Here is a 230,686-nt window from a genome sequence, read left to right as displayed (position 1 = left end):
CCGTGCGCTGCCGACCCCGCCCGCGTGCGTTGACAGCAACGATTCCCGCGTACGGGGCTGACACCTTCGGGAAACCCGGCATTCCCCGGCGCGAAACACTTCCGCCAGAACGGGTATGCCTGCACCCTGGAGTGCACATCATCCGCGGCCCGTACCCCTGGAGGGAAAGTGATCGCGAGACCGGAGGGCGGACCCCGGGTCGTCGTGGGGGTCGACGACTCCGCCGGGGCGCGCTGCGCCCTCTCCTGGGGCATCGGCGAGTCCCGGCTGCGGGGGCTGCCGATGCTCGTCGCCCACGCCGCGCCGCTGCCGCCGCACGTCTCGGCGGCCGGGCAGCTCGGCTGCGGCATCACCGAGGCGCTGCGCGGCGCGGGGGCCGAGCTGATCGCGCGCCTGCTCGCCGAGGTCTGCGACGGGCCGCCGCCCGGCGTCGACCTGACCGCGCTCGCGCTGGTCGGCGAACCCGGCGCGACTTTGGTCAGGCTCGCGGGCGACGACGACATCCTGGTCGTCGGGCACGGCAGCCGCGGCCCGGTGTCGCGCATGATCAGGCCGTCGGTGCGGCTGCACTGCGCCCGCCGGTCCCGCGCGACGCTCGTGTGCGTGCGCCCGCCCTCGCTGGACTCGCTGCTGGAGTCGCTCGCCGCGCGCGGCGACGCCGCGCCCGAGCAGGACAGACCCCGCTTCCGCCGGCTCGGCTGGCGGCTGCGCATGCCAAAGTAGACGATGCGCAAATACGTGATCGTCGGCGCGCAGGGCAGCGGCAAGGGCACCCAGGCGCTGCTGCTCGCCCGCGACCTCGACCTGGTGCACATCAGCGTCGGCGACATCTTCCGCTGGCACGTGCAGAACCACACCAAGCTCGGGGCCCAGGTCCGCAGGACCATGGCGGCCGGCGAGCTGGTGGGCGACGACCTGGTCGAACGGGTCGTCCGCGAGCGGCTGGAGCAGCACGACTGGAACTACGGGTTCGTCGTGGACGGCTTCCCGCGCAACCGGCGGCAGGCCGAGTTCTTCCTGGAGAGCTACGACCTCGACGGCGTGATCCACCTCGACCTGCCCGACGCCGAGGTGCGCCGCCGGGTCCTCGCGCGGCGGCTGTGCTCGCGCTGCGGCCTCGACTACAACCTCATCGCGCACCGTCCGAAGCGCGAGGGCCGCTGCGACGCGTGCGGCGGCGACCTGGTGATCCGCGAGGACGGCACCGAGGAGGCCCTCGCCGAGCGGCTCCGCCTCTACCACGAGAAGACCGACCCGGTGATCGAGCTGTTCGCGCGCAAGGAGTACGTGTTCACCGTGGACGCCCGCGACGAGATCGCCACCGTCCAGCGGAAGATCCGGGGCCACCTGTCCCTTCCCCCGTACGAGGGCTGACGTCCGTAGAGGGCGGGGGCGGGGACGGGGCGCGTGCGCGGCGCGGGTCAGGCCGGGGGCGTTCCCACTCGGCGAGGCGCAGTGCCAGGTAGAGGTCCACGCGGTCGGGGAAGCGGGACAGGTCCCGTCCGGTCAGCTCCTCCACGCGGCGCAGCCGGTACCGCACCGTGTTGACGTGGACGTGCAGGTCGGCCGCGCAGCGCTGCCACGAGCCCGAGCGGGCGAGGAACGCGGACAGCGTCGCGGTGAGGCCGGCCCCGTGCCGCGCGTCGTACGCCTCCAGCTCGCCGATCAGCCCGTCCCTGAACCGCCGCCGGATGCCGCGCGGCATCGACGCGATCAGCAGGTCCACCGAGTCGACGTCGTCGCCGGAGGTGACGGCGGCGGGGCCGGGGGCGAGCGCGGCGAGCCGCCGCGCGTTGCGCGCCTCCTGGAGGGCCTCGCGCGGGCCGAGGCCGCTGGAGGCGGTGCCGCTCACCCCGGCCGCGATCCGGCGGCCCGGCAGCGCGGCGGCGAGGAGCCGCGCCGCCGAACGCAGGCGCGCGGGCAGCGCGGCGCGCCCCTCGGCGTCCAGCCGTACGAGCGCGAGCGTCTCGTCCTGCCACTCGGCCACCGCCGCCGGGCCCCCGGCCGTGTCGGTGACCAGGTACGCGGCGACCGCGTGGCCGTCGCCGCCGCCCGCGACCGACACGGCCACGGCGACCGGGACGTCCCCGCCGCCGAGGTCCAGGTCCGCGAGCAGGTCCGCGATCTCGCGCGGCGAGCGGTCGTCGGTCAGCAGGCCCCGCACGAGCCGTCCGGACGGCGCGGGCGCCTGGTCCCGGCCGCCGCGGCGGGCGGCCTCCAGGCCGACGGCCGCCGCCAGGTCCGCCGCGACGCCGCCGAGGTCGGCGTCCCCGGCGTCCTCCACCGCGAGGAAGCACGCCGCCGGGGAACGGGGCAGGACCACGAGCGGCGCCAGCCCGAACGTCCGCCCCTCCGCGCGGGCGCGCCGGGCCCGGCCGCCGCCCCGGTGGAACAGCCCGGCCAGCTCGCCCGCGGGCACCTCGCCCGCGCCCGCGAGCACGCGGCCCGTCGGCCCGACGATCCAGCACGGCCGGTCCAGCTCCGCCGCCACCAGGTCCAGCGGCGGCTCGCCCGCGGCGACCGCCGCGAGCAGGGCGCCGCGCCGGTCGGCGGGCTCCCCCCACCGGCCGGTCATCACCCGCCGCGTCAGCGTCGCGAACGACACGTCCGCCGGGACCTCCAGCAGCGGCAGCCGGTGCCGCTCGCAGGCGTCCACCACGTCGGACGGCACCTGCCCGAGCGCGGCGGCGCCCGCGGCGAGCCCGACCGCGCCGCGCCGGGCGACGGCCGCCACGAACTCCTCCGAGTCCGCGGCGCCCCGCCGCCACATCAGCCCGGTCAGCACCAGCTCCCCGCCGGCCAGGTAGCGGCCCGGGTCGCGCAGGTCCGTCGTGAACACCCACCGGACGGGACGGTCCAGCAGGTCCGCGCCCGCCAGCACCCGCAGCCCGAGGTCCGGCGCGCCCGCCAGCCGCCGCAGCGTCGGCCCGGCCCCGCTCCCGGCCCCGGTCCCGCGGCCCGGCCCGCCCATGGCACCTCCCGGCTCCCCGGCCCCGGCCGTCACCCGCCCGCGGCCTCGTGCGACCACCACCGTGCGGCGGCCAGCCGGACCGCGTCAAGGATCTTCTCGTAGCCGGTGCAGCGGCACAGGTTCCCGGCGAGCGCCTCCCGGATGTCCTCGTCGGTCGGCGCGTACCCCTTGCGGACCAGGTCGTGCGCGGCGACCACGAACCCCGGCGTGCAGAACCCGCACTGCACCGCGCCCGCGTCCACGAACGCCCGCTGCACGAGGTCCAGGTCGCCGTCGTCGCCGAGCCCCTCGACCGTGACGACGTTGCGGCCGTCCGCCTGCCCCGCCGGGACCAGGCACGCGCAGGCCGGCACGCCGTCGAGGTAGACCGTGCACGACCCGCACTCGCCCTGCTCGCAGGCGTTCTTGCTGCCCGGCAGGCCGAGCCGCTCGCGCAGGACGAACAGCAGGCTCTCCTGCGCCCGCACGTCGTCGGCGGCGCGCTCCTCGCCGTTCACATGGCATGACATCCGCATCCGGTGGTCTCCTTCCGAAGTTCGGCCCACGCCCAGGTGAGCGTGCGGCGGGCGATGACGGCGAGGGCGTGCCGCCGGTACTGCGCGGTCCCCCGGACGTCGTCGATGGGCGCGGCGGCGTCCGCGACGAGCGCGCCGAACTCGCGGGCCAGGGCCGCGGGCAGGGCGGCGCGCGACTCCCAGTGGCCGCCCGCCTCCAGCTCCCCCGCGAGGAACCGCTCGGCCTCGGCCGCGCGGCGCGGGGTCGGCGCGGCGGAGCCGACGCCGGTCCCGGCGGTCCGCGCCTCCACGTCGAGCGCCAGCGCGAACGAGCACACGGCGATCACCATCGCGTTCCGGGTGCCGATCTTGGCGAACCGCTGCGGCCCCCGCGCCACCGGCACGCGCACCGCCGCGATCAGCTCGTCCGGCTCCAGCGCGTTGCGCTTCACGCCGGTGAAGAACGCGTCCGCGGGGATGTCGCGCGTGCCGCGGACCGAGGCCGCCTCGACGGTCGCGCCGGACGCGAGCAGCGGCGGGTGCGCGTCGCCGGCGGGCGAGGCCGAGCCGAGGTTGCCGCCGACCGAGCCGCGGTTGCGGATCTGCGGCGACCCGACCGTGCGGGACGCGGCGGCGAGGCCCGGCAGCGGGCCGCCCAGCCGGTTGACGATCCGGGTGTACGGCTCGGCGGCGCCCAGCCGGATGTGGCCGCCGTCGCGCTCCCACCCGGTCAGCTCGGGCACGCGGGACAGGTCGAGCAGCGCGGGCGGCCGGGCGCGGTCGAAGTTCAGCTCGACCATGACGTCGGTCCCGCCCGCGACGGGCAGGGCGTCGGGACGTTCGGCGCGGAGGGCGAGGGCCTCGGCCCAGCTCTCGGGTCGCAGGTGCTCCACGTCAGGCTCCTTTCGCGAGGAGGCGGGCGGCCCGGTCGCGGGCGCGCGCGCTCAGCTCGATCGGCTCGCCGTCGAACCCGGGGCCCCGCGTGGCGTCCAGGCCCATCCGCGAGGTCGTGCCGTCCGTCCCGGACGACGGGTCGAGCGGGCTGCCGGGCAGCCCGTCCACGACGAACAGGTCGGCGTGCGGCTGGAAGTGGGCGGCGAGCGCCCACAGGACGGCGGCGTCGTCGGTGACGTCCACGTCGTCGTCCACGGCGACCACCGTCTTCAGGTACGGGTCCCAGCCGAGCAGGCCCAGCATCACCTGGCGGGCCTGGCCGGGGCGGCGCTGCCGCAGCGCCACGTACGCGTGGAAGTGCGTGCCGGAGTTCGGGTAGTGCAGCGCGGTCACGTCGGGGAAGCGGGCGGCGAGCTGCTCGGCCATCTCCGACTCCCGGGGGATCCGCGCGAGGTTGAGGTGCTCGGCGGAGTTGCCCGCGACGACGTCCAGCAGGACGGGGTCGCGGCGCCGGCAGATCGTCTCGACGCGCAGCACGTTGTTGGTCGAACGGTGCGAGGAGTACCCGGAGAACTCGCCGAACGGCCCCTCCGGCGCGCGGTCGCCCGGGTCGATCACGCCCTCGATGACGTACTCGGCGGTCGCCGGGACGCGGATGCCGTGCCGCGGCGTCCGGACGACCTGGAGCGGCTCGCCGAACAGCCCGCCCGCGATCGCCCGCTCGTCCACGCCGGGCCCGACCCGCGCGGACGCCGCCAGCATGAACAGCGGGTGCCCGCCGACCACCATCGCGACGGGCAGCGGCCGGCCGAGGTCGCGGGCGCGGTTCAGCAGCCGCCACAGGTCGCCGCGCGAGTGCAGGCTGAGTGCCAGCTCGTGCGGCGCGTGCGGCGTCGCGCGGTGGTAGCTGAGGTTGCCCGCGCCCGCTCCCGCTCCCGTGCCCGTTCCCGCGTCGCCGTCCGGGTCCTCGGCGACGACGATGCCGCTGGTGATGTAGCGGCCGAGGTCGGACGCGAAGTGCCGGATCATCGGGACCGCCGCCAGGTCGGCGTCCGCGCCGGTCAGCACCTCGGCGAGGACCGGGCCGTCCGGGACGGCCTCGGGCTCGCACGCCCGGCGGGACCGTTCCTGGTAGGCGGCGTGCAGCCCGGCCTGGTCGGTGCCGAACAGCGACGCGATCCGCGCCCGGGACGCGAACACGTTCGTCACCAGCTCCACGCCGAGCCCCGCGACCTTCGGGCAGCGGACCATCTCGTCGCGGCCGCGCGCCGCCAGCGCGAACGCCAGCGCCGTCACGTCCTCCTCGGCCGACAGCTCGTCGTCCACGACGAGCACGTCGCCGGGCGAGCGCGCCGTATGCTCCGCCAGCCACACGTGCAGGTCCTGGCGTTCGGACAGGGTCGTCACAGGGTCTCCTCCTCGGGGGTCCGCGCGGCGGGCGCGTCCGGGGCGTCGTCCGGCGGCCCGTCCCACCGCCGGAACAGGTGGTGCTCGATCCCGAACTGGTCGAGCACCTTCCCGACCGTGTGCGCGATCAGGTCGTCGATCGTGCGCGGCCGGGCGTAGAAGCCGGGGACGGGCGGCAGGACCACCGCGCCCGCCTCGGTGACCGCGGTCATGTTCCGCAGGTGGACGAGGCCGAGCGGCGTCTCGCGGGTCACGAGGACCAGCCGCCGCCGCTCCTTCAGCGTCACGTCGGCGGCGCGGGCGAGCAGGTCGCCCGAGAAGCCGTGCGCGACGGCGGCCAGGGTCTTCATCGAGCACGGCACGACCGCCATGCCGAGCGTCAGGAACGAGCCGGACGACACGGCCGCGGCCAGGTCGCGGGAGTCGTGGACCACGTCGGCGAGCGCGCACACCTCGTCGGGGTCCCGCCGCGCCTCCAGCTCGACGGTGCGGCGGGCCCCCGCCGACACGACCAGGTGCGTCTCGACGGTGCCGAGCTTGCGCAGCGCCTCCAGCAGGGCGATGCCGTACTGCGGGGCGCTGGACCCCGAGATCCCGACGACCAGCCGCGGGCGTGTGGACGTCAAATCGTCTCCTCCTCGGGCCGCTCCCAGCGCGGCCATGGCAGGTGGTGGAACAGCAGGTTGAGCAGGACGGCGGCGAGGGTCCCGACGGCGACGCCGCTGTCGAGGAACATCCGCGCCGACTGCGGCAGCTGGTCGTACGCGCCGGGCACGGCCATCGGGACGAGCCCGACCGCGAGCGACACCGCGACGATCACCAGGTTGGCGGTGTCGCGCCGCACGTCCGCGAGGATGCGCAGCCCGACGACCGCGACGGTCGCGAACATGGCGAGGGTCGCGCCGCCGAGCACCGGCTTCGGCACCGACGCCACGACCCGGCCGAACACCGGGAACACGCTCATCAGCACGAGGATCGCCCCGGCCGCAGCGGTCACCCACCGGCTGCGGACCCGGGTGAGGGTCACCACGCCGATGTTCTGGGTGAAGGTGATGTACATGAACGACTGGAAGACCCCGCCGAGCGTGCTGACCACGCCGTCGGCGCGGAGCGCGGCGATCACGTCGCGCCGGGACGCGGGCCGCTCGACCGCCTCCCCGACCGCGAGGACCTGCCCGGACGTCTCCACCATCAGCACGAACTGGATGAGGACGAGCGACAGGCACGCGACGGCGTCGAACGACGGGTACCCGAAGTGGAACGGCTCGGGCGCGCTCGCGACGGCGCCGTGCCCGACCCCGCCGAAGTCGGCCTGGCCGGTGAGCAGCGCCACGGCCGTCACCAGGACCATGCCCGCGAGGATCGCGAGCTGGCCGAGCAGCGGCGGCAGGAACCGGTAGAGCAGCACGACCACCAGCAGGGTGAGGCCGCCGAGCGCGATCCCGGACGGGGCGCCGAACCCGGCGTCGCCGGGCTTCCCGCCGAAGATCATCCGCGCGCCGGCCGGGACCAGCGTGATCCCGATCAGCGTGATCGTGGTGCCGACCACGACCGGCGGGAAGAACCGCAGCAGCCGCCCGAACAGCGGCGCGAACGCGACCATGAAGACGCCGGCGAGCACGATCGAGCCGTACATCACCGGGATTCCGTACTCGGTGCCGATCAGCACCATCGGCACCACGCCGTTGTAGGCGGCGCCGATCACCAGCGGCAGCCGCGCGCCGACCCGCCACACGCCGGCCGACTGGAGCAGCGTGCCGATCCCGCACAGCAGCAGGTCGGCGGCCACGAGGGCGACCACGTCGCGGGCGGGCAGCCCGAGCCCGGCCGCGACGATGAGCGGCACCGCGATGGTGCTGGCGTACATCACCAGCACGTGCTGGACGCCGAGCGGGACCAGCCTGCCGAGCGGCGGGACCGCGTCGACCGGATGCCGCGGGGCGGCCGGGCCGGCGGCGGACGGCGGGGACCGGTGGGACTGGTGGGACTGTCGGGACTGCGGAGACAGGGACTTTTCTCTGCCGGACGTATCGGACACGTCTGGCCACCTCCAGGCATCTGCCCAGCACCTCGCGGAGCGCGCCACCCCTGCGCCCGGCGAGGCCCCCGTGATGAACCCCCTGGCGCCCGGCCGGACTCCCCCGCCCGGCCCGGCGCCGTCGCCCGGCCGGGCGCCCCCCGAGGCGCCCGGCCGGGCCGTGCCGCTAGCCCGCGGTGACCGCGCCGACGCCCGCGTAGGTGTCGGTGAGGCGCGCCTGCGCCTCCTCCGGCGTGCGCGGCGGCGGCGTCGGCTTCAGCCCGAGGAGCTTGGCCATGTTGTTGCCGAGGTAGCCCTCCAGGTCGTCCTCCGACAGGTGCATGCCCTGCGGGGGCGGCCCGCACAGGACCTCCAGCTCGCGCGCCCACATGCCGGGCTCGTTCGGCGGGGAGTCGGTGCCGAACACGAGCTGGTGCTTCTCCATCTGCTGCGCGAACTCCACGATCCGCGACTGGAGCAGCCAGCCGGACTCGCCGTACACGTTGGGGCTGTCGAGGATCATGTAGAGCGCCTCGAAGCAGTACACCCCGCCGGTCTGCACGCCGAAGTGCGCGAGGATGAAGTTGACGTCCTTGAACTCGCGGATGATCGGGTAGAACTGCGTCGGGATCGAGTACGGCCCGTCGCCGGTGTGGATCAGCACCACGAGGCCGAGCTCGTCGCAGACCCGCAGGACGGGCCGCAGCCAGTCCAGGGCCCGGTCCGGGCGGTAGGCGTGCATGTTGGCGTGGAGCTTGACCATCTTGTAGCCGTACTCCTTGACGTGGAACTCCAGCTCCTTCGCGCCGTTCTCCGGCCCGAAGCGCGGGTTGTACATGAAGTTCCCGATGAACCGGTCCGGGTACCGCTGGACCAGCTCGGTGATGTACGCCATGTAGTCGCGGATGCCCTCGCGGCCGGTGCGCATCCCGTCCTGCCACACCGAGTTGCCGGGCGGGGGCATGATGCAGCCGTAGTCGATGCGGCGCGGCTTCCCGTTGATCATGTACGGGCCGTCCATCATCTCGATGGTGCGCTCGCCGGTGAACGGCGACCCGTCGTGGCGCCACGCCTGGTCCACGATGTTGGTCGGGTGCATGTGGGTGTCGATGATCACGCTGATGACCTTTCTGCCACGGACGCTGCCGGGTGTTCGGCAGTGGAGCGTTCTGTGGCCGGCCACGGCCCGGCCGCTCACCGCGCGGGGCCGTACCTACGCCAGGTCAGGGAGTGCTCACCCCTCCAGCCCGGCGAGCTGCCCGGGACGCACGGGGACGCGGGGGAGGTCCAGCCCGGTCGCGGCGCGCAGCGCGTTCGCGATGGCCGGGGTGGACGAGAGGGTGGGCGGCTCGCCGACGCCGTTCAGGCCGTACGGCGAGTCGGGGTGCGGGAGTTCGAGCAGGTCGATCCGCACCGGCGGCATGTCGAGGATCGTCGGGATGAGGTAGTCGGTGAACGAGGGGTTGCGGACGACGCCGCCGCTCACCTGCACCTCCTCCATCAGCGCGAGCCCGAGGCCCTGCGCGCTGCCGCCCTCGATCTGCCCCTCGACGGCGCGCGGGTTGATCGCCTTGCCGACGTCCTCGCACACCGCCAGCTCGACGACCCGGACGAGCCCGAGGTCGGTGTCGACCTCGACGACGGCGCGGTGCGCGGCGAACGCGAACGCGATGTGCGCGTCGCCCTGCCCGGTCTCGGGGTCGATCCGCCGCGTCGGCCGGTGCCGGTACACGAAGGTCTCCGCGACCTCCCCGCCCGCCAGCAGCTCCGGCAGCGTCACCGCGGTCTCGCCCGAGTCCGCGCGGACGACGGCGCCGCCGTCCAGCGCGAGCCGTCCGGCGTCCTCGCCGAGGAGCGCGGCGGCGCGTTCGAGCACGTTCGCCCGTACGGCCCGGCACGCGCCCTGCACCGCGCCCGCGGTCATCCAGGTCTGCCGCGACGCCGACGACGAGCCGGAGTCGCCGATGAGGGTGTCGGCGTTGCGCACCTCGACGTCGGCGACGCCGAGCTCGGTCCGGACGACCTGCGCCTGGACGGTCACCACGCCCTGCCCGCACTCGGACGCCGCGCAGTACGCCTCGGCCCGGGGCCGCCCGTCGCGGACGCCGAGGGTGACGCGGGCGGTGCAGACGTCCTCGACGCCGCCGGAGTAGCCGATCGCCTTGACGCCGACGGCGTACCCGACGCCGCGCCGCAGCCCCTCGCCGCGCGTCACGCCGCCGAGCCCGCCGGGCCAGGCGCGCGGGTCGCGGTGGTGGCCCGGCTCGGGCGGCAGCGGCATCGCCTCCAGCCGCCGCAGCAGCTCGGCGACCGGCGCGGGGCCGTCCACCGCCTGCCCGGTCGGCAGAACCGTGCCGGTCGTCATGGCGTTGCGGACGCGCAGCTCGACCGGGTCGAGGCCGAGGTCGCGGGCGAGGCGGTCCATGTTGGACTCGACGGCGTAGCAGGACTGGACGGCCCCGAACCCGCGCATCGCTCCGCACGGCGGGTTGTTGGTGAACACCGCGCAGCCGTCGATCTCGGCGTTCGGCACCTCGTACGCCCCGGCGGCGAAGTAGCAGGCGTTGGCGATGACGACCTGCGACGTCGAGGTGTACGCGCCGCCGTCCATCAGCAGGCGCGCGGTCATGTAGACGATGCGGCCGTCGCGCGTCGCGCCGTGCTCGATCCGCATCCGCGCCGGGTGCCGGTGGACGTGGCCGAAGAACGACTCCTCGCGGTTGTAGACCATCTTCACGGGGCGCCCGGTGCGCAGCGCGAGCAGGCAGGCGTGGATGTGGACCGACAGGTCCTCGCGCCCTCCGAACGCCCCGCCGACGCCCGACATCGTCAGCCGGACGCGCTCCTCGGGCAGGCCGAGGGACGCCGCGACCTGCCGTCGGTCCTCGTGCAGCCACTGGGACGAGACGTACAGGTCGATCCCGCCGTCGCCGTCCGGGACGGCGAGCCCGGACTCGGGGCCGAGGAACGCCTGGTCCTGCATCCCGACCTCGTACTCCCCGGCGGAGACGACGTCGGCGCGCGGCCGGGCGGCGGCGACGTCGCCGTGCCTGATCCGCACGTGCCGGACGAGGTTGCCGTCCGGGTGCACGAGCGGCGCGCCGGGCTCCAGCGCCGCCTCGGGGTCGGTGAGCGGCTCGCGGACCTCGTAGTCCACCGCGATCCGCTCCAGCGCCCGCCGCGCGGCCTCGGGGTGCTCGGCCGCGACGACCGCGACGGGCTCGCCCTGGTAGCGGACGGCCTCGCCCGCGAGCACGGGCTGGTCGGACACCTTCATCCCGTACGTGCCGCTGCCGGGCACGTCCTCGTGCGTGAGGACGGCGTGGACGCCGGGGACCTCCAGCGCCCGCGCGGCGTCGATCCGCAGGACGCGGGCGCACGGGTGCGGCGAGCGCAGCGTCGCGCCCCACAGCATCCCCTCGCGGCTCAGGTCGGACGAGTACTCGAAGGCGCCGCGCACCTTCGGGACCCCGTCCGGGCGGGCCGCGCTGGCGCCCACCCCGTCGTTCACCCGCGTCGGGCGGGGCGGCCGGGGCGTGATCAGGGTGCTCAAGCCGGACATCCTTCCTCCGCGCCGCAGCGCGTACGTCGTCGGCCCGCGGCGGTCGCGGCCGTGGGGCGCGACGCGGCGGTCGGGGGGCGCGGCGGGCCGGGCCCGCCGCGGCTCAACGTTGGGGGGCGGACTGGGAGAGGCGGACCCTGAGCCTCGTCACGTGGTTGCGCGCGGCCCGCTCGGCCGCCTCGGGGTCGCCGGCGGACATGGCGTCGTAGATCTCGCGGTGCTCCTCCAGGGCGAGCCGCGGCGCGTGCGGGTGCCGCCACAGCGAGTGCAGGCCGAGGTGGGCCTTGCCCTGGATCCGGTCGAGGATGCCGATCAGGTGCGCGTTGCCGGACAGGTTGCGGATGGCCTGGTGGAAGAGCATGTCCTGGCGGATGTGGGCCCCCTCGTCGCCGCCCTCGGCGAGGACGAGGGCGTGGTCGCCGAGGATCCCCTCCAGGTCGGCCAGGGCGGCGACGTCGAGGCGCTCGGTCGCCAGCCGCGCCGCGAGTCCCTCCAGGGACTCGCGGACGACGTAGAGCTGGCGCAGGTCCTCGACGTCGACGCTGCTGACCTCGGCGCCGCGGTGGGGGACGTGGGTGGCGAGGCCGTCGTGGATGAGCCGCTGCACCGCCTCGCGGACCGGGCTGCGGCTGATGCCCATCCGGTCGGCGAGCGCCGGGACGCTCATCGCGGTGCCGGGCGGGAGCCGGTTCTCCAGGATGGCGGCGCGCAGCTCGTCGTAGGCGCGCTCGGCGAGCAGGCTGCCGGGGGCCACGTTGTTGACCGAACGGTAGGCGGTGCTCATCTCGATGACCTCACGCTCGAATGTTACATGCAATGTGCCCCCCTTTCCTAGAGCTCTCGGCAGGATTACATGCAATCTTGGGTCGACGGGCGCCGGCAGGGGGTCAGAGGTCCGGGAGGTGGAGCGCCGGGGCCGCGGCGACGGCGCGGGCGATGAGCCGCTTCTCGTCCATCCGGGTGCTGCGGCCGTCCGCGATCACCACCTCGCCGTCCACGAGCACCGTGTCGACCGTCCGGGAACTGCCCGTGGTGAGCAGGGTGGCGCCGGGGTCGTGGACGGGCACGCAGGCGAGGTCGCGGTCGAAGCGCAGCAGCACCAGGTCGGCCTGGACGCCGGGCACGACGCCGTCCGGGCGGTCCTCCAGGCCGACCACGCCGTTGGCGCCCGTCGTCGCGAGCCGGATCATGTCCGCGAACCCGAGCAGGTCGGACCGTCCCCGCACGGCCCGTTGCAGGTACGCGCCCATGCGCATCGTCTCCAGGGCGTCCTGCGTGTCGTTGCTGGCGGCGCCGTCCACGCCGAGGCCGACGCGGATCCCGGCCTCCAGCATCTCCGGCACGGGCGCGACACCGCTGCCGAGCCGCATGTTGCTGAGCGGGTTGTACGAGACGCCGACGCCGTTCGCGGCCAGGGCGCGCCGCCCGTCGGCGTCGAGCTCGCAGCAGTGCACGGCGAGCAGCCGGTCCCAGAGGAACCCGGCGTCCGCGAGGTAGCCGACGGCGCCGACGCCCGCGTGCTCGCGGCACATGTCCTCGTCGGTGCCGGTCTCCAGCAGGTGGATGCTGGCGGGCATGCCGCGCTCCTCGGCGAACGCGCGGACCCGCCGCAGGCCGTCCGGCGTGAGCGAGCGCGGGTTCGGGACGGCGAGCCCGATCGAGACGCGGGACCCGGCCGTGCGGGCGGCCAGCTCGTCCACGTGGGCGAGGACGTCGTCGAGGGGCTCCATGAGGCGCGGTTCGAAGCCCCACTTGCGGGTGGTGTCGGGCCGGTCGGCCACTCCCCTGCACACGACGGCGCGGACGCCCGTGTCGTCCAGCGCCCGCAGGACCGCGTCGTGCACGGCGCGGGACGGGTGCGGCCACATGTGCTCGACGAGCGCGGTCGTGCCGCTGCGCAGCGCCTCCAGGGACGCCGCCGCGGCGGCCACGTACGCCTGCTCGGGCGTGAGCGCGACCGTCCCCTCCGCGACGTACCGCAGCCAGCGGATGAGCGGCTCGCCCTCGGCGATGCCGCGCATGAGGGCCTGATGCAGGTGGGTGTGGGTGTTGACGAGGCCGGGGACGAGGTGCCCGCCGGTGCCGTCCACCACCTCGGCGGGCGTCGGGGCCGGGTCGTGGGGCCGGACGCTCACCACCCGGCCGTCGTGCACGAGCACGTCCCGGCCGGGCAGCCAGCGGCCCCCGGTCCACACGGTCACGTCGCGGACGAGCAGGGATGCCTTGCTCACGTTTCTACGTCCTCTCGGGCGGCTGGTCAGGCGGTCTCGGGCGCGGGCCGCGGCCCGGCGGCCCGCTCGGGCCCGCGACCCCGGCGGGCTCTCCGCCGGGCTCTCCGGCGGCGGTGGGTCCCGACGCGCGGTCGCGCCGGGTCTCGTTCAGCAGGAGGTTGAGCAGGAACGCGGCGATGCCCCCGGCGGCGATGCCGCTGCCGAGGATCGTCTGCGCGAACTGGGGGAACCTGTCGTACACGTGCGGCGCGCCGACCGGCATGAACCCGAGGCCGAACGACAGCGACACGACGAGCATGTTGCGCGAGTCGGCGAGGTCGGCCTGGGCGAGGATCCGCAGCCCGACCGCGCCGACCATCCCGAACATCACGACGCCGACGCCGCCGAGCACCGGGCCGGGCAGCGCGGCGACGACCGCGCCGAGCTTCGGCGCGAGGCCGAGCACGACGAGGATCAGGCCGGACCCGGCGACGACCCAGCGGCTGAGCACCTTGGTCATGCTGACCAGGCCGACGTTCTCGCCGAACGTCACGATGGTGAAGGAGTTGAACGCGCCCGCGAGGGCCGTCGCGGCGCCGTCGGCGCGCAGCGCCCGCGCGACCTCCGGCGGCCCGACCTCGCGCCCGGCGATCTGCCCCATGGCGAGGGTGTCGCCGGCCGACTCGACCATGTTGACGAGCTGCACGATCACCATCGGCAGGATCGCCGACAGCATGAACGTCGGGGCGCCGAAGTCGAACGGCGCGACGAACCCCACCAGGTCGGCCTCGCCGACGCCGCCGAAGTCGGTGATGCCCATGGCGACCGCGACGAGCGTCCCGCCGATGAGCGCGAGCAGCACGGCGACGCGCGCCAGGAACGGCGGCGCGAACCGTTCGACCAGGAGGATGAACGCGATCGTCCCGGCGGCGAGGCCGATGTCGCGCACCGCCCCGTAGCCGGGGGCCTGCGGGTCGGGCCCCGCGATCAGCGAGGCGGTCGAGGGCACCAGGCTGAACCCGATGATCGCGATGATGGCGCCGGTGACCAGCGGCGGGAAGAACCGCAGCAGCCGGCTGAAGTAGGGCGCGGCGAGGAAGGTCAGCGCGCCCGCGACGAGGGTCGCGCCGAACACCGCGGGCAGCCCGCCGTCCTTGCCGACGATGATGGCCGGGCCGATGCCGGTGAACGTCGAGCCCATCACGATCGGCAGCCGGACGCCGACCTTCCAGATCCCGATCGTCTGGAGCAGCGTGGCGACGCCGCTGACGAACAGGTTGGCGGTGATCAGGGCGGCGATCCGGTCGCCGGACAGGCCGAGCCCCGAGCCGATGAGCAGCGGGACCGTGACCATGCCCGAGTAGGCGATGAGGACGTGCTGGACGCTGAGCGGCACGAGCGTGCGCAGCCGCGGCACGGCGTCCACGGCGTCGGGTGTTCCGGGAGGTCGGTTGCGGATCGAGGACATGCTGTCTCCCTCCTCTCCCGCGGCACGCGCGGGAGATGCCATCCGTCCGCTATGTCCGTGTGGCCCCGGAACACCCACACATTGCATGTAATGTGAACCGAGCCACAACCCCCGAGCGGTCTTGCGGATTGCAACGGAATCGCCTATGGGAGCCGCGGAAGGGCTCCGTTCGGGACGACGTTGGCGCCAGTACAGCAAGGGACGATCCGGCGTCCTAGTGGACGCCCGCACAAACCGGCCGCTCGCGGCGATCACCGTCTTGGAGGTCCCCGTCAACGCGCCCGGCGGCGTCACCACGACTCACCCAACGTGGACGTCAGAACGCCCGTCAATCCCCTTCCGGGCCACCGTCGTCAATCCCCGCCCCCTCGGAACGTCGCGTCCGGCCCGCCACGGCCCGTCCCGGCCCGCCCGCCTGGCGCAGCGAATCCCGTGCCGGTGGGCTCGGCCGGGAACGCGGCGCGAGGCCGGGGGCCGGACGGGCTCCGAGGGGCGGGCGGGAACGGCGAAGCGGCCGCCGAGAACGTGCGCTCGGCGACCGCTTCTCTCGTCCGGCCCGTCCGACCGGTCCGGCCCGTCCGACCGGTCCGGCCCGTCCGACCGGTCCGGCTCGTCCGGCCGGTTCGGCTCGTCCGGCCGGTTCGACCGGTTCAGCCGGTTCGGATCAGGCGGGGTCAGGCGGGGGCAGGTCCACGATCGCGGCGAGGGCGGCGCGGTGCCGGTCGGGCGTGCCGAGCGCGATCGAGGCGCTCTTGGCGCGCTTGAGGTACAGGTGCGCCGGGTGCTCCCACGTGAACCCGATCCCGCCGTGCATCTGGACGCACTCCTCGGCGGCGCGCACCGCGACGGCCGAGCAGTGCGCCTGCGCGACGGCGACCGCGACCGGGAGGTCCGGATCGTTCGCGGCCAGGCAGGACGCGGCGTGGCGGGCGACCGCGCGGGCCTGGGTGATCGACGTCCACAGGTCCGCGAGCCGGTGCTTGAGCCCCTGGTACGAGCCGACCGGACGGCCGAACTGGTAGCGGGTCTTGAGGTACTCGACGGTCGTGGCGAGGCACTGCTCGGCGAGCCCGAGCTGCTCGGAGGCGAGCATCGCGGCGCCCGCCGTGAGGGCCGCCCCGACGGGCCCGTCCCCCTCCGCGATCGGCCACGCGGGCGCGCCGGCGAAGGCGATGTCGCTGAGCCGCCGCGTCATGTCGAGCGAGGTCACGGGGGTACGGGCGGCGTCGGCGGCGTCCACCGCGTACAGCCCGCCGCCCGCCGGGACGAGCAGGACGTCGGCGGCGGCCCCGTCGGCGACGCTCCTGACCTCCCCGGTGAGCCGCCCGTCCTCGGCCCGCACGGTCGGCGCCGCCGCGCCGGGGGCGGTGCCGAACGGCACGGCGAGGACGGCGACGCGGTTGCCGGACGCCAGCTCGGCGAGCAGCTCGCGCTCCCCCGCCGCGAGCAGCGCCGCGGTCGCGAGCACGGAGCTGGTGAGGAACGGGACGGGCGCGACCGCGCGGCCGAGCTCCTCCATGACGACGGCGGTCTCGCGCCACGTCGCGCCCGCCCCGCCGAGCTCCTCGGGGACGGGCAGCCCGGCGCAGCCGAGCCGCGCGGCGACGGCGTCCCAGAGGGCGGCGTCGTACGGCTCGTCCTTCTCGGTCCCGGCGAGCACGTCCGTCCACGGCGCCTTGTCGCCCAGGACCTCGCGGACGCCGGAGCGCAGGTCGTTCTCGATCTCGCTGTACAGCAGGTCGCTCACTTGGGCAGGTCCTTCCACGGCACGTCCTTGTCGACCCGGATCTCGCCGGGCAGGCCCAGCACGCGTTCGGCGACGATGTTGCGCAGGATCTCCGACGTGCCGCCCTCGATCGAGTTGCCCTTGGCTCGCAGGTAGCGGTAGCCGGGCGAGCGGCGGGTGAAGTCGACCTCGGACGGGCGGCGCATCGTCCAGTCGTCGTAGCGCAGGCCGTCGTCGCCGAGCAGTTCCAGCTCCAGGCCGGAGATCTCCTGGTTGAGCTTGGCGAACGCGAGCTTGGCCGCCGACCCCTCGGGGCCCGGCTCGCCCGCGGTGAGCTGCTGGCGGAGCCGTTCGCCGGTGAGGCGGGCCGCCTCGCTCTCGACCCACAGCCGCATCAGCGTGTCGTGGTGGCCCGGGGAGCGCACCTCGGGGCGGTCGCGCCAGAGCCCGGCGACCACGCCGATCATGCCGCTCTCGCGCGGGGCCGCCGCGCCGCCGATCGCGACGCGCTCGTTCATCAGGGTCGTGGTGGCGACCCGCCAGCCGTCCCCGACCCCGCCGAGGCGGTGCTCGTCGGGGATCCGCACGTCGGTGAGGAACACCTCGTTGAACTCGGCCTCGCCGGTGATCTGGCGCAGCGGCCGGACCTCGACGCCGGGCGCGGTCATGTCGCACACGAAGTAGGTCATGCCGCGGTGCTTCGGCACGGCGGGGTCGGTGCGGGTCACCAGGATCGCCCAGCGGGCCTCGTGGGCCATGGACGTCCACACCTTCTGGCCGTTGACGGTCCAGCCGTCGCCGTCGGGGACGGCGCGGGTGCCGAGCGCGGCGAGGTCGGACCCGGCGCCCGGCTCGCTGAACAGCTGGCACCAGATCTCCTCGCCGCACCACAGCGGGCGCAGGAAGCGCTCCTTCTGCTCCGCGGTGCCGAACGCCAGGATCGTCGGCGCGGCCATGCCGAGCCCGATGGCGTTGCGCTCCGGGTGGTTGGAGGGCGCGCCCGCCTCGGCGAACAGCGCGTCCACCTCGCGCTGGAGCGCCCGCGGAGCGCCGAGCCCGCCGAGCCCCTCGGGGTAGTGCACCCAGGCCAGCCCGGCGTCGAACCTCGCGTGCAGGAACTCGGTCCGTCCGGTGGCGGCGGGATCGTGTGCGGCGAGGAACTCGCCGACCCGCCTGCGCAGCTCGTCGGCGTCGGGCGGTGCTGTGGTCACGGGGCGGACCTCCGCGCGGGGTGAGAGGGCGGCGAAGCCGCCGGGAACGGGACATACCAAACCGGTCGGTATGTGCTCCCCACCCTAGAAACGCGCTCGCGAGCGCGTCAACACGGCCCTCCGCCCGGCGGGGCGCCCGCTGCGGCTAGAATCGGAGCGAACACTCCGAATCATTCGGCGGCGTGTCCCGCCGGAACGCGGAACGCGGTACGACCGGCCCACTCTCCACGGAGGACAGATGACGGCAGCCACGCCGGGGAGGCCGCTGCGCGCGGACGCCGCCCGCAACCGCGCGAAGGTGCTGGAGGCGGCGGGGGCCGTCTTCGCCGAGCGGGGGCCGTCCGCGTCCACCGAGGAGGTCGCGCGGCGGGCGGGGGTCGGGGCCGGGACGGTGTTCCGGCACTTCCCGACCAAGGAGGCCCTGCTGGAGGCGGTGCTGGTCGCGCTGCTGGAGGACCACGCGCGCGAGGCCCGCGCCCGGATCGAGCACGACGACCCCGGCGCGGCGTTCTTCGGGTTCTTCACCCGCGTGGTCGAACGGGCCGCGACCAAGAACGCGCTGTCCGGCGCGCTCGCCGACGCGGGCATCGACCCGCGGCAGGCGACCGGCGAGGCCGGCGCGGCGCTGAAGCGCGCCCTCGGCACGCTGCTGGAACGCGCGCAGGCCGCGGGCGCGGTCCGTGCCGACGTGACGCTGGCCGAGGTGCTCGCGCTGCTCGCGGGCATGTCGCACGCGGCGGGCCACGGCGGCGACGGCCGCGCCCTGGAGATCGTCTTCGACGGCCTCAGGCCCCGCTGACCGCCCGCCCGGCACGTACGGCACGTACGGCGCGACCGTCCGGCATCGCCCGCGCGGGGCCCGGTCAGGCCCAGACGCGCAGGTAGTGGGCCCAGTAGCCCTGCCACGGGCCGTACCCGTCGGCGATCTTCTGGAGGTCGGCGTCCGCGAGGTCCCGCCCGTACGCGCGGGACGCGGCGGCGCGCAGCCCCTTCTCCACCGGGATCTCCTCGGTGCGTCCGAGCCCCCGGATCAGCACGAACGTCGCCGACCACGGCCCGACGCCGGGCAGGCCGAGCAGCAGGTCCTTGACCTGCGCGTACGGGCCGTGCCTCAGGAACTCCTCGTCCAGGTCCAGCCAGGCGCGGACGGCGCCGTGCAGGTAGCGGCCCTTGCGCTGGTTGCCGACCAGCTCGGCCATCCGGCCGGGCGGCAGCGAGGCGAGCTGCTCGGCGTCGGGGAACGCGGTGTATTCCTCGCCGCCGAGCGCGAGCCGGTCGCCGAACTCCTCGGCGAGGGCGCGCTTCTCCGTCGCCGCGCGGGTCGTGACCGTCCGCTGCGAGAGGATCGCCCACACCACGTTCTCCAGCGGCGTGGGGAACTTGACCTGGTGGTAGCCGTGCAGCCGGTCGACGACCGGGGCGAACGCGGGGTCCTCCCGGCCGATCTCGTAGAACGGGCGCAGGTCGTCGTCCAGGCTGAGGTAGAACGACAGCCGGTCGGCGGCGGCCTCGACGATGTCCGGTTCGAGGGGCTCGGTGGAGTGCAGCGTGCAGGCGAGGCCCTCGCCGCCGGCGGCGAGCCTGGCGACGACGGTGCGGCCCGCGACGCGCAGCGCCCTGGTGAGGGTCTGCCCGGCGACGGCCTGCTCCCCGGCGGTCGGGGGGAAGCCGTGCACGAACCGCAGCGAGGCGCCGAAGTCGAACGGCGCGGTCGCGGACAGGACGAGAGGCTCGGCGAACGACGCCTCGGCCGCGGTCATGGGTCCTCCTACGCGAGCTCGGCGGGCAGGTCGGTGGTGTGCAGCACGGTCAGCGAGGTTACGGCCCTGGTCAGGACCACGTACAACCGGGCCAGCCCGCGCGCCTCCGCGGCGGCGATGGCGGCGGGCTCCGCGACGATCACATGGTCGTACTCCAGGCCCTTGGCCAGCGTCGCCGGGACGACCAGCAGCCGTCCCGCGCCGTCGGACTCGGGGCCGAGCACCTCGGGCGCGAGCCCCGCGGCCGACAGCGCCTCCGCGCAGGCGGCGGCGTCGGCGTCCGGGACGATCAGCCCGACCGAGCCGGGCCGGGCGAGCGCGTCGCGCGCGGCGGCGGCGACGGCCTCCGCCAGGTCGGGGACGCGCCGCACGGTCAGGGCGTCCGACCCGGCGCGCAGCGAGCGCGGGGCCTCCAGCTCGGGCGCGACGTGCGGGAGGAGCCGCGCGGCGTAGTCGAGCACCGGCCCCGGGACGCGGAAGCCGAGGGTCAGCTCGGTGACCTCGCCGTCCTGCCCGAGGTGGCCGAGCACCTCCGTCCAGGACCGGGCCGACCAGGGCGTGGTGCCCTGGGCCAGGTCGCCGAGGACGGTCGCCGAGCCGGTCGCGCAGCGGCGGCCGAGGGCGCGCAGCTGCATCGCCGACAGGTCCTGCGCCTCGTCCACGACGAGGTGGCCGAGCGAGGGCGTGCGCTCGATGAGGTCGTTCAGCTCGTCGAGCAGGGCCCGGTCGGCGAGCGTCCACCTGGCCGAGCGGAACGAGCGGAAGGGCTTGGCCCACATGATCGCGGCCTGCTCGTCCTCGTCCAGGACGCCCTTGGCCGCGGCCCGCATCAGCTCGGCGTCCGACAGAAGCCTGAACAGCACCTGCTCGGCGGTGACCTTGGGCCAGACCCGGTCGAGCAGCGCCTTGACGGGCCTGGACCGGGCGACCTGGTCCTGCACCCGGTCGTCGGGGGCCTCGCCGCGCTGCTCCATGCGGACCAGGATCTGGTGCGCGAGCCGCTGGGCGAACGAGGCGCGCCCGTTGGCGTAGCGGACCGTGCCGCGCAGCGCCGCCGCGATCTCCCGGACCTCGTGGTCGGCGAGCCGGTACCGCGAGGCGCCCCGGGTGACGACCAGGCCCTCCTCGGGCTTGGCGATCTGCCGCCACAGCGCCCTGCGCAGCACCTCGGCCATCCGCGCGTCGCCCTTCAGCGCGCCGACGGCCGCGGGCTCGGCCGCGTCCGGGGCGCCGAGGAGGTCCTCGATGGTGGCCTGGTCGACGCGGACCTCGCCGAGCGCGGGCAGCACGGCGGAGATGTAGGCGAGGAACGCCCGGTTGGGGCCGACGATCAGGACGCCGGAGCGGGCGAGCCGTTCCCGGTGGGTGAACAGCAGGTAGGCGGCGCGGTGCAGCCCGACGGCGGTCTTGCCGGTGCCGGGCGCGCCCTGCACGCAGACGGTGCAGGGCAGGTCGGCGCGGACGATCACGTCCTGCTCGGGCTGGATGGTGGCGACGATGTCGCGCATCGGGCCGGTGCGTGGCCGTTCGATCTCCTCGGTGAGGATCGCGGACGGGCCGAGCGCGCGGCCGTCGAGCGGCTCGTCCTCGAACGCGGTCAGCTCGCCGCCCTGGAACCCGAACCGCCGCCGGCGCCGCCAGCCCATCGGGTCGGCGGGCCCGGCCTGGTAGAACGCCCGCGAGACGGGGGCGCGCCAGTCCAGCACGAGCGGCCGGCCCTGGTCGCCGTCGTGGACGTGGCGGCGCCCGACGTACATCGTCGGGGGCAGGTCGAGCGTGGCGGGGCCGGTGCCGTCGTGGTCCATCCGGCCGAAGAACAGCGGCGTGCCGGGGTGGTCGGCGAGCGCCGCGACCCGCTGGTCGAGCAGCGATTCGAGGAACTGCTTGGAGACCCAGTCGGCGGCGACGTCGGCCGACAGCCCCGCCGCGTGCTCGCGCATCCGGCGCAGCGCGGCGCGCGACTCGGCGAGGTGGGTCTGCTCGGCGGCGAGCTCGGATCCGGCGGCGGTCTCGGCGGCGGTCTCGGCGGTCTCGGCGGCGGTCTCGGGGTCGGGGTCGGGGTCCGGGTCGGGCTCGGACGGGGTCTCGGTCCCGGTTCCGGTCCGGGGTTCGGCGGTGGGCATGCGAGCAGACCTCCCGGCGAGAGTGCGTGGCTTCGAGGCGAAACCCACGAGCTTACTCGCTCCCGTGGCCGGACGATCACGGTCCGCCGCCGCGGCGGGCCCGGTCTAAAGATTCAACCGGGCTCCCGGCCTGCCCTTTCGCCGCCGTGAACGGCGCGGACGGGAACGTCGCGGACCAGGCGCTAAACGGCCGTGGCCACATCCGGCCGCACTGGAAGTTCAGTTTCTAGACCCCCGTTTCCAGGGTTTTCCGGCCCGGCCCGTTCGCGCTGTTGCCCGCCTCCGCCGCCCGGCGCACGCTACCTCCCGCAGCGGCGCGTTCGGGGGAGCGCCGCCCTCCCCCGAGCGAAGGAGCACGACCGTGAACAGACGAACGCGGGCCGCCCTGGTGGCCCTCGGCACGGCGGCGGCGACGGTGACCGCCCTCTCGGCCGTTCCCCCGTCGGCGGGCGCGGCCATCCCGCGCACGGCCCTCGCGGCGAACGCGACGAGCGAGGCGAGCGAGGCGCGGGCCGTGGACCCGGCGTCCCAGGAGGGATTGGAGCGGACGGTCTCGGTCCGGCTGGAGCGCCGGCTCGGCGCCCGCGCCCGCGCCTCGTACGGCCTGCCCGCCTCGGCGGCGCTGCGGACGCTCGTCGAGCCGCAGCGCTGGTCGCCGGACCGGGCCTGGACGTTCGGCAGCGCGGTCTTCCTGATCCCGGACGGCGTGGACGCCTCGCCCGTGACCGCGCTGTTCGTCGCGCGGCTCGACGGCGGCGCGTGGAAGGCGGGCCTCCAGGGCACGCCGGAGTTCGCCTCCTGTCGCACGACGCGCCGGAGTCGGTGGTGAAGCGGGCCGAGCGGGCCCCGTTCGCCCGGACCGCGGCCGCGCGGCCCCTCGCCGCCGACACCGGCCTGTCGCTGCCGTGGAAGCAGGGGACGGGCTGGGGCCACTGGGGCGTGCACGGCAACAGCGGCCAGTCCCGCCCGTACAACTCGATCGACTTCTTCGGCGGCGACGGGAACGTGCTCGCGTCCCGCGCGGGCACGATGTACCGGCACTGCACGAGCGGCGGGCGCTGGCCGTACATCACCGTCATGCACGACAACGGGTACACCACCGGCTACTACCACCTGCGCGACACCACCGCGAAGGCCGGGGCAGCGCGGTGAAGCTCGGCGAGTACCTCGGGCGCATCGACACCCAGCTCCCCTGCGGCGGGTCGGCGAACGGCGACCACACGCACTGGACGCTGTGGAGCGGCTCGGACGGCGGCACCCCGGTCGCGGTGCAGGGCAAGACCATCGGCGGGTGGACCTGGTACGAGGGCGCGTCGGCGTACCAGGGCTACGCCCAGCGCGGGACCACCCGGATCTACCGCGACGACTGCTGCCGCCTGATCAACTACGGGGGCGGCGGCGACCCGGGCCGCACGTTCCAGAACGACGCGGACGTCACGATCCCGGACCAGGGCACGGTCGAGTCGTCCATCACCGTCACCGGCGTCCCCGGCAACGCCCCATCGGCGCTCTCGGTGTTCCAGGACGTCCACCACACCTGGCGCGGCGACCTGGAGATCGACCTGATCGGGCCGAGCGGGCGCGCCTACCGGCTGCGCGACGGCGATCCCGACGACGACGCGGACGTCATCCACGAGACCGACACCGTGGACGCCTCCTCGGAGACGGCGAACGGCGTGTGGAAGCTGCGCGTGCGCGACCTGGACGTGAACGACAGCGGCTACATCGACGCCTGGAGCCTCACCTTCTGACCGCGCCCGGCGACGGACCGGGCCCGCACGCCCGCCCTGCCCCCGCGCGTGCGGGCCCCGGCGCGCCCGGGGTCTCGACGGACCCCGGGCGCGCGGGTACTTTCGTGATCACCCGTGGCCGCCGACCCCGCGGCGGCGCGGGGCCGAACGATGTCAGGAGGCCCCCGCAGATGACATCGACCATCCGTACCGAGGCCCCGGCCGCCCGTGCCGAGGCGCCGACCGCGAGCTCGTTCGACGAGGCGCTGCGCGGCGCGATCCGCGCGCGCGGCCTCAGCCTGGAGCGGCTGCACGCGCGGCTCGCCGACCGCGGCATCCGCGTCAGCCTGGCCAGCCTCAGCAACTGGCAGCGCGGCCGGTGCCGCCCGGAACGTTCCCAGTCGCTGCACGCCGTCCGCGCGCTGGAGCAGATCCTCAACGTGCCGCAGGACTCGCTCGTGACCCGGCTCGGCCCGCCGAGGCCGCGCGGGCGCTGGGTGCGGCACGTCCCCGGGGCGCTCCCCTACCGGGACCTGTGCGAGGTGTCGGGCAGCGTCGACCGGCTGCTCGGCCAGATCGCGCCGCCGAGCGACGGGCAGCTCGAATGGCTGAGCTGCCACGAGCGGATGTTCGTCGGGCCCGACCGGGAGGAGCGCGGCATCCACACGCGGCTCGTCCTGCGCGCCCGCGCGGACGGCGTGGACCGGCACGTGGCCGTGCACTACAACGAGCGCGGCCGGCTCGCCGACCTGGCCCAGACGGCGTACTGCCGGGTGGGCCGGATGCGCACCGACCCCGGGTCGGGCGTGTCGGCGGCGGAGCTGCTGTTCGAACGGTCCCTGGAGCGCGGCGAGACGTACGTCGTGGAGTACGAGTTCGGGCACGAGGAGCACGGGCCGCTCAGCTCGACGTACCGGCGGTGGTTCCGGTTCCCGGTGCGCGAGTTCGTCCTCCAGGTGCACTTCGACCCGGCGGCGCTGCCGGCGCGCTGCTACCGCGACTGGCAGCCGAACGTGTCGACCCCGGCGAGCGACGTGCAGGAGCTGCGGCTCACCGGCTGGCACACCGTCCACATGGCGGACGTGGACCTGCGCCCCGGCGTGCACGGCATCCGCTGGGAGTGGGACTGACCCGCGCGCCCGCGGCGCGCCGCGTCACGGCAGGTCGGGGAGCGCCGGCCGGTAGAGCCAGGCGTCGAAGAACGCGTCCAGGCCGGGGCCGGAGCGCGCCGCGTGCGCGGTGAACTCCTCGGTGGTGACGGTGCCGTGCCGGTGCTCGGCCGTCCACTCCCGCAGCATCGGGAAGAACCTGGCGTCGCCGAGGACGGTGCGCAGCGCGTGCAGGGCGACGGCGCCGCGCTTGTAGACGCGGTCGTCGAAGACGCCGCGGGCGCCGGGGTCGGCGAGCACGAGGTCCTGGTCCTGGCCGGCGAGGCGCGCGTGCCAGCGGCGCGCGTGCCCGGCGGCAGGCTCGCCGCCGGACGCCTCCGACCACAGCCACTCGGCGTACGACGCGAAGCCCTCGTGCAGCCAGATGTCGCGCCACCGCGCGAGGGTGAGGCTGTTGCCGAACCACTGGTGGGCGAGCTCGTGCGCGACGAGCCGCTCCTCCCCGCGGCGGCCGTCCACGTGGTTGGCGCCGAAGACCGACATGCCCTGCGCCTCGACGGGGATCTCCAGGTCGTCGGCGGTGACGACGACGGTGTAGGCCCCGAACGGGTACGGCCCGAACAGGTCGGCGAACGCGGCGAGCATCCGGTCCTGGCGGCCGAAGTCGTACCGGACGGACTCCTCGGCCCCGGCCGGGTACAGCAGCCGCTGCGGGACGGGCCCGGCGAGGTCGGTGCGGGCGTAGCGGCCGATCTGGACGCTCGCCAGGTACGGCGCCATCGGCTCGTCCTGCGCGTACCGCCAGGTGGTGGTCGCGCCGGTGGCGGCGCGGTCGAGCAGCCGCCCGTTGGCCGCGACGTGGTAGGCCGACGCGGTCGTCACGGCGATCCGGTAGCGGGACTTGTGGTCGGCGCGGTCGTTGCAGGGGAACCAGGACGGCGCGCCGGTCGGCTGCGCGGCGACGAGCGACCCGTCGGTGAGCTGCTCCCAGCCGAGCCCGCCCCACGGGCTGGACACCGGCCGCGGGTTGCCGGAGTAGCGGACCTCCACGGTGAACGGGTCGTCCTGCCGTACGGGCGCGGCGGGGGCCACGGTCAGCTTGCCGTGCCGGTGCCGGAACCGCGCGGGGCGTCCGTCGACCAGGACGCGGGCGACGCGGAACGGCCCGAGGTCGAGCGCGAACCGGTCGAGGCGGCGGTCGGCGACGGCGTCGACGCGGGCGGTGCCGGCCAGCCGGTTGGGGCCGACGCGGTACTCCAGGGCCAGGTCGTAGGTCTCGGCGCGGTAGCCGTCCTCGCCGTGCCCGGGAAAGTAGCCGTCCCGTTCGCTCATGGTGTGTTCACGGCCGGTCGGGTCCTCCGGGTCTCGCGGCGGGCGGGGGGTGCGGGGGCCCACGCCGCGATCGGGTTGCCGAGCCACCGGGTGCCGGCGGGCAGCTGCTCGCCGCGCGTCACCAGGGACGCGGGTCCGACCGTGGCGTCCGCCCCGACCGTGGCCGCGGGCAGGACGACCCCGTTCGAGCCTAGCGTCGCGCCCCGTTCCAGCACGACCGCGTCGATGCTCATGATCCGGTCGTGGAACAGGTGGGTCTGGAGGACGCAGCCGCGGTTGACGGTCGCGCCGTCGCCGAGCCGGACGAGGTCGGCCTCGGGCAGCCAGTAGGTGGCGCACCACACGCCGCGCCCGACGCGGGAGCCGAGCGAGCGCAGCCAGAGGTTGAGCGGCGCGGTGCCGAGCCACGGCTCGGCGAACCAGGGCGCGGCGAGCACCTCGACGAAGTTGTCGGCCAGCTCGTTGCGCCAGACGAACGAGCTCCACAGCGGCCGTTCGCCGGGGGTGATCCGGCCGAGGAGCGCCCACTTGGCCGCCGTCGCGGTGAGGGCGGCGAGCAGCCCGGCGCAGGCCGAGACGGCGCCCGCGAGCAGCACGGCGGCGGCCACGCCGAACGACGCGGCGAGCCGCTCCAGCGCGGCGACGGCGAGGACGCCGACCGCGACGGTGCCCATGGCGGGCACGATCCGGCACGCCTCGACGGCGGCGCGGGCCGCCTTGAGGCGGCGCGGCGGCCGGTAGGTGCGGGACCGGTCGCCGGTCCCGGCCGCGCGGCGGAGCCGGACGGGCGGCATCCCGAGGTAGGACGCGCCGGCCTTCGCCTTCTTCGGCGCGGCCGACAGCACGCCGATCAGCCCGCCCTTCGGGACCTTGCGGCCGGGCCCGGCCATCCCGGAGTTGCCGAGGAACGCGCGCTTGCCGATGCGGGCGCGCGCGACGCGCATCCGGCCGCCGCCGAGCTCGTACGGGGCGACCATGGTGTCGTCGGCGAGGAACGCGCCGTCGGCGACGGCGGTCATGGTGGGCAGCGCGAGGACGGTGGACAGCTCGACGTCGCGCCCGACCCTCATGCCGAGCGCCCGCAGCCACGCGGGCGTGAGGATGCTCGCGTACAGCGGGAACAGCCAGACGCGGGCCATCCCCATGAGGCGGCTCGTCGTCCACGCCTGCCACGCCTGCCGGCCGTGCACCGGGTGGTCGCCCTCCTCCAGGCCGACGCCGAGGAGCCGTACGGCGGCGAGCGTCGCGAGGGCGAACGACGCCATGGCGGCGAGGGTGGCGAGCGGGACGCCGAGCAGCGCGGCGGCCAGCGCCTCGCCGAGCGTGGCCGAGCCGCGGACGAACGCCGCGAGGACGGCGAGGCCGGGCAGCGCGGCGGCGAGCGGGAACAGCCCGAGCGCGAGGGCGGACGCCCCGTACGCGACGGTCCAGCGGCGCTTGCGCGGCGGCCGGGCGGGCTCGGGGTCGCGGCGCGTCCCGTCCTTGCGGAGGGGCCCCTTGCGGACGGGGCCCTTGCGGACGGCGGGCGCGCCGGCCCAGCGCTGCCCGGCGGGGACCCGGCCGGTGACGGCGGCGCCCGGCGCGACCTGCGCGTTCTTGCCGACGCGGGCGCCGGGGAACAGGATCGCGCGGGCGCCGACGGTCGCGCCCGCGCCGATCCGGACCTCGCCGATGTGCAGCACGTCGCCGTCCAGCCAGTGGCCGCTGAGGTCCACCTCGGGCTCGACGGCGGCCTCGCGGCCGAGGCGGAGCATCCCGGTCACGGGCGGCACGGAGTGCAGGTCGACGTCGGGGCCGATCCGCGCGCCGAGCGCCCGCGCGTAGAGGGCGAACCAGGGGGCGCCCGACAGTTCGGCGGCGCCGAGCCGTTCGGCGAGCTGCTCGGCCGTCCAGAGCCGCAGGTGCGCCGAGCCGCCCCGCGGGTACGCGCCGGGCCGCAGCCCGCGCAGCAGCAGCCGCGCGCCGGTCGCGGCGAGGAGCATCCGGCCGGGCGGCGCGACGAACAGCAGCGCGCCCGCGAGCACGAGCCACCACGACACGTGCGGCGCCCACGGGACCCCGGCGAGGTTGGTGAACGCGGCGAGCGCGGTGAGCCTGCGGAACGCGCCGAGGGTCAGCAGCGGGACCATCAGGAGCGTCTGGGCGAGCGCGGCGCGCCTCGGCACGGGCGCGACGGCCCGTCCGGGCTCGGCGCTCCCGGCGGTCGCGGGCGCTTCCGCCTCGCCGAGGTGGGCGGCGAGGGCGCGCAGCGTCGGATGCTCGTAGACGTCGCCGACCGCGACGGACGGATGGCGGGGGCGCAGCGCCGACACCAGCCGCGCGGCGCCGAGGCTGCTCCCGCCGAGGGCGAAGAAGTCGGCGTCCGGGCCGTCCGGGGCCTCGCCGAGGACGTCGGCCCAGCATCCGGCGAGCCACTCCTCGGCGGCCGTCAGCGGCGCGCCGCCGCCGTCCGCGACGGAGCCCGGCGGGCCGGGCAGCGGCCAGGGCAGCGCGTCGCGGTCGACCTTGCCGGACGTACGGGTCGGCAGGGTGCCCACGAGCGCGAGGCGCGGGACGAGGGAGGCGGGCAGGGCCTCCGCGAGCCGTTCGCGGGCCGCGGCCTCGTCGTAGCCGTCGCCCGCGACGAGGTAGCCGACGAGGAGCTGGTGCCCGGACGCGGTCGTCCGGACGGCCGCGGCGGCCCCGCCGACGCCGGGCAGCGCCTGGAGCGCCGCGTCGACCTCGCCGAGCTCGATGCGGCGCCCGCCGAGCTTGACCTGCTCGTCGGCGCGGCCGAGGAAGACCAGGCCCTCGGGGTCGGCGCGGACGAGGTCGCCGCTGCGGTAGGCGCGGTCCCAGCCGAGGGACGGCAGCGGCGCGTACTTCTCGGCGTCCTTGGCGAGGTCGAGGTAGCGGGCGAGGCCGACGCCGCCGATGACCAGCTCGCCGGTCCCGCCGAGCGCGACGGGCTCGCCCGCCGCGTCCACGACGGCGAGGTCCCAGCCGTCGAGCGGCAGGCCGATGCGGACGGGCCCGTCGCCGCCGAGCGGGGCCGCGCACGCGACGACGGTGGCCTCGGTGGGCCCGTAGGTGTTCCAGACCCGGCGGCCGGGGGTGGCGAGGCGGGCGGCCAGCTCGGGCGGGCACGCCTCCCCGCCGAAGATCAGCAGGCGGATCCCGTCGAGGGTCTCGACCGGCCAGAGCGCCGCGAGCGTCGGGACGGTCGACACGACCGTGATGCCGCGGTCGGCGAGCCACGGACCGAGGTCCACGCCGGTGCGGACGAGCGCGCGCGGCGCGGGCACCAGGCAGGCGCCGTGCCGCCAGGCGAGCCACATCTCCTCGCAGGACGCGTCGAACGCGACCGACAGTCCGGCGAGGACGCGGTCGGACGGCCCGGCGGGGAACAGCCGCGCCTCGGCGTCCGCGAACGCGGCGGCGCTGCGGTGCGTGACCGCGACGCCCTTGGGCCGGCCGGTGGACCCGGACGTGAAGATGATCCACGCGTCGTCGTCCGGCTCCGGCCGCCCGGCGCGCCCCGCGGGGGCGCCGCGCGGGTCGATCGCGCGGCCCTCGCCGATGACCGCGCACACGCCCGCCTCGCCGAAGACCAGGTCGGCGCGCTCGTCGGGGTCGTCGGCGTCGACCGGGACGTACGCGGCGCCCGCGGTGAGGACGCCGAGGATCGCGATGTAGAGGTCGGCGGTGCCGGACGGGACCCGGACGCCGACGCGGTCGCCGCGCCCGATGCCGGCCCGCTCCAGGTCCTCGGCGAGCCGTCCGGCTTCGGCGCGCAGGGAGTCGTAGTCGAGCCGGGACGCGCCGTCGTCGAGCGCGGGCGCGTGGGGGTGCCGGAGCGCCGTCGCTTCGAGCACGTCCAGCAGGGTGCGTGCGGCGGGCGCGGCGCGGCCCGCGCGGAACACCGCGCGCCGCGCGGTCCCGGCGATCGCGGCGGTGTGTCCGGCCTCGGTGACGGCCTGTCCGACCGCGTCGGTGACGGCGTGCTCGGCCGCGTCGGCGGCGTGCTCGGCGGCGTCGGCCAGTAGTGGACGCAATGCTCCCCGGTGTCCGGCGAAAGGCGGACTCGTCGCGCCGCATCGCTCGTGCCCGCCCCGTACCACCCGGGGCCCGATGCCGCCTGCCGCCGCGGCTGCGCACCGTGCGCGCCGCCTGGGACCGTCCCGGTCCCGCGGGCCGCGCTCCTGGACGCCTGGTGGGCGTCGGCAAGGGCGCGTTCTCCGCTAAGCCGGACACCTTACCCGACGAAGAAGAACGCGCCCGGTGCGGTGCGCGGGGGTCAGTGCCGGGCCACGTCGTACGCGGCGCAGCCGATGAGTTCGAGGGACACCTGGAGGCGCTTGAGGCTGATGTTGCCGTCCACGGTGTCCTCGGGGGTGTGGTAGACGGGTTCGAGCTGGCTCGGGGCCTCGCCGCCGCGCCAGCTGAAGTTGCCGGCGGCGATGCCGCGCTCGTGGAACGCCTCGTGGTCGCTGGAGCCGCGCGCGACCGGGCCCTTGGTCTGGCCGGTGTAGCCGAGCCGTTCGGCGGCGGCGGCGATCGCGGTGGTCGTGGTGTTGGCGTTGCCGTCCACCGACAGCAGCCAGTACGTGCCCGCCGGCGGGTGGCTGGTGGCGACCATGTCGTTCTGGAAGCAGCCGCTGATGCGGGCCGCCGCCGCGTCGTCGAGCTGCTCGACGTAGTGGCGGGCGCCGACGAGGCCGAGCTCCTCGGCCCCCCACAGGCAGAACCGCAGGTCCTGCCGGGTGGGCAGGCGGCGCATCGCGCGGGCGAGTTCGAGGCAGAGGGCGGTGCCGCTGCCGTCGTCGTTGCCGCCCGGCGAGCCGGGGACGCTGTCGTAGTGGGCGCTGACGATGACGGCCTTGCGGCCGGGGTTCGGCAGCGTGGCCCGCCGTTCGGCGATGACGTTGTGCGAGGTCAGGCCGGTGTGCCGGGTGACCTCCAGCGACAGCCTGCGCACGCCGGCGCGGAGCCGTTCGCCGTGGTACTCGGCGATGCCGAGGACGGGGACCGCGACGGCCTCGGCGAGCACCGGGGCGAAGCTGGCGGCCTTGCGCTCGGGGTAGGTGGTCGAGCGGACGTTGGCGATGAGGACGGCGCGCGCGCCCTTGGCGGCGGCCGACCGCGCCTGGTCCTGCTCCTTGCCGAGGACGCGGGTGAACAGGGCGATCCTGCCGGTGAGGTCGGAGGTGGCCTCGGTGGCGTCGCCGAGGTCGGCGAGGTCGCCCTTGGCGCGGCCGAGGCCGCCGTTCCACGCGGCGGCGCTCTGCCAGTGCGCGCCGTTCGCGCGCAGCTCGGCGAGGTTCTTGTCGGGGACCGGGAACGGCTGGAGCTCGACCTTGTAGCCGAGGTCGCGCAGTTCTTCGGCGATGTGGCGGGCGGCGCGGTGCTCGCGGCGGGTGCCGGCGACGCGCCAGCCGATGTCGTCGCTGAGGACGCGCAGGTGCCGCAGCGCGCGGCGGGCGTCGACCTTGGCGGCGACGGCCTTGTCGCCGGGGCCGAGGGACGGGGCGGAGGCCGCGCCGGGGCGGTGCCGGGACGCCGCGGCGGCGGTCCCGGGGAGGGCGGCGACGGAGGCGAACCCGGCGAGGGCCGCGGCCCCCGCCATCAGCTCGCGGCGCTTGAGCTCGGACATGGCGTCTCCTCGGGAGGGAGGGCAGCCGGCCGCGCCGCGCGCCCGCCCGGATCGCGGGCCGGCGGTCGGCGCCGGCCGCTGCGACGGAGATCAGGGGGCGCCCTGTTCGCCGCGAACTTATGAAACGCCCGTTATGTGGTACAAGTCACCCTTGCCGGTCCGCAACCGAACCGTGATCAGGGCGCCGGGACGGAGCGTTCCAGCACCTCGGGGTTGGCGCAGTGGGCCGGCCGCTCGCCCCTCAGCAGCCGTTCGACGCCCTCGGCGACCATCGCCGCGTGGTTGGCCTCGACGTCGAACGTCGCGCCGCCGATGTGCGGGGTCAGCACCACGTTCGGCAGCGCCGCGAGCCGGGCCGCCGGGTCGAGCCACTCCCCCTCGAAGTGGTCGAGGCCCGCGCCCGCGAGCCGTCCCGCCTCCAGGGCGGCGACGAGCGCGCCGGTGTCGTGCAGCTCGGCCCGCGCGGTGTTGAGGTAGACGGCGCCCTCGCGCATCGCGGCGAACTGCCGTTCGCCGATCATCCCGCGCGTCGCGGGGCCGAGCGCGGCGTGCACCGACACGACGTCGGCGGCGGCGAGCAGCTCGGGCAGCCGGTGTCGCGCCTCGGGGGCGTACGGGTCGGACGCGATGACGCGCATCCCGAGCCCCTCCATCCGCCACCGCACCGCGCGCCCGACCGCGCCGAGCCCGACCAGGCCGCACGTGCGTCCCGCGAGCTGCCAGGCCCGGTGCCGCTGGTACGGCAGGACCCCGCCGGCGTACGCGGTGCCCTCCCTGACCTCGCGGTCGGCGGTCGCGATCCCGCGCGTGACGGCGAGCAGCAGGCCCACGGTCAGCTCCGCGACGGCGTCGGCGTTGCGCGCCGGGGTGTGCAGGACGGGGACGCCGCGCGCGGTCGCCGCGGCCACGTCCACGTTGGTCGGCGCGCCCCGGGTTGCCGCGACCGCCCGCAGGGGACGATCGAACACGGGACCGGCGACCTCGTCGGCCTCGGTGACCAGGATCGTCGCGCCCGTCTCGTCGAGCCTGCGCGCCAGGTCGGCGGCCGACAGCAGCCGGAACGGCCGGTGCTCGGCCCCGGGGTCGTACACCACGTCCGCGAGGCTCCACAGCCGGTCCCGGCCGGGTCCGCGCATCGGCGCGAGCACGAGGGCGCGCGGCCTGGCCGGTCGGCTCAACGGTCCTCCCTGGGCTGCGAAAGATCGATCATGGCCGTACCCGGAGGAGCGGATGGCAACCGAGATCACGGTCGGTCTCGACATCGGGACCACGGCGGTCAAGGCCGTCGCGGTGGACGCCGACGGCCTGGTGCGCGCCCGCGCGCGGGTCCCGCACGAGCTGCGCGTCGGCGCGGGCGGCGGGTTCGAGCACGACCCGGAGCGGGCGTGGGGCGAGGGGCCGCGCGCCGCGCTGCGCGCCCTCGGGAGCGCGGGCCGCGACCCGCGCGGCCTCGGCGTGACGGGGATGCTGCCGTCCGTCGTGGCGGTGGACGGCCGCACGCGCCCGCTGTCGCCCGCGCCGCTGTACGGCGACGCGCGGGCGAGGAGCGGCGCGCGGGCGGTCACGCCGCTCGACTCCCGCGAGGGCGAGACGCTGCTGAGCTGGGCGGCGCGCGGCTGGCCGCGCGCGCACGCCTACCTGCCCGCGCAGGCGTACGCGATGGCGGCGCTCGGCGCCGAGCCGGTGCTGGACGTGTTCGCCGCGATGGCGTTCTACCCGGTGTTCGACGGCGTCCGCTGGGACCCCGACCGGCTCGCCGGCCTCGGCCTCGACGAGAAGCAGGTCCCCGCCGTCGCCCCGCAGCCCGGCCTGGCCGTCGGCCGGATCGGCGACACCGTCGTCACGGGCGCGGGCGCGGACGTGCTCGCCGAGCACCTCGCGGTGGACGTGTCCGAGCCCGGCGAGGCGTTCGTCATCTGCGGCACGACCCTGGTCACCTGGGCCGTGACCGCGTCGCCGCCGCCCGCCGCGCCGGGCCTGTGGGCCGTTCCGCACCCGTCGGGGGACCGCTGCCTGCTGGGCGGGCCGAGCAACGCGGGCGGGCTGTTCCTCGGCTGGGCCCGGCGCCTGCTCGCGGACGCCGGGAGCGCCGGGGGCGCCGGGGACGCAGGGCGCGGCGGGCCGGAGCCGGGCGGGGTGCCGGTCTGGCTGCCGTACGCGGCGGGCGAGCGGAGCCCGCTGCACGACCCGGGCCTGCGCGCGTCGCTGCACGACCTGGACCTGACGCACGGCCCGGCGGCGCTGCGCCGCGCCGCGTACGAGGCGGCCGGGTTCGTCGTGCGGCACCACCTCGACCTCGCCGGGTGCCGGACGCCGCGCCGCGTGGTCGTCAGCGGCGGCGGCGCGCGCGACGGGGAGTGGACGCGGGCGCTCGCCGAGTGCACGGGCGCGGTGGTCGAGTGCGCCGCCGTGCCGGAGGGCGCGGCGTACGGGACGGCGTGGCTGGCGCGGATGGCGGCGGGCCTGGAGACGTCCGTCCCGGACGCCCGCCGGTGGTACCGGCCGGGCCGTGTCGTCCGCCCGAGACCGGCTTGGACGGAGGCGTGCGCGGCCCGTTACGCGCGCTTCCGGGAGCTCTCCGCGCACGCCGCGGCGGCGCGGTCCGGGCCCATTGATCCGTGACGGGCGCGTCAGTATCGTGATGGCCCGCCGGTGATCTTCGCCACACCGATCACCGCGCACCGGGACGGGCCCATGCCTGGAGGTGCGATGCGCCCTCTGCTCAGCCGTGTCCGGCCGCGCGCGGCGCCGCCGCTCTCGCGGACCGCGGCGGGGCCGGGCCGTGCGCTGGCCGGGGCCGCCGGGGTCGTGGCGGCGGCGGGCGCGCTCGCGGCGGCGCTGCCCGCCGGGCAGGTGCGCGTCGTCGCGCTCGGGCTGGTCTTCGGGATCGTGGCCCTCTCGACGGTGCTGCTCACCGGGTGCGGCGGCCAGATCTCCCTCGCCCAGCTCGGCGTCGCCGGGGTCGGCGCGGTCGCGGCGGCGCGGATGGGCGGCGGGTCGCCTGCGGCGCTCGTCGCGGCGTCCGGCGCGGCGGCGGTCGCCGGTGCGCTGGCCGCGCCGGCCGCGCCGCGCCTGAACGGCCTCCGCCTCGCGTTCGCGACGCTGGCGTTCGGGGCCCTCATGGAGGCGGCCGTCTTCCGGACGGGCCTCGCGTTCGGCCGCGACGGGGCGCTGGAGGCGCACGGGCTCTCCGTCGCGGGCCTGCGGCTCGGCTCCGAACGCGGCTACCTGGTGCTGTCGGCGGTGGTGTTCGCGGTGGTCGGGACGGCGCTGGCGGCGCTGCGGCGCGGCCCGTACGGGCGGCTGGTCCTCGCGCTGCGCGACAGCCCCGCCGCGTGCGCCGCGCTCGGCCTGAACGTCCGGCTCGCCCGCGTCGCGCTGTTCGCGGTCGCGGCGGGCATCGCGGGCCTGGCCGGTGCGCTGCTGGGCGGGCTGCGGGGGAACGTGTCCGCGAGCGGCTTCTCCGCCCTCGGCGGCCTGGCGCTGCTCCTGCTCGCCGTCGCCTGCGGCGCGACGTCGGTGACGGGCGCGGCGATCGGCGGCGCCGCGCTCGCGTGGCTGCGCCGGAGGCGGGCCGTGCGCGTGGGCGACCCGTCCGGCGGCGAGGGCCTGGTCGCGGCGGGGGTGACCGTGCGGTTCGGCGGGGTGGCGGCGGTGGACGGCGCGGGTCTGGTGGCGCATCCGGCGACGGTGACGGGGCTGGTCGGCGCGAGCGGCGCGGGCAAGACGACGTTCCTCGACGCGCTCAGCGGCCCGCGCCGTCCGGCCGGAGGGTCCGTGCGGCTCGGCGGCGCCGACCTGTCCGGGCGCGCCCCGCACGAACGGGCCCGGCACGGCATGGCCCGCACGTTCCAGCGGACGGAGGCGTTCGGGTCGCTGACCGTTCGCGAGAACGTGCAGGTCGCCGCCGAGATTCACGCCATGACGCGGGAGGCTGCGGGCCGTTCGGCGCGGGACCGGCGGCGCCGGCGCCGGGCGGCCAGGGGCGCGGCGGGCGCGGCGGCCGACGCGCTCCTCGCCCGCGTCGGGATCGCCGAGTACGCGGCGCGGCCCGCCCGGACCGTCCCGGCCGGGGCGGCGCGGCTCCTCGACCTCGCCCGCGCGCTCGCCACCGAGCCGAGGGCGCTGCTGCTGGACGAGCCGTCGGCGGGCCTGTCGGCGCCCGAGTCGCGGTCGCTGGAGTGCCTGCTGCGCGACCTCGCCTCAGAGGGCGTCGCGGTGCTGCTCGCCGAACCCGACCTGGACGCGGTCCTCGGCGTGTGCGACGTCCTGTACGTGCTGGACGCGGGACGCGTGGTCGCGTCGGGGCCGCCCGCCCAGGTCCGCGCCGACCTCCGCGCCCGCGACGCCTGCCTCGCACGGCCCGCCTGACGGCGGCCGCCTTAAGGCAGGCAGGGCTCAGGGCGGGCAGGGCTCAGGGGGCGGTCAGAGACGGCCGGGTCGCGCGCAGCGAGTACATGAGCGGCAGCCGGGGACGCTCCTTGGGCAGCCGGTAGGTCGCGCCGTCCCTCTCCATCGACTCGTAGCGGGGAAAGAGGGTGAAGTCGTGCTCGTGCAGGAACTCCACGCGCAGCCCCGCGCCGGTGAGCGCGCTGACGACCTCGCCGACGCCGTGCTGGAACTGGACCGAGCGGGTGTGCTCGGTGTCGGCCCACTCGCCCGTGTAGGTGCCCTTCTCGTCCCAGACGTGCGGGCCGCGGTCGAAGTAGTCGTACTCGACCATCCGCCCCTCGGCGTCGTCCAGGATGTCGGCGAACGGGTGGAACTCCGACAGGTACAGGAACCCGCCCGGCTCCAGCAGCGCGGCGACGACCGAGGCCCAGCGCGCGACGTCCGGCAGCCAGACCAGCGAGCCGAGGCCGGTGTAGACGATCTCGTAGGTGGCGCCGAGCGCGGCGACCGCGTCGTACACGTCGGCCTGGACGAACCGCGCGGGCAGGTGGGCGTCGACCGCCAGGCGCCGGGCCGCCTCGACGGCCGGGCCGGAGAAGTCCAGGCCCGTCATCAGCGCGCCCCGGCGCGCCCACGACAGCGTGTCGAGGCCGAAATGGCACTGGAGGTGGACCATCCGCCGCCCCGCGACGTCGCCGACCTCCCGCAGCTCGAAGCCGCGCAGGGAGATCGCGCCCTGCCGGAAGCCCTCCACGTCGTAGAACGCGGAGCCGAAATGGATCGGCACCCGCTCGTCCCACAGGGCCCGGTTCAGTGTTCGATAGTCCTCGTCGGCCATGGGGGCGATGATAATGATGGCGGGAGGCTCCGCCGCCCGCGTACCACCGGAGGAGGCCCATGAGCACCGCTCACCGCTCGCTGCGCGAGGCGATGCTGGACGCGGCCGCGGACCTGCTCGTCCAGCGCGGCTACCGGGGCGTCCGCATGCAGGACGTCGCGGACGCGGCCAAGGTCAGCCGGCAGACCGTCTACAACGAGTTCGGCGACAAGTGGGGCCTCGCGCAGGCCGTGGTCGTCCGGCACAACGAGGCGTACCTCGACGGGATCGACCAGGTGCTGTGCGAGCACGACGACCTGTACTCGGCGGTGACGGCGGCGGTGCGGTTCACGCTGGAGACCTCGGCGGACGACCCGCTGACCAAGGTGGTGCTGACCGGCGCCGACGGCGACGACATGCTGCCGCTGCTGACCACCCGCGCCGAGCCGGTGCTGTTCGCCGCGAGCGCCCGGATCGCCGAGCACGCGCTCGCCCAGTGGCCCGAGCTCGACCGCGAGGCGCTCACCGAGGTCACCGACGCGGCGGTGCGGATGACGATGAGCCACATGGTGCTGCCGTCCGGGCCGATCGAGCAGGTCGCGGGCTTCATCGCGCGGATGGTCACCCGCTACCTGGGCGTCCCCGCCGTCCCGCGCGACCGGGCGGACGCGTAGCGGCGCAGACCGGCCGGGTCCCCCGAAATCGGGTGGATGCGGGCCCGTTCCGGGGCGTACGTTCGGTGTCCTCATGAGCACCGCACGCCAGGACCACCGTCTGGTCCGCCACGACGACCACTGGCTCAGCCTGCCGAACGACCGGGACGTCCCGGTCGGGATCTGCGCCGGGGCCGACGTCCCGCTGGAGCCGTCCGCCGTGGACGAGGCGCTGTCGGTGCTGGAGACCGCGGACACGCTCCGCCGGCTCGCCGAGGCCACGCCCGGCTACGACGGCCCGAGCCCCGGCTCTCCCGCGTCGCGCTCACGCCCGACCTGCACAAGGGCGCCGGGATCCCGATCGGGACGGTGATCGAGACCGAGCACGCGCTGCTCCCCCAGGCCGTCGGCAACGACGTCAACTGCGGGATGCGGCTGGAGGTCACGACGCTGCGCGAGGACGACGTCCGGCCCCGGCTGGACGCGCTCGAACGGCGGCTTCGGCACCTGTTCTTCGAGGGCGGCCGGCGGATCGCGCTCACCCCGGCGCAGCGCGAGGCGCTCCTGCGGGACGGGCTGCCCGGCCTGCTGCTCACCGGCCCCACGCCGTGGCAGGGCGTCGAACCGCGCGACGCCGACGACGGGGTGGACCGCGTCCACGCCTCGGCGTTCCCCGCGGCGACCGCCGACGCCTTCGCCGACTGGATCGGCAGCGCGGGCGGAGCAGGACGCGGGACGGGAGGCGGGACGGGCGGCGGCGGGGGCGGCGAGGCCAGCCACGACAGCGTCATCGGCGGGATCGGCGGCGGCAACCACTTCGCCGAGCTCCAGTGCGTCGACCGGGTGCACGACGCCGCGGCCGCGCACGCGTGGGGCCTGGTCCCCGGCACGGTCGTGCTGATGGTGCACAGCGGGTCGCTCTCGCTCGGCCACCAGGCCAACGCGACCGCGCTGGACCGGCTGCGCGCGCACTGGCCCGCGGGCCTGCCGCGCCCGCGCAACGGGCTGCTGCCGTTCCTGTTCGACGAGCGTTCGGCGGACGACCGGCGCCGCTACCTCGACGCGTTCGGCAACGCCGCCAACTTCGCGGTCGGCAACCGGTTCTTCCTCGCGCTGACGATGCGCGCGGGCCTCGCGGCCGAGTGCGGCGAACTCGCGTCGCGGCTGCTGTACGACGCGCCGCACAACCTGTTCTGGCGGGACGGCGACCGGACCGTGCACCGCAAGGGCGCCACCCCGGCGGGCGGCCACGCCGACGTCGCGGGCGGCCCGTACGCGATGTGGGGCGAGCCGGTCATCGTGCCCGGCTCGATGGGCGCGTCCAGCTTCGTGCTGCGCGGGCACGGCGAGGCGCGCACGCTCGGCAGCGCGTGCCACGGCGCCGGCCGGCGGGTGCCGCGCGGCGCGTCCGCGCGCGGGAGCGACGCCGAGCTCGACGCGTTCCTGCGCGAGTTCCGGGTGGTGACGCCGCTGGACCACCGCGATCCCGTGGTGGCGCGCCGTTCGGACGTGATGGCCGCGTGGCGCCGCGACCTGAAGCAGGAGGCGCCCTGGGCGTACAAGGACATCGGGCCGGTGGTGTCGAGCCTGCGGGGCGGGGGCGTCGCCTCGCCCGTCGCCGAGCTGCGCCCCCTCCTCACCGTCAAGGGCTGAGCCCGCCCCCAGGGCCCCGGGCCGCCCGCGCTCGGCCGGACCTGCGTCAGTGCACACTTACTCCGATCGGCTACGGTGACCTGGGCGCCGTCCGGATGCGGCGGCGCGCCGAGGAGGCGAGGAGGCGCGGATGGACTTCGACCTGCCGGAGAGCGCGGTCGCGGTGCGCGAGGGCGTGCGGGCGATCGCCGCGAAGTACGACCAGGACTACTGGAGCCGGTGCGACGCCGAGAAGCGGTGGCCCGAGGAGGTCTGGAACGAGCTGGTCCAAGGCGGCTGGCACAGCCTGGCCGTCCCGGAGGAGTACGGCGGCGCGGGCCAGGGGCTGCTGGAGCTCGCGGTCGCCCTGGAGGCGCTCGCCGAGGGCGGCGCGGGCGGCGCGGCCTCGTTCATGTACCTGCTGACCCCGGCGTTCGGCGGCCTGACGATCGCCCGGCACGGCACCGAGGAGCAGCGGCGCGCGTTCCTGCCCGGGATCGTGTCCGGCGAGATCGAGACGTGCTTCGCGATCACCGAGCCGGACGCCGGCAGCAACGCGATCGAGATCGCGACGCAGGCCCGGCGCGACGGCGACGCGTTCACGGTGAGCGGCCAGAAGATCTGGATCTCCGGCGTGGAGCGCGCCGACTTCCTCGTGCTGGTGGCCCGGACGGTCCCGGCGGCGGAGGCGAGGCCGCGCACGTCCGGGTTCACCGTGCTGCTGGTGGACGTCGAGCAGGCCGTCGCCGACGGCACGCTGACGTACCGGCCGATCCCGAAGCTCGGCACCAACACCGTCGCCTCCAGCATGGTCTTCCTGGACGGCGTGCGCGTCCCCGCCGACCGGGTCCTCGGCACGGTCGACCAGGGCTTCGCCGTGCTGTGGGACATCCTCAACCCCGAGCGGATCCTGGCCGCCGCGAGCGGCGTCGGGTTCGGCGAGCTGGTGCTGAAGGTCGCCTGCGACTACGCCCGCGAGCGCGCCCCGTTCGGCCGGCCGATCGGCGCCAACCAGGCCGTCGCGTTCCCGCTCGCGCGGATCAAGGCGCAGGTCGAGCTGGCCAGGCTGATGACCTACAAGGCCGCGTGGCTGTGGGACCGGGGCGAGCCCTGCGGGTCGGAGGCCAACATCGCCAAGCTGACGGCGGCGGACGCGGCGTGGCAGGCGGCCGACCGCGCGTTCCAGACGCACGGCGGCATGGCGTACTCGCTGGAGTACCCGGTCGCCCGCATGTTCCGCGACGCGCGCATCGCCAAGAACATCCCGGTCGCCGAGGAGCTCGTCCTCGCCCACATCGCCCAGCACGAGCTGGGCCTCCCGAAGTCGTACTGACGCCCTCGCCGCCGGGCCCGGACGGGGCGCGCCGGGCCCGGCGCGGCGGGACGTCAGGGCAGGTGGACGGAGGTGTCCGGGTCGTGGGCGGCCCGCAGCTCCCGCTTCAGGATCTTGCCGGAGTGGTTGCGCGGGATCGCCTCGACCAGCTCGTACCAGCGGGGCCGCTTGAACCCGCCGAGCCGCTCGCGGCAGTGCGCGTCGAGGTCGGCGGGCCCCGCCTCACCCCGTACGACGACCAGGGCCTTGACCGCCTCGCCCCAGCGCCGGTCCGGCACCCCGACCACCGCGACGTCGGCGACCTCGGGATGCTCGGCGAGGACCCGTTCCACCTCGGCGGAGTAGACGTTCTCGCCGCCGGTCTTGACCATGTCCTTGGCGCGGTCGACGAAGTAGAAGCACCCGTCCCCGTCGCGGCGCAGCAGGTCGCCGGTGTGCAGCCAGCCGCCGCGCAGCGTCTCGGCGGTGGCCTCGGGCAGCCCGGCGTACCCGGCCATCAGGCTCGCCCCGCGCACCAGCAGCTCGCCGACCTCGCCCGGCCCGGCCTCGCCGCCGGGGCCCTCCACGCGCACGTCGAACGGCGGCAGCGGGCGGCCGACGGTGCCCGGCCGCGCCAGCTCGTCCGCGAGCGTGGTGACGGTGACGAAGTTGCCCGCCTCGGTCGAGCCGTAGACGCCGCGGTAGTCCACGCCGTGCCCGCGCAGCGCCTCCAGCGTGCGCCGCCGCTCGGTCGCGCCCATCCCGAACACCAGCCGCAGGGGCCCCGGCGCGGACGGGTGCCGCATCCCGCGGCCCGTCCCGGTCGGGAAGATCGCGACGGTGACGCCGTGCCCGGCGATGACCGGCCACAGCTCGTCCGGCGAGGACCCGGCGGGCAGGACGACCGTGCCGCCGACGGCGAGGTGCCCGAGCGCGGCCCCGTACCCGGCGACGTGGAACAGCGGCAGCGCGCCGAGCAGCCGGTCGTCGCCCGTCAGCCCGAACGCGTGCACGGCGTTGGCCGCGGCGACCACCCAGCCCCGGTTGGTCAGCAGGCACCCCTTCGGCCGCCCGGTCGTCCCGGACGTGTAGAGCTGCATGACCGGCGCGTCCTCGTCCGGGCGCGGCGGGCCGGCGGCCCCGGCCTCCGCGCCGACCTCCGCGCCGGCCTCGGCCTCGGCGCCGGCCTCCGCGCCGCCACCCGCGTCCGCGAGCGCGGCGTCCAGGTCCGGGCCGACCGTCCAGAACGTGCCGTCCAGCAGCCCGCTCTCGCGGGCGAGGCCCTCCAGCGCCGGGTGGACGACGGCGTGCCGCGCCCCGGCGTCCTCGACCTGGAAGCGGATCTCGGCGGGGCCGAGCCGCACGTTCAACGGGACGACCACCGCGCCGAGCCGCGACGCCGCGAACGCGACCTCGATCGCCTCGGGCACGTTGACGGTCAGCAGCGCGATCCGGTCGCCCGCCGCCACTCCCCCGCCCGCCAGCAGCCGCCGCCACGCTCCGGCGCGCTCGTGCAGCTCGCGGTAGGAGCGCCGGCGCCCCTCCCACGCGAACGCGGTCCGGTCCGGCCAGAGGGTGGCCCCGCGGTGGGCCAGGTCGCCGAGCAGCATCCCGCCATCCTCCCGAACGGGATTCGGAAGGGTCAAGATCCGGAGCGTCCCGGACTGTTGCCCGGATCACACCCGCGGGCGGAGCATGGGGGCGTCGAGACGCCCCTCAGCGCCGAGGAGAACGCATGCCCAGGTCGTACGCGAGCGCCGTGCTCAACGCCAGCGCCGAGGAGGTGTGGTCCTACGTCCGCGACTTCGGCAACCTCGCCGAATGGATGCCCGGTGTCGAGACCGGCCTGATCGAGGACGGCGGCCCGTCCGACCGGGTCGGCTGCGTGCGCAGGCTCATCGGCCCCGGCGACTCGGTGTTCCGCGAGCGGCTGAGCGGCATGGACGACGCCGACCGCTCCTACTGGTACGAGATCCTCGAATGCCCCCTGCCGATCCGCGGCGCCCGCGGGCGGCTGCGGGTCGCGCCGGTCACCGACACCGGGCAGGCGTTCGTGGAGTGGTGGGGCGACTTCTCGGCGGACGCCGCCGACGAGCGGGCCATGGGCAAGACCCTGGCGCGCGGCATCTACGCGCCCGGCCTGGACGCGCTGCGCAAACGGTTCGGCTAGCGGACGGCGGGGCCCGGCGGCCCGGCCGGGGCGGGGCGGCCCGGACGGGGCGGGGGGCCTCAGCCGAACTCGGGGCGGCGCTTCTCCCGGACGGCGGCGACGCCCTCGCGGACGTCCGGCCCCGCGAACCCGAAGAACTCCAGGGCGAGGGAGGCGTCGAACGACGGGCCCGCGAGCCGCAGCCAGTTGTTCAGCGCGTGCTTGGTGAACGAGATCGCGTCGGCGGCCCCGGCGGCGAGCCGTCCGGCGATCTCCAGCGCCTTCGCGTGCACCTCGCCGTCGTCCACGCACAGGCTGACCAGCCCGATCCGCTCGGCCTCCTCCCCGCTCAGGCTGTCGCAGAGCAGCAGGTAGTACTTGGCCTTGGCGAGCCCGCACAGCAGCGGCCACACGATCGCGGCGTGGTCGCCGGCCGCGACGCCGAGCCGGGTGTGCCCGTCGATGATCTTCGCCGAACGGCCCGCGACCGAGATGTCGGCGAGCAGCGCGACCGCGAGCCCGGCCCCGACCGCCGGGCCCTGGATCGCGCTGACGACGGGCTTGGAGCAGTCGAGCACGTTCATCACGATCGCGCGGGCCTCGCGCAGCACGCGGGCGCGCACCGCGTGGTCGTCCATCATCTCCTCGATCATCGACAGGTCGCCGCCCGCCGAGAACGCCTCGCCCTCGCCGCGCACGACCACCGCGCGCACCTCGGGGTCGGCGTCCACGTCCCGCCAGATGTCGGCCAGCTCCCGGTGGCCCGTGGTGTCCACGGCGTTCAGCCGGCCGGGCGTGCTGATCGTCACCCGCAGCACGCGCGGCGCCGGCCGGTCGATCCTCAGCCGCTCGTACGCGTCGTACCGCGGGTCGCCGGTCTCGTTCATGCGCCGCCCTCCCGGGGCCGTGTGCCGAATGCCGCGACCAATCGTTGCACGGCGTACTTCATCGCCTCGCCGCCGGCGTCGAAGATCTCCGGCAGCAGGAAGAACGAGTGCACCACGCCCTCGTACCGGCGCAGCTCGACGGGGACCCCGGACGCGGCGAGGCGGCGCGCGTACGCCTCGCCCTCGTCGCGCAGGATGTCGTACTCGGCCGTGATGACGGTCGCCGGGGCGAGCCCGGCCAGGTCGGGCGCGCGCAGCGGGGCGAGCCGCGGGTCGTCCGGGTCGGCGGTCCCCCGGTACAGGTCCGCGAACCTGGCCATGGCGCCGGCGTCCAGGCCGTACCCGGTCCCGTACGCGGCCCAGCTCGCGGTGTCCATCGCCGTGTCGGTGACGGGGTAGACGAGGAGCTGGTGCGCGAGCCGCAGCCCCCGGTCGCGCGCCAGGATCGCGGTCACCGCGGCGAGGTTGCCGCCCGCGCTGTCGCCCGCGACCGCCACGGCCCCGGGGTCGGCGCCGTACAGGGCGGGCTCGCGCACGACGGACCGCACGGCCGCCCACGCGTCGTCCACGGCGGCGGGGAAGGGGTGCTCGGGCGCCAGCCGGTACCCCACGTTCAGCACCGCGCAGCCGGCCTCGGCGGCCAGGTCGCGGCAGGCCGCGTCGACGTTGTCGACGCCGCCGAGCACCCACCCGCCGCCGTGCAGGTACACCAGCGCGGGCAGCGCCGGGCCGCCGAGCGGCTCGGGCCGGTAGAGCCGGACCGGCACGGGTCCCCCGGACCCGCGATCTCCAGGTCCGAGACGTGGGCCAGCTCGCGCTGGACGACGGGGAACACCGCTCCGATCCGTTCCCGCATCTCCTCGATCGGCGGCTGCTGTTCCGGGCCGGGCGCGGGGTCGTCCTCCAGGGCCGTCCAGGAGGCGAGCAGGTCGAGGAAGCGAACGGTCTGCGGGTGCAGGGGCACGGGCGGCCTCCGGGTCAGCGGCCGGACGCCTCGGCGACGAGGGCCTCGAAGAGGCGCTTGTCGTCGCCCTCCTCCGGGTGCCACTGGACGGCGAGGCCGAACCGGTGGCCCTGGAGCTCGACGGCCTCGACGACCTGGTCGTCGGCCCAGGCGACGGGCGAGAGCCCCTTGCCGAGGCGGCTGACGGCCTGGTGGTGGTAGGTGGGCACCTCGGCGGCGTCGCCGAGGATCTTGCCGATCGCGCTGGTCGCGCTGATCTGGACGCGGTGCGAGCCGACCATCCCGATGGCCGGGGCGTGGCCCTCGTGCCCGAGCGCCTCGGGCAGGTGCTGGATCAGGGCGCCGCCGCGCGCGACGTTCAGCACCTGCATGCCCCGGCAGATCGCCAGGAACGGCAGGTCGGCGTCGATCACCGCGCGGACGAGCGCGAGCTCGAACCGGTCGCGCTGCGGCTGCGGCGGGCCGGTCTCGGGGTGCCGCTCCGCGCCGTACAGCTCGGGGTCCAGGTCGCCTCCCCCGGCGAGGACGACGCCGTCCAGCCCGGCGACCAGCGCGCCGAGCCCGCGCAGCCCGGCGGTGGGCGGCAGCATGACCGGAACGCCTCCGGCCCGTTCGACCGAGCGCAGGTACGGGGCCGGCAGCAGCGCGGCCTCGCGCACCCACGCTCCCCAGCGGGCCGGCTCCAGGTACGTCGTGACGCCGATCAGCGGCGGCGCGCCGCGGTCGGCGGCGTGGGGGCCCGGAGCCCCGCGGATCGCCTCTGGCATGCGTGGTTTCCCCTCTGGTGAGCACTGGCCACGGCTCGGTACCGATGTGCGGTGATTCACCACCTATGCGGGGTCATCATTGCGCATGACCCGGCTTTTCGGACCGCCCCACCCCCGGCCTCATCGCGGCCGGCCTGCCGCGGGCCCCGGATCTCCGCAGGCCGGGAGGGCGGACCGGTCCGGCCCGCCGGTTGAAACGATCATGAAATGCGGCGGCCGGTCCGGCCGCGCCCGCCGGACGCGGGCGGTGATCCGGTGGAGAAAGGAGAATCCTCCTCCCAAGGTTGAGCTTTATCCTCCCAGGCTTACCCACGCGTCCGCGGCGCGTCAAGGACGCCCGGACCCATCCGGCCCGCGCATTTCCGCAGGGCAATTCGCCGCATCACCGACATCGCTCCGAGCCGATCGCCGGATACCGATCAGTATGCCCGCCGACCGGCCGAGCGTGCGTGATTACGGAGAATAATAACTTGATTACGCTTCGCACTCGGACGTCGAGGTTGCGGCGAACCGGTTGAGTACCAGGGGCTTTGAATGCGAGAATCTCAGCCAGTCGGGCATCCGAGGGCGCAAGGAGACCGCCGGGGAACATCGGGGCCGGGCGACAAAAGCCAGGGGAGCTTGGCGCATGTCATTGGAACCCCGAATCATCAAAGAGAGTTTCGCGAGCATCGAACCGGTCGCGGATAAGGCCGTCCACTATTTCTACGGACGCCTTTTCGCGGAGAATCCGCGGCTGCGCGCGCTGTTCCCGCCCGCGATGGACGCCCAGCGCGACCGGCTCCTCCACGCCCTCACCGAGATCGTGTGGAGTCTGGACAGTCCCGAGTCGCTCGCCGGGCGGCTCGGCGGGCTGGGCCGCGCCCATCGCAAATACGGCGTGCGGCGCGAGCACTATCCCGCCCTCGGCTCCGCGCTCATCGCGACGCTGCGCGAATTCAGCGACGACTGGAACCCCGAGACGGAGGCCGCCTGGACCGCCGCGTACCGCAGGGCCGCCGACCTCATGACCGCCGCCGCCGAACGGGACGGGGCGCACGCCCCGCCCTGGTGGGTCGCCGAGGTCGCCGCGCACGAGCGCCGCACCCACGACCTCGCCGTCCTCACCCTGCGGCCGGACCGGCCGCTCCCGTTCGCCGCCGGGCAGTACGTCACGGTGCAGACCGCGCGCTGGCCGCGGGTGTGGCGGCCGTTCTCCGCCGCCGGCGCGCCGCGCCCGGACGGCCTGCTGCGGCTGCACGTCCGGGCGGTGCCGGGCGGCTGGGTGAGCGGCGCGCTCGTCCGGCACACCCGGCCGGGCGACACCGTGCTGCTCGGCCCGGCGCTCGGCGCGATGGCCCTCGACCCCGACTCGGACCGCGACCTGCTGCTCGTCGCGGGCGGCACCGGCCTCGCGCCGCTCAAGGCCCTCGCCGAGCAGGCCGCCGCGGACGGCGCGGACCGCCGCGTCCACCTGCTGGTCGGCGCGCGCACCGAGCGGGACCTGTACGACCTGCCCGACCTGCGGCTGCTGGAGTCGGCCCGGCCGGGCCTGCGGGTCGTCCCCGTCGTGTCGGACGACCCGGACTTCCAGGGCGTCCGCGGGGCCGTGCCGGACGTGCTCGACCGCTTCGACGGCTGGGACGGCCACGACGTCTACGTCGCCGGCCCGACCCCGATGGTCCGCCGGACGGTGCAGGCCCTCCAGGAGCTCGGGACGCCGCTCGAACGCGTCCACCACGACCTGCTGGAGGCCGAGCGCAACGGCTCCGCCCCGCGCCGTTCTAGCCCGTCCCGCCCGTCCCTCCCGGCCCGCCGGTCCTAGTCGTGGCCGGGCGGGACGGGGGTCGCGCGCCAGCGGCAGGGGTCCAGGTCGTCCAGGCAGGTGACGCGGCCCTGGGAGGCGAGCATCACCAGGTGCGCGAGCGTCTCCAGCATGGCCGTGCGGCGCATGAACGGCTGGATCTCCGCCCACGGCCGCGACCAGGTCAGGCGCTGGGCGAGGTCCCAGGCCGTCGCGCCGTCCACGCCCGCCTTGATGACCTGGAGCGCGATCTCGTCGAGGCGGGCGGTGTGGTGCTCGGCGAGGGCGGTGACCCGGTCGGCGAGCCCGGAGAAGCGGTACTCGTGCGCGGGCAGCACCTCCTCGGCGTCCAGCCCGCGGACCTTGTCGAGCGAGTCGTAGAAGTCGGCGAGCGGGTTGTGCCGCTGCTGCGGGTGGACGGAGATCGCGGGCGTGATCCGCGGCAGCACGTGGTCGCCGGACAGCAGCAGCCTCCGGTCGGGGTCGAAGAAGCACACGTGCCCCGGCGAGTGGCCGGGCGTCCACACCGTCCGCAGGTTCCAGCCGCCGAGGGGGACCTGCTCGCCGTCCTCCAGCAAAAGCTCGGGGTCGGTGTGCCGGACGAGCGGCAGGATCCGGCGGGACGCGTCGGCGAGCGGGCCCGCCTCCTCCTCCGGCACGCCGTGCGTGGCCATCTGCCGCCGGATCGCCGCGATCAGCCCGTCGAAGTCGCGGTAGCGCTCGCGCAGCAGCCCGGCGTCGGCCGGGTGCAGCGCCACCCACGCGCCCGACTCCTCCCGGACCCGTCCCGCCAGCCCGTAGTGGTCGGGGTGCAGGTGCGTGACCAGCACCGCGCGCACGTCGGCGACCTCGTAGCCGGCGGTGCGCAGCCCCCCGCACAGCGCGTCCCACGCCTCCGGGGTGTCCCATCCGGCGTCCACGATGGCGATCCCGTCCGGCAGCTCCAGCCCGTACACCAGGACGTAGCGCAGCGGGTTGTCGGGCAGCGGCACGGGGATCGACCAGAGCCCCGGGCGCACCAGCTCGACGGGCGGCAGGACCTTGTCCCGCCACGCCTGGTGCTGCACGATGCCGGTGATCTTCATCGGCCCTCCGGGACGGCGTCACGTTCGGTACAGGTGTCTATCACGGAGCCCGGACAGGACGGTCGCGCAGGGGCCGGGCGCTCACCCGCCCGCGCGCTCCCGCAGGTACGCGGCGGTCTCCGCGTCCGCCGGGTAGAACGACTCGATGGCCAGCTCCGCCACCGTGATGTCCACCGGCGTGCCGAACGTCGCGATCGTGCTGAAGAACGACAGCTCCCGCCCGTCCGCCAGCATCCGCAGCGGGACGAACACCTCGTTGCCCTGCGGGGGCGGCGCGGCGTCCGGCACCGGCCCGGGGTAGTCGCGCAGCTCCCGGTAGAGCTGCGTCAGCGCCGCGTCCGCGGTGAGCGCGACGTGCCGCCGCACCCGGTCGATCATGTGGGCGCGCCACTCCCCGAGGTTGAGGATGCTGCGCGCCATCCCCTCGGGGTGCATGCTCAGCCGCAGCACGTTCAGCGGCGGTTCCAGCAGCTCGGGCGGCGCGCCCTCCATGAACAGGGCCGCCGCGCCGTTCGCGTCGATCAGGTTCCAGAACCGGTCCACCACCACCGCCGGGTACGGCTCGTGCCCGGCGAGGACCTGCCGCAGCGCCGCCCGCACCGTGTCCATGCGCGGCTCCTCGATCGGCGTCTCGCCGTACACCGGGGCGAACCCGGCCGACACCAGCAGCAGGTTCCGGTCGCGCAGCGGCACGTCCAGGTGCTCGGCCAGCCGCAGCACCATCTCCCGGCTCGGCGCCGAGCGCCCGGTCTCCACGAAGCTGAGGTGCCGGGTGGACACGCCGGCGTCGGAGGCCAGTTCGAGCTGGCTCAGCCTCCGCCGCTGCCGCCATGCCCGGATCTGGTCGCCGATGGGCCGCACGTCGCTCAACGCCGTCGTCATTGTGCTCACGACGGCGACGCTACCCGGACCAAGGTCATTCCGGCGATGACGTCCCAGGTAACGGGGCGGCGCTCCCCTTTACCCCGCGGGTAATGGACCGGCCGCCGCGTCCCCGCCAGGGTGGGCCGGGACGCCGAGCCCCGTGGAGGACCGATGACCACCGACCAGATCACCGACGCGATGCCGTTCGCCCGCGCGCTCGGCGTGGAGATCGACACCGCCGGGCCGGACGGGGTCGCCGGACGGCTCGCCTGGGCCCCGAGCGCTGCACCGCCGGAGGGCTCATGCACGGCGGCGTGATCATGGCGCTGGCCGACAGCCTCGGCGCCGCCTGCGCGTTCCTCAACCTGCCCGAGGGCGCCGCGACGACCACCCTGGAGTCCAAGACCAACTTCTTCCGCGGCGTGCGCGGCGGGCACGTCCGCGGGATCTCCGCGCCGCTGCACGTGGGGCGCACGTCGATCGTCGTCCAGACCGACCTGTTCGACGACCGGGACCGCCGGATCGCGCAGGTCACGCAGACCCAGGTCGTCCTGCGCCCCTGAGCCGCGCGGGCGTGCGAGCATGGCCGGAGCCACCTCTCGCTGGGGAGTTCGACATGGACGACACCGTGCTCGTCATCGGAACCCGCAAGGGCCTGTTCACCGCACGCCGCCGCGGGGCGGCTGGGAGACCGGCCCCGTCGCGTTCCCGTCCACGCCGGCGACCGCGATCGCGATCGACCCCGCCCGCGGCCGGATCCTCGCCGCGCTCAACAGCCCGTTCTGGGGCGTCTCGATCGTCATGTCGGACGACGCCGGACGCACCTGGAGCGAGCCCGCCAAGGAGGCCGACGCGGCGCCCGTCGCGTTCCCCCCGTCCACCGGGACGTCGCTGCGCGACATCTGGCAGCTCCGCCTCTCCCCCACCGAGCCGGGCGTGGTGTACGCGGGCGTCGAGCCCGCCGCGCTGTTCCGGTCGGAGGACGGCGGGCACTCGTTCCACCTCGTCCAGGGCCTGTGGGACCACCCGCACCGCCCGACCTGGCATCCGGGCGGCGGCGGGCTCTGCCTGCACACCGTCCTGCCGCATCCGACCGACCCGCGCACGCTCACCGTCGCGATCTCCACCGGCGGCGTCTACCGGACCGGCGACGGCGGCGAGACGTGGGAGGCCCGCAACAAGGGCATCCGCGCCGACTTCCTGCCCGAGGACCCGTACCCCGAGTACGGCCAGTGCGTCCACAAGGTCGACCTGCACCCCGAACGGCCCGGCCGCCTGTTCCTCCAGCACCACGGCGGCGTCTACCGCAGCGACGACGACGCCGCGTCCTGGACCCGGATCGACGGCGGCCTGCCCGCCGACTTCGGGTTCCCGATCGCCGTCCACCCGCACCGCCCCGACACCGTGTACGTCCTGCCGCTGCACGCCGACGCCGACCGCAGCCCCGCCGGGCACCGCTACCAGGTGTGCCGCTCCGACGACGCGGGCGGTACCTGGCGGCCCCTGACCGAGGGCCTGCCGGACGGGCCGTGCCACGCCAGCGTCCTGCGCGACGCGTTCTGCACCGACCAGGGCGACCCCGCCGGGATCTACTTCGGCACCCGCGACGGCTGCGTCTACGCGGGCCGCGACGACGGCGAGTCGTGGACCGAGGTCGTCCGGCACCTGCCCGACGTGCTCTGCGTGCGGGCGGCGGTGCTGTGACGGCCGCGCGGATCAGCGTCCCGGTCCGGCTGCCCGGCGCGCTGCGCGACCTCGCGGGCGCCGGGCCGGTCGTCCGGATCGACGTGCCGGCGGGCGCCACCGTCGGCGACCTGCTCGACGCGCTCGGCCGCGACCTGCCCGCCCTCGAACGCCGCGTCCGCGACGAGAGCGGCGCGCTGCGCCCGCACGTCAACGTGTTCGTCGGCACCAGCAACGTGCGGGACCTCGCCCTGCTCGCCACGCCCCTCATCCCGGGCACGGAGGTCTACATCCTCCCCTCGGTCTCCGGCGGAGGTATCGACTGAGCTCCGGCCAGGGACACTCGTCCAGCGGCTCGCGCCGTGACTGGCCGCCCCGGACTGATCACCGAGATGCGGAACGCCGTCATCGTTCGACTCGGGCGGACAACCGGGGCCGCCTGAGGGGGCGACGTCGGGGGCGAGCGCCCGTCGGCCGGGGCCAGGTCGCTACTGGAAGGTCATCTTCTTCTGGTCCTTGTGCGCCGAGGCGCCGTGCCGGTCGCCGATCGAGGCGCTGACGGTGGCCTTCTCGCCCTTCTTGATCGCATTGCCCTTGCTGGTGATCGTGAAGTCGACGGTGCGGGAGGCGCCGTCGCACGGGTAGGCGGGCGCCTTGGGGACGTAGTGGGCGCTGACGCCGTAGACCGAGCCCCAGGAGAAGCGCGCGCCGACGTGGATCTCGGCTTGCTCGCCCTTCCCGCCGGCCTCGGTGCAGGTGTAGGAGAGCTTCACCGTGGCGGACCTGGTGCCGTTGGCCGTGGCGGAGACGAGCCGAACGGTGTTGGCCGCGGCGCGGAAGTCGGAGGCGGCCCCGCCGGCATCGAAGGAGGCGGTGCCCGCCAGGCCCGAGGTGGTCGTCGCGGGCAGCCCCGTGCTGAGGGCCGCGGTGACGGCCGCGGTGGTCGCGGCCAGGCGGGTGAGCGTGGACATGCGTGGGTTTCCCTTCGTCTGCGGCGCTGACCCCCGCCCACTACCCGGACGCAGGTCAACTACACAGAGTGACTCTCGTGCAGGCTCGTGACACCGACGCCCTCAGCGCCGCAGCCGGACGAGGCGCTATCCCATGGACTTCCGAACGTGCGACACGAACCGCCCCGTATGCCCCGTGGCCAGGCACGACCCGTTCCTTGCGGTCGCCCCGGCGGGCCGGGCCCGCGCGGCGGCGACAGACCGGGCGCGGTGACGCGACATCAGCCTGCCTTCACGGACGATTACATTGAGTGACCATTCGCGGTTACCTGAACGCGGGCACCGATCCGCCGTCAGGCCCTTGGCCTGAAGAGTCCGTCTTCGGCGGCCGGGTCCCGGTAGCGAATCGGACGCGAACCATCTGGAGGCAGACATGCGCGCACCCATCCGCCTGTTCACCGGCCTGCTCGCGGTCACGGCCGCCGTGGGCACCGCGACGGCCGTGACCGCTGTCCCGGCGGCGGCGGCGACGGTGACCACCTGCGAGAAGGGGTCCGGAGTGGAGTTCCCGCTCGGCTGGGTGGACCTGTACGGCGAGGGATGCCAGGACCGTCTCGGCGACGGGGGCTCCGCCTACATCCTGGTCAAGAACCTGCTGTGGTACGGGCAGCCGCAGGGCACCCAATGGGTCCACTGCGAGGGCAGGATCAACGCGACCACCTGGAGCCGCTGCGGCATGAGCGGACCGCCTCCCGCTGTCGGCGACTGATCGCGGCCCGGGCTCCCTTTTCTTCGACCGAGCCCCCGGCTTTACGTTGTAGATCCGTTTTGACCGTCATCGTCCGAGGCGTCGGCGGCTCGCGCGGGGCCCGCGGTTCGGGCGCCCGCCGAGCCGTTCGCGCCGCCGGTGGCGCTGCCCACGTGGTCGGCGAAGAAGGCGAAGATCCGGTCCCAGGCGTCGGGGGCGTTGCCCCTTCCCCTGCCGTGCCCGAGAACGATCTTCGCGACCGGGCCGAGGGGCGCCGGGACGGCGGAGTCGGTGAGGAAGCTGTGGCCCGTCTCCGGGTACTCCTTGACGTCGTGCGTCACGTCCGCGACGGTCAGCGCGCGCTCCAGCTTGGCCGCGGCGCCGCGCAGCGTCCGGTCGGCGCCGCCGTAGCTGGCGACGATCGGGCAGGCGCCCTCCAGCACCCGGGCGGGGTCGCGCGGCAGGATGCCGTAGTTGACGGCCGCCGCCTGGAAGTCGTACTTGGCCGCGGCGACCAGCGCGAACCCGCCGCCCATGCAGAACCCGATGACGCCGACGCGGCCGGTGCAGTCGTCGCGGCCGGCGAGCCAGGCGCGGGCCGCCTCGATGTGGGCGTACGACGGGCCGCGCCGGGCGAGCATGTCGCGCATCGCCTTGCGGACGCAGCGCAGCCACGGCGCGCCCCCGTACAGGTCGGGCAGGACGGCGAGGTAGCCGCGTTCGGCGAACCGGTCGGCCTGCGCGCGCATGTCGGCGTTGTCGCCGGTCGCCTCGAACAGGACGACGACCCCGGGCCACGGCCCCGGCCCGGCGGGGACGGCCAGGTACGCGGGGATCTCGCGGCCCGCGGCGGGAAGGACGGTCTCCGACGTGATGATCTCTGACGCGGTGTTGTCCGGCATGGTCCTCCACCCTGGCGCAACTTACGCTGTACGCCAAGCCCCGGGCGCGGCCGGACGCACGCGGGCGCGGGCGGATTACCGGCGGAGGCGGCCGGGTACGGCCCGCGACATAGAGCGTCAGACGCCACATCGCTCCTGTTCCACCCCATAACGTTCCGCCATGACAACACGACGCGCGCGCATCGCGCTCATCACCGCGGCGGCCTCGGGAGCCGTCGCCCTCGTCCCGGTCCTCCCGGCGGCCCCGGCGTCCGCCGCCTCGGCCGTGCAGATCTACCGCGTCTACTTCGACTCGCCGGGCCGGGACAACCGCAGCAACGCCAGCCTGAACGGCGAGTGGGTCCAGATCGTCAACCGCGGCAAGGCCCGCTCGCTGAAGGGGTGGAAGCTGCGCGACAAGACGGGCTACACCTACACGTTCGGCTCGTTCACGCTGGGCAAGGGCAGGTCGGTCAAGGTCAGGACGGGCCGCGGCTCCAACACCGCGTACAACCGCTACTGGGGCCGCCGCGCGTACGTGTGGAACAACACCGGCGACGCCGCGTACCTGCGCACCTCCTCGGGCTCGCTCGCGGACTCGTGCTCGTGGGGCAGGCGGGGCCGTCCAAGTACTGCTGACGGCGCTGTGACCAGGGGCCGCGCCTTCCCGCTCCCGGGGCGCGGCCTACCGTTGGACCATGCGCATCGAACGGCTCGACCACTTGGTGCTCACCGTCGCCGACCCCGACGCGACCGCCGCCTTCTACGCCCGCGTCCTCGGCATGGAGCCGGTGACGTTCGGCGAGGGCCGCCGTGCCCTCCGGTTCGGCCGCAGCAAGATCAACCTGCAGCGCGCGGGGCACGGGTACGAGCCGAAGGCCGCGCGGCCGACCCCGGGCAGCGCCGACCTCTGCCTCGTCACCACCGCCCCGCCGGACCGCGTCGTCGCCGAGCTGCGCGGGCACGGCGTGCCGATCGAGGCCGGGCCCGTGGAGCGCACCGGCGCCGAGGGCCCGATCACCAGCGTCTACCTGCGCGACCCGGACCTCAACCTGATCGAGATCGCCGCCTACCGCACCCCCTGATCACCCCTGCCGCCTTGTCCCCTTCTCGTGGTGCTATCGCCACCTGGACGGTCGATGCGGCCGACCGTTCCGCCGCCTTCTGGAAGCGCACCCGCTTATGGAGAACGCGACGCGACGTCTCCACCGCGTACGGCCACCATCCGTGACAGTCCACCTCAGGGCTCCGACAGTCCGGCCGGGCGCTACGGGCAGACGCGTCCGTTGGCCTCGAAGGCGGCGTGGGTGAGCGGCATGAGCGCCGCCCACTGCTCCTCCATCTGCTCGGCCACCATCTCGATCTCCCGCTGCGGGAACGACGGGAACGCGGAGTCCTCGCGCTTGGTGCGCAGGGACAGGAAGTTCATCAGCGCACGGGCGTTGCAGGTGGCGTACATGGAGGAGTAGAGCCCGACCGGCAGCACGGTGCGGGCCACCTCCCGCGCGACGCCCGCGTCGAGCATCTCCAGGTAGGCCCGGTACGACTGCCGGTAGCTCTCCTGGGCCGCCTCGGTGACGATCTTGTGCTGCTCGGCGGTGCCGTCGACGAAGACGTACTTGCCGGGCTTGCCCTCCTGCACCAGCTTGCGCTGGGCGTCCGGGACGTAGAAGACGGGATCGAGCCTCCTGTAGCGGCCGCTCTCCTCGTTGTACGAGAATGTCCGGTGCCGCATGAACTCCCGGAACACGAAGATCGGGGCCTTCACGTAGAAGGTCATCGACGAGTGCTCGAAGGGGGTGCCGTGCCGGTCACGCATCAGGTAGTTGATGAGCCCCTTGGAGCGCTCGGGGTCGGCCTCGATCTCGGCCAGCGAGTTCTCCCCCTTGGTGGACACGCGTGCCGCCCAGAGCACGTCGGCGTCCGACGCCGCGGACTTGATCAGCTCCACCGTCACGTCGCCGCGGAACTGGATATCGACGTCTCGCTCAGCCGTCATCGGGACTCCCCCACCTCGGTGCCTCTGCCGCCTCGCAACTCTAACGGCGGCCACCGACAGGGCACCGCCCACCGAACCGTAATGTGTGTCTCAGGGTGACACTCGTGGCGTTCTGGCTGAGACTGAGGGGTGTCGGGCGGTTTGGCGGAGGTGGGGTTCTGATGGAGCTGAAGGTTCTCGGGGCCTGTCCGCTGGACTGTCCGGACGGGTGCTCGTGGGTGGTGGGGGTCGAGGACGGCAGGGCCGTCGGGATGCGGGGGAACGCCGACCATCCGTACACGCGGGGCGCGCTGTGCACGAAGGTCAACCGGTGGCTGGAACGGGCCGGGCAGGACGACCGGATCCTGTACCCGCTGCGGCGCGTGGGCGCGAAGGGCGAGGGCCGGTTCGAGCGGATCTCCTGGGACGAGGCGCTCGGCGAGATCGCGGAGCGGCTGCGGGACGTCGCGGAACGGTTCGGCGGGGAGGCGATCTGGCCGTACTGGGGCACGGGGTCGCTCGGGTACTTGCAGGGGCTGGAAGGGCATGTCGGGGGGCGGCTGTTCAACGTGCTCGGCGCGTCGCGGCATCGCGCCGACATCTGCTCGGCGGCGGGGAACGCGGGGCTGACGTCCATTCTGGGCACGCCCGGCGGCATGGACCCGGAGGATCTCGCGCACGCGCGGCTGATCCTGTTGTGGGGGACGAATCCGCTGACGTCCGGGCACCACGTGTGGAAGTTCGTGCAGGACGCGCGGAAGGCGGGCGCGCGTCTCGTCGCGATCGACCCGGTGCGGACCCGTACGGCGAAGCTGGCCGACGAGCATCTGGCGCCGCTGCCCGGGACGGACGCGGCGCTGGCGTTCGGGCTGATGAACGTGGTGGTCGGGCTCGGCGCGCAGGACGACGCGTTCCTGGAACGGCACACGCTGGGGTGGGACGACCTGCGGGAGCGGATCGCGGAGTTCCCGCCGGAACGCGTCGCGGAGATCACGGGGATTCCCGAGGACGCGATCGTCGCGCTCGGGGAGCGGATCGCGCGGACGCGTCCGACCGCGATCCGCGCGACGCAGGGTATGCAGCGGCACGCGGGCGGGGGCGCGGCGCTGCGGGCGCTGGCCTGCGTTCCGGGCGTGACGGGCGACTGGGCGCGGCGCGGCGGAGGGCTGGCGTTCTCGACGTCGGGGCACGTGATGCTGGACAAGGCCGCGCTCCGCCGGGACGACCTGCGGCCGGGGCCGGGGCGGACGCTGTCGATGAGCCGGCTGGGCGAAGGGCTGCTGGATCTCGGAGATCCGCCGGTGAAGGCGCTGTTCGTGATGGCGGCGAACCCCGTGGCCAGCACGCCGGCGCAGGGCCGGGTGCGTCGCGGGCTCGCGCGGGACGACCTGTTCACGGTGGTGATGGAGCACTTCCCGACCGATACGACCGACTACGCCGACATCGTTCTCCCGGCGACGATGCAGCACGAGCACGCCGACCTGCACGAGGGCTACGGGCACCTGTACCTGACGTGGAACGAGCCGGCCGTGGAGCCTCCAGGCGAGTGCCTTCCGGCGACCGAGACGTTCCGGCGGCTCGCGCGGCGGATGGGGCTGACCGAGCCCGCCCTGTACGAGTCGGACGAGCGGATGGCTGAGCGGGCCCTCGCGTCGGGGCACCCGTGGATGGCGGGGATCACGCTGGAACGGCTCCGCAAGGAGGGGTTCGTCCGGATGAACGTGCCCGATCCGTTCCTGCCGTTCGCGGACGGGTTCCCGACGCCGTCGGGGCGGCTGGAGTTCCGTTCGGAGCGGGCGGCGGCGCTCGGGCTGGATCCGGTCGCCGGGTACACGCCGGCGGCGGAGGTGTCGGACGGCGCGCGGGCGGAGCGGTTCCCGCTCGTGCTGATCTCGGCGGCGTCGCACCATTTCCTCAACACCGTGTTCGGCAACAACCCGGAGCTGCGGCGCCGGGCCGGCGGGCCGGTCGTCCGGCTGCACCCGGACGACGCGGCGGCGCGGGGGCTTGAGGCGGGGCGAAGGGTCCGGGTCTTCAACGACCGGGGCTCGTTCGACGCCGCAGTGGAGGTGACCGACGGCGTCCGGACCGGGGTGGCGGCCACGACGAAGGGGAACTGGCCGAAGTTCGCGGGCGGTGCGAACGCGAACGCGGTGGTGGACGAGCGCGCGACCGACATGGGCGGCGGGCCGGTCTTCCACGACACCCGCGTGGAGGTGGAGGCGCTGCCGGAGCCGTGAGCGCGGATGATCGGCTGCCGGTACGGTGGTCGGCGTCATGACGTTCCAGGTCGATACCGGGGCCCTGCTCGACCGGGCCCGCAAGTACGAGCGGCAGGGCCGGGCCGAGGAGGCCGCCGCCGCGTTCGCGGAGGCGGCGGGCGCGCTGGAGGCGCGGGCCGACTGGCCGTCGGCGGTCGCCGCCCGCGCCAGGCACGCCCGCGCGCTCGCGTCGGCGGGCCGCGCGGACGAGGCGCTGCGGGCCCTGGACGCCGCCGAGCGCGCCGCGTCCGGGCTGCCGGAGCCGTCGGCGGGGCCGCGCGCCGTCCTCGACGGGCAGGCCGCGCACGTGCTCGCCGCCGCGGGTCGCACCGGCGACGCGGCGCGCCGGGCGTGGGCGTCGATGGCGGGGTTCCGGGCGGCCGGCGACCACAAGCGCGCGGACGTCGCGGCGGTGCACGCGGCCAAGCTCATCGTGCGGGACGCGGGCGGGCGCGGCGCGGTGGCGCCGCTGCGCGATCTGCTGGCCCGGATCCCGCCGGGAGGCGACGGGCACCGGCAGGTCGCCGCGCTGCTGGACGAGGCCGAACGCCGTCCCGACCGCGACCACGACGTCATCGTGACCGACCCCGACCGCCCGGTGTGGGGACGGCTCGCGGCGGCGCTCGCGGTCGGCGCGCACCTCGCCGTCGGCAACGGCGTCGCCTGGAACCATCCCGGCGCCGCCGACGAGCGCCCGGAGCGCGACCGCGAGCTCCTCGAACGCGACTGGGGCGTCACCGACCCGGGGAGCTGGCGCTCGGCGACCGACACGCTGCTCGCCGCCGAGAACTGCGACCCCGCGATCCAGGTCGTCCTGGACCGGCGGGGCCGCGGCACCGGCCCGGACGCCTGGCGGGACGGCATCGCCGCGTGGTGCCGCGAGCGCGACGCCTCCGACGGGACGACCCGCGCGCTACTCGACCTGTCGGCGGAGATCCTGCGCTACGAGGCGCGGTTCCGCGCCGACGGGCTGCTCGCCCCGGACGGCCGCGTCGACAGCGTCTTCGGCTACGACTTCGGCCGCGCCGTCAACATGGCCCGGTGGGGCCTGAACGCCGGGTACTGCTCGGCCGAGGACGCCGAGACCTGCGTGCTGAAGGCCGGCCTCTTCGCCAACCGGGTGTACGGCTCGTGGCGGGAGTTCTCGGCGGGCTACACGCTCGGCCGGATGCTCCGGTTCGACGGCGGCGAGTTCGGCGAGTGGTACGACCGCTCCCTCACCGCCCACCGCATCCTCACCCAGGACCCCGCCAGCCCCTGGCGCCGCCTGGCGTGGGGCTGAACGGCCGTTCTCACGCGAGGGCGTCGATCTCCTCGATGAGGGTCCGCTTGGCCGGCTCCGCCATCGAGGAGGCGGTGACGGCGTTGCGGGCCAGGGCGGCGAGGTCGGCGCGGCCGAGGCCGAAGACGTCGGCGGCGACGCGGTACTCGCCGGTCAGCGTGGTGTCGAACATGGGCGGGTCGTCGCTGTTGAGGGTGACGAACAGGCCCGCGTCCAGCATCCGCGGCAGCGGGTGGTCGGCGAGGCCGGCGACCTGGCCGGTGCACACGTTGGACGTGGGGCACACCTCCAGCGGCGTCGCGGTGTCGCGCAGGTGGGCCATGAGGCGCTCGTCGCGGACGCAGGCGATGCCGTGGCCGATGCGTTCGGCGCCGAGCTGGTCGACGGCCTCCCACATGGTCTCGGGGCCGGTCATCTCGCCCGCGTGCGGGAGGCTGCGGAGCCCGGCGGCGCGGGCGGCGCGGAACGCGTCGCGGATCTCGTCCCGGATCGGCGCGCGCATCTGCTCGACCCCGCCGATGCCGAACCCGACGAGCGCCTCCGCCGGGTGGTCCAGCGCGGCGGTGAGGGTCCCGGTCACGGCCTCGGCGCCGAAGTCGGCGGGGATGTCGAAGATGTAGGCGATCTCGATGCCGTGGCGCTCGCGGGCCCGGCGCACGGCGAGGTCGAGGGCCTCGGTGACCGCCGGGTACGACATGCCGGCGCGGACGTGCGCGTAGGGGCTGACGGTCAGCTCGAAGTAGCGGACGTTCTGCGCGGCGAGGTCGCGGGCCGTGCCGAGGACGAGCGTCGCGACGTCCTCGGGCGTGCGCACCAGGAGGTTCACCGCGTCGTAGACGCGGGCGAAGTGCGGGAAGTCGCGGAACCGGTAGAAGTCGCGCAGCCGCGCCTCGTCGGTCGGTACGCCGCCGTCCGGGTGGCGGCGGGCGAGCTCCAGCACGGTCGGCACGGACGCCGAGCCGACGAGGTGGACGTGCAGCTCGACCTTCGGCAGCGCGTCGATGAACGTGGTCAGGGCGGTGTCCCGCGGGGCGGAGGCGGGCGTGGTCTCTGTCGTCACGCCGCGAAGCTAACAGCCGTTCCGGCGCGCACGACACCCGAACGCCGCGAAGCTGACACAACAATGTCAGAATGGGGGGATGCGCGCGTCCCGGCTCATCTCCCTGGTCCTTCTGCTCCAGTCGCGGGAGGCGATGACGGCCGCCGAGCTGGCCCGCGAGCTGGAGGTCTCGGAGCGGACGGTCTACCGCGACGTGGAGGCGCTGTCGGCGGCGGGCGTGCCGGTGTACGCCGACCAGGGGCGGCACGGCGGGTACCGGCTCGTCGGCGGCTACCGGACGCGGCTCACCGGGCTCAGCCGAGAGGAGGCGGAGGCGCTGTTCCTGTCCGGGCTGCCGGGTCCGGCGGGCGACATGGGCCTGGCCGACGCGGTCGCCGCGGCCGAGCTGAAGGTGCTGGCCGCGCTGCCGACGTCGCTGCGGGACGCGCCCGCGCGCACGGGCCAGCGGTTCCATCTCGACGCGCCCGGCTGGTTCGGGGACGCCGCGCCGCCGCCGCTCCTGCGCGACCTCGCCCGCGCGGTCTGGGAGGACGAGGTCGTCGAGCTGCGCTACCGCAGGAACCGCGGCCCCGAGGTCGAACGGACCGTCCACCCGTACGCGCTCGTCCTCAAGAACGGCACCTGGTACCTCGTCGCCCGCGTCGCCTCCCCCGGCGGTCCGCGCGGCGTCGGCGACGGCGCCCGCACGTACCGCGCGGACCGGGTGGCGGCGGTGCGGGCCACGGGCGAGCGGTTCGAGCGGGACGAGTCGTTCGACCTGCCCGGCTACTGGCGGTCGCAGGCCGACGCGTTCCTGCGCTCGATGCTCCGGGACGAGGTCAGCGTGCGGCTGAGCCCGGCCGGGATGCGCCGCCTCCGCCACACCGTCGAGCCGTACGCGGCGGAACGGGCGGCGGAGGCCGCCGGGGAGCCCGACGCGGACGGGTGGGTGGCCACCACGCTGCCCGTCGAGTCCCGGAGGTGGCGATGCACGAGCTGCTGCGGCTCGGCCCGGAGGTGGAGGTCCTCGCCCCGCCGGAGCTGCGCGCCCGGATGGCCGACAGCGCCGCCCGCACCGCCGCCCTCTACACCTGACCGCCGGGGCCGAGCCCGCGCAGCGAACGGCGCGGAACGCGCGTCAGCGGTAGCCGGTGACGTCGGCGGGCTTGCCGGCGTCCTCGACCTCGGTGATGTAGCGCCACGCGTCGGGGCGGCTGCCGTCCGCGTCGGTGAAGCCGTACACCTGGGCGAGGCCGCCGCTGGACAGGGACGCGCCGTTCCAGCGGGCCCGGTCCGGGTCGGCGGCGAGCGCCGCGACCGCGCGGCCGACGTACGCGGGCGACTCGGAGATCGCGAAGTGCGGGTCCTTGGCGGCGCCGTCCGTCCAGTTCTCCTCGGTGACGCCGAAGTGCTCCAGCATCGCCTCCGAGCGCAGCCAGCCGGGCGTGAGCGCGACGGCCGTGCCGCCGTGCTCGGCGATCTCGGCCGCCTGCGCGGTGGCGAGCCGGATCACCGCGACCTTGGCGAGGTCGTAGAAGAGGTTGGCCTCCTTGCGGTACCGGGCGTTGTACTCGGCGGTGCCGTCGGTCATCTCGACGACGAGCCCGCCGGGCGTCCGGTTGAGCAGCGGCAGCGCGCAGTGGCTGGTGATGATGTGGGTGTCGATCGCGAGGCGCAGGACCCGCAGCCCCTGTCGAGGTCGAGGTCCCACAGCCGGGTGCCGAACTCGGTGAGGTGGTCGCCGCCCCAGATGTCGTTCACGAGCACGTCGAGGCGCCCGCGCTCGGCGTCCACGCGCCGGACGAGCGCCCGCACCCGGTCCCGGTCGAGGTGGTCGACCTCGACCGGGACCCCCTCGCCTCCCGCGGCGGTGACGCGTTCGGCGGTCTCCTCGATGGTCTCCGGGCGGTCCATCTCCGAACGGGCCGCGCGCGTGGTGCGGCCCGTCACGTACACCGTGGCGCCCATCGCGCCGAGCTCGACGGCCGTCCCGCGGCCCGCGCCGCGGGTGCCGCCGGCGACGATCGCCACCTTTCCTTCCAGTTCACGAGTCATGGGCCCATGCTGGCCGTTCAACCTGACAGGGAACGTCAGGTTTTCCGGGCGGAACGGCGGCCGCCCTCCGCCCGGAACCCGCCTCAGCCCGCGCGGGACAGGCGCAGCACGTTGGCGACGATCCGGTGCCCGGCCCGGCCGGCCGCGGTGAGGATCGACTCCGGGTGGAACTGGACTGCCCAGCGGCGGCGCGCCGGGTCCTCGACGGCCATCACCACGTCCCGGTCACGGCCGTGACCTGGTAGCCCTTCACCCGTTCGGGCGTGGCGTGCAGGGAGTGGTAGCGGGCGGCGGTGAACGCGCCGGGCAGCCCCTCGAACAGCCCGCCGCCGGTGACCCGCACCCGTCCCGGCTTGCCGTGGGACGGCTCGGGCAGCAGCGACAGCTCGCCGCCCGCGTGCTCGACCATCGCCTGGAGGCCGAGGCAGACCCCGAAGACGGGCAGCGCGCGCGCGTCGAGCGCGTCGAGGAGCCCCGCGGTCGCGAAGTCCTGGGGACGGCCGGGACCGGGCGACAGCACCACCAGGTCCGGGGCGTGCTCGTCCAGCATCCGGACCGGGAACCCGTGCCGCAGCGTGACCACGTCGGCGCCCTGCTGCCGGAAGTAGTCGGCGAGGGTGTTGACGAACGAGTCCTCGTGGTCGACCACCAGCACCTTCATCCCCTCCCGGCCCGCTCCGGCTCGTCCTCCGGCGCCTCGGCCGGGGCGCCGGACACGGCGGCCTGGGAGTCGGCGAGCGCGCCGAGCAGCGCGGACGCCTTCAGGTGCGTCTCGCGCTCCTCCTCGTCGGGGTCGGAGTCGTACAGCAGCGTCGCCCCGGCGCGGACGGTCGCGATGCCGTCGCGGATCTGCGCGGTGCGGAGCGTGAGGCCGGTGTTCATCGAGCCGTCGAACCCGACGCGGCCGACCGCACCCCCGTACCAGCGGCGCGGCGAGTCCTCGTGGTCCTCGATGAACTGCATCGCCCACGTCTTCGGCGCGCCGGTCACGGTGACCGCCCACATGTGGGTGAGGAACGCGTCGAGCGCGTCGAAGCCGGGCCGCAGCCGCCCCTCGATGTGGTCGACGGTGTGGATCAGCCGGGAGTACATCTCGATCTGCCGCCGGCCGAGCACCTTCACGCTGCCCGGCACGCACACTCGCGACTTGTCGTTGCGGTCGACGTCGGTGCACATCGTCAGCTCCGACTCGTCCTTGGCGGACGACAGGATCGCGCGGATCTGCTCGGCGTCCTCCAGCGCGTCGCCGCCGCGCCGGATCGTCCCCGCGATCGGGCACGTCTCGACCCGGTCGCCGTTCACCCGGACGAACATCTCCGGCGACGCGCCGACCAGGTACTCGCCCTCGCCGAGGTTGAACAGGAACTCGTACGGCGCGGGGTTGGTCTCGCGGAGCCGCTCGAAGAACGCGGCGGGCGAGTCGCAGCGGCCGTACATGGCGTGCCCCGGCGTGACCTCGAACAGGTCGCCGCGCACGAACTTGTGCTTGGCGTCGCGCACCATCCGCGCGTACACCCCGGGGACGGGCTGCGGCGGTACCTCGGCGGCGACCGGGACGGGCGTCGGCTCGGTCGCGCGCGGCAGCCCGGCGGTGCTCGCGCCGCCCACCTCGAAGTCGTAGGCCATCCGGTGCGAGGTCTCGCGCTTGCGGTCGACGATGGTCATCTCGTCGGCGAGGTGCAGGACGAGGTCGCGCTGGTCGGCGGGCCGCTCCAGCCGCGTGCGCAGCGGCTCGAACTGGAGCGACAGGTCGTAGCCGAACGCCCCGTACAGCCCGAGGTGCGGGTCGTCGCAGCGGAACAGGTCGATGACGGCGCGCAGCGCGGTGAAGACGGTCGGCTGGCGGCTGCGCTCCTCCTCGGGGAAGAACGCGTCCGTCGCCGGGACGTGCACCTCGATGAGGCCGGGCCCGTCGGCGCGGACCTCGCCGACGGCGCGCAGCACGGGCGCGACCGCGGGCAGCAGCACCCGCCCGCGCCCGTTCAGGGCCCGGGCCGCGACCGTCCGGCCGCGCGCGACGATCTCCAGGCAGGGGTCGATGTAGGCCATGTGCCAGCGGCTGTAGCGGCCGGGATACTCCATCCCGGAGCTCAGCACGCCGCCGCGCCGCTCCCCCACGGCGGCGACGAGGGCGTTGAGCACGTCGGACTTGCGCTCCGGATCGACCGGGGTTGCGGTACGGGTCACCCGTACGCCCCCGGCCGTGACGAACTCGCTGGTCAGCGGCTGCTGTGAGACGGTGTCCACCGCGGTGGCCCCTCGTGGTAGGGCCCTCTCACCGGACGGGGACGACGAGGCGACCGCCGGGAGAGGGCGGTCGCCTGATGTCGAACGTGCACGAACCGGCGCCGCCTCAGCGGCGCCACCACCACTGGCGGGTCGTCCCGGTTCGCATGCGAGGAGGGTACCGGTTCGGCGGGGGCCCGGCCAAGCGGCCCGCCGGGGCACGGCCGCGAGACATCACGGCGCATCTGTCGCACCGCGGGGTTCTCAAGCGCCGGCGATCTTGCCATCATGGCGGGAAGGGGCCCGCTCGACCGGCCCGCCCGTCCGCCCTTGGAGCCTCCCCATGACCAGGAAGAACACCGAGTTCGAGCTGCGCGGCGTCAACCACCTGGCGCTCGTCTGCCGCGACATGAAGCGCACGGTGGACTTCTACCAGGGCGTGCTCGGGATGCCGCTGATCAAGACGATCGAGCTGCCGATGGGCTGGGGCCAGCACTTCTTCTTCGACTGCGGCGGCGGGAACGCCCTGGCGTTCTTCTGGTTCCCCGACGCCCCCGACGCGGTGCCGGGCGTGTCCGCGCCGAAGGACCTGCCCGACCGGGGCGAGCTGGTCTCGGCGGCCGGGTCGATGAACCACATCGCCTTCGACGTCCCGCCCGAACGGATCGAGGAGTACCGCGACCGGCTGGTGGCGAAGGGCGTGGACGTCGGCGTGCTGCTCAACCACGACGACAGCGAGTTCGGCGTCAGCAAGGAGATGCACGACGGCGTGTTCGTCCGGTCGATCTACTTCAAGGACCCCGACGGCGTGCTGGTCGAGTTCGCGGCGTGGACGCGGGAGCTGGACCGGCCGTCCGACGTCCGGCACGAGCCGAAGACCGAGGCAGACCGCACCGCCTGACCCGGCGGCGGCTCCTCCTCGACTCCGAGAGTTTCGGGGGGAGCGTCCTGGTCCGCGCACTCTGGACCGATCCAGCCGAGTCGTTCCACAGCCGTGATCACCCCGTGACGGAACGAGGGGTAGGCTTCGCGCCGCCTCACCCCCGGGCATCTGTGACGAGGAGGATCCCTTGGCCGCGAACGACACCTCCCAGGAGTCCCCGCCGGGCGAGCGGCGCAGCGACCGCAGCCCGTGGAACTGGCTGCTGGTGGTCCCCGTCGTCGTTCCCCTGCTGACGCTGCTGTTCAACAAGGACGAGCCGAGGCTCGCGGGGTTCCCCGCGTTCTACTGGATGCAGTTCGCGTTCATCCCGCTCGGCGTGCTGTGCACCGTGCTGGTGTACCGGATGACCAGGAAGCGGGGCTGATCCGGTGTCCACCGAGCACCTGACCGAAATGATCGTCTTCGGGGCGCTGTTCCTGCTGGTCAGCGGGATGGGGTTCGTCGCCGCGCGGTGGCGGCGGCCCGGCACGATGGACTCCCTGGACGAGTGGGGCCTCGGCGGCCGGAGCTTCGGGAGCTGGATCACCTGGTTCCTCATCGGCGGCGACCTCTACACCGCGTACACGTTCGTCGCGGTGCCCGCCCTGGTGTTCGGGGCGGGCGCGGCGGGCTTCTACGCCGTCCCGTACACGATCGTGGTGTACCCGTTGGTGTTCCTCGTGCTGATCCGGCTCTGGTCGGTGTCGCACGTGCACGGGTTCGTGACGCCCGCCGACTTCGTCCGCGCCCGGTTCGGGTCGCCGACGCTGGCGCTGGTCATCGCGGTCACCGGGATCGTCGCGACGATGCCGTACATCGCGCTCCAGCTCGTCGGGATCGAGGCGGTGCTGAAGGCGATGGGGGTGGACGGCCACCTGCCGATCGTCATCGCGTTCGCGATCCTCGCCGCCTACACCTACCAGTCCGGGCTGCGGGCGCCGGCGCTGATCGCGTTCGTCAAGGACATCCTGATCTACCTGGTGATCATCGTCGCGGTGCTCTACATCCCGTCCAAGCTGGGCGGCTGGGGGCACGTGTTCGACACCGCGCAGGCCAAGTTCGACAAGACGCCCGTCCCCTCGGACGGGATCCTGCTGGACGGCACCAACCAGCTCAACTACGCGATGCTGGCGCTCGGGTCGGCGCTGGCGCTGTTCCTGTACCCGCACAGCATCACCGGCGTGCTGGCGAGCAAGAACCGCAACGTGATCAAGCGCAACATGGCCGCGCTGCCCGCCTACAGCTTCGTGCTGGGCCTGATCGCGCTGCTCGGGCTGATGGCGATCGCCGCCGGGATCAAGCCCGTGGTGACCGACGGCAAGGCCGACACCAACACGGTCGTGCCGCTGCTGTTCGACCACATGTTCCCGAGCTGGTTCACCGGTGTGGCGTACGCGGCGATCGGGATCGGCGCGCTCGTCCCGGCCGCGATCATGTCGATCGCCGCCGCGAACCTGTTCACCCGCAACATCTACAAGGAGTACCTCCGCAAGGACGCGACCGAGAAGCAGGAGGCCGCCGTCAGCAAGCTGGTCTCGCTGATCGTCAAGGTCGGCGCGGTCGCGTGCATCCTGCTGCTGGACCCCGAGTTCTCCATCGACCTCCAGCTCATCGGCGGCGTGATCATCCTTCAGACGCTGCCGGCGGTCGCGCTCGGCCTGGTCACCCGCTGGTTCCACCGGGGCGCGCTCGTCGCCGGCTGGGCGGGGGCATGGCGGCCGGCCTGTGGATGCTGTACCGGATCCCCAACCCGGCCAAGGGCAAGGCCCACTTCGGAGGCTCGGCCTACAAGCTGAGCGACCTCGGGCTCGACACGAAGATGACGGTGTACGTGGGGATGCTCGCCCTCGCCGTCAACATCGCCGTCGCCGTGGTCGCGACGGTCGCGCTGAAGCTCGGGAAGGTCGCCGACGGGCCGGACGCGACGCGGGAGGCCGACTACCTCGCCGACGAGACCGACCCGAAGATCAAGGAGCTGGAGCTGACCTCCTCCACCTGACGTACCGCGCGGCCGGGTCCGCGCCGTCCCCGCGGGGCGTGCGTTCCCGCCGCTCAGCCGGCGCGGGACGGGTCGGCCACGGCCAGCTTGTCCCGCACGGCGTCCTCCAGGGCCGCCTTGACCTCCGCGAACCGGTCGTCGAGGCGGCCCTCGCGCAGCGCGGCGGCGAGCGCGGCGTCGCCGTCGAACCCGAGGGCCGCGAGCCGTTCGGCGTGCGCGCGCTCGTGCGCGGGGCCGAGGTCGAGCTCGCGCTCGACCATGCCGAGGACGTTCACGGCGACGAGGCCGTGGAAGCGGGCGCGCCCCTCCAGGCCGCCGAGCACGTCGCGTTCGAGGAACTCGCGGACGGCGGCGACGAGCTCGCGGGCGGACGGGGCGTCGTGCGGACGGGCCATCGCGTGCGGTCCTCCTCGTGAGACAGAATGCGATTCTAGAAGATCGAGGAGAGGCGGCCCAGATGAGTTTCGACGTCCCCGCGTCCGTGCGCCCGGTCCGCGACGCCGTGCACGCGTTCATGACCGAACGGGTCGAGCCCGCCGAGCCCGCGATGCGCGCGGGCGGGGAGGAGTCCGCCGAGGCCGTCCGCGCGCTCCAGCGGGAGGCGAAGGCCGAGGGGCTGTGGGCGCTCGGCCATCCGAAGGAGCTGGGCGGCGGCGGGCTGCCGTTCCTGGACTACGTGTACGTCAACGAGGTGCAGGGGCGCAGCGAGTACGGGCAGCTCGCGCTCGGCACGTTCACCCTCCAGGACTCGCTGATGCTGCACCGGTACGCGAGCGCGGCGCAGCGCGACCGGTTCCTCGAACCGCTCGCGCGGGCGGAGATCTACCCGAGCTTCGCGATGACCGAGCCGGGGATCTCCAGCTCGGACCCGACGCAGCTCAGGACCACCGCGACGCTGGAGGGCGGCGAGTGGGTGATCCGGGGCCGCAAGTGGTTCACGACGCTCGCGAACGTGGCGGCGTACACGACGGTGATGGCGCGGACGGAGCCCGAGGGGACCTCGCCCCACCTGGCGTTCAGCATGATCCTCGTGCCGACCGGCACGCCCGGCTACACGATCGTCCGCGAGACGCCCGTGCTCGGGCTGGACGGCGGGCACTGCGAGGTGCTGTACGACGACGTGCGCGTTCCGGAGGACCACCTGCTCGGGCCGCGCGGGCACGGGTTCGTCATCGCGCAGGAACGGCTCGGGCCCGGCCGGATCTTCCACTGCATGCGCTTCCTCGGGCAGGCGCAGCGGGCGTTCGACCTGATGTGCGCGCGGCTGCACGACCGGACCGCGTTCGGGGAGCCGCTGCACAGAAAGCAGCTCATGCAGCAGCACGTGTTCGACTCCTACACCGAGATCCAGGCGGCGCGGCTGCTCACCCTCCAGGCGGCGGAGAAGATCGACCGGGGCGAGCAGGCGCGGGTGGAGATCGGCGCGATCAAGGTGGTGGCGGCGCGGATGCTGCACAACGTCATCGACCGCGCGATCCAGGTGCACGGCGCCGAGGGCCTCACCCCCGACACCCCGCTCGGCGACATGTACCGGCACGCCCGCGCGGGGCGGATCTTCGACGGCCCGGACGAGGTGCACATCACCACCACGGCCCGCCGCATCCTCCGGGAGTACGGCGAGGGCCGCAACTGGGAGTTCGGCCTCCGCTGACCCGTCCCCGCCCACTGGTACGGACCAGTGCCGGTCGGGGTGCGGACCACCCCGGCCGGACGGCGTGGAATCGTCTCTTCGCAGGTCAGCAGGGCATTGACCGGTTGGTCACGCGGGAGGCGTCAACCCCGGCGGGACGTCCGGCTCCGGCCCGGAGGCGCTGCCTGGGCGTTCGCCGGTGGCCGGATCAGGCGCGGGGTGCGCGGCAAATAGATAGGTTACTTTCCTATTCATGCCGCTGAGATCCACAACGGTCCGGCCCCGCGACGGGCCGTGACGCGCGCCCCGTGAAGGTCCCGCCGCCCTCCGCCTCCGCACCCCGTGCCCGCCCCGCTCGCGCGCTCCCGTTCCGGCCGTCCGGCCGGTGTCTCCTCCCCTACGCCAGGAGAACGGTTCACGCTGCCATGAGACCCTCCACCAGAAGACCCGCGGCCGTCGTCTCGGCCGCCGCCCTCGCCGCCGCCTGCGCGGCGGCCATCGCGCCGGGCTCCGCGTCGGCGGGCTGCCGGCCCGACGCCCGCGACCTGCTGATGACCTACCAGCCCGTCGACCACACCGTCACCGACGGGGCGTACCACCGGGCACGGCTGACGCTCGCCAACCGCGACGGGCGCTGCGCGCTCGGCACGGACTGGGCGATGTACTACACCGCCGTCCGCCAGCCCGCCGCCGTCCTCGCCGGGGCGGACGGCGACGCCGCCCGCAGGCTGCTCGCCGACCAGGGCCTCACCGTCGCGCGCGCCGACAAGGCGCAGAGCGGCGACTTCTACGTGCTGAAGCCGACCGGCTCGTTCAAGCCCGTCGCCCCCGGGGAGCGGCGGGAGATCGCCTACGACTCCGAGCTGTGGGCCACGCACAAGTCCGACGCCCCGGCCGGCTGGAGCGTGTCGTTCGGCGGCGGGACGCCGCGCTGGGTGCCCGCCAAGTCGCTGCTGGACCCGACCGACCCGAAGCAGACCAAGGCGTTCTCCGGCGACAACCGCCCGGTGCAGAACGCCGCGACGCGCTACGCCGACAACACCTCGACCAAGGTGGACCTGTCGCTCCAGCAGCGCATCGTGCCGCAGCCGCTCACGGCGAAGGCGACCGGCGGGACGGTCGCGATCGGCGGCGGCTCGGCCGTCTCCGCGCCGCGCGCGCTGCGCGGCGAGGCGGGCTACCTGCGCTCGGCGCTGCGCGACGTCGCGTCCGGGAAGGGCGCGCCGGTCTCGCTCCGGCTCGACCCGCGGCTGGACGTCGACCGTGACGGCAAGCCGGACGCCGAGGGCTACAGGCTCGCCACCACGGCGAAGGGCGTCGAGATCACCGGCACCGACCGCGCCGGCGCGCTGTACGGCGTGCAGACGCTGCGGCAGCTCATCGCGCCGGACGACTACCGGACGGCCGCCGCCGGGCACGGGCGGACCGTCCGGGTGCCGCGCGCGCAGATCGCGGACGCGCCGCTGTTCGGCTACCGCGGCCTGCACATCGACGTGGGGCGGCACTTCCAGTCCAAGGAGACGATCGAGAAGTTCCTGGACCTGATGTCGTTCACGAAGATGAACAAGCTGCACTTCGGGCTCACCAACGACGAGGGCTGGCGGCTGGAGATCCCCGGCCTGCCCGAGCTGACCGGCTTCGGGTCCAGGCGCGCGTTCGACCTGGAGGAGAAGCGGTCGCTGCACCAGGGCATGAGCTCGGTGAACGACCTCGGCGGCGGCGACGGCATCGACGGCAAGGCGCGCGACCGGACCGAGGCGAACCTCGGCCGCCGGCCCGCCTTCCAGGGCTTCGAGCAGGCCACGGCCAACTTCGTGGGCCAGGGCTCCGGGCACTACTCGGTGAAGGACTTCCAGGAGATCCTGAGGTACGCGGCCGAACGGCACGTCGAGGTCGTCCCCGAGCTGAACTTCCCCGCGCACGCGCGCGCGGCCGTCCAGTCGATGGAGCGCCGCTACGAGCGCACCGGCGACGACTCGTACCGGCTGCTGGACCCGAAGGACGCCTCGCGGCACGTCAGCGTGCAGTACTACACCGACAACCTCGTCAACCCCTGCCTGAAGAGCAGCTACGCGTTCCTCGGCAAGGTCACCTCCGAGGTGAAGAAGATGTACGCCGGGGCGAGGGTGCCGCTCAACCGGATCAACCTGGGCGGCGACGAGCCGCCGGGCGAGGCGAAGAACTGGTGGTCGGGCTCGCCCGCGTGCCAGAGCAATCCGGAGACGGCGGGCAAGTCCGGCGAGGACCTGGCCGACCTGTTCTTCAGCAAGTGGAACGCCATCGCGCAGACGGCCGCCAAGACGACCGCCGGCTGGGAGGACATCACCGCCCCGGACCGTTCGCTGCGCCTGAAGAACTTCGCGCCGCTCCCCTGGCAGAACGTGTGGGGCTGGGGCCGGGAGGACTGGGCGTACCGGTACGCCAACGAGGGCACGCCGGTGATCCTCGCCCACGCCACCAACCTCTACATGGACCTCGCCTACAACAAGGACCCGGACGAGCCCGGCTACTACTGGGCGAACTACGTGGACGAGAAGAACACCTTCACCTACCAGCCGTTCGACGTGTACGCCAACGCCACCGAGGACCGCTGGGGCAACCCCCTCGGCGGCCCGAAGCCGGAGTGGGAGCGGCTCACGGAGAAGGGCAGGAAGAACATCCTCGGCATGGAGGCCCAGCTCTGGGCCGAGAACGGCATGGCGCCCGAGATCCGCGAGTACCAGGCGTTCCCGAAGATGCTCGGCGTGGCCGAGCGCGCCTGGAACCGCAACACCCCCTCGCCCGAGCGGATGCCGGCCGCGTGGAACGTCTTCAACAACACGCTCGGCCAGGTGACGTTCCCGCTGCTGTCGTCGTACAAGCCGGTCGGGCTGCGCGGCGACGACGGCGTGAACTACCGGATCCCGCTGCCCGGCGGGAAGGTCTCCGGCGGCGCGCTGACCGCGAACGTCCGCAACCCGGGCCTCGCGATCGAGTACTCGACCGACGGCGTCCGCTGGCGGCCGTACGCCGGGAGCCCGGTCAAGGTCGGGGCGTACGCGCTGACCCGCACCCGCGCGGTGGACGGCCGCACCAGCCGCGTCTCACCGGTCGGCGTCCCCGCCTGGCAGGGCGGCGCGTCGTACGAGGCGGGAGCGCTGGTGACGCACCGGGGCGAGCTGTACCGGGCGACCCGTCCGGGCAGCGGCCGGTCCCCGGACACCGCACCGAAGTCCTGGACCCTGATCCAGTGACCGGCGCGGGGTGACCGGCGGCGCCTGAACGGCGGCGCCCGGCTCCCCGGACGCCTCAGCCAAGGCGGCCGGACCGTCCCGCACGGGGGACGGACCGGCCGCCTTCCCCTGCCTGGCGCCTCGCGCTGGTGGCCGTCGCGGCGGGCTCGGCCGGAGGCGCGGCGGATCAGCCGGGGAGGGTGAGGGGGGCGTCGAGGCGGGCGGGGAGCATGTCCAGGAGGTCCGCCTCGTTCTCCGCGACGCGGCGGCCGAGCGCGGCGAGTTCGACGGAGCGTTCGCCGCCGGACAGGTGCCGCCGGGCCTGCATCACGCAGATGATCGCCCACCGGGCCACGCCGAACATCTCCCACCAGCGCAGCGCGGCCGGGTCGACCTTCGCGCCGCCCGCCCTCTCGTACGCCTCCACGAGCTGGTCGTACGTGCCGAACCCGCCGACCGGCGGTTCGGCGCCGAACCGCCACGCCTTCACGCACAGCCAGCCGAGGTCCTCCAGCGGGTCGCCGAGGTGCGCGAGCTCCCAGTCGAGGACGGCGCGGACGCCGTCCGGCCCGATGATGAGGTTGCCGTTGCGGAAGTCGCCGTGCACGACCGCCGGGGGCCGCGCGGACGGGCGGTTGCGGTCCAGCCAGCGCAGCGCGAGTTCCAGCGCCGGGTGCGGCTCGCCCGTCGCGTCCAGCACCGCCCGCCACGCCTCCAACTGGTCGGCGCGGTCGAGCGTGGGAACGGCCTCGATGGGGATGCGGTGCACGGCGGCGAGGATCTCGCCGCACCGCGCGGCCAGCCCGGCCCGCGCGCCCGCGAGGGCCGGGTCGCGCAGGACGCGGCGCGGGATCGTCTCGCCCTCGACCCGTTCCATGACCACGAAGTCGGCGCCGAGCGGACCGTCCTCCCCGCCCGCCGCGACGACCTCGGGGCTCGGCACGCCCGCCTCGCCCGCGGCGCGCATCAGCGCGGCCTCGTGCAGCAGGGGGCCGCCCGCCGACGCGCCGGGCGTCGCGAGCCGCAGGATCAGGGGGCGGGTCTCCCCGTCCGCCGTGACCGCGTCGAACGCGCAGGTGACGCGGGACGCGCCGCCGCTGTCGCGGCGCAGGCCGCGCACCCGGACGCCCGGCCCGTACCGCGCGGCGAGCACGTCGGCCAGCGGTCCCGCGAGCCGGTCCAGGTCCATCGGCGCTCCCGTCCGCGATAAGTGACCACTTCTCCCCCATCCTGGCAGCCTGCACGGCCCGTCCCGATGTGACGTAGGTCATACAACCGGACGGGCGCCCGGGGCGGTCTCCGGGATGTGAACGCCTCCCCGGTCGAGCTGTCGGTCGTCGTCCCCGTCTACAACGAGCGGCGGCGGCTCCCGGCCGCGCTCGCCGAGCTCCGCGCCCACCTGGACGGCCGCGCGCCCTCCTGGGAGCTGATCGTCGTGGACGACGGCTCCACCGACGGCGGCGCGGCGGCCGTCCTCGGCGCCGCCGCGCGCGACCCCCGGATCCGGCTGCTGCGCACCCCGGCGAACCGCGGCAAGGGCCACGCCGTCCGGACGGGCGTCGCGGCCTCGCGCGGCACGCTCGTGCTCTTCACCGACGCGGACCTCGCGACGCCGATCGAGGAGCTGGCCCGCCTGCGCGCCGTCCTCGCCGAGGGGTACGCCGCCGCGATCGGCTCGCGCGCCGTACCGCGGGGCCCGGCCGGTGAACGGCGCGTGCGGCGGCATCCGCTGCGCCTCGTCCCGGGGCGGACGGGCGCCGCGCTGATCCGGACGGTCGCGCTGCGGGGGGTGGCCGACACGCAGTGCGGGTTCAAGCTGTTCGACGGCGCGCGGGCCCGCGCGGCGTTCGCGGCGGCGCGGGTGGACGGCTGGGGGTTCGACGTGGAGGTCCTGGCCCTGTTCGCGCGGCGCGGCTGGCCGGTCGCCGAGGTGCCGGTGCGGTGGACGCACCGCCCCGGCTCCAAGGTCCGCCCCCTCGACTACCTGCGGGTACTGCGCGAGATCGCGGGCATCCGCGCCCGCCACGGCCTCTCCCACACGATCACGAACCCCACCTCGACCCGTCCCGCCACGCACGATGCGGACGGCGCGAGCAGCGCGGGCAACGCGGACGGCGGGGGCGGGGCGTGGGGCGGGTGGGTGGCGGCGTGAGGGCTGTGGTGACTGCGGGCTGCGGCGAGGCCGAGGCGGGCCGCAGCGGCGGGGGGCTGGGCGGAACGGGGCGTACGGGGTTGAGCGGGCGGGAGGTCGATCTCGCCGTGTCGGGGGCGTTCGTGCTCGCCGCGTTCGCCGTCCTCGGCAATCTGTGGGCGGACCCGGGCCGCCGCTACCTGGTGGACGGCGGCCAGGACCAGGCCCAGTGGGAGTGGTTCTTCGCGGTGACCGCGCGGGCCGTGACGCGGCTGGACGACCCGTTCTTCACGACCCTCCAGAACGCCCCGGACGGCGTGAACCTCATGGCCAACACGGTCATGCTCGGCGTCTCGGTGCCGCTGGCGCCGGTGACCCTCGCGTTCGGGCCCTCGGTGACCTGGGCGCTCGTGCTGACGCTCGGGCTCGGCGGCACGGCCGCGGCCTGGTACCGGCTGGCGCGCCGGCATCTCGGGGCGGCATGGCCGGCGGCGGCCGTGGCGGGCGGGTTCTGCGGGTTCGCGCCGCCGATGGTCTCGCACGCCAACGCGCACCCGAACTTCGTCGTGCTGGCCGCGCTCCCGCTGATCGTCGGACGGCTCGTCCGGCTCGCGCGCGGCGACGGCGGGACCGTCCGCAACGGCCTGGTCCTCGGCCTCCTCGCCGCCTACCAGGTGTACCTGGGTGAGGAGGCGCTGCTGCTCGCGGCGACGGGCCTCGCCGTCTTCGCCGCCGGGTACGCCCTCGCCCGCCCGGACGGAACCGGGCCCGCGGCGCGGCGGCTCGTCGCCGGGCTCGGGACGGCGGCGGCGACCGCTCTGCCGCTCACCGTGTACGCGCTGGTCCGGCAGTTCTTCGGGCGGCAGAGCTACGACGGCCTGCTGCACGGCCCGGCGGGCAACGACGCGGCGGCGCTCGCCGCGTTCGCCCGGCAGTCGCTCGCCGGGCACCCCTCCGCGCCGGGCCCGCTCGACGTGAGCACGACCGAGCAGAACGCGTTCTTCGGCTGGCCCCTCGCCGTCCTGGTCGCCGCGCTGCTCGTCCTGCTGCGCCGGGACGCGGTCGCGCGCGCCCTCGGGCTCGTGGTCGTCACCGCGGCCGTCCTGTCGCTCGGCCCCGAGATCGTCGTGAACGGGCGGCCGACCGGGATACCCGGGCCCTGGCTCGTCCTGGGGAAGCTCCCCCTCTACGAGTCGGTGCTGGAGTCGCGGCTGACGCTGGTGTGCGTACCGCCGATCGGCCTGCTGCTCGCCCGCGCCCTCGACCGCTGCCTCGCGGGCGCGGAGCTCTCCGGCGACGCCGCGTACGGACGGCGCGCGCGGATCGCGTGCGCCCTCGTGCTGGCCGAGGCCCTGGTACCGATCGCCCCGAAGCCGCTGCCCGCCGAGGACCGGCCCGCGACCCCGGCGTTCTTCACCGGAGGCGCGTGGCGCCGCCACGTCGCGCCGGGCCGCACCCTCGTGCCCGCGCCGCCGCCGGACGTGCCGGACGCGACGCCGCTGCACTGGCAGGTCGAGGCAGGCCTCGGGTTCCGGGTGCCCGAGGGCTACTTCGTCGGCCCGTTCGGACCGGACCGGCGGGGCGGGTACGGCGCGCCCCGCCGCCCGACGTCCGAGCTGCTGCGCCGCGCCCGCGACGACCGCGACCCGCCCGCCGTCGGCCCCGCCGAACGGTCCGCCGCCCGCGCGGACCTCGTGTACTGGCGCGCCGACGCGGTCGTCCTCGGACCGAACGCCCGCGAACGCGAGCTGCACGGCGTCCTCACCGCCCTGCTCGGCCCCGGCCGCTACGAGGGCGGCGTGTGGGTCTGGGACGTCCGCCTCCTCACTCGTGGGCCGGGACGGTGACCGGCCGTGGCCACGGACCCGGCGATCCCGCTGCCGCCCCCACCCGTCTCACGGAGCGGCAGGCGCACGGCGGCCCGTCCCGAACGGGCGGCGGAGCGGGCACCCGAACGGGAGGCGGGGCGGCGGGCGGCGGGACCGGGAAGGAGGGCGGCGGTGCGGGCGGGCGATGAGGCGGAGTACGTGGAGTACGTGACGGGCGCCCTGCCGGGCCTGCGCCGGATCGCGCACCTGCTCTGCCACGACCCGCACCGCGCCGACGACATCGTCCAGACCGCGCTGACCCGGCTGTACGTGCACTGGAGACGCGCGCGGGGGGCGGACGACCTGGACCGCTACGTCCGGTCCATCCTGGTCAGGTCGTTCCTCAACGAGCGGCGCCTCGCCTGGGTCGCCCGCGTCCGGCTGACGGGCGCGCCCGCCGACACGCCGGGCGTCCCGGCCGAGGCCGTCCCGGACGTCGAGACGCGGGCCGTGGTGCGGGCGGCGCTGGACCGGGTGCCGCGCAGGCAGCGCGCCGTCCTCGTGCTGCGGTTCCTGTGCGACCTGCCCGTGGCGGAGGTCGCGGAGATCCTCGGCTGCTCGGAGGGGACCGTCAAGAGCCAGACCGCGCACGGGCTCGCCCGCCTGCGCGCGCTGCTCGGCGACCGCGCCGGGTCGGCCGTACGGGGAGGGGAGTGACCGCCGTGGACGAGCACGACGACGAGGCCGCGCGGCTGCTCGGAACGCTGCGCGGGTTCCGGCCGCCGCCCGGCTCCCCCGACGTCGGCCGCGCCGTCCGGGCCGGCCGCCGCCGGGTCCGCGTCCGGCGCGCGGCGGCGACCGCGGCGGCGGCGCTGGCGGTCGTGGCGGCGCAGCTCACCGTCCCGCTGCTGGGCCAGGAGGCGGCGGCCCCGCCGGGCGAACGGTTCGACGCGGGGCGGCACGCGTTCGACGTCGGGTCGGCGGGCGGTTTCACCCCCGCGTCGTACGAGGCGGGACGCGACGTCCAGCGGATCCTGCTGCGGCCCGAACGGCCGGGCGGCACCCTGCGCGCCGACGGGATCGTGGAGATGTACCCGAAGGGCGGCCTCCCGCCGGGCAGCGGGGGCCGTCCGCCGTCGGGCCGTCCCGCGCCCGCCGTGCACGGCCACCGCGCGTACGTGCTCGCCGCGCCCGTCGTCCGCCCTGGCGCGGTCGAGCTGGCCTGGGAGTGGAAGCCGGGCGCGTGGGGCTACGTCTCGCTCAAGGGCCCGGGGGCGGACGACACGCGCGCCCAGCGCGTGGCGCTCAGCGTGCTCCCCGCCGGGACGTTCACGCGCCCGCGCCCGACGGCCTCCGCACCGCCCGCGACGACGACGCCCCGACCCGCGACGACGACGCCGTCCGCCGGGGAGGGCGCGGCGCCGGCGGCGGAACGGACGGAGCGTCAGGCGCGGCCGTAGGAGTCCTCGATGCGCTCGATGTCGTCCTCGTCGAAGTGGCCGAACGCGATCTCCATGACGCGGACGGCCGGGCCGTCGGAGCCGAGCCGGTGCGTGTCGCCCGCGCGGATCAGCACCCGCTCGCCCACCTCGGGCAGGAAGCGGCGCCCCGCGACCTCGAACACCGCGCCCGGGTCCAGCGCGACCCACAGCTCGTCGCGGTCGCGGTGCCGCTGGAGGCTGAGCCGCTGCCCCGGCTCCACATGGATGATCTTCACGGTGGACGGCTCGTTCAGCGTGTACCGCTCGAAGCTCCCCCAGGGCCGCCGCTCGGTCTCCACGTCCGGCTCGGGGCGGGCCGCGGCGGGCGCCCCGGCGGGACCGCCCGCGTCCGGGCCGTCGTCGCGGCCGCTCGCGGGGTGGGTGGCGGGCTCGGTCCGCAGGTCGGTCTGCACAGTCACCTCGGGGATCGTCATTCTCTGAACAGCTCCAGCACGCGGTCGGGGGGCGCGGCGGCGGGCAGCCCGCCGAGGATGAGGTCGGCGAGCCCGTCGACCACGTCCTCGCGGGGCACCTCGCCCGCGTGGTCCAGCCACCAGTCCCCCGCCGTCTGCACCATGCCGACCACCGCGTGCCCCCACACGTACGCGCGGGTGCGGTCGACCGGCGGGCCCCCTCGGCGATCATCACCTCGGCCAGCTCCCGGCTCACCCCGCGGATCATCGTGCTCATCGCGCTGTGCGTGGCCGCGTCCTCCGCGCTCGCCCGGTGCATCAGGAACCGGTAGAGGTTGAGGTTGGCCGAGATCGTGGCCAGGTAGGTGTCGATCGTCGCCCGCACGCGCGCGCGGATCGGGTCGGACCGGGAGAACTGCGCCCGGATCCCGTCGATCAGCTTGCGCGTGTGCCGTTCGGCGAGCGCCTGGTACAGGCCGCTCTTGTCGCCGAAGTGGCGGTAGAGGATCGGCTTGCTGATCCCCGCCTCGGCGGCGATCGCGGCCATCGACGCCTCCGGGCCCTCCCGCTGGATGACCCGGTCGGCCGCCTCCAGCAGGGCGCTGCGGCGGCCCGGGTCGCGCCGCGACCCCGCCGTTCCGGCGTTCGCGCCGGTCCCGACCGTCATGGCCGGCTCACCGCGCGCGGGCGGCCGACGCCGGCCCGGGGGCGGGCTGCGGCGGTACGGGTCCGGCGGCGGTCGGCATACCCGAACGCTATCCGGGGTGTTACCGGGTGACAACACCGGTGTCCCCTGGAGGGCCCGGAGTTGTCACTTCCCGCGCCTGACGGGGGGCGGGACGTCGCGCGGCGCGCGGCGGCCGGCCCGCGCGCCCGCGGCGCCGCGCCGCCGGGACGCGGTGGCGGATGGGTCATGTCGGCCGCACCTCCCTGCGGTACCGGCTGTGGGGGACGTCACGGACGGGAGCCGTGGCCGCGCGACGCCCGCCGCCGGCCCGCGCGGCGGCACGGCGCGGCACCGCGCCGGGGTCGCGAGGGACCGGGCGCGGTGCGGCGCGGCGACGGGCGGACCGGCGGCCGGGCGGCGCGGCGGCGGGACGCGTCGGACGCGTCGGACACGTCGGACACGTCGGACGGGTCAGCGGACGGGGAGCCCCGTGACCGTGCGGCCGATGACGAGGCGCTGGATCTCGCTGGTGCCCTCGAAGATGGTGAAGATCTTCGAGTCGCGGTGCATGCGCTCGACCGGGTACTCGCGGGTGTAGCCGTTGCCGCCGAGGATCTGGATCGCCTCCTCGGTGACGTACACCGACATCTCGCTGGCCATGAGCTTGGCCATCGAGCCCTCGGCGTTGTCGAAGTCCTTGCCGGTGCGGGCCATCCAGGCGGCGCGCCACACCATCAGCCGCGCCGCGTCCAGCCGGCACTTCATGTCGGCCAGCTTGAACGCGATCGCCTGGAAGTCGCCGATCTTCTTCCCGAACTGCTCGCGCTCCTGGGCGTACTGGAGGGCGTAGTCGTAGGCGGCGCGGCCGACGCCGAGCGCCATCGCGCCGACGCTCGGGCGGGTCGTCTCGAACGTCTTCATCGCGGCCTGGCCCTTGGCCCTCTTGCCCTCGCGCGTGCGGGCGATGCGCTCGTCGAACTTGTCCTTGCCGCCGACGATCAGGTGCGACGGGATCCGCACGTTGTCGAGGATGACCTCGGCGGTGTGCGAGGCTCGGATGCCGTGCTTCTTGAACTTCTGCCCCTGCTTCAGGCCGGGGGTGCCGGGCGGGACGATGAAGCTCGCCTGCCCGCGGCTGCCGAGGTCGGGGTGGACGGACGCGACGACCACGTGGACGTCGGCGATGCCGCCGTTGGTCGCCCAGGTCTTGGTGCCGTTCAGCACCCACTCGTCCTTGGCCTCGTCGTAGACGGCGCGGGCGCGGATGGAGCCGACGTCGCTGCCCGCGTCCGGCTCCGAGGCGCAGAACGCGCCGAGCTTGACGTCGTCGGACGTGCCGAACATCTGCGGCACCCACTCGGTCACCTGGTCGGGCGTGCCGACCGCGGCGATCGAGGCGGCGGCGAGGCCGGTGCCGACAATGGACAGCGCGATGCCCGCGTCGCCCCAGAACAGCTCCTCGAACGCGACCGGGATGCCGAGGCCCGTCGGCTCCAGCCACTGGGTGGCGAAGAAGTCCAGCGAGTAGAGGCCGACCTTGGACGCCTCCTGGATCAGCGGCCAGGGGGTCTCCTCGCGCTCGTCCCACTCCTCGGCGGCGGGACGGATGACGTCCCGGGCGAACTCGTGGACCCACTGCTGGACCTCGCGCACGTCGTCGCTGAGCTCCAGCGAGAAGGGCGTCGCGTCGGCGCTCGTCATATTATTGACCCTTTCTCCAATATCGGCTGTTACCCACGGTAGCACCTTCCGGCGTTACCGCGGGTAACACCGTGGCGGGAGTCACAGCGCCGTCGCGGCGGAAGGCCGGGACGAGCGAGAACACCGCCGAAACGGAGAAATAAAGGCGGGCGGCGGCACCGAAAATGCGCCGGGCGCGCAGAGCCGCGGGGCGGGACGGGGGCGGTCAGCGGAGGAGGGTGCGGTCCGCGGCGTACTCGGGGATCTCGATCATCGGGGGGCGCTCGCCCACGCCGACGTCGCTGACCCGGACGTCGTGGCCGTCGGGGCCGCGGTGGAACTGGGCGAGCGCGGTGGCGGGCGCCTCCATCGGGAGCATCCGGCCGTGCCGTTCGAGGCGGGACCAGGCCGTCAGCAGGATCTGGCCCGACATGATCCCGAGCGCCTCGGTGGACTGGTGCGAGTGGGTGCGCCGGCCGAGGTCGACCTGCGCGATCGCGTCCAGGCCCTCCTCCTGGTAGACGTCCAGCAGCAGCCCGATCTCCACGCCGTAGCCGGTGACGAACGGGAGCCGCTCCAGCACCGAGCGGCGGCCCGCGTACTCGCCGCCGAGGGGCTGCATGACGCCCGCCAGCCGCGGCCAGTGCAGGTTGATCACCGGGCGGGCGACCAGCTCGGTGACGCGCCCGCCGCCGTTCTCCACGCGCCGCTCCCCGGTGACGAGCGGGCGGTCGTAGCAGCCCTTGACGTAGGCCACGTCCGGGTCGTCCAGCAGCGGGCCGAGCAGGCCCGTCACGTACGAGGAGGTGAACCCGCGCAGGTCGGCGTCCACGAAGACGAGCAGGTCGCCGGTGGTGGCGGCGAGGGACTTCCACAGCGCCTCGCCCTTGCCCGACATGCGGCCGTGCCCCGGCAGCACCAGGTCCTGGACGACCACGTCGGCGCCCGCGGCCTCGGCGACCTCGGCCGTGCGGTCGGTGGAGCGCGAGTCGACGACCACGATCTCGTCGACGAGCGGCGCGCGCTCGACCAGGTCGGAACGGATCGCGCCGACGATCGCGCCGACGGTGCGCTCCTCGTCGCGCGCGGGGAGCACGACGCTGACCCGGGCGTCCCCCTTGGCGGCGAGCAGGGCCTCCAGGGGCCAGTCCGCCGCCGCGCTCGTGCGGCGGCGGAGCCATGAGGCGACCTCAGGCAGCACGCGCTCTCCTTCCCGTCCGGCCGTCCCGGACCAGGGCGTCCTCCTACAGCAAACGCCATTCACCTCCAGATCATTCACCGGAGGCACGCAGGCGCGTCGGCCGACCCGAAGAGTTAACAGGGCCACAACACAACGGTCATTCGGCGGCGTGTTTGTCCAGGAACGCGTACACGTCGGCCTCGTCCACGCCGGGGAACGCGCCGGGCGGCAGGACGGACAGCACGTGCGAGTGGGCGCGGGCCGACGGCCAGGCCATGCCCTCCCAGCGCTCGGCGAGCGCCTTCGGCGGGCGCTGGCAGCAGTCGCCGTCGGGGCAGGCCGACCGGACCCGCCGGGTCGTCTCGCGGCCCCGGAACCAGCGCGAGTCCTCGAACCGCACGCCGAGCGTGATCGCGAAGTCGCGCTCGTGGCTCGGGTCGATGTGCGACAGGCACCAGTAGGTGCCCTTCGGGGTGTCGGTGTACTGGTAGTAGACCGAGAAGCGGTCCTCGGCGCCGAACACGTGCCGGCCCGCCCACTGCCGGCACATCCGCTGGCCCTCGATCGCGCCGTCGCCGTCCTGCGGGAACGCGAGGCCGTCGTTGGCGTACGCCTTGTAGATCGTGCCGTTCTCGTCGTTCTTGGTGAAGTGGAGCTGGAGGTCGAGGTGGTGGGTCGCGACGTTGGTGAAGCGGTGCGCGGCCATCTCGTACGACACCGAGAAGACGTCGGCGAGGTCCTCGACCGACAGCTCCCGCGCGGCCTTGGCCTCTTGGAGGTACGGCACGACGGCGCGCTCGGGCATGAGCATCGCGGCGCCGAAGTAGTTGGCCTCGACGCGCTGGCGGAGGAAGTCGGCGAAGTCGCGCGGCACGTCGTGGTCGAGCGCGATGTGGCCGAGGGTCTGGAGCAGGATCGTGCGCGGCGTGTGCATGCCGAGCTGCTCGCGTTCGAGGTAGATGCGCCGGTTGCGGTTGTCGGTGATCGAGCGGACCGAGCGCGGCAGGTCCTGGACGTACCGGAGGCTGAAGCCGAAGTGGCCGACCAGGGTCATCAGCATGCCCTGGGACACCGCGCCGCCCCGGTAGCCGACCGAGTCGAGCGTCTGCGCGGCGACCCGCTCGATCTCGGGGAAGTGGTTGCCGCGCTCGTGCATCTGGCGGCGCAGCTCGGCGTTGGCCTTGCGGGCCTCCTCGGGGCTCGCCGTCGGCTTGGTGCGGCTGCGCTTCAGCTCCTCGTAGAGGGCGAGGATGTGCTCGATCACCTCGTTCGGCATGCGCTTGCCGACCTTGAGGTGGGACAGCCCGAGCGTGCGGTAGAGCGGGTCGCGCTGCGCCTCCTCCAGGGCGATCTCCAGCTCCGCGCGGCGGCTCGGGGGCTGCCTGCGCAGCAGTTCCTCGACCGGTACCTCCAGCGCCGCCGCGAGCGACTGGAGCAGCGAGAGCTTCGGCTCGCGGCGCCCGTTCTCCAGCAGGGAGAGCTGGGACGGCGCCCGGCCGACGCGCGATCCGAGGTCGGACAGCGTCATGCCGCGCCCGCGCCGCAGATGACGCAGGCGCTGCCCGAAGGTGACGAGGTCTACATCGCTCGTCAAGTTGAGGGGTTCTTCTGGCCGCAAGGTCGTCACGGGTTCATGGTAGCGGAATTTTCGACGTTCTTCTGTTACTCACGAGTTCATCAAGGGCTTGTGCCGGGGCATAGTCGTGGTCAAGCACCCAGGGGACGACGAGAAGGGGCAACAGACATGAGCGACAGTCGCCTCAAGGGCGCAGCCGACGAGCTGCGGCGGCAGTGGGCCACGGACGAGCGCTGGAAGGGCGTCGAGCGGACCTACTCCGCCGAGGACGTCGTCCGGATCCGCGGCTCGGTGCAGGAGGAGCACACCCTCGCGCGGCTCGGCGCCGAGCGCCTGTGGAAGCTGCTGAACGAGGAGGACTACGTCCACTCGCTCGGCGCGCTCACCGGGCTCCAGGCCGTCCAGCAGGTCAAGGCGGGCCTGAAGGCCATCTACCTGTCCGGCTGGCAGGTCGCCGCCGACGCCAACCTGGCCGGCCAGACCTACCCGGACCAGAGCATCTACCCGGCCAACTCGGTGCCGCAGGTCGTGCGCCGCATCAACAACGCCCTGCTGCGCGCCGACCAGGTGCAGTGGTCCGAGGGCGAGGGCGACACGCACTTCCTCGCGCCGATCGTGGCCGACGCCGAGGCCGGCTTCGGCGGCGTGCTGAACGCCTTCGAGCTGATGAAGGGCATGATCGCCGCGGGCGCCGCGGGCGTGCACTGGGAGGACCAGCTCGCGTCCGAGAAGAAGTGCGGGCACCTCGGCGGCAAGGTCCTCATCCCGACCGCGCAGCACATCAAGACCCTCAACACCGCCCGCCTCGCGGCGGACATCTCCAACGTGCCGTCCCTGATCATCGCGCGGACCGACGCCGAGGCCGCGACCCTGATCACGACGGACGTGGACGAGCGCGACCGCGAGTTCATCACCGGCGAGCGCACCGCCGAGGGCTTCTACCGGGTCCGCAACGGCATCGAGCCCTGCATCGCCCGCGCCAAGTCGTACGCGCCGTACTCCGACCTCATCTGGATGGAGACCGGCACCCCGGACCTGGAGCAGGCCCGCAAGTTCGCCGAGGCGGTCAAGGCCGAGTACCCGGACCAGATGCTCGCCTACAACTGCTCGCCGTCGTTCAACTGGAAGAAGCACCTGGACGACTCCACCATCGCCAAGTTCCAGCGCGAGCTCGGCCACATGGGCTTCAAGTTCCAGTTCATCACGCTGGCGGGCTTCCACGCCCTCAACTACGGCATGTTCGACCTGGCCCACGGCTACGCCCGCGAGGGCATGACCGCCTACGTCGAGCTCCAGGAGCGCGAGTTCGCCGCCGTGGACCGCGGGTTCTCCGCGGTCAAGCACCAGCGCGAGGCCGGCACCGGCTACTTCGACCTGGTCAGCACCGCGATCAACCCCGACTCCTCGACCACGGCGCTGAAGGGCTCCACCGAGGAGGCCCAGTTCCACTAAAGACCGGCAGCGCCCGTCAGGGCCCGCCCTAGGAAGGCCCCCTCCGCCCCTACACCCGGAGGGGGCCTTCCGCTCGCCCGCGTCCGTTCTCCGGGTGAACGCCCGGCGCCGCGCGTGCGCCGTCCCGCCGTCCGAAGGGCCCGGAGCGTCTCGCCTGTGGTGACGCGCGAGGGATCGGGGCCGTTGACCGGGACGGCCGGAAGTGGCACAAGTCTCGACATTATTGGATATTGCCGTCAATGTAGGTCCGCTGTTGATCACTCAACGGAGAGGATCCTCCGATGGCGTTCCGCGTCACCCCCCGGGCCACCCCCGGACGCCTGCTACCGCTCGCCCTCGCGGCCGTCACGATGGTCGCGCTGGCTCCGGCCGCCTCGGCCGCGGGGCACGGCCGCTACTCCCCGGCGCGCCCGGCCTCGGCGACGCCTACTTCCCCCTGGAGGGCAACGGCGGGTACGACGTCCGGCACTACTCGCTCGACCTGAAGTACGACCCCGACTACGACCAGCTCGACGGCGTCGTCACCATCACGGCCAAGGCCACGCAGGACCTCTCCAGCTTCGACCTGGACCTGTCCGGGATGGACGTGGAGCGCGTCAAGGTCGACCGGCACAAGGCCGACTACAAGCGCAAGGGCCAGGAGCTCGTCATCACGCCCCGCAAGGGCATCCGCAAGGGCGCCACGTTCAAGGCCGTCGTGACGTACGGGGGCGTGCCGCAGACGATCGTCGGCTCGCCGATCGTGTTCGGGTCGCCGTACGGGTTCCTGCACACGCCGGACGGCGCGTTCGTCGGCGGCGAGCCGAACGGCGCCTCGACCTGGTTCCCGGTGAACGACCACCCGAGCGACAAGGCCACCTACGACTACACCATCACGGTGCCCGCAGGGCTGAAGGCCGTCTCGAACGGGCTGCTCACCAACCACCGGAGCGAGTCGGCCTCGTTCAGCCGCAGGGCGCGCAGCACCAAGGCCAACGTGTTCAAGTGGCGCGAGGACAGCCCGATGGCGTCGTACCTGACGACGATCGACATCGGCAAGTGGGACATCAAGAGCGGCAAGACGCCGGGCGGGCTGAACAACTACACCGCCGTCGACCCGGTGCTGCTCGCGAACCAGCCGAACGCGGTGAACTTCTTCTTCGACACCACCAGCGAGGTCACCGACCTCTGGGCCAAGACGTTCGGCCCGTACCCGTTCAGCACGACGGGCGCGATCGCCGACGACGCGCGGTTCAACGGGCAGCCGCTCGGGTTCTCGCTGGAGACCCAGGGCAAGCCGGTCTACTCGGCGGTCCGCGACACCGGGACGATCGCGCACGAGCTGGCGCACCAGTGGTTCGGCGACAGCGTGTCCCCGGCCCGCTGGAAGGACGTGTGGCTGAACGAGAGCTTCGCGACCTGGGTGCAGTGGTGGTGGGCGGAGAAGCACGGCGGCACGACCGTCCACGACCAGGCCCGCGCGACGTACGCCTCGCGGCCGTTCCCGGACCCGGCCGGGCGCCCGTTCTGGTCGGTCGTGACGGCCGACCCGCAGCGCGACACGATGTTCAACCAGCGGGTCTACAGCGGCGGCGGCATGGCGCTCCAGTTCCTCCGCGAGAAGATCGGCGACGAGAAGTGGTTCGCGCTGCTGCGCACGTGGGTCGCGCAGCACCGGTACGGGAACGCGAAGACCGAGGACTTCACGGCGCTGGCCGAGAAGGTCTCCGGGCAGGACCTGGACGCGTTCTTCAAGGACTGGATCTACAGCCCGACCAAGCCCGCCCTCCCGTAGCGGACGCCCGCGGCGAGGCCGGACCCGACCGGGTCCGGCCTCGCCCGTCTGTGCACGATTGCGTGGACCGGAGCGGCGATCTTGTTTAGGCTCCGGTCGGATGGGCGTCTTTCCGTGGGTCACGTGGTTCGCGTTCCGCCGCCACACCGCGTACCCGCTCGGTTCCGCCGCGGAGGCGCTCACCAACACGGTGTTCGGGTTCATCCGCGCGAGCGTCCTCATCGGGCTGTGGCGGGCCCGCCCGCACCTCGGCGGGTACGACCAGGCCGACGCCGTGACGTTCTGCTTCCTCACCCAGGCGCTGATCGGCCCGGTGCAGATCTTCGGCGGGATGGAGCTGACCCAGCGGATCCGCAGCGGCGACGTGGCGATCGACCTGTACCGCCCGGCCGGGTTGCAGGGCTGGTGGCTGGCCGACGACCTCGGGCGCGCGGCGGGCTCGCTGGCGCTGCGCGGCGGGCCGCCGATGGTGGCGGGCGCGCTGGTGTTCCCGTTCCACTGGCCGGGCCCCGGCGGGCTCGCGGCGTTCGCGGCGGCGCTGGCGCTCGGGGTGCTGGTGAGCTTCGGGCTGCGGTACCTGATGGCGCTCGCGGTGTTCTGGCTGCACGACGACCGGGGGCTGAACGCGGTCGCGCTGGTGATGTCGCTGTTCTTCTCGGGGATGATCGTGCCGCTCGTGGCGTTCCCCGGAACGCTCGGCACGGTGGCGCGGGCGCTGCCGTGGGCGGCGCAGATCCAGGTCCCCGCCGACGTGTTCCTCGGCAAGCACTCGGGCGCGGGGCTGGCCGGGGCGCTCGCGTTCCAGGCGATGTGGGCGGCGGCGCTGATCGGGGCGGGGCACCTGCTGACGCGGGCGGCGCGGCGCAGGCTGGTGATCCACGGTGGCTGACACGGCGCCGGGCGCGCGGGTGCGCGCGCGGGCGCGGGCGGCTGCGCTCGGTCCGCTCGGGCGGCCGGGACGGGCCGTCCGGATGTACGCGCTGCTCGCCTGGACGTGGACCCGGGCGGCGGCGCAGTACCCGGTGTCGATGCTGCTGCTGAGCCTCGCGACGGCCGTGGTCGGCGCGCTCGACGCGGTGGGCATCATGCTGCTGTTCGCGCACACGCCGCGGATCGCGGGGTTCACGGCGGCCGAGGTGCTGTTCCTGTACGGCACGTCCGCGCTCGCGTTCGGGATCTCGGACATCCTGCTCGGCGGCGCCGAACGGCTGGGGCAGCACGTCCGGGAGGGGACGCTGGACGCGCTGCTGGTGCGTCCGGTGAGCCCGCTCGTCCAGATCGCGACCGAGGACTTCTCGCCGCGCCGGTTCGGCAAGCTGCTGCCGGCGGCGCTGGTGCTCGGGCTGGCGCTGCCGCGGCTGGACGCGCCCTGGACGGCGGGCCGGGTCGCGATGGTGCCGCTGATGGTGGCGTGCGGCACGGTGATCTTCGCGGGGCTGTGGGTGCTGGCGGCCTCGCTCCAGTTCGTGCTGGTCGACAGCCACGGCGCGACCAAGTCGCTGACGTACGGCGGCGCGTTCCTCACCCAGTACCCGCTGACGCTGTTCGCGCGGGACTTCGTGCGCGGCGTGACGTTCGCGGTCCCGCTCGCGTTCGTCAACTGGCAGCCCTCGCTGTACGTGCTGGACCGCCCGGACCCGCTCGGGCTGCCGGACGCGGCGCGGTTCGCGGCGCCCGCCGTGGCGGCCGTGGTGTGCGCGGTGGCGGCGGTGGCGTGGCGGACGGGGCTGCGGCACTACCGGTCGACGGGAAGCTGAGGGGGAGCGATGGGACGCAGCGGGACGCCGCCGGCCATGATCGAGGCCGTGGACGTGGCCAAGTCGTTCACCCTGCGCCGCCGCGCCGGGCGGGGACCGCGGCGGGTGCGCACGACGCTGAGCGCGGTGGACGGCGTCTCGTTCACGGTCGGGCGCGGGGAGTTCGTCGGCTACCTCGGCCCGAACGGCGCGGGCAAGAGCACGACGATCAAGATGCTGACCGGCATCCTCACCCCGTCGTCGGGGACGCTGCGGGTCTGCGGCATGGACCCCTCGCGCGAGCGGACGGCCCTCGCCCGCCGCATCGGCGTGGTGTTCGGGCAGCGCACCACGCTGTGGTGGGACCTCCCGCTGCGCGACAGCCTCACCCTGATCCGCCGGCTGTACCGGGTGGAGGCGTCCGCGCACCGGCGCCGGCTGGCCGAGCTGACCGCGCTGCTGGAGCTGGAGCCGTTCCTCGACACCCCGGTGCGGCAGCTCAGCCTGGGCCAGCGGATGCGCGGCGACCTCGCCGCCGCGCTGCTGCACGGCCCCGAGCTGCTGGTGCTGGACGAGCCGACGATCGGGCTGGACGTGGTGAGCAAGGCGACCGTGCGCGGGTTCCTCGAACGGCTCAACGCCGAGCGCGGCACGACGATCCTGCTGACCACGCACGACCTCGGCGACATCGAGCGGCTCTGCCGCCGGGTGCTGATCGTCGACCACGGCCGGCTGGCGTTCGACGGCGACCTGGCGCGGCTGCGGCAGGCCGTCGCGGCCGACCGGATGCTGGTGGTCGAGCTGGCCCGCCCCGGCCCGCCCGTGGAGCTGGACGGGATCGAGGTCGTCCGCACGGAGGGGCCCAGGCAGTGGCTGCGCCTGCCCCGCGCCGCGAACGCCGCCGCGGTCGTCGCGGGCCTCGCCGAACGCTACGAGATCAGCGACATCGCCCTGCGCGAGGCCGACATCGAGGAGGTCCTCGCCGGCCTGTACCGGGGCGACCACGCCTACACCCCGACCCCGCCCTGACCGCCCGGCGGCCCATCGCGGAACGGCGCTCGAAGCGGGCGGAGTGCCCGCTTGACGAGGCGTCCGGTGTGAGCGCCGTCCTGGCGGGTACGAGAGCGAACCGCCACGGCCCACCCCGAGGAGTGAAGACCATGCGGTTGTTCGAGCGGTTGAGGCGTACGAGGACGACGGGTCACAGGCCGAGCCACAGGGAGCGGCGGGCCGCCGAGCGGACCGCGAGGGCCGAGGGCAGGCTGCTGGAGACCGAGCAGAGAATCCACGAACTGGCCGACGAGTTCCGCGGCGACCACCGGCGGCGCGCCTAGAGCGCCGCATCGCGGGAACGACCGACACGGCCGTCGGCGAATGCCGTGGGCGTTCAAGGGCGGGGACTCGGCGTGCCGGGCCCCGGCGGGTGGGCCCGGTCTTTCAGCGGTCCATCGCGGAGTGGTACTCGGGGCGGGCGGGCTCGTCCTCCCTGCGCGATCCCCAGCGGCGCGGCGCCCAGGTGGGCATGAGCAGCGCGAACCCCATCAGCGCGTAGACGCCGGAGCCGAGCATCATCCGCAGCCCGAAGTCGAGGTCGCCGCCCGGCGGGACCCGTCCCGGCAGGTCGAGGACGCGCCCCGGGTCGGCCAGGAAGTAGGCCGAGAGGCCGAGCAGCGCGAGCGCGGGCACGAGCGAGACCAGCGGGGACGCCCACCGCGCGACGATGATGACGCCCATCACGAGGCCCACCGCCGCGAGCAGCGCGAACGACCCGTAGATGCGGGTCCGGTCGGTGATCTCCTGGCCGGTCCCGTCGAACGACCGGCCCGCCTGGACGTAGCCCCACGCCGTACCGTAGAGAAGGGCGGGGGTCAGCAGGACGCCGAGCAGGAAACCGAACGCGTGGCGCACCGGACATCACATCCCATTCGGACGCGCCCGTGCCAGGAGGCCCGGGCTCCCGTACCGCCCCATCACAACACGTGCGCCGCCGGTCGCGCAGTAAATCCGGACTTATGGCATCGAAAAGTGATCTTCAGGGCAACTTGCTGATGCTTCTCCGTCATCTGTGAACTCCGGCGCGGTACACCGCGTCCTTAACGTCAAGATCACTTCGGGGGCAACATGATCGGGCTCAGTGGTCCGCGGACCGGGCGCGCGGCGTCCGGCCGGGCGCCGTGGACGGTGCGCGCGACGCGTGCGCTGGACCGGGCGTGCGACGGCGCGGTGCTGTCGTTCGCGGCCTGGACGGTGATCTACGACGTGGGGCTGCTGCTGCGCCCGCCCACCTGGACGATGCTCGTCGCCTGGCTCGCCGCGACGGCCGCGATCGGCGCCCTCTGGGCGCGGGGCGTGCCGTCCGGACGGCTCAGGGCCTCCGCCCCGCCGCGCCGCCGCGCGCTGCCGGCCCGCGCGTGGACGGCCGCGGTCGGCGTCGCGGTCGCGGCGGGCGTCGTCGCGGGCGTCTGCGCCGGGCTGCACGGCGACGGCGTGCCCTGGTGGTGCGTCTGGCTCGCGGGGCTGGTCAGCGTCACCGCGACCGCGGTCGCGCTGCTGTGCGGACGGGCCGGCGAACCCGGCGGCCACCGTCCCGCCCGCGAGGCCGAGCCGGGCGAACGGGCAGAAGAGCCGGGCGAACGGGGCGAGGGGCGGCCGTTCGACGACGAGGCGCGGGGCGGGCGCTGGGGCATGCCGGTGGCGGCGGCGACCGGGCTCGGCTTCGCGGTCGCGTCGCTGTTCATCGTCAACACCGACGGCGACGACGCCTACTTCGTGTCGCGCTCGGTCGCGACCGCCGCGAACGGGCGGATCCCGTTCGACGACGTCATCTTCTCGCGCGGCACGACCGGCCCGATCGCCGGGGAGCCGCCCGCCGCGTCGTTCGAGGTGTTCGCCGGGGCGGTCGCGCGGGTGCTGGGCGTGCCCGCCCCGTCGTTCCTCTGGTACGCGCTGCTGCCGCTCGCCACGTTCCTCGCCGTGTGGGCGATGTGGCGGCTGGTCCGCGCGTGGGCGCCGCGCCGCCCGGTCGCGTGCTTTGGCGTCGGCGCGGTCTACCTGCTCTGGTCCGGGATGGGCGGGGCCTCGCTCGGGTCGTTCCACCTGCTGCGGATGTGGCAGGGCAAGGCCGTGCTGGTGTCGGCGCTGATCCCGCTGCTGTACGTCTACTTCACCCGCTGGGCCGAGCGCCGCACGTACGGCACGCTCGCGCTGCTCGCCGCCGCGGGGGTCGCGTCGGTCGGGCTGACCTCCAGCGCCGCGTTCCTCATCCCGCTCGTGACCGTCGCCGCCGCCGCGCCGCTCGTCCTGTCGGGCCGCGTCAGGGCCGGGCTCGCGGCGTGCGTCGCGATGGCGTACCCCCTCGCGACCGGGGCGACGGTCGCGCTCATGCACGAGCGCACCGCGGTGGTCGGGCGCGTGCACGACGCGCCGACCGGCTACGCGTGGGTGCTGCTGCACGGCGTGCCGGGCGTGCTCGCCGGGTGCGCGCTGTGGCTCGGTCCGTGGACGGCGCGGCGCGGCGTCCCGGCGCTGGTCGCCGCGGGCGCGGCGGGCGTGCTGACGCTGCTGTTCCTGCCGGGCGTGATGGGCGTGATCCACGACGCGTCCAACACGGGGCAGGTGCTGTGGCGCACGCTGTGGGTCGCGCCCGCGCCCGTCCTGATCGGCCTGCTCGCGACCGTCCGGCTGCCGTCCGGCATCGTCGCGCTCCGTCCGGGGACGGCCCCGGCCGTCGCCGCCGCGATCGCGCCGGCCGCGGTCCTCGGGATCGCGCTCGTCGCGGGCGGCACGCCGGTCTGGGCCCGGTCGAACGGCTCGACGGTCGCGGACCGGCCGTCCTGGAAGCTCCCTCCCGGCAGCGCCGGGACGGCGCGCGCGGTGATCCGCGTCGCCGGGCCGGACGGGACGGTGCTGATGCCGCGCTCGTTCATGCGCGCGGTACCGCTGCTGTCCACGCGCGTCCACGCGGTCAACGCCAACGACCACTACCTCGGGATGCTGCCCGCGCGCGGGCCGTTCGTCTCCGACCGGCAACTGCTGACGCGCGCCGTCCTCGGCCGCCGGAGCCTGCGGCCGGGCGTGGAGGAGGTCCGCGAGGCGCTGCGGCGGGCGCACGTCACCGCCGCGTGCGCCCGGCCGCGCGACCGGGCCGGGCTGCGGCTGCTCCAGGACGCCGGGTACGGCGACCGGCGGCGCGTCGGCGCCCTCTACTGCGTGTTCCCGCCGCGCGGCTGAAGCGGGCCCCGGCCGTACGGACGGGTCCGCCCGGCCGTACGGACAATGACCGATACTCCCTGTTTCGGGTGACCCGTTAGGGAGTGCCGTTTCGGGCCCTCCGGCGGGGGCATCGGCCGGGCATCGCTATCCGACGCACGTTGGAGGACCGAAATGTCGACCGTCATCATGGTCGTCGTCGCCGTCGTGGTCGTCGCGGCAGCCGTCACCGCCGGGTACCTGGCCTTGACCCAGGCGCGCTCCCGGCGGATGCGGCGCCAGTTCGGCCCCGAGTACGACCGCGCCGTCGAACGGCACGGCGGCCGCGCCGCGGCCGAGCGGGAGCTGCGGTCCCGCGAGCGGCGCCACCGGGAACTGGAGTTGCGCGACCTCGACCCGCGGCAGCGCGAGCTGTACCGCGGGCAGTGGAACCACTTGCAGGAGCAGTTCGTCGACACGCCCGAGGCGGCCGTCGAGCAGGCCGACCGCCTGGTCACCGTGGTGATGGGCGAGCGCGGCTACCCGACCGGCGCGTTCGACGACCGGATCGAGCACCTGTCGGTCGAGCACGGCCGCACGCTCGACCACTACCGGCGCGGACGCGACATCGGCGCCCGCGCCGCCAGCAAGGAGGCGTCGACCGAGGAGCTGCGGCAGGCGATGGTGCACTACCGCGCCCTGTTCGAGGACCTGCTGGCCGTTCCGGCCGAGGACCGCGCCGCGGTCCCCGGGACCGGCGGCGCCCACGCCCGGCGCGACGACCCGAGGAGCTGATCGCCGATGCACGGCAAGGACGTGCCCCCGGGCCCGCACTCGCCCTCCGCCACGCCCGGAGACACCCACGTCGCCGGGCCGACGCCCGACAAGGACCTTCCGGACCCGGCCCCGGTGACCGCGCCCGACGCGCGCCCCGGGGCGGGCCCGGCGGCGGGCCCGGGGGCGGGCCCGGCCTCCGGTCCCGTTCCGGGGGCGGTGTCCGACCAGGGTTCCGACTCGGCGCCCGACATCGGGCCCGGCGCCGGTCCCCCGCCCGCGCCGGCGTCCGCGCCCCCGGCCGGTTCCGGGCCGGACCTGGACGCCCTGCCCGAGCGGCCGGAAGGCCCGGCGACCCCGGACGAGACGGCCCCCGGGTCGGCCCGCCCGAACGCGGCGCAGCCCGCCCGGCTGCTGGAGGACGAGGAGGCCGAACGGCTCCGCCGGCGCTGGCACCAGGTCCAGTCGGGCTTCGTCGACGACCCGCGCGACGCCGTCCGCAAGGCCGACGAGCTCGCCGCCGAGGCCGTGAACGTCCTCGGCGAGTCGCTGACGTCCCGCAAGCGGACCCTGGACGACGGCTGGCGCGACGAGCACGGCGAACGTCCCGACACCGAGCGGCTGCGGCTGGCCCTGCGCGGCTACCGCGAGTTCCTCGACCGCCTGCTGACCATCTGACCGCCGGTGCCCGCGGCCGGGCGTCCCCCGCCTCCCGGCCGCGGCACCGGTTTCGAACGCCCCCGCCCGCCGGGGCCGGGCGGGCACAGAGAAGCCCGGCCCGGTCGGCGGACGGCGGTTGGTGCCTGCCGGTCGTTGAGGCGTGTGTCAGTCGTTGAGGAAAGTGTAGACGGCCTGGCGGCCTTGCGTGCCGCGCTCGCGGTTCTGGATCGAGTGCGAGGCGCCCTTCACGATGACGAGCCTGCCGTTCGGTGCGTGGCGCAGCTCCTCCCGGGCCCATTCGAGTGGCGTGGACAGGTCGTGGTCGCCGTTCAGCAGCAGGACGGGCACGTTCGGCAGCCGCGCTTCGGGCTCGGCGGTGTGCCGGGAGGGCGGCCAGCGCAGGCACTCCTGGACGAACCCGTTCCCGACGGCCTCGTTCGCGGTGAACGGCCAGGTCGCGCGGGCGGGCAGATGCCGCCGGGTCCTCTCCAGGATCCGTTGGCGTCCGGCGAGCGGCGCCTCGGAGGTGCCCCACGGGAAGCGGCCGTCGCCGCAGATCGTCGCGGCGTGCAGGCCGGAGCTGTACTGCGCGACGGGGTCGCCGCCGGAGTCGAGCATCGCGAGCTGCCGGTCGAGGCGCGCCGGGTCGCCGCGCCGGGCCTCGTGGATCGCCGACACCACGTCGCCGGAGCCGGCGGGCAGCCCGGCCGGGTTCGGGTCCCGGTACGTCGGGTCCAGGAACTCGTACGAGACGAGCATGTCCCAGATCAGCACGGCGTCCCGGCGGTGCCGGGCGAGCCAGGCGAGGTCGGCGGCCGGGTCGAAGCCGCACGCGGGCGCCGCGGCGCAGGCGCTGCGCAGCACCCGGCCGGTGGCGCGCAGCCCGGTCAGGTACAGCATGTCGTCGCGCTGCGGGTCGGTGTGCGGCAGCACCGAGTCCAGGACGAGCCTGCTGACGTTCGACGGGTGCGCGGCGGCGTAGCGGGCGGCGGTGAACGAGCCGTACGAGACGCCGTCCACCGCCATCTTCCGGACGCCGAGCGCCCGGCGCAGCGCCTCCAGGTCGCCGGTGGTCTGCTCGCTGGTGAAGTAGTGCCGCCGGTCGCCGAGCAGCCCGGCGCACTCCTCGACGGCCCCCGGCGGAGGCGGCTCGATGTCGGAACTGCCGACCGCCGCCTGAAGCCGCGGGCAGTCGATCGCGCCGAACTCACCCGTGCCGCGCTGGTCGATCATGACGAACCGGTAGTTCTCCGCCAGCCCGGGCAGCCGCTGCCGCGCGATCCGGGTGATGGCGGGCACGCCGGGCTGGCCCGGCCCGCCGGTCAGGAACAGCAGCACGCCCTTCGGCGCGTCCGCGTTGTCAGCGGCGGCGACCTGGAGCCTCAGCTCGCCTCCCGTCCGTCCGCGGTGGTCGAGCGGAACGGCGAGGGTGGAGCAGGTGAAGCCGGGCTGCCCGGCGCAGGGATGGGGGTCGGTGAGCCTCTCGGACGGGGCCGCGGCCCCGGCGGGCGGCGCGGCGGGCCTCGCGGGCCCGGCCGCCGCGGACGCCCCGCCCGCCCCGCCGGACGCGGCGAGGGCGAGCGCGAGGGCGAAGACCGCCGCTGATCGTGAACGCATGAGCGGATCATTCACCGCGCCGCCCGTCCGGACGAGGCGTCCTGCCGGAACCGGACAGACCCGTTCCGGCCGCCGCCCCGCCCCGCACCCCGCCGACGCGCAGGACGGACCGGTGCGAAGGGCGGGCGGGTCGGGGCTGGTACGGAGGCGGGCCCGGGTGAATACTGAACGTCGTTCGGTGAACAGGTCGAAGTGGAGGATCAACGGTGTCCGACTACACGATGACCATCGGCGGCCAGGCCGTCGCCGCGCCCGGCACGTTCGGCGTCGTCGACCCCGCCACCGGCGAGGTCGCCGAGCGGGCGCCGGACGCGTCGCGCGCGCAGCTCGACGCGGCGATGGAGGCGGCCCGGGCCGCGTACGCGCAGTGGCGCGGGACGAGTCGGCGCGGCGCAAGGCGCTGCTCGCCGCGGCGGACGTGCTGTTCGCCCGTTCGGAGGAGATCGGCCGGATCCTGACCCTGGAGCAGGGCAAGCCGCTCTCCGAGGCCACGATGGAGGTCGTGGGCGCCGGCGTCTGGCTGAAGTACTTCGCCGAGCTGGAGCTGCCGAGCGAGGTGATCCAGGACGACGAGCGCGCCCGCGTGGAGGTCGTGCGCCGTCCGATGGGCGTGGTCGCCGCGATCACCCCCTGGAACTACCCGCTGCTGCTCGCGACATGGAAGCTCGGCCCCGCGCTGCTCGCCGGGAACACGGTCGTGCTCAAGCCGTCGCCGTTCACCCCGCTGTCGAGCCTGCGGCTCGGCGAGGCGCTGCGCGACGTCCTGCCGCCCGGCGTGCTGAACGTGGTGAGCGGCGGCGACGAGCTCGGCGCCTGGATGACCTCCCACGACGTCCCCCGCAAGATCAGCTTCACCGGCAGCGTCGCGACCGGCAAGCTGGTCGCCGCCGCGGCCGCGCCCGACCTGAAGCGCGTGACGCTGGAACTCGGCGGCAACGACCCCGCGATCCTGCTGGACGACGTGGACCCGGCCGCCGTCGCCGACCGGCTGTTCAACGGCGCGTTCCAGAACAACGGCCAGGTCTGCTCCGCGATCAAGCGGGTGTACGTGCCGGACGCCCTGTACGGCGACGTCGTGGACGCCCTCGCCGAGCGGGCCCGCGCGGCGAAGGTCGGCAACGGCCTGGACGAGGGCGTCCAGTACGGCCCGATCAACAACCGCCCGCAGTACGAGCGGGTCGGCGAGCTGGTCGCCGAGGCGCTGGCGGGCGGCGCCCGCGCGGCGGCGGGCGGCGGGCCGATGGAGGGCCCCGGCTACTTCTTCCGGCCGACGATCCTCGCGGACGTGCCGGACGGCGCCCGCATCGTCGACGAGGAGCAGTTCGGGCCCGCGCTGCCCGTGATCGCGTACCGCGACCTGGACGAGGCCCTCGCCCGCGCCAACGCCACCAACTTCGGGCTGTCCGGTTCGGTGTGGAGCGCCGACGCCGACCGCGCGAGCGAGGTCGCCGCGCGCCTCGACTGCGGCACGGCCTGGGTCAACACCCACCTCGCACTGGCCCCGCACCAGCCGTTCGGCGGCTTCAAGTGGAGCGGCATCGGCGTGGAGAACGGCCCGTGGGGCCTGTACGGCTTCACCGAGATGCAGGTCGTCCACCGCGCCAAGAACTGAACACCCCACCAGGTCACACGCCGCCGCACGTCCCGCCCGCCCTAGGGCGGGCGGGCCGCGGGAGCCGCGCCGTCCAGCGGGCTCGCCGAGCACCCGCCCGGCGAACGGCACGCCCGGCGTCCGGCGGCCGCGCCACGTACCCACCCGGCGAATGGCGCACCCGGCATCCGGCGGCCGCGCCGCGCACCCACCCGGCGGAGGGCGCGCCCGGCGTCTGGCGGCCGCGCCACGTACCCGCCCGGCGGACAGCACGCCCCGGCGTCCGGCGGGCTCGCCGCGCACCCACCCGGCGAACGGCGCACCCCGGCGGCCGCGCCGCGCACCCACCCGGCGGAGGGCGCGCTTAGCCGTCGGGCGGGCGGGTCGGTATGTACTGAAGGTCACGAATCCGAGTCCGGAAAGTGACATGGCGACTACTGGTGGTCGGCCGCCGGAATGGGACACTTTCCCCACGGGGCGTTGGACGTACCGCCGACCGTGGAGGAGCCGGATGGACACGTGGGACGTCATGCGCCAGGACGACATCGGCAACGAGTTCCACGTGGCCTCCCACGACACGCGGATCGGGGCCCTCGCGCAGGTCCTGGTGCTGGAGAGCGGCGCGCCGCACAAGCAGACGTACTGGATCGACGGCCCGCCCGGCCCCGTCGTCCGCACCAACCGCGACCTCTACCTGCACTTCCTGCACATCGGGCAGGAGGCGCGGGCGGCGTCGTGGTCGCTGTCGGCGTTCCTGCGCGCGCTGTGGAAGGTGAGCGGGCCGCTGCGCGACCGCGGCGAGCTCGACCCCGACGACGTCGCGGCGATGTTCTCGGCCGCGGCCACCACCCCGCCCGCCGAGTTCGACGCGGGATGGCGCGCCAAGGACCTGTCGCTGCCCGGCGACGAGCCCGAGGGCTACGCCGACTGGGAACGGGTCATCCTGTCCCAGCTCGCCGACCTGGAGGATTTCGTCGCCGCTCCCCCGGGCCCGCAGGCGCGCTTCGGCGTCGAGGCGCCGCGCCCGCCGGGGACGGGCCGCCGCGCCACCCCCGCGCTCTGGTACAACTTCGACCCCGCGACGTACCTGGAGTGCGCGGTCGCGGGCAGCCTCGGCGGCTGGGACGCCGCCGACGGCGCCCGCGTGCCGCTGCCGCCCGCGCCGGGCGAGCCGCCGTCCCGCTCGTACGTGCGGACGGTCACCACGATGAGCTGGGCCGACCTCGCCCGCATCGCGGTGTGCGGCCAGATGTACGAGTGACGCCGTCACCCGGCCGCCCGCTTCCGTTCCGTCAGACCCCGCTGGTACGACTGGAGAGGTGACAGAGCGGACGATCACGCCGGTCGACCGGGGCGGCTGGTGGCTGGCGGCCGGGCGGCCGCACCCCGCCCTGCGCCCGCACCTGCGCTCCTACGACGGCTACTGGGAGGAGGGCACGGCGCCGAGCCGGGTCCGCACCCTCCCGTTCGGCGCGGCCGTCGTGATCATCAACTTCGGGCCGCGGATGCTGCTGGAGTCCCCCGGCGACGCGGCGGCCACCGGCTACGGGTCGTTCGTCGCCGGGCTGGACGACCGGCACGGCTGGTACTCCCATCCCGGCGGGCCGAGCGGCATCCAGCTCGACCTGACGCCGCTCGGCGCCTACCGGCTGCTCGGCACGCCGATGGGCCGCCTCGCCAACATCGCGGCCGACCTCACCGACGTGCTCGGGCCCGGCACCGACGCGTTCGTCGAACGGCTCGCGATGACCCCCGACTGGGCCACCCGTTTCGACCTGCTCGACGCCCTGCTGCTGCGCCGCCTCGACCGCGCGCCCGAGCCCGACCCCGAGGTGGCGTGGGCGTGGCGGCGCCTCGCCCGCGAGCACGGCGGCGTCGGCGTCGCCGAGCTGGCGCGCGAGGTGGGGTGGAGCCGCAAGCACCTCACCCACCGCTTCCGCGACCAGGCGGGACTGCCGCCGAAGGTGATGGCGCGCGTCCTGCGCTTCCAGCGCGCCGTCGAGCTGATGGGCGGCGGGGCCCCCGACTGGGGCGGCATCGCCGCCGCCTGCGGCTACTACGACCAGGCCCACCTCAACCGCGAGTTCCGCGCCCTGGCGGGCTGCACGCCCACCGCCCTGCTGGCCTCCCTTGCCGCGCCGTCCGCCACCGCCACGTCCGGCTCGTCCGTGTGACGCCGGGCCGCCGTCGGCTTCGTGCGGGGCGCGGTTGAAACGCGCCTGACGGGCGATACACGCAACGACTCTCCCCGGAGGTGCGCATGGTCTGGCCCGGACTGCTCCTGATCGTCGCCGGCGGCGCCGTCATGGCCGTCGCGGACGGCGATCTCGGCGGCGTCGACCTCACCGTCGCGGGCGCCGTCGCGGCCGTGGCGGGCGCGGCGCTCGTCCTGGCCGGGATCGTGCGGCTGCGGCGCGGGCGGAGGCGGTCCGGACGCGCCGAGGCGTACGGCGTCCAGGGGTACTACCGGACGGGACGCGGCAAGATCGCCGCGATGGCGGTCGCGGTTCTCTACATCGTGTCGCCGATCGACCTGATCCCCGACGTGTTCCTGCCCGTCGGGATCGTGGACGACGCGACGGCGTTCGCCTGGCTGGCGTTCGCCCTGGCCCAGGAGCACACCCGCAGATCCCGCACCCGCCGCGGCACCGGCTGACCCGCCTCCGCGGCCCCCGTCCCCTCGACCGGGGCGGGCGCGTCACCCCTGGCTCACGCCGCCGCCCAGGTTCATCACGACGACGCCGAGCACGATGATCACGGCTCCGGCGATCGCCATCGGACGGACCGGCTCCTCGAACAGCAGCACCCCGCCGACGAACGCCCCGACCGTGCCGAGCGCCGACCAGATCGCGTACACCGGCCCCACGTTCAACGAGGTCAGCGCCTTGGACATCAGGAAGAACGAGACCAGGTAGCCGACCACCACGATCGCCGAGGGACCGAGCTTCGACAGGCCCTCGGACGCCCGCAGCGACAGCGTCGCCGTGACCTCGCAGACGATCGCCAGCCCCAACAGGACGTACGGCATCGACGGCCCTCCTCCGCGAGCGCCGGCACCCGCCCCACAGCGGCCCGGCAAGATCTTCACGCTACCGGTCCCCCCACCCCGAAACCCCGCAGCCCCCACACCGCCCAGGCGATCCCACAACCGTCAGCAGGACGAACACACCTGCCGAGACCCCCGACGCAAAGCCCCCGAAGACCCACCGCGACGACATACGCACAGGGACACGACCCGGGCGGCGTACGCGGACGTCAGGACCCCGGGGCGCGTACCGCACAGGGACGCGACCCCGGGGCGCGCACGCGGACGTCAAGGCGCCGGGGCGGCGTACGCGCAGGGACACGACCCCGGGACGGCGTACGTGCAGGAGCGCGACCCGGGGTGGCATACGCCCAGGGACGCGACGGCGGGTGGCGTAGGTGACGGGGGTCAGGATGCCGGGGTGGCGTACGTGGTGGTGATGGTTTCGAAGATGTTCAGGTCGGCTTCCCAGGGCGTGTCGGGGCGGGGCCAGTGGAGGACGATGTCGGTGAAGCCGAGTTCGGCGTAGCGGCCGGCGAGGTCGTCGAAAGCCGCGGGCGACTCCAGCCATGGTTCGCCGGTGAAGCCGGTGAGCAGGTGGCGGCGCAACTCGGCGGGGTCGCGGCCTTCCTCGTCGCACGCCTTGCGCAGTCCGTCGAGCTGCTCGCGGGCGATGTCGGCGGGGTCGCGGCCGGGGACGTTCGCGGTGGTCACCCAGCCGTCGCCGAGGCGGGCGGCGAGGCGCAGGCCCCGCGTTCCGGTCGCCGCGATCACGAGCGGCACCCTCGGGCGCTGCACGCAGCCGGGCTCGCTGACGGCGTCGCGCGCCGAGTAGTACACGCCCTCGTACGTGGTGACGGGGCCGCGCAGCAGCCGGTCGAGCAGCTCCGTCCACTCCGCGAAGCGCGCGGACCGTTCCCCCGGCGTCCACTCCTCACCGCCGAGGACGCCGGAGTCGGACGTGCGGCGGGTCCCGCCCGCGCCGATCCCCGCCTCCATCCGGCCGCCGCTGATGTGGTCGATCGTCTTGATCGCGTGCGCGGTGGGGACGGGATGCCGGAAGTTCGGGGAGGTGACGAGCGTTCCGAGCCGTACCCGCGAGGTGACGGCCGCGGCGGCGGCGAGCGTGGTGTACGCGTCGTACCAGGGCGTTGTGCCGCGCCACGCCAGGTGGTCGTACACCCAGGCGGTCCCGACGCCGAACTCCTCCGCCAGCCGCCACGTCTCCCCGGCCTCCGGCCAGGACTGCACGGGCCACATCAGCGCGCCGATCCGCGGTGCGGTCAACGGTCCCCCCTCGTCATGCGCGGCGTTCCCTGCTGGACGCCGCCCGGCCCATCATGCTGGACGGCCGCCGGTGCCCGCGACGTGGCCCGGGTCGTCCAGCCAGGCCCGCAGCGCCCACCACCGGTGCGCGGCGCGGGCGACGGCGTCGCCGTTCCCGGTTTCGGCGAACGACCCGCCGGTCAGCTCGTGCAGGCGGCGGACCCGGTACTTCACCGTGTTGCCGTGAACGTGCAGCGCGGCGGCCGTCGCCTCGATCCGTCCACCGTGGTCGAGGTGCGCGAGCGCGGTCTCGGCGAGTCTGCGGTGGAACGGGTCGGCGCGGTCGAGGCCGTTCAGCAGGCCGTCCGCGAGGAGGCGCCCGAGGTCGGGTTCGGACGCGGTCGCGGTGAGCAGCGCGAGGTCGGTGAGGTGCCGGAGGCCGGTCAGCTCGGCGGCGGCGCCCGCGCGCAACGCCCGCCGCCCAAGGTCGTAGAGCGGCGCCACCCGAGACGGGGACACGGGCGGCGAGGCGACGAGCAACGGCCCGTCCACCAACGGCATCACCCGGTCCGCAACCCCAGGCACGCCACCAGCCGCGCCACCGGCCGCACCGCCGAACGCACCGCCGGAACCGCCACCGGAACCACCGCTGGCCGCGCTACCGGCCCCGCCACCGGGAGCACGGCTGGCCGCGCTACCGGGCCCGCCACCGGACGCACCGCCAGGGCCGCCGCCGGGACCGCTGCCGGAGGCGCCGCGAGGGCCGCCGCCGGGCGCAGCGCCGGGGCCGCGGCGGAGCGCACCGTCGAGACCACCGCCGGGGCCGCCGTCGAGGCCGCCGCCGGGCGCGCCGCGAGGGCCGCCGGACGCATCGCCGAGTGCACCGCCGGCCCCCCGCCGAGGCCACCGCCAGCACCCCCACCGGAACCGCCGCCGGGACCGCCCGCTGGTCCACCGCCCACTGATACTCCGCCCACTGGTACACCGCGCGGCGGGCCGCTGCGGGAGGGCGTCTCGTGGACGGCGGGGAGGCGGGTGACCAGGGCGGCGAGGCGGCCGTCGACCAGTCCGCACAGTCCGGTGCCCGACGCGGTGAGCGCGGTTTCGAGGCGTGCCGCGACGGCCGGGTCGCTGACGTCCGACACCACGCAGTGGTAGGCGCCGGACGCGTCGAGCGGCGCGAGCACCGGCGCAGGTTCGCCGTGCAGCAGCCGCCGCAGCATCTGGAGCTGCCCCTCGCGCGTCGTCCGCGCCATCTCCAGCTCGGCGACGCGGTGGGCGTGCACCATCCGGTGGACGAGCGCGGTGGTGATCTCGTCGACGCGGGTGACGCCGTCGAGGAGCGCGTCGGCGGGGACGCCGAGGCGGCGGCCCTCGGAGACCAGTGTCCGGACGAGGTGCGCGCGGCCCGCCTGGAAGCCGTCGAGGAACGCGGCGACCGGCACGCCCTGCCGGGCCCGGTCCGAGCCGAGCCGTTCCGCCGCCGCGAGGGCGTCCCCGCCGGGGACACCGCCGTTCTCCAGCGCGGCGATCACGCCGTTCAGCAGGGCCCGGGTGTGCCGCCGCGTCTCCTCCTCCGGCAGCGCCGCGACCAGGTCGGACTTGCCGCGCGCGGCGTGCACCGTCGACTCCAGCAGCGCCGGGTCGCCGCCGCGCTCGATCAGCAGGCGCAGGAACCGGTCCGCCTCGTCCATGCCCATGCCCGCCACCCTACGCTGGGCCGTTGTCCCGCCGGGACAACGAGGCGCGCCGCCCTTGAACCGCCGGGGTCTAGCCGCCGGACGTCCCGATGGGGTCCCATAGGGGCAGACGAGCCAGGCCAAGGAGACGCCCCATGCCCGACGACGAGGAGTTCCTCGACAAGCTGCCGACCGATCTGATCTTCCGGCTGCCGCAGTCGTTCGAGACCCTGGAGGAGGAGCGCAGGCACCGCAAGGAACGCCTCGCGGCGGCGCTGCGCATCTTCGGGAAGTTCGGCTTCGAGGAGGGCGTGGCCGGGCACATCACCGCCCGCGACCCCGAGCGGACGGATCACTTCTGGGTCAACCCGTTCGGGATGTCGTTCAAGCACATCAGGGTCAGCGACCTGATCCTGGTCAACCACGAGGGCAAGGTCGTCGAGGGCCGCTACCCGGTCAACGAGGCGGCGTTCGCGATCCACTCGCAGGTCCACCAGGCGCGTCCGGACGTGGTCGCCGCCGCGCACAGCCACTCCACCTACGGCCGCGCCCTGTCGGCGCTCGGGCAGAAGCTGGAGCCGATCACCCAGGACGTCTGCGCGTTCTACCAGGACCACGGCCTGTTCGACGACTACACCGGCGTCGTCACCGACCTGGAGGAGGGCAAGCGCATCGCCGCCGCCCTCGGCGACGCCAAGGCCGTCATCCTGCGCAACCACGGCCTGCTCACGGTGGGCGACACCGTGGACGCCGCCGCCTGGTGGTTCATCACGATGGAACGCTCGTGCCAGGTGCAGCTCCTCGCCAAGGCCGCGGGCCCGGTCGTCCCGATCGAGCACGAGAACGCCGAGCTCACCCACCAGCAGATCGGCAACGACCTGGTCGGCTGGATCAACTACCAGCCCCTGTACGACCAGATCACCCGCGAGCAGCCCGACCTGTTCGAGTAGCGCGCTCCCATCCCAGGGCCCGGCCCCGGCACCCCCCGCCGGGACCGGGCCCCCGCGCGTCACCCCCTCCACCGGACGGCACGAGCCCCGCCCACACACGGATCAGCGCCCACGCAGGACAACGCCCACGCAGGACAGCGCGCGTGCAGACGGGACAGCGCACAGGCGGTCTGCGCAGGGGCCGTCAGCGCGCCCGCAGATCAGCGCGCACGCGGGCGGGGCAGCGCGCAGATGATCACCGCAGAGGCGGTCAGCACGCAGATCAGTGCACAGACGGGGCAGCGCAGAGGCGGGGCAGCGCACAGGCGGTCAGCGCACAGGCGGGGCAGCGCAGAGGCAGTCAGCGCACAGGCGGTCAGCGCGCACGCACGCAGGACAGCGCGCACGCAGGCGGGGCAGTGCGCGGGTGGTCAGCACGTACGGGGGACGGCTTGGAGGTGGTCAGCGGGCTCGGGGGTCGTGGTGGGCGAGGACGCGGCGCATGAGGCGGGTGAGGGTGGCGCGTTCGGCGTCGTCCAGGGGGGCCAAGAGCTCGTCGTCGAGGCGCGCGGCGCGTTCCGTGACCGCTTCGAGTTCGGCGCGGCCGCGGGCGGTGAGTTCGACGACGTAGCGGCGGCGGTCGGCGGTGTCGCGCTCGCGCTGGACGAGGCCCGCCTCCTCCAGGCGTCCGACGACCTCGACCACGTCGCTCGGGTCGATGCGCAGCCGCGTGCCGAGCTCCCGCTGCGAGGCGGGCGCGGAGTCGTCCAGCGCGGCGAGGACGGCGAAGTGCCACAGCCCGAGGCCGTGCTCGTCCATCATCCGGCCCATCCTGGCGCGGCCGGTGCGCCCCACCTGCGCCGTCACGAACGTGCTGATGTCGAGGAGCCGGGGCGGCAGTCGCTCCGGAATCGCGTTCGCGGTCATCCGTTCATTGTAGGGTTACCCCAATCGTTGGAGTACACCCATCGTTTGGAGGACGTCATGGACGCGCTGTACCCGCGCCTGCTGGTGGACGATTTCCCCGCCAGCGCGCGCTTCTACGAGTCCGCGCTGGCGGCGCTGCTGGACATCCGGCCGGTGAAGAAACTGCCGGAGGCCGAGTACGCCCAATGGGAGCTGAAGGGCGAAGGCGTCCTCGTGCTGATGGGCCGCGCGTGGATGGCCGAGACCGTCCGGACGTCGTCGCTCCCCGCCCCGTCCGGCCAGGACCGCGCGATGCTGGTGTTCCGCGTGGACGACGTGGACGCGGCGTCCCGCCTGATGAAGGACCTCGGCGCCACGCCCGTCACCGAGCCCCGCGACCGCCCGGAGTGGGGCGCCGGCCTGCGCACCGCCCACGTACGCGACCCCGACGGCAACCTCCTGGAACTCCAGTCCTACTGACCGCCCTGCACACCGGGCATACCCGCCGTCCTCCCGGAGGCTTCGCTCGCCGCGCGGTCGGGTGAGGAAGGCGGGGCCGGGGCGGTCCGGTCCGGGGGGCGTCGGATCGGACCGCACCGGCGCGCCGTGCCACCTCCGCGCGAAGCGGCGGGCCGGGCACGCTCGCGGGCCCGGGGAGCGGCCCGGCGGGAGGGAGGTTCCGCCGGGCCGACCGGTGTGAGCCCGTCACCACGAAGCCAACCACAGCGACCGAGCGAACGCTTGTGCGCGGAAGCGAAAATGTCCCGCGCGCATTGTCCGCCGCGTACAGCGCGCGGGTCGCGCACGAGGTCACCAGGCGGGATCCGCTCCCGAAGGCCGGCGGCCGGCTAGGGGGCCGCGGGTTCCGTCAGCGGGAGGACCACCTCGAAGCGGGTGTCGCCGGGTTCGGAGCGTACGCGGATGTCGCCGTTGTGGCGGTCGGCGATGATGCGCCAGGAGATGTCCAGGCCGAGGCCGGTGCCCTGGCCGACGGGCTTCGTCGTGAAGAACGGGTTGAAGATGCGGCCGAGGTCGTCCTGCGCGATGCCGGTGCCGGTGTCGGCGATCTCCACGACGGCCTGGTCGTTCTCGCGGGCGGTGCGGACGGTGAGGGTGCCGGAGCCGCCCATCGCGTACAGGGCGTTGACGATGAGGTTGGTCCACACCTGGTTGAGCTCGGCGGCGTACACGGGGACGGCCGGCAGGTCCGGGTCGTAGTCGGTGCGGACGGTGACGCCCGGACCGATCTTGCGCTTGAGCATCGTCAGCGTGCTGTCGAGCAGTTCGCGCAGGTCGCAGCGCTGGTACGGGGCGCGGTCGAGCTGGGAGTACTGGCGGGCGGAGTCGAGCAGCGCGGTGATCCGGTTCATCGCCTCGGAGATCTCCTTCTGGAGCTGGGCGACCTCCAGGACCTCGCCGAGCCACCGTACGGCCTCGGGCACGTGGTCGCCGGCGGCGACCGCGACCTCCTCGGCCTCCGCGACGCCGATCCCGGCGGCGACGAGGCCGGGCGCGACGTCCCAGGCGTCCTCGACGCCGTGCTCCTCCAGCCAGTCGCCGAGCTCGTCCTCGGCGTCGCTGACCTCCAGCGGCGAGCGCGCGGGGGCGCCGGCGGACGGGTCGCCGACGCGCTCGCGGAGCCGGACGAGCGTGCCGAGGTGGCCGCAGTCGACGCCCGCGGCGGCGAGGGACGCGAGGCGCCGCTGGGCGGCGAGGAGCCGGTCGCCGAGCTCGGCGCTCGCGCGGGCCGCCGCGGCGGCCGGGTTGTTCAGCTCGTGCGTGAGCCCGGCGGTGATCGTGCCGAGCGCGGTGAGGCGCTCGCGCTGCTCGACGACCTGGCGGCTGCGGCTCATCCCGAAGAAGTTGCCTTCGAGCAGGTGCGTCGCCATCGGGAACCATTCGCGGACGGCCTTCGCGAACTTCCGGGCGGGCAGCGCGAACATCCGCGACGGGGCGGTCGCGCGCAGCGTGTGCTGGTACCGCTGCTCGATCCGGTCGTCCAGGTACGCCTGCACGGCGCCGCCGTACACCCCGGGCCGGGACGTGCGGCTGACCTCGACGCTGTGGTCGCGTACGAGCTGCGTCATCAGCACCTCGCCGTCGAGCAGGACGTACAGGAACTCCGCGGCGTCGCCCTGCGCGCACACGATCGCGTCGGCGGGGTACTCCCGGACGGTCCCGTACGACGACAGCCACGCGAGCTTCTCGTCGTCGAGGTCCTCGAAGAGGAAGAGCTCGCGCAGTTCGTCAGGCGAAACGGTGGTCATGCCGCCCCCTCCGGCTCGTTCACGACTGTTCCAGGTAGCGGTGCACGAGGGCGACGGCCATGGCGCCGTCGCCGACCGCCGAGGCGACCCGCTTCATCGACTCCGACCGCACGTCGCCCGCCGCGAACACGCCCGGGACGCTGGTCTCCAGGTGGTACGGCTGGCGGTGCATCGGCCAGCCGGCGGGGCGGCGGCCCGCGGCGACCAGGTCGGGCCCCGTGACGACGTAGCCGCGCGCGTCGCGTTCCACGTAGCCGTCGAGCCATCCGGTGAACGGCTCCGCGCCGATGAACACGAACAGCCAGTGCGCGTCGAGGGTCTTCGTGCCGCCGGGCGTGGCGACGCAGAGCCGTTCGAGGCGCTTGCCGCCCTCGGCGGCCGTCACGCTGGTGCGCGTGTGCAGCTCGATGTTGGGGGTCTCGGCGATCTGCCCGACCAGGTAGTGCGACATGGACTGCTCAAGCCCGTCCGCGCGGACGATCAGGTGGACGCGCTTGGCGTACCTGGCCAGGTGCACCGCGGCCTGGCCCGCCGAGTTGGCGCCGCCGACGATCGCGACCTCCTCGCCCGCGCAGGCGGGGGCCTCGGTGACCGCCGCGCCGTAGTACACGCCGCGGCCGACCAGGTCGTCCACGCCGGGCGCGTCCAGCCGCCGGTACGACACGCCGGTCGCGATGATCACGGCGTGCGCGGCGATCTCGGTGCCGTCGGTCAGCCGCGCCACGCGGGTCGCGCCGCGCGACTCCAGCGCGGCGACCTCGCCGGTGGCGACCAGCTCGGCGCCGAACCGGTCGGCCTGCCGCCGCGCCCGGTCGGCGAGCTGCTGCCCCGACACCCCGTCGGGGAACCCGAGGTAGTTCTCGATCCGGGAGCTCTGCCCGGCCTGGCCGCCGAGGGCGTGCCGTTCGACGACGACGGTCCGCAGCCCCTCGGACGCCCCGTACACCGCGGCGCCGAGGCCGGACGGCCCGCCGCCGATGACGATCAGGTCGTAGAACCCGGTGGAGGGCGTGGTCGGCAGCCCCACGGCGGCGGCCAGCTCGGCGTCCGTCGGCGCGGCGAGCGCGGCGCCGTCGGCGGTGACCACGAGCGGCAGCCGCGGCCCGCCCGCCGCCGCGACCAGCTCGGCGCCCTCGGGGTCGCCGTCCATCAGCCACGTGTACGGCACCTGGTGCCGGGCCAGGAAGTCGCGGATCTCGTACGACCGGGCGGACCAGCGGTGCCCGACGACGCGCAGCTCGCCGGGGCGGCTGCGGTCGGTCCGCGACCACGCGTCGAGCTGCGCGTCGACCACCGGGTAGAGCTTCTCCTCCGGCGGGTTCCACGGCTTGAGCAGGTAGTGGTCGAGGTCCACCACGTTGATCGCGCGGATCGCGGCGTCGGTGTCGGCGTAGGCGGTCAGCAGCACCCGGCGGGCGAACGGGAACAGGTCCATGGCCCGTTCGAGGAACTCCACCCCGTTCATCTCGGGCATCCGGTGGTCGGCGAGCAGCATCGCGGTCTCGTCCCCGCGCAGCCGCAGCTCGCCGAGCGCGTCGAGCGCCTGGCGCCCGGACTCGGCGCGCAGGATCCGGTACGACCCGGCGTACCTGCGGCGCAGGTCCCGCGCCACGGCCCGGGACACCCCCGGGTCGTCGTCGACCGTCATCAGGACAGGCTTGGACAACGTCCATCTCCCTCGGCTCACCCGAATACCCGCAAAAGCCTACGCAGCCTCCCGACCTGCGTCGCCCCCCGACCCCAGCGCCGCAGGCCGGAGGCCCATCGGACATCATCGGAGGATGGATTCGCGCGTCGCTCTGATCGGATACGGCACCGGCGGGTCGGTGTTCCACGCCCCGCTGATCTCCACCACGGCCGGGATGCGGCTCGCCGCCGTGGTGACCGGGAACCCGGAGCGGCAGGACGCGGTGCGGGAGCGCCACCCGGACGCCAAGGTGCTGGACAGCGTCGACCGGCTCTGGGAGGCCGCCGGCTCGTACGACCTCGCAGTGATCACCGCGCCGAACCGCGCCCACGTCCCGCTCGCCCGGACGGCCCTGACCGCCGGCCTGCCCGTCGTCCTGGACAAGCCGGTCGCGGCGACGGCCGCCGAGGCCCGCTCGCTGGCCGCGCTGAGCGCCGTCCGGGGCCTGCCGGTCATCCCGTTCCACAACCGCCGCTGGGACGGCGACTTCCGCACCGTCCGCAGGCTGGTCGCGGACGGCGCGCTCGGCGGCGTCCAGCGGTTCGAGTCCCGGTTCGAGCGCTGGCGGCCCGAGGTGAAGGGGTCGTGGAAGGAGAGCACCGATCCGCGCGACGCGGGCGGGATCCTATACGACCTGGGCTCGCACCTGATCGACCAGGCGGTGGTGCTGTTCGGCCGTCCCGACCGGGTCTACGCGGAGATCGACACCCGCCGCCCCGGCGCGACGGCCCCCGACGACGTGTTCGTGGCCCTGGAGCATCCGGGCGGGGAACGGTCCAGCCTGTGGATGAGCGCCACCGCCGCGAACCTCGGGCCCCGTTTCCGCGTGCTGGGCGGCGCCGCCGCGTACACGGTCGGCGGCCTCGACGGCCAGGAGGACGCCCTGCGCCGCGGCCTCACCCCGAAGGACCCCGGCTGGGGCATCGCCGCCCCCGCCGCGTACGGGACGCTGGGCACCCCGGGCGCCGAACGTCCCGAACCGACCGAGCCGGGCGGCTACCAGGACTTCTACGCCGCCGTCGCCCGTACCCTCCGCGGCGACGCGCCCCCGCCCGTCTCCCTGGCCGACGCCATCGTGGGGCTGGAGGTCATCGAGGCCGCCCTCCAGTCGTCCCGCGACCGCACGCTGACGGCCCCCGCAACCCCGGCCCTCTGACCCGGCCCCTCCCGCCCCGCTGGGCGGGCGGTTCGGGTCAGAGGACCGACACGTGGACGTGGTCGTAGTGGTTCTGGGTGACGCTGCCGCGGTCCTCCATCTGGCGCCAGCCGCCGCTGCCGCGCATGTCGTAGATGCGCTGCCGCCAGATGACGTACTTGATGCCGAGGCGGGACGCGTTGCTGATCACGTACTGCGCGACGGCGTCGCCGTGGGACTTGGCGGAGGCGCTCGGCATCTTGCCGCCGGTCGCCTCCATGAAGTCGCAGGCGCGGCCGGAGCCGTGGTCCTGCGGGTCGCCGGGGCGCGAGCAGCCGATCGTGGGGAACGGGCCGAACCTGCCGTCGATCGCGAGCATCGCGGTGCGCATCCGGGCGGTCATGGTGGGGCCGACGAGGGGCGACTTGGCGCCGCTGACGTCGTCGGGCTTACCGGACCCGCCGGACGGGGTGGTGGGGGTCTCGGGCTTGTACTTGACCAGCAGCTTCTTGACGCGGGCGCGCTGCCCCTCCAGGTCGTCGATCTCCTTGCGGACGGCCTCCAGCTTGGTCCTGGCCTGCTGCTGCGACTGGACGGCCTGGGTGGACAGGGTCCGCAGGTTGGCGATGCGCTGGCTGTTCCTGGTCGCGAGGTGCTGGAGGGTGGCCGCGTCGCGGATCGAGGCGGCCGGGTCCTCGGCGGTGACCATCGGGAGCGTGTCGAGCCGCCCCGTCATGTAGGAGGACGCGGCGAGGCGGCGGACGTCGGCGCGGGCCGTCTCGTACTCGCGGCCGAGGCGTTCGGCGTCCGAGCCCGCGCGCTCGGCGGCGCGCTTGGCCTGGTCGAGGGTGATCAGCTCGCCGCGGTACTCCTTGGACAGGGCGCTCGCGCGCTTCTTGAGCTTGGCGTACTCCTTCTTCAGGTCCTTCTTCGGCGCCGCCTGGACGCTCGCGGCGCTGCCCGTCGCGGGCGGCAGCACCGCCGAGGCCCCGAGTACGAGCGCGATCGCCACGTACCGTTTGGAGCGCGAACGGCCCGGCGCGGAGCGCGGGGTCCGGCCGCTGGCATCGAAGGCCGCCACAGATCTCTCCTCAATAACGCGCTGAAGATTGGCGGCACGCTACCACAATCGCCCATTTGGCCACGCATACTCAGATAAACACACAGAGTCACGCATTCGTTACATCGGGGCCGGGCCGCCGGCGCGGCGGTCCGGCCCCTCCCCCGTCGCGGCGGGCCCGCGCGCCCCGTGCGCGCGGGCCCGCCCGCCCCCGTTCAGAGGCCGACGAGCTCCTCCCAGCGCGGGACCCGCAGGTCGGCGCGGAGCCGCAGGCCCGCCTCGTCGGGCGTCCGGTTCCCTTTGCGGTTGTTGCACTTCCCACACGCCAGGACGGTGTTGTCCCAGGTGTCGCCGCCGCCGCGGGACTGCGGGAAGACGTGGTCGATCGTGTCGCCGCGCTTGCCGCAGTAGCCGCAGCGGCCCCGGTCGCGCAGGTAGACGCCCCGCTTGCTCCAGGGCGGCCGGCGGCCGTGCCGCCAGCGCATCGCGACGTAGCGGACCAGCCTGAGCACCCGCGGCACGGGATAGCGGCCGATGGTCCGGCCCTCCTCCGCCTCCTCGACGACGGCCACCTCGCGCACCAGCATGCGGATGGCGTGCCGCAGGTCCACTTTCTGTAACGGCTCGTAGGACGCGTTCAGGACGAGCACGTTCACCGGGTCACCTCCTCGCCCCTTCGCCCCGCTCCTCCGCCAAGATTCGAACTTGGATATCCGCATTAACAGTGCGGCGTTCTGCCGTTGAACTACGAAGGAATGGTCTGGCAATTCTCTGCTCCCGGGTATTTCCCGGAAGCCCTCATCAGAGTGCCGACCCGGCGCGGCGAGAGCAAGATGTTTTCCCCCCGGAAACGAAGACGCACGGAAACCCGCCCCCGACAAGCGCGCACCCCTCACGGCCGACACGCACCCACGAACCCGCACCAGCGCCGACCCCCCGCGCCCCACCCCGCCCCCCTCCAAGCAGTGAACGACGCCGGACGCACGCCCCACCCCCTTCAACGGCGGCGGACGGTTTCACGCGCTCGACTACGGCGGACGGCCCCGCACGATCGACGGGCGGGGGTGGGCTCGCGCGGGGCGGTGGGGTGGGCTCGCGTGGGGTGGTGGGGGGTCAGGGGGATGGGTCGGCCCAGAGGATTTTGGGGAGGGCGGTGGCTGCGTGGTCGTCCCACCAGGCGGTGCCGGCGTTGTCGGGTGGGACGGCCTCCAGGGCGGCGTCGCATCCGGGGCAGCCTGCGGGCGTGCGGACCAGGTCGACGCTCAGGCCGGGGCGGCCCTCCGGGCGTGCTCCCCAGAAGCGCAGGACGTCGTCGCCGGTCGCCCGACACCGCGCCGGGACGGTGCGCGGGCCGGACGGCGGGCCGGCGGCCAGCCAGACCAGGTGCTCGGCGAGCATCCGGTGGGCGAGCGCCCGCATCAGGTTGGCGGAGGTGAGCATGTGCGCGTAGGGCACCCGGGCCGCGGCGAGCTCGGGCAGCCCGAAGCGGTGCATCCCGCAGGTCTCGGCCCGTACGAGCGACCCGTCACCCTGCCCGTCGAGGGAGAGGAACACCCCGGTCCACTCCTGGCCGAGGACGAACCGCTCGGGCTCGGCGGGCCGCGGCGGCAGGACCTGGTTGGCGTCGAGGTCGACGACGGCCCCGCCGGTGGCGGCGGCGAGGGCGCGGACGGCGAGGCGGGCGGCCTGGGCATGGCGGGGCTGCGCGGCGGGCGCGGCGGTGGCGGTGACGACGACGTGCCGGGTGGCCGCGGCGACCCGTTCGAGGGCGTCGGCGGCACCGCCCAGCGTGCCGAGCCGCTCGCTCCAGCGGGTGGGGGCGTCGAGTCCGGGGGCGACGGTCAGCAGCGGCGTGCCGAGCAGGTCGCGGGCGACGCGCGCCAGCGCGGTGCGCGGGAGGGCGTCGCGGAGGTAGCCGGCGTCGGGGGTGGCGCGGTCGTCGGTCGCGACCAGGTAGCGGGTGGTGACGGACGCGGGGACGTGCAGGGTGAGCCGTGGGCCCATGGGGCGGCCTCCTCGGGACGGCGGCGCGGGCCTCGTGCCCGCGCCGCGTCCAGGCTGGCCTCCCGGCCACGGCGGGTGATACTCGAATCACGTTCTGTGGATAAGCCCGGGGGAAGGGGGTCAGCGGGGGAGGTCGGCGGCGCGGGCCAGGTACTCGCGGGACTCGCGCTGCCAGCGGAAGCCGAGCTCCTCGTTGACGGCGAGCATGTGGACGTTGTCGCCCGCGTTGTCGGTCTCGATCTCGCGGACGTCGGGGCGCTCGGTCGCGAGCCACTCCAGCATCGCGGCCTTCACCCAGATGCCGAGGCGCCGGCCCCGGTGCTCGGGGACGACGGCGGTGTCGTACTGGGCCGCGCGCCCGGCGGCGCCGAGGGGGACGACGACCTCGGTGAACCCCGCGATGGCCGGGCCGCGCAGCGCCGCGACCGTGTAGAGGTCGTCCCCGCGCTTGGCGACCATCTCGGCGGTCTCGCGGACGCGGTGCGCGTCCCAGGGGGTGCCCTCGTACTCGGCGAGGTCGGCCATGGCGTCCTTGGCGCGGGCGAGGGCGTCGGCGTGCTCGTCGGGGACGACGCCGCGCCAGCGGACGAGGCCGTAGCCCGGCGGCCCTGCGGCGACGAGGCCCGCGACGCGGCCCTCGGGCAGGTCGTCGAGGCGCAGCAGGAGGCCGCGCAGGGTCACGACGCACTCGAAGCCGTACGACTCCAGGAACGGGACGGCGGGCGTGCCAGCGAGGACCTGCGCGATGACGCTGGAGCGGCCGTCGGCGCGCAGCCCTCCGGCGGCGACGGCGAGCAGCCGCCCGCCGACGCCGCGGCGGCGGTGGCCGGGCCGGACCTGGATGTCGATCTCGGCGGGCCGGTCGGCGCCGGGGCCGCCGGGCAGGCGCAGCGCGGCCACGGCGGCGAAACCGCCCGCGCCGTCCGGGACGGCCCACAGCCGCGTCTCCGCTCCGGCGCCGAGCAGCCGCTCCGCGGTGTGCTCGGCCTCGGGCGCCGGCTCGCCCGCGGGGTCGGCGGCGTGCACGGCGGCGAGGACGGCGTGCCACTGGCGGATCTGCGCGTCCGTCGGATCATCGAGCGCGATGACGTCCATCAGACTTTTGTACAGGATGGGGGCCCGGCCCGACCCGGTTCCCCGCACAACCAAGGGGGCCGATGCGGGCCGGTGCGCTCAGCGGGTGAACGCGCCCAGGATCCGTTCGGCGGCGACGGCCGGGGGCACCGTGCCGTCGGCGACGCGGGCCTCCAGCTCGGGGGCCAGTTCGCGGACGGCGGGATGCTCGCGGAGGTCGGCGAGCAGCCGCTCGCGGACCATCGCCCACACCCACCGGACCTGCTGGCCGCGCCGCCGCGCCTCCAGCTCGCCCGACTCCCGCAGCCGCTCCTGGTGCTCGACCAGGCGCGTCCAGACCTCGCCGAGGCCCGTGCCCTCCTTCGCGCTGCACGTCAGGACGGGGGTGTCGCGGACGCGCTCGTCGCTGCGCAGCAGCCGCAGCGCCCCGGCCAGCTCCCGCGCGGCCTTCTTCGCCTCCATCGCGTGGGGGCCGTCGGCCTTGTTGACCGCGATGACGTCGGCCAGCTCCAGGACCCCCTTCTTGATGCCCTGGAGCTGGTCGCCGGTGCGGGCGAGGGTCAGGAACAGGAACGAGTCGACCATCTCGGCCACGGTCGTCTCCGACTGCCCGACGCCGACCGTCTCGACCAGCACCACGTCGTACCCGGCGGCCTCCATCACCACCATCGCCTCGCGGGTGGCCTTGGCGACGCCGCCGAGCGTGCCCGCCGTCGGGGACGGCCGGATGAACGCGTTGGGATCGACGGCGAGGCGCTGCATCCGGGTCTTGTCGCCGAGGATGCTGCCGCCCGTACGGGTCGAGGACGGGTCGACGGCGAGCACCGCGACGCGGTGCCCGGCCGCGGTGAGGTCGCTGCCGAGCGCGTCGATGAACGTGGACTTGCCGACGCCGGGCACGCCGGTGACGCCGACCCGCCGGGCGCCGCCGCCGTACGGGGCCAGCTCGGCGAGCAGCCGCTGGGCGAGCTCGCGGTGGTCGGCCCGGGACGACTCGACCAGCGTGATCGACCGCGCGATCCACGCCCGCGCGCCGTCCCGCACGCCCTTGACGTAGTCGTCCAGGTCAGGAGGCGCCATGCCCGAGTTTCCGCGCGAGGTCGTCCAGGAGGCCGGTCGCGGCCTCGGCGAGGACCGTGCCGGGCGGGAAGATCGCGGCGGCGCCGGCGGCGCGCAGCTCCTCGAAGTCGCCGGGCGGGATGACCCCGCCCACGACGATCATGATGTCGTCGCGGCCCAGCTCGGCCAGCTCCGCGCGCAGCGCGGGGACGAGGGTGAGGTGGCCGGCCGCCAGCGAGTTGACGCCGACGACGTGCACGTCGGCCTCGACGGCCTGCCGGGCGACCTCGCCCGGGGTCTGGAACAGCGGGCCCACGTCCACGTCGAAGCCGAGGTCGGCGAACCCGGTCGCGATCACCTTCTGGCCGCGGTCGTGCCCGTCCTGCCCCATCTTGGCGACGAGGATGCGGGGGCGGCGGCCCTCGGCCTCCTCGAAGGCGGCCGTCGCGGCGCGCGCCTTCTCGATCGCGGTCACCTCACCCGCCTCCTCGCGGTACACGCCGGAGATCGTACGGATCTGCGCGGCGTGGCGCCCGTACGTCCTCTCCAGCGCGTCGGAGATCTCGCCGACGGTGGCCTTGGCGCGGGCGGCGTCGATGGCGAGGGCCAGCAGGTTCTGGTCCAGGCCGGGGCCGCGGGTGCCGTTCTCGGCGGCCTCGGCGGCGCGGGTCAGCGCCTCCAGGGCGGACGCGGCGGCGGCCTCGTCGCGTTCCTCGCGCAGCCGCCGCAGCTTCTCGACCTGCTGGGCGCGCACGGACGCGTTGTCGACCTTGAGGACCTCGATCGGCTCGTCGGCGTCCGGCCGGTACTTGTTGACGCCGACGACCGGCTGGCGGCCCGAGTCGATGCGGGCCTGCGTGCGGGCGGCGGCCTCCTCGATGCGCAGCTTGGGCAGGCCCTCGTCGATGGCCCGCGCCATGCCGCCCGCGTCCTCGACCTCGGTGATGTGGCCCCAGGCGCGGCGGGCGAGGTCGTAGGTGAGGCGCTCGACGTACGCGCTGCCGCCCCACGGGTCGATCGTGCGGGTGGTGCCGGACTCCTGCTGGAGCAGGAGCTGGGTGTTGCGGGCGATGCGGGCGGAGAAGTCGGTCGGCAGGGCGAGGGCCTCGTCCAGCGCGTTGGTGTGCAGCGACTGGGTGTGGCCCTGCGTGGCGGCCATCGCCTCGACGCAGGTGCGGGCGACGTTGTTGAAGACGTCCTGCGCGGTGAGCGACCAGCCCGAGGTCTGCGAGTGGGTGCGCAGGGAGAGCGACTTCGGGTTCTTCGGGTCGAACGTCTTGACGAGCTTGGCCCACAGGAGGCGCGCGGCGCGGAGCTTGGCGACCTCCATGAAGAAGTTCATCCCGATCGCCCAGAAGAACGACAGGCGCGGCGCGAACGCGTCGATGTCGAGCCCCGCGTCGCGGCCCGCGCGGATGTACTCCACGCCGTCCGCGAGGGTGTAGGCCAGCTCCAGGTCGGCCGTGGCCCCGGCCTCCTGGATGTGGTAGCCGGAGATCGAGATGGAGTTGTACTTCGGCATCCGCTGCGAGGTGAACGCGAAGATGTCGGAGATGATCCGCATCGACGGCGCCGGGGGTAGATGTAGGTGTTGCGGACCATGAACTCCTTGAGGATGTCGTTCTGGATGGTCCCGGCGAGCCGCTCGGGCTCGACCCCCTGCTCCTGCGCCGCCGCGATGTAGAGCGCGAGGACGGGCAGCACCGCGCCGTTCATGGTCATCGACACGCTCATCCGGTCGAGCGGGATGCCGTCGAAGAGCTGCCGCATGTCGTAGATCGAGTCGATCGCGACGCCCGCCATGCCGACGTCGCCCGCGACGCGCGGGTGGTCGGAGTCGTAGCCGCGGTGGGTGGCGAGGTCGAACGCGACCGACAGGCCCTTCTGCCCGGCGGCGAGGTTGCGCCGGTAGAACGCGTTGGACTCCTCGGCGGTGGAGAACCCGGCGTACTGCCGGATCGTCCAGGGCTGCGTGGCGTACATGGCGGGGTAGGGGCCGCGCAGGTACGGCGCGATGCCCGGGTAGGTGCCGAGGAAGTCGAGCCCGGCGAGGTCGTCGCCGGTGTAGAGGGGCCGGACGCCGATGCCCTCGGGGGTCTCCCACGTAAGGGCGTCGGGGTCCCGCCCGGTGGCCTCGGCCGCGGCGGCGCGCCACCGCTTGGCGGCCTCGTCCGCCCCGGGCGCCGTTCCGAGCTCGACCTCGGAGAAGTCGGGGATCATTCGCTCACTCCCAGATCGTGGAGGGTGGTCTCCAGCGTCGCGACCGCGTCACAGCCCGCGAAGATCTGATCGTCCACTCCATCGTAGGAACCCTTGCCCGCCAGCCATACCCTTACCGCCCCCGCTTCCCTGAGGGTCCGGGCCGCGGCGGACGCGCCCTCCCCGTAGAGCTTGTCGCTGGAGCACAGGCAGGCGACCTTCGCGCCGGACGCCGCGAACTCCTCCGGCGGGCCGCTGACCGTCTCGATCCCGCCCGCCTGGAAGAGGTTGGCGGCGAACGACGCGCGCGCGGTGTGCACGGCGATCGGCCCGAGCGTGGCGAGGTAGACGGCGGGACGCGTCCCGGTCCGTTCGGCGTGCGCGTCGGAACGGTCGCGGAGGGCCTCGAAGTCCTGCGCGTACCGGACGACGGGCAGCCCGCCCGACGGGGCGGACGGCGCGGGGGCGCGTTCGGGCAGTTTCTCGGCCAGGTTCGGGAATTCGCTGACCCCCGTGAGGGGCGCCTTGCGGCGGGCGATGTCCTTGCGGCGGCGGGCCCACGTCGCGGCGAGCCGTTCGGCGATGAGGCCCGATTCGAGGGCCGCGGCGAAGCCTCCGGCGCGTTCGATCTCGGTGAACCAGGCCCAGGCCGCCTGGGCGAGGTCCTCGGTGACGCGCTCGACGTACCAGGAGCCGCCCGCCGGGTCCACGACGCGGGCGAGGCTCGACTCCTCCAGCAGCAGCGTCTGGGTGTTGCGGGCCACGCGCCGCGCGAAGTCGTCGGGGAGGCCGAGCCGGGCGTCGAACGGCTGGACGGTCACCGCGTCCGCGCCGCCGACCCCGGCGGCGAACGTCGCGACGGTCGTGCGCAGCATGTTCACCCACGGGTCGCGGCGGGTCATCATCGCCGAGGAGGTGACCGCGTGGATCCGCGCCTCCGCGCCGTCCCCGCCGCCGGCGTCCCCGGCGGCCTCGCCGGTCACCTCGGCGACGCGGGCCCAGAGGCGGCGCGCGGCGCGCAGCTTCGCGATCGACAGGAACTGGTCGGCGTTCACGGCGAGCCGGAACTCGATCTGCCCGAACGCCTCGGCGGCGCTCAGCCCGGCCGCGGTGAGGGCCCGCAGGTACGCGACCCCGGCGGCGACCGCGCCGCCGAGCTCCTCGGCGTCGGAGCCGCCCGCGTCGTGGTGGACGGTGCCGTCCACGGTCACGGCGCGCATCCTCGGGAACTCGCGGACGCACCGTGCGGCCAGCTCGGCGGCGGGCTCGACCGGCACGCGCGCGCCGGTGCGGGCGGCGAGGCCGAGGGGGTCCGCGCCGAGGCTCCCGGCGACCTCCGCGGCCTGCTCGCGCTCGGCGGCCAGGGCGAGGAACCGGTCGGCGGCCTCGGCGGTCCGCTCCCCGGCGTCCAGCACGACCGGCGCGAGGTTCAGGTGGACGCCGCGCAGCGCCTCGGGCAGGGCCGCGACGGGCAGGCCCGCGTCGCCGAGGACGAGCCACAGCGACGTCGCGCCGTTCTCCAGGTCGGCGAGGATCGCCTCGCGCGCGACCGCCGGGTCGGGGTGGGCGTGCCGCTGGCGGACGTCCCAGCCCGCGAGGCCCTCCCCGTCGGGCCGGACCTCGCGCACGTAGGGCGCGAGGCCGGGACGGCCGGGAGCGGCGTCGTCGGCGGTGTAGAGCGCGGCGATCGGCACGCCGTCGTAGGACGTGCGGGCGAGCAGGCCCTCGACGTCCTCAAGGGGGGTGTCATCGGACGCCGCGCCGGACTTGCGCAGCACCCCCTTCACCATCTCCCGCCACCGGTCGCGCTCGGCCGGAGGGAAGGCGGCGGCCAGTTCGAGTTCTTCGGGCGGCACCGTCATGCCCTGGATCGTAAGCGAGCGCCTACTTCAACTCCGAGACCGGGGTGGGATGTCCAGGGGCCCCTATGACCTACGCCACACCGGCGGCGGGCCGGCCGCGGCGCCCGGTTGGCGGCGGGGCTCCCGGGAAAGGGGGAGGCCATGAGCCTCGATCCGATCCCCGGCGACCTTTACCACATGCAGGAGCTGCTCGACGGGCGCGAGCAGGAGATCGTCGGGCGCGTCCGCGCGTTCCTCGACGCGAAGGTCGCGCCGATCGCCGACGCGCAGTGGGCGCGGGCCGAGTTCCCGTTCGACCTCGTCCCGGAGTACGGGGAGCTGGGCGTCGCCGGCCTCCCCTACGAGGAGTGCCCGGGGGAGCCGCCGAGCAGCCTGCTCACCGGGTTCCTGGCGCTGGAGATGGCGCGCGCCGACCCGTCGATGGCGACGTTCTTCGGCGTGCACACGGGCCTGGCGATGGGCAGCATCGGCCGCTGCGGGTCCGCCGAGCAGCGCGAGCGCTGGCTGCCCGCGATGGGGCGGATGGAGCGGATCGGCGCGTTCGCCCTGACCGAGCCCGGCGGCGGGTCCGACGTGGCGCTCGGCCTGCGGACCACGGCGCGCCGGGACGGCGACTCCTGGGTCCTGAACGGGGCCAAGCGCTGGATCGGCAACGGCACGTTCGCCGACCTGATCGTCGTGTGGGCCAGGGACGAGGCCGACGACCAGGTCAAGGGGTTCGTGGTCGAGAAGGGCACGCCGGGCCTCACCGCCACCCTGATCCAGAACAAGATCGCGCTGCGGACCGTCCAGAACGCCGACCTGGCGTTCGAGGACTGCCGGGTCCCGGAGGCGAACCGGCTGGCCGGCGCGGAGAGCTTCCGCGACACCGCCGCCATCCTGCGCCGCACCCGCAGCGGCGTCGCCTGGCAGGCCGTCGGCGTGATGCTCGCCGCGTACGAGATCGCCCGCGACTACGCGGTGGAGCGCGAGCAGTTCGGCCGCCCGATCGCCAAGTTCCAGCTCGTCCAGGACCTGCTGGTCAGGATGCTCGGCGACGCGACCGCCTCGCTCGGCATGGTCGTACGGCTCGCGCAGCTCCAGGACCAGGGCCTCTACCGCGACGAGCACTCCGCGCTCGCCAAGGCGTACTGCACCACGCGGATGCGCGAGACGGTCGGCTGGGCGCGCGAGCTGATGGCGGGCAACGGGATCGTGCTCGACTACGGCATCGGGCGGTTCGTCGCCGACGCCGAGGCGCTCTACTCGTACGAGGGGACGCGGGAGATCAACACGCTCATCGTCGGGCGCGCGGCGACCGGCATGGGCGCCTTCGTCTGACCCGGCCCCCGCATCCGGCGGACCGCACGCACGCGCGCCCGCGCGCGTGCCGCGTCCCGGCACCCCGGAACGCCCCGCGCCACCCGCGATGCTAGGTTTTTCAGCACCAGCCCCATCGAAGGTAAGAGGGAAGACGCATGTCGAGTGGCAGCCACGCGGGACGGCCGAAGTCCTGGGTCGCCGTTGTGATCATCGCCATCGGGTTCGTGGTCGGCGGCATCGCGCTGTGCGTCGGCCCCAACTGGCCGATGTTCTGGGGCGGGGCGGGCATCATCGTGCTCGGCGGGATCGTCGCCTTCGCCGTCGACATCATGAGCGACGTGATCGTCGACGATCCGCGGCACTGATGTTCAACCGGCCTCCGCTGGAGGAGCGGATCGCGCAGCGGCAGCGCGAGCGCGGTCCGCTCGAACACGGCAAGCACTTCGAGCACGCCCCGGCGAGGATGCTGTTCTTCTTCGGGATCGGCGTCGTGGTCGTCACGCACCTCATCGCGCTCAGCATGTACTTCTTCGACAAGGGCCCCTGAAGGCCCTCCCCCTGGGCCCGCCGCGCTAGCGGTACCAGGAACCGCGCGTTTCGCGCTCCGACCCCGCCGGCGGGCGCTCCTTCCGTCCGCCCAGGTAGATCAGGCCGACCAGGACGAGCACGACGACGGCGAAGAGCACGAGCACCAGGCCGAGGCCCGTCGAGGCGCCGGGCATCCCGACCGCCTCCCTTCCGCTCCGTTCTGCGCTTCGGTTCTGCGCTGGACTCCTCCCCTACCCGCTGGACGGGGCCCGAACGTCCCGGGGTGCGAATGTGAGCGCCACCACGTACCGTCGTAAGAGCGTGGCCGCCTGCGTCAGCCCGAGGTGGTGGGATGGCCCTCAGATTCGGCATCGAGGAAGAGTACTTCGTCGTCGATCCCGGTTCCCGTGAGGTGGTCCCCCACGCCACAGGGGTGGTGCGGCGCGCCGCCGACGCCCTCGGCGAGCGCGTCTCGACCGAGCTGGTCTCGTTCCTCGCCGAGGCCAAGACCCCGCCGTGCGACGACCTCGCCAAGCTCCTGGAGCAGACCCGCGCGATGCGCGCGGCGATGGCCGACGCGGCGGCGGGCGAGGGGGTACGGCTCGCCGCGACGGGCACGCCGGTGCTGGGCGAGCTGATCCCGGCGCCGATCAGCGACGGCGCCCGCTACGCCGAGAGCCTCGCGACCTACCGGGCCCTGGACGACGAGCAGAGCATCTGCTCGTGCCACGTCCACGTGGAGATGCCCGACCGCGAGCGCGCCGTCCAGGTGAGCAACCACCTGCGGCCGTGGCTGCCGACGCTGGTGGCGCTCGCGGCCAACTCGCCGTACTGGGCGGGCCGCGACACCGGCCACGCCTGCTGGCGGGTGCTGGCGTGGGCGCGCTGGCCGGTCGCCGGACCCCCGCCGCACTTCGAGTCGCTCGCGCACTTCGAGGACCTGGTCGGGACGCTGCTCGGCTGCGGCGCGCTGATGGACACCGGCACGATCTTCTGGGACGTGCGGCCGTCGGCGCGGCTGCCCACGATCGAGGTGCGGCTCGCCGACGTCGCGCTGACCGCCGGGGACGCGGCGCTGTTCGCCGCGCTCGTCCGGGCGCTCGTGCAGACCTCGCTCGCGGCGGTCGAGGCGGGCGAGGCCGCGCCGAACCCGGCGCCCGAGCTGCTGCGCGCCGCGTACTGGCTGGCGTCCCGCGACGGGCTGTCCGGCGACGGCGTCGACACGCGCAGCGGGCGGCCCGCGCCGTTCCGCGGGCTCGCCGGGGACCTGCTGGCGCACGTGCTGCCCGCGCTCCGCGACAGCGGCGACCTCGACCCCGTCACCGCGGGCGTGCGGGCGCTGCTGGAGGGCGGGACGGGCGCCGACCGGCAGCGCGCCGCGTACCGCAGGCGAGGGCGGCTGACCGACGTCGTGGACGCGGCGGTGCTGGAACCGCTGCCGCCGCTGCCGTGAACGGCGGAACCGGACGGTGATCGCATAAATCACCCGGTCTGACCCGTTTTCGCGGATGTGTGCGAGGGTAGCCGAGACATGGACGACGACGCCTCGACCCCCCAGGGAGCCGCCCGCATGACCACGCGTCATCCGCGCATGCGGCTCGCGCTCGTCAAGGGGCCGCCCCCGACCCGACCCGAGCCGGGCCCCCGATGACCCTGCGCCCGTTCCCCCGCCCCGGGACCGCGCCGCGCCCGACCCTCCGGACCTGGACGCCGCCGACCCGTTCGCCCCCGGCCCGTTCGCCCACCCGGCGCTGTTCTACCGGGACGACCGCGAGTACCTCGCCGGGACGGTGCCGTTCATCAAAGCGGGCCACGAGGCGGGCGAGCCGGTCGCCGTCGCGGTGCCCGGCGAGCGGCTCGGCACGCTGTGGTCGGCGCTCGGCCCCGCCGCCGACCGCGTGACCTGGCTCGACATGACCGAGGCGGGCCGCAACCCGGGCCGGATCATCCCCGGGGTGCTGCGCGCGTTCGCCGACCGGCACGCGGGCGGCCGGGTGCGGATCATCGGCGAGCCGATCTGGCCGGGCCGGTCGGCGACCGAGTACCCGGCGTGCGCGCAGCACGAGGCGCTGATCAACCTGGCGTTCGCGGGCCGCGACGCCGCCATCCTGTGCCCGTACGACGTGGCGGGGCTGCCCCGGAGGCGGTCGCCGACGCGCACTCCACCCACCCGGTGATCATCGACGGGTCCGGGGAGCGGCGCAGCGCCGCGTACGCGCCGGACGAGGTCGTGCGCGCCTACAACCGCCCGCTGCCCGAGCCGCCCGGCTCGGCGGCGGCGCTGAGGTTCGACCTGGACGCGCTGCCGGACGTGCGCGCGTTCACCCGCCGGGGCGCCCTCGCCCTCGGCCTCGCGCCCCGCCCGCTGGGCGACCTGGAGATCGCGGTGAACGAGCTGGCCGCCAACTCGTGCCTGCACGGCGGCGGCGCCGGGACGCTGCGGGTCTGGGCGGAGGACGGGCACGCGGTCGCCGAGGTGAGCGACGCGGGCACGATCGCCGATCCGCTCGTCGGCCGCAGCCCCGTCGGGCTCGGCTCGAACGGCGGGCGCGGCATCCTCATGGTCAACCAGCTCGCGGACCTCGTCCGCCTGCACACCGGCCCGGACGGCACGGTGATCCGCGTCTACATGCGGCTGTGACGCGAGGCCGGGGCGCCGCTCACCAGTGCGGCTCCGCCGGCGGACGGCCTCGTTGCTCGGGGTTACTCGGGCTCCTGCGCACCGGTGCCGATGGGAACGGCGTTGCGCGCCGCGGGTGACGACGTGCGCGGGACGGCCTCCGGCGGCTCGGTACGGTGCGGGGGGCGGCGCGCGGTGCGGCCGGTGAGCCAGACGGCGGCGATCACGAGCGCGCAGCCCGCCGCCTGCGACGGCGAGGGCCGTTCGCCGAGGAGGACGGCCCCGAACGCGACGGCGAGGATCGGCTGGAGCAGCAGCAGCGTGCCGCCCGTCTCGGCGGGCAGGCGGCGCAGCGCCGCGCCGATCAGCATCCAGCCGCAGACCTGCCCGGTGACCGCCAGCGCCGCGAGCCAGCCGAACGCCGCCCAGCCGGGCGCGACGTCCACGCCGTGCCACGGGATCCCGATCACGACCGACACCGCGCCCGCCGAGAGGGTCGAGAGCAGGACGGGGCGGTAGCGGTGGTCCTGGCCCTCCCCGGCCCGGCGGGTCAGGAACAGGTACCCGGCGTACAGCACGCCCGCGCCCGCCCCGTACGCGACGCCGCGCAGCGGGTCCGAGCCGCGCGCGCCGGTGTCGGCGAGGCCGCCCGCGAGCGCGACGCCGCCGAGCATGACGGGGACCGCGAACGCGAAGCGCCGCGAGGGCCGCTCCCCGTCGCGGCGAGCGCCAGCAGCGGCAGCACGACCACCTGGACGTTGACCAGGACCGTCGCGACGCCCGCGCCGACGGCGGCGATGGACGCGCCCCACAGCACCAGGTCGCCGCCCAGCAGCGCGCCCGCGAGCAGGTCGGCGCCGGTGCGGCGGCGGGGCGCGGTACGGCGCCGTTCCAGCAGGGCGAGCGGCAGCAGCACCGGCAGCGCGAGCGCGCAGCGGAAGAACGCCGCCGTGCCGGCCGCGGCGCCGGAGAGGCTGACGAAGATCGCCGATACGGAGATGAACGCGGCTCCCAGTACCGCGAGGAGCCGGGGTCGATGCGTTCCACACCGTCCACCGTGCCGCCCGCGAATGCTTAGCACAAGCGAATGTTCTTCAGCAGAACCCGGTAGCATCGCTACCGTGACCATGAACCTCGACCGGCTCCGGGCCCTGCACGCGGTCTCCGTCCACGGCTCCGTCGCCGCCGCCGCGGAGGCCCTGCACGTGACCCCGTCCGGGGTGTCGCAGCAGCTCGCCAAGCTCGAACGGGAGACCGGCCACCGGCTGCTCGCGCCGCAGGGCCGCGGCGTGCGCCTCACCCGCGCCGGGCGCCTGCTCGCCGGGCACGCCGGGCGGGTGCTGGAGCAGCTCGCGGCGGCGCGCGCCGACCTGGACGGGCTGCGCGAGGAGGCCGTCGGGCCCGTCCGGCTCGGCGCGTTCGTCACGGCCGCGCGGACCGTGCTGCCGCCCGCGCTGGGCGTGCTGCGCGAGCGCCACCCCGGCCTCGCGCCGACGCTCGCCGAGGGCGAGGCCGACAACCTCCTGCCCGCGCTGCTGCGCGGCGACCTGGACGTCGCGGTGATCGAGAGCTGGGACAGCGTCCCGACGCCGATCCCCGCGGCGGTGTCGCACGCGCTGCTGTGCTCCGACGTGATCGACGTCGCGCTCCCCGCGGGGCATCCGCTCGCCCGCCGCCGCGCGGTCGACCTCGGCGAGCTCGGCGGGCCGGACGGGATCGCCTGGGCGGGCTGGACGGCGGGCACCCGCTGCGAGGACCAGCTCGTCCAGACGCTGCGCGGGCACGGCGTCGAGCCGTCCATCGCGTGCAGCGTCGCCGACTACCCGACGCAGCTCGCGTTCGTGGCGGCGGGCCTCGCGGCGGCGCTGATCCCCCGCCTCGGCCGCGACCCGCTCCCGGACGGGGTGCGGATCGTCGCCACCCGGCCCGTCGTGCGGCGCAAGGTCCACGCGGTGTGGCGCGCGGGCGCGGGACGGCCCGCCGTGGAGGCGTGCGTGGAGGCGCTCAGGTCCGTCTCCGAGCGCCTCGTCCCGCAGCCCCACGCCGCCGCCTGAACGGCCCGCCCTCACGGGCGCGCGCGGCGCCGGGCGACCCGGCCGCGCGGCTTGAAGACCGACAGGGCGGCCGCGGCGACCAGCATCGCGAGCTGGCCCGACACGACGGCGACCTGCTCCCACTGGCGTCCGGACGGCCGCGCCCCGTCCCCGGTCGCGGCGGCCATCTGCTCGGGCTGGAACAGCAGCATCCCCGCCAGCAGCACGCCGAGCAGCAGGAGGAGCTTGGCGAGCACCCACCAGTGCCGGACCAGGCCCCACCGCCCGCCGAGCGCGAGCGCGACCCCGCTGGCGAGCGCGATCAGGGTGAACGGGACGCCGCCCGCGAACACGAGCACCGACATCAGCCGGTACGCGGCGTGGCCGAGGGCGAGGTCGCCGTCCAGCGTCGCGGTCAGGTTGAGCACGACGAGCCCCCACACCTCCCCGAGCAGGGCGACCGAGGAGATCACGTGCACCACCGTGACCGTCTTGCGAGCCCGCGGCCGCAGCGTCCAACGCCTCCGCACCGCCGCCCCGGCCGCCGTGCCCGCCGTTCCTGCCGCCGTGTCCACCGCTCCTGCCGCCGTGTCCACCGCTCCTGCCGCCGCGTGCGTCGCGTTCGTCTCGGCCTGTTCCAGGGGGGTCATGACAGGCTCCTTCCTCGGGTCGCCTTCTGCGTGCCGCGTTCCTCGGTGCCATCTCCTCGATGCCACTCCGGCATCGTGGCCGCGCGGTCGCGGGGGCGTCGTCGTGCGAGCGGCGGCTCCGGCCCTGCGGCGGCGGGCGCAGGCGCGGCCCGGCCGCTGCTCCGCAGGACGTAGGCCAGCGAGCGCCCGCGTGGGCGCGGGAACGGCGCGGGGCGCGGGAACGGGCGCGGGGCGCGGGGGCGGGGCGCGGGGGCGCGGGACGCGGGGGCGCGGCAAAGACGATCAACGCCAAGACTTGGGGCGCGCTTCACCTCGCCCGCCGCTCGCCCGGGGAATGATCAGGGCGCCCGCTCTCTGTCGACCGTTGTGGGGAACGATGCGGTTTCCGATCCGTGCACACCAGTTTCCGGTCCGGATGTTCATCGGCGCGTTCGTGCTGAACTCCGGCCTCTCGAAGATCAAGGCGGACGACGAGACCGCGCAGGGCGTGCACGGGACGGCGACGGCCGCCTACCCGTTCCTGAAGTCGCAGGACCCGGCGGACTTCACCCGCAAGCTCGGCGCGGCGGAGATCGCGATCGGCGCCGCGCTGCTGGTCCCGGCGGTGCCGTCGCTGGTCGCGGGCGCCGCGCTCACCGCGTTCGCGGGCGGGCTGACCGGCCTGTACCTGCGCCTGCCCGGGATGCGGGAGGAGGGCGGCCTTCGCCCGACGCAGCAGGGCATCCCGCTGGCCAAGGACTCGTGGCTGGTCGGCGCGGGCGCGAGCCTCGTCCTGGAGGACCTGGCCCGGATGCGGCACGCCCGCCGGGCGAGGCGCTGCCGCCGCCGCTAGCGGCGCGGCGCCGGGCCGCGGCGGCGGTGGGCGGCGACGCGGGTGCGGGACGCGCAGGTGGACGAGCAGTAGCGGCGGGCCGTTCCGGGGCCGGTGCCGAGGTAGAGGCGGGAGCAGCCGGGCGCGGCGCACTCCCCCCACGCCGGGCGGCCGGTCTCGCTGAGGATCTGCGCGAGCGCGAGCGCGCCGGACGCGGTGAACCACTCGGCCCAGCTCGCGTCGTCGCCCCGGTCGACGTGCAGGTGCCAGGCGTGCCCGTCGTGCCGGGACAGGCGCGGGCGGGCGCCGCACTCGTCCAGCAGCGCGTTCAGCGCGAGCGCGGCCCGGTCGGGGTCGGTCTCGGCGAGGACGTCCGCGAGCCGGGCGGCCGCGTCGCGCAGCCCGGCGGCGTCGGCGTCGGTGAACGAGCCGGGCGCCAGGTCGGCGGGGCTCTCCCCGTGCCGCAGCAGGAGCGCGGCGAGGTCGTCGCGGGGCAGGCCGGGGCGCTCGCGGACGGCGTTGGCGATCTCGACGAGCCGTTCGCCGGGGCGGAAGCCCTGCCTGATCACGGTGCTGCCCATGCCCGGCAGTGTAACGGCATCGTCACCGGAAACCGTTACGTCGGGTCGCGGCGGGGCACGACCAGGCCCGACTCGTACGCGGTGACGACCGCCTGGACGCGGTCGCGGACGCCGAGCTTGCGCAGGACGCGGCTCACGTGGGTCTTGACCGTCTCCTCGCCGACGACGAGGCGTTCGGCGATCTCCGCGTTCGACAGGCCCTCGGCGACGAGCCGCAGCACGCCGGTCTCGCGCGGCGTCAGCACGGCGAGCGAGGGCGACGGCGGGCGCGGGCGCAGCCGGGTGAACTCGCCGATCAGCCGCCGGGTCACGCTCGGCGCGAGCAGCGCCTCGCCGGAGGCGACCACGCGGACGGCGTCGAAGAGCCGTTCGGCGGTCACGTCCTTGAGCAGGAACCCGCTCGCGCCCGCGACGAGCGCGTCGTAGACGTGCTCGTCCAGGTCGAACGTGGTCAGCATGAGGATGCGCGGGGCCGCGCCGCCGCCGTCCGCCGTGATGCGGCGGGTGGCCTCGATGCCGTCCATGACGGGCATGCGGACGTCCATCAGCACCACGTCGGGCCCCGCGCCGGGCGGCGCGTCGCGGCAGGCGCGGACGGCCTCGGCGCCGTCCGCGGCGGTCCCCGCGACCGCGAGGTCCGGCTGCGTCTCCAGCAGCGCGGCGAACCCGGCCCGGACGACCTCCAGGTCGTCCACGACGAGCACGCGCACCGGCCCGTTCAACGGACCTCCTCCGCGGTCGGGAGGACGGCCTCCACGACGAAGCCGTTCACCGGGGCCGGTCCGGCGCGCAGCTCGCCGCCGACGGCCGCGGCGCGCTCGCGCATCCCGAGCAGGCCGTGGCCGCCGTCCGGCCGGGCCGCGGTGGTCCCGGGCCGGGCGGACGGCTCGGGCGGCGGGCCGGGGCCGTTGTCGCGCACCCGCAGCCGCAGCGCGTCCGCGCCGTAGTCGATCTCCACGTCCACCGCCGCGCCGGGCGCGTGCCGCCGCGCGTTGGTCAGCGCCTCCTGGACGATCCGGTACGCGGTGAGCTCCACGCCGGGGTCGAGCGCCGCGACGCGCCCGCGGACGATCAGCCGGGCGCTCGTCCCGGCGGCGTCGCGGGTCTCGTCCAGCAGGTCCAGGAGCTGCTGGAGGCCGGGCTGGGGGCGGCGGCTCCGCTCGGTCCCGGCGTCCTCGCGCAGCACGCCGAGCAGGCGGCGCATCTCGGTCAGCGCGGTACGGGCCGTGTCGCCGATGCCGCGCAGCCGCTCGGCGCCGAGCTCGGGCATCCCCGGGGTCGCCAGCCGCGCGGTCTCGGCCTGCACCGAGATCATCGAGATGTGGTGGGCGACGACGTCGTGCAGCTCGCGGGCGATGCGGGCGCGCTCGCCGCGCGCGGTCAGCTCCAGCAGCGTGCTCTCCATCGCCCGCCGGGACGCGTCGCGCTCGTCGGCGTCGGCGCGGGCGCGGCGCAGCCGCCGCCACGCCAGCAGGCCCCACGCGGCGGCGACGGCGGCGGCGCCGGTCGCGAACGGCGCCCGGTACAGCACGCCCGTCGCGGCCGTCGCCGCGGTGACCGTCGCCGCCACCGCGAGGGCGTGGTCGCGCAGGAGGACGAGCGGCGCCGTCGCGCAGACGCCCGCGAGCATCCCGACCGACAGCAGCACCCCCGACCCGTCGGTGCGCAGCAGGGTCTCGGCGAGCGCGCCGAGGCCGAGCGCGATCCCGGCGGCCGGGGCGGTCTGATGCCTCACGCGCACATTCTGGCGGTTGCGGCGCGTTCGCCGCGTCCCCCGGGCCGCCGTCCGGGCGTCCCCCGCGCGGGGGACGCGCCGCGGGCCGTTCCCCCCTGGCCGGGACGGCGAAGACGCCCCGCCGGCGTGATGACGCCGGGGGCCGCGGCTCCGTAGCGTCGCCGGGCATGGAGGCAACCATCGAAGTCCGCGGACTGCGCAAGCGATACGGCCCGACGCCCGCCGTCGACGACCTGTCGTTCACCGTGGGCCCCGGGCAGGTCACCGGGTTCGTCGGGCCGAACGGCGCGGGCAAGTCCACCACGATGCGGATGATCCTCGGCCTGGACCGTCCGGACGGCGGGACCGCGCTGGTCGGCGGGCGCCCGTACCGGACGCTGCTCGCGCCGCTCCGGCAGGTCGGCGCGATGCTGGACGCCGGGGCGGTGCACCCGGGGCGGCGGGGCCGCGACCACCTGCTGTGGATGGCCCGCGCGAACGGCCTGCCGACCGCGCGGGTGGACGAGGTGGTCGAGCTCGTCGGGCTCGGGGACGCGGCGCGACGCCGGGCGGGCGGGTACTCGCTCGGCATGCGGCAGCGGCTCGGGATCGCGGGCGCGCTGCTCGGCGACCCGCCGGTGCTGCTGTTCGACGAGCCGGTCAACGGCCTGGACCCGGAGGGCATCGCCTGGATCCGGGGGCTGCTGCGGTCGATGGCCGCCGAGGGCCGGGCCGTCCTCGTGTCGAGCCATCTGATGAGCGAGCTGGAGGGCGGCGCGGACCACCTGGTGGTGATCGGGCGCGGGCGGCTCATCGCCGACACCGCCGTCCGCGACCTGCTCGCCGCCGCGTCCGGCGACCGGGTCGAGCTGCGCACCGGGCACCGGCAGGACGCGATCACCGTCCTGTCGCACGCGGGCGCGACCGTGGCGGCGACGGGCCGCGAGACGCTCACCGTGTCCGGCCTCGCCGCCGAACGCGTCGTCGCGCTGCTCACGGGCGCGTCGGTGCCGTTCTCGGGCGTCGCGGAACACCGCGCGTCGCTGGAGGAGGCGTACATGGAACTCACCCGCGACGCCGCCGAGTTCCGCGCGGCCACCGCCCCGCCCGGCACCAACGGTGCCGCCGGGAGCACCGACCCCGCCGGGGCCGTCGGGACTGTCGGGACCACTGGGACCGCCGGGACCGCCGGGACCGCGGGGCACGGCAAGACCGGCAGGACCCCCGGGAACCCCGGGACCGCCGCCGACCTCGCCAAGTCCGCCGGGACCGCCGGGACCGCCGGTGCCACCGACCCCGCCGAACCCACCGGGAGCGCCGGGAGCGCCGGTCCGGGCGGGGTGGGGGCGGGGGACGGAGGGGACGGCCGATGACCGCGGCGACCGCCTCGTACCGGAGCACGGCCCCGGAGGCGCGCGAGGGCTTCGCCGGGCTCCTGCTCGCGGAGTGGACCAAGCTGCGGTCGGTGCCGCGGTGGCTGATGACCCTCGCGCTCTCCGTCCTGCTGACCCTGGCGATCGCGCTGCTGTCGGCGGCGGGCCACGAGTCCGCGAGCGCCGGCGGGGGCGGCGGGGCGGCCGGCGGGGGCGGGCCCGCGGGCGAGGCCGCCGGCCGGGACGAGCCGCCGCCACCGGGCACCAGCGACCAGGGCCGCTTCGTGCACCGGACGCTGCGCGGCGACGGCTCCCTGGTCGCCCGGGTCACCGCGCAGGCCGAGAGCCATCCGGGCGCCAAGGCGGGGCTGATGATCCGGGGGAGCCTGCGCGCCGGCGCCCCGTACGCGGCGGTCGTGGTCACCCCGCGGCACGGCGTGCGGATGGCGACCGGCTACCGGAACGGCGGCCCGAGCAGGCCCGGCGCCGCGCCGCGCTGGCTGAGGCTGACCCGGGCCGGCGGGACCGTCACGGGCTACGAGTCGGCGGACGGCCGGACCTGGAACCGGGTCGGGTCCGTCCGGCCCGGCGGGCTCGGCGCCGCCGCGGAGATCGGGCTGCTGGTGGCCTCGCCCGACGATGTGAAGGTCAAGCGGCTGTTCGGCGGCGAGATGGTCGAGTCGGCGCCGACGGACGGGCGGGCCGCGTTCGACGGCGTCCGCGTCGAGGGCGCGGCCTCGGGACCGGACGCGGCGTGGCGCGACCGCGACCGGTCCGGCGGCGGGCCGGGCGCGGCGGGGCCGGACGGCGTCCGGCCCGCGCCCGATCTCGGGGCCCTCCAGGCGGGCCGCGCGGTCACGCTGGCGGGCTCGGGCGACGTCGGCCCGGACGAGTTCGCCTCGGACGAGACGGAGTCCGCGCTGTCCGGCGTGCTGGCGGGGCTGATCGCGATCGTCGCGCTCGGCGTGCTGTTCGTGACGTCGGAGTACCGGCGCGGGATGATCCGGACGACCCTGGCGGTCAGTCCCGGCGTGGCCGGGTGCTGGCGGCCAAGGCGACCGTCGCCGGAGCGGTGTCGTCCGCCGCCGGGCTCGTCGCCGCGTTCGGCTCGCTGCTGCTGGTCGCCCCGGTCCTCCGGTCGAACGGGCTCGACGCCCCCTCCCTCGCGGACGGCACGGTGCTGCGGGCCGCCTGCGGCACGGCCGCGCTGCTCGGGCTGGTCGCGGTGCTCGCGGTCTGCGCGGGGACGATCCTGCGGCACGGCGCCGCCGCGATCAGCGTCGTGCTGCTGCTGCTTCTCGTCCCGTACATCGCGGCGACCGGGCTGCCGCTGTCGGCCGCGCGGTGGGTGGAACGGCTCTCCCCCGCGGCGGGTTTCGAGATCCAGCGGACCGTGCCGCAGCACGACGCGGCGCTCGGGCCGTGGGCCGGGCTCGGGGTGCTGTGCGCGTTCACCGCCGCCGCCTACGGTCTCGCGCTCTGGCGGATCCGGCGGTCGGACGCGTGAACGGGGCGATGACGCGCGAGGCGCTGCGCGCCGAGTGGACGAAGCTGCGGACGCTGCCGAGCACGGCGTGGCTGCTGGCCGCGCTCGCCCTCGGCACGGCGCTGCTGGGCGCGGCGATGACGGCGGCGGTCGACACCTCGCACTGCCCGGCGCCGTCCGGCTGCCGCGAGGACCTTCCGAGGCTCAGCCTCGGCGGGGTTCGGATCGGCCAGGTCGCCGCCGTCGTCCTCGCGACGCTCGCGATCGGCAACGAGCACGGCACCGGCCTGATCCGCACGACCCTGGCCGCGACCCCGCGCCGGACGGTCGTGCTGCTGGCGAAGGCGGCGGTGCTCGCCGCCGCGGTCGGGGCCGCCGGGACGCTCGGCGTGCTCGGGTCGCTGGCGGCGGGCCGGGCCATCCTGCCCGGCAACGGCTTCGACGCGGCGCACGGCTATCCGCCCCTGTCCCTCGCGGACGGCGCGACGCTGCGGGCCGCCGCCGGGACCGTGCTCTACCTCGTCCTGGTCGCGCTGCTGGCCCTCGGCGTCGGCACCGCGCTGCGCGACACCGCCGGGTCGCTCACCGCCGTGCTCGGGCTGCTGCTCCTGTCCCCGGTCGTCGCCGAGCTCGTCGGCGACCCCGACTGGAGCGAACGGATCAAGGAGCTCACGCCGATGCCCGCCGGGCTCTCCATCCAGGCGACGACCGGCCTCGACCGGCTGCCGATCGGCCCGTGGCCCGGGATCGGCGTGCTCGCCGCGTACGCCGGGGCGGCGCTGCTTTTCGGCGGACGCCTCTTCGCCGTCCGCGACCCCTGACCCGGCGAACGCGCCGACCCGATGACCGGCCCGACCCGGCGACCGGCCCGGCCGGGTGACCCCGCCACCCCCTTCCTGTAACGTCTTATTCCCTTAAGCCGTTACAGGAGGGGGGCGCGCGTGCGTCCGGACGCGGGACCGAGGCTCTACCTGGCCGCATCGTTCGCGGCGCGGCTGGCCGAGGAGGGCATGTCGGTCGGGCTGGTGCTGCTCGCGGTCGAACGGACCGGCTCGGCCGCGCAGGGCGCGTTCGCCCTGACCGCGTGGACGGCGCCGCACGTGCTCGCCGCCCCGCTGACCGGCGGCGTCGCGGCGCGGGCCCGGAGGCCCCGGCCGCTGTACGCGGGCGCGCTCGCCGGTTTCGCGGTCGCCATCGCGGGGGTCGCGCTGCTCATGGGCCGGGCGCCGGCTCCCGCCGCGTTCGCGGTCGCCCTGGCCGGGGGCGCGTTCGGGCCGGTCGTGTCGGGCGGGCTGTCGAGCCTGGTCGCCGTCCTCGTCCCCGAGGGCGGGGCGAGGGACCGGGCGTACGCGCTGGACGCGGCGGGCTACAACGCGGCGTCGGTGGCGGGGCCCGCGATCGTCGGCCTCGTGACCGCCGTCGCCTCGGCCGGCGCGGCGGCGCTCGCCATGGCGGCGGCCGCAGGAGCCGCCGCGCTGCTCGCCGCCGCGCTGCCGCTGCGGCAGGCCCCGCCGTCCCCGTCGGCGCCCACCCTGCGCGCCGACCTGGCCGCCGGGCTCGCCGCCGTCTGGCGCGACCGCGAGCTGCGCGGCATCACCGCCGCGACGTGCCTCGCCCACGTCGGGATCGGCGGGCTCACCGGCACGGCGGTCCTGCTCGCGATCTCGCTCGGGCACGCGGGCGGCGGCGGGGTGCTGATGACCGCGTCCGCGGTCGGCGCGCTCGGCGGCTCGCTGGCCGTCGCCCGATGGCTCCCGTCCGTCCCGGCCCGGACGATGGCCGTCGCGAGCCTCGCCGCGCACGGAACGGCCCTGACCGCCGCCGCGTTCGCCCCGTCCTATCCGGTCTGCGTCGCGCTGTTCGCGGTCGCGGGCGCGGCGGACGGCCCGCTGCTGGCCGCGACCCTGCGCGTCCGCGCCGACCACGCGCCGCCGCGCCTGCGGACGCAGGTCTTCACGCTGGGCGCGGGCCTGAAGATCACCGCGTCGGCCGCCGGGGCCGCGCTCACCGGCGCGGCGGCCTCGCTCCGCCCCTCGCTGCTGCTGCTCGCCATCGCGGCGCTCCAGTTCGCGGCCGTCCCGGTGTACGGCCTCGCCCGGTCGGGACGCCGACGGGCCGGCGGGACCCGAGGTCCCGCCGGCCCGTCCCCCTCCGGGCGCGAGCCCGATCAGCGCGTCACGCCGTCAGGCTCCTGAACGTCTCGGCCGCGTCGACGAGCTTGACGAAGGACATCGTCATGAAGGTGCCGGCGATGCCCACCAGAATGGTCGAGTATTTACGCACGGGGTTATTCGTCTCCAAACGGTTTCATGAATTGCCGGACGCCCGCGGCGGCACCGCGCGGCGTCTTGAACCAGGCAAGAACGTAGCAGGTCCCACGTACCAACGCAGGGCGAACCAAGTACTGCACACCGACACATCAACGGCGATTCTAGAATGTCTTTCGGCTTTGCCTATTCACCATGGCGGCGTCAGGCGCCGGAGGCGTCACTGGGGCCGAGAAGGCGCGCCCGGAGCGCGTCCGCCTCCGGCACTCCGAGGGCGTCGTAGAGTTCGAGCGCGCGGCGGCGGTGGGACCGCGCCCGCGCCTCGTCCCGGGTCTGGGCGGCGACCTCCGCGAGGCCGTCGAGGGCGCGCGCCTCCTGGTAGGCGTCGCCGATCGCGCGGGCCAGCCCAAGCGACGCCTCCAACTGCTCGGCGGCGACGCGGTGCCGCCCGGCGCGCAGGTGGACCTCGCCGATGCTGCGCAGCGCCGCCGCCTCCTCGAACCGTTCCAGAAGGTCCCGGGAAAGGTTGAGCGCCTTCTGGTGGTGGATGAGCGCCTCGCCGTCCCGGCCCAGCTCGGCGAAGCACGCGCCGATGTGGTTGAGGGAATCGCATTCCCCGCGCCGGTCGCCTATCTCCCGGTAAATGGACAGCGCCTTCCGGTATTCCTCGATGGCGCGCCCGGCCCGGCCGAGTTTGCGGTAGACGGTGGCGACGTTGTTGATCCAGATGGCGCGGTCCTGGCGCCGCATCTCGATGGCGTCGTCGGCGCGCCGGTAATGGTCGAGCGCGGTGTCGTAATGGCCGAGTCCCGCCTCCAGGAATCCGATATTGCTGAGCGTCACCTGCCGGCCGCGCCGTTCGCCCGCGTCCTCGTAGAGCGCGAGCGCGGCGCGCAGGCTCCCGGCGGACGCGTCGTAGCGGCCGAGGTGCCACAGCACGATCCCGAGGTTGTTGAGCACCTCGGCCTCGCCGCGGTCGTCGCCGCGCTCGCGGTGGATGGCGAGGGCCTGCTCGAAGTAGCCGGTCGCGACGTCGTACTCCGAACGGTGCCAGTGGATCAGGCCGTGCTGGTTCAGCAGGACCGCGGTGGAGCGCCGGTCCTCGCGGGCGCGCGCGAGGCCGAGCCCCTCCCCCGCCGCGTCCAGCGCCCGCCCGTACTCGCCCGTACGCCACGCGACCTTGCTGAGGTCGGCCAGCGCGCGGACGGCCTCCCCTCGTCGCCGAGGGCGCGCCAGGCGGTGACGGCGCGCTCGTGGAGGGCCGCGGCCTCCGTCCACCGGCCCGCGCCCTCCAGGTAGCGGCCGAGGACGGCGGCGAGGCGGGCCGCGAACGCGGGCCGGCCGCTCTCCGAGGCGTACGCCGCCGCGCGCAGGAGGTTGCCGGTCTCGTCGGCGAGCCAGCGGCGGGCCTCCTCCGGCGTTCCGGGCGGCTCCCCGGCGGCCGGCGGCGGGTCGGCGGGACGGCCGTCGGCGGGATGGACGAGGCGGTCGGCGCGGCCGGCGGTGGCGAGGTAGTGGTCCAGGAGCCGTTCCACCGCGGCGTCGCGCTCCGGCGCGGGGACGTCCTCGGCGAGCCGCGCCGCGTACTCGCGGATCAGGTCGTGGAACCGGTGGCGGCCGCGTTCCCGCTCGGAGAGCAGGTGGTGGTCGAGCAGGACGTCCAGAACGGCCTCCGCCCCGGCGCGGGACGTTCCGAGCAGGACGGCGGCGTCGGCGGCGGTGAGGTCGTCGCCGGGATGCAGGCCGAGCAGGCGGAACGCGTCGCGGTCCCGTTCGCCGAGGTCCTCGAACGACAGCCGGAACGCGGCGGTCAGCTCCCGGTTCTCGGCGCGGATCTCCGCGAGCCGTCCGCCGCCCTCCCGCAGCCGTTGGGCGAGGTCGGCGGCGGTCCACGCGGCGCGGTGCAGCAGCCGGTTCCCCGCGAGCTGGAGCGCGAGGGGCAGGTGGCCGCACAGCCGGGCCGCCTCCCGGACGGCGGGGTCGTCCGCGGAGACCCGTCCACCGGCCACGCGGGCGAGGAGCTCGGCCGCCTCGCCCGGCGCGGGGACCTCCAGGGACACGGGCCGGGCCGCGTCCAGGCCGGTGAGGCGGCGCCTGCTGGTGACGACGGCCAGGCAGCCGGGCGCGCCGGGGAGCAGGTGGCGGACCTGCTCGTTGCCGACCGCGTCGTCGAGGACGAGGAGGACGCGGCGCCCGGCGAGCTCGTCCCGCCACAGCGCCGCGCGGTCCTCCAGGCCGGGCGGGATGCGGTCCCGGTGCACGCGGAGCTTGATCAGCAGCCGTTCGAGCGCGGACGACGGGTCGAGCGGCTCGCGGCCGGGCTGGTGGGCGTGCAGGGCGAGGAAGACCTGCCCGTCCGGGTAGCGGGCGGCGAGCCGGTGCGCCAGATGGACGGCGAGGACGGTCTTGCCGACGCCCGGCATCCCGTCGAGCGCGAGGACCGCGACGGCGCCCTCGCCGTCCTCCGCGAGGGCCGTGAGCCGTTCCAGCTCCGCCGCGCGTCCGGTGAACGTGTGGACGTCGCGCGGCAGGTCGTTCGGCGGGCGGCGTTCGGGGCGCGGGCGGTCGGCGAGCAGCAGCGCGGGGTCGCCCGCGAGGATCCGCCGGTGGAGCGCGGCGGTGTCGCGGCCGGGCGACAGCCCGAGCTCCGCGTCCAGGCGCCGCCGCAGCCGCTCGTACGCCTGGACGGCGTCGCCGGACCGCCCGCAGCGGTGCAGGGCGAGCATCAGCAGCTCGACGGGCTTGTCGTCGTAGGGGAACCGCGCGGCGAGCCCGGCCAGTTCGGCGGCGACCTCGGCGTGGCGGCCGTCCTCCAGTTCGAGGCCGACGCGGTCGAGGGCGCCGCCGAGCAGCTCCTCCGAGATCGTGCGGCGCGCCATCTCCGCCCACGAGCCCGGCACGCCGGTGAGCGGCTCCTCGCCCCGCCACAGCTCGGCGGCCTCGCGCAGCAGCCGCACCGCGTGCGCCGGGTCGCCGCTGGCGGCGATCGACCGGGCCTGCGCGCGCAGCAACCGGAAACGCTGGTAGTCGATCTGCTCCGGGTCGGCGACGAGCACGTACGCCCCGGACCGGTGTTCGAGCCGTACGTCCGGGTCCAGCGCCTGGAGGCGGCGCCGCAGCCGGGTGATCTGCGTGTGCAGCAGGGCCCGGGCCCGGCCGGGCGGGTCGCCCTCCCACAGCCGTCCGATGAGCGCCTCGGCCGTGACCGGCCTGCCCACCGCGAGGAGCAGGCTGGCGAGAACGCACCGTTCCTTCGCCCAGCCCGGTGTGTGGAGCTCCCCCGCGCCCGCAGTTCCACCGGGCCGAGTATGCGGAATTCCATCCGCGCTCCCTAGAGGGAAAGTGCCCTTTGACCGTCGCCGACAGGAGGGATCTTTCCACCTGTCAAGGATCTGTAGCCAGAAGTGAGCGTTGTGTGCCGTGGCCGGTATGGGCCGGGCCCGCGAGCCGTTCCGCAAGGTTTCCGCAAGCGGTTCCGCAAGCGCCGCTTCCGACGATCGGTGCGGGGTCGCGTCATCGACGATCGCACGCCGTACGGAGGGGGCACGAACGCGATGGCACACAGCGGACGGCGACGGGGACCGGAAGGACCCGCCGCGGAGAACGGGGCGAGGGGCGCGCGCAGGACCGTGCTGCTGATCGTCCACACGGTCGCCTCAGGGCAGCGTCTCCTGGACGCCGCCCGGCTCCTGGAGGACGACCCGCGCGTGGAGGTGGTGTTCACCCAGGGCCCGGACGTCTTCGGGGAAGGCGCGCGGGCGTTCCTCTCGGGGCTCGGGGCGGCGGGGACGCCCTGGGCGAACGCCACGCGCACCAGGTACGACCTCGCCGTGGCGGCGGCGCACGGCGGCGTCCACGAGGTGGACGCGCCGCTCGTCGTGCTGCCGCAGGAGGCCGGAGGGCTCGGCGCGGCGGGGGTCGTCGCGCGGCGCGCGGGCCGGGCGGCGGGCGGCGCGTACGGGCTGGACCCGCGGCGGCTCGTCCACGACGGGTGGCTCGTCCCGTCGGCGATCGCGCTGCCGCACCGCGACGACCGGGCGGCGCTCGCCCGCGCCTGCCCGGAGGCGCTCCCGGCGGCGGGCGTCGTCGGGGACCCGGCGTACGACGGGCTCGTCGCGAGCCTGGACCGGCGGCCCGCCTACCGGGCGGCGCTCGGCGCCGGCGACGGCCGCAAGCTCGTCGTGGTCTGCTCGTCGTGGGGCCGCGAGTCGCTGATCGGGCGGCGGCCCGGCCTGTGGCCCCGGCTGCTGGCCGAGCTGCCCGAGGACGAGTACCAGGTCGTGTCGCTCCTGCACCCGCACCTGTGGGCCGGGCGCGGAAGCTGGCAGGCGCGGGCGTGGCTGGCCGAGTGCCGGCGCCGCGGCCTGCACCTGGTCGCGCCGGAGGCCGACTGGCGGGGCGTGCTCGCCGCCGCCGACTGGATCATCGGCGACCACGGCCCGGCGACCGTGTACGGCGCGGCGGCGGGGGTGCCGGTGCTGCTCGGCTGCTTCCACGCCGCCGGGGTCGGCCCCGGGTCCGCCGCCGCCCTGCTCGGCGAGACCGCGCCGCGGCTCACCGGCGTCGCGTCGCTGCGCAGGCAGCTCGCGCGGGCCGCCGAGGAGTTCCGCCCGGAGCCGCTGCGCCGCGTCGCCGAACGGATCACCTCCGAGCCGGGCCGGTTCGGCCGGAACATGCGCCGCCTGATGTACCGGCTGCTGCGGCTCGGGCAGCCGCCGACGGTGCCGGTCCCGCGCCCGGCCGTCCCCCCGTTCCTCGCGAAGTAGCAGAAGGAGCCGTGATGTCCGAGGAGTTCGCCGGAACCGTCTTCACCCGGCTGTTCCGCCCGCAGCACGTCCTGTGCCTGGCGCGCCCGCGCCCCGGCGCGCCCCGGCCGGACGGCGGCGTCCCCGCCGTGCTGGTCATCCCGAGGGGCGGCCGGCTGCGCGCACCCCGCCTGATGACCCTCGACCCGCGCCCGGAAGGCGCCGCGCCGCCCACGCCGAAGCACCCGGGGGCGGGCGCGTCCGCCTTCGCCAACGTGGTCACGGGCACACACGTCGTCGCCCGCCACGACGCCACCGTCCACCGGACAAGCGCCGACGTCCTGGTGACCCGCCCCCCGAAGCCGCCCGCCGGTCTCGCGCCGCCCGTCGTACGGCTGCGACGAGCCCTCGCCCGCCATCCCGAATGCGAGGTGGCGATCGAGCCGGCCGGCACCGAGTGTCTGGCGGCGCTCCGGAACGGCCCGACGCTCCGAACGGCCGTAGCCCGCGGCGCATCGCCACCGTGGCCGGAGATGTGCGGCTCGTTCCTGCACGCATGGACCAGCGCGGGCCTCACCGCGGACGACCTCGCCGACGCGGTCGTCATCGCCGGAAGGCTCCCACCCGCCGAGAACGGCCGCGCAGACCTCCTAGAGGTCGCAGGCCGCATCGAGTTCACCCCGCCGACCACCGCCACAACCCACCAAGCAGCGTCCTAACCCACCCGCTCGTCCGGCCGGTGGGACGTCCGAGCCATCGGCCGCCCGCATGGCAAGGCCGTCCACACCGGTCGCACCACCCGGACCGGCCAGAGCGAACCGGTCGCACCCTTCGCGCCGTACGCAAGGAGCAGGACCATCCGAATCGGTCGGGCCGTTCAGGAGGGGCCCGGGGAAGGACGGCGCGATCGATTCTCAGGCGCTGCGTGGGCGGTGGCGGGGGTCAGATGACGGCGGCCTGGGTGAGCCAGCGCCAGAGTTCGGCCTGGTCGACGACGGTGACGCCGAGTTTCTCGGCTTTGGCGGTCTTGGCGGCGCCGACGTTGTCGCCGGCGAGCAGGTAGTCGGTGCCGGCCGAGACCGACGAGACGGCCGTCGCCGCGGCCCGTTCGACCAGGCGCGTGACGTCCGGGCGGCTGATCTTCGCGCCCGAGCGCGGGTCGGTGAACGCGCCGGTGATCACGACCGTCCTGCCCTTGAGCGGCGAGTCGCCCGCGGCCGCCGCGTCGACGGGCCGGTCCTCGTCGAGCACGTCGAGGTCGACGCCGCGCTCGCGGAGCGCCGCGATCTCCTCCCGGACCTCCGGGCGGGCGAAGAACGCCACGATGCTCTCGGCGGCCTTCGGCCCGATGTCGCGGATCGCCACCAGGTCCTCGGCCGTCGCCGCCGCGACGTCCTCGACGCGCTGGTAGCCGGCCAGGCACAGCCGCTTGGCGGTGCCCTCCGACGCCATCGGGATCGCCAGGCCGATCAGCGCGCGCCGCAGGCCCATGCCCTTGGACGAGGCGATCGAGTCGACCATGTTCCTGGCGCTGACCTCGCCCATCCGCTCGTAGCCGAGCAGCCGTTCGGCCGTCAGGTCGTAGAAGTCGCTGCGGCGCTTGAGCACGCCGTCCTCGGCGAGCTTCTCGATCCAGACGTCGCCGACGCCCTCCATGTCGGCCGCCTGCCGCGAGGCCCAGTGCATCAGCCGCCGCGTCGCCTGCGCCGGGCACTGGAGGTTCAGGCACCAGCGCTCCTCGCCGGTGCCGCGGACCTCCAGCTCCGAACCGCACGACGGGCAGTGCGCCGGCGGGACGATCTCCACCTCGCTGCCGTCCCGTTCCTCCGGCAGCGAGCGGCCCGCGAACGGGATCACGTCGCCGCGCCGCACGACCGCGATCCTGTCGCCGATCCGCAGGTCGCGCTCGCGGATCAGCCGCGGGTTGTGCAGGGTGACGTTCTCCACCGTCACGCCGCCGACGAACACCGGCGCGACCTTGGCCCGCGGCGGGACGCGGCCGATCTTCCCGACCGGCCACTCGACCGACAGCAGCGTCGTCAGCTTCTCCTCCGGCGGGTACTTGAACGCGATCGCCCCGCGCGGCTCGGCGCTGTTGAACCCCGCCGCGTCGAACGCCGCCGGCTCGTGCAGCCGCACCACCGCGCCGTCGATGTCGTAGTCCAGCCCGTCGCGGCGGCCGCCGATCTCACCGATCGCGTCCAGCACCTCCTCGGGCGTCGCGCACACGTACTGGGCGACCGGCTCGAAACCCGCCGGGATCCGCACCGCCGCGCCCTCGCGGTCGGCGCCGAACGCGAAGAACCGCAGCAGCCGCTTGGCGGCCGCGGCGGCCTCGGGGTCCTTGAGCACCAGCGTCCCGGCGGCGCCCGACCGGGGGTTGGTCAGCGTCCGGTCGGGGTGCGCCTCGTTGTAGGCGGCCCACACCGACCGCAGCATCACCGCCTCGCCGCGGACCTCGACGCGCCCGGGCTCCTCGATCTCGGCCGGCAGGCCCGGGATCACGTGCCGGACCTTCTCGGTCACCAGCTCCCCGACCGCGCCCGTCCCGCGGGTGGCGACGTAGTCGAGCCGCCCGTCGACGTAGACGACCGACAGCGACAGCCCGTCGAGCTTCTCCGACACGCGGAACACCTGCCCGCCGAACCGTTCGCAGAACGCCCGGACCTGCTCCTCGCCGGTCGCCTTCGCCAGCGACAGCATCGGCCGCGCGTGCCGCACGGTCGGCCCGGTCAGCTCCGCGGGCGCGTTGACCTTCCCCAGCGGGCTGTCGGCCGGTTCGAGCTCGGGGTGCTCGGCGACCAGCGCGGCCAGCTCGTCCTTCAACGCGTCGTAGTCGGCGTCGGGCAACGGACTGTCCCCGGTGCCGTAGTACAGGTCGTTCAGCCGCTTGACCTCGGCGGTCAGCTCCGCGATGCGCTCTTTGACGTCCACACCCCGATTAAACGCGACACCTCCGACACCGCGCCCGGCCCGCCGAACCGCGCGGCCGCCTACGCCGAGGGGTGTACGCGGAAGACCTCCCGCGACACGACGACGGCGGCCGTGATCGCCTCCGACGATGGTGCGACCTCACCCGCCATCGGGATCTTGAGAAGCACCTGACGAAAGAAGAGGCCGTGGACCAGTCGATGAGCCGTCGCCGCATCGTCACGATGGGAGCGGCCGCAACGGCCGTCGCCGCGCTGCCGCCGGCGCGAGCGAGCGCCGCCGAAGCGGCTCCTGGGACCCCGATGGACGGCCCCGGCCGAGTGTTCGACGTGAGGCGGTTCGGCGCCGAGGGCGACGGCGTGACGATCGACTCCGACGCCGTCAACCGCGCGATCGAGGAGGCCGCCAAGGCCCGGCCGCACTCCGGCGGCGGGCCGGGCGGCACCGTCTACTTCCCGGCCGGCACGTACGCCTGCTACTCGATCCGGCTGAAGAGCGACCTCGCCCTCTACCTCGCGCCGGGCGCCACGCTGCTCGCCGCCACGCCCACCGGCGGAAAGGGGTACGACCCGGCCGAACCGGGAGCGGGCAACCCGTACCAGGACCACGAGCACAGCCATTGGCACAACAGCCTCATCTGGGGCGAGGGCCTCACCGGCGTCACCATCTCCGGTCCCGGCGTGATCGACGGGAAGGGGCTGGCCGGCGGGCCCGGGTCGTCCGATCCGGGTCAGGGCAGCAAGGCGATCGCGCTGAAACTCTGCCGCGACGTCACGATCCGTGACATCACCATCCTCAACGGCGGCAGCCTGGCGATCCTGCCGACCGGAGTGGACAACCTGCGCATCGACAACCTGGTCATCGACACCTACAGCGACGGCATCAACCTCGACTGCTGCCGCAACGTGCGGATCTCGGGCACCACCGTCAACACGCCCAACGCTGACGCGATCGTGCTCAAGAGCTCCTACGCGCTGGGCGAGGCCCGCCCCACCGAGAACGTCACCATCGACAGCTGCATGGTCAGCGGCTACGACCTCGGCACCCTGCACGACGGGACGTTCCGGACCGCGGGGTCGTACGGGCGGACCGGCCGGATCAAGTTCGGCACCGAGTCCAACGGCGGATTCAAGAACATCGCCATCTCGAACGTGATCTTCGAGCACTGCCGCGGGCTGGCGTTGCAGACCGTCGACGGCGGGACGCTGGAGGACGTGACGATCAGCAACCTCACCATGCGCCGGGTGCAGATGCCGATCTTCCTGCGGCTGGGCTCGCGGATGCGCGGGCCGGCCGGCGCCCGGGTGGGCGTCCTGCGCCGGGTCAGCATCAGCGACGTCATCGTCCACAACGCCGACCCCCGTTACCCGTCCACGATCTCCGGAATCCCCGGCCACCCCGTCGAGGACGTCCGGATCAGCAACGTCCGGCACAGCCTGGCCGGCGGCCTCGCGCCGGGAGATGTCGTCCAGAGCCCTCCCGAGGAGGAAGGCACCTACCCCGAGACCACCATGTTCGGGGCTCTGCCCGCGTACGGCTTCTACATCCGGCACGCCAAGGGCGTCACCTTCGACAACGTCGAGGTCAGGTTCGAGGAACGCGACACCCGCCCCGCGTACGCGCTGCGGGACGTGACCGACGCCGACTTCCACCACGTCCGGGCAGAGCAGGTCCCGGGGACGCCGACGTTCGTCCTGGACGACGTGGACGACTTCACCGTCACGACCAGCCGCCCGGTGCCCGACACCCGACTCGGCCACGCCGGCCACAAGGAACTGTGACCACCGCTCGACGAGTGGCCGAGAGGGGCGGAGCGGGCGTCCGGCCGCGTGGGCGCGGTCGCGGAGGCGATGGCCGCGGAGGCGGTGGTCGTGGCTGGTGAAGTGGCTGGTGGGTCTGACATTGGTGTCCGTCGATCCTTAGCGGCCCGACCTTGGGGGTGTCTTGTCATCGCGGGCGGGCTCGTGTGATCCTCGATCCGGGTTTGATCATTCCCCCGCCGCCTCCGCGTCCAGCCGAGTTCCGACCCCAGCGTCCCCGGCCCACCGCGACCCCGCGACCCCGCCCTCAGCGACCCCGCCCCGCCAAAGCCCCCGCCCCGTTCCCGAGCGTCCCGGGCCACCGCCGTCCCCGCGCCCTCAGCATCCCGGCCCACCGCGTCCCCGCGACCCCGCCCTCAGCGTCCCCGCCCGCCGAAGCCCCCGCCCCGTTCCCGAGCGTGCCGGGCCGCCGCCGTCCCGCGCCCCGGCCCGAGCGTTCTCGCCCCCCGCCCTCAGCGGCTCCGGCTCGCTGTGGATCCGCGGCCCGGCCCTCAGCGGTCCGGGCCGCTGTGGATCCGCGGTTTCGGCCAGTGCTGCCTTGACTCATCGTTCGCTCTGCCGCACCAGGGAATGCCCATGTCCGTCGACACCGGCACCGGCCTGCCGAGAACGGCCGAGACCATTCCGCTGCGCCGTGCCCTTCCGGGGTTCCTCCGCGATCCGCTCGGCGGGTTCGAGGAGATCGGGAGGCGCGCCAACGGCGGCGTCGTGCGCGTGAACCTCGGCGCGATCCGCCCCTACCTGGTCACCCGTCCCGAGCACGTCCAGCACGTGATGCAGGACCACGCCGCCAACTACGTCCGCGAGGGCTGGCTGTGGAAGCCGCTGAGCCGGCTCATCGGCGAGCCCTCCGGATCCGATCCGCTCTGGTGGGTCAAGCGCGAGACGTTCCAGACGGTCGTGTCCGGGCCCAGCGTCGCCGCGTTCGCCGACGACATGGCGGAGGCCATCGTCCGCGCGGTCGGGGAGATGGCCGAACGCGCGGAGGGCGGCCGTCCTGTGGACGCGATGGACGAGATGGCGCGGATCATCTACCGGGCCATCACCCGCATCTTCATCGGCGACAAGATCACGATCGCGCAGGCGGACCGGCTCGGCGCCGCGCTGCGGGCCGCCTCGGCCGCGCTGCGCCCGCGGCTGGCGCTCCCGTTCGTCCCGGACTCGGTGCCGCTGCCCGGCGACCGGGCGTTCCGCCGCGCCGTCCAGGCCGTGGACGGCATCGTGTTCCCGATCGTGGAGGAGGCCGTACGGCGCGGCGCGGACGGCGACGACATCGTCTCGATGCTGATCCGCGCGCGCGATCCCGACGGGAACGGGTTCGACCTGCGGCAGCTCCGGGACGGCGTCGTGTCGCTGTTCGTGGCGGGCACCGAGACGACGACGATCGCGCTGACGTTCCTCTGGCAGGTCCTCGCCGAGCGGCCGGAGGTCGCCGAACGGCTCTACGAGGAGGTCGACCGCGTCGTCGGGGACGGTCCGCCGCGAGGCGTCCACCTGCCCCGGCTGCGGTACGCCAAGATGGCCGCGCAGGAGATGCTGCGGGTGTTCCCTCCCGGCTGGATGCTGCCGCGGTTCGTCAGGGAGGACGACGTGATCGGCGGCGTCCGGATCGAGGGCGGCGGGATCGTCGTGGTCAGCCCGTACCTGACGCACCGGCTCCCGGACGTGTGGGAGGACCCCGGCGTCTTCGACCCCGAACGGTTCCTGCCGGGGCGGGAGCGGCACCGGTTCGCGTACGTCACGTTCGGGGGCGGCCCGCACGGCTGCGTCGGCAAGCACTTCTTCACGGTGGAGACGCAGTTCGTGATCGCCGCCGTCCTCAGCCGCTTCCGGGTGCGGCCGGTGGGCTCGCCCGATCCCCGGCCCGCGCTCGGGCTCACCCTGAGGCCGCGCGAACGGCTCCGGATCACCCTGCACCCCCGCGGCCGCTGACGGCCGTCCGCCCGCCGCGCGGCCTCGGCCCCGCCGAACCCGCGTGACGCTCACCGCCCGCTAGACCTTGACGTTCTCTCGGCGCGTTGGATATCACCAATGGGTTACTTATCAGTAGTTCCTTGGATGCCGGGCCAGGGAGGCGACCTTGAGCGAGCACGCGGGTTCCGCGGGCGGGCGCGCGGCCTTCGGCGCCAACGGGGCCGCGGCCGTGTCCGCGGTGCCCTGGGGACGGCTGCCGGCCGAGGTGGTCGACCCGCTGCGGCCCCACATCGACGGCGTCGCGCGCGAGATGATCGAGTGGATCCAGCAGCGCATCCCCGAGTACGCGCGGCCGATCGACAGCAACTACGGGCGCAAGATGTGGAACGCGGTACGCCGCGCCGTCTCGGACTTCCTCGTGGTCGCGACCAGCCCGGACGCCTCGTGGGAGCCGCTGCGCGACATCTACGCCGAGATCGGCGCGTACGAGGCGCGCAAGGGCCGCAGCCTGGAGAGCCTCCAGACGGCGATGCGGCTGAGCGGGCAGGTCGCCGCGCGCCGGTTCACCAAGGACGCGACGCGGCTGGACTGGTCGCAGGAGACGCTCGGGATGCTCACCGAGTCGCTGTTCGCGTTCCTCGACGCGATCTCCGAGGCCGCCGCCGAGGGGTACGCCCGCGTCCACGCGGGGCCGGGCGACCGGCGCGACCACCTGCGCGCCCGGCTGCACGCGCTGCTGACGGGCGACGGGCTCGCCGACCGGGTGGAGATCACGCGGCTGGCGCGGTCCGCGGGGTGGGGCACGCCCTCGACGATCGCGGTGGTCGCCGTCCGCGGGCCGGGGAACGCGCCGCCGCCCGTACTGCCGCCGCCGGTGCTCGCCGACTGGCGCAGCCACGCGCCGTCCCTGGTGATCCCGGACCCCGACGGGCCGGGCCGCGAGCAGCTCCTCGCGGGGCTCGGCGGCCTGCGCGCGGCGCTCGGACCCACCGTCGACCTCTCGCGCGGCGCGGTGTCGCTGCGCTGGGCGCGGCGGGCGCTGGACCTCGCCGACACCGGGAAGATCCGCGCGGACGGCCTCGTGCGCTGCCTGGACCACATCCCGACGCTGGTCGCCGCCGCCGGACTCGACCTGATCGAGTCGGCGATCCCGCAGCGGCTGGCCCCGCTCATGGACCTCACCCCGGCGCAGCGGGACCGGCTCGTCCCGACCCTGCTGGCGTACCTGGAGAACGGCCGGAACGCGGCGGCGGCCTCCCAGCACCTCAACGTCCACAAGCAGACCGTCCGCTACCGGCTGGCGAGCCTGGAGGACATGTTCGCCCAGGACCTCGGCGACCCGTCCCGGCACCTGGAACTGCTGCTCCTGCTGCACAGCTGGCAGCACCTCATCGAACACTCGGACCCGTAAGCCGGCCTCCCCCGGCCCACTGCGCGGACACTATTACTACATTTGTAATAACATGTCCGGATGCGGGAGGCAGGCGCGAACGGCGCCCTGAGCAACAGCGCGGACAGCGCCAAGAACGGCGGCAAGGACAGCGCCGAGGGCGCAGCACGCGGCGCGGGCGGCGGCGCAGGCGGCGGCGCAGAGAACACGGCGAGTGCGGCGGGCGCGGGCCGCGGCGGCAAGGGCGGCACCGAAAGCACGGCAGGCGCGCCGGGCGCGGGTGGCGGAGGCGCGGGCGGTGCAGAGGGCGCGGCGCGCGGCGGCGCGGGCGGCGCAGGGGGCACGGCAGTCGCCCCGGGCGCGGGTCGCGGCGGCGCGGGTGATGCAGAGGGCACGGCGGACGCGGCGCGTGGCGACGCGGCAGGCGCGGGTCGCGGCGGCGCGGGTGATGCAGAGGGCACGGCGGACGCGGCGCGTGGCGACGCGGCAGGCGCGAGTCGCGGCGGCGCGGGCGCGGCGGGCGTGGGTCGCGGCGGCAAGTGCGGCGACGCGGGTGGCGACGCGGTGGGGGTGCCGGACGCGGGTCGCGGCGGCGCGGGCGGTGCAGAGGGCACGGCGGACGCGGCGCGCGGCGGCGCGGGTGGCGACGCGGCAGGCGCGCCAGACGCGGGCCGCGGTGGCGAGGGCGGCGACGCGGCGCGGGTGCCGGACGCGGATCGCGGCGGCGAGGGCGCGGCGCGCGGAGGCGTGGGCGGTGCAGAGGGCACGGCAGGCGCGGCGGGCGCGGGTCGCGGCGGCGCAGAGGGCACGGCGGGCGCGGGTCACGGTGGTGCGGGTGGCGGCGCGGCGGGGTGCCGGACGCGGGTCGCGGTGGCGCTGAGGGCGCGGGTGGTGGGGTTGGAGTGGGGCGGGGTGGGGTGGTGCGGCATGTTGACCTTGGTGAGTGGCGGGCGGTGTTGTGGTGGCCTGACACGGCGTCCGGCGGGCCCGCCGAGATCACGATCCGGCCGCGGCCGGGGGCCGACCCGCACCGGATCCGGCGCGGTATCAGCAGCAGCCTGCTGCGGTCCGTCCCGCTCGCCCGCACCACGGCCGAGGTGCGCCGCCTCCAGCGGTCGGCGCGCGAGTGCCGGGAGGGCTTCACCGAGTCCCGCCGGGCCGTGGACGGCCTCGTCCGCTACCTCCGCGAGGCGCTGGAGGCCGATCCCCGGCCCGGGCGCCGGGGCCGTCCCGACGCGTTCTTCGCGGCGGCCGCCGCCGTCTACGCCTGGTACGTCGAGCTCCAGCACCGCAACCCGGTCGAGCAGCTCGCCGGGGCGTGCTCGTCGAGCTGGACCGCCTCGGCGAACTGGGTCCGGACGGCCCGCGACAAGGGCTTCCTCACCGCGGTCTCCGACGAGCACCCGCACGGCGAGCTGACCGCCGGGGCCCTGGACCTGCTGGCCGCCGTGGAGCCCCTGGACCCCTGACGCCGCGGCCCCCGGGACGGGCGCGTCAGTCTTCGGCCAGGACGATGACGCGGTCGTCGGCGGCGAGGGTGAGGGGCCCGGCCTTGGCCGGGTTGAGGACGACGCCGTAGTCGGGCGGCTCGTGGAAGCGCTCGCGCACCCGGTAGCCGAGGGCGGTCTCGCCGCGGCGGGCGGCGGCCTCGATGACGGTCGCGAAGTTGGCGGTGGCGCCGGGGCGCAGGTAGTCGGCGGCGGGCTTGAGGTAGATCTCCGAGCCCTCCGGGTCGAGCAGGTCGGCGAACACGTCGTACAGGTGCCGGTTCTCGCTGAGCTGGGTGAGCATCAGGCTGATCAGCTTGTCGCTGACCACGAAGTCGTCGGCCTTGGTGACCTGCGCGACCTCCCGGTTGGCGTCGTCGTTGATCTCGCTGACGATGGAGTACGGGTCGCCGAGGCTCTCCTCCAGGTCGCGCAGGTGCAGCAGCGTGACCAGCGTGCGGGCGTCGGCGTGCTGCGGGTCGTAGCCGGAGTCGCCGAGCACGATGATGTGCTGGTACGAGCCGACGTCGAGCCGTTCCAGCCGCGTCCGGTCGGTCGGGTCGCAGCGCTCGAAGCCGACCGTGAGGTTGCGCGGGCGGCCGAGGCCGCCGCGCGGGTCGTCGCACAGCGCGGCGACGGTGAGGGACGAGCCGCGCTCCACGAACGCGTCGAGCAGCTCGATGATCTTCGGGGCGCGCTGGTTCCAGCCGAGCAGCAGGGTGCGCTCGGGTTCGGGCCGGACGGGCTCGGCGGTGGCGATCGCCTCCTCCACGACCGGCGCGGGCTCCTTCGCCAGGCGGATCAGCAGGTCGTCCTCGGCGAGCAGGATGATCTCGTCGTCGGCGCCGATCACGGTGCCGCCGGGCGGGTTGACCGACACCTTGCCGTCGGCGCCGCGCAGCCCGACCGGGATGCCGAGCTCGTACGCGCTGAGCGCCTCGCCGTAGGTGGTGCCGGCGAGGGCGGGCTCGGGCCGCATGTAGAACTCGTGGCCCTCGTAGTTCAGCAGGTCGGTGCAGACGGTGGACAGGCCCGACTGGCGGTGCGACTGGACGATGAGCTGGATCGCGATGTCGTCGGCGTCGATGACGTGCGCGGACTCGCCGCCCGCGAGCCTGGCGGCCCGCAGGTTGGCCGAGTCGTGCACGGCCGCGACGACGTGCGGGCGGCGGCCGGACCAGCGCCGGGCGCCGAGCGACATCAGCACCTTGATGACGTGGTTGTCGGCGTCCTGGACGGGCGGCGACAGCACCATCACCGAGCGGGCGGTGCCGGGGCTGACGAGCTCCAGGTCCGCGACCTTGAGGGGGTTGCCGCGGCGGCAGACGACGCGGGTGCGTCCGAGGTCCGCGACGCGGGCCCGGACGGCCTCCTCCATGTCGACCTTGTCGCGGTCGGCGAGGATCGCCACGCAGGAGCGGCGCCGCCCCTGGTTGGCCTCGGCCAGCTCGGCGATCACCGTGAAGACCTGGTCGGACCAGCCGAGCACGACGGTGTGGTCGCGCTCGACGATCCGCGACCGGCCCTTGCGCAGCTCGGCGATCTTGCCTTCCAGGCCGGTGGTGAGCACGCCGATGAGCGAGCTGACGATGAAGATGCCGCCGACGGTCGCGGCGAGCATCAGGGCGAGGAACGGCCCGGACCCCTCGTCGCCGCCCATCGTCCCGGGGTCCAGGGTGCGCAGCAGGCTGCGCCAGACGACGCCCGCCCAGTGCCCGTTGCGGTCGGCGTCGCCGGGCGCGAGCAGCACCGCGAGGCTCGCGACGACGACGATGAGCACGCCGGAGGCGAGGCCGAGCCAGCCGATGAGGGCGGGCGTGCCCCTGGACATGGTGTTGTCGAACCAGTAGCGCAGCCGATCACGCCTGCCGAACCGCGCCAACCGGACCTCCCCGAACGCCGTGCCGCCCGCCGGGGATTATTACATGAGTAGTACTTTGTCCGGGCGCTATCTCCGGTAATGGCGGAACTCGACCGTCACGCGGTTCGGCGCGACGTCGAGCAGGTGCAGCAGGGAGCCGTCCGGCCGCGGCAGGAACGCCAGGCCCTCCAGCTCCGTCCCGTCCGGAACGCCCGGGTCGAGCACCCGGGCGACCGCGCCGCTCGCCAGGTCGATCTTGTAGACGCCCTTCGCGCCGGCGTCGGACGAGGCGTACAGGCTCCCGCCGTGGACCTTCGCGCCCTGGAGGTGCCGGACGGGCTCGCTGAGCGGGATCCGCTCGATCAGCCTCCCGTCGGCGAGGCCGTACGCGTTGATCGCGGTCGCGTCGTACTCCGACGACAGGAACCGGCCGCGCTCGGCGTCGACCGCGACCCACGGCACGCCGTCGCGCTGGATCTCCTGCGGCAGCGCGAACGCCGTCCCCGTGTAGGCGAGCGACGCGGCGTCGTACACGGCGACGTACGGGTGCCGGTACGCGTCGCCGTCCTCGATGGGGGCGTAGAGCTTGCCGCCGTGGAAGTCGAGGGCGCCGATGTGGTTCCCGCCCTCCAGCGCGATCGGCCACGGGATCGCGAGCGCGTTGGCCTTCTCGGTGGTCGTCCCGTCGAGCGAGACGCGGCTGAGGCCGTACTGCCAGGAGAAGTACCAGTCGTCGCCGTCGGTGGCGACGCCCTGCGAGCGCTGGAGGGCGTCCAGGAGGTGGAACGACTGGCTCGACGTCTGGGTCCAGCTCTCCGCCGCCCCGGCCGCCCCGGCCGCGGCGGACGGGAGGACGAGCGGGAGGAGGAACGCCACGGACGCCGCCGCCGTCGCACGCCGTAGGAACGCCGCCGCCGTCGCACGCCCCAGGAACGCCGCCGCCGTCGCGCGCCGTAGGGACGCCGCCGCCGTCGCGCGCCGCCGCGTCACGGGGCCAGCATCCGGGCACGGAGGGCGGCGACGGTGGAGTCCGGCAGGCCGAGGCCCTTGCGGACGTAGGCGTCGAAGCTCCCGTACGTGCGGTCCACCTCGGCGTACGCGGCGTCCAGCCAGTTGGCGCGGACGCTGTCGGCGCCGTAGTAGGTGTTGCTGGCCAGGTAGTCGTCCGCGATCGTCCGCCGGTCCACGCCGAGCAGCGTGAGCAGGACGACCGCGCCCCAGCCGGTGCGGTCCTTGCCCGCCGTGCAGTGGAAGACGGCGGTGGCCCCGCCGGGCGTCGCGGCGAGCGAGGTGAGCAGGTCGCGGTAGGCGGCGCGGGCGGACGGCGCGTTCACCATCAGCCGGTAGCCGAGCTGCTGCTCGGCGTCCTTGGACGACCTCAGCAGCCAGGGCAGGGCGAGCAGCAGCGCGGCGGTCAGGTCGGGCCCGGACGGCAGGCCCTTGCCGAGGTCGATCAGGTCGGCGACCTTGTACGACGCCCCGGCGGGGATCCTGTCGGGGTCGTCGCGCCGCTCCACGCCGTTGCGCAGGTCCACGATCAGCTTGAGGCGCTGCGCGGCGAGCTGGTCGAGGTCGGCGGCGTCGAGCTCGCTCAGCTTGTTGGAACGGTAGAACACGCCCATCCGGACCCAGTGGCCGTCGGCGGTGCGGTACCCGCCCACGTCGCGGAAGTTGCGGGCGTGCGCCAGGTGCAGCGAACGGTCCGCGACGACGAGCGGGCTCCCGTTCGCGGGCGCGAGGCGGAAGTACCAGCGCGGGGCGGAGGGCAGGCCCGACACGGTGAGCGAGCCCGTCCCGCCGCCTGATCCGACGGCGCGTCCGGGCCCCGGGTCGGCGGGGTCGGTGACGGCGGCGACCGAGATCGTTCCGGCGTCGGGCGCCTGCCAGCCGACGGTGTAGGTGCCGTCGGCGTTCCGGGTGACGGCCGCCGACGCGAACACCGAGCCCGCCGCCACCCGCGCGGCGGGAGAGGCGGGCGACGCGGCGGACGCGGGCGGGGCGACGAGAACGGCGGCGAACAGGGCGCCGGCGACGGGGATCGCGCCGATCCTGGACGTCTTCATGGGGGGCTCCTCGGGCGGTCAGGGGTCATCGGGATCGTGCAGGGCTTCCCGGAGCAGGTGTCGACGATCTCGCCCGTGAGGAGGAACCGCGCGAGCTGGCCCATGGCCTCGGCCGAGCCGCGGGTGTCGCCGTGCGGGTCCTTCCCCTCGGTGGGCGGGACGTTGGCGGTCGGCGGCGGCGGGGTCCCGCTGTCCCAGGCGACGAGCGCGGAGCCCGCGTACGGCGAGCCGGGCACGGCCGGCAGGTCCCAGAACGGCGTGACGTCGGGCTTGCGGCCGGGCGCGAGGGCGGGCTGCCGCACCCGGACGTCCCGAGCGTGCGGGCCATCGTCTCGGTCGCGATGTTGGCCACCTGGTGGTCGCCGAACGCCTCGTGCACGAGCACCCGGTGCGCGGGCGTGCCGGGCAGCGGGTCGCGGGTGACGTGCGCGGCGTAGCCGTTCCCCTCGCCGCGGTCCCACAGCATCTGGATCAGGTTCAGCACGAGCTGCTGTTCGAGCCGGTCGGGGTGGCTGACGGCGAGCAGCTTCTCGTAGGTCGCGAAGTCGACGCTGCGTTGGAGCATCGTCCCGTAGTTGATCCCGGGGACGATCAGCGCGGACCGGCGGAAGTCCTGGGCGAGGGCGGTGAGCGCCACGCCCTGGATGCCGCCCTGGCTCGCGCCCGCGTAGGCGAGCCCGGTGCCGATGACCGGCCGCCCGTCCGGGGCGCGGAACGCGGCGTTCGCGCCGAACCCCTGCGGGTGGGCGAGCGCGCGGCCGAGGAACAGGAAGTCCAGGTAGCTCTGCTGCTGCCGGTCCGGGATGGTGTTGAAGCGCGAGACGTTCAGCAGGACGCTCGCGACGTTGAGGATGTCGCCCTCGGACATGCCGATCCAGTCCGTCGCGCACAGCATCAGGCCGTGCTCCTGCGACGCCTTGCGCAGCTTCTCGCTGTCGATCTCGTCGGCGCTGCCCATCAGCCCGTGCCCGTACAGGACGGGCTGGGCGGGCTTGTCCATCGCGGAGCGCGGCACGTTGCAGCGGAAGTTCGCCTTCTGGACGTTGCCGGGGAGCTGTTCGGGCAGGCCGTTCCGCCCGTAGTGCAGCGACGAGCCGGGCGGGCCTCCCGGGAGGTCGAGGTAGCTCGGCACGTCCACCGTCCCCTCGACGCGGCGCGCGAGGTACGGGTCCTGCTCGGCGGTGAAGTCGGTGACCTTCCCGACCGTGAACGCGGGCGCCCGCCCGCCCAGCTTCGCGAACGCGTCGTCGCGCATGTGCACGGCGCGGCCGGTGAGGTCGCGGGTGGACGCGACGGTGAAGTCCCAGGCGAGGTACAGCCCGTCCGTCGGCACGCCGCGGGCGTTCAGCTCGGCGACCGTCCGGCGCAGCGCCGCGCCGCGCGGGCCCTCGGCGCCGGGCCACGGCGTTCCCGCGAGCATCCGCCGGACGGCGGGCGACGGCCGGAGGACGTCGCCGTTCCCGTCCTTGAGGCCGCGGAGCAGCACGAGGTAGCGGTGGCCCTCGCGCAGGTTCCGCGCGGGCGGACGAGCAGCAGCCGGCGCGGCTCGGGCGCGTTGGCGTCCAACTCCGCGAAGTAGGGGACGCGCTCGCCCGTCGCGGCGTCGACGAGCGCGATCGGCGCGCCGGGCGCGAGCGAGCGGCCGATGTCGGTGATCGGCGCCGCGCCCGTCCGCGCGAGGTCGAGCCCGGGGACGCGGGTGATCAGGGCCGAGCCGGGCGAGAAGCCGTCGCCGCGGTTCCACTCCTTCGGGTCGATCGGGAGGAGCCCGGCGACGCGCGGCGTGGTGAGCGGCGAGAGGTCCACGCGCCGTCCGGTCGCGGTCGTCCGGTCCGCGACGGTGAACCAGTCGTTCGGGAACGGCAGCATGCACGCGGCCGTGTCGGACGGGTCGCAGACGTGGTCGGCGGGCGAGCCCGCGGCGGCGGGCGCGGCGGCCCGCGCGGCGGCGGCTCCGGCGCCGGGCAGCGCGACGATCGCCGGGAGCAGGGCGGCGGCCAGGGCGCAGAGCGCGCGCACGCGGAAGGCACGCGCGCGACGGCCGCGCGCGCGGAAGGCTCGGGGTCGCATCTGGGCTCCTCCTCGGGGCGTTGCCATACTGAAGCCGCCGCGCCCGATGATCCGCAGGGAAATATCCAGAGATGGGTGGATCGACCTGTGACCGCAACCGAACCCGCGAGTAACTCCGTGCTCTCCATCGCCGGCGTTCCCGTCCACGTCAGGCTGGCAACGCTCGCGCCCGAGCTGACCAGACGGCTCCTCGCCGCGTTCGCCGAGCGGCTCCCCGCCTACAGCGCCCTGCCCCGCGAGGAGCTCACCGGCGACATCGCGCGGATGGTGGAGGAGAACATCCGGCTGCTCGTGCGCGCGTTCCGCACCGGGCGGCTCCCGCCGTCCCGCGACCTGGAGGCGCTCGCCCGCTCGGCGGCGCGGCGCGCGGAGGAGGGCGTGCCGCTCGGCGCGGTGCTGTCGGCGTACCACCTCGGCTGGCGGCTCGGCCTGGACGCGCTGACGGCGGACGCGGCGCCGGACGACGCGCGGGCGCTGGTGGAGGTGCAGGGGCTGATGCTGTCGCAGCTCCAGGAGGTCGCCGCGGTCGTCGCGGACGCCTACCTGGAGGAGCGGGAGGTCATGCACGGCCAGCGGCAGGCGGGCCGGCAGGCCGTGCTGTCGGCGCTGCTGGACGGCCGCGACCCGGTCGAGGCGGCCCGCCGCGCCGGGCTGGCCCTGCCCCCGGCGTACGTCGTGCTCACCCTCGCGCTCGGCCGCCACCCCGACGAGCGGGGCCCGGAGGCGACGGCCGCGGTGGCCGCGCGCCGCAAGATCCGGCGCGTCCAGGCCGAGCTGGACCACCACGGGCGCGGGCAGGCGCTCCACACGTTCGGCCCGGACGGGGGTACCGCCCTGCTGCCGGTGGACGACCCGGACGCGGCACTGGCGGGCGGGTGGCGCGAGCTCGCCGGCCTCACCGCCCGCATCACCGACCGCGCCGGGGCGCCCGTCCACGCCGGGCCGCCGCGGCGGCGTGCGCCGCGCTGCCGGGCGCGGCCCGGGAGTCGGCCGAGGTGCTCGGCGTGGTGCTCGCGGCGCGCCGGCCGCCGGGCGCGTACCAGGTCGCCGACGTCCTGCTCGAATACCAGCTCTCGCGGCCGGGCGCGGCGCGCAGGCACCTCGCGGGACTGCTGTCCGCGCTGGACGGGCATCCCGTCCTGCTGGAGACGCTGCGCGCCTACTCCGACCATGGGTTCGGGCGCCGCCGCACCGCCGCCGCGCTGCACATCCACCCGAACACGTTGGACTACCGGCTGCGCCGGATGACGGTCCTCACCGGCCTGGACCCGGCGCGCCCCGCCGACCTGCTGACGCTCCAGGCCGCGCTGCTCGTACGGCGGGACGCGGCGTCCGGGACCGGGCCTGCCGGACGGACGCACGGGTCCCGCCGCCCGGTTACTTGAGGAGTTGGCGGGCGATGACCATGCGCTGGATCTGGTTGGTGCCCTCGTAGATCTGGGTGATCTTGGCGTCGCGCATCATCCGCTCCACCGGGAAATCACGCGTGTACCCGTACCCGCCCAGCAACTGCACCGCATCGGTGGTCACATCCATCGCCACATCCGAGGCCAGCGCCTTGCACGCCGAGGACACCAACGTCAGATCCGGCACCCGCTCCCCCGCCATCGCCCGCTCGGACTTCACCGCCGCGTGATACGTCAACTGCCGCGCCCCCTCCAACCGCATCGCCATATCCGCCAACATGAACTGCACACCCTGGAAATCAGCGACCGCCCTCCCGAACTGCCGCCGCTGCCTCACATACCCCAACGCGAAATCCAACGCCCCCTGCGCGATCCCCAACGCCTGCGCCGCGATCGTGATCCGCGTATGGTCCAACGTCGCCAACGCCGTCTTGAAACCCGACCCCTCCGCACCGATCAACCGATCACCCGGAATCCGCACATCCTCCAAGATCACCTGACGCGTCGGCGACCCCTTGATCCCCAACTTGCGCTCCTTCGGCCCGAACGACACCCCCGCATCGCCCTTCTCCACCACGAACGCCGAAATCCCCCGCGCCCCCACCCCCGGCTCGGTCACCGCCATCACCGTGTAGAACTCCGACACCCCCGCATTGGTGATCCACATCTTCGCGCCGTTCAACACCCACCCATCACCATCACGCACCGCACGCGTCCGCATCGCCGCCGCGTCCGACCCCGCCTCCGCCTCCGACAGCGCATAGGAGAACATCGCCTCCCCCCGCGCCACCGGCCCCAGATACTTGGCCTTCAGCTCCTGCGACCCGGCCAGCAGCACCGGCACCGTGCCCAGCTTGTTCACCGCCGGGATCAACGACGAGGACGCACACGCCCGCGCGACCTCCTCGATCACGATCACCGTCGCCAACGCATCCGCCCCCGCACCCCCGAACACCTCCGGCACATGCACCGCATGCAACCCCGCCCCCACCAACGCCTCCAACGCCTCCCGCGGAAACCGCCCCTCCTCATCCACCACCGCAGCGAACGGCGCGATCCTGGCATCAGCAAGCTCACGCACCGTCGCCCGCAGCAGCTCATGCTCCTCAGACGGGGCGTAGGCGGGGTAGTCGCTCATCAGTGGCCTCCGATGCTTTGACGCCAAATATTTGGATGACAAATTAAGCGGGAGCGGCGCGGGCCGTCAAGGCGGGGCCGCTCAGCAGAACGCCGTGGTCAGGACGCGGCTCAGCGCCGGTTCCAGCCTGCTCCAGTCGGGCGGCCCGGCGAGGCTCCCGACCACCGTCAGCGCGCGCCGCCCGTCCTGGAAGGCGTAGGTCGTGTAGCCGAACGCGATGCCGATGTTGCCCCAGACCGTACGGCCGCAGGGCAGCTCGTTGCGGCGCAGCCCGAGGCCGTACCCGCGCGTCGCGTCCTCCGCCCGGACCGTCCGCCTCATCTCGGCGAGCAGCCGCGGCGGCAGCAGGCGCCCGCCGAGCAGCGCGCGGAGGAACGCGTTGAGGTCGGCCGCGTTGGAGATCATCGCGCCGGTCGTCCATCCGCTGGACGGGTTCGCGGCCGTGATGTCCTCGGGCCGTCCCCGCTCGTCCGGGAAGTAGCCGTGCAGGCGCGGGCGCGGCAGCCGCGTGCCGGTCACGGGGAAGCGGGTGTGCGCGAGGCCGAGCGGGCGGACGATCCGGTCGGTGACGACCCGGTCCGCGGGCGGCCGGTGACCTTCTCGATCAGCATCCCGAGCACGATGTACCCGGTGTTGTCGTACGCCCAGCGCTCCCCTGGCGGGAAGGCGGGCCCGTGCGCGTTGGCGATGCCGACGAGGTCGGCGGGCCGGTACGTCGTCCGGTAGGTGTCGCGCACCTGCTGCGGCGTGCCGAGCAGGTCGGCCACGTAGTTGTACGTCCCGGCGGTGTGCTGGAGGAGCATCCGGACGGTGATGCGGTCGCCGTCCGGCAGCAGGCCGGGCAGGTACCGGCCGACCGGGTCGTCCAGGCCGATCCGGCCCTCGCCGGCGAGCTGGAGCGTCACGGTCGCGGTGAACGTCTTGGTGATGCTCGCGATGCGCCAGTGAGAGCGCGGGTCCGGCGGACGGGGCGAGCGGACGTCCGCGACGCCGCTGGCACCGCGCCAGACGCCGCGTTCGCCCTGGAACTCGGCGACGGCTCCGGGCGCACCCGCGGCCACCACGCCGTCGAGGGCCTTCTGCAAGGGGGACCCGGCCTCAGCGGACGCCGGCGGCGCGGCGACCGAGAGGGCGAGGGCGAGGGCGGCGGCGAGCGTCGCGGTCCGGGACAGGGAACGGTCGCGTCGGAGGATCGGCACGGCCCCCAGTATGAGCACGCGCCCCGCGCCGCGATCAAGCCCCGGCCGCGGGACGGCATAGGCCGGATTCCAGGGCGCCGCACCCGGCCACTAACGAGCCGCCAATCCTTGTTGGCAGTCTGTCAATACCGTGTTACAACCGACTCAGCACGGACGATCCGCGCCGCCGCGCGGCCCGCGGCGGCCTCCCGTGCGCACCCTGGCCAGGGCTTCCGAACGGTCTGGTCCGGACGGCTCGGGGAGGCCGGACCCCAGTGGTCCCAGCACGCTGGGACGGCAAGGAGTCGGGATGAGCGAGCACCGCGAGCGCGACGAGCGAAGGTCGCCCGGCACGCACGACGGACACGGCGCGCACACCGCGCACGGCGCGCCCGGTACGCACACCGCGCACGACGGGCACGACGGGCACGACGCACACGGCGCGCCCAGCACGCACACCGCGCACACCGCGCATGACGGGCGCGGCCAGCACACCGCGCACTCCGCGCACGAGGGGCGGGGTGTGGAGGGGAGGTCGCGGCGCCGGTTCCTGCGGGACGCGGCCGTCGCCGCCGCGGCGGCGACCGGCGCGACGGCCCTCGGCGCCGCGCCGTCCCGCGCGGCGGCGGGCGGCAGGGTGGCGGTGCTCGGCGGCGGCGTCGCGGGCCTGTCCGCGGCGCACGAGCTGGCCGAGCGCGGCTTCCGGGTCACCGTGTACGAGCGCGACACCCTCGGCGGCAAGGCCCGCAGCGTCTTCCCGCCCGGCACCGGGACCGGCGGCCGGCTCGACCTGCCGGGCGAGCACGGCTTCCGGTTCTTCCCGGGCTTCTACTTCGACCTGACCGACACGATGCGGCGCACGCCGTTCCCCGGCAACGCCGACGGCTGCTGGGGCAACCTGACGCGCGCGACCGCGTACATGATGGCGCGCGCGGGCGGGCGCGAGGACCTGACGGCGCCGTTCCCGTTCCCGCTGCCGCCGGACCCGAGGATCTACGACCTGGCGAGCTTCTCGGCGACGATCGTCGCGGGGCTCCAGACGGTCGGGCGGCTGTCGCTCGGCGAGGCGACGTTCGCCGCGCAGAAGCTGCTGGTGTACGTCACGAGCAGCGGCGAGCGGCGGCTCGGCCAGTGGGACGGCCTCACCTGGGCCGACTACATCCGCGCCGACCGCTTCTCCGACGAGTACAACAAGCTGCTCGCCGACGGCGTGATCCGCAACCTCGCCGCGACCAAGTCCAAGGACGCCAGCACGCACTCGATCGGCCTGGTCGGCGAGGCGACCGTGTGGAGCATCCTCGGCCTCGGCAACGAGCCGGGCTCGTCGGTCGACCGGGTGCTGAACGGCTCGACCGGCGAGATGTGGCTCGACCCCTGGGTCGCGCACCTGAGGCGCCTCGGCGTCACGTTCGAGGTCGGCTTCAACGTCGACTCGCTCCAGGTGTCCGGCGGGAGGGTCACCGGCGCGGGCGTCACCGACGCAAAGGGCGCCTCGTCCACGGTCTCCGCCGACTGGTTCGTCGTGGCGATGCCGTGCGAGCGCGCGGTGAGGCTGCTCAGCCCCGCCGTTCTGGCCGCCGACCCGAAGCTGGCGAGCATCAGGAGCCTGCGCACCGACTGGATGGTCGGCCTCCAGTTCTTCCTCAGGAAGGAGGTGCCGCTCGCGCCGGGCCACGTGAACTTCATGGAGTCCAACTGGGCGTTGACGTCGATCAGCCAGGCGCAGTTCTGGAAGCGCGACTTCTCCACCTACGGCGACGGGACGGTGAGGGACTGCCTGTCGGTGATCCTGTCCGACTGGTTCACCGAGGGGAACTTCCTCAAGAAGAAGGCCAAGGACTGCACCCGCGCCGAGATCGCCGCCGAGACGTGGAAGGTGATGAAGGCGCACCTCAACGACACCGGGAGGCAGGTCCTCACCGACGACATGCTGCACTCGTGGTTCATGGACCCGGCGATGGTGCCGGACGGGTCGGGCGGGCTCACCAACGAGACGCCGCTGTTCATCCAGCACCCGGGGTCGTGGAAGCTGCGCCCCGGCTCCCGTACGGGCATCCCCAACCTGTTCCTGGCGGGCGACTGGGTGAGGACGCCCATCAACGTCACCACGATGGAGGGCGCCAACCAGGGCGCCCGGCAGGCCGTCAACGCGCTGCTGGACGCGGCGGGCTCCCGCGAGTCCAGGTGCGACGTCCACGAGCTGTACGAGACGCCGCTGTTCGCGCTGGAGCGGGCGAACGACAAGGTCCGCTACAGGCTCGGCCTGCCGAACCAGTGGGACGTCCTCGACACCCGCCGGCCCTGACCCGGTGGCGTTGCGCCCGTACCCCCTCGAAACCCCCTGGCCGCGCGCCTGTGCAGGTCAGAGCAGGTGGCGTAACTCTGGCGTAACACCCGCCGGGTAGCGTGCGCGGCGTGCCGGAGACCCGTCCGGCACGCCGTGACGAGGGGGTGCCGATGAGGCGAGGGGACGCCCGCTGGGTGTCGTCCCGGCCGCGGGCGGAGCGGGCCAGGCAGGTGGCCGACGTCCTGCGCCAGCAGATCACCGCCGGGGCGTTCGAGGGCGGCGTCCTGCCGGACGAGCGCGTCCTCGGCCGCCGGCTGGACGCCTCCCGCAACGCGGTGCGCGAGGCGCTCGGGCTGCTGCGCGAGGAGGGCCTGATCGTCCGGCGGCGCGGCGTCGGCACCACGGTCGTCACGCCGAAGTACGGGCACGGCCTGGACCGGCTCGCGGGCCTCGCCGAGACGCTGACGGGGTACGGCGAGGTCACCAACGAGGTCCGGGCCGCGCGGGTCGTCCCGCGCCCGCCGGAGGCGATCGCGCAGCGGCTCGGGCTCGCGCCCGGCGACGAGGCGGTGCACCTCGAACGGCTCCGCCGCCTCGGCGGCCATCCGCTGTCGCTCGACACCACCTGGCTCACCGCCGACATCGGCCGTCCGCTGCTGGAGCGCGACCTCGCCCGCCGCGACGTGTTCGGCCTCATCGAGGAGGTCACCGGGGCGATGCTCGGGGCCGCCGAGGTCACCGTGCACGCCGTCAACGCCGACCCCGACACCGCCGCGCTGCTGGAGGTCCCGCCCGGCGCGGCGGTCTTCGCGATCGACCGGCTCACCCGCCTCGCGGACGGACGCCCCGTCGACGCCGAGTCCCTGCGCGTCCGGGCCGACCGCCTCGCCCTGCACGCCCTGCTGCCCCGCTCCCCCGCCCCGGCTCCCGGCACCGCTCCCCGCGCGGCTCCTGGCGCGGGCCCCGCGGAGTCCGGTGGCGGCGCCGGGGGGATGGGCTGATGGGCGATCCGCTGACGCTGGCTCTGCTGGCGCTGTTCGGGCTTGTGGGCGGGATCGGGATCACCGCGGTCGGGCCCGGCGGCGTGCTGCCGACGATCGGGATGTTCCTGCTGACCGGGCTCTCCCCGCCGGGGTCGCCGGCACGGCCATCGCCACCCACGTCGCGACCGGCGCGCTCGGCACCGCCGCGTACACCCGGTCCGGCCAGCTCCGCGAGCCCGAGACGCGGCGCACGGCGGTGATCCTCGCGGTCGCCGCGCTGGTCGGGACGCCCCTCGGCGTGCAGTTCAACACCGCGGTCACCGGCCGGGCGTTCGGGATCCTGCTCGCGTCGGCCGTCGCGGTCACGGGAGTGCTGGTGTGGGCGCGCGAACGGCGCGTGGCCGCCGCCGAGAAGGCCGCCCGCGCGGACGGCGGCGCGGAGACGGAGGCGGGCGCGGGGGCGGCGCGGCTGCCGGGCTGGGCGGCGGCGCTCGTCGGGCTGGGGGTGGCCGCCGCGGCGGGGCTGTTCGGGCTGGGCGGGCCGATGCTGAGCGTGCCCGTCCTGGTCGTCCTGCGCGTGCCGGTGCTGCGGGCGCTCGCCGCCGCCCAGGCGCAGTCGGTGGTGATCGCGAGCGTCGGGACGGCCGGCTACGCGCTGCACGGCGCGATCGACTGGAGGCTGGCCGCGCTGGTCGGCGTTCCGGAACTGGCGGGCGTCATCGCCGGGTGGCGGATCGCGCACGCGGTGCCCGCGCGGCGGCTCACGTTCGCGCTCGCGGCGACGCTGCTGCTGCTCGCGCCGTACCTCGCCCTGCACGCCTAGAATGGTGATATAGAACACATCGAATCACCGGAGTGACACGGCCGTCACGGGAAGTCACGAATAAATCCACAGGTCACGACGTCAAACCAGAGTTCCGCCCGAATCTGGAACGCCGCGACACCGCACCGAATTGCCAACTTCGCATGTGCTAGAACCCGTCTGAGGTTCACCTCGTGGTGAGAGGATTCTCATGAGCACATCGGAAGCCGGACCGGTGGAACAGATCGTCGACACCGGCCGCTATCCCCTGGCTGAACCGGAGGGCGCCGCCCTGCGCGCGGTGCTCGCCCGCGCCCGGCGCGAGCTGCGCGAGACCGGGTGCAGCGTCCTTCCCGACTTCATCAGGCCCGCCCTCCGGGACGAGCTGCGGCGGGAGGGCGCGAAGATCGCGCCGCAGGCGCACTACGACGTGGAGACCGTCAACGTCTACAACATCGCGGCCGACCCGGCGCTGCCCGCCGACCACCCCGGGCGCATCACGTTCGAACGCGGCAACGCCTTTGTCGCCCGCGATCTCATTCCCGAGGACTTCATCGTCCACCGGCTCTATTCGAGTGAACTCTTCCAGCGTTTCACGGCCGCCTGCTTCGACCTTCCCCGCCTGCACGAACTGGCCGATCCGCTGTCCGGGCTGTGCCTCAACGTCGTCAATCCCGGCATGGCCCACCCGTGGCATTTCGACACCAACGAGTTCACCGTCAGCATGCTCACCCAGGAGGCCGCGGGCGGCGGCGAATTCGAGTACTGCCCCGGAATCCGTTCGGCCGGATCGGAGAACTTCGGCGACGTGCGGGACGTGCTGGCCGGCCGCGGCGGGCGCCTCGTGCGCCGCCTCCGGCTGCGCCCCGGCGACCTCCAGCTCTTCCGCGGCCGCTACTCGCTGCACCGCGTCAGCCCCGTCGAGGGCGGCACGGCCCGGCACTCGGCGATCTTCGCCTACAGCGAGCGGCCCGGCGTGGTCGGCAGCGTCGCCCGCACCCGGCAGCTCTTCGGCCGCGTGCTGCCCGAGCACCTCGCCGCCGAGCGGCGCGCCGTACGCGTCGACCGCCTCCTGGACTAGGAGCTCCAGGCGAGTGATCCGAGCCCGCCCTCGATCCATCGCTTGATCCGCGCCCTGAGAGGACAGACGACCATGCGCGTCGACACCACCGGGAAGATCTCGCTCGACCACATCTACACCCAGCCCGACCCGCGCGACTACTTCGGCACCCTCCGCGAACTCGGCTACACCATCCCCCAGCTCGCCAAACCCCACTTCGCCGACCTGGTCCGCGAGTTCCGCGAGGCGCGGGGCGTCCCCGTCCCGACGGTCCTCGACATCGGCTGCTCGTACGGGATCAACGCGGCGCTGGCGAAGTGCGACACGACCATGGACGCGCTGTACGAGCGGTACTGCGACCCGTCCGCCCGCACCCGCGACGACCTGCTGGAGCGCGACCGCGAGCTGGTCGGGTCGAGCGCCGCGGCGGGCGCCGTCCGCTTCGTCGGCCTCGACTCCTCCGGCCCCGCCCTCGACTACGCCCTGGACGCGGGCTTCCTCGACGCCGCCGTGCACGCCGACCTGGAGAACGACGACCCGACCGGGCCGCAGCGCGAGACGCTCGCCTCGGCCGACCTGGTCGTGTCGACCGGCTGCGTCGGCTACGTCACCGAGCGGACCATCGGCCGCGTCGTCGCGGCGCACGGCGACCGCAGGCCCTGGATGGCACACTTCGTGCTGCGGATGTTCCCGTTCGGGCCGGTCGCGGAGGTGCTGGCCGCCGCGGGCTACGAGACCGTCCGGCTCGGCGGCGCGTTCCGGCAGCGCAGGTTCGCCGACGCGCAGGAGCGGTCGCTCGTCCTGGAGAGGCTGGCGTCCGTGGGCGTGGACCCGCGGGGGCTGGAGAGCGAAGGATGGTTCTACGCGCAGCTCTTCGTCTCCCGGCCGCGCGACGGCGCGGAGCCCGGCCGGTGACGCCCCGAGTCGTCCCGCCGCCGACCACACCCACCACGAGGAATGAATTGAACAGCAGTCAAGGAACGCCGTCCACGTCCACCTTCGGCAACGAGGACGGTCTGCCCCGGGTCCCGCTGCCCACGCTCGACGAGAGCCGCGCGCGGCTCCTGGAGTGGTGCGCGCCGCTGCTCACCGCCGAGGAGCTGGCCGAGACGGAGGCCGCCGCCGCCGCGTTCGCCGCCCCGGACGGCCCCGGCCCGGTGCTGCACGCCGCGCTGGAGCGCTACGACGCGAGCGAGGGCGTCCGGAGCTGGCTCGACACGTTCTGGCCGTACCGCTACCTCGGCCGCCGCGACCGCATCGCCCTGAACGCCAACTTCTTCTTCCTGTTCAAGGACACCGGCCAGGGCCAAGTGGAACGGGCGGCGAGCCTGATCGCCGGAGCCGTCGACTACAAGGCCAGGCTGGACGGCGAGCGCGTGCCGCCGATCGTGCAGCGCGGCCGGCCGCTGTCGATGGAGCAGAACAAGTACCTGTTCTCCACCACCCGCATCCCCGGCGCGGTGCAGGACACCGTCCGCGCCCCGTACACCGACGCGTGGCCGGGGCCGTCGCGGGCGCGGCACATCGTGGTGTTCCACCGCGGCCGCGCGCACCGGATGGACGTCCTCGGCGCCGGGGGCCTCCCGCACACCGCCGACGAGCTGGAGGCGGGACTGCGGAAGATCATGCAGGGCGCCGCGGGGCGCGCCGAGCGCGACACCAGCCCCGGCCACCTCACCACCAAGGCGCGCGCCGAGTGGGCCGCCGACCGCGAGGCGCTGCTCGCCCTGCACCCCCGCAACGCCGCCGCGCTGGACGAGATCGAGACCGCGCTGTTCTGCGTGTGCCTGGAGGACCTGGTCCCGGACGGCGACCTCGCGGCGTGCGACGGGCTGCTGCACGGCGACGGCGGCGACCGCTGGTTCGACAAGGCCGTGTCGTTCGTGGTCTACGGCGACGGCACCGCCGGGATCAACGTCGAGCACTGCGGCCTGGACGGCACCACCGTGCTCAGCTTCGTGGACGCGGTGATGGCCGCCGAGCCCGAGGCCACCCCGCAGGGCGTCCCGGAGTCGGCGCCGATCGAGTTCGTGCTGAGCGACGAGCTGCGCGCCTCCATCGGCGCGGCGGCCGACGCGTTCGACGCCTACGCCGCGGCCACCGCCACCGCGACGGTGTCGTTCGACGACTTCGGCGGCGACCGGGCCAAGGCGCTGCGGACCTCGCCCGACGCGTTCGTGCAGATGGCCTACCAGCTCGCGCACAAGCGCGCCAAGGGCGTCACCGGCGCCACGTACGAGTCGATCGCCACCCGGCAGTACCGCAACGGCCGCACCGAGGCCATGCGCGTCGTCACGCCCGAGGTCCTCGCGTTCGTCGCCGCCATGGACGACCCGGGCGCGGGCGCGGCCGAACGGCTCGCGGCGTTCCGCGCGGCGGCGGACGCGCACGTGCGCCGGGCGAAGGACTGCCAGGCGGGCCGGGCGCCCGAGCAGCACCTGTGGGAGCTCCAGCTCATCCAGAAGCGGCGGGGCGCGGAGCTCGGCGTCACCGAAGAGCCCGCGCTCTACCGCAGCCCGGGGTGGGTCACGATGCGCGACGACTACCTGAGCACCAGCTCCGCGCCGTCGGTCAACATCCGCTACTTCGGCTTCGGCGCGACCAGCGACAAGTGCATCGGCGTCGCGTACGTCCTGCTCCCCGACCGGTTCAACGTCTACCTCAGCACCCCGCGGGCGGTGGCCGGGGCGATGCACGCGTTCGCCGGGCACCTGCGCACGGCCGTCCGCGAGCTCCAGGACCTGCTCGCCGCCGAGGCGCGGTAGCCCTCACAGGCCGCGCAGGACGTCCGACCAGGCCGGGCCGACGCGGTCCAGATCGTAGGCCCGGGCCGAGCGGCGCGCCTCCTCGCCGAGGCGGTCGCGCAGGCCCGGGTCCTCGATCAGCTCGCGGAGCGCGGCGGTCAGCGCGCCGACGTCGCCGGGCGGGACGAGCAGCCCGTCGCGGCCGGGCGTGATCAGCTCGGCGGGGCCGGTCGGGCAGTCGAACGCGACGACGGGCAGCCCCTTCGCCATCGCCTCCAGCACGACCATCGGCAGGCCCTCGCGGCGCGAGGACAGCGCGTAGATCGAGGCCCGCTCCATCTCGCCCGCGAGGCTCGGGGTGCGGGCGCGCAGCTCGACCCGCCCGGCGAGGCCGCGGCCGGCGATCTCGGCCTTGAGCCTCGCGTGCTGGTCGCCGCCGCCGAAGATGCGCAGCGTCCAGTCGGGGTGCTCGGCGGCGAGCGGCTCGAACGCCCGCACGAGCAGGTCGAACCCCTTCCCCCGGACGAGCCGCCCCGCGGCCAGCACCACCTTGGCCTCGCGGGGCGAGGGGCCGCCGACCAGCGCCGGGACGGCGTTCGGGATCCGGACGACCCGCGCGGGCGTGCCCGCCAGGGCCCCGGCGTAGTCGGCGCGGGTCCGTTCGGTCAGCGCGGACACCACCGCCAGCCGCGGGTACCGGCGGACGATCTCCGCGCGCAGCCGGTCGCGGTAGCCGCGCAGGTTCGCGTGGTCCTGCCCGACCGTCGCGACGGAGCGCGGGGCCAGCTCGGCGATCAGCAGGTTGAGCGACGGCCGCGTCCCGACCAGCACGTGCGGCGGCGGCCCGACGCGCAGGGCGCGCAGCAGGCACAGGTCGGTCCAGAGGTTCATCCGGCGGAACGACGCCTCGTCCACCGGGGTCAGGACGCTCGGCAGCCGCGCCAGGGCGCGCGGGACCCGCCCGCGCGGCGCGAGGCGGTCGTCGGCGACCGTCACCCTCACCCCGGCGGGCATCGGGAAGAACGGCTCGCGGCGCGCACGGAGCACGCTGAGGATCTCGATGTCGTGCTCGGCGGCGAGGTGGCCGCACAGGTTCAGGACGGTGCGGATCGTGCCGCCCGTGCCGTTCGCGTGCATGAGCAGGACCCGCACGCGCCGCCGTTCACCCGGGGGCGCCGGGGAGCGGCCCGCGCGGACGTAGGGGCGCGCCGCCCAGAGCGCGCCGCGCCGCACGGCCCAGTGCGCCGGTCTGCGGGCGCGGCGGAGCCTCGCGAGTACGGCCGGTTTTCCCGCCCCGTCGGTCATCCGGTCCCCGATCAGCCAGAAGCGCCGCCACCTCTGGCATGTTCCCACGATCGGGCGCCGCGCAACGGGGCGCGGGCGGTCAGCCGGTGGTGACGGTGCGGTCGAGGGCGCTGCCCTTGACCCACTTGCTCCACGGCATCTGGAAGTAGCTCCAGCCGTTGTCCCAGGCGAGCTTGCGCTTGCTGCCGGTGATGACGACGACGTCGCCCCGGTACGACCAGTTGTAGAACCACTGGGCGGCGGAGGGCGGCGAGTTGAGGCAGCCGTGGCTGACGTTCTGCCGGCCCTGGGCCCACGTGGTGGACGCCATCGAGTGGATGTACTCGCCGCTGTTGGAGATCCGCACCGCGAACGGGATGACTTCCTTGTAGCCGCCGTTCTTCTTGTCGTCCGGCTTGACGCCCATCCACTCCGACGTCATGATCGCCGGGTTCTCCTTGCCCATGGTGAGGTGGACGCCGCTCGTGGTGAGGAACGTGTCGACCCCGTTCACGACCCGGCCGCCGCGCCCCGCGCTGATCCCCCAGCTCTTGACCTTCTTGCCGTTGCTCTTGACGGTCAGCCGGTGGGTCTTGGTGCTCGCGGTGATGATGTGCGCGTTGCCGATCCGGAACTTCCGCGTGGTGTCGGCGACGCCGTAGGTGCGCTTGCCCGCCTTCACCCCGGCCAGCCTGGCCTTGAACGTGACGCTCTGGTTGGGCTGCCAGTACTGCCCGTTCTTGGTGCGGAAGATCACCTGGGTGTCGCTGACCCAGTACCAGGCGCCGGTCGCGGGCTTGGTGGACCTGACCTCCAGGGCGCGCTCGACGGCCTTGCGGTCGCCGACGGCGCGGTTGAACGTCACCTGGATCGGCATGCCGACGCCGACCTTCTCGTTCTGGTTGGGGGTGACGTCGGTGATCTCCAGCTTGCTCGCCGGCTTCAGCGTGCTGAACGTGCTGGACACGGTGGTCGTCTTGCCCTTGGGGCTCTTGGCGACCGCGTCCACCCGGTACTGCGAGCTCGGGCGCAGCGTGCGCGACCGCCAGCTCGTCTTGTCGGCGGACAGCGCGCCCTCCACCGGCTTGCCCTTGCGGGTGAGCGTGACCTGCTCCAGGGTGCCGCCGCTGGCCGTGACGACCACGCCCGCCTCGGGCCTGGCCTTGCCGTCGCCGTTGCCCGGGTTCACCGTCACCTGGGGGGCGTTGGCGTCGCCCTTGCCGGCGACGGTCGCGCCGTCGCCGTCCTCGCCGCTGGAACAGGCCGTCGCGAAGAGCAGCACGGCCCCCGCCAGTCCCGTGCCCGCCCGAACACCCGCGGTAACCCTCCGCTGCACCGTTCAACCTCCCCAGACCCCACCGTTACCAGGGAGACATTAGCGACAAAAGTCGTTGATGACGGCACGACCGGCGGATTCACCGGTCTCCGAGATCAAAGCGTTGCAAGCGGGCACCGACCGGCGCGGCCCGCGCGGGCCCGCGACGGGCCCCGCGGGTCGCGCCGGGGGACGGGTGCGGGGTCAGCTCAGCGCGCTGCCCTTCTTCCACTTGGACCACGGCATCTGCCAGTAGCTCCAGCCGTTGTCGGGCTCCACCTCGCGGTCGCTGCCGGTCAGCTTGAGCACGTCGCCGCGCTGCATGATGTCGTAGTACCACTTGGCGTTCGACGGGCTCAGGTTCAGGCAGCCGTGGCTGACGTTCGCGCTGCCCTGCACGCCCACCGTGGACGGCATCGAGTGCGTGTACTCGCCGCTGTTGGAGAACCGGACGCCGTAGTTGACCACGGTCTTGTAGTAGCCGGGGTCGCCGGGCTTGCGGCCGGGCGACACCATCGTCACGGGGTTCTCCTTGCCCATCAGCAGGTGGACGCCGCTGGTGGTGGTGAACTCCCGGGTCTGCCCGTTGCCCGCGCTGAACGGGATCGTGCGCAGCTTGCGGCCGTCCCGGCGGACCGTCATGTGGTGCCCGCTGATGCTGCCGGTCGTGATCTGCTTGGCGCCGATCGTGATCGTCTCGTCGACGTCCTTGGTCCCGTACGCGCCGCCGCCCGCGTTCACCCCGGCGAGCGCCGCCTGGAAGCGGATCTTCTGGTGCGGCTGCCAGTACGTCTTGGTGCGGTAGATGACCTGGTCGGACCCGACCCAGCGCCACGCGCCCTCGACCGGCTTGTCCGGCGTGACCTTCAGGGCCCGCTCCACGGCGGCCTTGTCGGTCACCGCGCGGTTGAAGCGCAGGATGATCGGCATGCCGACGCCGACCTTCTCGCCCTTGAGGTTCGGCGTCACGTCGACCACCGACAGCGTCTTGGACGGCTTCAGCGTGGTGAACCGGCTGGTCGCCGAGATCTGCTTGCCGTCGCTCTTGCCCTGCGCGGTGACGGTGTAGGTCGCGCCCGGGACGAGGGTGCGGTCCGAGCGCCACTGCTTGCGGTCGGCCGACAGCCGCCCGGTGACCGTCGCGCCCTTGCTGCCCTGGACGGTCACGTTCTCCAGCGTGCCGTCGGAGGCCCTGACCTCGATCGGCCCGTCGGGCTTCACGGAGGCCGCGCCGTTGCCCGGCGTGATCGTCACCGTGCTCTCGCGGCCGGAGGCCAGCTCTCCCTTGCCGTCGTCGCTCCCGCTGCAACCGCTCACGAGCACGAGCACCGCGCCGGCCCCGCCGGTCACCGCCAATCCGAAACGACCCTTGACGCTCACAAAATCTCCCGTATCCCCAAGATTCACCCCGTGTGCGATGAATCTATCTGACCTTGGGAGACGTACGGAACGGGAGGAAAGTTCAGGGACCGAAGGTAAAGCCGCCGGTTTCAGGCGAAAGATCCCCGAACGTCACGCGGCGAGCCCCCGGACGCGGCGCGACGGGAGCCCCGGACGCCACGCGGCGGAGGCCCGGGGCGTCAGGCGGCGAGGGCCCCGACGGCGGCGCGCTCGCGGCTGACGTGGCGCATGCAGCGCTTGAAGCCCCAGACCGAGACGCCGACCGCGGCGGCGCCGAGCGCCGCGACCGCGCCCGTGCGGACCCACAGGTACATACCGATCGACTGGTTGAACAGCATCCAGAGGCTGAGCGTGACGTTCGCGAAGAGCACCATCGACCACAGCAGCGAGATCCGCAGGAAGAACTGCCGGACCCGCGTGTGCGCCAGGAACGCCTCGGGCATCGGCACCATGTCGGTCGCGAGCTTCTGTGCGAGCGGGCGGCGCAGCGGCACCGAGGCGAGGAACGCCATGCCGACCAGGAGCGTCCCGAGCGTCGGCTGGAGGAAGTAGATCACCGCGCTGTGGGTGAACGCGGCGAGCCCGGCCCTGGCCGTGACGCCGAGCGCGGCGAGCACCAGCGTCGCCGAGATCCCGTGCCCGCGGAACAGCCGCCAGCCGAGGCCGCCGTACACCCACGCGACCGCCGCCGCCAGCCCGCCGTTCAGGCCCATGAGCGCGAACGCGGCGTAGAACACCGCGACGGGCGCGATCACGCCCTCCACGAACCGCGGCAGCGCGTGCCGCAGCAGTTCCGGGATCCTTGGCAGTTCGAACGCGTGGTGGTGCTGGTCCATCGAGCGCTGCGCCCCCGCTTCGGTGTGATCGGACTGGGAGGTGGTCACGACCCGCCCCACGGTACGTGAGGATCGAGCGTGGCCCATGCGGTTCGTCCCTCTTGGCTGGAAACCGGTGGCCGCCGGGGCCGGGGCCCCGGCCGGATGCGGCCAGCGCCGGGCCGGACGGCCCTGGCCGTGCCGCTTTTGAGCACCCGGTGATGAGAAGCGGCCCTCCGGGCGCCGTCCCGTGCTCGTTCCCGCAGGATCGGCCAGAACACCGGCCCGCGCCCCCTTGACGCTATTGGACGCCCCATTGAACAGTTCTGCTACAGGCGCCGCGGCCTCCCGGCGGGGCGCCGAGACGAGGAGGCGCGGATGGGCGGGACGACGACGCCGGAGGCCGGAGGCCAGGGCGGGCCGCAGGACATGCTGAACGCCGTCGGCACCCCCGAGGAGCTGCGGGAGCTGCTCGCGGCCGACGGGGTGGACGACGAGGTCATCACCCAGTTCGCCGCCGAGATCGGCGTGGACGCCGTGCTCGACCGGATCTTCGGCCTGATGGGCACGCGGTTCGTCCCGGAGAAGGCCGGCAAGGACGGCGGGGCGGTGCAGTGGAACATCGGCACGCCGGACGGCACCCGCACGTACCGGCTGGTGATCGCCGACGGCCGCGCCGAGGGCGGCCGGGGCGCCCCGGAACGGGCCAAGGTCGTCCTCGGCATGACCCTGCCGAACCTCCTGCGGCTCTGCGCCGGCGAGCTCAACGGCGTCACCGGCGTGATGACCGGCAAGATCAAGATCTCGGGCGACATGATGTTCGGCGCCAAGATGCAGGGCTGGTTCGACTACTCCTGAGCCCCGCCGCCCGCGGGCCGCCCGCCCGGGGACCGCCCGTCCGCAGGCCGGCCGTCCGGGGACCGCCCGTCCGGCCGGGGCCTCGGGGGGAACGGCGGCGTTCCGGCGTCGGCGATCGACTGCGCCGGATAGGGCTCTTGCGCGGCGGCGTAGATGGCGCGCAGGGTCACCGCCACCGACGGGCGGCGGACGCTCGCGGTACGCGTGACGGCGTACACCTCGCGCGCCAGCGTGCACCCCGGAATGCTCCGTACGGCCACGCCCTGGTCGCCCGCCGCCAGCGCCAGGGCCGGCACGGCGGTGATCCCTATCCCCCGCGCCACCAGGCTCAGGATCGTGTGCAGGCCCTCGAACTCCCACGGAACGGGCCGCGCGCCCCCGACGGTGTCGAGCAGCCGCTCCACGGCCTGGCGGGAGAACTCCCCCGGCGGCGCCGCCATCCAGGGCTCCTCCCGCAGCTCCTGGAGGTCCACGGGCCGTTCCGGGTCCGACATGGGGTGGGAGGCGGGGACGACCAGCACCAGCGGGTCGCGGCGCAGGTGGAAGAACTCCAGCGCGGCGGGCGACTGCTCGGGGACCTTGCCCGTCCAGTCGTCGATCAGGGCGATGTCGACCTCGCCGCTCTGCACCTGGCGCACCCCGTCCCCGGGCCGGGTCTGCCGCAGGACGAACGTCAGCCCCGGGTGGTCGGCCAGGCTGTGCGCGAGCGCCGGGGCGAACGCGACCGCCGCCGTCGGGAACGAGGTCACCACGACCCGTCCGATCGGGGTGTCGGACTGGGCGAACAGCTCCGCCTCGGCGGCCTCCACCAGGGTGAGGATCTCCTCGGCGCGGGCGGCGAGGCGGCGTCCCGCGTCGGTCAGCTCGGCGCTGCGCGCGGTGCGGTCGAGCAGCGCCACCCGCGTCTCCCGTTCCAGCGCGGCGAGCTGCTGGGACACCGCCGAGGGCGTGTAGCCGAGCGAGGCGGCGGTCGCCGCGATGCTGCCCCGGCGGGCGAACTCGGCCAGCAGGCGCAGCCTCCGAACCTCCAGCATCACTCCAGCTTACGGTCACCATCGCTGAGACTCGCTTGTGATGATGCTGAAAGCGGGCAAGCATCTAAGCGAACCCGGCCGGGTCGCCACGGGGATTCCCGCTGTCACACACCGTCATCACGCCATGCCATGGAGCATTGATGCCTGCCCAGAACCAGCCCGCCCCCGCCCGGCCCCGGCCCGTCCTCCGCCCGGTGCCCCTCTCGCCGACGCTCGCGGTGAACGAGGCGATCGCCCGCAAGCGCCGGGAGGGGATGCGGGTGCTCCCGCTCGGCTTCGGAGAGGCCGGGATACCGATACATCCGGCGCTCGCGCGCGAGCTCGCCGCGGCCACCGAGCGCGGCGGCTACGGTCCCGTCGCCGGCTCGCCGGCCCTGCGCGCCGCCGCCGCCGGCTACTGGAGCCGCCGCGGCCTGCCCACCGACCCCGCGTTCGTGGTGGCCGGGCCGGGCAGCAAACCCCTGCTGTTCGGCCTGCTCATGGCGCTCGGCGGCGACGTGGCCGTCCCGGCTCCGTCCTGGGTCAGCTACGCCGCGCAGAGCGCCCTGGTCGGCACCGAGCCGGTCCGGATCGCCACGCCGCCGGGCGAGGGCGGCGTGCCGAACCCGTCCCTGCTCGCCGACGCGGCCGTCCGCGCCCGCGCCGCGGGCCGCCCGCTGCGCGCCGTGATCGTCACGCTGCCCGACAACCCGACCGGCACGCTGGCGTCCGAGGGCACCGTCCGCCGCGTGTGCGAGGTCGCCCGCGAGCACGACCTGGTGATCGTCTCCGATCAGATCTACGCCGACCTGCTGCACGACCCGCTGGCCCGCGTCCCGTCCCCGGCCCTGTACGCGCCCGAGCGCACCGTCGTGACGACCGCGCTCAGCAAGCATCTGGCGGCGGGCGGATGGCGCCTCGGCGTGGCCCGCCTGCCCGACGGGCCGTTCGGCGCCGAGCTGCGCGCGAGCCTCCTCGGGATCGCCAGCGAGATCTGGTCGAGCCCGCCGGCGCCGATGCAGCACGCCGCCGCCTACGCGTTCGCCGAGCCGCCGGAGCTGCTGGAGCACGTGGACCGCAGCCGCCGCCTCCACGCCGCCATCGCCAACGCGGTGGCGGACCGCTTCGCCGCCGCGGGCGCGCGCGTCACCCGGCCACAAGCGGCCTTCTACGTCTACCCGGACCTCGGCCCGCTCCGCGGCGCGCTGCGGGAGGCCCACGGCGTCCGCACCTGCCCGGAGCTGACGGGCCTGCTGTTGGAACGTTACGGAGTGGGCGTCCTGCCGGGCAGCGCGTTCGGCGAGCCCGAGGACGCCCTGCGGGTGCGCGTGGCGCCGAGCCTGCTGTACGGCGAGAACGACGAGCAGCGACTCACGGCCCTGGCCGCCCCGGACCCGGCCACGGTGCCCTGGATCGCCTCGTCCCTCGACCGCCTGTCCGAAACCCTCGCCGCCCTGACCGTTAACGCCGCGTCCCCGGACCTGGCCCCGGCCGCCGCCCTCTAGGCCGCAACCGGCCACGGCGCGAGCACCGCACCGGCGGACGGCCGGCGCGGGAAAAGCGGAGAAGCCGCCGCGACCCGTTGTGCATTACGGGTCGCGGCGGCTTTCGCGGTGCGGAGGGTAAGGGAGTCGAACCCCTTCGAGTGTCACCTCGACGTCGGTTTTCGAAACCGCTGCCTTACCGTTCGGCCAACCCTCCAAGCCTTTCCCCGCAGTGCGCCGCCGGGGGCTCGAACCCCGATCCACGGATTAAGAGTCCGCTGCATTTCCCGTCATGCTCGCGGCGCGCTGTACTACGTGGACCCGCAGGGAGTCGAACCCTGGTCGGCTGCGTGCAAGGCAGTCGTGTTCCCGTTACACCACGGGCCCGTCGATCGTCCGGCAGGGGCGGTAGGAGTCGAACCTACTTTCCGCTGGTTTTGGAGACCAGCCGCCTAACCGGTGGCTCACCCCTTCGCGCTTTCCTTCCTTTCGACACGCTCAAGGATGCGCGGATCCGCGGACGGGCGCAAAAGGTTTTCCGATCAGAGGTCGGGATCGGTGTCCTTGGCGTTGGCGACCGGGCGCAGCGGGCGGCGCAGCGGGACGATCATCATGGAGAAGTCGGCGGCGGCGATGATGCGGTCCTCGGCGTCGGTGACGCGGCACTCGACGATGACGAGCTGGCGGCCGGTCTTGAGCACCTCGGCGCGGGCGAAGACCTCCTCGCCGTGCGGGCGGCCCAGGTAGCGGACGTGCAGGTCGGCGGTGACGAGGCTCTGGCGGCCGTGCTCGAAGCCGCTGCCGCGGGCGGCGGCCGTGCCGGCCGCGACGTCGATGAGCGTGGCGATCGCGCCGCCGTGCAGGTTGCCGGTGCTGTTGAACGCCTCCTCGCGCACGGGCATCGACAGCACCGCGTGCCGGGCGCCGATCTCCACGATCTCCAGTCCCAGCAGGTCGTGCAGGGGGGTCGCGTGGCGGAGCGTGGAGCGCACGAGCCGCTGCTCGTCCGGGGGCAGCTCGGCGATGCGGATCGTGCCGGACGGGTCCTGCGCTGCCATGCCGTGATCAACTCCTCCGCGAACCGCGTGAACCCGTTCATCCTAGTTACGGGCCCGACCACGGCGGATAAGGGTGGTGTAAGGTCCAACGTCGCACGGGGCGAACGACGCAAAGCGACCGGATGCAGGCCGAGCACGGCCCTGCCATGCTTCCCCGTGGTAAAACCCGAAACAGCGTGATGTCACGTATGTGATGGAAGAAGGCGAGGGGGCCCGCCATGAGGCATGCACGGGACGGGGCTGCCGCGGCGATGACCGCCGCCTCCAGGATCCTCGTCGCCCGGGGCAAGAACGAGCCGCAGGAGATGGAGAACCCGGAGGTCGCCTGGGGCCAGCGCGCCCGCGACGGGGTCTGGGTGCCGACCAAGGACGGCCAGCGGATCCACTTCGGGATCGACGTGGCCGCGGCCGACACCGTCGCGCAGGTGCTGCGGCCGAGCCTGCGGGTCTTCGTGGGCGTCGAGGTCGACACCGACATCGTCGCGCAGACGACGGCGGGCGGCATGCGCCTGCTCACGGTCATCCACGGCCCGGACGCCCCCGCGGAGTTCCGCTTCCCGATCTCGCTGGCCGACGGGCTCGCGCTGGAGGCGATGCCGTCCGGCGGGTACGACGTGGTGCACCTGCGCTACGGCGCCACCGTCGGCCGCCTCTACAACCCGTGGGCGTGCGACTCGATGTTCCGCCAGGTGAAGGCGGACTACACGCTGGACGGCTCGACGGTGACGATGCGCGTCCAGCACTCCGACGCGTTCTACCCGGTCGTCGCCGACCCCAGCTTCACCCGCTGACCCCCGGGCCTCCTCGCCGCGCCCCCGCCGCCGCACGCTCCCGGCGGCGCGCCCCCCGCCTCGCGCGTCCCCGGCGCCACCCCCCGCCGCCTTCCCGGCATCGCGCCCCCGCCGTCGCGTTCCCACCATCACCCCGCCGCCGCCTTCCCGGCATCACGCCCCCGCTGTCCCGGCATCACGCGTTCCAGGGGTCATGAGCGGGCCCGGCGGATCACGACCGGGTCCTCGAAGTCCAGCTCGCGGGTGATCTCGCGGAGCGTCTCCGCGCCGATCCTCCCCTTGCGGTAGAGCGCCGTCAGTTTGGCGCGCTGCGCCCGGACGAGCTCGGCGCGGACGCGGCGGCTGTTGGGCGGGCTCGTCCGCTCGCCGTCGTGCTCGTCCTCCTCCAGGAAGTACTGGACGCGTTCCAGCCGCAGTTCGAGCATCTGGCGGTACGCGTCGGCGGTCTGGTCGTCGAGGTCGTCGTCCTCGGCGAGCTCGTCGAGGCGGGTGAGGGCGGCCTGGAGCCCGGCCTTGCGGGCGGTCATCGCCTCCACGCGCCGCCGGTCGGACTCGATCAGCCCGAAGCGGCGCAGCAGGACGGGCAGCAGCGGCGCCTGGCCGACGAGGGTGACGAGGACGACCAGGGCGGTCAGCAGGATGAGCACGCCGCGTTCGGGGCCGACGGCGGCCGGGAGCGACAGGGCGAGCGCGAGGGAGATCGCCCCGCGCATGCCGCCGAGGCCGATCACCAGCCGCTGCCGCCGGCCGAGGCCCTGCTGGACGCGCCGGCCGCCCGGCAGCAGGTCGCCGAGCGGGCCGTTGCCGAGCTGCCAGGCGACGCGGACGCCGATGGCGACGGCGGAGACGGCGAGGGCGGTGAGCAGGATCTCGGCCCAGGAGTGGCCGCCGGGGTGGCGGAGCACCTGCCGGATCTCCAGGCCGAGCAGGACGAACAGCGCCGATTCGAGGAGGAACGTCAGGATCCGCCAGAACGCGCTGCCGACCATGCGGGACGCGGGCTGGAGCACGCCCTCTCCCCTGGTGCCGATGTAGAACCCGGCGGTGACGGTGGCGAGGACGCCGGAGAAGCCGAGGTTCTCGGCGGGGATGTAGGCGATGTACGGCGTGACGAGCGAGACGATGATCTGGCTGCTGGGGTCCTCGATGCGGCGCCGGATCCGGCGGATGACGAACCCGGCCGCCAGCCCGTACGCGACGCCGCCCGCCACGACCTGGCCGAGCCGCGCGGCGCCGTGCCCGAACGTGAAGCCGGTGGCGAGCGCCTCGGCGGCGAGGCCGAAGATGGTCAGCGCGACGCCGTCGTTGATCAGGCTCTCGCCCTCCAGGATCGTCACCATGCGGGGCGGGGCGCCGAGCCGCTGGAGCACGGAGGTGGCCGCGACCGCGTCGGTGGGGGCGACGGCGGCGCCGAACGCGAGCGCGGCGGCCCAGCCCGCGCCGGGCAGCAGCGCCCAGACGGTGGCCGCGACGGCGACCGTGGTGACGGTGGTGAGGCCGAACGCCAGGGTGAAGATGGGGACGGCGTCGGCGCGGGCCTCGCGGGGCGCGGTGAAGAACGCGGCGTGGTAGACCAGCGGCGGCAGGAACCCGAACAGCACCAGCTCGGGCGACACCTCGACCTTGGGCAGGCCGGGCACGAACCCGGCGGCGATCCCGAGGACGACGAGCAGGATCGCGTCGGGCACGCGGAGCCGCCCGGCCAGCGTCCGCGCGAGCAGCACCACCACGGCGATGACCAGGAACACGACGAGCAGCCGGTCCTCCCCCACGCCCTGATCCTCTCCAGCGCGGCGTCCCCGTACCCGCCTGCGCGACGTGATCCGCCCGACGCCGCCGCGCGCCGCGCGGGTCCCCGCGGCGGCCTGGCCGGGGTTCGCGGACGATCACGGCCGGGCGGCATAGGGTGGGAATCCTGGGTCGCGCTCCGGCCCCGGCCGCGGCGCCGGGCCCCCGGCGGCCCCGGTCCCCCGAGACTGGAGTCCTCGTGATCTTCACTCATGACACCGAGCACGCGCTCGCCACCGTCGTCGATCTGATCAACACCGGCCCCGCGGCGTCCGGCGTGGAGGGGCTGTCGGGCCTGGCGGGCCTGCACGCGTTCGTCGAGCGCAACCGGTTCAGCGACGTGGAGCGGCTCGGCGACGCCGACCTCGCCCGGGTGCTGGACCTGCGGGCCCGGTTCCACGCGGTGTTCCGCGCGACGCGGGTCCCCGAGGCGGTACGGCTGATCAACGAGATCGTCGGCGAGGTCCGCACCACCCCGCACCTGACCGACCACGACGAGCACGGCTGGCACGTGCACTTCTTCGCGCCGGGCGCGCCGATGGGCGAGCACCTGGCCGCCGACTGCGGGATGGCCCTGGCGTACGTGGTGGCGGCGGACGAGCTCGACCGGCTGCGCACGTGCGAGGCGCCCGACTGCTCGCGCGTGCTGGTCGACCTGTCGCGCAACCGCTGCCGCCGCTACTGCGACAGCCGGACGTGCGGCAACCGCATGCACGTGGCCGCCTACCGCGCCCGCCAGCGCGAGGCCGCGCACTAGAGGCCGCGGCTGAACGCCGGGCACCGGAGGCCGCGCGCCGGGCGAGCCGCCGGAGGCCGCGCGCTAGGCGAGCAGCGCCTCCACGGCGGCGAGGGCGCGGCGGGCGCCGGCGACGTCGTGGACGCGGAACACGCGGGCGCCGAGGCGGGCCGAGACGCCGAGCACGGCCATCGTGCCGACGCCGCGCTTGTCGACGGGCCGGCCGAGCGTCTCGCCGATGAAGTCCTTGTTGGACACCGCGACCAAAACCGGCCATCCGGTGGCGGCCAGCTCGTCCAGCCGGCGCGTGATCTCCAGCGAGTGCCGGGTGTTCTTGCCGAAGTCGTGGGCGGGGTCGATGAGGATCGCGTCGCGGGGGACGCCGAGCGCGGCGGCGCGCTCGGCCTCGGCGGTGACGTGCCGGACGACGTCGGCGACCACGTCGGCGTACGCGACGCGGTGCGGGCGGGTGCGGGGGGCCAGGCCGCCCGCGTGCGAGCAGACCAGGCCGATGCCGTGCGCGGCGGCGACCTCGGCGAGCCGCGGGTCGGGGCCGCCCCAGGTGTCGTTGAGCAGGTCGGCGCCCGCGGCGGCGACGGCCTCGCCGACCTCGGCCCGCCAGGTGTCCACGCTGATCGCGATGCCGGGGTGGCGCTCGCGGACGGCCGCGACGACGTCCACGACGCGGCGCAGCTCCTCGGCGACGTCGACCTCGTCGCCGGGCCCGGCCTTCACCCCGCCGATGTCGACGATGTCGGCGCCCTCGGCGACCGCGCGGTCGGCGGCGGCGAGGGCCGCGTCGAACCCGTAGGTGGCGCCCCTGTCGTAGAACGAGTCGGGGGTGCGGTTCACCACCGCCATGATCGCGAAGCGGCCGGGCTCCCGGCCGTTCAGCCGCAGCGGCGCGAGGGGCCGGGGCGAGGCGGGGGACGCGGTGCTCATAGTGACCACACGGTCGCACATCGGGGAGGCCGTACGCCAGGACATGCGGGGGGCCGCGGCCCGGATCGGGCGAAGTCGAAGCAAATTCGGTTCAAACGGAGCCCTCCCGTGTCGGTGACCGCCCCGGGTCGCTAACCTCGTCTTTCACACTCATTGCGGAGCAACCCGTAGTGGGCCCCGTCGTCCCACCCAACCAGCCATGGAGGATCCGCTGTCCAGGCGAGCACTCATCACCGGCATCACCGGGCAGGACGGCTCGTACCTCGCCGAGCATCTGCTGGAGCGTGGGTATGAGGTCTGGGGCCTGGTCCGCGGTCAGGCCAACCCGCACGTGTCGCGGCTGCGCAAGCACATCGGCGACGTCCGGATCACCACGGGCGACCTGCTCGACCAGGGCAGCCTGATCTCGGCGGTCGAACGGGTCCAGCCCGACGAGGTCTACAACCTCGGGGCCATCTCCTACGTGCCGATGTCGTGGCAGCAGGCGGAGCTGACCGCCGAGGTCACCGGGATGGGCGTGCTGCGGACGCTGGAGGCGATCCGGGTGGTGTCGGGCATCAGCCCGTCCCGCACGCCCGGACGCGCGCAGATCCGCTTCTACCAGGCGTCGTCCTCGGAGATGTTCGGGATGGTGCGCGAGACCCCGCAGAACGAGAAGACGCCGTTCCACCCGCGCAGCCCGTACGGGGTGGCGAAGAGCTACGGGCACTACATCACGCAGAACTACCGCGAGTCGTACGGGATGTTCGCGGTCAGCGGCATCCTGTTCAACCACGAGTCGCCGCGGCGCGGGGCCGAGTTCGTGACCCGCAAGGTGTCGCTCGGCGCGGCGCGGATCAAGCTCGGGCTGGCGTCCGAGCTGCGCCTGGGCAACATGGAGGCGCGCCGCGACTGGGGCTACGCGGGCGACTACGCGCGGGCGATGCGGATGATGCTGGCGCAGGACGCCCCCGAGGACTACGTGATCGGGACGGGCCAGACGCAGTCGGTCCGCGACCTGGTCGAGTTCGCGTTCGGCACCGTCGGGCTGGACTGGCGCGACCACGTCGTGCTGGACGCCAAGTACACGCGCCCGGCGGAGGTGGACCTGCTGTGCGCCGACCCGAAGAAGGCGCGCGAGCAGCTCGGCTGGGAGCCGAAGGTCGCCTTCGAGGAGCTGGTGACGATGATGGTCGAGTCCGACCTCAGGCTGCTGTCGAGGTCGGACCGGCCCGAGGACGAGCCGTTCAGCCCCGACCACTGGTGACGCGCCGCCCGGCCGCGCGGGCGTGCCGGGTGGTCTCCCCCGCCCGCCTCGGGCCGGTGGCCGGCGGCGTGCGACGATGCATCCATGGCTACGTGTGAACATGTGAAGTCGCTGCCGGACGCCGCCCCGGAGCCGCGGACCCCGCAGGGCTGCGAGGAGTGCCTGAAGGAGGGCACCCGCTGGGTGCACCTGCGGCTGTGCCTGAGCTGCGGCCACGTCGGCTGCTGCGACTCCTCGCCCATGCGGCACGCGTCCGAGCACTTCCGGGCCGAGGGGCATCCGGTCGTCCGGTCGTTCGAGCCGGGCGAGGACTGGCGCTGGTGCTTCGTCGACGAACTCATCGTCTGATGCCGGACGTCCGTCTCGGGACCGGTCCCGGCCGGTGGATCCTGCTGGCGACCGTGCTCGGGTCCAGCGTGGCGATGCTGGACTCGACGGTGGTGAACGTCGCGCTGCCGAGGCTGGCCCGCGACCTGCACGCCGACATGGCGGACCTCCAGTGGACGGTCAACGCCTACACCCTGACCCTCGCCGGGTTCATCCTGCTCGGCGGGTCGCTCGGCGACCGGTACGGGCGCCGGAAGGTGTTCCTGGTCGGCGTGGTGTGGTTCGCGGTCGCCTCCGTGCTGTGCGGCGCCGCGCTGAACGTCGAGATGCTCGTGGTGTCGCGGGCGCTCCAGGGCATGGGCGGGGCGCTGCTGACGCCGGGCTCGCTGGCGATCATCCAGGCGTCGTTCGCCTCCGACGACCGGCCGCGGGCGGTCGGCGCGTGGTCCGGCCTCGGCGGCGTGGCGGGCGCCATCGGGCCGTTCGCGGGCGGCTGGCTGGTGGAGGCGGCGGGCTGGCGCTGGGTGTTCCTGCTGAACGTGCCGCTCGTGGTGATCGTGGTGCTGGTGACCGTGCGGCACGTCCCCGAGAGCGTGGACCCGCGGGCGCGCGGCCGCTTCGACGTGTCGGGCGCGGCGCTCGCGGCGCTGGCGCTCGCCGGGACGACGTACGCGCTGACCGAGGCGCCCGCGCACGGCGTCAGCCCGCTCCTGGTCGGCGGCGCGGGCGCGGCCGGGGTCGCCGCGGCCGTGGCGTTCGTCCTGCTGGAACGGGCCAGGGGCCGGGGGCGGCGGCTGCGCGGCGGGCGCGCCGGGCGGGACGCGCCGCAGCCGATGCTGCCGCTGGAGGTGTTCGGGTCGCGGCAGTTCACCGCCGTCAACGTCGTCACGTTCGTCATGTACGGCGGGATGGGCGTGATGTTCTTCCTGTTCGTGGTGAACCTCCAGGTCGTGTCGGGGTTCTCGCCGATCGCGGCGGGGACGGCGCTGCTGCCGGTGACGGCGCTGATGCTGCTGCTGTCGTCGCGGGCGGGCGCGCTCGCGCAGAAGATCGGCCCGCGGATCCCGATGACCGCCGGGCTCGTCCTCGCGGCGGCCGGGATGCTGCTGGTCGGCCGGATCGGGAAGGGCGCCTCGTACGGCCTTGAGGTGCTCCCGTCGGTGCTGGTGTTCGGGCTCGGCCTGGCGGCGGTGGTGGCGCCGCTGACCGCGACGGTGCTCGCCACCGCCGACGTCCGGCACGCGGGCGTCGCGAGCGGCGTCAACAACGCGGTGGCGCGCGCGGCGGGGCTGCTCGCGGTCGCGGCGATCCCGCCGGCCGTCGGGCTCACGGGCGACGCGTTCAACGACCCGGCGGCGTTCTCGCACGGGTTCCGGCTGGCGATGGCGTCGTGCGCCGTCCTGCTGCTGGCGGGCGCGGTGCTGAGCTTTTTCACCGTCCACGACGACGCGCTGGCCGGCGCCCCGCCGGGGCAGGGCGAGCCGGAGAGCCGGTCGCACTGCGCGGTCGGCGCGCCGCCCCTCGAACCCGCGCCGAAGGGCCGCGCCGGGCCCGCCTGACCGCGCCGCGGCGGGCCGGGGAGGGCGCGTCCCCAAATCTCCGGTCCTATTCCGGCTATGTCCAGGACCGGATCGGTTCGTTGTCATACGGTCAGGGCATGAATCTGCGGCAGCTGCGTTACGTCGTGGCGACCGCCGACCACGGCACGATGACGTCGGCGGCCCAGGCTCTCTATGTCGCCCAGCCCGCCCTGTCGCGGGCGGTGCGGGAGCTCGAACGGGAGCTCGGCGTGGAGCTGTTCGCTCGTTCGGGACGGGGCGTGGTGCTCACCCCGGTCGGCGAGCGGGTGGTCCGGCAGGCGCGGATCGCGCTGGACGCCGTGGAGGCGATCGAGGGGCTGTCGGTGGCGCGCGCCAACGGCCGCGGCGCCGAGCTGCGCATCGCGACCACGCCGTCCCTGGAGCCGGAGCTGACCGGGCGGCTGATCCCCCGGTTCGCGCGCGACCAGTCGGCGGTGCGGGTCCGGGTCGTGCGCTGCGAAGGCCGCGACGACGTCGCCGTGAAGCTGCGCACGGGCGCGGCCGACCTCGCGCTGACCGACCTGCCGGTGCCCGGCGACCTCGCCGCGCACCCGTTCGAGCAGCGCGAGGTCGTGCTGATCTCGCCGCCCGGCCTGAAGGTGCGCGAGCCGGTGCCGCTGACCGCGCTGGACGGGATGCGGCTGGTGCTGCCCGCGCGCGGCAGCGACCGCCGCGTCGAGATCGACACGATGCTGAAGCGGATCGGCGCGACGCCGGTCGTGGCGGTCGAGTCGGACGAGCGCGGCTCGTGGATCGGATGGGTGCGGGCCGGGATGGGCTCGCTGCTGTGGTACCGCAACCAGCTCGACGACACCGAGGGCGTCGCGGTCCGCTCGTTCATGCCGCCGATCACGCGGCTGATCGGCCTCGTGCACGCGCACCGGCAGCTCCCCCCGGTCGCCCGCGACTTCCTGGCGTTCGCCAAGGAGACCGCGAAGACCCCCCGCAGCCGCGACCCCCACTGACCCCCCCCCTGACCTCGCGGGCCGGGCCGCCCGGCACGCGGCGGCTGGTGCGCTGGCGCCGGGGGTGATCGTGGCATGATCTGGCGGTGGAGACGACGCACGCGCTGTGGCTGCTGGCGGTGCCGGTCAGCGCCCTGATGGTGGCCGCGCTCGCCCGGCGGATCGGGCTGGCGGCGCCCCTGGTCCTGGTGATCGCCGGACTGCTGGTGTCCTTCGTGCCGGGTGTGCCGGAGTTCGAGCTCGACCCCGAGTTCGTCCTGTACGTCTTCCTGCCGCCGCTGCTGTTCTCGGCGGCGTGGCAGAGCTCGTACTACAACCTGCGCGAGAACCTGCGGCCGATCGGGCTGCTGTCGGTCGGCCTGGTGCTGTTCACCACGCTCGGCGTCGGGTACGCGGCGCACCTGCTGGTCCCCGAGCTGCCGCTCGCCGCGGCGTTCGTGCTCGGCGCGATCGTGGCGCCGCCGGACGCGGTCGCGGCGGTGAGCGTCGCGCAGCGGCTCGGGCTGCCGCGGCGGATGGTGACGATCCTCGTCGGCGAGAGCCTGTTCAACGACGCGACGGCGCTGACGGCGTTCCGGGTGGCGGTCGCGGCGGCGGCGGGCGGCGGCTTCACGCTCGCGGGCGGCGTCGGGCGGTTCGCGTTCGCGGCGGTCGCGGGCGCGGCGATCGGGCTGCTGCTCGGGCCGCCGCTGCACTGGCTGCGGACCCGGCTGAACGACCCGCTCGTGGAGAACGGCGTCGCGGTCGTCGCCCCGTTCGCCGCGTACCTGATCGCGGAGGCGGTGCACGCGTCCGGCGTGATCGCGGTCGTGGTGAGCGGGCTGTACCTCGGGCACCGGTTCACCGAGTCGGCGGCGGTGACCCGGCTGATCGGGCAGTCGTTCTGGAAGATCATGGTGTTCGTGCTGGAGTCGGTGGTCTTCCTGCTGATCGGGCTCCAGCTCCCGCCGGTGATCGACGGGCTGTCCGGGCACGGCTGGGAGCAGCTCGCCGGGTGGGCGGTCGCGATCTTCGCGGTGACGGTCGCGGCGCGGTTCGTGTGGGTGTTCCCGTCCTGGTACGTGCCGCTCTGGCTGTCGGCGCGGGTGCGGCGGCGCGAGGCGGGCGTCGACTGGCGCGGCGGGGTGGTGATCTCGTGGGCGGGGATGCGCGGGGTGGTGTCCCTGGCCGCCGCGTTCGCGATCCCGTACGCCACGTCGGCGAAGGAGCCGTTCCCCGGACGCGACCTGATCGTGTTCTTCACGTTCACCACGGTGCTCGGGACGCTGCTGGTGCAGGGACTGACGTTCCCCGCCCTGATCCGGATGCTCGGCGTCGCCGGCGACCGCGAGCGCTACACCGACACCGTCGCCGAGGCCGGGGCGCAGCACGCCGCCGCGCGGGCCGCGATCGAGCGGCTGGACGAGCTGACCGCCGGGGAGGACCTCGACGCGGACGTCGTCCAACGGCTCCGCGACCTCGCCGAGCACCGCCAGCTCCGCGCGTGGGAGCGGCTCGGCGGCGGCACCGGCCCGGAGGGCGAGGAGGTGCCGAGCGCCACGTACCGGCGGCTGCGCCGCGAGATGCTGGCCGCCGAGCGCCGCGTGTTCGTCCGGATGCGGGACGAGCGGCGGCTGGACGACGCGGTCCTCGACCGCATCCTGCACGACCTGGACCTGGAGGAGGCCGCGCTCGCCCGCGACTGACCCCGCCGGGCCCGCACGCCGGCGGCCCGGCGTGCGCGCCCCCGGCGCCCGGCCGCCGCGCTCCCGCCGGGCGGGCGTACGGGGCGGCGGGCGCCGGGGGCCGTCAGGCGCCGTTGAGCGGCTTGTCGGGCAGCTCGACGGCGTACGACTCCTTGACGACGTCCAGGTGGTGCCAGGACTCGCGGACGGTGACGCCGGGCACGGCCCGGACGGCGTCCAGCACCGCCACCATCTCGGCGCGGGACGCCGCCTCGGCCTGCCCGACGATGTCGTACCTGCCGAACCCGGTCGCCAGGTAGCGGATGCCGTCCTGCTCGGCGACCGCCTCGGCGGCGCGCCGCAGCCCGCCGGTGACCACGAGCCCGAACCCGCCGAGCTCGGCGGCGCCGAGCGCGAGGGGGTCGGCGAGGCCGGTGACCTGGATGACGCCCGTGCGCATCAGCCGCACCACCCGGGCCCGCGTGGCGGCCTGGGAGAGCCCGATGATGTGCGCGAGCCGGGTGTAGGGCGCGCGGCCGTCGCGCTGCAGCTCCTGGAGCAGCCGCCAGTCGATGTCGTCCAGGGTGACGTCCCCGAGCTCGCGCACCACCGCGTGGGTGTCGCGCACGGTGGACACCGACCGGAAGACCTCGGCCGAGCGGACGCCGGGGACGGACCTGATCTCGTCCACCTCGGCGGCCAGCGCGGCGTCGTCGCGGGTGCGGACCTGCACGACCAGGTCGTACGGGCCGGCGGTCAGCGCGCTGAAGCTGACGGCGGGGCGTTCGGCGACGGCCGCGGCGACCTTGCGGGCCGAGCCCTCCACGGTGACGGACACGTGGCCGATGGCCTCGGCCCCGACGACCGCGGCGTGGACGATGCCGACGACGCGGACGACCTCCGTCTCGAGGAGGTTCTGCACGCGTGCCCGCACGGCCGTGCGGGAAAGCCCGACGCGGTCGGCGAGCGCCTGGAACGTCGCCCTGCCATCCCGCTGGAGCTCGCGGACGAGCACGGCGTCGACCGCATCCAGCACGGCTGTCCTCCTCGATATGTGATGAATCCTTTTGCCAGCAACTGCAAGATCATTCCATTTCGGGACGGTATGACGTCAAATATTGATCTTGCTCGTGTTCGGAATGCCGGATGACCGTCGAAGCGTCGGCGTTCGGGCCGCGCGGTGACGAATCCGATGCCCGCCGACCCGTCGCGGGAGCGCATCGCGGGTGGTCCACCCGGTGCGCTCCGGGCCGCCCGGCCATGGGCGGGCGGCGCGCGGCGTGGTGATGATCACTGCGACGGTCACGGTGGCGACCACCGCGCCGGCGGGGCCGGTCCCGGCGCGGACGGGCACGGCTCACCGGGGCCAAGTGCGTGACCTGCATGCGCTTCTCCCGGTGTTCTGATGTGACGCCTGCTACGGGGGATCTGCCGTCCGCGTGAGGCACATGTAAGAAAAGTGCATCGGGGGCGCAGTTACGTCAAGAGGTAACTTTACAGAGAGCTAAACCTCACGTTGCACCGGTATCGACTGCGCACGGCCCGTCTCCTGCGTTACGGGCGGTCAGCGGCTATATGGCCGCCTCCGAGACGTCCGTCTAGCGCGACGGGATCTTTACTCCCTCTCCGGGGACACGGCGTCCTCACCCCGGGGACGGGTTCCGTATCGCTCGCCCGCCGCCCCCGCGGCGCACCGGACCGCCGGAGGGCCGTTCGCGGCGATCTCGCGCGTTCGCGCGCCGATCCCGTCGCGGGAACGCGCGGCGAACGGCGTCCGGGGACTTGACTCAGGCGGCGCGGAGGGGGAAATCGGGCCCGCCGCGGGCGCGGTGGGCGCGGACGGATGCGAGCTTGGCTCCATCATGGGCGGGTATGGCTCACAATGTACGGTGGCCCAGCCACTTTCAGCCCTGATTGGTGTGTAGAACAGCCGTGCGCCTGCTGAACGGTGAGCGTCCCGCTCACGACCTCACCTACAACGACGTCTTCATGGTCCCCGGCCGTTCGTCGGTCGGATCCAGGCTCGAGGTCGACCTGTCCACCTCCGACGGGAGCGGCACGACGATCCCGCTGGTCGTGGCCAACATGACCGCCGTGTCCGGCCGCCGGATGGCCGAGACCGTGGCGCGGCGGGGCGGCCTCGCGGTGATCCCGCAGGACATCCCGGTGGACGTGGTCGCCGGCGTGATCGGCTGGGTGAAGCGGCGCGACCTGGTCGTGGACACCCCGATCCGGATGGCGCCGGACGGCACCGCCGCCGAGGCGCTCGCGCTGCTGCCGAAGCGCGCGCACGGCGCGGTGATCGTCGTCGAGGACGACCGCCCGGTCGGCGTGGTGACCGAGGCCGACTGCCAGGGCGTGGACCGGTTCGCGCAGCTCCGCGAGATCATGTCCCGCGAGCTGGTCACGCTGCCGGCGGGCCTCGACCCGCGCGAGGCGTTCAACCGGCTGCACGAGCGCGGGCACCGGCTCGCGCCGGTGGTGGACGCCGGCGGGCGCCTCACCGGCATCCTGACCAAGACCGCCGCGCTGCGCGCCACGCTGTACCGGCCCGCGGTGGACGGTGCGGGACGGCTGCGGATCGCCGCGGCCGTCGGGGTGAACGGCGAGGTGCCGGGCAAGGCCAAGGCGCTGCTGGAGGCCGGGGCCGACCTGCTCGTGGTGGACACCGCGCACGGCCACCAGGAGAAGATGATCGGCGCGCTGGAGGCGGTGCGCGGGCTCGACCCGTCCGTCCCGATCGTGGCCGGGAACGTGGTGACCGCCGAGGGCACCCGCGACCTCATCGAGGCGGGCGCCGACATCGTCAAGGTCGGTGTCGGGCCGGGCGCGATGTGCACGACGCGGATGATGACCGGCGTCGGGCGACCGCAGTTCTCCGCGGTGCTGGAGTGCGCCGCCGAGGCGCGGCGGCTCGGCCGCGCCGTGTGGGCGGACGGCGGCGTCCGCCACCCCCGCGACGTGGCGCTCGCCCTCGCGGCGGGCGCGTCCAACGTGATGGTGGGCTCCTGGTTCGCCGGGACGTACGAGTCGCCGGGCGACCTCCAGCGGGCCGCGGACGGGCGGCTCTACAAGGAGAGCTTCGGGATGGCGTCGGCGCGGGCGGTCGCGTCCCGCACGTCGGACGACTCGGCGTTCGACCGCGCCCGCAAGGCGCTGTTCGAGGAGGGCATCTCGACGTCGCGGATGTTCCTCGACCCGTCCCGGCCCGGCGTGGAGGACCTGATCGACGCGATCGTGGCCGGGGTGCGCAGCTCCTGCACGTACGCGGGGGCGCGGACGCTGGAGGAGTTCCACGAGCGCGCCACGGTCGGCGTCCAGAGCACGTCCGGCTACGCCGAGGGGATGCCGCTCGCCACGAGCTGGTGACCGCGGCCCGGCGCCCGCCCGCACGCGCCGCTCGGCCCGCCGCCGCGCGCCCTCCGGCGCGCCGCCCGCGCGCCGTCCGCGTCCGTCCGCCCGCGCGCCGTCCGGCCCGGGGGCGCGCCGTGATCGTCTCGGTGCTCTCCGCGCCGGCGTCCCGCGGAGCCTTCAGAGCCTCTCCGGGACGTTCCGGCGGCCGGTCAGTACCCGATTGCCCGGAACGCTCGTTCCGTCCCTGATCGCGCTCTCAGGGCGCGCCAGGGCGCTCTGAGATCACCGGGTACCGGCTCGTCCCGCCGCGTACCGGGCGGGAACCGGCAATGCGCTCTTCACGCGCGGGTCACGTTAATATCCTCGGACGAAGCAGCACCTAGCGACACCACAGCGCGTGTTCGGTCGACCACCCCCGCAACCCTTTCCCGGTTTTGCGCGTCCATAATGTAAGTCGGAGGCTGAATTGCCCGTGGGTGGGGGATCGGAGCGTACATGGCGAGTCGTTCAGCGAGCCGGCGTGCCTCGGAGGACGGCGCGGACCCCGCCGCCGAGTCCGAGACCGAGCCGGCCCGCGGCGGGGCGCGGGGGCTGGCGAGGGCCCTCGGACTGACGCTCGCCTCGGCCCTGGTCTGGGGCATCGCCCACCTGTGGTCGGGCCGGCGCTGGGCGGGGGCGCTGCTGCTCACCGGGTTCGCGCTGCTGCTCGCCGCTGCGGCCGTCGCCACCACCTCGTTCCGCTCCGACCTGCTCCACCTCGCCGTACGGCCCGACTGGCTGCGCGGCATCGCGATCGGCCTGCTGGTCCTCGGGCTGGTGTGGATGGCGGTCGTGGTCCGCTCCTACCAGATCGTCCGGCCGGAGGGCATGTCGGTCGTCTCGCACGCCGCGGGGGCGCTCGGGGTCGTGGTGCTGTGCTTCGCGGTCGCGGTGCCGTCGGCGTGGGGCGCGTACAGCACCTACGTCTACCGGGACGCGCTGACCAGCATCTTCCGCACCGGCAACACCAACGGCCGCCACATCGACACCAAGGACCCCTGGGACGGGCAGCCCCGCGTCAACGTGCTGCTGCTCGGCGGCGACGCCGCGGCCAACCGCGAGGGCGTCCGCACCGACAGCATGACCCTCGCCAGCGTGGACACCAAGACCGGCGACACCGTCCTGCTGAGCCTGCCGCGCAACCTGGAGCACTTCCAGATGCCGCCCGGGCCGGCCCGCGACCGGTTCCCCTACGGCTTCACCGGCGACGGCGCGGGCACGCCGGGCCTGCTCAACGAGGTGTTCCAGTACGCCGAGGAGCACCCCGACCTGGTGCCGGGCGCCCCCAAGAACCAGCGCGGCCCCGAGCTGCTGAAGAAGACGATCTCCGGCATCCTCGGGCAGCGCGTCGACTACTACATCCTGGTCGACATGTTCGGGTTCGCCGACATCGTGGACGCGATGGGCGGCGTCAAGATCAAGATCACGGAGCCGATCCCGTACGGCCTGGAGGGCGGCGTGCTCCAGCCCGGCGACCGCGTGCTGAAGGGCAAGGAGGCCCTCTGGTACGGGCGCTCCCGCACCGCCAGCGACGACTACGCGCGGATGGCCCGGCAGAAGTGCCTGATGCGGGCGATCGCGCAGCAGGCCGACCCGCAGACCGTGCTGACCAAGTTCGACAAGCTCGCCGCCGCGACCAAGCGCGCGATCTCCACCGACCTCCCGCAGGAGCTGCTGCCCGCGCTGATGGAGCTGTCCGACAAGGTCAAGGACGGCTCCCGGCTCGACAGCCTCTCCTTCGTCCCGCCGCTGATCAGCACCGGCTCCCCCGACTTCGACCTGATCCGGCGGCTCGCGGCCAAGGCCGTGGCCCCGAAGGCGAGCCCGGCGCCGTCGCCCAAGTCCACGCCGAGCACGCCCGCGAAGCCGTCGCCGGGCGCGTCCAAGTCCGGCTCCCCGGCCGCCGGCCACCACGCGGGCGCGGGCCAGGCGAAGCCGATGGACCTGGGCTCCACCTGCCCCAAGTGACGCCCCTCCCGAACGTACGGGCCTGAACGAGACGCCGGACGGCCCGCGGCCCCACCGCCCCGGGCCGTCCGGCAATCCGGGCAGTCCGGGGCGGTCCGGCGGTCCGGAACGGCAGCGTCCAGGACAGGGACGGTACGGCCGGGGCCGCGGGACACTGGCACGGTGAACCGGGCCCACCGCCTCCGCCAGGCCGTCAACGCGGCCAACCTGTCGACGCCGCTCGGGCTCCTCCTCGTCGCCGCGGGCACCCGGTCCCACCGCAGCCGTCCGGCTCCGGGCGGCCTGAGGGTCGCCGGCGGGTACCGGCTGCCGCTTCCCGCCGCGCCCGCCTTCACCGTCGGCAACGTGGTCCTGATGCGGGGCGACGCGGCCGAACGGCTCACCCGGCGGCCGGCCCTGCTGCGGCACGAGGCACGGCACGCGACGCAGTACGCGTACTGCCTCGGCCCGGTCATGATCCCGCTGTACCTCGCGGCGGCCGCGCTCTCGTACGCGCTGTGCGGCGACTACGCCTCCTACAACCCGTTCGAACGGCTCGCCGGCCTGGCCGACGGCGGCTACGGCAAGCGGCCCCTGCGCTTCTCGCGCCGCTCCCCCGCGGCGTGACTCCCGTCCCGCCGCGCCGCGGATGTCTTGCCTGCTCCCGGAAGGGGGGATCATTGAGGGGAGACGTCCGAGCGGGACGAGACGAGAGGCGGTGCGGGTGCCCCGGATCCACGGCTGCGACGCGTTCCGGGTGGCGATGCCACGCGGGCGGCGGCCCGAGAGCATCCTCGTCCGGATCGAGGGCGAGGACGGCGCGAACGGCTGGGGCGAGGTCGCCGTCCCCAAGGGCGCCGACGGCGGCGGACCGGCATGGGCCGACATCGAGGAGCGGATGGGGCCCGCGCTCATCGGGCTCGACTGGGACCGTCCCGAGGACGTGTCGGCGGCGGCCGACCTCGGCTCGCACGGCGCCGCCGCCGCGATCGACGTGGCGTGCTGGGACCTGTGGTGCCGCGGCCGGGGCCTCCCGCTCGCGCACGCCCTCGGCGGCACCCGCACCTCGATCGTGACCGGCGCCCGGATGCCGCCCGAGCCGATCCTCGACACCGTCGCGGGCCGCGCCAACCGCGCGATCGGCGCGGGCCACACCCGCGTCACCCTGGAGGTGCGGCCCGGCTGGGACATCGAGCCGGTCCGCGCGATCCGGCAGGCGTACCCGGCCCTCGCGATCGTCGCCGACGCCGGGCACGCCTACGCCGAGACGCCCGAGCACCTGGCCGTCCTGGAGGGCATGGACGCCTACGGGCTCGTCGCGATCGAGCGGCCGTTCGCGGGCGGCGACCTCGGCGCGTGCGCGCGGCTCCAGCGCCGCGTCGGCACGGCGGTCGCGCCCGACGTGGGCGACCTGGACACCCTGGACGCGGCGATCTCGCTGGAGGCGGGCCGCGCGCTGCACCTGCGGCTCGACCGGATGGGCGGGCTGACGGCGGCGCGCAGCGCGCACGACCTGGCGTACGCGGCGGGCTGGGACGTGTGGTGCTCGGGCACGGGCGCGTTCGGCATCGGGCAGGCGGCGGCGGTGGCGCTCGCCGCGCTGCCCGGCTGCACGCTGCCGAGCGACGTGTCCGACCCGGCGGGCGGGCCGGTGTTCGTGACGCCGCCGGTGCGGTCGTCGGGCGGCGTGGTGGGCGTCCCGCTCACCCAGCCCGGCCTCGGCCACGAGATCGACGAGGCGCGCATCGACCGGCTGGCGACCCGCCGCATGCGCCTGTCCGTCTGATGCCGCCCGCGCCTCCCCGGCCCGCCCCCGCGGCGGCGGGGACCGTCTGGGTGGTGGCGGGCCCGCCCGGCTCGGGCAAGTCGACCGTGTCGCGGCTGCTGCTGGAACGGCTCCGGCCCGTCCCCGCGCTGCTCGACAAGGACACGCTGTTCGGCTCGTTCGTGGCGGCGACGCTCGACGCGTACGGGCGCGATCCGGGCGAGCGGGAAGGCCCGTGGTACGACGAGCACGTCAAGCGGCACGAGTACGGCGGCCTCACCGCCGCCGCGCGCGAGATCCGCTCGTACGGGTGCCCGGTGCTGCTGAGCGCCCCGTTCACGGGCCAGATCCGCTCGCCGCGCCGCTGGGCGGACTGGGTGGAGGCGCTGGGCGGCCCCCGCGTCCGCCTCGTCTGGATCCGCACGGACGCCGGCACGCTCCGCCATCGCCTGACCGCGCGGGGCCTCCCGAGGGACGAGGGCAAGCTGGAGGCGTTCGCCGCGTTCACCGCCCGGATGCGCCCGGACGAGCCGCCGCCGGTCCCGCACAGCGAGATCGACAACCGGCTCGCCGCGACGGCCCCGCTGGAGGACCAGGTCGCCCGGCTCGTCCACGCCGTTATGTAGAGATTTCGTGACACATGTCGAGACGGGCCCGCGGGCGCGTCTAGGGTCCGCGGCAAAGACCGCCGACCCGGGGTGCCGACATGAACCGGCTTCAGTGTCCTGGCTGCCTTCACCCGACCGCGCGGACCGCCGCCTGCCCGACCTGCGGCCTCCCCCTGACCGGCCCGCTGGCGGCGCGCCTCTGGAACATCCAGGACGAGATCGCCGACGTCGAAGCGTGGCTGGCCGTCCTCCCGAAACGCCTCGCAACCCTCAACGCCGACCGCGCCGCTCTCCTCGCCACCCTCACCCCCACCGCCGAACGGACATCACCCGCACCCGCCCAACCCGCCGAGCCCCCGCCCGCGCCACACGGAACCCCCACCGCACCCACCGAAACACCACCGCAGGCCACTGCGCCCCCGCCGCAACACCCGCGCGCACAAGCGGCCGCCCACGCGAAGACGCAACCGCCCGCCGCCACGCCGCCGCGACCCCCGTACCCAGAGCCCGACGCGCACACCGAAACACCGCCGCAGACGACCGCGCCCCTCCCACAACCCACACGCGAACAGGCCACCGCCCCCGCGAAGACGCGAACGCCCGCCGCCACGCCGCCGCGCCCCCGTACCCAGGACCCGACGCGCACACCGAAACACCGCCGCAGACAACCGCGCCCCTCCCACAACCCACACGCGGACAGGCCACCGCCCACGCGGAGGCGCGAACGCCCGCCGCCAGGCCGTCGCGACCGCCGTACGGACAGGGCGCTGGGCAGCGGGTCGCGCGTGCTGAGGCGGCGGCGCGGATCGGGGTGCGGAGGGGGGACGGGCGGGGGCGGCGGGATCTGTCGCGACATGCGGTGCAGAATCTGCTGCTGCTGCTCGGCGGGCTCCTGCTCGGGATCGCGGCGGTGGTGTTCACCGTGGTCAGTTGGGGCATCTCGGGGTGCGGGCGGCGGTGCTGGTCACGGTCACCGCGCTCGCGCTGGCGGCGCCCTGGCCGCTGGCGCGGCGGCGGCTGAGCTCAACGGCCGAGACGGTCGCGTTCATCGGGCTCGTGCTCGTACCGCTGTCGGGCCTGGCGGTGGCGAACGCGGTGATCGGGCACAGCTCGGATCCGGGCGGGCTGAACGAGTCGGGGTCCGGCGGGGCGGGCCTGTGGCCGGTGGTCGCCGGGACGGCGGCGCTCGCGGCGCTGTGGGCGGGGTACGCGCGAGCGGCGCCGCTGCGGCTGCCCGGCCCGACCGCGCTGGCCATCGCGCACGTTCCGCTGCCCCTCGCCGCGTACGAGGCGGGTCCGACGCCCGCCGGCGCGGCGCTGGCGCTGCTGCTGACGGCGGCGCTCGACCTCGCCGTCCGGTGGTTCGCGCGGGAGCGGGCGGGCTCGTTGGAACGGGCCGTCGCGGAGGTCGCCGGGCTGTTCGCGGGGCTGGTGGGGGCGGCCGTCGCGCTGGCGGCGTCGTTCGCGGCGGACGGTCCGGCGGCGGGGCTGCGCGCGTCCGGGGTGCTGGCGCTGGCGGTCGCGCTGGCGTGGGTGTGCGCCGGGTCGGGCGACGGGCAGGAGGTACGGGCCGCGTTCTCGGCGGGCGCCGGGACGGCGGCCGCCGCGGCGCTCGCGGCTCCGGCGGCGAAGGCCCTGCCGGTCCGCTGGGCTCCGGCCGTGTACGCGGTGGCGGCGTGCGCCGTCCTCGCGTCCGCGGCGCGGCTGCCCGAGCGGACGCGGCCCGGCGTGGCCGGAGCGGGCGCCGTCGCGCTCGGGCTTGCGGCGGTGGCGGTGGCTCCGGACGTCGTCGCGGCGTTGGTCGGACCGCTCGGAGCGTTCGGCGGCATGTGGTCGGGGCACGCGCCGGTCTGGACGGGGCGTCCGGCGGCCCCGGCCGTGATGGCGGTGGCGGCGCTGGCGGCGGGCGGCCTGGCGTTCCGGCGGGAGGTGCGGGCGCTGCCCGGCGCGGCGCGGGACGGGTGCCGGATCGCGGCCGTGCTGTGCGCCGCCTCGGCCGTCGTCGCCGTGCCGGGCGCGGCGGGCTCCCGCGCGCGGCGGACGCCGCGTTGCTGCTCGGCGCTGGCGCGGTGCTGCTCGGAGCCGGGGCGTACGGCCGGACGGTCCCGTTCGCTCCGGTCGCGGCGGGGTCGGGGGCCGCGGTCGCCGTCCTGGCCTCCGCGTGGTCGGTGGCGGGCGCGGCGCCGGTGTGGGCGCCTGCGGCGGCGGGCGCGGCGGTCGTCCTGCTTCTCGGCTGCGCGGCCGCGGCGAGGACGGAGGCCGTCCAGGTCGGCGCTGGCGCCGGAACGGTCCTCGCGGGCGGCGGGCTCGTCGCCGTGCTGTGGGCCGTGAACGGCTGGTCGCAGCCGTCGCTGCCGTTCGCGCTGCTCGCGGTGCCCCTGGTCGCGCTCCTGCCGTGCGCACGGGCCCCGGACGGGCTGGCCCGCGCCGTGTCCCGTTCCCGCCGCGACGTCCGAACGGTCGTGCTCGGCGCGGCGCTCGCCGTCCTGCCGGGGACAGCGCTGCGGGACCGCCGTCCGGCGCAGTCGCTCGCGGTCGGCCTCGCGGCGTCCGGCGTCACGCTCGCCGCCGTCGCGACCGCCGCGTCCGCCGGGGTCGCGCCGGGCGGACGCCCACGGCAGGACGTCCTGGCGCTCACCCTGGCCCTCGGCGCGTTGCTGGCGGCCGCTGGCGCGTGGTCGCGGCGAGGCAGCGCACAGAGCGCCGTCCCCGCGTACGTTCTGGCCGGGCTGGCGCCGCTGCCGGTGCACGACTCGTTCGTCCCCTCGCTGTTCGGCCCGTTCGCGTGGCTGGGCAAGGCGTGGACCGCGGACGGCCCCGGAACGGCCCGCGGCCTCCTGTCCCCCGGCGAGGCGTGGACGGCGCGTCCCGTGCTGATGCCCGTTCTCGCGCTCGCCGCGCTCGCCGCCGTCCTCGCGGCGACGGCGCACCAGGGCCGCTGGGCGGGCGCCGGAGTCGTACGCGTCGCGGGCCCCGTCGCGCTCGCGCCGCTCCCGCTGGCCGCCGACCTGCCCTACTGGGCGGCGCTGGCGTTCCTCGTGGGCCTGACGGCGGGCCTCGCGCTGTGGGCCGCGCTGTCCCGGACGACGGCGGGCGCGACGGCGCTGTGGACGGCCGCGCTCGCCGCGTCCTGGTCGCTCGCCGACCGGACGGCGACGCTGTCGGTGCTCGCGGCCCTCGCCCTCGCCGGGCTGGCCTGCGCGGTACGGGGCGGCGACTCGCGGGTCTCGTCGGTCGCGTCGGCGGTGACGGCCCTCGCGGTCGGCGCGGAGGGCGCGGCGGTGGCGCTGGCCGGGGACCTGCCCGCCCGTTCGGCCGCGTTCGTGGTCCTCGGCGTCGCCGTGCTGATCGTCCGCGCCGCCGCGCTGCCGCTCGACCGGCCCCACGCGGCGCACGCCCTCCGCCTCGCGGGCGCGGCGCTGTGGGCGGTCTCCGTGGCCATGGCGTCCGGTGATCCGCTGCGGGCGGCGCTCGTCCTCGCGGCGGGCGGGCTCACCGCGGTGCTCGCGGCGGGCCGGCTGCGCGGCGCGGCCCGCGACCTCGCGCTCGGCTGCGGGTGGACGGCGGCGGCCGTCGCGCTGGTGCCGCCCCTCGCGCTGCTGGCGGCGGTGATGGCGGACGTCTGCCACTGGCCCGCGCACCCCTGGAGCGGCGGGTACGGCACGGTCCGCGACACGCTGCCCGCCGTCCCGGACGTCCTGCTCGTGCCCGCCACGGCCGCCGCGGGCGCCCTCGGCGCGGCGACCGCGACCGCGTCGGCCCGGCTGCTCCTCGGCCCGGCGGCCGCGCACCGGGCCGCGACGATCACCGTGCCGCCCGCGCTGCTGTGCGTCCTCGCGGTCGCGGACCCGCCGTACGCGGCGGCGCTCGGCGTCGCGTTCGCCCTCGCGGTCGCGCTCGCCGTACAGGCCGCCGCCGCGCCGCGCGGCACGGACACGGTGTCCGGCGCGGCGGCGCTGGCGGTGGCGTCGACGGCCGTCGCCTGGTCGCTGACGGCGAGGCTCCCGACGCTGGCGGTCGTCGCCGGCACCTGCGCGGTCGCCGCCGGATGCGCCCTGGCTGCCCGCAGAACCGCGGTCCGCGCCGCGGCCGCCGCCACCGCGATCCTCGCCGCGGGCGGCCTGACCGCCGCCGCGTGCCTCGCGGCGGGCTGGACGCCGCAGACCGCCGCGTTCCCCGTCCTCGCGTCGTCCGTCCCCGCGGCCGTCCTCGCCGCCCGCCTGGCCCGCCGCGCACAGCCGGACGGGACGACCGTCGCCGTCGAGGCCCTCGCGGTCGAGGCGGCCGGGTACGCGGTCACCGCGTGCGGCGTCGGGCTGGCGTTCGCCGATCTCGCGTACGCGAGCGCCGCGCTCACCGGCGCGGGCGCCCTCGCTCTCGCCGTCGCGGCCCGCGCCGACCGCCGCCGCGCCGCGTGGGCGGGCGCGGCGGCGCTGCACCTCGCGCTGTGGATCCGGCTCGGCCTGTCGGGCGTGGACGCGCCGGAGGCGTACACGCTGCCGGTCACCGTCATCGGCGTGGCGGCGGGCCACCGGCTCCTGCGGCGGCGGGGCGGCGCGTTCTCGTCCTGGCCGCTGTACGGGCCCGCGCTGGCCCTGACGCTCCTGCCGAGCCTCGCCGTCGCCTGGACGGACCCCGGCCTCGTCCGGCCGCTCCTGCTGGCCTCCGCCGCGTTCGCGGTGACGCTCGCCGGGGCGCTGGGCCGGCTCCAGGCTCCGCTGCTCATCGGCGGCGGCGTGCTCGTGCTGAACGCAGCGCACGAGCTGTTCCCCGCGCTCGCCGACCTCGTCGGCGACGGACCGCGCTGGCTGCCGATCGCGGTGACCGGGGCGGCGCTGCTGTTCGCCGGGGCCACCTACGAGCACCGCCTCCGCGACCTGCGCCGCCTCCGCGCCTCGCTCACCGCGATGCGCTGACCGCCCGCGCGCGCAGGCACGGGCGGGCGCGGGCGGACCCTCCGCCCGCCCGCGCCCGGGACGCGCCCTAGTACGACTTCGGCAGCCCCAGCGAGTGCTGCGCGACGAAGTTGAGGATCATCTCGCGGCTGACCGGCGCGATCCGCATGAGGCGGACGACGCCCGCGAGCATCCCGACGCCGTACTCGGTGGTGAGGCCGTTGCCGCCGTGGGTCTGGATGGCCTGGTCCACGGCGTGGATCGCCGCCTCGGCGGTCGCGTACTTCGCCATGTTGGCGGCCTCGCCCGCGCCCATGTCGTCGCCCGCGTCGTACAGCCAGGCGGCCTTCTGGCCCATCAGCCGGGCCAGTTCCAGCTCGACCTTGGCCTGCGCGAGCGGGTGCTGGAGGCCCTGGTGCGCGCCGATCGGCGTCTTGAACACCTGCCGCTCCTTGGCGTAGGAGACGGCCTTGCCGAGCGCGAGCCGCCCGATGCCCGCGCCCATCGCCGCCGCCATGATCCGCTCGGGGTTCAGGCCCGCGAACAGTTGCAGCAGCCCGCCGTCCTCGTCGCCGACGAGCGCGTCGTACGGGAGCCGCACCTCGTCCAGATGGCAGATGAACTGCTTCTCCGGCGACACGATCTCCATGTCGATCGGGGTGTGGGTGAACCCGGGCGCGTCCGTCGGCACGATGAACAGCGACGGCCGCAGGTTGCCCTTCTGGTCCTCGGTGCGGCTGACGAACAGCACCGCGTCCGACTCGTCCACGCCGGAGATGAACGTCTTCTGCCCGCTCAGCAGCCAGCCGTCGCCGTCGCGGCGCGCGGTCGTGGTGATGCGGTGCGAGTTGGACCCGGCGTCCGGCTCGGTGATCGCGAACGCCATCTTCACCGACCCGTCCGCGAACCCCGGCAGCCAGCGCTTGCGCTGCTCCTCGGTCCCGGACCGCGCGATGATCGTCGCGCAGATCGCCGGGGACACCACCATGAGCAGCAGCGGGCACCCGGCCGCGGCGAGCTCCTCGCAGACCGCCGCGAGGTCGCCGATGCCGCCGCCCCCGCCGCCGTACTCCTCGGGCACGTTGACGCCGAGGTAGCCGAGCCGACCGGCCTCGGCCCACAGCTCGTCGGTCTTCGCTCCGGCCTTCGCCTTCTCCACGTAGTACGACGCGCCGTACTTCGCGCCCAGCTCGGCGACGGCCGCGCGCAGCGCCTGCCGCTCCTCGGACTCGATGAAGCTCACTCGGGGGTCCCTTCGTTCTCCGCGCCGTCGTTCCGCGCTCGTTCCTCCGCGGGCACGATGACGGCGAGGACCGCACCGGCCTCGACCTGCCGCCCCGCGCCGACGTTCAGCTCCGCGACCACGCCCGCCGCGGGCGCGGCGATGCGGTGCTCCATCTTCATCGCCTCCAGGACGACGAGCGTGCGCCCCTCCTCCACCGCGTCGCCCGGCCCCGCCTCGACCCGGACGACCGTGCCGGGCATCGGGGCCAGCAGCGAGCCCGGCGCGACCAGGTCGCTCGGGTCGGCGAACCGCGGCACGGCGCGCAGCGCCACCGCCCCGAACCGCGAGTCGACGTACGCCTCGCCGCCCGCCGCGCGGACCGCGAAGCCGCTCCGGACGCCGTCCACCTCCAGCGTCACCAGGCCGGGCGACGCCGCGTGGAGGCGGACGCCGTCGTGGCCCTCCGCGGCGAGCCCGTCGCGGGTGATCCGGTAGCCGACCTCCACCCGGGTGCCGTCCGGCGCCTCGTACTCCTTGCGCTGCGGCTGCGATGGGACGTTGCGCCAGCCGGACGGCAGCCCGCCCAGCACGGCCGCGCCCGAACGGTTCGCGGCGGCGTCCGCGAGCGCGGCGGCGAGCGCCGACAGCCGTACGGCGCGCCCGTCCGCGAGCGGCGCCGCGAGGACGTCCAGGCCGACCTGGTCGAGGTAGCCGGTGTGCGTGCCGCCCGCCAGGAACACCGGCTCGGCCATGATCCGCGCGAGCAGGTCGCGGTTGGTGGTCAGGCCGTGGATCCGCGCGCCGCGCAGCGCCGCGCCGAGGCGGCGCGCCGCCGCCGCGCGGTCCGGGCCCCACGCGATCAGCTTGGCGAGCATCGGGTCGTAGTGGATCCCGACCTCCGTGCCGCTCTCCACGCCGCTGTCGAGCCGCAGCCCGTACCCGGCCGGGACGGCGAACGCGCTGTCCACGCCCGGCACCTCGAACGTCCGCAGCGTCCCGGCCTGCGGGCGCCAGTCCGCCGCCGGGTCCTCCGCGTACAGTCGCACCTCGATGGCGTGTCCCTCGGGTCGCGGCGGCTCCTCCGGCAGCGGCGCGCCCTCGGCGATCTCGATCTGCATCCGCACGAGGTCGAGCCCGTACACGCACTCGGTGACCGGGTGCTCGACCTGGAGCCGCGTGTTGACCTCCAGGAAGAAGAACCGGCCGTCGTCGGCGAGCATGAACTCGACCGTGCCCGCGCCGACGTAGCCGATCGCCTTCGCCGCGTCCACCGCCGCCCGGCACAGCTCCTCGCGCAGCGCGGCGCCCACCGCGGGCGACGGCGCCTCCTCGATGATCTTCTGGTGGCGGCGCTGGACCGAGCACTCCCGCTCCCCGAGCGCCCAGCCGCGTCCGTGCGCGTCCGACAGGACCTGCACCTCGATGTGCCGGGCGTTCTCCAGCAGCGGCTCGCAGAACACCGCCGGGTCGCCGAACGCCGACCGCGCCTCGCGCCGCGCGCCCTCCACCGCCTCGGCCAGGTCCCCCAGGGACCGTACGACGCGCATCCCGCGCCCGCCGCCGCCCGCCGACGCCTTCACCAGCAGCGGCAGGTCCGCCTCGGTCACCGCGTCCGGGTCCAGCTCCGGCAGCACCGGCACTCCGGCGGACGCCATCAGCTTCTTCGCCTCGATCTTCGAGCCCATCGCGGCGATCGCGTCCGGCGGCGGCCCGACCCAGGTCAGCCCCGCGTCGATCACCGCGCGGGCGAACGCGGCGTTCTCCGACAGGAACCCGTACCCCGGATGGACCGCGTCCGCGCCCGCCGCCCGCGCCGCCGCGACCAGCAGGTCGCCGCGCAGGTAGGTGTCGGACGGCGCGACGCCCGGCAGCCGCACCGCCGCGTCCGCCTCGGCGGCGTGCGGGGCGCGCCCGTCCGCGTCGGAGTGGACGGCGACGGTCGCGACGCCGAGGTCCCGGCACGTGCGGAACACGCGGCGCGCGATCTCGCCGCGGTTCGCGACCAGCAGTTTGTCGATCATGTGGGAGTCACCTGTTCACCGTTCGAGCGTGGAGCCGTCGGGGCGCGGCCGTCCGGGCCGCCGCTGCGCCGTCCACCCGGTCACATCCGGAAGACGCCGAAGCCGTCGGCCCCGCGCACCGGCGCGTTGTGGATCACCGACAGGCACAGGCCGAGGACGGTACGGGTGTCGCGCGGGTCGATCACGCCGTCGTCGTAGAGCCGCCCGGACAGGAAGTACGGCAGCGACTCGGCCTCGATCTGCGTCTCGACCATCTCGCGCATCGCCCGGTCCTGCTCGTCGTCGTACGCCTGCCCGCGCGCCTCGGCCGCCTGCCGCGCCACGATCGACAGCACCCCGGCGAGCTGCTGCGGCCCCATCACCGCCGACTTCGCGCTCGGCCAGGCGAACAGGAACCGCGGGTCGTACGCCCGGCCGCACATGCCGTAGTTGCCCGCCCCGTACGAGGCGCCCATCACGATCGAGACGTGCGGCACCCGGCTGTTGGCCACCGCGTTGATCATCAGCGCGCCGTGCTTGATGATCCCGGCCTGCTCGTACTCCTTGCCGACCATGTAGCCGGTGGTGTTGTGCAGGAACAGCAGCGGGGTGTCGCTCTGGTTGGCGAGCTGGATGAACTGCGCCGCCTTCTGCGCCTCCTCGCCGAACAGCACGCCCTGCGCGTTCGCCAGGACCCCGATCGGGTACCCGTGCACCCGCGTCCAGCCGGTCACCAGGCTCGTCCCGTACAGCGGCTTGAACTCGTCGAACCGCGACGCGTCCGCGACCCTGGCGATCACCTCCCGCGGGTCGAACGGCGTCTTCAGGTCCTCGGGGACGATCCCGGCCAGCTCCTCGGCGTCGTACAGCGGCTCCTCGACCGGGCCCGGTGCCGGGCCCGCCTTGCGGTGGTTGAGGTTCTTGACGATCTGCCGGCCGAGCCGCAGCGCGTCCGGCTCGTCCACCGCCATGTAGTCGGCGAGGCCGGACGTGCGGGCGTGCATCTCCGCGCCGCCCAGCTCCTCGTCGTCCGCCTCCTCGCCGGTCGCCATCTTCACCAGCGGCGGCCCGCCGAGGAACACCTTGGCGCGCTCCTTCACCATGACCACGTGGTCGCACATGCCCGGGATGTACGCGCCGCCCGCCGTGGAGTTGCCGAACACCAGCGCGATCGTCGGGATCCCCGCGGCCGACAGCCGGGTCAGGTCCCGGAACATCCGCCCGCCCGGGATGAAGATCTCCTTCTGCGTCGGCAGGTCCGCGCCGCCCGACTCCACCAGGTTGATCACCGGCAGCCGGTTCTCCAGCGCGATGTCCGACGCCCGGAAGCTCTTCTTGACCGTCCACGGGTTGCTGGACCCGCCGCGCACCGTCGGGTCGTTCGCGACGATCATGCACTCGACGCCCTCCACGACGCCGATGCCCGTCACCACGCTCGCGCCGACCGGGAAGTCGCTCCCCCACGCCGCCAGCGGGCTCAGCTCCAGGAACGGCGAGTCCGGGTCCAGCAGCAGCTCGATCCGCTCCCGCGCGAGGAGCTTGCCCCGCCTGCGGTGCCGCGTGACGTACTTCTCCCCGCCGCCCTCCAGGGCCTTGGCGTGCTCGGCGTCCAGCTCCGCGACCTTCGCCAGCATCGCCGCGCGCCGTTCCCGGTACTCGGCCCCGTGCGGGTCCAGAGTGCTCTTCAGGGTCAACGGACCCCCTCCATGATCAGTTCTTCCGGAACGTCCACCAGCCGCGCCCGCAGCCACTCCCCGAGCGCCTTGCCCTGCGGATCGAACCGCGTCGAGGCCGACACCCCTCCTGGAGCAGGCCCGACACCACGAAGTTGACCGCCCGCAGATTCGGCAGCCGATACCGCGCCACGTCATGACGGCGCGTCTCCGGCAGCAACTCCCTGAACCGCTCGACGCTGAGAAACCCGTCCAGCCACCGCCACTGCGCGTCCGTACGGGCCCACACCCCGATATTGGCGTCCCCGCCCTTGTCCCCACTACGAGCCCCCACAACAACCCCCAACGCCACCCGCACGACCGCCGACTCAGCAACCACCCCCTCCGCCCCGGTCACCGAACGTCCCACTCCATCGACTTCCGCAACGCTCACGCCCCCGGTCACCGCACCACCAACCTCCACACCGCGTCCCGCTCCATCGGCCTCCGCAACGGTCACCTCCCCGACCGCCTCGCCAGTCCCCGCACCATCACCCCCATCACCTTCCACACCGCGTCCCGCTCCCGCCTCCAGAGGAACGGTGCTGGGAGCGGGCGGAATCACGCGCCGGGTGCCGTCCGGGAGTACGGCGACGTGCTCCACGACCTCATTCGGAACGTAGGCGGGCGTGTAGACGCCGTACGGGCCGCCCTTCCCCGGCGGCGACGTCATCGTGAAGCCCGGGTAGCCGGCGAGCGCCAGCTCCACGACCGCACCGCTGAACGACCGCCCGACCTTCTCCGCATCCGGATCCAGCACCGCGCACCGCAGCAGCGCGGTCCCGGCGCCCTGCGTCGCGGGGTCGGGCGCGGGCGTGCCGACGAGCGTCCACTCGACCCGCGCGGGGCGCCGGTCGCCGAACGCCGCCTCCATCCGCGCCTTGACGAGCTCGGCCTTCGCCTCCACACCGAGCCCGGTCAGCACGAACGTCATCTCGTTGCGGTGCCCGCCGAGATGATTGAGGCAGACCTTGGTGGTCGGCGGAGGAGGCGTCCCCTTCGTCCCACCGATCCGTACGCGGTCCGGGCCGTCCGCCGCGAGCTCGATCGTGTCGAACCGCGTCGTCACGTCCGGCCCCGCGTACGCCGGCCCGCCGATCTCGTACAGCAGCTGCGCCGTGACCGTCTCGACCGTGACGTTCCCGCCCGTGCCCTCGTGCTTGGTGATCACGCTGGAGCCGTCGGAACGGATCTCGGCGATCGGAAAGCCCAGCGGCTTTACGTTGTAGATCTCTTCAAAGAAGGCATAGTTGCCGCCCGTCGCCTGCGCGCCGCACTCCAGGACGTGCCCCGCGGCCGTCGCGCCCGCGAGCGCGTCCCAGTCGTCCCGCGCCCACCCGAAGTGCGCCGCGGCCGGGCCTACGACCAGCGACGCGTCCGTCACGCGCCCGGTCACCACGATGTCCGCGCCGCCCTTGAGGCACTCGGCGATCCCCCACGCCCGAGATAGGCGTTGGCGGTCAGCGGAGCCCCGTAGCGCGAGTCGTCCAGCCCTAGCTTCTCGGCGCGGCCGAGCAGGTCGTCCCCTCGACGTGCGCGATCCGGACCTCGACCCCGAGCCGTTCCGCCAGCTCCCGCAGCTTCACCGCGAGTCCCCGGGGGTTGAGGCCGCCCGCGTTGGCGACGACCTTCACGCCGCGCTCGACGGCGAGGCCGAGGGACTCCTCCATCTGCCGCAGGAACGTGGAGGCGTATCCGGCCTCGGGGTCCTTCAGGCGGCTCCGGCCGAGGATCAGCATCGTCAGCTCGGCGAGGTAGTCGCCGGTCAGGACGTCCAGCGGCCCTCCCTCCAGCATCTCCCGCACCGCGGAGAAGCGGTCGCCGTAGAAGCCCGAGGCGTTACCGACCCGCAACGGTTGGCTCATGGCCCGCAGCCTGCCAGCCCGCCGAGAAAAAATCAATCGCGCTTGATTGTTTTCCTCGGCCGACGTTTGGTTGACTGGAGGTTCCGAACGAGCCCGAGGACGACATGACCACGCAGGCCCTCCCCGCGAACCGCAGCAGGACCGGAGCCGCGCCACCCGGCGGCGGCTCCTCGAAGCGGCCGTCGACTGCCTCGCCTCCGTCGGCTGGGCGGGCACGACCGTGACGGTCGTCGCCGAACGCGCCGGCGTCTCCCGCGGCGCCGCCCAGCACCACTTCCGCACCCGCGAGGAGCTGGTCACCGCCGCCGTCGAGTACGGCTCGGACGTCCGCATGGCCCGGATGCGCGAGCACCTGGACGAGCTGGCCGGCCGGCGCCCCTCCACCCTCGACGTCGTCCTCCTGCTCGGCGAGATGTACACCAGCCCCCTCTTCCGCGCGGCGCTCCAGCTCTGGGTCGCCGCCGCGTCGGACGAGCAGCTCCGCGCCCAGGTCGCCCCCCTGGAGGCCCGCGTCGGGCGGGAGGCTCACCGCCTGACCGTCGAGGCCCTCGGCGCCGACGAGTCGGTCCCCGGCGTCCGCGAGACCGTCCAGGCCACCCTCGACCTCGTCCGCGGTCTCGGCCTGGCCGACCTGCTCACCGACGACTCGGCCCGCCGTACCCGGCTCCTCCGCCAGTGGGCCGCGACCCTCGACCTGGCCCTCGCCTCCCCGCAGTGACCCGCCCCGCCCGTCCCACGCCAGACTGTCGCGATCACCGACGTCGACCGGCACGGGGACCGGCGCCATTGCTCCATCTGCTCTTCCTGGAGTACACCAACGGCGAGCACGCCGCAGCGCCGCACATCGCGGCCCCCGTGGCGTACCCCGAACGCCACCACAGCGCGGACACTTTCCTGCTCTCAGACCAGACGGTCCCCACCTCGATGGGCGGCGTCATCATCGCGCACGGCGCCGACCGCGCGGAGGCCGAACGCATCACCCCCGAGGACCCGTTCATCCACTCCGGAGTGGCCCGCTACCGCACCACCACCGTCGATCCAGGCCGTACGCACCCGCCCTGGCCCCCTGATCAACGCCGTCCGCCAACCCGAATAACCCTTGAAAATGAGAAAGGCCCCGCCGTTACGGCGGGGCCTTTCACCATGAAGAGTCCGGCGGTGTCCTACTCTCCCACACAGTCTCCCGTGCAGTACCATCGGCGCTGAAGGGCTTAACTTCCGGGTTCGGGATGGGACCGGGTGTTTCCCCTTCGCCAAAACCACCGAACGACCAACCCCCGAACACCACCCCCAACAGGGGGGTGCGGGAAACTCTTGGCCGCCCAAGCAACAATCCGGCTCAGGCAACAACTATTCACACATCAAAAACCACACGGATCAAAGAACCCGCGAACGGGGTCTTCGGGTTCCCGGTTGTTGTTCGGGAACCACACAGGGACGCGAGCACACCAGGCGCCGACCACCCCCGATAACGGGGGCGGCGGGGTCTGTCGATTGGTTTGAACGTTGTGTGTGTTCAAGCCACTCGGCCTATTAGTACCGGTCAACTCCACACGTTACCGTGCTTCCATGTCCGGCCTATCAACCCAATGGTCTGTTGGGGGCCTTACACCCACAAAAGGGGTGGGAGAACTCATCTCGAGGAAGGCTTCCCGCTTAGATGCTTTCAGCGGTTATCCCGACCGAACGTAGCCAACCAGCCGTGCCCCTGGCGGGACAACTGGCACACCAGAGGTTCGTCCGTCCCGGTCCTCTCGTACTAGGGACAGACCCTCTCAATTCTCCTACGCGCGCAGCGGATAGGGACCGAACTGTCTCGCGACGTTCTAAACCCAGCTCGCGTGCCGCTTTAATGGGCGAACAGCCCAACCCTTGGGACCTACTCCAGCCCCAGGATGCGACGAGCCGACATCGAGGTGCCAAACCATCCCGTCGATATGGACTCTTGGGGAAGATCAGCCTGTTATCCCCGGGGTACCTTTTAGCCGTTGAGCGACACCACTTCCACACGTAGGTGCCGGATCACTAGGCCCTGCTTTCGCACCTGCTCGACATGTCTGTCTCACAGTCAAGCCCCCTTGTGCCCTTGCACTCACCACCTGATTGCCAACCAGGCTGAGGGAACCTTTGGGCGCCTCCGTTACTCTTTAGGAGGCAACCGCCCCAGTTAAACTACCCACCAGGCACTGTCCCCCACCCGGATCCACGGGTGCGGGTTAGACGCTCAAAACGACCAGAGTGGTATTTCACCAACGACTCCACCCAGACTGGCGTCTGGGCTTCACAGTCTCCCACCTATCCTACACAAGACGCTCCAAGCGCCAATGCCAAGCTGTAGTGAAGGTCCCGGGGTCTTTCCGTCCTGCTGCGCGAAACGAGCATCTTTACTCGTACTGCAATTTCGCCGGGCCTGTGGTTGAGACAGCGGGGAAGTCGTTACGCCATTCGTGCAGGTCGGAACTTACCCGACAAGGAATTTCGCTACCTTAGGATGGTTATAGTTACCACCGCCGTTTACCGGCGCTTAGATTCTCAGCCTCGAAAACCCCGAAAGAGCCTTCTAACCGGTCCTCTTAACGTTCCGGCACCGGGCAGGCGTCAGTCCGTATACAGCGTCTTACGACTTCGCACGGACCTGTGTTTTTAGTAAACAGTCGCTTCCCCCTGGCCTCTGCGACCACACCCAGCTCCGGAGGCATGCTCCATCACCGGGCCTGGTCCCCTTCTCCCAAAGTTACGGGGCAATTTGCCGAGTTCCTTAACCACAGTTCACCCGATCGCCTTGGTATTCTCTACCTGACCACCTGAGTCGGTTTGGGGTACGGGCCGCCGGTACACTCGCTAGAGGCTTTTCTCGGCAGCATGGGATCACTCACTTCACCTAAAACGGCTCGGCATCACATCTCACCCTTGATGTGCCGCGGATTTACCTACGGCACGGGCTACCTGCTTACCCCAGGACAACCACCGCCTGGGCTGAGCTACCCTCCTGCGTCACCCCATCACTCACCTACTACCCCCTCGGGTCGACCGCTAGGCCCATCCCGGTCCCGAAGGAACCAGGCGGGATTCAGGGTCTTAGCATCAGAGGGTTCAGCGTTGGCGCATACCAGCGGGTACGGGAATATCAACCCGTTGTCCATCGACTACGCCTGTCGGCCTCGCCTTAGGTCCCGACTTACCCTGGGCGGATTAGCCTGCCCCAGGAACCTTGGTCATCCGGCGCACACGTTTCTCACGCGTGATTCGCTACTCATGCCTGCATTCTCACTCCCACACCCTCCACCGCACGATCACTCGACGGCTTCACCGGACGCAGGACGCTCCCCTACCCACCCCAGCATCAGCTGGAGTGCCACGGCTTCGGCGGTGTGCTTGAGCCCGCTACATTGTCGGCGCGGAATCACTTGACCAGTGAGCTATTACGCACTCTTTCAAGGATGGCTGCTTCTAAGCCAACCTCCTGGTTGTCACGGCAACTCCACATCCTTTCCCACTTAGCACACGCTTAGGGCCTTAGCCGATGATCTGGGCTGTTTCCCTCTCGACTACGAAGCTTATCCCCCGCAGTCTCACTGCCGCGCTCTCACTTACCGGCATTCGGAGTTTGGCTGACGTCAGTAACCTTGTAGGGCCCATCAGCCATCCAGTAGCTCTACCTCCGGCAAGAAACACACGACGCTGCACCTAAATGCATTTCGGGGAGAACCAGCTATCACGGAGTTTGATTGGCCTTTCACCCCTAACCACAGGTCATCCCCCAGGTTTTCAACCCTGGTGGGTTCGGGCCTCCACACCGTCTTACCGGCGCTTCACCCTGCCCATGGCTAGATCACCCCGCTTCGGGTCTACAGCATGCGACTCAAACGCCCTATTCAGACTCGCTTTCGCTACGGCTACCCGCCACCGGTTAACCTCGCCACACACCATAACTCGCAGGCTCATTCTTCAAAAGGCACGCCATCACGAACAACACCCCAAAAAGAGTGCTGAGGACGCTCTGACGGCTTGTAGGCACACGGTTTCAGGTACTATTTCACGACCCCTCACCGGGGCACTTTTCACCTTTCCCTCACGGTACTGGTCCGCTATCGGTCATCAGGAAGTATTCAGCCTTACCACGTGGTCGTGGCAGATTCACACGGGATTTCACGGGCCCGTGCTACTCGGGACAACACCCAGGAGACAACATGATTTCGCTTACCGGACTCTCACCGTCTACGGTCGGCCATCCCAAACCGTTCAACTATCACATTGTTTTATAACTCCCCGCCAGACTGGTAGACCTGACCGGATGCTCCCACAACCCCGCACACGCAACCCCTACCAGGTATCACACGCGCACGGTTTAGGCTCCTCCGCTTTCGCTCACCACTACTCACGGAATCACTCTTGTTTTCTCTTCCTGCGGGTACTGAGATGTTTCACTTCCCCGCGTTCCCACCAACCGCCCTATACATTCAGACGGCGGCGACACCCCATGACGGGTGCCAGGTTTCCCCATTCGGAAATCCCCGGATCACAGTCTGGTTGCCGACTCCCCGAGGCATATCGCAGGCTCCCACGTCCTTCATCGGCTCCTGATGCCAAGGCATCCACCGTATGCCCTTAAAAACTTGAACACACAAAACGATCAAACAAATCGCAGACAAGACACCAGCCCCACCCGGTTCCCGCCGGCACCCGCCCCCACCACCCCAAGAAGAAAAACCCCAGGGAAGGAAAAGGGACGACCACCCGCAAGAAACGACCAGAGCCGAGTCTCGCCAGAGATGCTCGCGTCCACTGTGCAGTTCTCAAACAACAAACGAGCCCACCGAACCCCGCGCACCCATCACGGATGCGCCGCGTTCAGTCCCGTAGTCCAGAAGAAACACCCCAACCCCCTCCACCACACGACCGACGAACGACCTGTGTGTTCAAAGGGGGCTGAAGGGCCCGTTTCCTCAGGACCCAACAGCGTGCCCACCCCACCACCAGCCCGACACCGGCGACTCCCACTCCCCACACAGACCCAAAGAGTCCGCGGGGCGGTACTTGCCGGCTCACACGGGCGGTGAGCTGAATAGCCAGTGCTCCACATCTATGAGCAGCCGCCTGACAGACACGCGCTGTCAACGGCGGCCACCGACCCGGCACTCTCGCGAGCTGCCCGGCCGATTGGTGCTCCTTAGAAAGGAGGTGATCCAGCCGCACCTTCCGGTACGGCTACCTTGTTACGACTTCGTCCCAATCGCCGGCCCCACCTTCGACCGCTCCCCCCGCACAAGGCGGTTGGGCCACGGGCTTCGGGTGTTGCCGACTTTCGTGACGTGACGGGCGGTGTGTACAAGGCCCGGGAACGTATTCACCGCAGCGTTGCTGATCTGCGATTACTAGCGACTCCGACTTCACGAAGTCGAGTTGCAGACTTCGATCCGAACTGAGACCGGCTTTAAGGGATTCGCTCCACCTCACGGTATCGCAGCCCTCTGTACCGGCCATTGTAGCATGTTTGCAGCCCAAGACATAAGGGGCATGATGACTTGACGTCATCCCCACCTTCCTCCGAGTTGACCCCGGCGGTCTCCCATGAGTCCCCACCCGAAGTGCTGGCAACATGGAACGAGGGTTGCGCTCGTTGCGGGACTTAACCCAACATCTCACGACACGAGCTGACGACAGCCATGCACCACCTGTCACCGGCCCAAAAGGACCCCGCATCTCTGCGGGTTTTCCGGCGATGTCAAGCCTTGGTAAGGTTCTTCGCGTTGCGTCGAATTAAGCAACATGCTCCGCCGCTTGTGCGGGCCCCCGTCAATTCCTTTGAGTTTTAGCCTTGCGGCCGTACTCCCCAGGCGGGGCGCTTAATGCGTTAGCTACGGCGCGGAATCCGTGGAAGAACCCCACACCTAGCGCCCAACGTTTACGGCGTGGACTACCAGGGTATCTAATCCTGTTCGCTCCCCACGCTTTCGCTCCTCAGCGTCAGTACAGGCCCAGAGAACCGCCTTCGCCACCGGTGTTCCTCCCGATATCTGCGCATTTCACCGCTACACCGGGAATTCCATTCTCCCCTACCTGCCTCTAGTCTGCCCGTATCCACCGCAGACCCACAGTTAAGCTGTGGGCTTTCACGACAGACGCGACAAACCGCCTACGAGCTCTTTACGCCCAATAATTCCGGACAACGCTTGCGCCCTACGTATTACCGCGGCTGCTGGCACGTAGTTAGCCGGCGCTTCTTCTGCACCTACCGTCACTTCCGCTTCGTCGGTGCTGAAAGAGGTTTACAACCCGAAGGCCGTCATCCCCCACGCGGCGTCGCTGCGTCAGGCTTCCGCCCATTGCGCAATATTCCCCACTGCTGCCTCCCGTAGGAGTCTGGGCCGTGTCTCAGTCCCAGTGTGACCGGTCGCCCTCTCAGGCCGGTTACCCGTCGTCGCCTTGGTAGGCCATCACCCCACCAACAAGCTGATAGGCCGCGAGCCCATCCCCAACCGAAAAACTTTCCACCACCCGGCCATGCGACCAATGGTTGTATCCGGTATTAGACCCAGTTTCCCGGGCTTATCCCAGAGTCAGGGGCAGGTTGCTCACGTGTTACTCACCCGTTCGCCGCTCGAGTACCCCGAAGGGGCCTTTCCGCTCGACTTGCATGTGTTAAGCACGCCGCCAGCGTTCGTCCTGAGCCAGGATCAAACTCTCCATCAAGGCACAACGACAAGCCCAGGGGCGAACCCAGACCCGCCAAACCTCAGGAAACAATCCCAGCAAACAACCCCAAACCAACGTTCAGGGCCGTATTGCCTCAAAGAAATCCCCAACCACCAGCCAACAAACGACCGGCGGCCACGGGGCGACCCGACCCAAAAAGATCGAGCCGATAAAGGCACTGGCTTTTAACACGCTGTTGAGTTCTCAAGAAACGGACACCCACCGCGCCAGACCCACTCACGTGAGCCTCGCTCCGGGGCAACCCTTCTAACTTATCAGGATCTTCGCTCCTGTCAAGCGGATCTGGGTAGATCTTTTTGACGGTCACGAAGTTCCTGGTTCCCACGCGTCAGACGGCGACAGACCAGAGCCTGTCGAGTCGATTCGTGAGGAGTGCCCTGCGGGCCGGCCACCTTGCGGCGTCCTGCATCCCGTTTGGGCGTACCTGACCATCATACAACAGTCCGGGCAGAGCCCGAACCGTTTTTCCGAGGCCGGTTCCCCGGGGCCGTCCGCCTCTCGGCGTCCCGCATCCCTCGGGGCAGGAAGAACATTAAGGGTGGTCTCCGGACCGTCAAATCGATCCGCCGAACACCACCGGGGATGACAACGCCGTGCCGGTCCGCGGCCATTCCCTTGTGCCACAGAAACACCCCAGGTCACGCACTACGTGCGTCAGCTCACATTGCGGTACGGTTCGCCGTTAACCGGACGGCGTGCCGTGGTCGCGCGCCATCGGGACCAGGAGGGATGCCCCGTGCCCACCACCATCCGCGGTTCGGCGGAGCGTCTGGTCGTCGCCGGGACGATGGCGCCGACGATCCATGACGTCCACGCCTGGCGGTTCAAGGTCACGCCGGAGCTGATCGAGGTGCACGCCGATCCGGCCCGGTTCCGGCCGATGGACGACCCGTCCGGGCGGGGACTGCATCTGAGCTGCGGAGCCGCGCTGGTCAACCTACGGCTCGCCGCCGCGCAGCTCGGGTACGCGGCGGTGGTACGGCTGCTTCCCGATCCGGAACGGCCCGCCGTGCTCGCCGCCGCCCGGCTCGCCGGACGGCATCGCGTGACACGGTGGGAGCGGCTGCTGTACGCGGCGACGCTGCGGCCGTTCCCGTCGAACGCGTTGGTGTCGTTCGACGGGCGGGGGCGCGACGGGGTGGATTCCCGTCCTTCCCGGCGGGTGATGGACGAGCTCGCCGGCGTCGCGAAGCTCGAAGGCACGGAGCTGCACGTCCTGCCGGGGGAAGAGTCCGGATCGCGACGTGCGGTGCTCACGACCCGCGGTGACTCTCGCGCCGAATGGCTTCGGGCGGGCAGGCGTTGCAGCGTGTCCTGCTCGCGGGTACGGCTCGCTATGTCTCAACGTCGTTCATGTACGAGGTGGTCGACCTGCCTGAGGCGTCGGAGGTCCTCAGTCCGGGCGATTTCCCTCAGGTGATGCTCGAATTCACGCAGCACTCCCCCGCGCGCGTGCGTCTGCCGCAGCTACTGAAGCCGGTGGAAGACGGAGAGCACGAAGGACAACGGCACTGGGAGCGGGTCCGGTAGGGAGTCCAGGCGTTCTTGCAGCGCTTCCGCCGGAACGTGGTGCGCGCTCGGGCCCATGCCGACGAGGGTCGTGACCTCTTCGTGGGTGAGGACTGCTTCTTCTTGCAGCTCGTGACGCGAATGCAGGGTGAAGTAGCCGGCGAGGGCCGCGTCCGTACGAGCGGTCTTGCCCTCGTCCACGGACAGCAGCCCGAGCGGCTGGACCAGGGAGCCGAGATGGGACTGTCCGGGGGTCACCGTGTAGAGCGCTGCGTCGTCGCGCAGTGCGCGGTGGAACTCGGCGGCGTTGCGGGGGGCGAACACGTTCACGATGGCGTCGGCCGCGCTGTCGCGTACGGGCAACGGGCGCCACAGATCCGTCACCACTGCGCCGGCGCGGGGGTGTGAACGGGCCGCGCGTCGGGCCGCGTACTTGGAGATGTCGGCGGCCAGGCCGACTCCTTCTGGAACCTTGTCGAGTACGGCGCGCAGGTAGTGGCCCGTGCCGGCTCCCGCGTCGAGTATCCAAGCCTTGCCCCTCAGGTCGGCGGCGACTCGTTCCGCCAGGAGGGAGGTGAGCGCGTCGAAGTGACCGGCGCCGAGGAAGCGTTCGCGGGCCGTGACCATCTCGGCGGTGTCGGCCGTTCCCGGCCGCGCGTTGCCGGGGAGGAGGTTGGCGTATCCCTGCTTCGCGATGTCGAACGCGTGGCCCCGCTCGCAGCGCAGGCTCCGTTCCTCCAGTACGAGATCCGAACCGCAGACGGGGCACACGAGCTTGTCGACGACATCGGCGAGCATGGACCCATCATCGACCATGCCGGCACCGGACGGGCCACGCAGGGGCGGTCCGGTGCCTCCGCCAGGGGAGGCGTCCGACGAACGGCGCTCCGGGGTCGTTCAGCGGCGGATCGGCGTCGGCGGACGGGCGCCCGGGAGAGCGATCGCGACCTCCAGGACCCCGCTGTCGTAGCGAGTGGTCAGGCTGTCACCGTCGGCGCCGGCGGGGAGGGTCATGACCCGGCGGAACAAGCCGTACGAGATCTCCGCGCGACGGCGGCTCTTCAGAAGGTCTCGGCGGATCGCCTTGATTTCCAGGATTCCCTTGTGAACGGTGACGTCGATGTCGCGGAGCGGGTCGACGCCGGGCAGGTCGGCCCGGATGACGTAGACACCGTCCTCGACGTAGTCCTCAGCGCGGATGGGGCCGCCGGCCTGGCGGAGCCGGGCCACGGGCGCGGAGCGGACGAACGTGCGGAGTACCGAGCGGGGTGAACGCAGTTGCGCGGGCATGGCGGTCACTCCTTCCTGACGCGGTGTCGCGTCCATCGGACTCCCGTCCGGCGGCGCGGTCCAGGGCCGGAGGTCCGGGAACCCGGACGCCGGGGAAGCCGCGAAGTGAACGGGCCCGCTCCCGACGAGGGGCGATCGGTCGCAACCCGTTGCCCGATCACGTCCGCTACCGGTCAGTATCCGCCGGTCGTCCCGTTCTCCTCCGCTGCGCACCTCGCACATGCGTCCCAGGGGGCCGTACCCTCCCTCGCCATCACTCCACACCCATGACCTGCGTTTCGTCCCTTGGGAAGCGCGGGAGGGCGCGGGTCGGCTGGCCCGTCGGCGCTGTGCATGGGGGTCTCGGGCGAGGAGCTGAACTCTGGCGTTATGGCCGGGAAAGGGTGGCCTGGCGGACGGACTGGTGTTGCCCCTAGGCCAGCTCTGGGGGCGGGCTGAGCGCGGTGCGGGCGTGTCTCCGCGTGCCGGTTGCGGCATCGCGTGACGTTCGAGGGACGTCCCTCCCCCGGCATTGCGCGGGCGGCGCGGAGGCCGGGGGAATCGCGGCCCGTTCGGGGGCGTTCTAGCAGGTCACTGCTCCAGGCGGCTGCGGACGTCGTCCATGTCGAGGCCGCGGACCTGTTCGATCACGTTCTCCAGGACCGTGTCGGGCAGGGCGCCGGGCTCGGCGAAGACGATGACGCCGTCGCGGATGGCCATGAGGGTGGGGATGGACGCGATGCCGAAGCGCTCGGACAGTTCGGGCTGGGCCTCAGTGTCGACCTTGGCGAACGTGATGTCGTCGTGCTTCTCGGCGGACTTCTCGTAGATCGGCGCGAAGCGCCGGCACGGCCCGCACCAGGAGGCCCAGAAGTCGACCAGCACGATCCCCTCGCCCTGGGCCACCTCGTCGAAGTTCTCCGCGGTGAGTGTGACCGTCGCCATGTCGTTTTCTCCTCGGTCGGGGTATCAGGACGTGTAGAGCCGCTGTCAGCCTCGCAGTATTCCTGAATCGGGAATCACAGAGCGGTAATTAGACGTTGTCCTCTCAGGGAGATCGCACCGGAGAAGGGTCAGGATGGCTGCAACCCGTACCAAGGGCGACAGGGTCGACGCCCCCGACAAGGACCTTGTCGGGGCGTATCTCGACCGGATCGGCCGCACCCCCCTGCTCGACGCGCAGGAGGAGGTCGATCTGGCGAAGGCGATCGAGGGGGGCCTGTACGCCGAACAGCTTCTCGACGAGGGGACCGTGCCCGCGGGCGCGACCCGGGAGGAGCTGGAGGATCTGGCCGCGGCGGGGCTGCGCGCGAAGCAGCGTTTCGTCGAGGCCAATCTGCGCCTCGTGGTCTCGATCGCCCGCAAGTACCCGACCGACTCGTTGCCCCTCATCGACCTCATCCAAGAGGGCAATCTGGGCTTGATGCGCGCGGTGGAGAAGTTCGACTACCGCCGCGGGTTCAAGTTCTCGACCTACGCGACATGGTGGATCAGGCAGGCGATCGGGCGTGGCCTCAGCCACACCGCCCGGACGATCCGGCTGCCCGTCCACGTGGAGGAGGAGCTGTCGCGGCTGCGCCGCGCGGAGCGCCAGCTCGGCCGCGAGCTCGGCCGCGAGCCGAGCCGCGACGAGCTCGCCGCCTCGCTCGGCGCCGAGCCCGAGCACGTCGACGAGCTGCTGCGCTGGCGGCGCGACCCGGCCAGCCTGGACGCGACCGTGGACGAGGCGGGCGAGACGCCGATGGGCGACCTGCTGGAGGACCCCGAGGCCGTGACGCCCGAGGCGGAGATCCTCGCGCTGGACGACATCGAGGGCCTGGTCAGGCTGCTCGACCGCCTGCCGGAACGGGAGGCGGCGATCGTCCGGGCCCGGTTCGGCATGGACAACGGGCAGCCGCTGTCGTACGCCCAGATCGGCGCCCGCTACGGCCTCAGCCACAACCGGGTCCGCCAGATCACCGACCGGTCGCTGCGGCGGCTCAGGCAGCTCGCCACCGAGACCGACCTCAGCGGCCGCCGGGCGCTCGCGGGCGCGCACATGCCCGTCCCGGACGAGGCTGAGCGCACCCCGGCCGCGGCCGGCAGCCGCGCCGCCTGACGGCGGACGCGAACGAACGAAGGCCGGGCGGCCCCCACCGCCCGGCCTCGCGCTTTCCAGGCCGAATCCGCGTCTCGATTCCGCCGCGCTTCTGTCGCGGTTGCGTCGCGTTTCCGGTCACGCGGGCTCGATCGCGTGCGTCTGGGCTGCTGCGCCGGAGCTGTACCGATAGTGCCGCCGGGGGCGCGGGTGCCATAGCCTTGTCGACCGTGAGTACATCCAGCGTCACGGGAGATTTGGACGCATGGCGCGCCCTCCCCGCCCTCCAGCAACCCGATTGGGACGACCCCGCAGAGGTACGGGCGGTCACGGCGGAACTGGCCGCCCAGCCGCCGCTCGTGTTCGCGGGCGAGTGCGAGCTGCTCAAGGGGCGCCTCGCCGAGGTCACGCGCGGTGAGGCGTTCGTCCTCCAGGGGGGCGACTGCGCCGAGACGTTCGCGGGTTCGACGGCCGACGCCGTCCGCAACAAGCTGAAGACCCTGCTGCAGATGGCGGTGGTGCTCACGTACGCCGCCAGCGTGCCGGTCGTGAAGATCGGGCGGATGGCGGGCCAGTTCGCCAAGCCGCGGTCGAAGCCGGTGGAGACGCGGGGCGGCGTGGAGCTGCCGGCCTACCGGGGCGACGCGGTGAACGGCTTCGACTTCACCGAGGAGTCGCGGAGGAACGACCCGCAGCGGCTGCTGAAGGCGTACCACTGCTCGGCGGTCACGCTGAACCTCTGCCGGGCGTTCACCAAGGGCGGGTACGCCGACCTGCGGCAGGTGCACGCCTGGAACCAGGACTTCGTCGCGCAGAGCCCGGCCGGGCGCCGCTACGAGCAGGTGGCCGGGGAGATCGACCGGGCGCTGACGTTCATGAAGGCGTGCGGGGCCAACCCGGACGAGTTCCACGGGGTGGAGTTCTACTCCAGCCACGAGGCGCTGCTGCTGGAGTACGAGCGGGCGCTGACCCGGATCGACAGCCTCAGCGGCAGGCCGTACGACGTGTCGGCGCACTTCCTGTGGCTCGGGGAGCGGACGCGGCAGCTCGACGGGGCGCACGTGGAGTTCCTGCGGCACATCCGCAACCCGATCGGGGTGAAGCTCGGCCCGACGACGTCCGCCGACGACGCGCTGGCGCTGATCGAGCGGCTCAACCCCGAGGGCGAGCCGGGACGGCTGACGTTCATCACCCGGATGGGCGCGGGCAAGATCAGGGACGCGCTGCCGCCGCTGATCGAGAAGGTGCACCGCAGCGGCGCGCCGATCGCCTGGGTGTGCGACCCGATGCACGGCAACACGTTCGAGGCGCCGAGCGGGCACAAGACGCGCAGGCTCGACGCGGTGCTGGACGAGGTCGCGGGCTTCTTCGAGGTGCACCGGGCGCTCGGGACGCATCCGGGCGGCATTCACATCGAGTTCACCGGCGACGACGTCACCGAGTGCGTGGGCGGCGGCCGTCCGATCGTGGAGGACGACCTGCACCAGCGTTACGAGACGGCCTGCGACCCGCGCCTCAACCGCGGGCAGTCGCTCGACCTGGCGTTCATGGTGGCGGAGCTGTACCGCGAGACGCGCTGACCCGCTCCCCCGGCCCGACGTGCGAGAGCCCCGCTCCCGGTCCCCTCAGGAACCGGTGCGGGGCTCTTCCGCTCCGGCGGCCGGGCGCGTCCGCCGGGCCGTCCGGGTGGGGTCAGATGGTCACTTCGGCCCAGACGACCTTCCCGCCGTTGACCGGGTCGGCGCCCCAGGAGGACGCGAAGCGGTCGACGATGAACAGGCCGCGGTGCGACTCGTCGAGGGGGCCGGGGACGGTGAGGCGCGGCAGCTGCGCCGCGCGGTCGCGGACCTCGACGCGGATGCGGCCCTGGTTGCGTACGAGGCGCAGCTCCAGGGCCGTGCCCGCGTGCCGTACGGCGTTGGCGACGAGCTCGGCCACGATGGCGGTGACGAGCTCCTCGCGTTCCATCAGCGCCCAGGTGCGCATCGTGCGGGCGGCGAGGCGGCGGGCGTACTCGACCGCCTCGGTCTGCGGCGCGGCCCGCAGAGTGGTCTCGGTCATGGGCCCGGTCACCTCGCCTTGTCGCCGTTCCGGTCGGTGCCGCGGTGGCGGGCTGCGGCGTCGCGGGCGTGGGGGCCGTCCGGGAGGGGGAGCCGCATCAGCTCACGCCCTCCCCGGCGGCTCCGCCGATCAGGAATCTGTCGAGTCCCGTGGTGCGCAGGACGTTCTCGACGCGGCCGTAGGCGCCGGTGACGGTCAGTGTGGCGTTCTGGGCCCGCGCGTGCTTGTAGGCGCGGACGAGGACGTTGAGGCCGGAGGAGTCGCAGAAGTCGACCGCCGTCAAGTCGACCACGACCTCGCGCTCTCCCCCGTCGACCAGCTCGGCCAGCCGCGACCGTAGCTCGTCGGAGGAATGCAGGTCGATCGAGCCGCGCGCGGCGATCGTCGCGCGGCCGTCCTGTCGTGTCGTGTGCAAGGCAAGCCCCACGCCACCCCACCTTACCGATTGTCGGGCTCCATCATGAAGCCCGGAGAACTATCAGGGCAACGTCGTCGTTCGAGGGTTCGGGTCCGAAGTCGCGGACGGCCCGCTGGATCCGGGCGGCCACCGCGCCCGCGCTGAGGCCGGTGCAGCCGGCCAGGAGCTTCTCCAGGCCGTGGCCGTCGCCGAGCAGCCTGGCGCCGTCGCGCCGCTCGGTGACGCCGTCGGTCACGCACAGCAGCACCTCGCCGCGCCGCAACTGGACGGTGTCGGTGTGGAAGTCCACGCCGTCGAACACTCCGAGCAGCGGCTGCGGGGACGCCGCCTCCCGCACCCCGCCGTCGGGGTCGAGCACCAGCGGCGGCGGGTGGCCCGCGCTGGTGAGCCTGATCGTCACGCCGTCCCGGCGCGGCCTCGCGGTGATCTCCCCGTGCAGCAGGGTCAGCAGGCGGCCCCGCTCGCCCTCGCCGAGGATCAGCCGGTTGAGGCGGGTCAGCACCTCGGGGACGGACATGTCCTCGGCCGACAGGATCCGCAGGGCGTGCCGGGCGAGGCCGGTGACGGCGGCGGCCTCGGGGCCGGTGCCGCACACGTCGCCGATCGCGAACCGCCAGCGGGACGCGGGCGTCGGCGTCGCCGGGCCGCCCGCGGTGTCGAACACGTCGTAGAAGTCGCCGCCGACCTCGCTGCCCTCGCCCGCCGGCTCGTACACCACCGCGACCTCCAGGCCGGGGATGTCGGGGATGGCGGGCGGCAGGAGGCTGCGCTGGAGGGCGCTGCTCATGGCGGTCTGCGCGGAGAACAGGCGGGCGTTGTCGACGGCGAGGGCGGCGCGGCGGCTCAGCTCCTCGGCCAGCTCGACGGCGCTGCGCGGGAACCGGTCGCCGGCGGGGCGGCCGATGACGATCACGCCGATGCGGCGGCCGCGGGCGATCAGGGGGAACGCGTACGCCTGGTCGGTGGCGGTGGGCCCGGCGGCGGCGCGGATCTCCTCGGGCGCGGTGCCGGGGCCGTTCCAGGGGCCGGGGTCGTCGGTCGGGGGGCCGACGTCGGCGTGGGCGAGCAGCTCGCGCAGCGCGTCGGAACGGGTCTCGTCGGCGTGCCAGACGTAGGCGAGGTCGGCCTTGCCGGAGTCGCCGACGGTGTAGACGGCGCACCAGGTGGCGAGGCGCGGGACGACGAGCTGGGCGACCAGGGCCATGGTGCGCTCCTGGTCGAGGGTGCCGGCGAGCAGGTCGCTGGCCTCGGCGACGAAGCTCAGCCAGCCGCGCCAGGACCGTTCCAGCTCGCCCACCCTGGCCTTCTCCAAGGAGAGCGACATCTCGTCGGCCAGGCGGCCGAGCCGTACGCCGTCGGCCGCGTCGAACCGTCCGGGGGCGGACGAGACGGCGACGAGCAGGCCGGTGAGGCGGCCCTGCGACTCCAGCGGGGCGGCGGCGAGCGAGCGGGCCTTCAGCGCGGCGGCGATCGGGTCGGAGGTGTCGGACGAGACCCAGGGCGAGCCGGCGCGGGCGTCGGGGCCGAGGCTGACGACCGACAGCTCGCCGAGGGAGCGCTCCCCCGCCGTGCCGGACGACGCGCCCATGATCAGCCGTCCGTCGCGCTCGGTCAGCAGGACGGCGGCGCCCTCGGCGTCGAGGACCTCGCGGACCGAGCCGACCGCGTCCTCCAGGGACTCGCGGGCCGCCGGGGACCGCAGCAGCCGGTCGCCGGCGGCGGGGACCTCGGCGGCGCCCTCGGCGGCCGTCCGCGCCTCGCCGCCCATGGTCGGGTCGCCGCCGTCCATGCGTCCCTCGACGGTCATGCGGCCGTCGCCCGCGGTCTCGCCGAACTCACCGGCGCGCAGGTCGGGGCGGCGGGCCGAGGCGGCCTGCGCTGCGGCGGCCTGCGCGGCGGCCGCTCGGGACTGCGCGGCTCGTGCCTGGGCTCCGTGCGGGGCGATGCCGTTGCCCTCCGGCGTACGGACGTCGCGGACGTCGGGGACCTCGCCGGTCTCGGCCGTCTCGGACGCCGCGGCGGCGCCGATGGGGTCGGCCGCCTCGAACGCCTCGATGGTCTCATCGATGTCGACCGGCCCGCCGGTCTCGCCGGTCTCGGCGGGGCCCTCTTCGAGTCTCGGGGAGTCGGGGGAAACGGCCTCCGCGTCGTCCGCGCCGTCGCCGGGCGCCGCGCCATCGGACGGGGCGGGCTGCGGCAGCCGGAACCAGACGCCCTTGCTCCGCTTGTCGTACGAGACGCCCCAGGAGTCGGCGAGGCGGGCGATGGACGGCAGGCCCCGGCCGCTGGAGGCGGTCACGCCGGGCATCTCGATGGCGCGGGTGGGGTGCAGGTCGCGGACCTCGACCTGGATCTCGCCGGCGGTCAGGCGGCAGGAGACCTCGAACGACGTGCCGGCGTAGGCGATGGCGTTGGTGGCGAGCTCGCTGGTGGCGAGGACGGCGTCGTCGATCGCCTCGTCCATGTCCCAGTCGGCCAGCACCCGCCTGACGAAGCGGCGCGCGTCCGCCACCGCGGTGGCGACGGACGGGAAGGTGGCCGACACCGTCTGCCGATCCAACAGTCGTCCCTCATTCGAAGCGTTCGTTTCCGAAATACCCGGGCCTGGCTATCGTGACAGACTGGCCGTCCGGTCGGCCAGGCGAGCAGGGCCCGCGGGCCGCGTGGAGTGCGCGGAGCCGCGGCCGGGTATCTGCCGGTTGACCTGCGGACGAGCCGTGCGCCCGGCCGCCGGGGCGGGCGGGTCCCGCCGGATGGGAGGGGCCGTCCGGAACCGGGGTCGAACGGGCCCGCCGTCACAACACGACAGACCGTAACACGAAGGCTACAAGCCCGGGGACGGGGAGGTCACGGCCCCGTCCGCCCCCGTCGCGGGCGGATTCGCCGCCCCGCGGCGACGTAGAGTACTGATGCGGCCCGAAGAACCAAGGTGTCCGTGGATTCCGGGCGCCCCACCATCGCGGGCCAGGAGGATGGAACAGCATGCCCCGTACCGCGTCTCGTGCCCGCCACAACGGAGGCGGGTCCCGCGACACCACTCCGCGCTACAGCGACGCCGACCTGGAACCGCTGCTCAGGGCACTGGCGGCGGTGCGGGACGGCAAGGCGCGCGGCGAGCTGAACGTGCCCGGCGAGGGGTCGGTCGCGGAGGCCGCCGGGATCCTGGAGGAGATCCGGGACAACGCCGACCAGGTCACGACCGGGCTGAGCCGGATCAGGCGGGAGATCGGCCGGGAGGGCCAGCTCCAGGGGCGGCTGACGCCCGGCGCGCTGCGCGGGACGTGGGCGACGGCGGTGGAGGACTGCAACGCCATCCTCGACAAGCTGACCGATCTCGCGGTCGGGATGTCCAAGGTGGTGGAGGCGGTCGCGGCGGGCGACCTCGGCCAGCGGGTGGAGCTGCGGGTCCGGGGCCGTCCCATGCGGGGCGAGCTGCTGCGGATGGCGAAGTCGGTCAACGGCATGGTGGAGCTGCTGGACCACTTCACGTGGGAGGTCACCCAGTTCGCCCGGGAGGTCGGCACCGAGGGGCGGCTCGGCGGGCAGGCGTCCGGGCGCGGGATGACGGGCCGCTGGCGGGACGTCAACGCGGCGGTGAACGTGATGGCGAGCCGGCTGACCGCGCAGGTCCGCGACATCGCCGACGTGACGACGGCGGTCGCCAAGGGCGACCTGACGCGCAAGGTGACGGTCGAGGCGACCGGCGAGCTCCAGGAGCTGAAGCTGACCGTCAACACGATGGTCGACCAGCTCTCGGGGTTCGCCGACGAGGTGACGCGGGTGGCCCGCGAGGTCGGCACCGAGGGGCAGCTCGGCGGGCAGGCCAACGTCCGCGGCGTGAGCGGGGTCTGGAAGGACCTGACCGACAACGTCAACGCGATGGCCAACAACCTGACCTACCAGGTCCGCAACATCGCGCAGGTGACGACCGCGGTCGCGGACGGCGACCTGGGCAAGAAGATCACGGTGGACGCGCAGGGCGAGATCCTCCAGCTCAAGCTGACCGTGAACCAGATGGTCGACACGCTGTCGGCGTTCGCCGACGAGGTGACCCGCGTCGCGCGGGAGGTCGGCACCGAGGGGCGGCTCGGCGGGCAGGCGCGGGTGCCGGGCGGCAGCGGCGTGTGGAAGGACCTGACCAACAACGTCAACGGGATGGCGTCCAACCTGACCTACCAGGTCCGCAACATCGCGCAGGTGACGACCGCGGTCGCGCAGGGCGACCTGACCAAGAAGATCACGGTCGACGCGCAGGGCGAGATCCTCCAGCTCAAGGACACCGTCAACACGATGGTCGACACGCTGTCGGCGTTCGCCGACGAGGTGACCCGCGTGGCGCGCGAGGTCGGCACGGAGGGACGGCTCGGCGGCCAGGCGAAGGTGCACGGCGTCAGCGGGGTCTGGAAGGACCTCACCGAGAACGTCAACTCGATGGCCAACAACCTGACCCTCCAGGTGCGCGGGATCGCGCAGGTCACCACGGCCGTCGCGCAGGGCGACCTGACCAAGAAGATCGCCGTGGACGCGCAGGGCGAGATCCTCCAGGTGAAGGACACCATCAACACGATGGTCGACACGCTGTCGGCGTTCGCCGACGAGGTCAGCCGGGTGGCCCGCGAGGTCGGCACCGAGGGGCGGCTCGGCGGCCAGGCGATCGTGCCGGGCGCGGGCGGCATGTGGAAGGACCTCACCGACAACGTCAACGGGATGGCGTCCAACCTGACCTACCAGGTCCGCAACATCGCGCAGGTCGCGACGGCGGTCGCGCACGGCGACCTGACCCGCCGCATCGACGTGAACGCGCAGGGCGAGATCCTGGAGCTGAAGACGACGCTGAACACGATGGTCGACACGCTGTCGTCGTTCGCCTCGGAGGTCACCCGGGTGGCCCGCGAGGTCGGCAGCGAGGGGCGGCTCGGCGGGCAGGCCGAGGTCGAGGGCGTGTCGGGCACGTGGAAGCGGCTGACCGAGAGCGTGAACGAGCTGGCCGGCAACCTGACCACGCAGGTCCGCGCGATCGGCGAGGTGGCGAGCGCGGTCGCGACCGGCGACCTGACCCGCACCATCACGGTGGAGGCGCGCGGGGAGGTCGCCGAGCTGTCCGACAACGTCAACCTGATGGTCGCGACGCTGCGGGAGACGACCCGGGCCAACGAGGAGCAGGACTGGCTCAAGACCAACCTGGCCCGGATCGGCGGGCTGATGCAGGGCCACCGCGACCTGATGCAGGTGGCGGAGCTGATCATGCGGGAGCTGACGCCGACGGCGAGCGCGCAGTACGGGGCGTTCTACCTGGCCGAGAACTCCGGCGACGAGACCGAGCTGGTGCTGATCGCCGGGTACGGGAGCCGCCGGCACCGGACCGGGACGGTGCGGTTCGCGCTCGGCGAGGGCCTGGTGGGGCAGGCCGCGCAGGAGCGCCGCACGATCCTGATCGGCGAGGCGCCGTCCGACTACGTCAAGGTCGGGTCGGGGCTCGGCGAGGCGTCCCCGGTCAACATCATCGTGCTGCCGATCGTGTTCGAGGACGCGGTGCTGGGCGCGATCGAGCTGGCGTCGTTCGGCCGGTTCACCGACGTGCACCTGGCGTTCTTCAGCCAGCTGATCGAGACGATCGGGGTCACGCTCAACGCGATCAGCGCCAACACCCGCACCGAGGCGCTGCTCGCGGAGTCGCAGCGGCTCGCGCAGGAGCTCCAGGAGCGGTCGGACGAGTTGCAGCGGCAGCAGGGCGAGCTGCGGCACTCCAACACCGAGCTGGAGGAGAAGGCGGCGCTGCTCGCCCAGCAGAACCGCGCGATCGAGATCCAGAACTTCCAGATCGAGCAGGCCCGGCGGACGCTGGAGGAGCGCGCCGAGCAGCTCGCGATCTCCTCGCGCTACAAGTCGGAGTTCCTGGCCAACATGTCGCACGAGCTGCGCACGCCGCTCAACAGCCTGCTGGTGCTGGCCAAGCTGCTGTCGGAGAACCCGGGCGGCAACCTGACCGACAAGCAGGTGGAGTTCGCGCGGACGATCCACGACTCGGGCACCGACCTGCTGGAGCTGATCAACGACATCCTGGACCTGGCGAAGGTCGAGGCCGGGAAGATGGAGCTGCACCCGCAGCGGCTGCCGGTGCAGTCGCTGGTCGACTACGTCGAGGCGACGTTCCGTCCGCTGGTGGTCGACAAGGGCCTCGCCTTCGCGGTGGAGGTCGCGCCGGACGTGCCGGCGACGCTGCACACCGACGAGCAGCGGCTCCAGCAGGTGCTGCGCAACCTGCTGTCGAACGCGGTGAAGTTCACCGGCGAGGGCGAGGTGCGGCTGCTCATCGAGCGGGCCGGAGAGATCGACTTCACGCTGCCGGTGCTGTGGAACACCGCGGACGTGATCGCGTTCCGGGTGATCGACACCGGCATCGGGGTGAGCGCCGACAAGCTCCAGGTGATCTTCGAGGCGTTCCAGCAGGCGGACGGGACGACCAGCCGCCGCTACGGCGGCACCGGGCTCGGCCTGTCGATCAGCCGCAACATCGCGCGGCTGCTCGGCGGCGAGATCCACGCCGAGAGCGAGCCGGGGAACGGCAGCGTGTTCACGCTGTTCCTGCCCGCCCAGTACAGCGAGCCCGACGGCCGGCGGCGCGCGGCGCTGCCCGGCGGCGAGGCGGCCCCGGGGGCGGAGGCCGGGGGCGCGGCCGGCCCGGTCCGCGGCTCGCGCGGCGGCGCGGGGCCGGAGGCGGTGGGGGCGGTGCTGCCCGCCGACCGGCCGTCGCGGGCGAGCCGTTCCCGCAACGGCGAGCAGAACCTGAACGGGCTGCTGGAGGAGCCGCCCGCCGACTTCCTCGACACGGTCCTGTCGGGCCGCAAGGTCCTCATCGTCGACGACGACGTCCGCAACGTGTTCGCGCTCACCAGCGTGCTGGAGGGGTACGGCATGGACGTGCTGTACGCCGAGGACGGGCAGGCGGGGATCGACGTCCTGCACCGCAACCCGGACGTGGCGCTGGTGCTGATGGACGTGATGATGCCGGGCCTGGACGGCTACGCGACGACCGCGGCGATCCGGGAGATGCCGCAGTTCGCCGAGCTGCCGATCATCGTCATCACGGCGAAGGTGATGAAGGGCGACCGGGAGAAGAGCCTGGAGTCCGGCGCGTCGGACTACGTCCCGAAGCCCGTCGACGTGGACCATCTCCTTGACGTCATGCGGAACTGGCTGCAACCCTCCATCGTCCGCTGAGGTAGGGGAGGCGACGGGGCAGTAGGGTCGCGGTGGGCGCGCGTTCCGGCGGCCGGCGGCGGGGCCCCGATGGGATCGGAGAGAATGCACGCGTGGACGACAAGGCGAAGATCCTGCTCGTGGACGACCGCGAGGAGAACCTCATCGCGCTGGAGGCGATCCTCAGCTCGCTCGACCAGGACCTGGTCCGGGCGCGTTCCGGGGAGGAAGCGCTGAAGGCCCTGCTCACCGACGAGTACGCGGTGATCCTGCTGGACGTCGTCATGCCGGGCATGGACGGGTTCGAGACGGCCCGCGACATCAAGCGGCGCAAGAAGACCCGCGATCTGCCGATCATCTTCCTGACCGCGGTCAACAGCGACCCCGACTACGCGTTCCGCGGCTACGCGGCGGGCGCGGTCGACTTCATCTCCAAGCCGTTCGACCCGTGGGTGCTGCGCGCCAAGGTGTCGGTGTTCGTCGAGCTGCACAACAAGAACAAGCAGCTCCGCGACCAGACCACGCTGGTGCGCGAGCAGGCGGCGCTGCTGCGGGAGCAGGCGGCCCTGCTCCAGGCGCGGCCCGCCGACGACGCCTCCCGCGGTCCCGGCGAGGCGTCCGGGCTGTCGGCGCGGCTGGCGTCCGCGCGCGAGCAGCTGGAGGCGGTCGCCGAGGCCGTCCCGCCCGCCCTGCGGCCCGAGTACGAGGAGCTGGAGCGGCGCTTCGCCGACCTCGCCGACGCGCTGACCGGATCCGGCGAATCGGGCGAGTGACTCCTTTCCCCCGGTGACGCTTGGCGGCGCGCCGCCCTGGGGAGGGTCCCGCGGCGGAGGTGGGGACCATGGACGCCGCCGCGCTCTTCCTGACCGGCGCCGGTACGGGCCTGCTGGCGGGAGGGACGTCGTGCGCCGCCGTCCAGCTCGGCATGCTCACCGGCTCCCTGGCGGGGACGCGCGACGCCCCGGCGGACGCCGGGCGCGGCGCGGGAGCCGGGCGCGGCGCGGACGCCGGGCGCGGCGCGGACGCCGGGCGCGGCGCGGACGCCGGGCGCGGCGCGGGAGCCGGGCGCGGCGCGGGGGTGCGGCGCGCGCTGCGGCGTGACGCGCGCGCGGTCGGCGCGTTCCTCGGGGCGAAACTGGCCGCGCACGGGGTGCTCGGCGCGGTGCTGGGGCTGGCGGGCGGGGCGGTGCAGCCGGGTCCGCGCGTGCGCGGCGCGCTGCTCGCGGTCGCGGCGTCGATGCTGGTGGTCTTCGCGCTCGACCTGCTCGGATTCCGTCCGGCGCGGCGGCTGCTCGGACGCGGGCGCGTTTCCCGGGGCGGGGAACGCTGCGACGGGCGTTCCGGCGCGGCCTGCGACGGGCCGAGAGCGGGGCGGCTGCGGCGTCCCGTGGCGCTGGGCGCGGCGACCGTTCTCGTCCCGTGCGGGCTGACCCTGTCGGCCGAGCTCCTCGCCGTGACGTCGCGTTCGGCGGTCGGCGGCGCGGCGGTGATGGCGGGGTTCGTGCTGGGGACGGCGCCGCTGTTCGGGCTCGTCGGCGTGACGGTGGGCCGGTCGCTGGCGCTGCTGCGCGGGCGGCTGACCGCGCTGCTCGCCGTCGGGCTGATCGCCGTCGCGGGGTGGACGCTGATGTCGGGGCTGCGGCTCGGCGGCTGGCTGCCCGAGGGCGGCGGCGCCGCGGCCGGGGCGGACGACTCGGCGCGGTTCGTGCGCGTGGACCCGTCCGGGACGCAGGTCGTGACCGTGTGGGCGCTGGACCAGGGGTACCGGCCCGCGGTGCTCAGCGCCCGCGCCGGGACGCGGACGGTGCTCGTCCTCAGGACGCGGAACACGCGCGGGCACACGCGGGCGTTCACGATCCCCGGCCGCGACCTCGACGTGGTCCTTCCGGTGAACGGCGAGACCCGCGTCGACCTCGGCACGCCCGGGGCGGGGCGGATGCGCTTCGTGTGCGCGTCCGGCCACTTCCCCGGCGCGATCAGCTTCCGCTGAACGGTCCGGCCGAGGGCTCAGGCGGAGGCGAGCTTGGCGCGGGCGGCGGCGATCCTGGCGAGGGTCCTCTCGCGGCCGAGGATCTCCAGCGACTCGAACAGCGGGAGCCCGACCGTACGGCCCGTGACGGCGACGCGGACGGGTGCCTGGGTCTTGCCGAGCTTGAGGCCGCGGGCGGCGCCGACGGCCTCAAGGCGCGTCTTCAGCTCGTCGGCCTCCCAGGGCGCGTCGCGGTAGGCGTCCTCGGCGGCGGCGAGGATCTCGGCGGCGGGCTCCTTCATGGCCTTGTTCCACGACTGCTCGTCGAACACCGGCTCGTCGAGGAACGCGAAGTCGACCATCTGGACGATCTCCGAGAGCACCGCCACGCGCGTCTGGGCGAGCTCGGCGAGGCGGTCGAACACCGCCGGGTCGTACGCGAACGGCGCGTCGTCCAGGAACGGGCGGCACTCGGCGGCGAACCGCTCGGCCGGGAGCGCGCGGACGTACTCGCCGTTGATGGCGCGCAGCTTCTTGACGTCGAAGAACGCGGGCGAGGTGTTGACGTCCTCGATGCGGAACTCCTCGACCACGACGTCCCACGGGACGATCTCGCGGTCGCCGGCCGGCGCCCAGCCGAGCAGCATCAGGTAGTTGCGCATGGCCTCGGGGAGGTAGCCCTCGGCCCGGTAGTCCTCCAGGGCGACCTTGTCGCGGCGCTTGGACAGCTTCTGCCGCTTCTCGTTGACGATCACGGGGACGTGCGCCCAGACGGGCGGCTCGCCGCCGAGCGCCTCCCACAGCAGCTGCTGCTTGGGCGCGTTGGACAGGTGCTCCTCGCCGCGCACGACGTGGGTGATGCCCTGGCTCATGTCGTCGACCGCGTTGGCGAGCAGGAACGTCACCGAGCCGTCGGCGCGGGCGATGACGAAGTCCTCCAGGACGGCGTTCTCGAAGACGGGCTTGCCGCGCAGCAGGTCGACGACCGTCGTCTGGCCCTCGTCGGGCGTGCGGAACCGCAGCGCGCGGCCGGGCCCCGGGCCGAGGCCGCGGTCGCGGCAGAAGCCGTCGTAGCCCTTGTGCTGGTCGCCCGTCCGGGCGACGACGTCGTCGCGGGTGCAGTCGCAGTAGTACGCCCGGCCCTGGTCGATCAGGGCGCGCACCGCGTCGCGGTGCCGGTCGGCGTTGGCGGACTGGAAGTAGGGGCCCTCGTACTCGCCGCCGTCCATGCCGAGCCAGGCGAGGGCCCGGATGATGCCCTCGGTCCACTCGGGGCTGTTGCGCGAGGCGTCGGTGTCCTCGATCCGCAGCACCAGGGTCCCGCCCGACTGCTCGGCCATCACCCAGTTGAACAGCGCCGAGCGGGCGCCGCCCACGTGGAACATGCCGGTCGGGGACGGCGCGAAGCGCACACGGATCGAAGAGGTCGAAGACATGCTCCAAGGGTAGAGCGCGCGGGCCCCCGCTCGCGCCGGGACCCGCGCGGGGCCGGGGCCTCCGCCGGGACCCGCGCGGAACCCGGCGCGTCGCGCGCACCCCGGGGCCTCCGCCGGGTCAGGGCGTCCAGCGGGGGTCGCGGCCGGAGAGCCCGAGCACCCGGTCCAGCAGGGGCGCCGACTCGGGCACGGGCACCTCGTCGCCGAACGCCTCGTACTCGCGGCCCATCGCGGCGGTCGGGCGCAGCTCCTCCCACGCGCCGGCGACGACGTCGTCGGGCAGGGCGGGGTCCTGCCCGGTCGCGACGGCGAGGTCCCAGCCGTGCATGACGAACTCGCCGAGGATCATGCCGCCGATGACGGGCGCGGGCATCCCCGGCCGGGCGCCGGTGAGGCTGGTGTTCCCCTCCCACGCGGCGGGGTCGGTCCAGGCGGCGGCCGTGGCGCGGGCCTGTGCGGCGAACGCGGCGGCCCAGCCGTCCTCGGCGGTGAAGTCGTGGTCCTCGCCGGGGCCGGACGGGGGCTTCTTGGCGGCGGCGGTCTCGCCCCGCCCGGTCCAGAAGGCCAGGTGGTTGGCGAGGGTCCGCACGTCCCAGCCCGGGCAGGGCGTGGGCGCGGCGAGCCGTTCGGCGGGGACGCCCTGGACGATCCGCGCCGCCGCCTCGGCGGCCGGCAGCATCAGTTCACGCAGTTCCATGGTCGCTTTCCTCGGTTGGTCGAACACACGTTCACGTTAACGGGGCGGGTGGGGCGGGTCTTGAAGAAACCCGTCACGCCTAGCCTGGTGCGGTGAGCTCTGCCGGCGGGATCCTCCACGCGCGGGAGGGGCTGCGCTGGTTCGGGGTGGAACGGGTCCCGGTCCCGCCGGGGCTCGCGGCGTTCGTGGAGCACTTCTGGGTGCTGCGCTGGGATCTGCGCGGGCGCGGGCCCCACCGGCAGCGGGTGCTGACGCGGCCCTCGGTGCACATGACGTTCACCGGCTACCTGACGTCCGGCGCGACGCGGGCGCGGGTCGCGGGCGTGGTCCGCGAGGCGTTCACCGAGGAGATCTCCGGCGAGGGGCGCGTGGTGGGCGCGGCGTTCAGGCCGGGCGGGTTCAGGCCGTTCCTGGACGGCCCGGTGTCCGCGCTCACCGGGCGGTTCCCCTCCGTTGAGGAGGTCTTCGGGGACGACGGGAGGGCGCTCGGCGAGGCGGTCTTCGCCGCCCGGGACGCGGGCGAGGCCGTCGGGGCGCTCGCGGCGTTCCTGGAGGGGCGGCGTCCCCCGCCCGACCCCAGGGCGGAACGGGTCGCGGGCATCGTCGCGCGGATCGCGGACGGGCCCGGGATCGTCCGGGTGGACGAGCTGGCCGCCGAGCTCGGGACGAGCCCGCGCAGCCTCCAGCGGCTCTTCCACGAGTACGTGGGGATCGG

At 74.3% G+C, this 230,686-nt stretch carries 187 protein-coding genes, 5 tRNA genes, 3 rRNA genes and 11 pseudogenes (1 of these 206 only partly in view); 104 read left to right on the top strand and 102 right to left on the bottom strand.

Annotated features, from left to right (window positions below):
- Positions 1-168: 168 nt before the first annotated feature.
- A complete protein-coding gene (locus GEV43_RS39610; RefSeq protein ID WP_160825749.1) occupies positions 169-723 on the top strand; it encodes a universal stress protein in 555 nt (184 codons plus the stop codon).
- 3 nt (positions 724-726) lie between these two features.
- A complete protein-coding gene (locus GEV43_RS39605) occupies positions 727-1,374 on the top strand; it encodes a nucleoside monophosphate kinase (protein ID WP_160825748.1) in 648 nt (215 codons plus the stop codon).
- On the opposite strand, the gene GEV43_RS39600 is transcribed toward GEV43_RS39605, so the two are convergent.
- From GEV43_RS39600 to GEV43_RS39540, 13 genes are all read right to left on the bottom strand, one after another.
- A complete protein-coding gene (locus tag GEV43_RS39600; RefSeq protein ID WP_160825747.1) occupies positions 1,292-2,971 on the bottom strand; it encodes a PucR family transcriptional regulator in 1,680 nt (559 codons plus the stop codon). The genes GEV43_RS39605 and GEV43_RS39600 overlap by 83 nt on opposite strands.
- Positions 2,972-3,000: 29 nt before the next feature.
- On the bottom strand, positions 3,001-3,486 hold the full coding sequence (locus GEV43_RS39595; protein WP_160825746.1) for a (2Fe-2S)-binding protein: 486 nt from the start codon (positions 3,484-3,486) through the stop codon (positions 3,001-3,003).
- Complete coding sequence (locus GEV43_RS39590) at positions 3,465-4,358, bottom strand: xanthine dehydrogenase family protein subunit M (RefSeq protein ID WP_160825745.1); 894 nt, start codon at positions 4,356-4,358, stop codon at positions 3,465-3,467. Before GEV43_RS39590 ends, GEV43_RS39595 begins: the two co-directional genes overlap by 22 nt.
- A 1-nt stretch (position 4,359) precedes the next feature.
- Positions 4,360-5,766 (bottom strand): UbiD family decarboxylase, encoded by a 1,407-nt coding sequence (locus tag GEV43_RS39585; protein WP_160825744.1) that lies wholly within the window; start codon positions 5,764-5,766, stop codon positions 4,360-4,362.
- On the bottom strand, positions 5,763-6,392 hold the full coding sequence (locus GEV43_RS39580; protein WP_241684213.1) for a UbiX family flavin prenyltransferase: 630 nt from the start codon (positions 6,390-6,392) through the stop codon (positions 5,763-5,765). Before GEV43_RS39580 ends, GEV43_RS39585 begins: the two co-directional genes overlap by 4 nt.
- Positions 6,389-7,804, bottom strand: coding sequence for a nucleobase:cation symporter-2 family protein (locus GEV43_RS39575; RefSeq protein ID WP_206681591.1), 1,416 nt, complete (start codon positions 7,802-7,804; stop codon positions 6,389-6,391). Before GEV43_RS39575 ends, GEV43_RS39580 begins: the two co-directional genes overlap by 4 nt.
- 166 nt (positions 7,805-7,970) lie before the next feature.
- Positions 7,971-8,900: an amidohydrolase family protein gene (locus GEV43_RS39570; protein WP_160825742.1), complete on the bottom strand. Its 930-nt coding sequence runs from the start codon at positions 8,898-8,900 to the stop codon at positions 7,971-7,973.
- Between the two features lie 117 nt (positions 8,901-9,017).
- Positions 9,018-11,345 carry a xanthine dehydrogenase subunit D gene (gene pucD / locus GEV43_RS39565; protein ID WP_160825741.1) on the bottom strand — a complete coding sequence of 776 codons (2,328 nt, stop codon included), beginning with the start codon at positions 11,343-11,345 and terminating at the stop codon, positions 9,018-9,020.
- A 103-nt stretch (positions 11,346-11,448) separates the two neighbouring features.
- Positions 11,449-12,129, bottom strand: a complete 681-nt coding sequence (locus GEV43_RS39560) for a GntR family transcriptional regulator (RefSeq protein ID WP_160825740.1) — start codon at positions 12,127-12,129, stop codon at positions 11,449-11,451.
- Positions 12,130-12,232: 103 nt separating this feature from the next.
- Positions 12,233-13,576 (bottom strand): amidohydrolase family protein, encoded by a 1,344-nt coding sequence (locus GEV43_RS39555; protein WP_309240185.1) that lies wholly within the window; start codon positions 13,574-13,576, stop codon positions 12,233-12,235.
- Between the two features lie 4 nt (positions 13,577-13,580).
- On the bottom strand, positions 13,581-15,023 hold the full coding sequence (locus GEV43_RS39550; protein ID WP_160825739.1) for a nucleobase:cation symporter-2 family protein: 1,443 nt from the start codon (positions 15,021-15,023) through the stop codon (positions 13,581-13,583).
- A gap of 664 nt (positions 15,024-15,687) precedes the next feature.
- On the bottom strand, positions 15,688-16,770 hold the full coding sequence (locus GEV43_RS39545) for an acyl-CoA dehydrogenase family protein (RefSeq protein ID WP_160825738.1): 1,083 nt from the start codon (positions 16,768-16,770) through the stop codon (positions 15,688-15,690).
- The gene (locus GEV43_RS39540) at positions 16,767-17,960 is read right to left on the bottom strand and encodes an acyl-CoA dehydrogenase family protein (protein ID WP_160825737.1); all 1,194 of its coding nucleotides are present in this window, start codon (positions 17,958-17,960) and stop codon (positions 16,767-16,769) included. Before GEV43_RS39540 ends, GEV43_RS39545 begins: the two co-directional genes overlap by 4 nt.
- Positions 17,961-18,198: 238 nt before the next feature.
- On the opposite strand from GEV43_RS39540, the gene GEV43_RS39535 reads away from it, so the two are divergent.
- On the top strand, positions 18,199-18,759 hold the full coding sequence (locus GEV43_RS39535) for a TetR/AcrR family transcriptional regulator (protein ID WP_160825736.1): 561 nt from the start codon (positions 18,199-18,201) through the stop codon (positions 18,757-18,759).
- A 64-nt stretch (positions 18,760-18,823) separates the two neighbouring features.
- On the opposite strand, the gene GEV43_RS39530 is transcribed toward GEV43_RS39535, so the two are convergent.
- Complete coding sequence (locus GEV43_RS39530; protein ID WP_160825735.1) at positions 18,824-19,720, bottom strand: DNA-3-methyladenine glycosylase; 897 nt, start codon at positions 19,718-19,720, stop codon at positions 18,824-18,826.
- A gap of 8 nt (positions 19,721-19,728) precedes the next feature.
- Positions 19,729-21,843, bottom strand: a complete 2,115-nt coding sequence (locus GEV43_RS39525; RefSeq protein ID WP_160825734.1) for an AAA family ATPase — start codon at positions 21,841-21,843, stop codon at positions 19,729-19,731.
- A 361-nt stretch (positions 21,844-22,204) separates the two neighbouring features.
- Here GEV43_RS39525 and GEV43_RS39520 point away from each other — a divergent pair, with 361 nt between their 5' ends.
- The 4 genes from GEV43_RS39520 (at position 22,205) to GEV43_RS39510 (ending at position 24,703) form a co-directional block, all read left to right on the top strand.
- On the top strand, positions 22,205-22,672 hold the full coding sequence (locus GEV43_RS39520; protein ID WP_160825733.1) for a hypothetical protein: 468 nt from the start codon (positions 22,205-22,207) through the stop codon (positions 22,670-22,672).
- On the top strand, positions 22,669-22,995 hold the full coding sequence (locus GEV43_RS48610; protein ID WP_206681590.1) for a hypothetical protein: 327 nt from the start codon (positions 22,669-22,671) through the stop codon (positions 22,993-22,995). The genes GEV43_RS39520 and GEV43_RS48610 overlap by 4 nt, the downstream gene beginning before the upstream one ends.
- Complete coding sequence (locus tag GEV43_RS55540; RefSeq protein WP_206681589.1) at positions 22,992-23,594, top strand: proprotein convertase P-domain-containing protein; 603 nt, start codon at positions 22,992-22,994, stop codon at positions 23,592-23,594. Before GEV43_RS48610 ends, GEV43_RS55540 begins: the two co-directional genes overlap by 4 nt.
- A 170-nt stretch (positions 23,595-23,764) precedes the next feature.
- Positions 23,765-24,703, top strand: a complete 939-nt coding sequence (locus GEV43_RS39510; protein WP_175251002.1) for a helix-turn-helix domain-containing protein — start codon at positions 23,765-23,767, stop codon at positions 24,701-24,703.
- Between the two features lie 24 nt (positions 24,704-24,727).
- Here the strand turns inward: GEV43_RS39510 and GEV43_RS39505 are convergent, their stop codons facing one another.
- The 4 genes from GEV43_RS39505 to GEV43_RS39490 form a co-directional block, all read right to left on the bottom strand.
- Positions 24,728-26,014, bottom strand: a complete 1,287-nt coding sequence (locus GEV43_RS39505; RefSeq protein ID WP_160825731.1) for a M1 family metallopeptidase — start codon at positions 26,012-26,014, stop codon at positions 24,728-24,730.
- Entirely contained in the window at positions 26,011-30,048 is a 4,038-nt protein-coding gene (locus GEV43_RS39500; RefSeq protein WP_241684211.1) for a Pls/PosA family non-ribosomal peptide synthetase, read from the bottom strand. Before GEV43_RS39500 ends, GEV43_RS39505 begins: the two co-directional genes overlap by 4 nt.
- Before the next feature lie 242 nt (positions 30,049-30,290).
- A complete protein-coding gene (locus tag GEV43_RS39495; RefSeq protein WP_160825730.1) occupies positions 30,291-31,646 on the bottom strand; it encodes a M28 family peptidase in 1,356 nt (451 codons plus the stop codon).
- A 176-nt stretch (positions 31,647-31,822) separates the two neighbouring features.
- Entirely contained in the window at positions 31,823-32,824 is a 1,002-nt protein-coding gene (locus GEV43_RS39490) for an NAD(P)-dependent oxidoreductase (protein ID WP_302931358.1), read from the bottom strand.
- 52 nt (positions 32,825-32,876) lie between these two features.
- Here GEV43_RS39490 and GEV43_RS39485 point away from each other — a divergent pair, with 52 nt between their 5' ends.
- Together GEV43_RS39485 and GEV43_RS52370 are read left to right on the top strand one after the other, a co-directional pair.
- The gene (locus GEV43_RS39485; protein WP_160825728.1) at positions 32,877-34,268 is read left to right on the top strand and encodes an FGGY-family carbohydrate kinase; all 1,392 of its coding nucleotides are present in this window, start codon (positions 32,877-32,879) and stop codon (positions 34,266-34,268) included.
- Positions 34,269-34,355: 87 nt separating this feature from the next.
- A complete protein-coding gene (locus GEV43_RS52370) occupies positions 34,356-36,017 on the top strand; it encodes an ATP-binding cassette domain-containing protein (RefSeq protein WP_241684210.1) in 1,662 nt (553 codons plus the stop codon).
- Positions 36,018-36,060: 43 nt separating this feature from the next.
- Here the strand turns inward: GEV43_RS52370 and GEV43_RS39470 are convergent, their stop codons facing one another.
- Positions 36,061-36,876: a bifunctional 2-polyprenyl-6-hydroxyphenol methylase/3-demethylubiquinol 3-O-methyltransferase UbiG gene (locus GEV43_RS39470; protein WP_160825727.1), complete on the bottom strand. Its 816-nt coding sequence runs from the start codon at positions 36,874-36,876 to the stop codon at positions 36,061-36,063.
- A gap of 59 nt (positions 36,877-36,935) precedes the next feature.
- Between GEV43_RS39470 and GEV43_RS39465 the strand changes: the two genes are divergently transcribed.
- From GEV43_RS39465 to GEV43_RS39455, 4 genes are all read left to right on the top strand, one after another.
- On the top strand, positions 36,936-37,529 hold the full coding sequence (locus tag GEV43_RS39465) for a TetR family transcriptional regulator (RefSeq protein WP_160825726.1): 594 nt from the start codon (positions 36,936-36,938) through the stop codon (positions 37,527-37,529).
- A gap of 73 nt (positions 37,530-37,602) precedes the next feature.
- Positions 37,603-37,881, top strand: coding sequence for a hypothetical protein (locus GEV43_RS52365; RefSeq protein WP_241684454.1), 279 nt, complete (start codon positions 37,603-37,605; stop codon positions 37,879-37,881).
- Entirely contained in the window at positions 37,878-39,161 is a 1,284-nt protein-coding gene (locus GEV43_RS39460; protein WP_309240184.1) for an RtcB family protein, read from the top strand. The genes GEV43_RS52365 and GEV43_RS39460 overlap by 4 nt, the downstream gene beginning before the upstream one ends.
- A 130-nt stretch (positions 39,162-39,291) precedes the next feature.
- Entirely contained in the window at positions 39,292-40,473 is a 1,182-nt protein-coding gene (locus tag GEV43_RS39455; RefSeq protein ID WP_160825724.1) for an acyl-CoA dehydrogenase family protein, read from the top strand.
- A gap of 53 nt (positions 40,474-40,526) precedes the next feature.
- On the opposite strand, the gene GEV43_RS39450 is transcribed toward GEV43_RS39455, so the two are convergent.
- The gene (locus tag GEV43_RS39450) at positions 40,527-42,062 is read right to left on the bottom strand and encodes a class I adenylate-forming enzyme family protein (protein ID WP_160825723.1); all 1,536 of its coding nucleotides are present in this window, start codon (positions 42,060-42,062) and stop codon (positions 40,527-40,529) included.
- A gap of 125 nt (positions 42,063-42,187) precedes the next feature.
- Between GEV43_RS39450 and GEV43_RS39445 the strand changes: the two genes are divergently transcribed.
- Positions 42,188-42,622, top strand: coding sequence for an SRPBCC family protein (locus GEV43_RS39445; RefSeq protein ID WP_160825722.1), 435 nt, complete (start codon positions 42,188-42,190; stop codon positions 42,620-42,622).
- 59 nt (positions 42,623-42,681) lie between these two features.
- Here GEV43_RS39445 and GEV43_RS39440 read toward each other — a convergent pair whose 3' ends face one another.
- The 3 genes from GEV43_RS39440 to GEV43_RS39430 form a co-directional block, all read right to left on the bottom strand.
- Positions 42,682-43,488 (bottom strand): enoyl-CoA hydratase/isomerase family protein, encoded by an 807-nt coding sequence (locus tag GEV43_RS39440; protein ID WP_160825721.1) that lies wholly within the window; start codon positions 43,486-43,488, stop codon positions 42,682-42,684.
- Positions 43,485-44,255, bottom strand: coding sequence for an alpha/beta hydrolase (locus tag GEV43_RS39435; protein ID WP_309240183.1), 771 nt, complete (start codon positions 44,253-44,255; stop codon positions 43,485-43,487). Before GEV43_RS39435 ends, GEV43_RS39440 begins: the two co-directional genes overlap by 4 nt.
- Before the next feature lie 211 nt (positions 44,256-44,466).
- Positions 44,467-45,219, bottom strand: a complete 753-nt coding sequence (locus GEV43_RS39430) for a gamma-glutamyl-gamma-aminobutyrate hydrolase family protein (RefSeq protein WP_160825720.1) — start codon at positions 45,217-45,219, stop codon at positions 44,467-44,469.
- 628 nt (positions 45,220-45,847) lie between these two features.
- On the opposite strand from GEV43_RS39430, the gene GEV43_RS39425 reads away from it, so the two are divergent.
- The gene (locus GEV43_RS39425) at positions 45,848-47,023 is read left to right on the top strand and encodes a globin domain-containing protein (protein ID WP_160825719.1); all 1,176 of its coding nucleotides are present in this window, start codon (positions 45,848-45,850) and stop codon (positions 47,021-47,023) included.
- Here the strand turns inward: GEV43_RS39425 and GEV43_RS39420 are convergent.
- Complete coding sequence (locus tag GEV43_RS39420; RefSeq protein ID WP_160825718.1) at positions 47,020-48,087, bottom strand: MBL fold metallo-hydrolase; 1,068 nt, start codon at positions 48,085-48,087, stop codon at positions 47,020-47,022. The genes GEV43_RS39425 and GEV43_RS39420 overlap by 4 nt on opposite strands.
- A gap of 81 nt (positions 48,088-48,168) precedes the next feature.
- Positions 48,169-48,969, bottom strand: a complete 801-nt coding sequence (locus GEV43_RS39415) for a helix-turn-helix domain-containing protein (protein ID WP_160826120.1) — start codon at positions 48,967-48,969, stop codon at positions 48,169-48,171.
- Between the two features lie 153 nt (positions 48,970-49,122).
- Here GEV43_RS39415 and GEV43_RS52360 point away from each other — a divergent pair, with 153 nt between their 5' ends.
- From GEV43_RS52360 to GEV43_RS39400, 4 genes are read left to right on the top strand one after another with little or no spacing between them, the layout of a single operon-like run.
- On the top strand, positions 49,123-49,269 hold the full coding sequence (locus GEV43_RS52360; protein ID WP_241684209.1) for a hypothetical protein: 147 nt from the start codon (positions 49,123-49,125) through the stop codon (positions 49,267-49,269).
- The gene (locus tag GEV43_RS39410) at positions 49,254-49,514 is read left to right on the top strand and encodes a PaaI family thioesterase (protein WP_241684208.1); all 261 of its coding nucleotides are present in this window, start codon (positions 49,254-49,256) and stop codon (positions 49,512-49,514) included. The genes GEV43_RS52360 and GEV43_RS39410 overlap by 16 nt, the downstream gene beginning before the upstream one ends.
- Before the next feature lie 19 nt (positions 49,515-49,533).
- On the top strand, positions 49,534-50,655 hold the full coding sequence (locus GEV43_RS39405) for a sialidase family protein (protein WP_309240182.1): 1,122 nt from the start codon (positions 49,534-49,536) through the stop codon (positions 50,653-50,655).
- Positions 50,652-50,960, top strand: coding sequence for a ubiquitin-like small modifier protein 1 (locus GEV43_RS39400; protein WP_309240181.1), 309 nt, complete (start codon positions 50,652-50,654; stop codon positions 50,958-50,960). The genes GEV43_RS39405 and GEV43_RS39400 overlap by 4 nt, the downstream gene beginning before the upstream one ends.
- Positions 50,961-51,122: 162 nt before the next feature.
- Here GEV43_RS39400 and GEV43_RS39395 read toward each other — a convergent pair whose 3' ends face one another.
- Positions 51,123-51,605 (bottom strand): hypothetical protein, encoded by a 483-nt coding sequence (locus GEV43_RS39395; RefSeq protein WP_160825717.1) that lies wholly within the window; start codon positions 51,603-51,605, stop codon positions 51,123-51,125.
- A 412-nt stretch (positions 51,606-52,017) separates the two neighbouring features.
- Between GEV43_RS39395 and GEV43_RS39390 the strand changes: the two genes are divergently transcribed.
- Entirely contained in the window at positions 52,018-52,353 is a 336-nt protein-coding gene (locus tag GEV43_RS39390; protein WP_160825716.1) for a hypothetical protein, read from the top strand.
- 41 nt (positions 52,354-52,394) lie between these two features.
- On the opposite strand, the gene GEV43_RS39385 is transcribed toward GEV43_RS39390, so the two are convergent.
- Entirely contained in the window at positions 52,395-53,234 is an 840-nt protein-coding gene (locus GEV43_RS39385) for a dienelactone hydrolase family protein (RefSeq protein ID WP_160825715.1), read from the bottom strand.
- A 160-nt stretch (positions 53,235-53,394) separates the two neighbouring features.
- Here GEV43_RS39385 and GEV43_RS39380 point away from each other — a divergent pair.
- Positions 53,395-53,766: pseudogene (locus GEV43_RS39380) on the top strand (lamin tail domain-containing protein); the annotation flags it as partial.
- Positions 53,767-53,911: 145 nt separating this feature from the next.
- Positions 53,912-54,298, top strand: coding sequence for a VOC family protein (locus GEV43_RS39375; protein ID WP_160825714.1), 387 nt, complete (start codon positions 53,912-53,914; stop codon positions 54,296-54,298).
- A gap of 182 nt (positions 54,299-54,480) precedes the next feature.
- Here GEV43_RS39375 and thyX read toward each other — a convergent pair whose 3' ends face one another.
- The gene (thyX, locus tag GEV43_RS39370) at positions 54,481-55,212 is read right to left on the bottom strand and encodes an FAD-dependent thymidylate synthase (RefSeq protein WP_160825713.1); all 732 of its coding nucleotides are present in this window, start codon (positions 55,210-55,212) and stop codon (positions 54,481-54,483) included.
- A gap of 161 nt (positions 55,213-55,373) precedes the next feature.
- Here thyX and GEV43_RS39365 point away from each other — a divergent pair, with 161 nt between their 5' ends.
- Both GEV43_RS39365 and GEV43_RS39360 read left to right on the top strand, forming a co-directional pair.
- Complete coding sequence (locus tag GEV43_RS39365) at positions 55,374-57,431, top strand: molybdopterin-dependent oxidoreductase (RefSeq protein ID WP_160825712.1); 2,058 nt, start codon at positions 55,374-55,376, stop codon at positions 57,429-57,431.
- Between the two features lie 37 nt (positions 57,432-57,468).
- Positions 57,469-58,734 (top strand): DUF1266 domain-containing protein, encoded by a 1,266-nt coding sequence (locus GEV43_RS39360; RefSeq protein WP_160825711.1) that lies wholly within the window; start codon positions 57,469-57,471, stop codon positions 58,732-58,734.
- Positions 58,735-58,744: 10 nt separating this feature from the next.
- Here GEV43_RS39360 and add read toward each other — a convergent pair whose 3' ends face one another.
- Entirely contained in the window at positions 58,745-59,794 is a 1,050-nt protein-coding gene (gene add, locus GEV43_RS39355) for an adenosine deaminase (RefSeq protein WP_309240180.1), read from the bottom strand.
- A gap of 79 nt (positions 59,795-59,873) precedes the next feature.
- Between add and GEV43_RS39350 the strand changes: the two are divergent.
- Together GEV43_RS39350 and GEV43_RS55535 are read left to right on the top strand one after the other, a co-directional pair.
- Positions 59,874-60,698 (top strand): annotated as a pseudogene (locus tag GEV43_RS39350) (helix-turn-helix transcriptional regulator); the annotation flags it as partial.
- Positions 60,699-60,760: 62 nt separating this feature from the next.
- A complete protein-coding gene (locus GEV43_RS55535; RefSeq protein WP_309240179.1) occupies positions 60,761-60,868 on the top strand; it encodes a WYL domain-containing protein in 108 nt (35 codons plus the stop codon).
- 43 nt (positions 60,869-60,911) lie between these two features.
- Here GEV43_RS55535 and GEV43_RS39345 read toward each other — a convergent pair.
- Positions 60,912-61,828, bottom strand: a pseudogene (locus GEV43_RS39345) (SDR family oxidoreductase).
- Between the two features lie 83 nt (positions 61,829-61,911).
- Positions 61,912-64,075: pseudogene (locus tag GEV43_RS39340) on the bottom strand (anthranilate synthase component I).
- Positions 64,076-64,397: 322 nt separating this feature from the next.
- Here GEV43_RS39340 and GEV43_RS39335 point away from each other — a divergent pair.
- The 4 genes from GEV43_RS39335 (at position 64,398) to GEV43_RS52355 (ending at position 66,975) form a co-directional block, all read left to right on the top strand.
- Positions 64,398-64,955 carry a VOC family protein gene (locus GEV43_RS39335; protein WP_160825710.1) on the top strand — a complete coding sequence of 186 codons (558 nt, stop codon included), beginning with the start codon at positions 64,398-64,400 and terminating at the stop codon, positions 64,953-64,955.
- A 169-nt stretch (positions 64,956-65,124) separates the two neighbouring features.
- The gene (locus tag GEV43_RS39330) at positions 65,125-65,361 is read left to right on the top strand and encodes a DUF3311 domain-containing protein (protein ID WP_160825709.1); all 237 of its coding nucleotides are present in this window, start codon (positions 65,125-65,127) and stop codon (positions 65,359-65,361) included.
- A gap of 4 nt (positions 65,362-65,365) precedes the next feature.
- On the top strand, positions 65,366-66,772 hold the full coding sequence (mctP, locus tag GEV43_RS39325; RefSeq protein WP_309240178.1) for a monocarboxylate uptake permease MctP: 1,407 nt from the start codon (positions 65,366-65,368) through the stop codon (positions 66,770-66,772).
- Positions 66,706-66,975 carry a hypothetical protein gene (locus tag GEV43_RS52355; RefSeq protein WP_241684207.1) on the top strand — a complete coding sequence of 90 codons (270 nt, stop codon included), beginning with the start codon at positions 66,706-66,708 and terminating at the stop codon, positions 66,973-66,975. The genes mctP and GEV43_RS52355 overlap by 67 nt, the downstream gene beginning before the upstream one ends.
- A 53-nt stretch (positions 66,976-67,028) precedes the next feature.
- Here GEV43_RS52355 and GEV43_RS39320 read toward each other — a convergent pair whose 3' ends face one another.
- On the bottom strand, positions 67,029-67,370 hold the full coding sequence (locus tag GEV43_RS39320) for a DUF6285 domain-containing protein (RefSeq protein WP_160825708.1): 342 nt from the start codon (positions 67,368-67,370) through the stop codon (positions 67,029-67,031).
- A gap of 62 nt (positions 67,371-67,432) precedes the next feature.
- Here GEV43_RS39320 and GEV43_RS39315 point away from each other — a divergent pair, with 62 nt between their 5' ends.
- Positions 67,433-68,626, top strand: coding sequence for an acyl-CoA dehydrogenase family protein (locus GEV43_RS39315; RefSeq protein ID WP_160825707.1), 1,194 nt, complete (start codon positions 67,433-67,435; stop codon positions 68,624-68,626).
- A gap of 404 nt (positions 68,627-69,030) precedes the next feature.
- On the top strand, positions 69,031-71,838 hold the full coding sequence (locus GEV43_RS39310; RefSeq protein WP_160825706.1) for a family 20 glycosylhydrolase: 2,808 nt from the start codon (positions 69,031-69,033) through the stop codon (positions 71,836-71,838).
- A 166-nt stretch (positions 71,839-72,004) separates the two neighbouring features.
- Here the strand turns inward: GEV43_RS39310 and GEV43_RS39305 are convergent, their stop codons facing one another.
- Positions 72,005-73,006 carry a phosphotransferase family protein gene (locus GEV43_RS39305; RefSeq protein ID WP_160825705.1) on the bottom strand — a complete coding sequence of 334 codons (1,002 nt, stop codon included), beginning with the start codon at positions 73,004-73,006 and terminating at the stop codon, positions 72,005-72,007.
- A 117-nt stretch (positions 73,007-73,123) separates the two neighbouring features.
- Between GEV43_RS39305 and GEV43_RS39300 the strand changes: the two genes are divergently transcribed.
- From GEV43_RS39300 to GEV43_RS39285, 4 genes are all read left to right on the top strand, one after another.
- Entirely contained in the window at positions 73,124-73,969 is an 846-nt protein-coding gene (locus tag GEV43_RS39300) for a dolichyl-phosphate beta-glucosyltransferase (protein ID WP_160825704.1), read from the top strand.
- The gene (locus GEV43_RS39295) at positions 73,966-75,795 is read left to right on the top strand and encodes a glycosyl transferase (protein WP_160825703.1); all 1,830 of its coding nucleotides are present in this window, start codon (positions 73,966-73,968) and stop codon (positions 75,793-75,795) included. Before GEV43_RS39300 ends, GEV43_RS39295 begins: the two co-directional genes overlap by 4 nt.
- 153 nt (positions 75,796-75,948) lie before the next feature.
- Positions 75,949-76,473 carry a SigE family RNA polymerase sigma factor gene (locus GEV43_RS39290; protein WP_160825702.1) on the top strand — a complete coding sequence of 175 codons (525 nt, stop codon included), beginning with the start codon at positions 75,949-75,951 and terminating at the stop codon, positions 76,471-76,473.
- Between the two features lie 5 nt (positions 76,474-76,478).
- Complete coding sequence (locus GEV43_RS39285) at positions 76,479-77,216, top strand: hypothetical protein (RefSeq protein ID WP_160825701.1); 738 nt, start codon at positions 76,479-76,481, stop codon at positions 77,214-77,216.
- On the opposite strand, the gene GEV43_RS39280 is transcribed toward GEV43_RS39285, so the two are convergent.
- The 5 genes and pseudogenes from GEV43_RS39280 to GEV43_RS39260 form a co-directional block, all read right to left on the bottom strand.
- Positions 77,201-77,656: a phosphomannose isomerase type II C-terminal cupin domain gene (locus tag GEV43_RS39280; RefSeq protein WP_309240177.1), complete on the bottom strand. Its 456-nt coding sequence runs from the start codon at positions 77,654-77,656 to the stop codon at positions 77,201-77,203. The two genes, GEV43_RS39285 and GEV43_RS39280, sit on opposite strands and share 16 nt — an antisense overlap.
- A gap of 11 nt (positions 77,657-77,667) precedes the next feature.
- Positions 77,668-78,317 (bottom strand): annotated as a pseudogene (locus tag GEV43_RS56710) (TetR family transcriptional regulator).
- Positions 78,318-78,788: 471 nt separating this feature from the next.
- Positions 78,789-80,018: an acyl-CoA dehydrogenase family protein gene (locus tag GEV43_RS39270; protein ID WP_160825699.1), complete on the bottom strand. Its 1,230-nt coding sequence runs from the start codon at positions 80,016-80,018 to the stop codon at positions 78,789-78,791.
- Positions 80,019-80,223: 205 nt separating this feature from the next.
- Positions 80,224-81,198 (bottom strand): glucosyl-3-phosphoglycerate synthase, encoded by a 975-nt coding sequence (locus GEV43_RS39265; RefSeq protein ID WP_160825698.1) that lies wholly within the window; start codon positions 81,196-81,198, stop codon positions 80,224-80,226.
- Between the two features lie 136 nt (positions 81,199-81,334).
- Positions 81,335-82,771, bottom strand: coding sequence for an XRE family transcriptional regulator (locus GEV43_RS39260; RefSeq protein ID WP_160825697.1), 1,437 nt, complete (start codon positions 82,769-82,771; stop codon positions 81,335-81,337).
- 150 nt (positions 82,772-82,921) lie between these two features.
- Between GEV43_RS39260 and aceA the strand changes: the two genes are divergently transcribed.
- The 6 genes from aceA (at position 82,922) to GEV43_RS39230 (ending at position 89,049) form a co-directional block, all read left to right on the top strand.
- Positions 82,922-84,205, top strand: a complete 1,284-nt coding sequence (gene aceA, locus GEV43_RS39255; protein WP_160825696.1) for an isocitrate lyase — start codon at positions 82,922-82,924, stop codon at positions 84,203-84,205.
- Between the two features lie 253 nt (positions 84,206-84,458).
- Positions 84,459-85,979 (top strand): M1 family metallopeptidase, encoded by a 1,521-nt coding sequence (locus GEV43_RS39250; protein ID WP_206681588.1) that lies wholly within the window; start codon positions 84,459-84,461, stop codon positions 85,977-85,979.
- A 100-nt stretch (positions 85,980-86,079) separates the two neighbouring features.
- Positions 86,080-86,868, top strand: coding sequence for an ABC-2 family transporter protein (locus GEV43_RS39245; RefSeq protein WP_160825695.1), 789 nt, complete (start codon positions 86,080-86,082; stop codon positions 86,866-86,868).
- 82 nt (positions 86,869-86,950) lie between these two features.
- Positions 86,951-87,736: an ABC transporter permease gene (locus GEV43_RS39240; protein WP_160826117.1), complete on the top strand. Its 786-nt coding sequence runs from the start codon at positions 86,951-86,953 to the stop codon at positions 87,734-87,736.
- 9 nt (positions 87,737-87,745) lie between these two features.
- A complete protein-coding gene (locus GEV43_RS39235; RefSeq protein ID WP_375539131.1) occupies positions 87,746-88,744 on the top strand; it encodes an ATP-binding cassette domain-containing protein in 999 nt (332 codons plus the stop codon).
- A gap of 131 nt (positions 88,745-88,875) precedes the next feature.
- Entirely contained in the window at positions 88,876-89,049 is a 174-nt protein-coding gene (locus tag GEV43_RS39230) for a hypothetical protein (RefSeq protein ID WP_160825694.1), read from the top strand.
- A 103-nt stretch (positions 89,050-89,152) separates the two neighbouring features.
- Here the strand turns inward: GEV43_RS39230 and GEV43_RS39225 are convergent, their stop codons facing one another.
- Positions 89,153-89,623 (bottom strand): hypothetical protein, encoded by a 471-nt coding sequence (locus tag GEV43_RS39225; protein WP_160825693.1) that lies wholly within the window; start codon positions 89,621-89,623, stop codon positions 89,153-89,155.
- A 213-nt stretch (positions 89,624-89,836) separates the two neighbouring features.
- On the opposite strand from GEV43_RS39225, the gene GEV43_RS39220 reads away from it, so the two are divergent.
- From GEV43_RS39220 to GEV43_RS39210, 3 genes are all read left to right on the top strand, one after another.
- Positions 89,837-91,945 carry a DUF6077 domain-containing protein gene (locus GEV43_RS39220; protein WP_160825692.1) on the top strand — a complete coding sequence of 703 codons (2,109 nt, stop codon included), beginning with the start codon at positions 89,837-89,839 and terminating at the stop codon, positions 91,943-91,945.
- A gap of 153 nt (positions 91,946-92,098) precedes the next feature.
- Complete coding sequence (locus GEV43_RS39215; protein ID WP_175251001.1) at positions 92,099-92,698, top strand: hypothetical protein; 600 nt, start codon at positions 92,099-92,101, stop codon at positions 92,696-92,698.
- Positions 92,699-92,704: 6 nt separating this feature from the next.
- Positions 92,705-93,355: a hypothetical protein gene (locus tag GEV43_RS39210; RefSeq protein ID WP_160825691.1), complete on the top strand. Its 651-nt coding sequence runs from the start codon at positions 92,705-92,707 to the stop codon at positions 93,353-93,355.
- A gap of 147 nt (positions 93,356-93,502) precedes the next feature.
- Here GEV43_RS39210 and GEV43_RS39205 read toward each other — a convergent pair whose 3' ends face one another.
- Complete coding sequence (locus GEV43_RS39205; RefSeq protein ID WP_160825690.1) at positions 93,503-94,954, bottom strand: alpha/beta fold hydrolase; 1,452 nt, start codon at positions 94,952-94,954, stop codon at positions 93,503-93,505.
- A 221-nt stretch (positions 94,955-95,175) separates the two neighbouring features.
- Here GEV43_RS39205 and GEV43_RS39200 point away from each other — a divergent pair.
- The 4 genes and pseudogenes from GEV43_RS39200 to GEV43_RS39185 all read left to right on the top strand — a co-directional run bounded on the left by GEV43_RS39200 (position 95,176) and on the right by GEV43_RS39185 (position 99,201).
- Positions 95,176-96,566: pseudogene (locus GEV43_RS39200) on the top strand (aldehyde dehydrogenase family protein).
- Positions 96,567-97,056: 490 nt separating this feature from the next.
- A complete protein-coding gene (locus tag GEV43_RS39195) occupies positions 97,057-97,806 on the top strand; it encodes a hypothetical protein (RefSeq protein ID WP_160825689.1) in 750 nt (249 codons plus the stop codon).
- Positions 97,807-97,864: 58 nt separating this feature from the next.
- Positions 97,865-98,719 carry an AraC family transcriptional regulator gene (locus GEV43_RS55515; RefSeq protein ID WP_206681587.1) on the top strand — a complete coding sequence of 285 codons (855 nt, stop codon included), beginning with the start codon at positions 97,865-97,867 and terminating at the stop codon, positions 98,717-98,719.
- Between the two features lie 86 nt (positions 98,720-98,805).
- Positions 98,806-99,201, top strand: a complete 396-nt coding sequence (locus GEV43_RS39185; protein WP_160825688.1) for a YkvA family protein — start codon at positions 98,806-98,808, stop codon at positions 99,199-99,201.
- A 42-nt stretch (positions 99,202-99,243) separates the two neighbouring features.
- Here GEV43_RS39185 and GEV43_RS39180 read toward each other — a convergent pair whose 3' ends face one another.
- The 4 genes from GEV43_RS39180 to GEV43_RS47485 all read right to left on the bottom strand — a co-directional run bounded on the left by GEV43_RS39180 (position 99,244) and on the right by GEV43_RS47485 (position 102,536).
- Positions 99,244-99,573, bottom strand: coding sequence for a multidrug efflux SMR transporter (locus GEV43_RS39180; protein ID WP_160825687.1), 330 nt, complete (start codon positions 99,571-99,573; stop codon positions 99,244-99,246).
- Positions 99,574-99,978: 405 nt separating this feature from the next.
- On the bottom strand, positions 99,979-100,857 hold the full coding sequence (locus GEV43_RS39175; protein ID WP_206681586.1) for an LLM class flavin-dependent oxidoreductase: 879 nt from the start codon (positions 100,855-100,857) through the stop codon (positions 99,979-99,981).
- A gap of 51 nt (positions 100,858-100,908) precedes the next feature.
- Positions 100,909-101,397: a helix-turn-helix domain-containing protein gene (locus tag GEV43_RS39170; protein ID WP_160825686.1), complete on the bottom strand. Its 489-nt coding sequence runs from the start codon at positions 101,395-101,397 to the stop codon at positions 100,909-100,911.
- Positions 101,397-102,536: a PucR family transcriptional regulator gene (locus GEV43_RS47485; RefSeq protein WP_175251000.1), complete on the bottom strand. Its 1,140-nt coding sequence runs from the start codon at positions 102,534-102,536 to the stop codon at positions 101,397-101,399. Before GEV43_RS47485 ends, GEV43_RS39170 begins: the two co-directional genes overlap by 1 nt.
- A 134-nt stretch (positions 102,537-102,670) precedes the next feature.
- Here GEV43_RS47485 and GEV43_RS39160 point away from each other — a divergent pair, with 134 nt between their 5' ends.
- Positions 102,671-103,465 carry a class II aldolase/adducin family protein gene (locus GEV43_RS39160; protein WP_175250999.1) on the top strand — a complete coding sequence of 265 codons (795 nt, stop codon included), beginning with the start codon at positions 102,671-102,673 and terminating at the stop codon, positions 103,463-103,465.
- A gap of 441 nt (positions 103,466-103,906) precedes the next feature.
- On the opposite strand, the gene GEV43_RS39155 is transcribed toward GEV43_RS39160, so the two are convergent.
- Positions 103,907-104,371 carry a MarR family winged helix-turn-helix transcriptional regulator gene (locus GEV43_RS39155; RefSeq protein WP_175250998.1) on the bottom strand — a complete coding sequence of 155 codons (465 nt, stop codon included), beginning with the start codon at positions 104,369-104,371 and terminating at the stop codon, positions 103,907-103,909.
- A gap of 57 nt (positions 104,372-104,428) precedes the next feature.
- Here GEV43_RS39155 and GEV43_RS39150 point away from each other — a divergent pair, with 57 nt between their 5' ends.
- Positions 104,429-104,830 (top strand): VOC family protein, encoded by a 402-nt coding sequence (locus GEV43_RS39150; protein ID WP_160825685.1) that lies wholly within the window; start codon positions 104,429-104,431, stop codon positions 104,828-104,830.
- Between the two features lie 368 nt (positions 104,831-105,198).
- On the opposite strand, the gene GEV43_RS39145 is transcribed toward GEV43_RS39150, so the two are convergent.
- Both GEV43_RS39145 and GEV43_RS39140 read right to left on the bottom strand, forming a co-directional pair.
- Positions 105,199-106,617 (bottom strand): ATP-binding protein, encoded by a 1,419-nt coding sequence (locus GEV43_RS39145; RefSeq protein WP_160825684.1) that lies wholly within the window; start codon positions 106,615-106,617, stop codon positions 105,199-105,201.
- A gap of 19 nt (positions 106,618-106,636) precedes the next feature.
- Positions 106,637-108,283, bottom strand: a complete 1,647-nt coding sequence (locus tag GEV43_RS39140; RefSeq protein WP_241684206.1) for an FAD-dependent oxidoreductase — start codon at positions 108,281-108,283, stop codon at positions 106,637-106,639.
- Positions 108,284-108,398: 115 nt separating this feature from the next.
- Here GEV43_RS39140 and GEV43_RS39135 point away from each other — a divergent pair, with 115 nt between their 5' ends.
- On the top strand, positions 108,399-109,460 hold the full coding sequence (locus tag GEV43_RS39135; RefSeq protein WP_160825683.1) for a Gfo/Idh/MocA family oxidoreductase: 1,062 nt from the start codon (positions 108,399-108,401) through the stop codon (positions 109,458-109,460).
- A 37-nt stretch (positions 109,461-109,497) separates the two neighbouring features.
- On the opposite strand, the gene GEV43_RS39130 is transcribed toward GEV43_RS39135, so the two are convergent.
- The 8 genes and pseudogenes from GEV43_RS39130 to GEV43_RS39095 all read right to left on the bottom strand — a co-directional run bounded on the left by GEV43_RS39130 (position 109,498) and on the right by GEV43_RS39095 (position 118,697).
- Positions 109,498-110,520 carry a hypothetical protein gene (locus GEV43_RS39130; RefSeq protein WP_309240174.1) on the bottom strand — a complete coding sequence of 341 codons (1,023 nt, stop codon included), beginning with the start codon at positions 110,518-110,520 and terminating at the stop codon, positions 109,498-109,500.
- A 194-nt stretch (positions 110,521-110,714) separates the two neighbouring features.
- Positions 110,715-111,155: an HNH endonuclease gene (locus GEV43_RS39125; RefSeq protein WP_160825682.1), complete on the bottom strand. Its 441-nt coding sequence runs from the start codon at positions 111,153-111,155 to the stop codon at positions 110,715-110,717.
- Positions 111,156-111,183: 28 nt separating this feature from the next.
- Positions 111,184-111,254: transfer RNA gene (locus tag GEV43_RS39120), tRNA-Asn, on the bottom strand.
- 358 nt (positions 111,255-111,612) lie between these two features.
- Positions 111,613-112,503 (bottom strand): hypothetical protein, encoded by an 891-nt coding sequence (locus GEV43_RS39115; RefSeq protein WP_160825681.1) that lies wholly within the window; start codon positions 112,501-112,503, stop codon positions 111,613-111,615.
- Between the two features lie 120 nt (positions 112,504-112,623).
- On the bottom strand, positions 112,624-113,598 hold the full coding sequence (locus tag GEV43_RS39110) for a GNAT family N-acetyltransferase (protein ID WP_160825680.1): 975 nt from the start codon (positions 113,596-113,598) through the stop codon (positions 112,624-112,626).
- Between the two features lie 78 nt (positions 113,599-113,676).
- Complete coding sequence (gene meaB / locus GEV43_RS39105) at positions 113,677-114,657, bottom strand: methylmalonyl Co-A mutase-associated GTPase MeaB (protein ID WP_160825679.1); 981 nt, start codon at positions 114,655-114,657, stop codon at positions 113,677-113,679.
- Positions 114,644-116,856 (bottom strand): annotated as a pseudogene (gene scpA, locus GEV43_RS39100) (methylmalonyl-CoA mutase). The gene meaB and the pseudogene scpA overlap by 14 nt, the downstream one beginning before the upstream one ends.
- A complete protein-coding gene (locus GEV43_RS39095; RefSeq protein WP_160825678.1) occupies positions 116,853-118,697 on the bottom strand; it encodes a methylmalonyl-CoA mutase subunit beta in 1,845 nt (614 codons plus the stop codon). The pseudogene scpA and the gene GEV43_RS39095 overlap by 4 nt, the downstream one beginning before the upstream one ends.
- 141 nt (positions 118,698-118,838) lie before the next feature.
- On the opposite strand from GEV43_RS39095, the gene GEV43_RS39090 reads away from it, so the two are divergent.
- From GEV43_RS39090 to GEV43_RS39080, 3 genes are all read left to right on the top strand, one after another.
- Positions 118,839-120,017, top strand: coding sequence for an acyl-CoA dehydrogenase family protein (locus GEV43_RS39090; protein WP_160825677.1), 1,179 nt, complete (start codon positions 118,839-118,841; stop codon positions 120,015-120,017).
- 137 nt (positions 120,018-120,154) lie between these two features.
- Positions 120,155-120,364 (top strand): HGxxPAAW family protein, encoded by a 210-nt coding sequence (locus GEV43_RS39085; RefSeq protein ID WP_160825676.1) that lies wholly within the window; start codon positions 120,155-120,157, stop codon positions 120,362-120,364.
- The gene (locus GEV43_RS39080) at positions 120,364-120,546 is read left to right on the top strand and encodes a hypothetical protein (protein WP_160825675.1); all 183 of its coding nucleotides are present in this window, start codon (positions 120,364-120,366) and stop codon (positions 120,544-120,546) included. Before GEV43_RS39085 ends, GEV43_RS39080 begins: the two co-directional genes overlap by 1 nt.
- A gap of 25 nt (positions 120,547-120,571) precedes the next feature.
- Here the strand turns inward: GEV43_RS39080 and GEV43_RS39075 are convergent, their stop codons facing one another.
- Complete coding sequence (locus GEV43_RS39075; RefSeq protein WP_160825674.1) at positions 120,572-120,721, bottom strand: hypothetical protein; 150 nt, start codon at positions 120,719-120,721, stop codon at positions 120,572-120,574.
- Positions 120,722-120,879: 158 nt separating this feature from the next.
- Between GEV43_RS39075 and GEV43_RS39070 the strand changes: the two genes are divergently transcribed.
- From GEV43_RS39070 to GEV43_RS52340, 3 genes are all read left to right on the top strand, one after another.
- Positions 120,880-121,980, top strand: a complete 1,101-nt coding sequence (locus tag GEV43_RS39070) for a glutamate--cysteine ligase (RefSeq protein WP_160825673.1) — start codon at positions 120,880-120,882, stop codon at positions 121,978-121,980.
- Positions 121,981-122,317: 337 nt separating this feature from the next.
- Positions 122,318-122,704 (top strand): MEDS domain-containing protein, encoded by a 387-nt coding sequence (locus GEV43_RS52345; protein WP_309240173.1) that lies wholly within the window; start codon positions 122,318-122,320, stop codon positions 122,702-122,704.
- The gene (locus GEV43_RS52340; protein ID WP_309240172.1) at positions 122,701-123,168 is read left to right on the top strand and encodes an ATP-binding protein; all 468 of its coding nucleotides are present in this window, start codon (positions 122,701-122,703) and stop codon (positions 123,166-123,168) included. Before GEV43_RS52345 ends, GEV43_RS52340 begins: the two co-directional genes overlap by 4 nt.
- 62 nt (positions 123,169-123,230) lie before the next feature.
- On the opposite strand, the gene GEV43_RS48605 is transcribed toward GEV43_RS52340, so the two are convergent.
- A complete protein-coding gene (locus tag GEV43_RS48605) occupies positions 123,231-123,725 on the bottom strand; it encodes a DMT family transporter (protein WP_309240248.1) in 495 nt (164 codons plus the stop codon).
- The gene (locus GEV43_RS55510; protein WP_309240171.1) at positions 123,698-124,228 is read right to left on the bottom strand and encodes an EamA family transporter; all 531 of its coding nucleotides are present in this window, start codon (positions 124,226-124,228) and stop codon (positions 123,698-123,700) included. Before GEV43_RS55510 ends, GEV43_RS48605 begins: the two co-directional genes overlap by 28 nt.
- Positions 124,229-124,274: 46 nt before the next feature.
- On the opposite strand from GEV43_RS55510, the gene GEV43_RS39055 reads away from it, so the two are divergent.
- Complete coding sequence (locus GEV43_RS39055; RefSeq protein ID WP_160826109.1) at positions 124,275-125,201, top strand: LysR family transcriptional regulator; 927 nt, start codon at positions 124,275-124,277, stop codon at positions 125,199-125,201.
- 11 nt (positions 125,202-125,212) lie between these two features.
- On the opposite strand, the gene GEV43_RS39050 is transcribed toward GEV43_RS39055, so the two are convergent.
- Positions 125,213-125,830, bottom strand: a complete 618-nt coding sequence (locus GEV43_RS39050) for a DUF2269 family protein (protein WP_160825672.1) — start codon at positions 125,828-125,830, stop codon at positions 125,213-125,215.
- 415 nt (positions 125,831-126,245) lie between these two features.
- Here GEV43_RS39050 and GEV43_RS39045 point away from each other — a divergent pair, with 415 nt between their 5' ends.
- On the top strand, positions 126,246-126,662 hold the full coding sequence (locus tag GEV43_RS39045) for a hypothetical protein (protein WP_375539130.1): 417 nt from the start codon (positions 126,246-126,248) through the stop codon (positions 126,660-126,662).
- On the opposite strand, the gene GEV43_RS39040 is transcribed toward GEV43_RS39045, so the two are convergent.
- From GEV43_RS39040 to GEV43_RS52335, 3 genes are read right to left on the bottom strand one after another with little or no spacing between them, the layout of a single operon-like run.
- Entirely contained in the window at positions 126,659-127,222 is a 564-nt protein-coding gene (locus GEV43_RS39040) for a CGNR zinc finger domain-containing protein (protein WP_160825670.1), read from the bottom strand. The two genes, GEV43_RS39045 and GEV43_RS39040, sit on opposite strands and share 4 nt — an antisense overlap.
- 35 nt (positions 127,223-127,257) lie before the next feature.
- Positions 127,258-127,944, bottom strand: a complete 687-nt coding sequence (locus tag GEV43_RS47740; protein ID WP_160825669.1) for a response regulator transcription factor — start codon at positions 127,942-127,944, stop codon at positions 127,258-127,260.
- On the bottom strand, positions 127,941-128,957 hold the full coding sequence (locus GEV43_RS52335) for a sensor histidine kinase (protein ID WP_206681584.1): 1,017 nt from the start codon (positions 128,955-128,957) through the stop codon (positions 127,941-127,943). The genes GEV43_RS47740 and GEV43_RS52335 overlap by 4 nt, the downstream gene beginning before the upstream one ends.
- 167 nt (positions 128,958-129,124) lie before the next feature.
- Between GEV43_RS52335 and GEV43_RS39025 the strand changes: the two are divergent.
- Positions 129,125-130,033: pseudogene (locus GEV43_RS39025) on the top strand (ABC transporter ATP-binding protein); the annotation flags it as partial.
- Between the two features lie 811 nt (positions 130,034-130,844).
- On the opposite strand, the gene GEV43_RS39020 reads toward GEV43_RS39025, so the two are convergent.
- A complete protein-coding gene (locus GEV43_RS39020; RefSeq protein ID WP_160825667.1) occupies positions 130,845-131,168 on the bottom strand; it encodes a hypothetical protein in 324 nt (107 codons plus the stop codon).
- Between the two features lie 180 nt (positions 131,169-131,348).
- Between GEV43_RS39020 and GEV43_RS39015 the strand changes: the two genes are divergently transcribed.
- The 3 genes from GEV43_RS39015 (at position 131,349) to GEV43_RS39005 (ending at position 133,990) form a co-directional block, all read left to right on the top strand.
- The gene (locus GEV43_RS39015) at positions 131,349-131,816 is read left to right on the top strand and encodes a hypothetical protein (RefSeq protein WP_160825666.1); all 468 of its coding nucleotides are present in this window, start codon (positions 131,349-131,351) and stop codon (positions 131,814-131,816) included.
- A complete protein-coding gene (locus GEV43_RS39010) occupies positions 131,813-132,616 on the top strand; it encodes an ABC transporter permease (RefSeq protein WP_309240170.1) in 804 nt (267 codons plus the stop codon). The genes GEV43_RS39015 and GEV43_RS39010 overlap by 4 nt, the downstream gene beginning before the upstream one ends.
- Before the next feature lie 120 nt (positions 132,617-132,736).
- Positions 132,737-133,990: an MFS transporter gene (locus GEV43_RS39005; RefSeq protein WP_206681583.1), complete on the top strand. Its 1,254-nt coding sequence runs from the start codon at positions 132,737-132,739 to the stop codon at positions 133,988-133,990.
- Positions 133,991-134,266: 276 nt separating this feature from the next.
- Here GEV43_RS39005 and GEV43_RS52330 read toward each other — a convergent pair whose 3' ends face one another.
- Both GEV43_RS52330 and GEV43_RS47730 read right to left on the bottom strand, forming a co-directional pair.
- Entirely contained in the window at positions 134,267-135,121 is an 855-nt protein-coding gene (locus GEV43_RS52330; RefSeq protein WP_309240247.1) for a tetratricopeptide repeat protein, read from the bottom strand.
- Positions 135,122-135,135: 14 nt separating this feature from the next.
- Entirely contained in the window at positions 135,136-137,280 is a 2,145-nt protein-coding gene (locus GEV43_RS47730) for a BTAD domain-containing putative transcriptional regulator (RefSeq protein ID WP_160825664.1), read from the bottom strand.
- A gap of 411 nt (positions 137,281-137,691) precedes the next feature.
- Here GEV43_RS47730 and GEV43_RS38990 point away from each other — a divergent pair, with 411 nt between their 5' ends.
- Positions 137,692-138,828, top strand: coding sequence for a hypothetical protein (locus tag GEV43_RS38990; protein ID WP_309240168.1), 1,137 nt, complete (start codon positions 137,692-137,694; stop codon positions 138,826-138,828).
- A 14-nt stretch (positions 138,829-138,842) separates the two neighbouring features.
- Complete coding sequence (locus tag GEV43_RS38985) at positions 138,843-139,526, top strand: hypothetical protein (protein WP_160825662.1); 684 nt, start codon at positions 138,843-138,845, stop codon at positions 139,524-139,526.
- Positions 139,527-139,749: 223 nt separating this feature from the next.
- On the opposite strand, the gene ligA is transcribed toward GEV43_RS38985, so the two are convergent.
- Positions 139,750-141,741 (bottom strand): NAD-dependent DNA ligase LigA, encoded by a 1,992-nt coding sequence (gene ligA / locus GEV43_RS38980; protein ID WP_160825661.1) that lies wholly within the window; start codon positions 141,739-141,741, stop codon positions 139,750-139,752.
- Between the two features lie 185 nt (positions 141,742-141,926).
- Between ligA and GEV43_RS38975 the strand changes: the two genes are divergently transcribed.
- From GEV43_RS38975 to GEV43_RS38965, 3 genes are all read left to right on the top strand, one after another.
- Positions 141,927-143,519, top strand: coding sequence for a glycoside hydrolase family 28 protein (locus GEV43_RS38975; protein ID WP_160825660.1), 1,593 nt, complete (start codon positions 141,927-141,929; stop codon positions 143,517-143,519).
- Positions 143,520-144,134: 615 nt separating this feature from the next.
- Positions 144,135-145,490, top strand: a complete 1,356-nt coding sequence (locus GEV43_RS38970) for a cytochrome P450 (protein ID WP_160825659.1) — start codon at positions 144,135-144,137, stop codon at positions 145,488-145,490.
- Positions 145,491-145,638: 148 nt separating this feature from the next.
- Complete coding sequence (locus GEV43_RS38965) at positions 145,639-146,883, top strand: helix-turn-helix domain-containing protein (protein WP_241684205.1); 1,245 nt, start codon at positions 145,639-145,641, stop codon at positions 146,881-146,883.
- 36 nt (positions 146,884-146,919) lie between these two features.
- Here GEV43_RS38965 and GEV43_RS38960 read toward each other — a convergent pair whose 3' ends face one another.
- Positions 146,920-147,687: a hypothetical protein gene (locus GEV43_RS38960; protein ID WP_160825658.1), complete on the bottom strand. Its 768-nt coding sequence runs from the start codon at positions 147,685-147,687 to the stop codon at positions 146,920-146,922.
- A gap of 128 nt (positions 147,688-147,815) precedes the next feature.
- Between GEV43_RS38960 and GEV43_RS38955 the strand changes: the two genes are divergently transcribed.
- Positions 147,816-148,331, top strand: coding sequence for a hypothetical protein (locus GEV43_RS38955; protein ID WP_160825657.1), 516 nt, complete (start codon positions 147,816-147,818; stop codon positions 148,329-148,331).
- Between the two features lie 25 nt (positions 148,332-148,356).
- Here GEV43_RS38955 and GEV43_RS38950 read toward each other — a convergent pair whose 3' ends face one another.
- The 4 genes from GEV43_RS38950 to GEV43_RS38935 all read right to left on the bottom strand — a co-directional run bounded on the left by GEV43_RS38950 (position 148,357) and on the right by GEV43_RS38935 (position 153,759).
- A complete protein-coding gene (locus GEV43_RS38950) occupies positions 148,357-150,231 on the bottom strand; it encodes a potassium transporter TrkA (RefSeq protein WP_241684204.1) in 1,875 nt (624 codons plus the stop codon).
- A gap of 66 nt (positions 150,232-150,297) precedes the next feature.
- Positions 150,298-151,200, bottom strand: a complete 903-nt coding sequence (locus tag GEV43_RS38945; RefSeq protein ID WP_160825656.1) for a hypothetical protein — start codon at positions 151,198-151,200, stop codon at positions 150,298-150,300.
- Positions 151,197-152,273, bottom strand: coding sequence for a tyrosine-protein phosphatase (locus tag GEV43_RS38940; RefSeq protein WP_160825655.1), 1,077 nt, complete (start codon positions 152,271-152,273; stop codon positions 151,197-151,199). The genes GEV43_RS38945 and GEV43_RS38940 overlap by 4 nt, the downstream gene beginning before the upstream one ends.
- 25 nt (positions 152,274-152,298) lie before the next feature.
- Positions 152,299-153,759, bottom strand: a complete 1,461-nt coding sequence (locus tag GEV43_RS38935; protein WP_206681582.1) for a hypothetical protein — start codon at positions 153,757-153,759, stop codon at positions 152,299-152,301.
- Between the two features lie 701 nt (positions 153,760-154,460).
- Between GEV43_RS38935 and GEV43_RS52325 the strand changes: the two genes are divergently transcribed.
- Both GEV43_RS52325 and GEV43_RS52320 read left to right on the top strand, forming a co-directional pair.
- Entirely contained in the window at positions 154,461-155,591 is a 1,131-nt protein-coding gene (locus tag GEV43_RS52325; protein ID WP_241684203.1) for a hypothetical protein, read from the top strand.
- Positions 155,483-155,728 carry a helix-turn-helix domain-containing protein gene (locus GEV43_RS52320; protein ID WP_309240246.1) on the top strand — a complete coding sequence of 82 codons (246 nt, stop codon included), beginning with the start codon at positions 155,483-155,485 and terminating at the stop codon, positions 155,726-155,728. The genes GEV43_RS52325 and GEV43_RS52320 overlap by 109 nt, the downstream gene beginning before the upstream one ends.
- On the opposite strand, the gene GEV43_RS38925 is transcribed toward GEV43_RS52320, so the two are convergent.
- Both GEV43_RS38925 and GEV43_RS52315 read right to left on the bottom strand, forming a co-directional pair.
- A complete protein-coding gene (locus GEV43_RS38925; protein ID WP_160825653.1) occupies positions 155,721-156,887 on the bottom strand; it encodes an acyl-CoA dehydrogenase family protein in 1,167 nt (388 codons plus the stop codon). The genes GEV43_RS52320 and GEV43_RS38925 overlap by 8 nt on opposite strands.
- An 81-nt stretch (positions 156,888-156,968) precedes the next feature.
- Positions 156,969-157,948, bottom strand: a pseudogene (locus GEV43_RS52315) (serine hydrolase domain-containing protein).
- A 427-nt stretch (positions 157,949-158,375) separates the two neighbouring features.
- On the opposite strand from GEV43_RS52315, the gene GEV43_RS38910 reads away from it, so the two are divergent.
- The 7 genes from GEV43_RS38910 (at position 158,376) to GEV43_RS38885 (ending at position 165,962) form a co-directional block, all read left to right on the top strand.
- A complete protein-coding gene (locus GEV43_RS38910; RefSeq protein WP_206681581.1) occupies positions 158,376-160,370 on the top strand; it encodes an FAD-dependent oxidoreductase in 1,995 nt (664 codons plus the stop codon).
- A 152-nt stretch (positions 160,371-160,522) separates the two neighbouring features.
- Entirely contained in the window at positions 160,523-161,353 is an 831-nt protein-coding gene (locus tag GEV43_RS38905) for a GntR family transcriptional regulator (RefSeq protein WP_160825651.1), read from the top strand.
- Positions 161,353-161,595 (top strand): hypothetical protein, encoded by a 243-nt coding sequence (locus GEV43_RS55505; RefSeq protein WP_309240259.1) that lies wholly within the window; start codon positions 161,353-161,355, stop codon positions 161,593-161,595. Before GEV43_RS38905 ends, GEV43_RS55505 begins: the two co-directional genes overlap by 1 nt.
- Positions 161,502-162,158, top strand: coding sequence for a sulfite exporter TauE/SafE family protein (locus tag GEV43_RS38900; RefSeq protein WP_309240245.1), 657 nt, complete (start codon positions 161,502-161,504; stop codon positions 162,156-162,158). Before GEV43_RS55505 ends, GEV43_RS38900 begins: the two co-directional genes overlap by 94 nt.
- Before the next feature lie 190 nt (positions 162,159-162,348).
- Positions 162,349-163,218 carry an arpA protein gene (locus GEV43_RS38895; protein ID WP_160825650.1) on the top strand — a complete coding sequence of 290 codons (870 nt, stop codon included), beginning with the start codon at positions 162,349-162,351 and terminating at the stop codon, positions 163,216-163,218.
- Between the two features lie 72 nt (positions 163,219-163,290).
- Positions 163,291-164,112: a class I SAM-dependent methyltransferase gene (locus GEV43_RS38890; protein WP_160825649.1), complete on the top strand. Its 822-nt coding sequence runs from the start codon at positions 163,291-163,293 to the stop codon at positions 164,110-164,112.
- Positions 164,109-165,962: a choline/carnitine O-acyltransferase gene (locus GEV43_RS38885; RefSeq protein ID WP_309240167.1), complete on the top strand. Its 1,854-nt coding sequence runs from the start codon at positions 164,109-164,111 to the stop codon at positions 165,960-165,962. Before GEV43_RS38890 ends, GEV43_RS38885 begins: the two co-directional genes overlap by 4 nt.
- Before the next feature lie 3 nt (positions 165,963-165,965).
- Here GEV43_RS38885 and GEV43_RS38880 read toward each other — a convergent pair whose 3' ends face one another.
- The 4 genes from GEV43_RS38880 to GEV43_RS38865 all read right to left on the bottom strand — a co-directional run bounded on the left by GEV43_RS38880 (position 165,966) and on the right by GEV43_RS38865 (position 170,825).
- Entirely contained in the window at positions 165,966-167,246 is a 1,281-nt protein-coding gene (locus GEV43_RS38880; protein ID WP_160825647.1) for a glycosyltransferase family 4 protein, read from the bottom strand.
- A 79-nt stretch (positions 167,247-167,325) separates the two neighbouring features.
- On the bottom strand, positions 167,326-168,561 hold the full coding sequence (locus tag GEV43_RS38875) for an Ig-like domain-containing protein (protein WP_309240166.1): 1,236 nt from the start codon (positions 168,559-168,561) through the stop codon (positions 167,326-167,328).
- Between the two features lie 183 nt (positions 168,562-168,744).
- On the bottom strand, positions 168,745-169,920 hold the full coding sequence (locus tag GEV43_RS38870) for an Ig-like domain-containing protein (RefSeq protein ID WP_160825646.1): 1,176 nt from the start codon (positions 169,918-169,920) through the stop codon (positions 168,745-168,747).
- A 200-nt stretch (positions 169,921-170,120) separates the two neighbouring features.
- Positions 170,121-170,825: a VC0807 family protein gene (locus GEV43_RS38865; RefSeq protein WP_309240165.1), complete on the bottom strand. Its 705-nt coding sequence runs from the start codon at positions 170,823-170,825 to the stop codon at positions 170,121-170,123.
- A gap of 309 nt (positions 170,826-171,134) precedes the next feature.
- On the opposite strand from GEV43_RS38865, the gene GEV43_RS38860 reads away from it, so the two are divergent.
- A complete protein-coding gene (locus GEV43_RS38860; RefSeq protein WP_160825645.1) occupies positions 171,135-171,614 on the top strand; it encodes an SCP2 sterol-binding domain-containing protein in 480 nt (159 codons plus the stop codon).
- Here the strand turns inward: GEV43_RS38860 and GEV43_RS38855 are convergent.
- On the bottom strand, positions 171,605-172,648 hold the full coding sequence (locus GEV43_RS38855) for a LysR family transcriptional regulator (protein WP_160825644.1): 1,044 nt from the start codon (positions 172,646-172,648) through the stop codon (positions 171,605-171,607). The two genes, GEV43_RS38860 and GEV43_RS38855, sit on opposite strands and share 10 nt — an antisense overlap.
- Before the next feature lie 140 nt (positions 172,649-172,788).
- Between GEV43_RS38855 and GEV43_RS38850 the strand changes: the two genes are divergently transcribed.
- Positions 172,789-174,132 carry a pyridoxal phosphate-dependent aminotransferase gene (locus GEV43_RS38850; protein ID WP_160825643.1) on the top strand — a complete coding sequence of 448 codons (1,344 nt, stop codon included), beginning with the start codon at positions 172,789-172,791 and terminating at the stop codon, positions 174,130-174,132.
- Positions 174,133-174,243: 111 nt separating this feature from the next.
- Here the strand turns inward: GEV43_RS38850 and GEV43_RS38845 are convergent.
- The 5 genes from GEV43_RS38845 to GEV43_RS38825 form a co-directional block, all read right to left on the bottom strand.
- Positions 174,244-174,328, bottom strand: a tRNA-Ser gene (locus GEV43_RS38845).
- A gap of 16 nt (positions 174,329-174,344) precedes the next feature.
- A tRNA-Lys gene (locus GEV43_RS38840) sits at positions 174,345-174,416 on the bottom strand.
- A gap of 11 nt (positions 174,417-174,427) precedes the next feature.
- Positions 174,428-174,498 (bottom strand) — tRNA-Ala (locus tag GEV43_RS38835).
- Between the two features lie 13 nt (positions 174,499-174,511).
- Positions 174,512-174,583: transfer RNA gene (locus GEV43_RS38830), tRNA-Trp, on the bottom strand.
- Positions 174,584-174,653: 70 nt separating this feature from the next.
- On the bottom strand, positions 174,654-175,169 hold the full coding sequence (locus GEV43_RS38825) for a PaaI family thioesterase (protein ID WP_160825642.1): 516 nt from the start codon (positions 175,167-175,169) through the stop codon (positions 174,654-174,656).
- A 218-nt stretch (positions 175,170-175,387) separates the two neighbouring features.
- Here GEV43_RS38825 and GEV43_RS38820 point away from each other — a divergent pair, with 218 nt between their 5' ends.
- Entirely contained in the window at positions 175,388-175,960 is a 573-nt protein-coding gene (locus GEV43_RS38820; protein ID WP_160825641.1) for a hypothetical protein, read from the top strand.
- Between the two features lie 191 nt (positions 175,961-176,151).
- On the opposite strand, the gene GEV43_RS38815 is transcribed toward GEV43_RS38820, so the two are convergent.
- The gene (locus GEV43_RS38815; RefSeq protein WP_160825640.1) at positions 176,152-177,732 is read right to left on the bottom strand and encodes a Na+/H+ antiporter; all 1,581 of its coding nucleotides are present in this window, start codon (positions 177,730-177,732) and stop codon (positions 176,152-176,154) included.
- 215 nt (positions 177,733-177,947) lie between these two features.
- On the opposite strand from GEV43_RS38815, the gene GEV43_RS38810 reads away from it, so the two are divergent.
- On the top strand, positions 177,948-178,505 hold the full coding sequence (locus GEV43_RS38810) for a CGNR zinc finger domain-containing protein (RefSeq protein ID WP_160825639.1): 558 nt from the start codon (positions 177,948-177,950) through the stop codon (positions 178,503-178,505).
- A gap of 63 nt (positions 178,506-178,568) precedes the next feature.
- Here the strand turns inward: GEV43_RS38810 and folP are convergent, their stop codons facing one another.
- The gene (gene folP, locus GEV43_RS38805) at positions 178,569-179,426 is read right to left on the bottom strand and encodes a dihydropteroate synthase (RefSeq protein ID WP_160825638.1); all 858 of its coding nucleotides are present in this window, start codon (positions 179,424-179,426) and stop codon (positions 178,569-178,571) included.
- A 211-nt stretch (positions 179,427-179,637) separates the two neighbouring features.
- On the opposite strand from folP, the gene GEV43_RS38800 reads away from it, so the two are divergent.
- From GEV43_RS38800 to GEV43_RS38780, 5 genes are all read left to right on the top strand, one after another.
- Positions 179,638-180,672 (top strand): GDP-mannose 4,6-dehydratase, encoded by a 1,035-nt coding sequence (locus GEV43_RS38800; protein ID WP_160826099.1) that lies wholly within the window; start codon positions 179,638-179,640, stop codon positions 180,670-180,672.
- Positions 180,673-180,756: 84 nt separating this feature from the next.
- A complete protein-coding gene (locus GEV43_RS38795; RefSeq protein ID WP_160825637.1) occupies positions 180,757-181,020 on the top strand; it encodes a ubiquitin carboxyl-terminal hydrolase 14 in 264 nt (87 codons plus the stop codon).
- A complete protein-coding gene (locus GEV43_RS38790) occupies positions 181,020-182,558 on the top strand; it encodes an MFS transporter (RefSeq protein ID WP_160825636.1) in 1,539 nt (512 codons plus the stop codon). Before GEV43_RS38795 ends, GEV43_RS38790 begins: the two co-directional genes overlap by 1 nt.
- A 98-nt stretch (positions 182,559-182,656) precedes the next feature.
- Positions 182,657-183,544 (top strand): LysR family transcriptional regulator, encoded by an 888-nt coding sequence (locus GEV43_RS38785; protein WP_160825635.1) that lies wholly within the window; start codon positions 182,657-182,659, stop codon positions 183,542-183,544.
- 86 nt (positions 183,545-183,630) lie between these two features.
- Entirely contained in the window at positions 183,631-185,229 is a 1,599-nt protein-coding gene (locus GEV43_RS38780) for a Na+/H+ antiporter (RefSeq protein ID WP_160825634.1), read from the top strand.
- Positions 185,230-185,332: 103 nt separating this feature from the next.
- On the opposite strand, the gene GEV43_RS38775 is transcribed toward GEV43_RS38780, so the two are convergent.
- Positions 185,333-186,244 carry an Lrp/AsnC family transcriptional regulator gene (locus tag GEV43_RS38775; protein WP_160825633.1) on the bottom strand — a complete coding sequence of 304 codons (912 nt, stop codon included), beginning with the start codon at positions 186,242-186,244 and terminating at the stop codon, positions 185,333-185,335.
- Between the two features lie 896 nt (positions 186,245-187,140).
- Here GEV43_RS38775 and GEV43_RS38770 point away from each other — a divergent pair.
- The 7 genes from GEV43_RS38770 to GEV43_RS38745 all read left to right on the top strand — a co-directional run bounded on the left by GEV43_RS38770 (position 187,141) and on the right by GEV43_RS38745 (position 197,837).
- Positions 187,141-188,577: a GuaB1 family IMP dehydrogenase-related protein gene (locus GEV43_RS38770; RefSeq protein ID WP_160825632.1), complete on the top strand. Its 1,437-nt coding sequence runs from the start codon at positions 187,141-187,143 to the stop codon at positions 188,575-188,577.
- A 480-nt stretch (positions 188,578-189,057) separates the two neighbouring features.
- Positions 189,058-190,569, top strand: a complete 1,512-nt coding sequence (locus GEV43_RS38765) for an LCP family protein (RefSeq protein WP_160825631.1) — start codon at positions 189,058-189,060, stop codon at positions 190,567-190,569.
- A gap of 162 nt (positions 190,570-190,731) precedes the next feature.
- The gene (locus GEV43_RS38760) at positions 190,732-191,175 is read left to right on the top strand and encodes a hypothetical protein (RefSeq protein WP_160825630.1); all 444 of its coding nucleotides are present in this window, start codon (positions 190,732-190,734) and stop codon (positions 191,173-191,175) included.
- Between the two features lie 91 nt (positions 191,176-191,266).
- Positions 191,267-192,334 carry an enolase C-terminal domain-like protein gene (locus GEV43_RS38755; RefSeq protein WP_309240164.1) on the top strand — a complete coding sequence of 356 codons (1,068 nt, stop codon included), beginning with the start codon at positions 191,267-191,269 and terminating at the stop codon, positions 192,332-192,334.
- Complete coding sequence (locus tag GEV43_RS38750; RefSeq protein WP_160825629.1) at positions 192,334-192,939, top strand: AAA family ATPase; 606 nt, start codon at positions 192,334-192,336, stop codon at positions 192,937-192,939. The genes GEV43_RS38755 and GEV43_RS38750 overlap by 1 nt, the downstream gene beginning before the upstream one ends.
- Positions 192,940-193,851: 912 nt before the next feature.
- Positions 193,852-195,252, top strand: coding sequence for a hypothetical protein (locus GEV43_RS56705; protein ID WP_375539129.1), 1,401 nt, complete (start codon positions 193,852-193,854; stop codon positions 195,250-195,252).
- A gap of 545 nt (positions 195,253-195,797) precedes the next feature.
- Positions 195,798-197,837 carry an SCO7613 C-terminal domain-containing membrane protein gene (locus GEV43_RS38745; protein WP_375539142.1) on the top strand — a complete coding sequence of 680 codons (2,040 nt, stop codon included), beginning with the start codon at positions 195,798-195,800 and terminating at the stop codon, positions 197,835-197,837.
- 67 nt (positions 197,838-197,904) lie between these two features.
- On the opposite strand, the gene GEV43_RS38740 is transcribed toward GEV43_RS38745, so the two are convergent.
- The 4 genes and pseudogenes from GEV43_RS38740 to GEV43_RS38725 form a co-directional block, all read right to left on the bottom strand.
- Positions 197,905-199,059 carry an acyl-CoA dehydrogenase family protein gene (locus tag GEV43_RS38740; RefSeq protein WP_160825627.1) on the bottom strand — a complete coding sequence of 385 codons (1,155 nt, stop codon included), beginning with the start codon at positions 199,057-199,059 and terminating at the stop codon, positions 197,905-197,907.
- Positions 199,056-201,062 (bottom strand): biotin carboxylase N-terminal domain-containing protein, encoded by a 2,007-nt coding sequence (locus GEV43_RS38735; RefSeq protein WP_160825626.1) that lies wholly within the window; start codon positions 201,060-201,062, stop codon positions 199,056-199,058. The genes GEV43_RS38740 and GEV43_RS38735 overlap by 4 nt, the downstream gene beginning before the upstream one ends.
- A gap of 80 nt (positions 201,063-201,142) precedes the next feature.
- Positions 201,143-202,735, bottom strand: coding sequence for a carboxyl transferase domain-containing protein (locus GEV43_RS38730; protein ID WP_160825625.1), 1,593 nt, complete (start codon positions 202,733-202,735; stop codon positions 201,143-201,145).
- A pseudogene (locus GEV43_RS38725) lies at positions 202,732-204,618 on the bottom strand (acyclic terpene utilization AtuA family protein). Before GEV43_RS38725 ends, GEV43_RS38730 begins: the two are co-directional and overlap by 4 nt.
- Before the next feature lie 70 nt (positions 204,619-204,688).
- Here GEV43_RS38725 and GEV43_RS38720 point away from each other — a divergent pair.
- Both GEV43_RS38720 and GEV43_RS56700 read left to right on the top strand, forming a co-directional pair.
- Complete coding sequence (locus GEV43_RS38720) at positions 204,689-205,336, top strand: TetR/AcrR family transcriptional regulator (RefSeq protein ID WP_160825624.1); 648 nt, start codon at positions 204,689-204,691, stop codon at positions 205,334-205,336.
- Positions 205,294-205,629, top strand: a pseudogene (locus GEV43_RS56700) (YciI family protein); the annotation flags it as partial. The gene GEV43_RS38720 and the pseudogene GEV43_RS56700, both read left to right, overlap by 43 nt.
- 139 nt (positions 205,630-205,768) lie before the next feature.
- Here GEV43_RS56700 and rrf read toward each other — a convergent pair.
- The 3 genes from rrf to GEV43_RS38700 all read right to left on the bottom strand — a co-directional run bounded on the left by rrf (position 205,769) and on the right by GEV43_RS38700 (position 211,311).
- Positions 205,769-205,885, bottom strand: a 5S ribosomal RNA gene (gene rrf, locus GEV43_RS38710).
- Between the two features lie 245 nt (positions 205,886-206,130).
- Positions 206,131-209,240: ribosomal RNA gene (locus GEV43_RS38705) — 23S ribosomal RNA — on the bottom strand.
- Positions 209,241-209,792: 552 nt separating this feature from the next.
- Positions 209,793-211,311: ribosomal RNA gene (locus GEV43_RS38700) — 16S ribosomal RNA — on the bottom strand.
- The 16S, 23S and 5S rRNA genes sit together here, the layout of an rRNA operon.
- A 760-nt stretch (positions 211,312-212,071) precedes the next feature.
- Between GEV43_RS38700 and GEV43_RS38695 the strand changes: the two genes are divergently transcribed.
- Positions 212,072-212,755, top strand: a complete 684-nt coding sequence (locus GEV43_RS38695; RefSeq protein WP_241684202.1) for a hypothetical protein — start codon at positions 212,072-212,074, stop codon at positions 212,753-212,755.
- Between the two features lie 47 nt (positions 212,756-212,802).
- On the opposite strand, the gene GEV43_RS38690 is transcribed toward GEV43_RS38695, so the two are convergent.
- The 3 genes from GEV43_RS38690 to trxA all read right to left on the bottom strand — a co-directional run bounded on the left by GEV43_RS38690 (position 212,803) and on the right by trxA (position 215,058).
- Positions 212,803-213,642: a putative RNA methyltransferase gene (locus GEV43_RS38690; RefSeq protein ID WP_160825623.1), complete on the bottom strand. Its 840-nt coding sequence runs from the start codon at positions 213,640-213,642 to the stop codon at positions 212,803-212,805.
- Positions 213,643-213,741: 99 nt separating this feature from the next.
- The gene (locus GEV43_RS38685; RefSeq protein WP_160825622.1) at positions 213,742-214,134 is read right to left on the bottom strand and encodes an Hsp20/alpha crystallin family protein; all 393 of its coding nucleotides are present in this window, start codon (positions 214,132-214,134) and stop codon (positions 213,742-213,744) included.
- Positions 214,135-214,704: 570 nt separating this feature from the next.
- Positions 214,705-215,058: a thioredoxin gene (gene trxA / locus GEV43_RS38680; protein WP_160825621.1), complete on the bottom strand. Its 354-nt coding sequence runs from the start codon at positions 215,056-215,058 to the stop codon at positions 214,705-214,707.
- 133 nt (positions 215,059-215,191) lie between these two features.
- On the opposite strand from trxA, the gene GEV43_RS38675 reads away from it, so the two are divergent.
- A complete protein-coding gene (locus tag GEV43_RS38675; RefSeq protein ID WP_160825620.1) occupies positions 215,192-216,211 on the top strand; it encodes an RNA polymerase sigma factor RpoD/SigA in 1,020 nt (339 codons plus the stop codon).
- 209 nt (positions 216,212-216,420) lie between these two features.
- Positions 216,421-217,770 carry a class II 3-deoxy-7-phosphoheptulonate synthase gene (locus GEV43_RS38670; protein ID WP_309240163.1) on the top strand — a complete coding sequence of 450 codons (1,350 nt, stop codon included), beginning with the start codon at positions 216,421-216,423 and terminating at the stop codon, positions 217,768-217,770.
- 112 nt (positions 217,771-217,882) lie between these two features.
- On the opposite strand, the gene GEV43_RS38665 is transcribed toward GEV43_RS38670, so the two are convergent.
- The 3 genes from GEV43_RS38665 to GEV43_RS54265 form a co-directional block, all read right to left on the bottom strand.
- On the bottom strand, positions 217,883-218,251 hold the full coding sequence (locus GEV43_RS38665) for an ATP-binding protein (RefSeq protein WP_175250993.1): 369 nt from the start codon (positions 218,249-218,251) through the stop codon (positions 217,883-217,885).
- 97 nt (positions 218,252-218,348) lie between these two features.
- Positions 218,349-218,678, bottom strand: a complete 330-nt coding sequence (locus tag GEV43_RS38660) for an STAS domain-containing protein (protein ID WP_160825618.1) — start codon at positions 218,676-218,678, stop codon at positions 218,349-218,351.
- Positions 218,679-218,709: 31 nt separating this feature from the next.
- A complete protein-coding gene (locus tag GEV43_RS54265) occupies positions 218,710-221,229 on the bottom strand; it encodes a SpoIIE family protein phosphatase (RefSeq protein WP_302931356.1) in 2,520 nt (839 codons plus the stop codon).
- 422 nt (positions 221,230-221,651) lie between these two features.
- On the opposite strand from GEV43_RS54265, the gene GEV43_RS38645 reads away from it, so the two are divergent.
- From GEV43_RS38645 to GEV43_RS38635, 3 genes are all read left to right on the top strand, one after another.
- On the top strand, positions 221,652-225,890 hold the full coding sequence (locus tag GEV43_RS38645; RefSeq protein ID WP_160825617.1) for a HAMP domain-containing protein: 4,239 nt from the start codon (positions 221,652-221,654) through the stop codon (positions 225,888-225,890).
- A gap of 92 nt (positions 225,891-225,982) precedes the next feature.
- Positions 225,983-226,642 carry a two-component system response regulator gene (locus GEV43_RS38640; RefSeq protein ID WP_160825616.1) on the top strand — a complete coding sequence of 220 codons (660 nt, stop codon included), beginning with the start codon at positions 225,983-225,985 and terminating at the stop codon, positions 226,640-226,642.
- Between the two features lie 68 nt (positions 226,643-226,710).
- Positions 226,711-227,859: a sulfite exporter TauE/SafE family protein gene (locus GEV43_RS38635; RefSeq protein ID WP_160825615.1), complete on the top strand. Its 1,149-nt coding sequence runs from the start codon at positions 226,711-226,713 to the stop codon at positions 227,857-227,859.
- Positions 227,860-227,876: 17 nt separating this feature from the next.
- Here the strand turns inward: GEV43_RS38635 and gltX are convergent, their stop codons facing one another.
- Entirely contained in the window at positions 227,877-229,274 is a 1,398-nt protein-coding gene (gene gltX, locus GEV43_RS38630) for a glutamate--tRNA ligase (protein ID WP_160825614.1), read from the bottom strand.
- A 118-nt stretch (positions 229,275-229,392) separates the two neighbouring features.
- The gene (locus GEV43_RS38625) at positions 229,393-229,971 is read right to left on the bottom strand and encodes a TIGR03086 family metal-binding protein (RefSeq protein ID WP_160825613.1); all 579 of its coding nucleotides are present in this window, start codon (positions 229,969-229,971) and stop codon (positions 229,393-229,395) included.
- 92 nt (positions 229,972-230,063) lie between these two features.
- Here GEV43_RS38625 and GEV43_RS38620 point away from each other — a divergent pair, with 92 nt between their 5' ends.
- On the top strand, positions 230,064-230,686 hold the 5' portion of the coding sequence (locus tag GEV43_RS38620; RefSeq protein WP_206681578.1) for an AraC family transcriptional regulator. It continues 178 nt past the right edge of the window; the window shows 623 of its 801 coding nt (coding positions 1-623); its start codon is at positions 230,064-230,066; the stop codon falls past the right edge of the window.

The sequence above is a fragment of the Actinomadura sp. J1-007 genome (assembly GCF_009793335.1).
GTDB lineage: Bacteria > Actinomycetota > Actinomycetes > Streptosporangiales > Streptosporangiaceae > Spirillospora > Spirillospora yumaensis.
This window is presented reverse-complemented; position numbering and strand designations above follow the sequence as displayed.

Bases quoted from the DNA above. Each gene is read 5' to 3' on its own strand.
- GEV43_RS39605 (WP_160825748.1), top strand. From the start codon at position 727: ATGCGCAAATACGTGATCGTCGGCGCGCAGGGCAGCGGCAAGGGCACC.
- GEV43_RS39600 (WP_160825747.1), bottom strand. From the start codon at position 2,971: ATGGGCGGGCCGGGCCGCGGGACCGGGGCCGGGAGCGGGGCCGGGCCG.
- GEV43_RS39595 (WP_160825746.1), bottom strand. From the start codon at position 3,486: ATGCGGATGTCATGCCATGTGAACGGCGAGGAGCGCGCCGCCGACGAC.
- pucD (WP_160825741.1), bottom strand. From the start codon at position 11,345: ATGTCCGGCTTGAGCACCCTGATCACGCCCCGGCCGCCCCGCCCGACG.
- GEV43_RS39560 (WP_160825740.1), bottom strand. From the start codon at position 12,129: ATGAGCACCGCCTACCGTTCGGTCAACAACGTGGCCCCCGGCAGCCTG.
- GEV43_RS39550 (WP_160825739.1), bottom strand. From the start codon at position 15,023: ATGTCCTCGATCCGCAACCGACCTCCCGGAACACCCGACGCCGTGGAC.
- GEV43_RS39535 (WP_160825736.1), top strand. From the start codon at position 18,199: ATGACGGCAGCCACGCCGGGGAGGCCGCTGCGCGCGGACGCCGCCCGC.
- GEV43_RS39530 (WP_160825735.1), bottom strand. From the start codon at position 19,720: ATGACCGCGGCCGAGGCGTCGTTCGCCGAGCCTCTCGTCCTGTCCGCG.
- GEV43_RS39525 (WP_160825734.1), bottom strand. From the start codon at position 21,843: ATGCCCACCGCCGAACCCCGGACCGGAACCGGGACCGAGACCCCGTCC.
- GEV43_RS39510 (WP_175251002.1), top strand. From the start codon at position 23,765: ATGACATCGACCATCCGTACCGAGGCCCCGGCCGCCCGTGCCGAGGCG.
- GEV43_RS39505 (WP_160825731.1), bottom strand. From the start codon at position 26,014: ATGAGCGAACGGGACGGCTACTTTCCCGGGCACGGCGAGGACGGCTAC.
- GEV43_RS39495 (WP_160825730.1), bottom strand. From the start codon at position 31,646: ATGTCCGAGCTCAAGCGCCGCGAGCTGATGGCGGGGGCCGCGGCCCTC.
- GEV43_RS39485 (WP_160825728.1), top strand. From the start codon at position 32,877: ATGGCAACCGAGATCACGGTCGGTCTCGACATCGGGACCACGGCGGTC.
- GEV43_RS52370 (WP_241684210.1), top strand. From the start codon at position 34,356: ATGCGCCCTCTGCTCAGCCGTGTCCGGCCGCGCGCGGCGCCGCCGCTC.
- GEV43_RS39470 (WP_160825727.1), bottom strand. From the start codon at position 36,876: ATGGCCGACGAGGACTATCGAACACTGAACCGGGCCCTGTGGGACGAG.
- GEV43_RS39465 (WP_160825726.1), top strand. From the start codon at position 36,936: ATGAGCACCGCTCACCGCTCGCTGCGCGAGGCGATGCTGGACGCGGCC.
- GEV43_RS52365 (WP_241684454.1), top strand. From the start codon at position 37,603: ATGAGCACCGCACGCCAGGACCACCGTCTGGTCCGCCACGACGACCAC.
- GEV43_RS39455 (WP_160825724.1), top strand. From the start codon at position 39,292: ATGGACTTCGACCTGCCGGAGAGCGCGGTCGCGGTGCGCGAGGGCGTG.
- GEV43_RS39450 (WP_160825723.1), bottom strand. From the start codon at position 42,062: ATGCTGCTCGGCGACCTGGCCCACCGCGGGGCCACCCTCTGGCCGGAC.
- GEV43_RS39445 (WP_160825722.1), top strand. From the start codon at position 42,188: ATGCCCAGGTCGTACGCGAGCGCCGTGCTCAACGCCAGCGCCGAGGAG.
- GEV43_RS39440 (WP_160825721.1), bottom strand. From the start codon at position 43,488: ATGAACGAGACCGGCGACCCGCGGTACGACGCGTACGAGCGGCTGAGG.
- GEV43_RS39430 (WP_160825720.1), bottom strand. From the start codon at position 45,219: ATGCCAGAGGCGATCCGCGGGGCTCCGGGCCCCCACGCCGCCGACCGC.
- GEV43_RS39425 (WP_160825719.1), top strand. From the start codon at position 45,848: ATGTCATTGGAACCCCGAATCATCAAAGAGAGTTTCGCGAGCATCGAA.
- GEV43_RS39420 (WP_160825718.1), bottom strand. From the start codon at position 48,087: ATGAAGATCACCGGCATCGTGCAGCACCAGGCGTGGCGGGACAAGGTC.
- GEV43_RS39415 (WP_160826120.1), bottom strand. From the start codon at position 48,969: ATGACGACGGCGTTGAGCGACGTGCGGCCCATCGGCGACCAGATCCGG.
- GEV43_RS52360 (WP_241684209.1), top strand. From the start codon at position 49,123: ATGACCACCGACCAGATCACCGACGCGATGCCGTTCGCCCGCGCGCTC.
- GEV43_RS39410 (WP_241684208.1), top strand. From the start codon at position 49,254: ATGCACGGCGGCGTGATCATGGCGCTGGCCGACAGCCTCGGCGCCGCC.
- GEV43_RS39405 (WP_309240182.1), top strand. From the start codon at position 49,534: ATGGCCGGAGCCACCTCTCGCTGGGGAGTTCGACATGGACGACACCGT.
- GEV43_RS39395 (WP_160825717.1), bottom strand. From the start codon at position 51,605: ATGTCCACGCTCACCCGCCTGGCCGCGACCACCGCGGCCGTCACCGCG.
- GEV43_RS39390 (WP_160825716.1), top strand. From the start codon at position 52,018: ATGCGCGCACCCATCCGCCTGTTCACCGGCCTGCTCGCGGTCACGGCC.
- GEV43_RS39385 (WP_160825715.1), bottom strand. From the start codon at position 53,234: ATGCCGGACAACACCGCGTCAGAGATCATCACGTCGGAGACCGTCCTT.
- GEV43_RS39375 (WP_160825714.1), top strand. From the start codon at position 53,912: ATGCGCATCGAACGGCTCGACCACTTGGTGCTCACCGTCGCCGACCCC.
- thyX (WP_160825713.1), bottom strand. From the start codon at position 55,212: ATGACGGCTGAGCGAGACGTCGATATCCAGTTCCGCGGCGACGTGACG.
- GEV43_RS39365 (WP_160825712.1), top strand. From the start codon at position 55,374: ATGGAGCTGAAGGTTCTCGGGGCCTGTCCGCTGGACTGTCCGGACGGG.
- GEV43_RS39360 (WP_160825711.1), top strand. From the start codon at position 57,469: ATGACGTTCCAGGTCGATACCGGGGCCCTGCTCGACCGGGCCCGCAAG.
- GEV43_RS55535 (WP_309240179.1), top strand. From the start codon at position 60,761: ATGCACGAGCTGCTGCGGCTCGGCCCGGAGGTGGAGGTCCTCGCCCCG.
- GEV43_RS39335 (WP_160825710.1), top strand. From the start codon at position 64,398: ATGACCAGGAAGAACACCGAGTTCGAGCTGCGCGGCGTCAACCACCTG.
- GEV43_RS52355 (WP_241684207.1), top strand. From the start codon at position 66,706: ATGCTGTACCGGATCCCCAACCCGGCCAAGGGCAAGGCCCACTTCGGA.
- GEV43_RS39320 (WP_160825708.1), bottom strand. From the start codon at position 67,370: ATGGCCCGTCCGCACGACGCCCCGTCCGCCCGCGAGCTCGTCGCCGCC.
- GEV43_RS39315 (WP_160825707.1), top strand. From the start codon at position 67,433: ATGAGTTTCGACGTCCCCGCGTCCGTGCGCCCGGTCCGCGACGCCGTG.
- GEV43_RS39310 (WP_160825706.1), top strand. From the start codon at position 69,031: ATGAGACCCTCCACCAGAAGACCCGCGGCCGTCGTCTCGGCCGCCGCC.
- GEV43_RS39305 (WP_160825705.1), bottom strand. From the start codon at position 73,006: ATGGACCTGGACCGGCTCGCGGGACCGCTGGCCGACGTGCTCGCCGCG.
- GEV43_RS39270 (WP_160825699.1), bottom strand. From the start codon at position 80,018: ATGACGAGCGCCGACGCGACGCCCTTCTCGCTGGAGCTCAGCGACGAC.
- aceA (WP_160825696.1), top strand. From the start codon at position 82,922: ATGAGCGACAGTCGCCTCAAGGGCGCAGCCGACGAGCTGCGGCGGCAG.
- GEV43_RS39245 (WP_160825695.1), top strand. From the start codon at position 86,080: ATGGGCGTCTTTCCGTGGGTCACGTGGTTCGCGTTCCGCCGCCACACC.
- GEV43_RS39240 (WP_160826117.1), top strand. From the start codon at position 86,951: ATGTACGCGCTGCTCGCCTGGACGTGGACCCGGGCGGCGGCGCAGTAC.
- GEV43_RS39235 (WP_375539131.1), top strand. From the start codon at position 87,746: ATGGGACGCAGCGGGACGCCGCCGGCCATGATCGAGGCCGTGGACGTG.
- GEV43_RS39230 (WP_160825694.1), top strand. From the start codon at position 88,876: ATGCGGTTGTTCGAGCGGTTGAGGCGTACGAGGACGACGGGTCACAGG.
- GEV43_RS39220 (WP_160825692.1), top strand. From the start codon at position 89,837: ATGATCGGGCTCAGTGGTCCGCGGACCGGGCGCGCGGCGTCCGGCCGG.
- GEV43_RS39215 (WP_175251001.1), top strand. From the start codon at position 92,099: ATGTCGACCGTCATCATGGTCGTCGTCGCCGTCGTGGTCGTCGCGGCA.
- GEV43_RS39210 (WP_160825691.1), top strand. From the start codon at position 92,705: ATGCACGGCAAGGACGTGCCCCCGGGCCCGCACTCGCCCTCCGCCACG.
- GEV43_RS39205 (WP_160825690.1), bottom strand. From the start codon at position 94,954: ATGCGTTCACGATCAGCGGCGGTCTTCGCCCTCGCGCTCGCCCTCGCC.
- GEV43_RS39195 (WP_160825689.1), top strand. From the start codon at position 97,057: ATGGACACGTGGGACGTCATGCGCCAGGACGACATCGGCAACGAGTTC.
- GEV43_RS39185 (WP_160825688.1), top strand. From the start codon at position 98,806: ATGGTCTGGCCCGGACTGCTCCTGATCGTCGCCGGCGGCGCCGTCATG.
- GEV43_RS39180 (WP_160825687.1), bottom strand. From the start codon at position 99,573: ATGCCGTACGTCCTGTTGGGGCTGGCGATCGTCTGCGAGGTCACGGCG.
- GEV43_RS39170 (WP_160825686.1), bottom strand. From the start codon at position 101,397: ATGCCGTTGGTGGACGGGCCGTTGCTCGTCGCCTCGCCGCCCGTGTCC.
- GEV43_RS47485 (WP_175251000.1), bottom strand. From the start codon at position 102,536: ATGGGCATGGACGAGGCGGACCGGTTCCTGCGCCTGCTGATCGAGCGC.
- GEV43_RS39160 (WP_175250999.1), top strand. From the start codon at position 102,671: ATGCCCGACGACGAGGAGTTCCTCGACAAGCTGCCGACCGATCTGATC.
- GEV43_RS39155 (WP_175250998.1), bottom strand. From the start codon at position 104,371: ATGACCGCGAACGCGATTCCGGAGCGACTGCCGCCCCGGCTCCTCGAC.
- GEV43_RS39150 (WP_160825685.1), top strand. From the start codon at position 104,429: ATGGACGCGCTGTACCCGCGCCTGCTGGTGGACGATTTCCCCGCCAGC.
- GEV43_RS39145 (WP_160825684.1), bottom strand. From the start codon at position 106,617: ATGACCACCGTTTCGCCTGACGAACTGCGCGAGCTCTTCCTCTTCGAG.
- GEV43_RS39135 (WP_160825683.1), top strand. From the start codon at position 108,399: ATGGATTCGCGCGTCGCTCTGATCGGATACGGCACCGGCGGGTCGGTG.
- GEV43_RS39115 (WP_160825681.1), bottom strand. From the start codon at position 112,503: ATGGGCCCACGGCTCACCCTGCACGTCCCCGCGTCCGTCACCACCCGC.
- GEV43_RS39110 (WP_160825680.1), bottom strand. From the start codon at position 113,598: ATGGACGTCATCGCGCTCGATGATCCGACGGACGCGCAGATCCGCCAG.
- meaB (WP_160825679.1), bottom strand. From the start codon at position 114,657: ATGGCGCCTCCTGACCTGGACGACTACGTCAAGGGCGTGCGGGACGGC.
- GEV43_RS39095 (WP_160825678.1), bottom strand. From the start codon at position 118,697: ATGACGGTGCCGCCCGAAGAACTCGAACTGGCCGCCGCCTTCCCTCCG.
- GEV43_RS39090 (WP_160825677.1), top strand. From the start codon at position 118,839: ATGAGCCTCGATCCGATCCCCGGCGACCTTTACCACATGCAGGAGCTG.
- GEV43_RS39085 (WP_160825676.1), top strand. From the start codon at position 120,155: ATGTCGAGTGGCAGCCACGCGGGACGGCCGAAGTCCTGGGTCGCCGTT.
- GEV43_RS39080 (WP_160825675.1), top strand. From the start codon at position 120,364: ATGTTCAACCGGCCTCCGCTGGAGGAGCGGATCGCGCAGCGGCAGCGC.
- GEV43_RS39075 (WP_160825674.1), bottom strand. From the start codon at position 120,721: ATGCCCGGCGCCTCGACGGGCCTCGGCCTGGTGCTCGTGCTCTTCGCC.
- GEV43_RS39070 (WP_160825673.1), top strand. From the start codon at position 120,880: ATGGCCCTCAGATTCGGCATCGAGGAAGAGTACTTCGTCGTCGATCCC.
- GEV43_RS39055 (WP_160826109.1), top strand. From the start codon at position 124,275: ATGAACCTCGACCGGCTCCGGGCCCTGCACGCGGTCTCCGTCCACGGC.
- GEV43_RS39050 (WP_160825672.1), bottom strand. From the start codon at position 125,830: ATGACCCCCCTGGAACAGGCCGAGACGAACGCGACGCACGCGGCGGCA.
- GEV43_RS39045 (WP_375539130.1), top strand. From the start codon at position 126,246: ATGTTCATCGGCGCGTTCGTGCTGAACTCCGGCCTCTCGAAGATCAAG.
- GEV43_RS39040 (WP_160825670.1), bottom strand. From the start codon at position 127,222: ATGGGCAGCACCGTGATCAGGCAGGGCTTCCGCCCCGGCGAACGGCTC.
- GEV43_RS38985 (WP_160825662.1), top strand. From the start codon at position 138,843: ATGTCCGAGGAGTTCGCCGGAACCGTCTTCACCCGGCTGTTCCGCCCG.
- GEV43_RS38970 (WP_160825659.1), top strand. From the start codon at position 144,135: ATGTCCGTCGACACCGGCACCGGCCTGCCGAGAACGGCCGAGACCATT.
- GEV43_RS38940 (WP_160825655.1), bottom strand. From the start codon at position 152,273: ATGAAGACGTCCAGGATCGGCGCGATCCCCGTCGCCGGCGCCCTGTTC.
- GEV43_RS38925 (WP_160825653.1), bottom strand. From the start codon at position 156,887: ATGAGCGACTACCCCGCCTACGCCCCGTCTGAGGAGCATGAGCTGCTG.
- GEV43_RS38910 (WP_206681581.1), top strand. From the start codon at position 158,376: ATGAGCGAGCACCGCGAGCGCGACGAGCGAAGGTCGCCCGGCACGCAC.
- GEV43_RS38905 (WP_160825651.1), top strand. From the start codon at position 160,523: ATGAGGCGAGGGGACGCCCGCTGGGTGTCGTCCCGGCCGCGGGCGGAG.
- GEV43_RS55505 (WP_309240259.1), top strand. From the start codon at position 161,353: ATGGGCGATCCGCTGACGCTGGCTCTGCTGGCGCTGTTCGGGCTTGTG.
- GEV43_RS38895 (WP_160825650.1), top strand. From the start codon at position 162,349: ATGAGCACATCGGAAGCCGGACCGGTGGAACAGATCGTCGACACCGGC.
- GEV43_RS38890 (WP_160825649.1), top strand. From the start codon at position 163,291: ATGCGCGTCGACACCACCGGGAAGATCTCGCTCGACCACATCTACACC.
- GEV43_RS38880 (WP_160825647.1), bottom strand. From the start codon at position 167,246: ATGACCGACGGGGCGGGAAAACCGGCCGTACTCGCGAGGCTCCGCCGC.
- GEV43_RS38860 (WP_160825645.1), top strand. From the start codon at position 171,135: ATGGGCGGGACGACGACGCCGGAGGCCGGAGGCCAGGGCGGGCCGCAG.
- GEV43_RS38855 (WP_160825644.1), bottom strand. From the start codon at position 172,648: ATGCTGGAGGTTCGGAGGCTGCGCCTGCTGGCCGAGTTCGCCCGCCGG.
- GEV43_RS38850 (WP_160825643.1), top strand. From the start codon at position 172,789: ATGCCTGCCCAGAACCAGCCCGCCCCCGCCCGGCCCCGGCCCGTCCTC.
- GEV43_RS38825 (WP_160825642.1), bottom strand. From the start codon at position 175,169: ATGGCAGCGCAGGACCCGTCCGGCACGATCCGCATCGCCGAGCTGCCC.
- GEV43_RS38820 (WP_160825641.1), top strand. From the start codon at position 175,388: ATGAGGCATGCACGGGACGGGGCTGCCGCGGCGATGACCGCCGCCTCC.
- folP (WP_160825638.1), bottom strand. From the start codon at position 179,426: ATGAGCACCGCGTCCCCCGCCTCGCCCCGGCCCCTCGCGCCGCTGCGG.
- GEV43_RS38795 (WP_160825637.1), top strand. From the start codon at position 180,757: ATGGCTACGTGTGAACATGTGAAGTCGCTGCCGGACGCCGCCCCGGAG.
- GEV43_RS38790 (WP_160825636.1), top strand. From the start codon at position 181,020: ATGCCGGACGTCCGTCTCGGGACCGGTCCCGGCCGGTGGATCCTGCTG.
- GEV43_RS38785 (WP_160825635.1), top strand. From the start codon at position 182,657: ATGAATCTGCGGCAGCTGCGTTACGTCGTGGCGACCGCCGACCACGGC.
- GEV43_RS38765 (WP_160825631.1), top strand. From the start codon at position 189,058: ATGGCGAGTCGTTCAGCGAGCCGGCGTGCCTCGGAGGACGGCGCGGAC.
- GEV43_RS38750 (WP_160825629.1), top strand. From the start codon at position 192,334: ATGCCGCCCGCGCCTCCCCGGCCCGCCCCCGCGGCGGCGGGGACCGTC.
- GEV43_RS38745 (WP_375539142.1), top strand. From the start codon at position 195,798: ATGCCCGTTCTCGCGCTCGCCGCGCTCGCCGCCGTCCTCGCGGCGACG.
- GEV43_RS38735 (WP_160825626.1), bottom strand. From the start codon at position 201,062: ATGATCGACAAACTGCTGGTCGCGAACCGCGGCGAGATCGCGCGCCGC.
- GEV43_RS38690 (WP_160825623.1), bottom strand. From the start codon at position 213,642: ATGCTCGCCGATGTCGTCGACAAGCTCGTGTGCCCCGTCTGCGGTTCG.
- GEV43_RS38685 (WP_160825622.1), bottom strand. From the start codon at position 214,134: ATGCCCGCGCAACTGCGTTCACCCCGCTCGGTACTCCGCACGTTCGTC.
- trxA (WP_160825621.1), bottom strand. From the start codon at position 215,058: ATGGCGACGGTCACACTCACCGCGGAGAACTTCGACGAGGTGGCCCAG.
- GEV43_RS38675 (WP_160825620.1), top strand. From the start codon at position 215,192: ATGGCTGCAACCCGTACCAAGGGCGACAGGGTCGACGCCCCCGACAAG.
- GEV43_RS38665 (WP_175250993.1), bottom strand. From the start codon at position 218,251: ATGACCGAGACCACTCTGCGGGCCGCGCCGCAGACCGAGGCGGTCGAG.
- GEV43_RS38645 (WP_160825617.1), top strand. From the start codon at position 221,652: ATGCCCCGTACCGCGTCTCGTGCCCGCCACAACGGAGGCGGGTCCCGC.
- GEV43_RS38635 (WP_160825615.1), top strand. From the start codon at position 226,711: ATGGACGCCGCCGCGCTCTTCCTGACCGGCGCCGGTACGGGCCTGCTG.
- gltX (WP_160825614.1), bottom strand. From the start codon at position 229,274: ATGTCTTCGACCTCTTCGATCCGTGTGCGCTTCGCGCCGTCCCCGACC.
- GEV43_RS38625 (WP_160825613.1), bottom strand. From the start codon at position 229,971: ATGGAACTGCGTGAACTGATGCTGCCGGCCGCCGAGGCGGCGGCGCGG.